Origin of the sequence: Pelomonas candidula (genome assembly GCF_043555985.1) — a bacterium.
GTDB lineage: Bacteria > Pseudomonadota > Gammaproteobacteria > Burkholderiales > Burkholderiaceae_C > Pelomonas > Pelomonas candidula.
Genome location: NZ_JBIGIC010000005.1, coordinates 221,741 through 452,426 on the forward strand (window position 1 = coordinate 221,741; position 230,686 = coordinate 452,426).

Genomic DNA, 230,686 nt, shown 5'->3' on the forward strand with positions numbered 1-230,686 from the left:
GCCCTGGGCAACCTCATCGCCGACAGCCAGCTCGCCTTCGCCCGCAAGCAGGGTCCGGCCGACATCGCCTTCATGAACTCCGGCGGCATCCGCGCCGACCTCGTCGTCGACCCCGGCAAGCCGACGACGATGAGCGACCTGCTGGCCATCCAGCCTTTCGGTAACGACATCGTCGTGCTGACGATGACCGGCCAGCAGCTGTGGGACGTGCTGCAACGCCAACTGCCCAAGGGCGACGCGTCGCCGCGCTTCCTGCAGCCGTCGTGGACGCTGCACTACCGCTGGCGCCAGGGTGCCGACGGCACGCCCGAGCTCGGCGAGATCCTCGTCGATGGCAAGCCGCTGGAGCGCACACGCGACTACCGTGTCGTCGTCAACAACTTCCTCTCCGAAGGCGGGGACGAGGCCACCGGCTTCAAGCACGGCCGGGACCGCACCATCGTGGGCACTGACATCGACGCCCTCGTCGAGCTGCTGCGTGCCGACCCGCAGGCCGTCGAGCGCGCCGCGCCCGGCCGCATCGTTCGAGAGTGACCACCTAGGGCAAACCTGTCGCTGGTAGCAGCGACCCCCTCGACCAGCCAGGCGGCCCAGTCCTAGACTCAAACGGTTCGGCAAGGTCAGCCGGACGCCAGCGGTTCGGGGGAGCGCGATGGCGGCGTGGGACAGGCAAGGCGGCACGGGTGCCCAGCACCGGCATGGGACTGTGCCGCCCCCGCTGATTCCCGAAATCCTGGCCCACCTGCCCTGCGGCCTGGCCGTCTTCGACGCCGAACGCCGCCTGCTGATGCACAACGCCGAGTTCGAGCGACTGCTCGACCTGCCGGCCTCGCTGTTTGAACAGCCCGTCCTCGGCTTTGCCGACCTCGTCGGCTTCTGCGCCGCCCGCGGGGACTACGGCCAAGGCGAGAAGGCCCGCGCCACCGTCGAGGCCGCGCTGGCGCTGGGCCGCGACACGCAGGCCAACCGGCTCGAAACCTATCGCGCAGGCGACCGCGTCATCGAGGCCCGCACGGCGCCACTCCCCGAGACCTCGTCCGTGCCGGGCGGCCTGGTCCTCACCTGCCTGGACCTGACACCGCAGACCCAGGCGCGCGTCGCCGCCGAGCGCGCATCGCTGGCCAAGACCCGCTTCCTGGCCAACATGAGCCACGAGATCCGCACGCCGATGAACGCCGTGCTGGGCATGCTGCGCCTGCTGCAGAAGACGCCGCTGGACGCCCGCCAGCACGACTACGCCGTCAAGAGCGAGGGCGCCGCGCGCGGCCTGCTGGGCCTGCTCAACGACATCCTGGACTTCTCCAAGATCGAGGCCGGCCACCTCGGGCTGGACCCGCATCCCATGCGGCTGGAAGAGCTGCTGCGCGACCTCTCGGTCATCCTTGCCGCCCAGGTCGAGCAGCGCGACATCGAGCTGCTGTTCGACCTCGACCCCGCGCTGCCCGCCGTCGTCATCGCCGACGCGCTGCGCCTGCAGCAGGTGCTGGTCAACCTGGCCGGCAACGCGATCAAGTTCACCAGCGCCGGCGAGGTCGTGCTCGCCATCCGCTGCATCGCGCAAAGCGCCGACCGCGTCACGCTGGACTTCTCCGTGCGCGACACCGGCATCGGCATCGCTCCCGAGCAGCAGGAGCGCATCTTTGCCGGCTTCACGCAGGCCGAGGCCTCCACGGCGCGGCGCTTCGGCGGCACCGGCCTGGGCCTGGCCATCAGCCGCCACCTCGTGCGGCTGATGGGCGGCGACATCAGCGTCGAAAGCGCCCCCGGCGCCGGCAGCCGCTTCGGCTTCACGCTCGATTTCCCGCTGCCTGGCGGCCTGCCCGCGCCGGCGCCAAGCCAGGCGGTACGCGCACTGGTCGTCGACGACCATGCCGAGGCCCGGCGCGTCATCGGCACGCTGGCCGGTTCGCTGGGCTGGCAGGTCAGCCTGGCCAGCAGCGGCGCCGACGCGCTGGCACAAGCCGGCGCTGCGAGCTTCGACGTCGTGCTGCTCGACTGGGTCATGCCCGGACTGGACGGCTGGCAGACCGCCTGCCAGTTGCGCCAGCGCCTGGGCCCCGAAGCGCTGCTGCTGATGGTCACCAGCCACGACCGCGAGCGGCTGTCCGAACGCAGCGCCGCCGAGCAGGCCTTGCTGGATGGCTTCCTCGTCAAGCCTGTCACGGCCGCCACGCTGGGCCAGGCCGTGGCCACCGCCTTGCAGGTGCGCCGCCACGGCGTCGCACCGCCCGAAGCCGCACCGCAGCGACTGGCCGGCCTGCAGCTGCTGGTCGTCGAAGACAACCCCGGCAACCAGCAGGTCACGCGCGAGTTGCTGGAGCTTGAGGGCGCCCTCGTCACGCTGGCCGGCGACGGCCAGCAAGCGTTGACGCTGCTGGCCCAGACGCGCGGGCGGTCCGGCTTCGACGCCGTGCTGATGGACGTGCAGATGCCGGTCATGGACGGAACGACGGCCACCCGTCTGATCCGCCGCCAGCTCGGCCTGACGCTACCCGTCATCGCCATGACGGCCGGTGCGCTGGAGACCGAACGCCAGGCCTGCCTGGACGCCGGCATGGATGAACACATCGGCAAGCCCTTCGACCCCGACACCGTCGTCGCCGTGCTGCGCCGCCGCTGCGGTGCCGCGCCGGTGCCGGACCGCACCACGCACTTCGAACTGCCGCCGGCCGTCATGGACGACGCCGGCCGCGCCGGCATCGCGCTGGCCGAAGCGCTGGCACGCATGTCGGGCCGCGTGGAGCTGTTCGAGCGCACGTTGCACGCGCTGCACGAGCAAGACCGCAAGCTCGCCCAGGCGCTTGCCGAAGGCGGCTCCGCCGCCGCACGTGGCCTGCACGGCTACCGCGGTCTGGCCGCGATGCTGGGTGCGCCCCGGCTGGCCGAGCTGGCCGCCGAAGGCGAGCGCAGCGCCCTGCCCGACGCTGACTGGCAACGCCGCTTCCTCGAATGCCGCGACGCCGACCTCGCCGCGCTGGACCGCCTCTGCGCCCACCTCTCCACGCGCCCGGCATCCGCCGTCGAGCCGCTCACGCTCGCCCCGCCGGGCAGCCTGGCCGACCAGCTCGACACGCTGGCCGAACTGCTGGCGGGCTCCGACCTGGAGGCGCTGGACGCCCACGAGGCGCTGCGCTCCGCACTGCCCCCCGAGACCCGCGTGCCGCTGGACGAAGCCATGGCCGCGCTCGACTTCACCACCGCGCTGACGCTGTGCCACGACCTGCGCGCCACCCTGGAGCACCGGCCATGATGCAGCTCAGCCTGCCCGACAGCACCCCGCTGCTGCCAGGCCACACGCCGACCGGCCGCCGGCCACGGCTGCTGATCGTGGACGATCAGCCCGTCAACATCCAGGCGCTGCATCGCGTCTTCGCGGCCGACTGCCAGGTGCTGATGGCCACCGACGGTGCCCAGGCGCTGAAGCTCTGCCGCGAGCGCCAGCCCGACCTCGTGCTGCTGGACGTGCAGATGCCCGGCATGGACGGCCACGAGCTGTGCGCCGAGCTGAAGGCCGACCCGCTGCTGCGCGCCATCGCGGTCATCTTCGTCACGTCGCAGGACCACCCGGACGACGAGACGCGCGGGCTGGATGCCGGCGCGGCCGACTTCATCACCAAGCCCTTCAATCCGACCGTCGTGCGGGCTCGCGTGCGGACACAGCTGACATTGAAGGCGCAGGCCGACCTGCTGCGCGAGCTGGCCTTCGTCGATGGCCTGACGGGCGTGCACAACCGGCGGCACTTCGACGAGCGGTTCCTGGCCGAGTCCCGCCGCGCGCAGCGCACGCGCGCACCGCTGGCGGTGGCGCTGGCGGACGTGGACCACTTCAAGCGCTACAACGACGCGCTGGGGCACCTGGCGGGCGACGACTGCCTGCGGCGGGTCGCCGTTGCGCTGCGTGCCTGCCTGCGGCGGCCGACGGACCTGCTGGCGCGCTACGGCGGCGAGGAGTTCGTCTGCCTGCTGCCGGACACGGACCTGGCCGGCGCCATCGGCGTGGCGCAGTTGATGGAAGACACCGTGCGAGCCCTGGCGCTGCCGCATCCGGGGGTAGAGGGTTGCGTGACGATCAGCCTGGGCGTAACGGCGGGCCTGCAGGGCGAAGGCCTGATCGAGGCGGCCGACCGGGCCATGTACCTGGCGAAGGCGGCGGGGCGCGGGAGGGTGAGTTGGGTGGAGGGGTGATGGACCGGTGGTGTTGCGCCTACCAGATGGGCTTGCTCGGAATCGGCGGGGGCTGATTCCTCGGTACTGACGAGCCCGTGCCTGACGGCACGTCCAAGGACGGCCACGGGCTATCCTTGAGCGAACCCGGGTAGGCCCCATCCCAAACGCCCAATCCAAAAACGAACGGCCCCGTCAGGGACCGTCTGCTTTTGGAGCGGGTGATGGGAATCGAACCCACGTATCGAGCTTGGGAAGCTAGCGTTCTACCATTGAACTACACCCGCGTAGCCCGCAGTCTACGCGACGACGCGGCCTCAGCGCACCGCGATCGCCGCCGGCCCGGTGCCACCGCTCGCGACGGGACCCAAGGCCGTCAGCGCGCAGGCGGGGCCGATGCTGTACTGCGAGATCGTCGCGTCGCCGGCGTTGCTGACGTAGAGGTGCGCGCCGTCCGGGCTGACGGCCAGGCCGGCGGGCGTGGTGCCGGCGGCAATGGTCGCCGTCGCCAGCGGCGTCAGCAGGCCGCTGGTGACGATGTACTGCGACACGGTGCCGTCGCCACCGTTGGCGACGTAGGCGCAACCGCCCGACGGCGTCACGGCGATGGCCAGCGGTGTGCTGCCGGTGGCGACGCTGGCCGGCGACTTGGCGCTCAGCGCACCGCCACTGCCGATCGTGTACTGCAGCACCCTGGCGCTGCCCTTGAGCAGCACGTACAGCGAGCCGCTGTCGGGGCTGGCGACCAGCGCGATGGGCAGCGTGCCGGTGCTGCTCGTGCTGACGGTCGCCGTGCTCAGCGCGGTGAGGCTGCCGCCGCTGCCGACGCTGTACTGCGAGACGGTGTTGTCGCCCTGGTTCACTGCGTAGGCATGGCTGCCATCGGGCGTCAGCGTCACGGCCATCGGCGTGCTGCCGACGTTGATCTTGGCGGTCGAGTTGACACTCAACGCGCCGGTGCTGCCGTTCACGTCGAACTGTGAGATCGTCTTGTCGGTGTAGTTGGCGACGTAGACGTGGCTGTTGTCCGGGCTGATGGCCAGGCCGCGGCTGTCGGCCACGGCGCTGACGCTGCCGACCAGGCTCAGCGCGCCGGTGCTGGAGACGGCGTAGGCGCTGACCGTCGCGGCATTCGAGTACGAGGCGAAGGCGAAGCGGCCGTCCGAGCTGAACACCAGCCCGGCCACCGGCGCGGCGGTGCTGACCGTCGCCTGGCTGGTCAGCAGGCCGGTGCCGTTGTTGATGCTCAACTGGCTGATGGTGTAGCCACCGGCATTGCCGACATAAGCCATGTAGTTGCGGCACACCACCGCCACCGATGTGACGTTGGCAGACGCGCTGCCGCTGCCATTGCTGACCGAGCAGGTCTGGCCGACGGGCTGCGACTTGACGGTGACCGCGTAGCTGCCGCTGACCGCGCTGCCGAACGTGAAGCTGCCGGCGCCGGAGGCCACGGCCAGCGTCTGGTCGCCAGTGCTCAGCACCAGGCCGCTGCTGTTCAGGCCGGTCACGCTGCCGCCCACCGTGTAGCTGGCGCCGCTGCCGCCACCACAGGCACTCAGCAGGGCCAGTCCCAGAAGACAAAGGGGGCGAAGAGAACTCATGGGCCGGACGGGTCGGGGTTGCGATGCGACCAGTCTAGGAATCCACCTCTCCGGGCAAGCGCGGCAACAACGCGGCGTTCGGGCCCACTGCGGCGGCCAGGGTGATGCAGTTCACCATCGACCGCAAATTCACTGAATCGACGGCCGGGCTCGCGGCTTCCGGTTACGCCTCCACACACTCTGTGCACGCTGTAGGACAAGGCCGCGAGATGACCCACGGGCGCGGATGAACCCATGGGCAAGCCCTAGCATGCCGCCACCCACAACTGCCTCCCCAAGCAGGAGACCTCCATGAAGAACACCGCCCGCCGCGCACTGACCTCGCTGCTCGTCTCGTCCATCGTCTTCAGCGGCATGGCCCACGCGGCCCCCACCGCACTGATCAGCACCGAGCAGGCCGCCGCGGCGGCGCCGCGCAGCGAGGCCCACGCCCGCCTGCAGGCGGCGCTGGACCGCGCCGACCTGGCCGCGATGCTGCAGGCCCGCGGTGTGTCGACCGACGAGATGCGCGCCCGCGTCGACGCGCTGACCGACGCCGAAGCGCAGCAGATGGCGGCCCAGATCGACCAGGCTCCCGCGGGCGCTGCTGACGTCGTCGGCGTGCTGTTCACGATCTTCATCGTGCTGCTGGTGACGGATATCCTGGGCCTGACCAAGGTCTTCCCGTTCACGCGCTCGGTGCGTTGATCGCCCGCCTCGCCACGGCCCTCTCGGCAGCCGCCGCGGCGTTGCTGCTGAGCGGCTGCGCGGCGCTGTTCACACCGCCGCAGACGGCCGCGCTGCAGGCCAGTCCGCCGCCGGACCTGCCGGCCCGCGCCGAGCGCACCGAGGTGCCGTTCTTCCCACAGACGCGCGACCACTGCGGCCCGGCCGCATTGGCGACGGCGCTGGCCGACATCGGCCTGCCCGCCGACCCCGACCGCCTGGCCGATGCCGTCTTCCTGCCGTCCCGCAACGGCAGCCTGCAGCTGGAGATGCTGGGCGGCGCGCGCCGCCAGGGCGCCGTCGCGACCCGGCTGCCGCGCGAACTGCAGGCCGTGCTGCGCGAGGTCGCGGCCGGGCACGCCGTCGTCGTGCTGCAGAACCTCGGGCTGGAGCTGATCCCGCGCTGGCACTATGCCGTCGTGGTCGGCTACGACATCGCCGCGCACGAAATCATCCTGCGCAGCGGCACCACACAGCGCGAGACGCTGCCGCTGCGCACCTTCGAATACACCTGGGCGCGCGGCGGCCGCTGGGCCGTCGCCGTGCTGCCGCCGGACCGGTTGCCCGCGACGGCGACCGAGGCCGATGCGCAGGATGCCGCTATCGGCTTCGAGCGCGCGGCACCGCCGGCCCGCGCGGCGCTGGCCTACCGCACGCTGCTGGCGCGCTGGCCCGACAACCTGCTGGCCGGCATCGGCCTGGGCAACACGCTGAATGCCGCCGGCGACGCCACCGGGGCGCGCGCCGCGTTCGAGACCGTGGCCAACCGCCACGACAGCGCCGTGGCCTGGATCAACCTGGCACGACTGCGCCTGGACGCAGGCGACCGCGTCGGCGCCCAGGCGGCAGCGGAACGCGCCGTGAAGCGCACGGAGGCCGCCGAACCGGCGTGGCGCGACGCGGCACGCGCCACACGGGCCGCGACTGAAGAGCAGCACTAGCGCCCCGCGCGGCTACAGTCGCGCGCATGACGTCTCCCGCTGTTTCGCGTCCGCCCGCCACGCTCGCCATCGCCTGGCGCCAACTGCTGCGGGACTGGCGGGCCGGTGAGCTGCGGCTGCTGATGCTGGCCGTCGCGCTGGCCGTGGCGGCGCTGTGCGCGGTGGCCTTCCTGTCGGACCGACTCGACCAGGGCCTGCGCCGCGACGCGGCCCAGCTGCTGGGTGGCGATGCCGTCGTCGCCAGCGACCAGCCCACGCCCCAGCCCATCCTCGACCTGGCTGCCGAGTTCAAGCTGAGCACCGTGCGCAGCGCGGCCTTCCCGAGCATGGCGCGCGCCGAGGATGCCCAGGGCGGCGACAGCCGGCTCGTCGCCGTCAAGGCCGTCAGCCCCGGCTACCCGCTGCGCGGCAGCATCACGCTGCGCGACGCCCTGCCCGGCCAGGGTCCGGCGCCGGCCGCCGGCACGGTCTGGATCGACCCCGCCGTGGCCGACGGCCTCGGGCTGAAGCTTGGCGACCCGCTGCTGCTGGGCGACAGCCGTTTCAAGATCGCCGCCCTCATCGAGACCGAACCCGACCGTGGCGCCGGGTTCATGAACTTCGCGCCGCGCGTGATGCTCGGCGAGGCCGACCTGGCCGCGACCCACCTCGTGCAGCCGGCCAGCCGCATCACGTATCGGCTCGCGCTGGTGCCCGGCCCGGGCGCGGCGCCGGGCGCGGTGAAGCGCTTCGTCACCGGTTCCGAGCAGCTCATCAAGGCGCAGAACCTGCGCGGCCTGCGGCTGGAGTCGCTGGAGTCCGGCCGGCCCGAGATGCGCCAGACGCTGGACCGCGCCGCACGCTTCCTGCGGCTGGTTGCCATGCTGTCGGCACTGCTGGCGGCTGTGGCCGTGGCGCTGGCCGCGCGCGACTTCGCGGCCCGCCACCTCGACGCCTGCGCGATGCTGCGCGTGCTGGGCCAGCCGCAGCGGCGCATCGCCTGGGCCTACGGGTTGGAGTTCCTGCTCGCGGGCCTCGCAGCCAGCCTGGCGGGTGTGCTGCTGGGGCTCGCATTGCATCAGGTGTTCGTGCAGCTGCTGGCCGGCCTCGTCAACGTGGCGCTGCCGGCGCCCAGCCTCTGGCCGGCACTGCTGGGCCTGGGCCTGGGGCTGTCGCTGCTGCTGGGCTTCGGGCTGCCGCCGGTGCTGCAGCTGGCCGCCGTGCCGCCGCTGCGCGTCATCCGCCGCGACCTCGGCGCGCCCAAGGCCAGCTCGCTGCTGGTGCTGGGCGCCGGCGTGGCGGGCCTGGCCGCCATCCTCGTCGTGCTGGCAGGCGACCTCATGCTGGGCGCCATTGCCGCCGCGGGGTTTGCCGGGGCGGTGCTGCTGTTCGCGCTGCTGGCCTGGCTCGCGGTGAAGCTGCTGCGCCGCATCGTGCCCACCAACGTCAGCGGCGCCGGCGTGCCACGCTGGCTGCTGCTGGCCACGCGCCAGGTCGCGGCGCGGCCGGGCTTCGCGGTGATGCAGGTGTCGTCGCTGGCCGTGGGGCTGCTGGCACTGGCGCTGCTGGTGCTGCTGCGCACGGACCTCATCGACAGCTGGCGCCAGGCCACGCCTGCGGCTGCACCGGACCGCTTCGTCATCAACATCCAGCCCGACCAGGCCGAGGCGTTCCGCAAGACGCTGACGGACGCCGGCATCGCGAAGTTCGACTGGTATCCGATGATCCGCGGCCGGCTGACGACGATCAACGGCGACGCCGTGCTAAGCAAGCGCTTCGCCGAGGACCGCGCACAGCGCCTGGCCGAGCGCGAGTTCAACCTCAGCCACACGGCCGAGCTACCGGCGCACAACCAGCTCGTGGCCGGCAGCTGGGGCTCGGCGGCGCCCGGTGAGATCGGCCTGAGCGTCGAGGAAGGCCTGGCCAAGACGCTGGGCCTGAAGCTCGGCGACCAGCTCGCCTTCGACATCGCCGGCCAGCCGGTGCAGGGCCGCATCACCAGCCTGCGCAAGGTGGACTGGTCATCGATGCGGGTCAACTTCTTCGTGCTGTTCGAGAAGGCCGAGCTGCCCGACCTGCCGTCCACGCAGATCGCCGCGTACCGCATGCCGGCGGGCGCGAAGCTCGACCGCGAACTGGCGCGCCAGTTCCCCAACCTCACCGTCATCGACGTGTCGGCCCAGCTCAACCAGGTGCAGGGCGTGCTGGACCAGGTCATCCAGGCGGTGCAGTTCCTGTTCGGCTTCACGCTGGCCACCGGCCTCGTCGTGCTGCTGGCCGCGGTGGGCAGCACGCGAGAGGCGCGCACGCGCGAGTTCGGGCTGATGCGCGCGCTGGGCGCACCGTCCTCGCTGCTGGCCCGGGTGCAGCGCGCCGAGCTGCTGGGCGTGGGAGCGCTGGCCGGCTTCCTGGCCGGCACCGTGGCGCTGGTGCTGGCGGCGCTGCTGGCGCGCTTCGTGTTCGAGTTCGAGTGGCAGATCAAGCCCTGGGTGCCGTTCGTGAGCGCGCTGTTCGGCGCGCTGCTGGCCTGGAGTGCCGGCTGGTGGAGCCTGCGCGGCGTGCTGCAACGACCGGTCGTGCAGACGCTGCGGGAGGCACAGGCGGAATGAACGCAGCGCCGGGCAGCCCCAAGCAAGGTCGCTCCCGCTTGGCGGGACAGCGCGAAGCGCGAAGGGTGCTCCAGTGACTCAGGTGACCGCCCGCGACGTTGGCCGCTACCTGGCGCTGTCAGCGGGCATCACGGCTGTCTACAGCCTGCTCGGCCGGCTGGGCCTGCTGATGGTGCTGCCGCCCTACCAGGTGGCGCCCATCTACCCGGCCGCGGGCTGGGGGCTGGCCGTGCTGCTGGTGCTGGGCCTGCGCTACCTGCCGGCCGTGGCACTGGGCTCCTTCCTCGTGCAGGCGACGATGCTGAGCGATGCCAGCGAGCACGTGCTGCCGCTGTCGCTGGGCATCGGCCTGGGCGCAGCAGCGCAGGCCGCGGCAGGCACGCTGCTGATGCGGCGCTGGTGCGGCCGGCCGCTGGTGCTGGCCTCGCCACGCGAGATAGCGGGTTATCTGGCCGCGGCGACGCTGGCCGGTGTCGTCAGCCCCAGCTGCGCGACGCTGCTGCTGAAGCTCGTGGGCATCGTCGCGACGCCTCAGATGGGCAAGGTATGGATGATCTGGTGGACCGGTGACCTGATGGGCGTGCTCATCGCCACACCGATCACACTGGCACTGATCGGCCGGCCGCGCTCGGCGTGGGCCACGCGGCGCTTCAGCGTGGGCCTGCCGATGCTGCTGACGACGCTGCTCGTGGGCCTGGGCGTGGCGGCCACGATGGAGTGGGACCGACAGCGTAATCGCGCCGACTTCACGCGCGACGCGACCAACGCCGCCCAGGATCTCACCAGCCGGTTGCGCGAGCCGCTGCTGGCGTTGGAGAGCACGCACGGTCTGGTACGCGTGAAGCCCCGGCCTACGCGCGAGGAGTTCGCGCTGGCCACCGAAGGCTTCCTGACCGAGGACAGCCCGCTGATCGCGCTGGGCGTGGCGCTGAAAGTGCCGCGCAGCGACCTGGACCGTTTCAACGCCGACGCCGCAGCCGACAACTTTCCCGGCGGTTACCAGGTGCGCGACCGCACGCGCGCCGGCGACACGCGCACGCCGCCTGACGAGGACGTCGTCGCCATTCGCCTCATTGAGCCGCTGACGCGCAACGTCGGCGCGCTGGGTATCAACGTGCGCAGCGTGCCGGATGCGCGCCTGGCGACCGAACGTGCAGCGGCAAAGGGCCGGTCGACTGCGTCGGCGGGTCTGCAGCTCTCGCAGGACCGCGACGGTGCCGTCGGCGTCGTCGTCTACCAGCCCTTCTACCGTGACGCGGCGCTGGACGGCTTTGTCTTCGCAACGATCCGGCCCGACCTGCTGCTGTCGCGCCTGGCCGCGCACTGGCCCGAGCAGTTGGGCGCCTGCCTCGTCGACCTGGAGCCCGGCGTCACCTACCCGCGCCTGGCCGGCCGCCCCGGCTGCGAGGCTGTACAGCGCGGCGGCGATGCCGCCCTGCCCCTGGTGAAGATGCCACTGGAGTTCGGCGGCCGGCACTGGGAGGTGCGCATCTACGACCTGCCCGGCTTCCCACAGGCGCCGGGCCGCAGTTGGGCCTTTGCGCTCGTGGGTCTGCTGGCGACGGCCATGGTCGGCGCGCTGCTGCTGCTGATGTCGGGCCGCACACAGCATGTCGAGGCGCTCGTGAAGGAGCGCACCGCGGCGCTGGAGCGCGAGATCGCCAGCCGCGCCGAAGGCGAGCACGCGCTGAGCCAGAGCGAGCAGCGCTTCCACAGCATCTTCGAGACGGCGCCGATCGGTATCGCGTTCACGGACCTCAACGGCGGGTTCCAGGAGGTCAACGCCTACTTCTGCGGCCTGGTGGGCTATCCGGCCGAGGCATTGGCCGGCCGACGCTCCATCGACATCACGCACACCGAGGACCGACGCGAGGACATCCGCATGGCGCGCCGGCTGATGCGCGGAGAGATCCCGTTCTACCGGCGCCTGAAGCGCTATGTGCGGCCCGACGGCGGCATCGTCCATGCGCGCGTGCTGGTCAGCCTGCTGCGGGGTGCCGATGGCCGGCCGCATCGGCTGGTAGGCGTCGTCGAAGACATCACCGACCAGCTTCGCCTCGAGGAGCTGGACCGGGCCCGCGAGGCCGCCGAGGCGGCCAACCAGGCCAAGAACGAGTTCCTGTCGCGCATGAGCCATGAGCTGCGCACACCGATGAACGCCATCCTCGGCTTCACGCAGCTGATGCAGATGGACGCGAGCGAGCCGCTGCCCGCCGCCCAGCGCGCCCGCGCGCAGCAGATCGCCCAGGCCGGCTGGCATCTGCTGGAGATGATCAACGACACGCTGGACCTGTCGCGCATCGAGGCCGGTTCGCTGCGGCTGGAGCCCGCCGTGCTCGAGCTGGCGCCCCTGCTGGCCCGCGCGCTGGCGCTGGTGCAGCAGGGTGCCGCCGAGCGCGGCCTGGCCATCAGCCAGCGCCTGGACCCGGCCGCGCTGCGGCTGGTGGGCGACCCCACCCGCGTCACGCAGGTGTTGACCAACCTGCTCAGCAACGCCGTCAAGTACAACCGGCCCGGCGGCAGCATCAATATCGAGACCACCGCACCGGAGCCGGGCTGGGTGGAGGTGGCCGTGCGCGACTCGGGCCTGGGCCTGACCGACGAGCAGCGCGCTGCGCTCTTCCAGCCCTTCAACCGCCTCGGCCGCGAGCGCAGCGGCCTGCCGGGCACCGGCATCGGCCTGGTCATCAGCCTGCGCCTGGCCGAAATGATGGGCGGCAGCCTGCGCGCCGAGGCCGTTGACGGCCCAGGTGCCCGCTTCGTGCTGAGGCTGCCGGCTGCCGGCCTGCCTCCCGCCTCGGCCGCCGAGCCTGGCCACGCCGAGCCCTCGGCCCCCCAGGCCGGCCCGCACCGACGCGTGCTCTACGTCGAGGACAACCCGCTGAACGCCGATGTCATGCACGGCATCCTCGAACAACGCCCCGGGCTCGAACTGGAGATCGCCCCCACCGCCGAAGCCGGACTGAAGGCGCTGCGCGAGCGCCCGCCCGCCCTGCTGCTGCTGGACTGGCAACTACCCGACGCGGACGGACTCTCACTGCTGCAGCGCCTGCGCGAACTGGGCGGCACGCCACCACCGGTCATCGTCGTGTCGGCCAATGCCCAGCCGGAGCAGATCGCGCTGGCCCAGTCGGCCGGCGTGCGCCACTACCTGACCAAGCCGCTGGACGTGCGCGAACTGCTGGCCCTGGTTGACGAATTGTTGGCATCGCCCCCCGAGCCGAAGCGGGCAGAATGATCGACTGAACCCACCCCCGCGCAGTCCCGATGAGCTCTACCGACCTCGTTCCCACCACCGGCACCCAGGCCATCCAGACCGTGGCCCGCACGGACGTCCACCAGTTCCTGACCTTCCGCATCGGCGAGGAGGAATACGGCCTCGACATCCTGCGCGTGCAGGAGATCCGTTCCTACGAGGCGCCCACTCGCGTCGCCAACGCGCCGGCCTTCGTCAAGGGCGTCGTCAACCTGCGCGGCGTCATCGTGCCCATCCTGGACCTGCGCATCCGCCTGGGCCAGGCCGGCGAGTACAACGCCTTTACCGTCGTCATCGTGCTGAACGTGGCCGGCCGGGTCGTCGGCGTCGTCGTGGACTCGGTGTCTGACGTGCTGGAACTGAGCGCCGAGGAGATCAAGCCCCGCCCTGAGGTGCCGGCGGCGATGGACTCCCGCTTCATCACCGGCCTGGGCAAGATCGGCGAGCGCATGCTGATCCTGCTGGACATCGAGGCCATGATCAAAAGTCCGGATTTCGGCCTCGTCGACTGACGAAGCCGCCACAAAAGTTAGTGGACACCCACTGTTTCGACTGCAGCAACACTGCATTCCAGCAGGCGCAGCGTCATTCTTAGCACTCTCCAAGGCGGAGTGCTAATATCCATCTCACCGCTGCATCTCGTGGCGGTCTAGCAAGGATCAAGACGATGTCTGCCTCTTCCGCCATTGCCGTTCGCAGTCCCTGGGCCATGGTGCCCTCGCTGGGCAATCTGGACGCCTACATCTCCGCCGTGAACCGCCTGCCGCTGCTGACCGCAGAGGAGGAAAGCTCGGCCGCGCGCAGCCTGCGCGACAAGGGCGACGTGGAGGCCGCCGGCCGTCTGGTGCTGTCGCACCTGCGCCTGGTCGTGTCCATCTCGCGCCAGTACGTCGGCTACGGCCTGCCCCAGGGCGACCTGATCCAGGAAGGCAATGTCGGCCTGATGAAGGCCGTCAAGCGCTTCGACCCGGACCAGGGCGTGCGGCTCGTCAGCTACGCGATGCACTGGATCAAGGCCGAGATCCACGAGTACATCCTGAAGAACTGGCGCATGGTCAAGGTCGCGACGACCAAGGCCCAGCGCAAGCTGTTCTTCAACCTGCGCTCGATGAAGCACCAGCTGAAGGCCGACCAGGCCGACGGCGAGACGCACCGCAACACGCTCACCGAGGCGGAAGTCGACCACGTCGCCAGCACGCTGAACGTCAAGCGCGAGGAAGTGCTGGAGATGGAGACCCGCATGTCGGGCGGCGACGTGGCGCTGGAGCCGCAGACCGACGACGACGGCGAGAGCTTCGCCCCCATCGCCTACCTGGCCGACGACAGCCAGGAGCCGACACGAGTCATCGAGGCGCGCTCGCGCGACGACCTCGCCGGCAACGGCATCGCCCGCGCGCTGGAAGCGCTGGACCCGCGCAGCCGCCGCATCGTCGAGGAGCGCTGGCTGAAAGTGAATGACGACACGTCCGGCGGCATGACACTGCACGAGCTGGCTGCCGAGTACGGCGTGTCGGCCGAGCGCATCCGCCAGATCGAGGTCGCAGCGATGAAGAAGATGAAGAAGGCGCTGACCGAAGCCGCCTGAGCTTCGTCGCACCGGAAGCAGAAAGCCTCTTGCGAGGCCCTCCAACGAAGAAAGCCCCGCGAGGGGCTTTCGTCATTTCCTGGCCTGCGCCTCGGCCAGCAGCAGTTTGATGTCGTGCGCCAGCGGCTCGGCGCCGGCGCCGTAGCGGGCGTAGACGCGCACGCGCCCTTCGGTGTCGAAGATGAAGCTGGCGGCCGTGTGGTCCATCGTGTAGGTGTCAGGTGTCTTGCCCGGCACCTTGGCGAAGAAGACCTTGAACTCCTTGGCTGCGGCCTGCGTCTGCTCAACGCTGCCATGCAGGCCGACGAAGCTGGGATCGAAGCTGGCCAGGTAGGCCTTCAGCAGCGCGCCCGTGTCGCGCTCGGGGTCGATGGTGACAAAGACGCCCTGCACCTTGTCGCCGTCCGCGCCCAGCGACTTCTTGACCTCGGCCACCTCCATCATCGTCGTCGGGCAGACGTCGGGGCACTGCGTGTAGCCGAAGAACACCACCGCGACCTTGCCCTTGAAGTCCGCCAGGGACCGCGCCCGGCCGTCCTGGTCGGTCAGGTTCAACTGCCTGGCGTACTCGGCGCCAGTCAGGTCGATGCCCTTGAAGGCCTCCCTGGCCGGCTCGGCCTTCTGGCAGCCGGCCAGCGCCAGCGCGGCAAGCGCGGCGAGAGTGAAGCGACGGGTGCTCATTGGATGTAATGGTCGATCAAAAGGGCCGCAAACAGCAGCGACAGATGCCAGATGGAGAACCAGAAGGTTCGCCGCGCCAGCATCTCCGAGTACGAGCGCCACAGCCGGAAGGCATACCCGCAGAAGCCCAGGCCCAGCGCCAACGCGCTGACCAGGTAGAACCAGCCGCTCATGCCGGTCAGGAAGGGCAGCAGCGTCGCAGCCAGCAGCACCCAGGTGTAGAGCAGGATCTGCAGACGCGTGTAGTCGTTGCCATGCGTGACCGGCAGCATCGGCAGGCCGGCACGGGCGTAATCCTCCACGCGGTACAGCGCCAGCGCCCAGAAATGCGGAGGCGTCCACAGGAAGATGATGAGGCACAGCAGCCAGGGCTCGGGCCCCAGGTCGCCGCGCAATGCGGCCCAACCCAGTACCGGCGGCATGGCGCCCGAAGCGCCGCCGATGACGATGTTCTGCGGCGTCATCGGCTTCAAGATGACGGTGTAGATGACTGCATAGCCGACGAAGGTGGCGAAGGTCAGCCACATCGTCAGCACGTTGACGTAGAGAGCCAGCAGCACCATGCCGGCCGCGCACAGCAGCGCCGAGAACGCCAGCGTCTGCGGGCGGCTCAGCTCGCCCTTGGCCGTGGCGCGCCAGGCGGTGCGCTTCATGCGCGCGTCGATGCCGTCCTCGATGAGGCAGTTGAAGGCCGCTGCCGCACCGGCCACCAGCCAGATGCCGGCGATGGCCGCGAGCATCGTCAGGGCCTGGTCCAGCGACGGCAGCCCCGGCACGGCCAGGGCCATGCCGATGGCCGCGCAGAAGACGATGAGCTGGACGACGCGCGGCTTGGTCAGCTGGTAGAACTGTTGCCAGCGCGGGCTGTGCGCGAGCGCGCTGGCTGTGGACGTGGAAGCCATGATCAGGAAAGCGCGGCCCTCAGCCGCGCGAGCAAGGTGGTGAGCAGGGCCAGCAGCACAGCGGCGCCGGCGGTGTGCCCCAGGGCCGCGACGATGGGCCAGCCGAGGACGACGTTGGACAGGCCCGTGGCGAGCTGCCAGCCGGCCGCGGCGAGCAGCCAGCGCGACCAGGCCGGCGCCGGGCGGCGCAGCGCCCAGGCCAGCGCCAGTACGGCCGTGAAGACGACGGCCGCGCCGATACGGTGGGCCATGTGGATCGCGGCCAGCGAGTCGTACGTGAGCCAGCCGCCGTCGGCATTGCGGCCCAGGTCGCGCCAGAGCTGGAAGCCCTGCGCGAAATCCATCTGCGGCCAGAACTCACCGCTGTGGCAGGCCGGGAACTCGTCGCAGGCCAGCACGGCGTAGTTCGTGCTGACCCAGCCGCCCAGCGCAACCTGGGCCAGCGTCAGCAGCAGCACGATGGCGGCGGCGCGGCGCAGCCAGGTCGGCACCGCGAGCGGCTGCGGCGCGTAGGCCTCGCGCTGCCAGGCCAGCAGCATCAGCAGTCCCAGGCCGAACAGCAGATGCAGCGTGACGATGGCGGGGAAGAGCTTCATCGTCACGGTCAACGCACCGAACGCGCCTTGCACGCAGACCCACAGCAACGTCAGCGTCGGCCACCACGGCGATGGCGCCGCCTCGCCTTCGCTCTTCCTGAGCCGCCAGCTCAACGCGGCCAGCACGAGGATGAGCAGCCCCACGGCGCTGGCGAGGTAGCGGTGGACCATCTCGATCCACGCCTTGCCGTGCGTGACGGGCCCGGTGGGCATGGCCGCCTGCGCGGCCTCGATGTGGTGATGCGCGCCGACCGGGCTCGCCGAGGCGTAGCAGCCGGGCCAGTCCGGGCAGCCCAGGCCGGAATCGGTCAGCCGCGTGAACGCACCGAAGACGATGAGGTCGAAGGTCAGAAACAGCGTCAGCAGCGTCAGCGCGCGCAGCCGGCCGGCCGGCGTGCTCGCGCGCGAGCGCTGCCGCCACCACAGCAGCGGGCCGATGGCCACGGCGCCGCCGATGGCGGCGACCTGGCCGAGCGGGAGCAGCAGCTCGTTCACGGTCAGCGCCCTGCCTTGTCCCAGCTGGCGCTGGCGCGCAGCAGCTTGTCGAGGTCGGCCTTGAGCTTCTTCGGGTCGGGGTCGCCCGGCGCGCGCAGCATCCAGCGGCCGATCGGGTCGATGACGTAGAAGTGGTCGGACAAGGTCTTGCCCGGCGCCGGCTTGAGCCAGGCCTCCAGGCGGTCACGCGGCACCTGCAGCACCTGCACCTCGACGCCCTTCTGGCCGACCGCCGCCAGCACCTCGGCACGCGGCAGGCTGCCGTCCTGCGGGATCAGCCAGAGCTTATCGACGCGACCGCGTTCCTTGCCCAGCATCTCGCGCAGTTGACGCTGCACGTAAAGCTGGCGCTCGCAGGCAGCCTCGCAGGCGGACGGCTGCACGACGGCCAGCAGCCACTGCCCTTTCAGCGACTCGGCCGGCACGGGGTGGCCCTGAAGGTCGGTGAGCGGCAAGTCAGCCGGGATCTCGGCGGTGGGCGTGATGAGATCGCCATAGGCCGAGCCGTGCGGCTTGACGACGTAGAAGGTGAAATAGGACGCCACGACCGGCGCGGCGCACAGCGCCAGCACGAGGAACATCTTCCAGCGGCCGGCGCGCTGCTGAGGCGTGACGCGCGGGTCGGGCAGGCTGTGTACCGCGAAGCTCAACGGCTCAGGGCTTGTGGAACCGGGGGCGGAGGAGTTGGAACCAGACATAGAGACCGACGATCAGCGCGCAGAGCGCGAACCATTGAAAGGCGTAGCCGTAATGTTTCTGCAGGCCGAGGTCGGGGGCCGGCCAGTGGCGAAGCAGGCCATCGTCGACGCCAGCGGGCGCGGTCTGCACGACGGTCAGCGGCAGCAGCGCCAGGCCCGACTCGACGGCGAAGGCCGCAGGATCGAGATTTTGCCGGATCGCGCCGGCAGCCCCGGTACCCAGCTCATAAAGCCGCGATGGTGTCGCGGCGAGCCGGCCTTCGACCTCGACCTCGCCGGCCGGCGTCACGAGCGGCGGCAGGTGGGTGCGATCGGCCGAGTCGCGTGGCACCCAGCCGCGCTCGACGAGGATCGCATCGCCGCGGCCGGCCAGCCGCAGCGGCGTGACGACGTAGAAACCGGCCCGGCCATCCATCGGCCGGTTGTCCAGCCACACGGTCCGGTCGGCCACCCAGACACCGCGCAGCACGACGCGGCGGTGCAGCGGCGAACCAACCAGCTCGGTGTTGGACAGTGGTGAACGGGCGCCCTCGACCTCGTCGGCAGTCTGCAACGCGATCTTCTGCGCGGCGCGGTCGAGCTGCCAGACACCGAGGCGCGCCGTCAACGCGGCCCCCAGCAGCGCGGCGGCCAACAGCAGCCAGCGCCGCGCCGTCATGCGATTCCCCCGGGCGGATAATTCGACGTCATGAAATTCCTGATCCTGGTCGCCTTCATCGGCATCTTCGGTGCGCTGGCGTCGGCCGGCTTCTTCATGCTGCGCAAGGGCCGCGGCGACGACAAGCGCAGCCCCAACATGGCCCGGGCATTGGCCGTGCGCGTGGGCCTGTCGGTGGCGCTGTTCCTCATCATCCTGCTGAGCTGGAAGCTGGGCTGGATTCACCCGACCGGACTGCCGCTGAAAGCGGCCTGAGCCGCAACAAAAAAGCGCCGCATCCGCGGCGCTTTGTCTTTGGCGTGTCGGCTTACATCCAGTAGACGACGACGTACAGGCCCAGCCAGACGACGTCGACGAAGTGCCAGTACCAGGCCGCACCTTCGAAACCGAAATGGCGCTCGGGCGTGAAGTGGCCCTTCATCAGGCGGATGGTGATGAACAGCAGCATCAGCGCGCCCACGCAGACGTGGAAGCCGTGGAATCCGGTCAGCATGAAGAAGGTCGAACCGTAGATGCCGGAGCTGAGCTTGAGGTTCAGTTCGGTGTAGGCGTGGTGGTATTCGTAGGCCTGGAAGCCGAGGAAGGTGGCGCCCAGCAACACGGTGATCCACATCCAGCCGATGGTCTTGGCACGGTTGCCGGCGATCAGCGCATGATGGGCGATGGTCAGCGTGACGCCCGAGGTCAGCAGCAGCGCAGTGTTGATCGTCGGGATGGGCCAGGGGCCCATCGTCGTGAAGGCCTCGACGGTGCCGCCCGGCGCGGCGGTGAAGCCCGGTGCGGTGCTGGGCCAGATGGCCTTGAAGTCGGGCCACAGCAGGCTGTTCTCCAGGCTGCCCAGCCCAGGCACGGCAAAGGTGCGAGCCCAGTACAGCGCGCCGAAGAAGGCAGCGAAGAACATCACCTCCGAGAAGATGAACCAACCCATGCTCCAGCGGAAGGAGACGTCGATGCGGTCGCTGTAGAGGCCGCCTTCGCTCTCGCCGATGGCGTCGCGGAACCAGGCCTGCAGCACGAAGGCCCAGAACAGGAAGCCGAACAGCAGCGAGTAGGCGCCCCAGCCGTGGCCGTTGACCCACTGGCCCGCGCCGAGGATGACGAAGAACAGGCCGGTCGCGGCCATCACCGGGTGCCGCGATGGCGCCGGGACGAAGTAGTACGGGGTCTTGCCCGGGGTTGCCGCTGCCGACATTTCGCTTCTCCTTGTTCTCGCTCGTTCCAAACCTTGTTGCGGACCGGCCGTCAGGCCGCCGCCACTCCACTGCCGATGACCCAGCGGACCAGCAGCACCAGCATCAAAACAAACAGGGCCGCGCCAAGCACGCCCGCAATGATCACGTGCACCGGGTTGAGCTTGGCCATGTCGTTCTCATGGTCCTTGCTCCGGCGCACGCCAAAAAAACTCCAGGCCACGGCCGAGATCGTCTGGGCGAACGAGGCCTTGCGGCCCACCGCTTCCTTCAGGTCACGACCGGCGTCGCTCACAGCGAGCCTCCGCCAGCCTTGGGCGCCTGGCCCACCTTGACCCCGCCTTTGCCCGCCACCTCGAAGAAGGTGTAAGACAGGGTGATGGTCTTCACGTCCCTGGGCAGCTTGGAGTCGACAACGAACACGACCGGCCACTGCTTGCTCTCGCCCGGCTTCAGGGTGTATTCGTTGAAGCAGAAGCATTCCAGCTTGTTGAAATGCGCCGCCGCCTGCATGGGCGCATAGCTCGGGATGGCCTGCGCGGACATGGTGCGGTTCTGCACGTTGCGGAACTCGTACATGACCTGGGTCAATTCGCCCGGGTGCACTGTCATGTGCCTCACGGCGGGCTTGAAATCCCAGGGGCCACGCGCGTTGGTGTCGAACTCAACCGTGATCTCGCGGCTGTAGTCGATCTGCCCGTTGCCGTTGTCGATGCCTTTATCAGCCAGCGCCGTCTGCCGCTCGGCGAGCGACAGCACATTGATGCCCAGCGCGTTGCAGATGGCCTTGTAGAACGGGACCATCGCGTAGCCGAAGCCGAACATCAGCGCCACGACGACGGCCAGCTTCACGAAGAGCTGGCGGTTGTCGCGATGCAATGCTGCGGCGAACGCGCTGAATTTCATCTCAGTGGCCAAACATCGTCATCTTCACGACGAAGCCGACGCCGAAGGCGATGGCCACCGTCAGCAGGATCAACCCCAGACGACGGTTGGCCTTGCGTTGCTCGGGCGTCATTGCGGCGCGACCTCAACCGATGATCTTGGTGGCCGAGGCGTCCAGCTTGGGCGGCTCTTCGAAGGTGTGGAACGGCGCCGGCGACGGCACTTCCCATTCCAGCCCTTCGGCGGCTTCCCACGGCTTCTGCGGGGCCTTCGGTCCCTTGCCGCGCATCATCGGGACGACGATGAACAGGAAGAAGTAGACCTGCGCAAAACCGAAAGCGAAGGCGCCAATCGACGCGAGAGCGTTGAAGTCGGCGAACTGCATCGGGTAGTCGGCATAGCGGCGCGGCATGCCGGCCAGGCCGAGGAAGTGCATCGGGAAGAAGGTGACGTTGAACGCGATCAACGACCACCAGAAGTGGATCTTGCCGCGCGTCTCGGAGTACATGACACCGGTCCACTTCGGGCCCCAGTAGTAGACGCCCGCGAACAGCGCGTACAAAGAGCCGGCCACCAGCACGTAATGGAAGTGGGCCACGACGTAATAGGTGTCCTGCAGCTGGATGTCGATGGGCGCCATCGCGAGGATGAGGCCGGTGAAGCCGCCCATCGTGAACACGAAGATGAAGCCGACAGCGAACAGCATCGGCGTCTCGAAGGTCATCGAGCCGCGCCACATCGTCGCCAGCCAGTTGAAGATCTTCACGCCCGTGGGCACCGCGATCAGCATGGTCGCGTACATGAAGAACAGCTGGCCCGTCACCGGCATGCCGGTGGCGAACATGTGGTGGGCCCACACGATGAAGGACAGGATGGCGATGGAGGCCGTGGCGTACACCATCGAGGCGTAGCCGAACAGGCGCTTGCGGGCGAAGGCCGGCACGATCTGGCTGATGATGCCGAAGGCCGGCAAGATCATGATGTAGACCTCGGGGTGGCCGAAGAACCAGAAGATGTGCTGGTACATCACCGGGTCGCCGCCGCCCGCGGGGTTGAAGAAGGCGGTACCGAAGTGGCGGTCCGTCAGCGTCATCGTGATGGCGCCGGCGAGCACGGGCATGACGGCGATCAGCAGATAGGCGGTGATGAGCCAGGTCCACGCGAACATCGGCATCTTCATCAGCGTCATGCCAGGGGCGCGCATGTTGAGGATGGTGACGATGATGTTGATGGAGCCCATGATGGACGAGGCGCCCATGATGTGCATCGCGAAGATGCCGGCGTCCATCGATGGGCCCATCTGCAGCGTCAGCGGTGCGTAGAGCGTCCAGCCGGCAGCAGGCGCGCCACCGGGCATGAAGAAGCTCGACACCAGCATGATGGCCGCCGGGATCAGCAGCCAGAAGCTGAAGTTGTTCATCCGCGCGAACGCCATGTCGCTGGCGCCGATCTGCAGCGGGATCATCCAGTTCGCGAAGCCCACGAAGGCCGGCATGATGGCGCCGAACACCATGATCAGACCGTGCATGGTCGTGAACTGGTTGAACAGCTCGGGGTTGAAGAACTGCAGACCTGGCTGGAACAGTTCGGCGCGGATGCACAGCGCCAGCACGCCGCCGACCATCAGCATCGCGAACGAGAACAGCAGGTACAGCGTGCCGATGTCCTTGTGGTTGGTCGCGAACACCCAGCGGCGCCAGCCGTGCGGGGCGTGATGGTCGTGGTGATCGTCGTGGGCGTGGTCGCCGGCGTGGCCACCGTGAACGCCGTGGGGGGGGAGCACTGCACTCATGTGATTTCCTCTGATTCGGCGTTCGGAATTACTTGCGGGCGGCGACCACTTCGGCCGGCTGCACCGTCTGGCCCGTCTTGTTGGACCAGCTGTTCTTCGTGTACGTGATCACGGCGGCGATCTCGGTGTCGCTGAGCTGCTTCCAGGACGGCATGCCCTTGTCCATGCGGCCGTTCAGCACGACGGCGACCTGGGCCAGCTTGTCCTCGGCGGTAACGACGGGCGAGCCGTCCAGCGGCTTGGCCGCGCCAGCACCCTTGCCGCTCGCGAGGTGGCAGGCCTGGCAGTTGGCGGTGTAGACCTTCTCGCCACGGGCGATGAGCGCGGCCTGCTCCCAGACCTTGCTCGGGTCGTCGGCCTTGGCGGCCATTTCCTTCTTCTTGCCATCCACCCACTTGGTGTAGTCCTCGGCGGACAGCACCTTCACGTGGATGGGCATGTAGGCGTGCTCCTTGCCACACAGCTCGACGCACTGGCCGTAGTAGTCGCCGACCTTCTCGGCCTTGAACCAGGTGTCGCGCACGAAGCCGGGGATGGCATCCTGCTTGATGCCGAAGGCCGGCAAGCCCCAGGAGTGGATGACGTCGTTGGCCGTCGTGATGATGCGGACCTTCTTGTCCACCGGCACGACCAGCGGGTTGTCGACCTTCAGCAGGTAGTTGTCGACCGCTTCGGGGTGACCCGAGTTGGACTGCTCGCGCTGGGCCATGTCCAGCGTGGACAGGAAGCCGATGCCTTCGCCCTCGCCCTTCAGGTAGTCGTAGCCCCACTTCCACTGGTAGCCGGTGGTCTTGATGGTGAGGTCGGCATTGGTCGTGTCCTTCATCGCGACCACGACCTTGGTGGCTGGCAGCGCCATGCCGATGACGATGAGGAAGGGCACCACGGTCCAGGCGATCTCGACTGCCACGCTTTCGTGGAAGTTGGCCGACACCGCGCCCTTGGATTTGCGGTGCTTGAAGATCGAATAGAACATCACGCCGAACACCGCCACGAAGATGACGAGGCAGACGATCAGCATGAAGTTGTGCAACCACATCTGGTCACGCGCGATGTTGGTCACCGGCTCGTGCAGATTCAGCTGATTGACGCCGGGACCGCCTTTGAGGTCGTTCACCGCGAAGGCCGAACCCGTTGCCAGGGCCGCTGCCACCACGGCAGCCCGCCGGGCCAAGCCGCGTGAGGCGCTATGCACTCGTGCGTTCATCATCGTCATGGTTGTCACTTGGTTCTTTGAAGAGCAGGACTTGCCGTCCGCCTCACAGGCCGGACCTGGGTGCCGCAAGGTCCGCGGACAGGACCGGGTTTGCCCTTGGCCCCCTTTGGCAGCCTGGAATCTTAGCCCAGGCCCCCTTCGCAACCGGGGGGTGACAGCCCCCGGGAATCACCTAGAAATCAGCCTCCGGAGCGGCCTTTGCGCAGGCTGGCACGCATCGCGTCGACGGAAACATGGGTCTCGGCCGCGACCGTCAGGCGGGGCGCGGCCTTGAAGGCGTGGCCGAAGACCAGCTCCAGCGTCAGCGCCAGCCGGCCGTCCGCGCCACGCAGCGTTTCCAGCTGCGCCGCGAGGTCGGCCCGCCAGCGCCGGCCGCGCAGGCCGGCAAAGCGCGCGGGGGCCAGGTTGCCTCCCAGCGCGCGCAGGTCGGCCAACAGGCTGTCGGGGTCGGCCCAGGTGAGGCGCAGCCGCTCCTGATCCATGACCGGGTCGGCGAAGCCGGCCTTCAGCACCAGGTCACCGATGTCGTGCATGTCCCACCAGTCCGGCGCCGGCCTGCCCCAGCCCGCGCGGGCGTACAGCGGGCGCAACTCGACGAAGCTGTCCGGCCCCAGGCACGAGAACATGACGAAGCCGCCGACGGCCAGGCTGGCTTGCCAATCGCCGAGCAGGCGCGGCAGCTCGACAGCGGCATGCAAGGCCATGTTGGACCACAGCAGTTCCACCTCAGGCCTGGCCGGCAGAACATCGACACGGCCACCGCCCGCCCCGCGCAGCTTCTGCCACCAGCTGGCCGAGCGCGCCGCCGCGGCGCGCTCGGCCAGCGCCGGATCGGACTCGTGCCACAGCATCTCGGCCTTGGGATAGGCCAGGCGCAGCGGCTCGGCGCTCGCGCCCAGCGCAGGCGATGCATCCAGCACGCGGGCCGGCTGCAGCTTGATGAGAGGCAGGCGCTCGGCCATGCGGCGCGCGACCTCGGCGTGCAGCCACGGCGGCTGCGCAGCGCGAGCGAGGCGGCGGGCCTGACGACGCAGCGCGGCATCATCAATATCCTGAGGCCGCGGCCCCTTGTTTGAAGTAGGGATCGATGCCGTCTCGCTCATGGGTCGGTCAGTATATTGACCCGATGCCCGACCGCTCCCTGGCGACGCCAAAGCCCGCACTCGTGGAACGAGTCCTGCTGCGCTGCGCCGGTCAATGCACGGTCTGCCGCACCTGGAGCGACCAGACCATCTGCGAGCACTGCCTGCAGCTCTACGCCCGCCCCCAGCCGCGCTGCTGGACCTGCGCGGCGCGGCTGCCACCGGAACTGACCGGCCGCCCGCGGCCGCAGTGCGGGCGTTGCCTTGTCGACGCGCCGCCGCTGGACCGCGCGGTGGCGGCACTGGACTACCGCTTCCCCTGGGATGGCCTGCTGCAGCACTTCAAGTACCACCAGGCGCTGGAGCTGCGCGAGAGCCTGCTGCAACGGCTGAACTCCGCGCTGGCGGCCGCCGAGGTCGATGCGCCCGACTGGCTGCTGCCGGTGCCGCTGTCGACCGAGCGTCTGCACGAGCGCGGCTACAACCAGGCGCACGAGCTGGCCAAGGCGCTGGCACGCCGGCGCGGCCTGCGCTGCGAGCCCGAGATGCTGCTGCGCGTGCGCCACAACGAACGCCAGGCCGGGCTCAAGCTGGAACAGCGCGTCGCCAACGTGCGCGGCGTCTTCGCCGTCGACCCGTTGAAGGCGGCGCAGCTGCGCGGCACCAACGTCGCGCTGCTGGACGACGTGATGACCAGCGGCGCCACGCTGTTCGAGCTGGCCCGCGTGCTGCTGCAGGCGGGGGCGATGACGGTGCAAGCCTGGGTCATTGCCCGAACTCCCGAGCCCGGCGACGAGTAGCGCCGCGGGATACTCCCGGCCGCATGTTCAACATCGTCCTTGTCCACCCCGAGATCCCGCCGAACACCGGCAACGTGATCCGTCTCGCCGCCAACACCGGCTGCGCACTGCACCTCATCGAGCCGCTGGGCTTCTCGATGGAGGACCGCCTGCTGCAGCGCGCCGGGCTGGACTATCACGAGTACGCCCGCGTGCAGCGGCATGCCGACTGGACCGCCTTCCTGGCCGCCGAATCGCCCGACCCGGCGCGCCTGTTCGCGTTCACGACGCGCGGCAGCCGGCCGCTCAGCGAGGTGGCCTGGCAGCCGGGCGACTGGTTCGTCTTCGGCAGCGAGACCGCCGGCCTGCCGCCCGCGCTGCGCGACGGCTTCCCGAACGCGCAGCGCGTGCGCCTGCCGATGCGCGAGGGCCAGCGCAGCCTCAATCTCAGCAACAGCGTGGCCGTCGCCGTGTTCGAGGCCTGGCGGCAGAACGACTACGCCGGAGGCGTTTGAATCACTCCGCCTTCGCGTCCCGGCTCATCAACCGCTCGACGGCCTCGCCCACCTTCAGCCGCCCTTCCAGCAGGGCCACCATGCCTTCGGTGATCGGCATCTCGACGCCGGCGGCCCGCGCCCGCGCCAGCACCGTCGGCGCGCTGTAGACACCTTCGGCCACATGGCCCAGCTGCGCCAGGATCTGCGGCAGCGCCAGCCCCTGCGCCAGCAGCAGGCCCACGCGCCGGTTGCGCGACAGATCCCCCGTGGCCGTCAGCACCAGATCACCCAGGCCCGACAGGCCCATGAAGGTCTCGACCTTGGCGCCGAGCGCGACACCCAGGCGCAGCATCTCGGCCAGCCCCCGCGTGATCAGCGCGGCACGGGCATTCAGGCCGGGCGCATCGGGCGATGAGCCCGACAGCCCGTCGCAGATGCCCACGGCGATGGCCATCACGTTCTTGACCGCGCCGCCCACCTCCACACCCACCGGGTCGCCCGACGTGTAGACGCGCAGCCGCTCGCCGTGAAAGGCGTCGACGGCGGCCTGCGCCAGCCCGGCGTCCTCGCTCGCGGCGACGAGCGCGGTCGGGCGGCCGGCGGCCACCTCCTGGGCAAAGCTGGGGCCCGACAGCACGCCCACGCGCATCGCCGGATTCAGCTCGCGCGCGATCTCGTGGCCCAGCCGGCCCGTGCCGGCCTCGAAGCCCTTGCACAACCACAGCACGCGCTGCGTCGACGGCAGCACGGCCAGCGTCTCGCGCAGGCCGGACATCGGTGTCGCGACGATGGTCAGCCCGTCGGCGGCGTGGACGACAGCCTCGTCGCGGTCGGCCGTCAGCCCGAGCGCCGCAGGCAACTCGCTGTCGGGCAGATAGGCCGCGTTGCGGCGCGTGGCGCGCATCTGCGCGACGGCGTCTGCGTCGCGGCCCCACAGGCGCACTTCATGGCCGGCGCGCGCGGCCTGGATGGCCAGGGCCGTGCCCCAGGCACCGGCACCGAGCACGCTGATCTTCATCGTCGTCATGCGCAGGAGTTTCACCCAAGAAAACAAAACGCCCCGCACTCGGCGGGGCGTCGTCAGTTCGGGAGCCGGATCAGTTGACCGCGGTGCTGCCCTGGGCGGCACGCTGTGCCTGCTGCGCCTCGAACATGGCCTGGAAGTTCACTTCGGTCAGCAGCACGGGCGGGAAACCGGCGCGGGTGCAGACGTCCGACACGATGGCGCGCAGGTAGGGGTAGACCATCTGCGGGCAGACGATGCCCAGGATGCCTTCGACCTGGTCCTGCGGCACGTTGCGGATCTCGAAGATGCCGGCCTGCTTGGCTTCCACGAGGAACAGCGTCTTGTCGCCGACCTTGGTGTTGACAGTGGCCGTCACGCAGACTTCGAAGATGCCGTCGGTGACGTTCTCGGCCGACAGCGTCAGGTTGATGTCGACCTGGGGCTGGGTCTGCTCCATCAGGATGTGAGGCGCGTTGGGCTGCTCCAGCGACAGATCCTTCAGGTACATGCGCTGGATCTGGAACACGGGGGTGCCTTCGGCGGCAGCTTGGATCTCGTCGGCCATGGAACTCTTTCGGCGGCAGTGTCAAACAAAAGCCCGCAGGCGGCGCGCTGCGGGCGGTGAGTGGATTATGGGCGAGGCCTCGTGACAGGCCGCCCGGGGCTTGCCCGGGCTTGAAATCAGGCCGGCCGAAAGGCGCTCAGGCGGCCTGCAGCAGCGGCATCAGACCGCCGCGCTGGTCCAGCGCGACGAGGTCGTCGCAGCCGCCCACGTGGGTGTCGCCGATGAAGATCTGCGGAACGGTGCGGCGGCCGGTCCTGTCCATCATGGCCTGGCGCTCGCCGGGATTAAGGTCCACGCGGATCTCTTCGATCTGCTCGACGCCGCGCTGCTTCAGCAGCATCTTGGCACGCACGCAGAACGGGCAGACCAGGGTGGTGTACATCTTCACGGTGGCCATGGCCAGACTTCCTTACGCGGTTTCTTTGAAACGGCTCACGCCGTCTTCTCGACCGGCAGGTTGGCTTCGCGCCAGGCCTTCAGGCCACCCGCCAGCACCTGGGCGTTTTCGTAGCCCAGCTTGCGAAGGATGCCTGCGGCGCGGCCGGCGCGTGCGCCGGTCGGGCACACCACCACGAGCGGCAGGGCCTTGTTGGAGGGCAGTTGCTTGTGGCCTTCAAGTTGGCCAAAGGGGATGTTTCGCGCCCCGACCGCGTGGCCCTTGGCGAACTCCTCGGGCTCGCTGACGTCGATCAGGACGCCCTTCTCGCGGTTGATCAGCTGCACCGCGGCAGCCGTGCCGACGGCCGCGCCCTGCGAGCCCGACACGATGAGCGGCCACAGCAGCATGCCACCCGAGGCGAGGGCAGCGAGGATCAGATACCAGTTCTGGAGCAGGAAGTTCAAGCAAGCATCCCGTGTGATTCAACGAAGCCGATCATTATCGCCGCAGCCGATAATCCGCCGCCTTCCACCACCTGTGCGCTGCTAGCCCATGTACAAGCTCGTCCTCATCCGCCACGGCGAATCGACCTGGAACCTGGAAAACCGCTTCACCGGCTGGACCGACGTGGACCTGACGCCCACCGGCGTGGAGCAGGCCAAGAGCGCCGGCCGCCTGCTGAAGGAAGCGGGCTACGACTTCGACATCGCCTACACGTCCGTGCTCAAGCGCGCCGTGTGGACGCTGTGGCACGCGCTGGACCAGATGGACCGCACCTGGCTGCCGGTCCGCCACGCCTGGCGCCTGAACGAGCGCCACTACGGCGGCCTGCAGGGCCTGAACAAGGCCGACATGGCCAAGCAGTACGGCGACGAGCAGGTGCTGATCTGGCGCCGCAGCTATGACACGCCGCCGCCGGCGCTGGAAGCGACCGACCCGCGCAGCGAGCGTGGCGACCGCCGCTACGCAGGCCTGAAGGAAGGCGAAGTGCCGCTGACCGAATGCCTGAAGGACACCGTCGCCCGCGTGCTGCCGTTCTGGAACGACACCATCGCGCCGACGATCAAGTCCGGCCAGCGCGTGCTGATCGCCGCCCACGGCAACAGCATCCGTGCGCTGGTCAAGTACCTGGACAACATCGCCGACGACGCCATCGTGGGCGTCAACATCCCCAACGGCATCCCGCTGGTCTACGAGCTCGACGAGAACCTGAAGCCGATCAAGAGCTACTACCTCGGCGACGCCGAAGCCGCGGCCAAGGCGGCCGCAGCCGTCGCGAACCAGGGCAAGGCCTGATCGTTCGACGGCGGCGGGCGCTTTCGTGATCCCGCCGCGCTTTGCCGCCAACCTCGACTGGCTCTACACGGAGCACGCCTACCTCGACCGCCCCACCGCCGCGCGGGCGGACGGCTTCGGCGCCGTAGAGCTGCAGCAGCCGCACCTGCACGATGCTGCCGCGCTGCAAACGTCGCTCACGGGCCTGCACGTCGTGCTGATGAACGCCCCGGCGGGCGACTGGGCGACCGGCGAACGCGGTTTCGCGGCGCTGCCCGGCCATGAGGCCCGCTTCCGTGACACCACGCTCCGCGGGCTGGACCTCGCCCACCGACTCGGCGCCGGACGCATTCACCTGCTGTCCGGCCTGGCGGAGGACAGCCCCGAGACGCGCGCGACCTGGCTGTCCAATCTCGACTGGGCGGCCGCGCAGTCGCCGCTGCCGCTGCTCGTCGAGCCCATCAATCACCGCGACATGCCCGGCTACTTCCTGCATCGGCAGGCGCAGGCGCTGGACCTGCTCGCCGCGCTCGGATCAGCGCGCGTGCAGCTGCAGCTGGACCTCTACCACTGCCGCGTTACCGAAGGCGAATCGCTGAGCCACCTGACCCGCGCGCTGGACCTCGGCGTGCTGGGCCATGTGCAAGTCGCCGGTGTCGATGGCCGCCACGAGCCGGCGGCCGGCGAGTACGCGGCCGAATCCGCACTGCTCGACGCGCGGAACTGGCCCGGCAGCATCGGCCTCGAATACCGGCCGCGTGCGGCCACCTCGGCTGGCCTGGGCTGGCTTACAGCCGCGCGCTGATCGCGCCGCGCAGCGCCTCGCCCAGCGCCCGCCGGTCCCGGCCGGCGACAGCCACACTGGGCAGGATCTGCACCTCGACCCCCAGCCCGCGGGCCGACGCGATGGCCCACAGGCTCTGCACCAACGTCGTGTCGCCGATGAAGCGCGCCGCGGTGCTGAAGCGTTCGCCGGGCTCGTGCCAGCGCAGCACCAGAGGTAGCACCGGCGCCTCCACCGAGATGGCTGCCTGCAACAGGTTGGCGTGGAAAGGCAGCAGTTCGGTGCCGGCGCCGGTCGTGCCTTCCGGGAAGACCGCCACGCAGTCGCCGGCCTGCAGCGCCGCCGCCGTCTGGTGCACGACGCGCAGCGCGTCGCGCTTGCTGGCGCGCTCGATGAACAGCGTGCCCACGCCTTCGACGAGCGCACCGACCAGCGGCCAGTGCTTCACGTCGGCCTTGGAGACGAAGCGCGCCTGCGGCAGCACCGCGTGCACGGCGGCGATGTCCAGCCACGAGATGTGGTTGGCCACCAGCAAATGTCCCGCCGGCAGCGCCGTACCCTCGGCCTTCAGCGTGATGCCGAGGATGCGCAGCGTCTTCAGCGACCACCACTGGACGAGCTGGTGCCGCTCGGCGGCGGGCAGCAGCTCGAAGCGGCGCTTGACGATCCACAGCCCGTGCAGCACATGCGGCACCAGCCGCAGCAGGCGCCAGACCGCGATCATTCAGCCTCGTAGGCGACGTGGCCGGCCACCAGCGTCGTGCGCACGCGCGCCGGCAGCTCGAAGCCCGTGCGTTCGAACGCGAACGGCGTGTGCTTGCCCTGGCTGGCAAGCCGCTCGGGCGTGACGGCCCAGCTGGCACCGGCGTCGAACACGCAGACGTCGGCGACGCCGCCTTCCACGAGGCGGCCGGCGCTCGCGGCCAGCGAACCCAGCGCGCTGCCCAGCACACGCACCGGCTCGGCGGTGACGACTGCCAGCGCGCGCGGCAGCGGCAGCTCGGCATCGCGGGCCCAGCGCAGCGCCAGGCTCAGCAGCAGCTCCAGGCCGGTCGCGCCGGGCGTGGCCTCGGCGAAGGGCACAGCCTTCTCGTCGCTGGTCACGGGCATGTGGTCGGACACGAGCGCGTCGAGGGTGCCGTCGGCCAGGCCCGTGCGCAGCGCGTCGCGGTCGCGGCCCTGGCGCAGCGGCGGCGTCAGCCGCATCGCGGAGTCGAAGTAGCCGATGTCCACGTCGCTCAGGTGCAGCGAGTTGATGGACACGTCCGCCGTCACCGGCAGGCCGTCGCGCTTGGCCGCGCGCACCAGCTCCACACCGGCGGCGCTGGACAGGCGGCAGAGGTGCACGCGGGCGCCGGTGGCACGCACCAGCTCGAAGATGGTGTGCAGCGCAATCGTCTCGGCACTGACCGGCACGCCGGACAGGCCCAGCCGCGTCGCCACCGGGCCGCTGGCGGCCACGCCACCGCCCAGCCAGGCGTCCTGCGGGCGCAGCCAGACGGTGTAGCCGTAGGTCGCGGCGTACTGCAGCGCGCGGCTCAGCACGACGGTGTCCTTGATCGGCACCTCGGCCTGCGAGAAGCCGATGCAGCCGGCCTCGGTCAGCTCGGCCATCTCGGTCAGCGCAGCACCGTCCAGCTGGCGCGTCAGCGCGCCGAGCGGGAACAGCCGGCAGCGGCTGAGCTTGCGGGCGCGGAACTTCAGCATCTCGACGAGGCCGGGCTCGTCCAGCACGGGGTCGGTGTCGGGCGGGCAGACCAGGCTGGTCACGCCGCCGGCCGCGGCCGCGGCGAGTTCGCTCTCTAGCAGGCCTTCGTGCTCGTGGCCGGGCTCGCGCAGGCGGGCGCACAGGTCCACGAGGCCGGGCGCGACGACGAGGCCGGTGGCATCCAATGTGCGCTCGGCGCTGAAGTCGCCGACTTCACCCAGCTTGACGATGCGGCCGTTGGCGATGGCGACGTCGCCGACGCGGTCGAGGTTGGAGGCCGGGTCGATGAGGCGACCGCCCTTGATGAGGATCTTCATGCTTCGTTCCCTGCGAGGATGGCCATGACAGCCATTCGGACAGCGATGCCGAATGTCACTTGAGGAAGGATCACGCTGCTCTTGCCGTCCGCCACCTCGGACGCGATCTCGACGCCGCGGTTGATGGGGCCGGGGTGCATGACGATGGCGTCGGGCTTGGCCAGCGCCAGCTTATCCGGCGTCAGGCCGAAGTGCTTGAAGAACTCGCCGCTGCTGGGCAGCATGCCGCCGTTCATGCGCTCGTTCTGCAGGCGCAGCATGATGACGACGTCAGCGTCCTTCACGCCCTCGGCCATGTCGTGGCAGACGCGCACGCCCATCTCGCGCAGGTCGCCCGGCACGAGCGTCTTCGGGCCGACAGCGCGGATCTCAGGCACGCCCAGGATGTTCAGCGCGTGGATGTCCGAGCGGGCCACGCGCGAGTGGACGATGTCGCCGACGATGGCCACCGTCAGGTTGCGGAAGTCCTTCTTGAAGTGCCGGATCGTGTACATGTCCAGCAGGCCCTGCGTCGGGTGCGCATGGCGGCCGTCGCCGGCATTCACGACGTGCACGTGTGGCGCGCAGTGCTGGGCGATCAGGTGCGGCGCGCCGCTCTCGCTGTGGCGCACGACGAACATGTCGGCGTGCATCGCGCTGAGGTTGGCCACCGTGTCCAGCAGCGTCTCGCCCTTGGCGGTGGAGCTGCGCGCGATGTCGAGGTTGATGACGTCGGCGGACAGGCGCTTGGCGGCGATCTCGAAGGTGGTGCGGGTGCGGGTGCTGTTCTCGAAGAACAGGTTGAACACCGACTTGCCGCGCAGCAGCGGCACCTTCTTGACCTCGCGGTCGTTGACGGACAGGAAGCTGCCGGCGGTGTCCAGGATCTGCTCGATGACCGCGCGCGGCAGGCCTTCGATGGACAGCAGGTGGATCAGCTCGCCATGCTTATTGAGTTGAGGGTTGCGTTTGCTGAGCATCACTTCACCTCGAAGCTGAAAGCGCCGGCCTCGTCGCGGGCCAGACGCAGGCTCTGCTCGGCAGACAGCGTCACGCGCGCCGCAGAGAACGCCGGCTCGATGGGCAGCTGGCGCCCGCCGCGGTCCACCAGCACGGCCAGCTGCACGCTGGCCGGGCGACCGAAGTCGAACAGCTCGTTGAGCACGGCGCGCGTCGTGCGGCCGGTGTAGAGCACGTCGTCGATCAGCAGGATGTCGCGGCCGTTGACCTCGAAGGGCAGCTTGGTGTGATCGGCCTTGGCCATGCCGCGCGAGCCGAAGTCGTCGCGGTGCATCGCGCTGGAGATGGTGCCGGCCGCCACGCCGAGGTCGGCCGCCAGCCGCTCGGCCAGCCAGGCGCCGCCGCTCCAGATGCCGACAAGGGCGGTGTCCGGCGTCAGCAGTCGCTGCACGCCTTTCTTGAGCTCGAGGTACAGGGCCTCGGCATCCAGCTTGAGGTCGCTCATGGATGTTCTCTGAAAAATTGTTCGAGGATCAGGGCGGCGGCGGCGGCGTCGACGTCGTGCGCGCCTTCGGCTTCGGCTTCGACGCTGGTGTAGCGCTCGTCCACCTCGAAGACCGGCAGGTGGTAGCGCCCGGAAAGGCGCCGGCCGAAGTTCTGCGCCTTGGCGGTCATCTCGTGCGGCGTGCCATCGGGGTGGCGCGGCACGCCGATGACGAGGGCGTCGGGCTGCCAGGTCTGGATGAGGGCGGCGATGGCGTCGAAGTCGCCGCCCTTGATGGTGCCGCGCGGCTCGCCCGCGCCCAGCAGCCGCGTGCCGCTGGCCACGCCGATGCGGCGGGTGCCGAAATCAAAAGCGAGAAAGGATTGAAGCGTCGGCGCTGAAGCGTCGCGCTTCATCAGGCGTGCCCCGCGTCAGAGCTGAGCATGCGCGGGTCGATGCCCAGCAGGCCCAGGGCCTTCTCGTAGCGCTGCTCGACCGGCGTGTCGAAGATGATGGCCGGCGAGGCGTCCACCGTCAGCCAGCCGTTGCGGCCGATCTCTTCCTCCAGCTGACCCGCGGCCCAGCCGCTGTAGCCCAGCGTGACGAGCAGCTTCTTGGGGCCGGCGCCGTTGGACAGCGCCTCCAGCACGTCGCGGCTGGTGGTCATCTCCAGGCCGCCGGGCACGGCCAGCGTCGCGTTGTAGTGGCCGCCTGCCTCGTCCAGCGGCTCATGCAGCACGAAGCCGCGGTCCGTCTGCACCGGACCGCCGTAGAAGACCGGCGTCTCGGCCAGCGGGTCGCTGGGCGGGCTGAGCTCGACCTTCTCGAACAGCGTGCCCAGCGTCAGCGAGATGGGTTTGTTGATGACCAGGCCCAGCGCGCCGTTGTCGTTGTGCTCGCAGAGGTAGACGACCGTCCCCGCGAAGGCCTCGTCGGCCATGCCCGGCATGGCGATGAGGAATTGATTGGTCAGGACGATCCGGTCGGCGGGCATGGAAGGCATTTTATTCTGTGGGTATGAATTCCCCTTCCAAGCCGGTCGACCGTGCGCTCGTCTGGTTCCGCCGCGACCTGCGCGTGGACGACCACGCGGCGCTGTACCACGCGCTGCGCAGCGCCAGACAGGTGTTCTGCGCCTTCGTGCTGGACCGCGACATCCTCGACGCCCTGCCCCGCGCAGACCGGCGCGTCGAGTTCATCCTCGGCGCGCTGCGGGTGCTGGACGACGACCTGCGCCGGCTGGGCGGCGCGCTGGTCGTGCGGCACGGCGCGGCAGCCGACGAGATCCCGAGGCTGGCTGCCGAGCTGGGCGTGCAGGCCGTGTTCGCCAACCACGACGACGAGCCGGCCGCGCTGGCGCGCGACGCGCGGGTGGCGGACCGGCTGAAATCGTCCGGCTGCGAGCTGCGCACGTTCAAGGACCACGTCATCTTCGAGCGCCGCGAGGTCATGACGGCCACCGGCGGCGCCTACGGCGTGTTCACGCCCTACAAGAACGCCTGGCTGCGCAAGGTGGATGCGTTCTACCTGAGCAGCTACCCGGTCGAGCGGCACGCCACCGCGCTGGCGCCGACGCCGCTGGCCACCGGCGTGCCGGCGCTGGCGGACATCGGCTTCCAGCCTGCCGGGCTGATCGCGCACGTCGGCCAGGGCAGCCGTGGTGCCGAGGCGCTGCTGGACGACTTCCTCGACCGCATCGCCGACTACGGCGACAAGCGCGACTTCCCGGCCGTCAAGGGCCCCAGCTACCTCAGCGTGCACCTGCGCTTCGGCACCGTGTCCATCCGCCGGCTCGCGCGCCTGGCCCACCAGCGGATGCAGGGGGGCGACCGCGGCGCCGAAGTCTGGCTGTCGGAGCTGATCTGGCGCGACTTCTATCACCAGGTCATGCACCACCACCCGCATGCAATGACGGCCGCCTTCCGGCCCGAGTACGACGCGATCCAGTGGGAGACGGGCGAGCACGCCGACACGCTCCTCAAAGCCTGGCGCGAGGGCCGCACGGGCTTCCCGCTGGTTGACGCCGCGATGCGCCAGCTCCACCAGACCGGCTACATGCACAACCGGCTGCGCATGGTGACGGCCAGCTTCCTGACCAAGGACCTGGGGCTGGACTGGCGCCGCGGCGAGGCCTGGTTCGCCCAGCAGCTGCTGGACTTCGACCTCGCCGCCAACAACGGCGGCTGGCAGTGGGCCAGCAGCAGCGGCTGCGACGCCCAGCCCTATTTCCGCATCTTCAACCCCACCGCGCAGAGCGAGAAGTTCGACGCCGACGGCCGCTTCATCCGCCGCTACTGCCCGGAACTGGCGGCGCTGGACAACAAGGCCATCCATGCGCCGTGGGACCGCGCGCCGCTGGCCATGCAGGGGGTGGACTACCCGCGCCCGGTCGTCGACCACGCCATCGCCCGCGAACGCACGCTGGCGCGTTACGCCGTCGTCAAGAGCCGGAAGATCTGATGTCGGCAAGCGGGCAGATCCCACTGCCTCCTTCCAGATCTAGAAGTACGTCAGCGTGACGTTGATCGTGTCGCTGTAGACGCCCGGCACCGTCGTCAGTTGGCGGCCCGGGATGCGGCCGTAGACGGTGAAGTTCTGCGTCGGCGCCAGGCCCAGCGCGTCCAGCGTGACACCGGAGCTGACGAGCTGCGTCGCGCTGCTGCCGTCGCCCCAGACGGTGGTGAACGACGCGTCGGTGTAGAGGTTGTAGCCCAGCGAGTTGCTGCCACTCTTCATGCGCCGGTTGGCGTAGCTGCCGCCACTGCCGGCGCTGATGGCGATGTTGAAGGGGATCAGCAGCCCGGCCACGCCGCCGCAGTCGACCTTGACGGCACCGGTCGTGTCCGTGTTGCCGAAGGCGAGCGGGTTGTAGGTGCCAAAGACGACGTTGGTGGTGGCCAGCGTGCAGGTGCACAAGGCCGGCAGGCACAGCGCGCGCGCCGGGCCGGCCCAGGCCAGCAGCCACAGCAGCAACGAGGCGAGTAGCAGGCGGATCGACGTTCGTGTCATGGCATCACCGGCAGGTCAGCAGGCCCAGGTCGGGCAGATCATCGCCGCTCGGGGGCGGCGCCGTGAAGTCGAACTGGCACTGGTGCTCGCGCTCGTCCGTCCAGTGCGCCAGCACCGTGTTGCGGCCCTCGCTCAGCCCGGCCAGATAGGTGCGGCCGTTCAGGCCCACAGGGAAGCGCCGCGGCTGGCCGGCCGGCTGCAGTTGCGCGCCGGGCGGCAGCGGCAGGCCGACAGCGTCGACGACGCGCAGCGTCGCCGCGCGGCCGCGCTGCGCAGGGAAGTCGATGCGTGCCGCGCTGCGGGCAGCCGGCGTGAGCTGGATCTCCAGCGCCTGCAGCTCCACGTCCATCGGCAGGTCGCTGGCGTCGATGCCGACGCGGTTGGGCTGGTAGCCGCGCAGGCCGGACACGAAGGCCCGACCGCGTGCGTCGGTCCGCGCGACGACCTGGTTGTCTTGCGTGACGCGCACACCCTCGTGTCCGCCGACGTCGACGACCGCGATGCCCCCCTCGATGCGCCGCCCGGCGAACAGGCTGCCATCCACCCAGGCCAGGCCGCCAGCGGCCCCGGCGCGGGTCTCGACGTCACGGTCGCGCCGCCCGACGCCGCCGCTCAGCACGACGTGCTCGCCCTGCCACTGCCCCTGCGCAAGCTGTCGGCCACCGCTCTCGGCCATCAGCTGGTAGCCCAGGCCGGAGCCGAGCGCGGGGTTGCGCTGGAGCTGCGTCTGCACGACGTCTTGATGGCCGCCATCGAGGCTGCGCTGACGCTGCACGCTGGTGCTGACGCCGTGGCGCGAATCCAGCGCCAGACTCCAGCTCAGGCCCACGGTGCTGCCGCTGCCGCCGCGGCTCAGGTCGCGGAAGACGATGAGGCCCAGATAGCCCCACCCGCCCAGGTCGCGGCTGTAGTTGAGCTGGGCGAACTTGCTCCCGATGAGGGCACCACGCTGCTGCGTGAAGCTCGCGCCCAGCGAATGGCCCGACCACGCGGTGCCCAGTGCCGCCGTGATGACGGTGCGCGGTGCCGTGTCGTCGGGCTGGCCGGCCTGGCTGAAACGCGGGCTGGCGCGGCGCAACTGCAGGCTGCCGCTCCAATCGCGCGCCTGGCGATCCAGTCCGGCCATCAGCAGCCAGCCGGCACCGCGGTCGCGGTTGCGGCTGGCCACGGCGGAGGCGCTGGCCGTACCGAGCGCAGGCCACAGCCACCAGCCGGTGGCGCCCGCCGCCTGCTGGCGGCCCATGGCTTCAACGCGAAGCTCCCGCGTGAAGCGCTCCGTCACGCCGCGCCGCTCGGTCACGCTGGCCATCATGCGGCCGTAGCGGTTGCTGGCGATGCCGTAGTCCTCGCGCTCCGCGCCGACGTCCACGCTGACAGCACTCAGGCCAGGCTTCAGCAGCGCGGGGCTGACGTAGTAGGGCGTGACGACGACCTGCTCGCGGCCCAGCAGGTCGCGCACGACCGTGCGGATCTCGCCCTGGCCGGTGACGACAGGCAGATCGCTCAGGTCGAACGGCCCGGGCTGCAGGCGGCTTTGCAGCCGCTGGCCGTTGTTGACATAGACGTCCAGCGTGGACGGCAGCGCTGCCTCGCCGCGCAGCGTGGGCAGCGGAAAGCTCAGGAAGCCGGGCTGAAGCGAGAAGTCCGTGCCCCACTGCACGCCGCCGTAGCGCAGCGCGCGGCCCCAGGCGCCGGGCTGGCTGACACCGTCGCCCACGCGCAGCCGCACAAGCCGCTCGGGGTCGTCGCGCTGCCAGCGCGTGTCCAGCCGCACGCCATGCGCCTCGCTGCGTGCCAGGCCCGTGCTGCTGAAGTCACCCTGCGGGCCGAACAGCCCGGTCTCCCACAACACGTCGGTCATGCGGCGGCCGCCAGCGCCGTGCTGCCACTGCGCGTCGTAGTTGACGAACGGCGCCCAGACCGATGGCTGCGTCACGCGCGGCAGGCCGGGGTTCAGGTCCAGGCTCTGGCCGACGAAGGCATTGGCCGGTGCTTCGATCTCCAGCGTCTGGCTGGCCTCGTCGATGCGCCAGCGCAGCGGGCCGGCCGTCGCCAGCAGCACGTGCTGCTCACCGTCGATGACACGCGCCGTCCCGCCGATGGGCAGGCGCAGGTGCAGCTCGTCCCAGTTGGACTGCGGGATGGCCAGTCCCTCGCTGAGGCGCACCGCGCGCAGCATGCCGTCCTGCGGAACGCCGTTGACCTTCAGCGCCAGCAGCAGGGTCTCGCCCCAGTTCATGCGGACCTCGGGACGAGTCGTTTGCGCGGTGGCCGCGGCGGCGATCAGCAGGAACAGCAGCGCGATCAGGGCCGCCCGGCCCCGGCGGTCGTCAAGGTCTAGCCGCAGCCCCGTCATTGAGCGCGACTTTCTGCAGGCCCTGCTCGGTCAGCACCTCCACCTGCGTGGCCTGGGCATGCGCCGGCAGCCGGAACACGCGCTGCTCGCCGGGGAAGATGACCGCGTGGCCACCCTTCTGCGCCACCTGGGCCAGCGCCTGGCCGTTCTCGCCCTGAAGCCGCAGCTCGGACACCTTGAGGTGGACGTTGCCGGTGTTGGCCACCTCGGCCAGCAGCTCACCGTTGGCGGCGCGGCTGAGCTTCCATTGCTCGCCGCGCCGTACCTGGGCCGGCGCCACGTAGACGGGCACGCGCAACGCCACCAGCACGCGCACGCTGCCGGCCACGTTCAGCGCGTCGGACGGGCGCGGCATCGGCACCTCGCGCAGCACGATGCGATAGGTGCCCTCTTCCGCCAGCTCCTGGTTGCGGCGCAGACCCAGGCGCAGCACCTGGGTCTGGCCGGGCTGCACGGTGAAGACCGGCGGGTTGACGATGAGATCGTTCGTGGGGCCGTCCACGTCGATGCCGCCGACGCGGTTCCACGCGATCGCCTCGGCCTGCATCAGCACCGGCTCCTGGCCGTTGTTCATGACCTGCACGGTGGCGCGGTCATTGGCGCGATCGAGCCTGACGGTGACCGGCATCAGGGTCACGTCGGCGGCGCGGACCGAGTAGGACCACAGCGTCACCAACAGCAGCACGCCCATTTGTCGGAAGAAGCGCTTCATCACTAACTCCCTTCAGTAGCTGACCGTGACGGTCACGGTGTCGGTGTAGCTCCCCGGCACGACGTTGGCAAGTGAAGGCAGGCGGCCGTAGATGGTCAGCGTCTGCGCGCTGCCCGTGCCGGTGCCGGCGGAGGTGCTGCTGCTGGCGGTGCCGTCGCCCCAGACACTGGAGCGGGCGCTGTCCAGGTAGAGCTGGTAGCCCAGCGTGTTGCTGCCGCTCTTCATCTTGCGGGTGCTGAAGTTGGACGCCCCGCCCGCGTTGACACCGGCGTTCAGCGCGACGGTGTAGGGCGTGGTGTTGGTGCACACGACGGACAGCGTGGAGGTGGCGTCCAGCGGCGTGGCGGTGGCGAGCGGGTCGATGCTGGCGCCGAAGTTCAGCGAGGTGCCGGAGACGGAGCAGGAGCTGTTCACGGTGGCCGTGACCTGGAAGCTGTTGCTGGCCGTGCCGGCGTGGGCCAGTGCGGGCAGCAGGGCAGCGAGCAGCAGGAGCAGCGGCTTGGCGGTCGTCATCGAGGGCATGTCACGTCTCCGGAAGGATGGGAAGCACTTGCGAGGCGGTTCGAGCGGCGTGGCTTGCGGCCGCCTAAACCGTTTCTCGATGGGTGTGATCTTCGAATCCGCCCGGTTTTCCCGGCAGCGGGCGATGCCGGCACCTCGTCAGCGACATCTCCATGAGCCGGCGTAGGGCGATTGCCTACACGAGCCGGAATCCGTGCCGGAGTTGGCAGGCCGCGGACATTCCCGCGCGGCATCGCGCTCAGCCACCCCGACAGCCGCCGAGCGGCTCGGGACCGAGGCCGGACACATCGTGCCCTGTGGGTCGCATGTGCCTGCCGAGGGGCTGCCATGCGTCCGGCAAGGATGGCCGGCAAGGGTGGCCGGGCTCGCACGCTCAGCGCGACGAGGCCGGACCAGGGGCCCTCAATAGCTCACGGTGACGGTGACCGTGTCCGTGTAGCTGCCCGGCACGACGTTGGCGAGCGACGGCAGGCGGCCGTAGATGGTCAGCGTCTGCGCGCTGCCCGTGCCGGTGCCCGCAGAGGTGCTGCTGCTGGCGGTGCCGTCGCCCCAGACGCTGGAGCGACCGGCATCGACGTAGAGCTGATAACCCAGTGTGTTGGCCCCGCTCTTCATCGTGCGCGAGCCGAAGTTGGACGCGCCACCCGCGTTGACGCCGGCGTTCAGCGCGACGGTGTAGGGCGTGGTGTTGGTGCACTGCACGCTGAGCGTGGAGCTGGCGTCCAGCGGCGTGGCCGTGGCCAGGGGGTCGATGCTGGAACCGAAGTTCAGTGTCGTGCCCGACACGGTGCAGGCGCTGGTCACGGTGGCCGAGACCTGGAAGCTGTTGCCGGCCGAGCCGGCCTGGGCCAGCGCCGGGAGCAGCGCGGCGAGCAGCAGGATCTTCTTCATCGGGAACTCTCCGTCGGTTCAGAGCGCGCCGAAGGCGGTCGCCTCGGCCAGCGTCAACAGGGCCCGCGGCGCCACGGCGTCCGCGGGGAACAAGGCCATGCCGATCTCGATGCCCAGCACATAGTCCCGGCCACCGTAGCGGAAGGTCTCGCCCAGCAGCGCAGCCAGCTCGCGGGCGCGGCGTGCGGCCTGCTCGGCATGCTCCAGCCGCGTCAGCACGACGGCGAACTGGTCGGCCGCGCTGCGAGCGACGATGTCGGCGTCGCCACTGAACTCGCGCAGCCGGTTGGCGACCTGCTGGGCCAGCGCGTCGGCGATGTGCGGGGGCAGTTCGGCCAGCCCGGCCAGGCGCAGCACGTAGACGGCCAGGTCCACTCCGTCTCGCGTCGCGGCGCGGGCTGCCTGGTCCAGCCGCTCGTGCAACGAGACCTCGTTGAACAGCCCGGTCAGGCCATCTCGCAGCTGCGTGGTGGGCGGCGCCTCCAGCTCGGCCGGGCGCGTGGCGGCCAGCATGGCGAGGTCGTCGAACAGCGTCTCCAGACCGCTGGCCTTGTCGTAGAACGCGTCGGCGCCGACGTCAATACAGGCGCGGCGGTAGGCGGCGGCATCCTGGGCGGTCAGCACGGCGATGCGACCGGCGTAGCCCGCGAGGCGCAGCTTGCCGACGAGGTTCAGGCCCGAGCCGCTGGCCAGCGAGAGGTCCAGCAGCACGACGTCGGGCTGAGTCCACTGGATCAGCGCCAGCGCCTGCCGCTCGCCGGCGGCCTCGCCGACGACGCGCATGCCGGGCATCGCATCCAGGCGCCGCACCAGCAGGCGGCGGATGGCGGTGGAGTCTTCGACAAGGAATATGTTCATGGCCGCCATGGTCGCCCTGGAGCGGCCCGCCGTGCAGCGGTCGATGCAGGCAGCGCGGCGGCGGCATTGCCGCGACCTCATGTAGGTGGATTGCCTACACGCCCGCATCGCGGGTCAGAGCGCAGTCAAGCCGTGCTGCACGCAGTACTTGGTCAGCTCGGTGTTGTTGGCCCAGCCGGCCTTCTCGAGGATGCGGGCGCGGTAGCTGCCGACCGTCTTGACCGACAGGTGCATGACGTCGGCGATCTGCGCCGGCGTGCGGCCGGCCGCGATCAGCAGCATGACGCGGTGTTCCTGGGCCGACAGCTGCTCGTGCGGCAGCGCGTCGGGCGCCTTGCCGCTGAGCAGGCTCAGCAGATGGTCGGCCATGGACGACGTGACGTAGCGACCGCCCTCGTGCAGGCGCCGCAGCGCCACGCGCAGCTCGTCGGCAGCGCGGTCCTTGGGCAGGTAGCCGCTGGCGCCCATCTGCAGCAACCGCGACGCGTAGGCGGCCTCGGCGTTCAAGCTCAGCACCAGCAGCGGCACGCCGGGCAGCGCGCGCAGCAGCCGGTTGGCACCCTCGGTGCCCTGGGCATCGGGCAGGGACAGGTCCAGCGTGACGAGATCGGGCCGCGCCGCTGCGATGCTGCTCAGCGCCGCGGCGATGGTGGGCGCTTCGTCGACAACGGCGTCGGGCCATTCCTGCTGCACCAGTTGCACGATGCCCATGCGCATCAGCGGGTGGTCGTCAACGATGAGCACTCTCATAGCCAGGTCTCCCCATCCGGTTCGCCGCCCTCGCCTTCCGCGACCGGCGCATCCAGCGGCAGCCACACGCCCACACGCGTACCGCCGCCCAGCCCGGGGCCAAAGTCGAAGCTGCCGCCGGCCAGCGCCGCGCGTTCGCGCATGCCACGCAGGCCGGAGGCGTCGGCCCGCGTATCGCCGGGGCCCCGGCCGTTGTCGATGACTTCCAGCTCGTAGCCGTGCCGGCCGTCCTGGGTGCGCGGATGGCCGGCGACGCGCAGCGTGGTGGCTGCGGCGTGCCGGAGCACGTTGGTGCAGGCCTCCTGGACGATGCGGAACAGCGGATTGGCCTGCTCGGGCGCGATGCCGTCGGGCTCGTCCAGCGCCAGCGTCGTGGCGAGGCCCGACTGGCGCTGCAGCGTCTGAAGGTAGTGGCCCAGCGCGGCGTCCAGGCCCAGTTCGTCCAGCAGCGGCGGCCGCAGCGCGGCGGAAATCTGGCGGGCTGCGCGGATGGATTCGTCAGCCATGCCCTGCAGTTCGTCCAGCAGCGGCTCGGTGCGCGGCGCGAGCTTGGCCCGCAGCGCGATGACCAGCATCTTCATCGCCGTGCCGGCCTGGCCGACCTGGTCGTGCACCTCGCGCGCGAGGCGCCGCCGCTCGGCCTCGATGCCGCGGTCCAGCTCGCTGGCGAAACTGCGGATGCGTTGCAGCGCCCGGCTCAGCGCCTCGGTGCGCTGGGCGACCTCGCGCTCCAGCCCCGTGTTGGCATCGCGCAGCGCGGACTCGGCGCGATCGCGCAGGCGGCGCTCGCGAAGCATGAGCGCCAACGCGAGCGCCAGCGTCACGAGGCCCGCGCCGGGCAGCAGCTGCGTCAGTCGCATCGTGCGCTGCTGGACCTGCTGCGTGGCCTCGTCGGCGGCGCTCACGCGCTCCTGCTGCAGCTGCGCCAGCTCCTTGATCTCGAAGCGCAGGTCGTCCATGACCCGTTTGTCATCGACGTAGACGCTCAAATCCCGCGTGATGTCGTCACCGTGGCGCAGCCGGCGATCGATCGTCATCTTGGTCTGCGTCAGCCGCTGCTGGATCAATGCATCCAGCCGCTGCAGCGCGGTCGGGCTGGCGCCGTTGTCAGCCAGGCGCCGGCGCAGGCCCGGGCGCAGTTGCTCCAGCTCGGCAAGCGCCTCCTCATAGGGACGCAGGAAAGGCTGCTGGCCCGTGATGATGAAGCCGCGCTGGCCGGTCTCGACATCGACGAGCAACGACAGCAGACGCTGCAGCTCGGCCTGCGTGCGCAGCGCCTGGCTGCGCTCGGCATCGCGCTGCAGCAGCAGCGTCAGGCTCTGCGACGCGCCCACCGCCGTGCCGACGAAGGCCACGAAGGCAGCGATCAGAAGGCTGGACGGAAGCCAGGAATACCGCATGTTCTCCCTGAAGACATGCCACACCATGCGGGCGCCGCCGATGACAGGCCACACCCGTGCCAGCCCACTGTGGGCAACCCGTCGGCGTCTGCGCGCCGATCTGGACACCCGCCAGAGGCTATGGCCCGTTCCGAAAAAAATCAAGCTACGGTCTTGCCGCGCACAGCTGCCCCGTTAGCGGGGGGTCAGAACAGCTCGACGTCGCTGTGCTGGGCGGCTTCCTGGATCAGGCCGCTGGCCACCAGGGCCGCGTAGTTGTGCACCTGGTTCCGGCCATGGCCCTTGGCGTGGTAGACGGCCTTGTCGGCACGCTCGAAGGCGGCAGCCGGAGAGTCGCCGGCCCGCACCTCGGTGAAGCCGATGCTGACCGTGATGCGGCCCACCTGCGGGAAGGCGTAGCGCTCGGTGTTCAGCCGCAGACGCTCGAAAGCCTCACCGGCATGGACCTCCTCGTCGCAACGCATCAGCACGACAAACTCCTCACCGCCGAAACGGTAAAGCAGGTCGTGGAAGCGGAACGAACCCCGCATCAGCCGCGACAGCAGCAGCAGCACCTCGTCGCCGATCAGGTGGCCGAAGCGGTCGTTGACGGACTTGAAGTGATCGATGTCGATGACACCCAGCACGTAGTGCGGCGTGGCCGTCTCGTGGCGGCGGTCCTCGGCGTCGTGCTTGGCCTCGTGCTTGGCCGGGATGTCGGAGAGCACCTTCAGGAAGCTCTCGTCGAAGGTCTTGCGGTTCAGCAGGCCGGTCAGCGTGTCGCGCTCGGAGTAGTCGAGCAGGCCCTGGAAGTTGTGATAGATCCGCAGCACGCTGCTGACCATGCGCTGCGCGGCCGTGCCCAGACGGCGTGTGGACAGGATCTCGATGACACCGACGACGTCCCGGTCGGTCGCGATCGGGAACAGGTACAGCCACTGCCCGCCCTGCGCCACCTGCGTGACGCTGCGGCTGCGCATCGCCTCCAGCCGCAACGGATGCTCGGCCGCCTTGGGCAGTGCCTCGGGCTTGGCCCATAGCGGGTCGGCCGTCGCCACGGCATCGCCTGCGCGCAGGTGGGCGCGCGTCAGCCAGCGCTCCTGGCCGGGCTCCCCCACGCTGCGGTAGATGGCGACCGACTCGGGTTCGAGCAGGTCGCGCAGCGCCATGACCAGCGTGACGTCCATGACGTCACGGTCACGGAAGCCCGTCAGCTCGGCGAGATGGTCGACTACCTGGGACATGCCATCAGACGCCGGCCATGGTCTGCGTGTACTGCCTGATCAGACCCAGCAGTTGCTCCTCGTCGTAGGGCTTGCCAAGGTAGTGGTCGACGCCCAGCTGGGCCGCGTAGTCGCGATGCTTCTGCGCGATGCGGGACGTGATCATGATGACCGGCAGGCCGGCCAGCCGCGAATCCGCGCGCATGTTGCGCACGAGGTCGAAGCCGTCCATGCGCGGCATCTCGATGTCCGACAGCACGACCGACGGCAGTTCGTCGGCCGACAGCTTCTCCATCGCATCCAGGCCGTCCTTGGCCAGCAGCACGCGGAAGCCGACACGCTCCAGCAGGCGCTGAGTCACGCGGCGCACGGTCAGCGAATCGTCCACCACCATCACCAACGGCGCCTGCTGCGCCTCCTCGACGACCGGTGCGGCCGGCGTCGGCGTCCCGGACTGGGCCTGCACGGCAGCCAGGCGAGCCTGGGCGTCCGCACCGTACCAGTCGGCAAGCGCCACGACGTTGTAGATCAACGCCACGTCACCCGAAGCCAGCAGACTGATGCCCGCGAGGCCCGGCACGCGGTTGAGCTGCGCACCGAGGTTCTTGACGACGACTTCCTGGTTGCCGACGACTTCGTCGACGTGCAGGGCCAGCGCCGCCTGGGCGCTGCGCACCAGCACGACCGGCGCGTGCTTGCCATGAGTGTGGCCGCGGCCGGCATGGCCCAGCAGGCCGCCCAGCCAGTAGAACGGCAGCTCGGCGCCGCCGTGCCGCAGCTTGCCGGTGGCGTAAGCGGCCTCGACGGCCTCGACCGGCACGCGCTGCACCGATTCCATCAGCGCCGCGGGCACCGCGACGACCTGCTCGCCACTCTTCAGCAGCACGACCTGCGTCAGCGCAGTGGTCAGCGGCAGGCGCAGCAGGAAGCTGGTGCCCTGACCGGTGGTCGACGTGGTCTCGATGCTGCCGCCCAGCGTGCCGACCTCGGCGCGCACGACGTCCATGCCGATGCCGCGGCCGCTGAGTTCGGTGATCTGGCTGGCCGTGGAGAAGCCGGGCGCGAAGATCAGGCGGCGCAACTGGCCCTCGTCGGGCTCGGCATCGGGCGCGATCAGGCCCAGCTGCAGGCCGCGCTCGCGGATGCGGGCGAGATTGAGGCCGGCACCGTCGTCGGCGAAGTTCAACTGCACTTCGTTGCCATGCTGGCCAACCTCGATGCGCAGCGTACCGGTGCTGTCCTTGCCGGCGGCGGCGCGTACCTCGGGCATCTCGATGCCGTGGGCAACGCTGTTGCGCAGCAGGTGCTCGAAGGCGCCCGCGGTACGTTCCAGCACCGAGCGGTCCAGCTCGGTCTGGCCGCCCTTGATCTCCAGCTTGACCTGCTTGCCGCTGTCACGCGCCGCTTGGCGCACGACGCGGTGCATGCGCTCGCCGATCGAGTCGAACTCGACGAGGCGGGTGCGCAACAGGTCGTCCTGCAGTTCGCGGGTCAGCCGCGACTGGGCTGCCAGCTCGTCTTCACCGGTCTGCACGTTGCGCGTCAGTGCGCGCTGCAGCGTGGCAACGTCGCCGACCGACTCGGCCAGCATGCGAGTCAGCTCCTGGAAGCGGGTGTAGCGGTCGAACTCCAGCGGGTCGAACTCGCGACCGCCCTGCTGCGCCATCTCCTGCTGGATGTGCATCTGGGCTTCGGCCTGCAGCTCCAGCTCGCGCAACTGCGTGCGCAGACGCTCCAGGTTGTCGTCCAGGTCGAGCAGCGAGCCCTTCATCTGGGCCAGCTCGGACTCCATCCGCGCGCGGCGGATGCTGACCTCGCCGGCCTGCGTGGCCATGCGTTCCAGCAGGCTGCCGCGCACGCGGACCAGCGCCTGGCCGATGGCCAGGTTCTCGCTGCCCGCCTCGACCTCGGTGGCATCGCCGAAGCGGCTCCAGTCGATGGACCGGGCCGGTTCGGTCGAGACCTCTTCCGCGACCGGCGCCGGCTGTGCGAAGCGGGCCAGCGGTTCGGGGCGGTCCTCGGGCTCCGGCTCGGCGGCCGCGACGGGCGCGGGGGCCGGTACCGGCGCAGCAACCGGGGCCGCCACGGGTGCCGCAACGGCGGGTGCGTTCAGGCTGCGGCCGAGCTCCTCGAAGGCATGCTCCAGTGCGTCACCCTCGTGCTGCAGCGAGGCGACCTGGGCGTAGTCGGCAGCACCGGCGTGCAGCAGTGCCTCGATGGCCGATTCCAGGTTGTGCGCCTGCTCGCCCAGGCGCATGGCGCCAGCGAGGCGGGCACCGCCCTTGAAGGTGTGCAGCGCGCGCATGCAGGCATCGGAACGCCCCAGGTCGGCCGGCTCGTCCAGCCAGTCGCGCAGTGCGCCGTGCAGCTGCTGCAGCAGGTCGCGGCCTTCCTCCTCGAAGATCGGATAGAGATCCGGCTCGATGTGGTCCGGCAGCCCGGCCTCGGGCTCGGGTTCGGCGGCAGCGACCGGTGCCGGCGCGGGCTCGTGAGCCACCGGTGGCTGGATCTCGGCCACAGGTTCGGGCTGCAAGTCCACGACAGGCTGCGGCTCGATCGCCGGCAGCACGTCGGCGACCGGCTCGGGATGAGCCTCGGGCTCGGCGACCGGGGCCTCGGGCGGCAGCACCGGCAGGTCGGCCGCAACGGTATCGTCCGACGCGTGCAGCAGGTGCTCGTCCAGCGACGCCGCGGCGGTCATCGGCTCTTCCTGCGGCTGGTAGGCGTGCAGGCGGGTGATGACGTCGGGGTCGTTGGGCTTCAGGAAACCGGCGGCGAACTGGTGCAGCAGGCGGCGCACGTCATCCGCGGCACGCAGGAACAGCTCGGCATCGGCCGCCTCGTAACGCGTGGCGCGCTGGGCGCGGCCGAGGGCATGCTCCAGCTCACGGGCCAGGCCGGACAGCTCGTCGTAGCCGACCGTGGCGGCGTTGCCGGCCAGCTTGTGGGCATGGGCCTCGCAGCTGGGCGGCACGGCGTGGTTCATCTCCGTTGCCCATTCGGCCAGCTCGACCGACAGGCGGCGCGACAGCTCGTCGGCCTCGTTGAGGAAGATGTTGAACAACGCGATGCTGATGCGCAGCGGACCGATGACCTTGTAGCCTTCGTCCGGGTCGACCGGCTCGGGCTCCGGCTCCTGCTCGGGAATGACGGTGGGCTCGAACGCCGGTTCCGGCTCGGCCGGTTCCAGGGCCGGGATGGCCAGCGTCTGCTCCTCGGGGAAAGGCAGCGGCTCGGCTTCGGGCAGCGGCTGGGGCTCGACGACGGGCTCGTCCAGGTCCAGCTGCAGCCGGAAATTGGCCATGGTTTCTTCGTCGGCGGCCGTGTGCGGCACCAGCGGCATGGGCTCGGTCGCCGGGTGGTGCGGCTGCTCCTCGGCCGGCGGAAGGCCCAGATCCAGCGTGGGCTCCTCGTGCAGATCCAGGCCGGCCACGTGGATGACCTCGTCGGCGCGCACGGGCTCCAGGGGCAGGTCGAGCACGAAGTCGGGCGCGACGGCCGCGGCGTCTTCCACGACCGGGGCAGCGATCTCGACGGCCTCGGGCAGCGAAGCCTCGACCGGCGCCTCGCCGAGCTCGATGACCTCGACGGCCGTCTCGGGCTCCAGCGTCAGATCGACGGCAGGAGGCACGTCGGCCAGCGCCAGCGGCAGGTATTCGCCGTTCAGGCGCAGCGCGTCGGCGCTGCGGCGCACCGGCTCGGGCAGGCTGTGGCCGGGTTCGTTGCCAGCGATCTGCTCGCGCCAGTGGGTGAAGTAGTCCAGCGCCTCACCGGTGAAGCCCAGCAGCGACGCATCGGCCTGCGGCGTGTGCTCGGCCAGGCGGGCGTTGTAGAGCTGCTCGCAGGCCCAGGCGCCTTCGCCGAAGTCGTTCAGGCCCACCATGCGGGCACTGCCCTTGAGCGTGTGGAAGGCGCGGCGGACGATGGTGAGCTGGGCGTGGTCGGTCGGCGCCTCGCGCAGCGCGTCGAGCGCGGTGCGGGCGTTGCCGATGACCTCGTCGGCCTCCTCCAGGAAGATCTCGCGCATCTCCGGGTCGTCGGCAACGCTGGGCTCGGCGACGGCGGCAGGTGCGGAAGCCGCCACAGGCGCGGCGACGGGAACCGGTGCGGGCGCCGGCTCGGCCGACAACGTCGACAGGTCGAGGTCCGGCAGGCTGAGGTCAGGCAGGTCCAGCGAATTGAGATCAACACGCAGCGGCTGCGTGGCCTCGTGCGAGTACGCCGGCGTGTCGCCGTCGTCCAGGTCGACGTGGAAGCCGCTGGCCTCGAAGTCGGGCAGCTCGACGGCGCCCTCGCGGCGGCCCATGACGGCATCCAGGCGCCCGGTAGCCTCGTCGAACTGGAACATGCGCTTGGCCAGGGCCGGCTGCACGCTCAGCATGTCGATGAGGAAGCCCAAAGCGCCGAGATTGGTGGCCAGACGCTCGAAGACATCCTTCGCGCCGGGACGGTCGAAGTCGATCTCGGTGTTGGCCAGACCATCGATCTCGTCGCGCATGCGCACGGTGGCGTGCGCGGCCTGGTCCAGGCCCAGCACGCTGAGCACGCCGCGCATGGCCTGCAACTGGCCGGGCACGGGGATGAGCAGGTCACGCTGGGTCGGGCTGCGGAAGTATTCGTCGCACTGCTTCTCGATCTCGGACAGGCTGGCACGCAGCTCGTGCACGACGCTGCCCAGCGTCTGGCGGTCGGAGACCCGGCGGTACAGGTCCTCCATCCAGTCTTCCAGCGGCTCGGCCGGCTGACCGTGGGCAACGGCCTCGACGCGGCGCGCCAGGCGGCGCACGCGGTCGGCCTGCTCGGGCTGGTCGAAGGCGGCGTCTTCCAGTGCGGCTTCGACGTAGAGCAGGCTGGTGGCGACTTCCATCGCCAACGCCGGCGGCGGTGTGCTGCGTGAGCGCAGCGTCGCGACGACGGCGCGCTGCAGCGTCTGAGCCAACACCTCGCCACTAGGGAACAGGCGGGTCAGGGAATCGGCCAGGCCGGCGAACTGCTCGTCCAGGCTACCGATGCGGTGCTGGTCGCCCTCAGCGGCGCTGGACCAGCTCTCCTTGGCCGCGAGCACGCGGCGCTTGGCCTGCGCGACCCAGGCCGGGTCGATGCGGCCCAGGCTGGCGTCTTCGTAGTCGCCGGCCTGTTCGTCGGTCAGGCGGTAGGCCTCGTGCACGGCCTGCAGGCGCGGGCCGGCGCCCTGCGTCAGGCGGCACTGTGCGCAGAAGAACAGCAAGTCCTGCGCGAGACGCTCGCGCTGCGGATCGTCCTGGCCTCCGCGGCCGACGACTCGCAGTTCGTGCAGCAGCTTGGAGCCCAGGCGCTTGGTGTAGGCGTCGGGGCGCAGCAGCTTGAGCGCCTGGCCTTCGAAGACGGCGGCGGCCAGTTGCCACAGCGTGCGGCCCTGGCCTGCCGGCAGCGAGGCCGCCAGGCCGGCACACAGGCCGGACAGGTTGGCGGCGTGGCTGGAGCTGGGCTCACGCATGTGGCGCAGCAGCGCGGCCTCGAAGGGCGCACGCACGGCGTCGGGCGAGCGCGGCAGCACACCGTCCTCGACGGAAATGCTGCGCCAGGACCAGTCGTACTGCCACAGGTCGGCTGGGTGGATGCGCTCGACGCCGTTGAGCTGCTGCAACCCGCGGTAGCTGGGATACAGGGCCAGTGACGAGGTCTTGTTGCCAGCCAGCAGGCGGGCCACATAGGCGAGCAACGCGAAGTCGGCACGCTCGATGGTGTCGACCGTGCTGGCCTCGACCTCCAGCGGGCGCTCGGCGAGGCGCGCGACGGCCGTCTCGGCGGCGCGCAGCACGCTGGCACCGGCCGGCAGCCCGACGAGCGACAGCACGCCGCTGACCTGGTGAAGCTGGGCCGCGGCCTGCTGCAGCGGCGCGCTGGGCTGGGCGTCGCCACCGAAGGCGGAAGGCCGGCCGTCGCTGCCATCGCGCACGTGGCGGCGCAGGGTCTTGTGCACCGACTCCAGCGAGCGGCGCAATTCTTCCTGCACCCACGCCAGTGGGCTGAGGTCGGCCGGGAGTTCGGGGTCTCTCAGGGAGCTGTCCATGTCGGCTCGTCAGGCGACCTTGAATCGGGACACGGAAGCGCGCAGCGCCTCGGCGGAGCGCGATAGCTCGTGCACCATCTGGGCCGTGGAGCGCGTGCCTTCGGAGGTCTGCTCGGTCACCGCGAAGATGTGCTGGATGTTCGAGGCCACCTCGTTGGCGTGTTCGGCTTCCTGCTTGGCCTGCGAGGAGATGCGCACGATCAGCTCGTCCAGCTGGCGGGACACGCTGTCGATGTCTTCCAGCGCCTTGCCGGCCGCGTCGGACAGTTGCGTACCTTCCACCACGCCGCGCGTCGAGCGCTCCATGGCGGCCACGGCGTCGTGGGTGTCGGTCTGAATGGTCTTGACCAGCGCGGCAATCCGGCGCGTCGCGTCGCCGGAGCGCTCGGCCAGCCGCTGCACTTCTTCCGCCACCACCGAGAAGCCGCGACCGGCCTCACCGGCAGACGCGGCCTGGATGGCGGCGTTCAGGGCCAGCACGTTGGTCTGTTCCGTAATGTCCGAGATCAGCTCCGTGATCTCGCCGATTTCCTGAGACGACTCGCCCAGCCGCTTGATGCGCTTGGAGGTCTCCTGGATGGAGTCGCGGATGGTGTTCATACCGGCGATGTTGTTCTGCATCGCGGACAGACCCTGCTCGGCGGCCTGACGGCTCTGGCGCGCCACCTCGGCAGTCGTCTGCGCCTGCGCGGACACCTCCGTAATCCGGTTCGCCATGCCCAGCACGGCCTCACCGGTAGCGCGGATCTCGTGCAACTGTTCCTTCGACGCGGCCAGCAGGTCGGTGGACGTCTGGTCCACTGCGCCGGTCGTGTCCGTCACGCGGGCCGCCGTCTGCTGCACCTGGCCTACCAGGTTGCGCAGCTCCTCCACCGTGTAGTTCACGGAGTCGGCGATCGCGCCGGTGATGTCTTCCGTCACCGTGGCTTGCTGCGTCAGGTCACCTTCAGCGACCGTGGACAGTTCGTTCATCAGCCGCAGAATGGCCGCCTGGTTGGCATCGTTGACGCGCTTGGCTTCCTGCTCCTGGGCTTCGGCTTCGCGGCGCTGGGCTTCGGCGAGTGCCGCGCGCTCGGACTGATCGGCCACGAACAGGCGCAGGAAACCGAAGGCACCGCCGACGAGGGCCGCCAGCGAGGCAATCATGAAGAGGTACAGGCCCCAACCTGCACCGCCGGACTTTTCGAGCTCGGCCGCGGCCTGCTCCAGGTTCTTGCGCAGCGGCTCGGAGTCGGCCAGCATCGCCGTCTGCGCCTCACGTGCCGACACCAGGCCTTGCAGGTTGCTCAGAATTGCCGAGGCCTGCGTGCGCGTCTGCTCGTACTGCTTCAGCAGCGTCTGCAGGCGCTCCTTCAGCTGCGGGTCCTTGGCAGCGTTCAGGCGCAGCTCGGGGCTACCGCTGATCAGCGCTTCGGTGATGAGCTTGAAGGAATTCAAGTCCTTGCCCAGCAGGAACACGGCCTCGGGGCTCACGCCTTCCTGGGTCAGGAATTCGTTGGCGCTCTTGCCGATACGCTGGGTCAGCATGACCAGCTGGCCGACCGCGGAGACCTCGCCCGCCGAGGAACCGATCTGCAGCGCCTGGGAAGACACGGCCTCGGCGCTTTCCAGCAGGTCGCTGGACTGGCGGTTGATGGCGCGCAGCGCCTGGCCCACCTGGGTCAGGATCTTTTCCTGGCCCTGCACGATCTTGCCGTTCTTCTCCGCACGCTCGACCAGCGGCTTGATGGTGTCCAGCGTCGGCTGCACGCTGGACGGCGCGACAGCCAGCGGGCCCTCACCGGTGCGCAGGTTGTTGACGACGTCACTGAGCGTGCCGACCGACTCCTTCAGCTCACCGAAGGCGGCGACGTTGCCGACCAGCGCCGCGGACACGGACTTGGCCATGCGCTGCGAGTGCATCAGCGCCTGGCCGGCTGCGCGCACCTGGGCAGCGCTGCGGTTGGAACTGGACACGACCATCGCGACGGACGCCGCCGTACCGACCAGGCCGGCGACCACGAGGCCGGTCAGCACGCGCTGGCGGTGCTGGGCGAAGAGCTGGGTGAGCTTGTCGGCGCCGGTCGCCGGGTCCGACGCGGCAGGCAGCAGCGTCGTGGGATCGGCCGCCTGTGTGGTCGGCGCGAAGCTGATGGTGCTGGGCGGGAACTCGCTGTTCGGGCCCGGCTCGGTGGGCACCGCGGGCGAGATGATCGAGGGCGTCTCGTGATGCATGAAGGCATCGGCACGCGTCGGCATCTCGACGCCAGCGAGCGTGGAATCGTTGTTGCGCGTCGCATCGAAACCCGCCCCGCGCGAGTCCATCGTCGTGTCGGCAGCCTCCGGCACTGCCGCCGACAGCTCTTCGACTTCGGACTTTCCCCTGATCTTGTCCAGCAGGCTCATCTCACCCTCGTCCTTCAATGTTTGTGGTGTCCGCTTTCCCGCGCGGACTTTGAGGCTAGGAAGCGCGCATCACCCAACGATGTGCAGGAAGTTCTCCTGCCTTGACAACGCTTCCAGATTGATTTCCTGCCACTGGCGGCCGGCCTCGTCGCGGCGCAGGGCGCCGGCAAAACGAGGCAGCGGCCCGGCAGGCTGCTCGGCGGCCAGTGGCAACTGCTCATCGCTGCGCAGGCCGGCGAGTCGGTCCACGAGCAGGGCGCAGTTCAGATTCAGCTCGCTGTTCAGCGACACGAGCCGCGCCTGCGGCGCCGTGCCGCGCGAGGCGGCGACGTCACGCAGGCCCAGGTAGACGGCCAGGTCGACGACCGTGAACAGGCCGCCGCGCAGGTTGGCCACGCCGGCCAGCCAGGGCTTGGCGTAGGGCACGGGCTTGATGGGCACGGGTGCGAAGATTTCACTGGCCTGCTTCAACGAGAACAGCAGGCCCACACCCGCGCACTCGACGGCCAGCCAGCTCGCGATCAGCGTCGTCTCGCGTGCGGCCTGCATGCGCTCGGCCAGGCGCTGCTGCAGTTCCCGCAGGGCAGTCTTGTTCGCCATGTCTTCGGGCTCAGCCGAGGGCTTTGATCTTGGCCAGCAGCTCTTCGGCCTTGACGGGCTTGACGACGTAGTCGCTAGCGCCCTGGCGCATGCCCCAGACCTTGTCGGTCTCCTGGCCCTTGCTGGTGCACATGATGACCGGCACGCCCAGGTAGCGCTCGTCGCGCGTGATGGCACGAGTCAGCTGGAAGCCGTTCTGGCCGGGCATGACGACGTCCATCAGGATGAGGTCAGGCTTGGCCTCGGCCAGGCGCTTCATGGCCTCTTCGCCGTTCTCGGCGGTGCGCACGGTGAAGCCGCGCTTGGTCAGCATCTCCGAGAGCGCGTGGAGTTCGGTCTTGGAGTCGTCGACCAGCAGGATGTTGTGGATGCTCATGACTTGATCTCTCAATGGGCGCTTCTCACGGACGGTGCTGTAGCACGGCCTGAAGCAGCTGGTCCTTGGTGAAGGGCTTGGTGAGGTAGTCCTGCGAACCCACCATGCGCCCGCGCGCCTTGTCGAACAGGCCGTCCTTGGACGACAACATGATGACGGGCACCCCGGAGAACTGCGGGTTGCGCTTGATGATGGCGCAGGTCTGGTAGCCATCGAGGCGCGGCATCAGGATGTCGCAGAAGACGAGGTCGGGGTAGAAATCGCCCAGCTTGGAGAGCGCATCGAAGCCGTCTTCGGCCAGGGCCACCTCGTGGCCGCCCTGCTTCAGGAAGATCTCGGCGCTGCGGCGGATGGTGTTGCTGTCGTCGATGACCAGGACCCGGGTAGGTCCTGCACTGGAAACTTGCTCGTTCAAACCTTGTCTCCTAGGAACTTCAGCTCGGGACCGGGCCGTTGAGCCGGGTCAGATGCGCACCATCTCGAAATCTTCCTTGCGCGCGCCGCAGTCGGGGCAGACCCAGTTCATGTCGACATCGGCCCATTTGGTGCCGGGTGCGATACCGTGATCGGGATCTCCCGTCTCCTCGTCATAGATCCATCCACAGATCAGGCACATCCAGGTACTGGGTTCGCTCACGTGTTACTCAGGGTTTGCTCACTACAATCGAGTCATTCTAGCCAGGGCCCGAGAGCGCAATGCTGAGGGCAAACGCCTGTGCCCAGGGCCACGGAACCGCCCTTTTAGCGGCAGACTCCACGCTTTTCGGCAGCTCCTCGGCCGCGACCGCCACGACCTCCCCATGAGCCCAACTCCCCACTCCACCGCCCCCGAGGTCGACACGCCTCAAGACGAGGAAAGCCCGCCGCCGGCCTGCGTGCTGAGCTTCAACGCCAGCGATGCCTCAGGCGCCGGCGGCCTGGCTGGCGACGTGGCGACCATCGCCGCGATGGGCGCGCACTGCCTGCCCGTCGTCACGGCCGTCGTGCTGCGCGACACGGCTGAGGTCTTCGAGCACGAGACCCTCGACCCCGACACGATCGCCGAGCAGGCCCGCCACATCCTCGAGGACGTGCCCATCACGGCCTGGAAGGTCGGCTTCCTCGGCAACGCCGAGGGCGTCAGCGCGGTGGCCGAGGTGCTGAGCGACTATCCCGATGTGCCCCTGGTCACCTACCTGCCTTCGGTCGCCTGGATCGACGAGGACGACCAGCAGCAATACCTGGACGCGCTGCGCGAGCTGGTGCTGCCGCAGACGGTCGTGCTGGTCGGCAACCACAAGACGCTGACCGACTTCCTGCTGCCCGACTGGGACAGCGAGCGAACGCCGTCGGCCCGCGAGCTGGCCGTGGCCGCCGCGCAGTCCGGCGCCCAGCATGTGCTGGTGACCGGCATCCAGTTGCCCAACCAGTACGTGGACAACGTGCTGGCCAGCTCCCAAGGCCCCATCGCCGGAGAGAAGTTCGAGCGCTTCGAGACGTCCTTCGTCGGTGCAGGCGACACGCTGTCGGCCGCGCTGGCGGCGCTGCTCTCGGTAGGCGCCGAGCTGCACTCGGCGGTCAGCGAGGCGCTGTCCTTCCTGGACCAGTCGCTGGACGCGGGCTTCCGCCCGGGCATGGGCAATGTCGTGCCGGACCGATTCTTCTGGGCGCTGCCGCCGGCCGATGAGGAAGGCGGCGAGCCCCCCATCGAAGACGCCGACGCCGAGCCCGAACAGCCGCCCAAAACGCCGCGGCGCATGCACTGAAATCCTTGCAGCCTTTTCCGATGGTTACCAATTCGCAGTTGTTCGAGCGCGCCAGCCGCGTCATTCCCGGCGGCGTGAACTCCCCCGTACGCGCTTTTCGCGCCGTGGGCGGCACGCCGCGCTTCATCGCCCGTGGTGAAGGCGCCTACATCGTCGACGCCGAAGGCCAGCGCTACATCGACTACATCGGCTCCTGGGGTCCGATGATCCTGGGCCACGGCCACCCGGCCGTGCTGGAAGCCGTGCAGAAGGCTGCCATCGAAGGGTTCTCCTTCGGCGCGCCAACCGAGCGCGAGATCGAGCTGGCCGAGGAAATCCTGAAGCTGGTGCCCAGCATGGACCAGGTGCGCCTGGTCAGCTCCGGCACCGAGGCGACGATGAGCGCCATCCGCCTGGCGCGCGGTGCCACCGGCCGGCCCAAGTTCATCAAGTTCGAGGGCTGCTACCACGGCCACACGGACGCGCTGCTCGTGAAGGCCGGCTCGGGCCTGGCCACCTTCGGCCACCCGACCAGCGCGGGCGTCACGCCCGGCGCGGCGGCCGACACGGTCGTCCTGGAATACAACAACGTCGAACAGCTGGAAGCCGCTTTCGCCGAGCACGGCGCGCAACTGGCCTGCGTCATCGTCGAGCCCATCGCGGGCAACATGAACTTCGTGCGGGCCTCCGTGCCGTTCATGACGGCACTGCGCCGGCTGTGCACGCAGCACGGCGCGCTGCTGGTGCTGGACGAGGTGATGACGGGCTTCCGCGTCGGCCTCGCGTCGGCGCAGGGCCACTACGCGACGCTGATCCCCGGCTTCGCGCCCGACATCTCCGTATTCGGCAAGGTCATCGGCGGCGGCATGCCGCTGGCGGCCTTCGGCGCGAAGCGCGAGGTCATGCAGCACCTGGCGCCGCTGGGCGGCGTCTACCAGGCCGGCACGCTGTCGGGCAACCCGGTGGCGACGGCCTGCGGCCTGGCGACGCTGCGCGAGATCCAGAAACCCGGCTTCTTCGACGCGCTGTCGGCCAGGACCCGGCAACTGGTGGACGGCCTGAAGGCTGTCGCTGCCGACAACGGCGTGCCGTTCAGCGCCGACTGCCAGGGCGGCATGTTCGGCTTTTTCCTGCTGCCCGAGCTGCCGCAGAACTACACGACCGTCATGACGACGGACAAGGAGCGCTTCAACCGCTTCTTCCACGCGATGCTGGACGCCGGCATCTATCTTGCTCCGGCGCTTTACGAAGCGGGCTTCGTGTCGGCGGCGCACAGCGCGGCGGACATCGAGGCCACGCTTTCGGCCGCGCGCACCGCCCTGCGCTGATCCTTTGACGCCCGTCGGGGCGCGCTGACATGCATCTCCACATCCTCGGCATCTGCGGCACCTTCATGGGCGGCCTGGCGGCGCTGGCGCGCGAGGCCGGCCACCGCGTGACCGGTTGCGACGCCAACGTCTACCCGCCGATGAGCACGCAGCTCGAAGCGCTGGGCATCGAGCTGATCGAAGGCTTTGGCGCCGAGCAACTGGAGCTCAAGCCCGACGTGTTCGTCATCGGCAACGTCGTCACACGCGGCGAGCGCTTCCCGCTGATGGAGGCCATCCTCGACGCCGGCCTGCCCTATACGTCCGGCCCGCAATGGCTGGCCGAGCATGTGCTGCAGGGCCGGCACGTGCTGGCCGTGGCCGGCACGCATGGCAAGACGACGACGACGTCCATGCTGGCGTGGATTCTTGAACACGCAGATCAGAAGCCCGGGTTCTTGGTCGGCGGCGTGCCGCAGAACTTCGGCGTGTCGGCGCGGCTGGGCGAGGGCAAGGCCTTCGTGATTGAAGCGGACGAGTACGACACCGCCTTCTTCGACAAGCGCAGCAAGTTCGTCCACTACCGGCCGCGCACGGCTGTCCTGAACAACCTCGAGCACGACCACGCCGACATCTTCCCGGACCTGGCCGCCATCGAGACCCAGTTCCACCACCTCGTGCGTACCGTGCCCGAGAGCGGCCGGCTGGTCGTCAACGCCCGCGAGGAAGCGCTGCAACGCGTCATCGCGCGCGGCTGCTGGAGCGAGGTGCAACGCTTCGGCGCCAAGAAGGAAGAAGCCGGCATGCTGCGCGCGCGCGGCGAGCCGCAGGCCTTCGACGTGCTGCGCGGCAGTCTGAAGGTGGCCCGCGTCGAGTGGGGCCTGATCGGCGAGCACAACCAGCTCAACGCGCTGGCCGCCATCGCCGCGGCCGAGCATGTCGGCGTGTCGCCCGAGCAGGCCGCCGCCGCGCTGGCCGAGTTCCAGAACGTGCGTCGCCGCATGGAGCTGCGTGGCGAGGTGAACGGCATCAAGGTCTACGACGACTTCGCCCATCACCCGACCGCCATCCGCACGACCATCAACGGCCTGCGCCGCCGCATCGCGCCGGCCGACCGCATCCTGGCCATCTTCGAGCCCCGCTCCAACACGATGAAGCTCGGCACGATGAAGGCGCAGCTGCCCTGGGCGCTGGAGGAAGCCGACCTCGCCTTCTGCAACCAGCAGGGGCTGAGCTGGGATGCAAAGGAGGCGCTGGCACCGATGGGCGCGCAGGCCGCGGTTGGCGCCGACGTGGATGCGCTCGTGGCGGCCATCGTCAAGGCAGCGAAGCCCGGCGACCACCTGCTGTGCATGAGCAACGGCGGCTTTGGCGGCATTCACGACAAGCTGATGCAAAGCTTGGCCGCCCGGACCTGACGGTCCGACGAGCGGCATTCACGACGAGCTGTTGCTAAGCCTGGCCGCCCGGGCCTGACGCGCCGCCGCGGAACACTGCCGGCGAGCCATGACTGGCGTCACGCCAGCACCGAGAGCGCCCCGCCACTCAAGCCACCGTAAAGGTCAGCCAGCAGCGTGGCATTGGACGCATCCTGCTGCAACGGCAGGACCGCATACGCGTACTGCTGAAGGCCAGCAATCTGCGTGGCGCTCAAGGGCCCGGCAGCGAACTGGTTGTTGGCCAGATCCTGGGCAGACGGTGGCGACGGCGTGATGCCGCCCTGGAGCAGCTGATCGAGATAGAACGTGCCTTGGTAGGCGCTCTCCGTGCTGCCGATGATGCCGCCCGGATCGCCGTAGGTACTTGCAATGGTGCTCAAGGTCTGCACGGCTTGGCCGAGCAGCGACGCAGTGCCCGTCGGGTCGGCCGCCAGGGCGCTGTTGAAGGCTGCGGCGTCCAACGCCAGCGTGGCGCCACCCGTGCCGGCTGAGGCCTGGTAACCCAGTCCGATCTGCCCGAGCGTGGTCAAGGCGCTGCTGCCGTTGTCGTAGGCGCCAAACGCGGCCAGTTGCAGGGACTCGCCGTAGAGCTGAGCCACGTCAGTCTCGGGCCCGGTGCCCGACTGCAGCGTGTTCAGGCTGGACTGCAGGGTGTTGAAGGCGGACACCAGCCCCTGTGCCTGACTCAACAGCCCGCTGTTGTCAGGCGCCACGGCCAGTGTGGTGCTGCCCGGCTGGAGCAAGTTGGCCGTCAAGCCCGGCGCCAGCGTGATGGCCAGATTGCTGGCGCTCGTCTGACTGACGCCGTTGACGCTCAGGCTTGCGTCCTGGGCGCCCTGCGTCAGTACCAGACCACCCGCCCCCGGGTTCGTCGGGTCGTAGGCCAATGCGGCCAGCGCAGGGTTGTCGACCTGGACCTCGAAGCCCTGGCCGGCACCTGTGCTCGCACTGCTCAGCACCAGCTCGTAGCCGCCATTGCCATGGACAACGGAAGCGTTGATGCCCGCCGAGGCGGCATTGATCGAGCTGGCCACATCGTTCAGCGTACCGGCACCGATGGACACCGAAACAGGCGCCGCAGTGCCGGTGGTGAAGCTGTTGCTCGCCGCGTCGTATCGACCGAGTTGGAGCGTCAGCGTACCGGTGCCGATGACGGTGCTGTCAGGCGTTGCGTAGGCCGCACTCTGCAGCGACTGGGACTGGGCCAGTCCCGTGACGTCGACCCGATAGCTGCCCTGTGCCGCGCTGGCGAGCGCCGTCACGGCGAGAACGGAAGGGTTGGCGTTGCCGAGCTGGCGGGCGGTTGAACCGCCCGCCCCCTGCAAAAGTTGCAAGGCCGACTCGAAGCTGTCGCTGGACGACTGCAGCTGCCCGAGACCGGACAGGCTGACCTGGGCGCTGTAGGACGCGGGAACCGTTGTCGGCGCCGACAACGATTCCAACGCTCCCAGCAGCCCGACGTCGTTGCCGATGCCGGGAGTCCCGTACAAGCTGCCCAGCAGACCGGGCAGCAGCGCGTTCGTAGCCATGTCCGCTCCCGCGAATCACGAGCCAAGGCGGCACGACGGCGCGCCAACGCGTGTCATGCTAAGCCGGCCGCAACGGCCTTGGAAGCCGCCGCAGCCTGGGTTTACACAGCGAAACGCTGGATAAAGAGCCAGGCTATCGAAGTCGTCAGGACTTGGTGTTCGCCTCGCGGCGCATGACCAAGATCAGCACTAGGCCGCCCGCCAGGAACAGCGCCAGCCGCTGCGGCTCCGGCACTTGCGAGATCAGGGCTTCCGGCACGCCGGCATGTTCCAGCGCCCCCTCGAAGCCGGCGATATCCCGGGCATTGACGATGCCGTTGCCGTCGAAGTCACCCGCGAGATAGCGCGCGCCCGGGTGGGACAGGCTGAAGGCCGAACTGTTTCCCAGCGCCACCGCGTCCTTGAACAACTTGATGTCGTCCAGCGTCAGCCACTGGTCACCGGTGAAGTCGCCCGCGTAAGTCAGTGCTGCCGGCCATTTGCCGATGCCCTGCAGGATGGCCTGCATGCTGTTGACCAGCGCCTCCGAATAGGAGGCGCCGTTGTCCGGCCGCTGGTTGAACAGGATGGAATAGGTCCAGTCCTTCCAGCTCGCCTGCAACATCAGCGTGTCGGTACCGTCGAGCGAGCCGGTGTGGTACCACCAGTAGCTCGCGAACGTCGTGTAGTCCTTGCGCAGCATGCCGATGTCCGGCCCCGCCGCGATGCGGTCGACGGCCAGCAGCGCGATGGCTTTGGCCGAACCCACCAGCCCGCCGTAGGCAAGCGCCTTCTCCTCGTCCCAGGCGCCGTACGGGTTCGACACGTAGGGACCATTCGGATCGAAGACGTTCTGCGACTTGTACGGGCTGTTGTAGTACGGCTCCCGTGAGCTCTGGTTCGCGGCCAAGGTCCGGCCTGCATTGACCTCCCAGGCGGGAATGCCGGCATGCGCCAGCACGTGGCTGTCGACGTAGCTCTCGTACCCCTGGCCCGACCTTGCCTCGACGACCATGCCAAGGAACATGTAGCCGATGTTGGAGTAGGACGAGGAGGTGCCGGGGGTGTACTGCAGCGGCTGGCTGAGGATGTAGCTCGCCGACGCCTGGATGCCTGGCGGGCTCGACAGTCCCATGGCGCTAGCGATCTGCACGTCCCGGAACGCCAGGTCCCCGGCGACATCGCGATTCCAGCCGCCCTTGTGCTGCAGCAGCTCGCGCACGGTGATATCGGCCAGACGCGGGTCGCCCAGCGTGCCGTTGTACGGCGAGATGTTCAGGATGCCGCCATTGCCGTTGATGTTGAACACCTTGTCGTCCAGGCCGAGCCGGCCGTCCTTGACGAGCTGCTGGATCGCCGACGCCGTGACGGGCTTGGAGACGCTGGCCAGCCGCATCTGCGCCGTCTCCTGCATGGGAAGGCTCATGGCGGCGTCGCTGTAACCGAAGCCCCGCTCGTAGACGACCGCGCCATCGTGCGTGATGGCGAGCGTCGCGCCCGGGATGCTCCAGCTGCCCATGGCGTTCTGCAGCAGCGCGTCGACTGCCGGGAGTTCCGGGACATACTGCCCCGTCATCGGCAGGTCGGCCAGCGCCGGCTGCGCAGCAACCAACGCCGCCAACAAGGCACAGACGCGAACGCGGCGGCTTCCCGCAGCCAAGACGAAATCCACCATTGCATCCCCCGGACAAGACCATCGAACATGCGAATGGGCGGATGTTGGGAGCCAAGCGCGGCAAGGTCCATCGAAAAACAGGCCCCCGCAACGACTCATCCCCTCGGTTGCGGAACAGCGCTCACTGCGCGCCTTCCGGCTGTCCGGATGGGGCGCGTGATCTCGTACAAGGCGCCTGGCCTGGTGCACCAGCCGAACGGGCAAAAGAAAACCCAGCCGAAGCTGGGTTGTCGATGTCGTCCGGTTCAGGTCACGCGGCGGGTGTCGCGTTGCGCAGGCGGATGTGCAGCTCGCGCAGCTGCTTTTCGTCGACCAGCGACGGCGCGCCGGTCAACAGGCACTGGGCACGCTGGGTCTTGGGGAAGGCGATGACGTCACGGATGGACTCGGCCTTGGTCATCATGGTGACGATGCGGTCCAGGCCGAAGGCCAGGCCGCCGTGCGGGGGCGCGCCGTACTGCAGCGCGTCCAGCAGGAAGCCGAACTTGATGCGCTGGTCTTCCTCGCTGATGTTCAGTGCCGCGAAGACCTTGGCCTGCACTTCGGCGCGGTGGATACGCACCGAGCCGCCGCCCAGCTCCCAGCCGTTGAGCACCATGTCGTAGGCCTTGGCGATGCACTTGCCCGGGTCGGACGTCATCAGGTCCTCGTGGCCGTCCTTGGGTGCCGTGAACGGGTGGTGAACGGCCGCCCAGCGGTTGTTCTCTTCGTCGTGCTCGAACATCGGGAAATCGACGACCCACAGTGGCGCCCACTTGTCCTCGAAGAGGCCGTTGGCCTTGCCGAAGTCGCTGTGGCCGACCTTCAGGCGCAGCGCACCGATGGCGTCGTTGACGACCTTGGCCTTGTCGGCGCCGAAGAACAGCAGGTCGCCGTCCTGCGCGCCGGTGCGCTTGAGGATCTCGGCGACGGCCTCGTCGTGCAGGTTCTTGACGATGGGCGACTGCAGGCCTTCGCGGCCCTTGGCGACTTCGTTGACCTTGATCCAGGCCAGGCCCTTGGCGCCGTAGATCTTGACGAACTCGGTGTAGGCGTCGATCTCACCGCGGCTCATGGCGGCACCTTTGGGCACGCGCAGCGCGACGACACGGCCCCCCGGCGTCGTGGCCGGGCCGCTGAACACCTTGAAGTCGACAGTCGTCATCGCGTCGGTCAGCTCGGTGAACTCGAGCTTCACGCGCAGGTCGGGCTTGTCGGAGCCGAAGCGGTGCATGGCCTCGGCGTACTTCATGACCGGGTAGTCGCCCAGCTCGACGTTCAGCGCCTTGCGGAAGACGTGGCGGATCATGCCCTCGAACATCGAGCGGATCTCTTCCTCGGTCAGGAACGAGGTCTCGATATCGATCTGCGTGAACTCGGGCTGGCGGTCGGCGCGCAGGTCCTCGTCGCGGAAGCACTTGGTGATCTGGTAGTAGCGGTCGAAGCCCGCGACCATCAGCAGCTGCTTGAACAGCTGGGGCGACTGCGGCAGCGCGAAGAAGTGGCCGTCGTGCACGCGGCTGGGCACCAGGTAGTCGCGCGCGCCTTCGGGCGTGGACTTGGTCAGCATCGGTGTCTCGATGTCGACGAAGCCGTGCTCGTCCAGGAACTTGCGGACTTCCATCGCCACCTTGTAGCGCAGCATCAGGTTGTTCTGCATGTACGGGCGGCGCAGGTCCAGCACGCGGTGCGTGAGGCGCGTCGTCTCGGACAGGTTGTCCTCGTCGATCTGGAACGGGATGGGCACGGACGCGTTCAGCACCTCGATCTCGTGGCACAGCACCTCGACCTTGCCGGACACGAGGTTGGCGTTCTCGGTGCCGGCCGGGCGCGAGCGCACCTTGCCGACGATCTTGAGGCAGTACTCGCTGCGCACGTCCTCGGCGATCTTGAAGCTGTCGGCGCGGTCGGGGTCGCAGACGACCTGGACCAGGCCTTCGCGGTCGCGCAGGTCGATGAAGATGACGCCGCCGTGGTCACGGCGACGATGGGCCCAGCCCATCAGGGTCACGGTCTGGTCGAGCAGCTTTTCGCTGACTTGGCCGGCATAGCAGGTACGCATGGTGTTCTTCTCCGAATTCTTTGCAGGGGGTGTCTGGTGGGCGCTGGCGGGCACTGTCGGCCCTCAGGATTGAACGCCTGCCGGGGCGTTCAACCCGGCTGATTTCGTGCGTCGTCGAGCGGCACACCGGCCTGCGGCTGCGGCGCCACGGTGCCCATCGAGATGATGTACTTCAGCGCCTCGTCCACGGTCATCTGCAGCGGCTTGATGTCGGCCGTGGGCACGATGAGGAAGAAGCCCGACGTGGGGTTGGGCGTGGTGGGCACGTAGACACTGGTGTGCTCGCCGTCCAGGTGGCAGGCCACCTCGCCGCTGGGCGTGCCGGTGACGAAGGCGATGGTCCAGGAGCCGGCGCGCGGGTACTGAACCAGCACGGCCTCGCGGAAGGCATTGCCGCTGCTGGAGAACAGCGTGTCCGACACCTGCTTGACCGAGCTGTAGATGCTCTTGACGATGGGGATGTGGGACATCAACCGGTCCCACTGCGTCAGCAGCCATTGGCCGAAGATGTTGGCGACGAAGACGCCCGTGACCAGCAGGCCGCTGACCAGGATGACCAGGCCCAGGCCCGGCACGTGGCGCAGCTCCAGCAGGCCGTCCCGCAGGGAGGCCGGCACGACCAGGGCGAGCGCCGCCAGCAGGGAGCCGAAGACACCGTTGACGACGTCCAGCACCTGGGCCAGCACCCAGATGGTGATGGCCAGCGGCAGCCAGACCAGCAGGCCGGCGACGAGATATTTGCGGATGGAAGCGCCCACGTCGACCGTCAATGGCAGGCGCAGGAGCCACCGCAGGGGGTGGACGGCGCCGAGGTGCTGGCGGCTTCGGCCTTGGGAGCGGCGTCACCGCCGTCGGCCGGCGTGGAGGGCGCCGCGGCGCCGGTCGAGCCACCACCCTTGAAATCGGTCGCGTACCAGCCCGAGCCCTTGAGCTGGAAACCGGCCGCAGTGACCTGCTTGGAGAAGCTCTCCGCTCCGCAGGCGGGGCAGGTGGTCAGCGGCGCGTCGGACAGCTTTTGCAGCACGTCCTTGGCGTGGCCACAGGCGCTGCAGCGGTAGGCATAGATCGGCATGGCGGGTCGGTCGAAGGCGAAAAGCCCGCCATTTTAAGGGACGGCTCAGGGATGCGGCTGCAGATGGTGGCTGACGTGGTCGTGGCGGTCAGCCAGCAACTGCGGCATCAGCGAGCCGACGACCATACCGGCCAGCGCCGCCAGCAGGCCGGCCAGCTGGCCGGGGAACCACTCGCCCCAGGTCGTCACCTGAGGGAAGAAGGCCACCCAGACCGCGATGCCCGCGAAGATGGAGAAGACGGCCCCCTGCGTCGTCGCGCGCTTCCAGTAGAGGCCGAAGACCAGCGGCACGAAGGCGGCGACCAGCGTGACCTGGTAGGCGGCGCTGACCAGGTCGTAGATGGACGTGCCCTGCAGCGCGATGGCGTAGGCCAGCACGGCAAAGGCGAAAACGACCAGCGTGACGCGCATCGCAACGAGCGACTGCTTGTCGCTCATGCCGGGGCGGATCTGCTTGAGGATGTTCTCGACAAAGCTGGTCGTCGGCGCCAGCAGCGTGGCCGACGACGTGCTCTTGATGGCCGACAGCAGCGCGCCGAAGAACAGGATCTGCATGAACAGCGGCATGTGGCCCATGACGAAGCTGGGCAGCACGCGCTGGTAGTCGTTCTGGGCCAGCTCCAGCGCCTTATCGCCCATGACGGCCACGGCGGCCAGCACGATGAACATCGGCACGAAGGCGAAGGCGATGTAGCTGAAGCCGCCGATCATGGCTCCGCGCTGGGCGGTCTTGGCGTCCTTGGCCGACATGACGCGCTGGAACACGTCCTGCTGCGGGATGGAACCCAGCATCATCGTCAGGCCCGAGCCAAAGAACATGGCCATCTCGGTGAACGTCGGATTGGGCAGGAAGCGGCTCAGGTCGCGCGTCTTGGCGAGATCAAGTACCTTGCCCGCGCCGCCGGCCAGGTCGGCCGCGAAGATGGCGATGACCCCCAGGCCGATGACCAGCACGATCATCTGGATGAAGTCCGTCCAGGCCACGGCCAGGAAACCGCCGATGACGACGTAGACCAGCACGGCCAGCAGGCCGACGATCATGCCGGTCTGCGGGCTCATCGCGCCGTCAGTCAGGATGTTGAACACCAGCCCCAGCGCCGTGACCTGCGCGGCCACCCAGCCCAGGTAGCTGAGGATGATGGCCAGCGAGCAGAAGATCTCGACGCCCTTGCCGAAGCGCTGGCGGTAGAAGTCGCCGATGGTCAGCAGGTTCATGCGGTACAGGCGCGCCGCGAAGAACGCCCCCACCAGCACCAGGCACAGCCCGGCGCCGAATGGGTCCTCGACGACGGCACCCAGGCCGCCCTGCACGAACTTGGCCGGCAGCCCCATGACCGTCTCGGCACCGAACCAGGTCGCGAACGTGGTCGTCACGACCATGATGAGCGGCAGGCTGCGGCCTGCAACGGCAAAGTCCGACGTGTTCTTGACACGCGTGCCGGCCCAGACGCCGATGCCCAGCGTCCCCATCAGGTAGAGCACGACGAAGACGATGAGCGTGGTGTTCATGGGCGAGGCAGGACGGGTTGGGCCGAAAAAAGTGGCGCGGATTATGAAGGTGGCGCGCCGGCCGCTGGCTCAGAAGCCGAGATTCAGAAAGCGCGCGGTCAGCCAGGCCAGCAGCACGCCCAGCGCAAAGCCAGCCGCCCCCCACAACAGGCCGGACAGCAGGCGGTTGGTGCTGCGCAATTCGCGTACCAGTGCCCGCATGTCGGCGTCGCCGCCGCGATGGGCCTGCTGCTTGAGCGCGTCGTGCAGCAGCCGCGGCAACTCGGGGATGAGCTGGGCAAAGCGCGGCGCCTCCTTCATCAGCTGCTTGTTCAGTGCGGGCCAGCCGACCTGCTCGTTCATCCAGCGCTCGAGGAAGGGCTTGGCCGTGGCCCACAGATCCAGCTCGGGGTCCAGTTGGCGACCGAGCCCCTCGACGTTGAGCAGCGTCTTCTGCAGCAGCACGAGCTGCGGCTGGATCTCGACGTTGAAGCGGCGCGAGGTCTGGAACAGCCGCATCAGCACCTGGCCCAGCGAGATGTCCTTCAGCGGCCGGTCGAAATGTGGTTCGCAGACCGCGCGCACGGCGCTTTCCAGCGCGTCGACGCGGGTCTCCGGCGGCACCCAGCCCGACGCGATGTGCAGTTCGGCGACGCGCTTGTAGTCACGCTGGAAGAAAGCGATGAAGTTCTGCGCCAGGTAGTCCTTGTCCACCTCGGTCAGCGTGCCGATGATGCCGAAGTCCAGCGCGATGTAGCGGCCGAAGGTCTCCGGCGCCAGGCTGACCTGGATGTTGCCGGGGTGCATGTCGGCGTGGAAGAAGCCGTCGCGGAACACCTGCGTGAAGAAGATGGTCACGCCATCGCGGGCCAGCTTCTTGATGTCGATGCCGGCCCCCTCCAACACGGCGCGCTGGGAGATGGGCACCCCCTTCATGCGCTCCATGACGATGACCTCGGGGCTGCACAGGTCCCAGTGCATCTCCGGCACCATGACGAGGCCCAGGCCGTCCATGTTGCGGCGCAGCTGGGCGGCGTTGGCAGCCTCCCGGACGAGGTCCAGCTCGTCGTGCAGGTACATGTCGAACTCGGCGACGACCTCGCGCGGCTTCAGGCGCCGGCCGTCCGCCGAGAAGCGCTCGATCCAGACGGCCACCTGGCGCATCAAGGCCAGGTCGTCGTCGATGACGTCCAGCATGCCGGGGCGCAGCACCTTGACGGCCACCTCACGGCCGTCCTTCAGCGTCGCGAAATGGACCTGCGCGATGCTGGCGCTGGCCACCGGCTCGGCGTCGAAGCTGGCGAACAGCTCCTCCAGCGGCCGGCCGAAAGCCCGCTCGACCAGCTCTCGCGACAACGCCGCCGGGAACGGAGGCACCCGGTCCTGCAGCTTGGCCAGCTCCAGTGCGACGTCGCCGGGCATCAGGTCGCGCCGCGTCGACAGCACCTGGCCGAACTTCACAAAGATGGGGCCCAGCCGCTCCAGAGCGAGGCGCAGACGCACGCCGCGGGGCTCCTGCCAGCGCCGGCCCAGCCGTGTGACGCGCCTCAGGACCTGGAAACGGCGGCGGCGCAGCCCCGACAGGGCCAGGTCATCAAGACCGAAGCGCCAGACCGTCCACAGGATGACCAGCAGCCGGGAGACAAACCTCATGCGCCGCTACCGGACATCTTGGGCGCGAAGCGCTCGGCCATGCCCGACAGCGTGCGCCGCAACGCGCGGCCGAACTGCGCCAGCTGGCGCGCCGGCAGCGGGCCGACGACGCCGGCCAGGTCGTCCTCGATGTCCCAGCGCAGGTTGTCCATCAACCAGTGCATCTCGCCGGCGAAGGCAACGTCCCCCTGCACGCTGACCGTCGGCGCCTCGCCGCTCAGCGCCCCGAGCGCCAGCCTGGCCGGGTTGGAGGCGTCGATCTCGATGCGCAGGCCGCCCGGGCCGGCGGCCGCGGCGTCAAGCCGCTCGAAGAGGCCGGCAGGTGTAACGCCGAGTATCAAATCCGGCGCCGCCGGCAGCAGCGACGGCCAACGCGCCAGGTTCACAACGAGGCTGCGCCCGGCCAGCGGCTGCAGACGCCGCGCTGCAATGGGCTCCCGCGAGACGACATGGTTGATGAGCAGCACCAGACGGTCCTGCAGAGCCGGCATCAGCAGCGGGGACAGCGAAGGAAAAGGCCAGGGGGCAGACATGCGCGGGATTGTAGGCAGCGGACCATGAACAAGGGACGCGCCCACATCGGCTGTCAAATTTGTTGGTACAGAATCCCGGTTCGCTTTTTGCAAGACCTTGCCTGTCAAGGCTACTGACCCTACCCGATGTTTGAGGATCGCAGCTACAAGAGGACGTTCTACAGCGCGCCCCAGTCGGTCGAATCGTTGATTGCCGCCTTCCTGGAGCCGGGCATCATCGTCGCGACCTTCCTGCTCGTGAACGGCCATTTCGAAGAGCAGGTCATGCGCCCGACGCTGACGCTGTGCTTGCTGATCTTCGCCCTCACCTTTCCTGGCCGCAACCGCTTCAGTGACCACCCGGCCAGTGCGCTGGTGGACGTCGTCTCCTCCTGGCTGGTGCTGCTGGGCATCCTGCTGCTGTGCGGCTACGCCACCACCAGCCTGCACTACTTCGACGACGAGGTGCTGATCTGGTGGGCCATCATCACGCCGGTCGCCCAGATCGCCGCGATCGAGATCGGCCGCCGCGTGCAGCGCTGGCGGGCGCGTGATCCGAGCGCGCGCCGCACGGCCGTCGTCGTCGGCGCGGGTGCGCTGGGTCACAAGGTCACCCGGGCGCTGCGCGACACGCAGGGCGTCATCTGCCTGGGCTACTTCGACGACCGCAATCGCGAGCGCCTGCATCCCGACGCCGGCGAGGAACTGCTAGGCCCGCTGTCCCGGCTCAGCGAGTTCGTCCGCGAGAAAGGCGTCCGCGAGGTCTACATCACGCTGCCGCTCGGTTCGCAGCCGCGCATCGTCGAACTGCTGGAACAGGTGCAGGGCACGACAGCCTCGCTGTTCTACGTGCCCGACGTGTTCGGCATCAGCATCATCCAGGGCCGCCTGCAGGACATCTCCGGCGTGCCGGTCGTCGGCATCTGCGAGACGCCCTTCACCGGTACCAACGAACTGATCAAACGCATCAGCGACGTGGTGCTGGCGTCCATCATCCTCGTGCTGATCTCGCCCATCCTGCTGATCCTCGCCATCGGCGTGAAGCTCAGCTCACCCGGCCCCGTCATCTTCAAGCAGCGCCGCAACGGCCTGGATGGCGAGGAGATCATCGTCTACAAGTTCCGCTCGATGCGCGCCCAGGACAACGGCGCCGTCGTCAAGCAGGCCACCAAGGGCGACTCGCGCATCACACCTTTCGGCGCCTTCATCCGCCGCACGTCGCTGGACGAACTGCCTCAGTTCATCAACGTGCTGCAGGGGCGCATGAGCATCGTGGGCCCGCGCCCGCATGCCGTCGCCCACAACGAGCAATACCGCCAGCTCATCAAAGCCTACATGGTGCGCCACAAGGTCAAGCCGGGCATCACCGGCTGGGCCCAGGTCAACGGCCTGCGCGGCGAGACCGACACCATCGACAAGATGGCCGCGCGCGTCGAATACGATCTGGAATACCTGCGCAACTGGTCGCTGGCCCTCGATCTGCAGATCATCCTGCGCACGGTGAGGCTGGTGGTGTTCGACCGTCATGCCTACTGAGATCCTTCACGACTTCGGCCGAATCCGGCTTGCTGCTCTAGCTGCTCTAGCTGCGTTGGCACTTCCGGCCCACGCCCAGACCGACGACACGACGCCCTTTTACGTCGGCGGTTCGTTGGGTGTCTCGCACGTCTCCAACATCTATCGGGTCTCAAACGCGCCCAACAGCGACACGGTCGTCAGCGCCGGCCTGCTGGGCGGCGTCGACACGCGCCTGGGCCGTCAGCACCTGACGCTGGACGGGTCGCTGCAAAACAACCGCTACGACACGAACCGCGAGCTGGACTACCGCTCGCACAGCCTTCGCGGCGCTTTGCACTGGGAGACGCTGGGCAATCTGTCCGGGGTGCTGAGCGCCAAATCCGATCAGTCCCTGGCCGACTTCAACATCGGCAACGGCGTCGCGCAGATCTTCAAGAAGAACATCGAGACCAACACCGAGTACCAGGCCATCGCCCGCCTGGGCGTTGCAACGCGCTACACGCTAGAAGCCGGCTGGGCACAACGCAGCCGGGACTTCACCGCCTGGCAATACGACCGATTCGTCTACCACCAAGGCACCAGTTCGCTGGGCGTTTACGCCACACCGGCCGGCAACGTCCGGCTGGGCTTGGTCGGCCGACACACCAACGGCCAGCACCCTCGCTTCCCTGATGGCCGGGGGCTGGAGCTCGTCGACGGCGAAATCCGACCGACCACGTCGCTCAATGAATACACCCGGGACGATCTCGACTTCACGACGAATTGGACGCTGGGCGGCCACACGTCGGTGAACACGCGCATCAGCCGTAGCAGGACCCGCAACCGCCTGGACCTGCTGCGCGATTTCAGCGGCACGACGGGCGCGCTCGGCTGGAGCTGGCAGCCAACGTCAAAGCTGCAATTCAACGCTCAGTACTCGCGTGATACAGGGCAGGAGAGCGTGGTGCGCTCGGCCGACCTGAACCGCGTCTACACGACCTGGCAACTGGACGGCAGCTACGCGCTGACCGGCAAGCTCAGCGTCAGCGCCAGGGCCAGCCGCACTCGCGCCACACGCAACAGCGAATCTGGAGTCGTGGTGCCAGATGCTCTCGACGACACCAAGGCCTACAACCTCAGCCTGCGCTGGGCGTTCTCGCGCGCGCTGAGCCTGGGCTGCCAGTACGACCACATCAGCCGCGACAACAGCGTGCCGGACTACGTCTATACCGCCAACAGCTACGGCTGCACCGGCCAAGCCATCTTCTACTGATGACCACCGTCCTGCTCACCGGCGCGGCCGGCTACATCGCCTCGCACACCTGGCTCGCGCTTCAGCACGCAGGCTATCGGGTCGTCGGCGTCGACAACTTCAGCAACAGCTCGCCGCGCGTGCTGGAACGCCTGGCCGAACTGGCGCCGGCACCCATCGAATTCGAACGCGGCGACGTGGGCGACGCGGCACAACTGAACGAAATCTTCGATCGCTACCGCCCCGCTGCCGTCGTGCACTTCGCTGCCTACAAGGCCGTCGGCGAGTCCGTCAGCCAGCCGCTGGCCTACTACCGCAACAACCTCGGCGGTCTCGTCAACACCTGCGAGACGATGAAGCGCCATGGCTGCGAGCGCATCGTCTTCAGCTCCAGCGCCACCGTCTACGGCTCGCCGGAGCGACTGCCTCTGCGGGAAGATGCCCCCACCTCCGCCACCAACCCGTACGGCGCCACCAAGCTGATGGGCGAGCAGATCCTGCGCGACCTCGGCATCGCCGACCCGGCCTGGCAGACGGCTTGCCTGCGTTACTTCAACCCGGTCGGCGCCCACGAGAGTGGTCGAATCGGCGAAGACCCACGCGGCACGCCGAACAACCTGATGCCCTATGTCGCCCAGGTGGCCGTGGGCCGGCGCGACAAGCTGTCTGTGTTCGGCAACGACTACCCGACGCCCGACGGCACCGGCGTGCGCGACTACATCCACGTGACCGACCTGGCCGAAGGCCATGTCGCCGCGCTGCGCCGCTTGCTGGATCAACCCGGCTCGCTGACCGTCAACCTCGGCACCGGCCAGGGCTACAGCGTGCTGGACCTCGTCCGTGCCTACGAGGCCGCCAGTGGCCGCAGCGTGCCCTACGAGATCGTCGCCCGCCGCCCAGGCGACATCGCCGCCTGCTGGGCCGACCCGGCGCTGGCTCGCGAGTTGCTTGGCTGGGAGGCCAAGTTGGACCTTTCCCGCATGTGCGAAGACAGCTGGTGCTGGCAGCACAACAATCCTCACGGTTTCGATTGAACTGAAAAGCGCTATGGCTTCCAAGACTCCCGTACTCCCCGTCATCATGGCCGGCGGCTCCGGCACGCGGCTGTGGCCGCTGTCGCGGGCGGGCTATCCCAAGCAATTCCTCGTGCTGTCGGGCAACGAAAGCCTGTTCCAGCTCGCCGCGCGGCGCTTGGCGGCCCTCGCCTCCGCCGAGTTCGAGCTGGCCGGCCCCTGCATCGTCGGCAACGACGAGCACCGTTTCCTCGTACTGGACCAGTTGCGCGAAACCAGGCAGGAGCCCAGCAGCGTGCTGCTGGAACCCACGGGGCGCAACACCGCGCCCGCGCTGACGTTGGCCGCACTGGCCGCGCTGGAAGGCGGCAGTGATCCCGTCCTCGTCGTCACGCCGGCCGACCAGACCGTCACGGACGGCGCCGCCTTCACGGCCGCGCTGCAGGACGCCATCCGCATCGCCGCCGAAGGCGGCATCACCATCCTCGGCATCACGCCCGACCGGCCCGAAACCGGCTATGGCTATATCCGCACCCAACTGGACGCCGGCGGCCTGGCCGTCGCGCAGTTCGTCGAGAAGCCCAGCCTCGAAACCGCCCAGCGCTACCTCGCCGAGGGGGACTATTACTGGAACAGCGGCATGTTCGTGCTGCGCGCCAGTGTCTGGGTCAAGGCGCTGGAACGCTTCCGTCCCGACATCCTGGAGGCCACCCGCGCCGCGTGGGCCGTACGCAAGACCGACGCCAAGTTCGTGCGCCCCGGCAAGGCGGAGTTCGCCGCCGTGCCGAGCGAGTCCGTGGACTACGCCGTCATGGAGCGCTGCCCAGGCACCGACATCCCGCTGCGCATGGTCGCGCTGGATGCCGGCTGGAACGACCTCGGCGCCTGGGAAGCCGTCTGGCAGGTCGCCGAGAAGGACGAGGCCGGCAACGCCTTCGTCGGTGACGCGCTGATCGCCGACAGCAGGAACACGCTGGTGCACGCCACCAGCCGCCTGGTCGGCGTCGTCGGCCTGACGGACATCGTCGTCGTCGAGACACCCGACGCCGTGCTCGTCAGCGACCGCGCCCGCAGCCAGGAGGTCAAGCAGATCGTCAACCGCCTCGGCGCCGAGCAGCGCGGCGAACAGGCCCTGCACCGCAAGGTGCACCGCCCCTGGGGCTGGTACGACAGCATCGACAACGGCCCGCGCCACCAGGTCAAGCGCATCATGGTCAAGCCAGGTGCGTCCCTGAGCCTGCAGATGCACCACCACCGCGCCGAGCACTGGATCGTCGTGTCGGGCACGGCTGAGATCGTCAACGGCGACAAGACCATCCTGCTGACCGAGAACCAGTCCACCTACATCCCGCTGGGCCAGACCCATCGCCTAGCCAACCCGGGCAAGGTGCCGCTGGAGATCATCGAGGTGCAGTCGGGCTCCTACCTGGGCGAGGACGACATCGTCCGCTTCGAGGACACCTACGGCAGGACGTGAGCCACCTGCCAACGAAATTGACAGGGAATTGAAATGACCATCCTCGTGACCGGCGGCGCCGGCTTCATCGGCAGCAACTTCGTGCTCGACTGGCTTAGCCAGAGCGACGAGCCCGTCATCAACCTCGACGCGCTGACCTACGCGGGCAACCGCGAGAACCTGGCCTCGCTGGACGGCGATGCCCGGCACATCTTCGTCCAGGGCGACATCTGCGACCGCGCACTGATCGACAGCCTGCTGGCCACCCATCAGCCACGCGCACTTGTCCACTTTGCCGCCGAGAGCCATGTGGACCGCTCCATCAGCGGCCCCGGCGCGTTCATGAAGACCAACGTCGACGGCACCTTCACGCTGCTGGAGGCCGCGCGCGCCTACTGGAGCGCGCTGGACGGCGAAGCCAAGGCGGGTTTCCGGTTTCACCATGTCTCCACCGACGAGGTCTACGGCTCGCTCAAGCCCAGCGACCCGCCCTTCGCCGAGACCAACCCCTACGAGCCCAACAGCCCCTACTCGGCCAGCAAGGCAGCCAGCGACCACCTCGTGCGCGCCTGGCACCACACCTACGGCCTGCCGGTCGTCACAACCAACTGCTCGAACAACTACGGGCCCTATCACTTCCCGGAGAAGCTGATCCCGCTGATGATCGTCAACGCGCTAGCGGGCAAGTCGCTGCCGGTCTACGGCGACGGCCAGCAGATCCGCGACTGGCTGTACGTGACCGACCATTGCAGCGGCATCCGCGCCGTGCTGGCCGGCGGCAGGCTCGGCGAGACCTACAACATCGGCGGCTGGAACGAGAAGGCCAACATCGACATCGTCAAGACGGTCTGCGCGCTGCTCGACGAGCTCAAGCCATCGGCCGATGGCCCCTACGCCCGCCTCATCACCTACGTGAAGGACCGTCCCGGCCACGACCGCCGCTACGCCATCGACGCCCGCAAGATCGAGCGTGAACTGGGATGGCGCCCGGCCGAGACCTTCGAAACCGGCATCCGCAAGACGGTGCAGTGGTACCTCGACCACCCCGAGTGGGTCGCCCGCGTGCAGAGCGGCGCCTACAAGGACTGGGTCTCCAAGCAGTACGCATGACCATGAAGATCCTGTTGCTCGGCAAGGGCGGCCAGGTCGGCTGGGAACTGCAACGCTCGCTGGCCGTGGCGGGCGACGTGGTGGCCCTGGACCACGACGATGGCGGCGACTTCACGCAGCCCGACCAGTTGCTGGCCCGCGTGCAGGCGCTGGCACCCCAGGTCATCGTCAATGCGGCTGCCCACACCGCCGTCGACAAGGCAGAAAGCGAGCCCGAGCTGGCCCGCCAGATCAATGCTGCCACGCCCGCGCTGCTGGCCATCGAGGCCAAGCGCCTGGGCGCGCTGCTGGTGCATTACTCGACCGACTACGTCTTCGACGGCAGCGGCCACCAAGCCCGCGACGAAGAGGCCCCCATCGCGCCGCTGAGCGTCTACGGCAGCACCAAGGCGGAGGGCGAGGACGCCATCCGTGCCAGCGGCTGCCAGCACCTGATCCTGCGCACCAGTTGGGTCTACGCGGCGCGGGGTGGCAACTTCGCCAAGACCATGCTGCGTCTGGCCGCCGAACGCGACCAGCTCAAGGTCATCGCCGACCAGATCGGTGCGCCCACCGGTGCCGAACTGCTGGCCGACCTGACGACCCACATGCTGCGCGCCGCGCGCGTGAATCCGGCGCTCACCGGCACTTACCACGCGGTCGCCGGCGGCGAAACGAACTGGCATGACTACGCCCGCTTCGTCATCGAGTTCGCACACGAGCGCGGCAAGACCATCAAGGTCGCACCCGACCAGATCCTGCCTATCCCGACCAGCGACTACCCCACGCCCGCCAAACGTCCGCTGAACTCGCGCTTGTCCACGACCAAGCTGCAGCAACGTTTCGGTCTGCGCCTGCCGCACTGGCAGCAAGGCGTGGAACGCATGCTGAATGAAATCCTCTGAGAGGTCTCCGATGAAAAACCGCAAGGGCATCATCCTCGCCGGCGGCTCCGGCACCCGACTGCATCCGGCCACGCTGGCGCTCAGCAAGCAGTTGCTGCCGGTCTACGACAAGCCCATGGTCTATTACCCGCTGAGCACACTGATGCTCGCGGGCATCCGCGACATCCTGCTCATCAGCACGCCGCAGGACACGCCGCGCTTCGAGGCGCTGCTGGGCGACGGCTCGCGCTGGGGCCTGAACATCAGCTACTGCGTGCAGCCCTCGCCCGACGGCCTGGCCCAGGCCTTCATCCTGGGCCGTGACTTCGTCGGCGGTGCCCCCAGTGCCCTCGTGCTGGGCGACAACATCTTCTACGGCCACGACTTCGCCGGCCTGCTCGACAGCGCCACCAGCCAGGCCACTGGCGCCAGCGTCTTTGCGTACCACGTGCACGACCCCGAGCGCTACGGCGTCGTCGAGTTCGACGCGGCCAAGCGCGCGCTGTCCATCGAAGAAAAGCCGAAGGTCCCCAAGAGCAACTACGCCGTCACGGGCCTGTACTTCTACGACGAGCAGGTCTGCGACATCGCCGCCAGCATCAAGCCCAGCGCACGGGGCGAGCTGGAGATCACCGACGTCAATGCCGAGTACCTGAAGCGGGGCCAGCTCAACGTCGAGATCATGGGTCGCGGCTACGCCTGGCTGGACACCGGCACGCACGACAGCCTGATGGAAGCCGGCCAGTTCATCGCCACGCTGGAGAAGCGCCAGGGCCTGAAGGTGGCCTGCCCGGAGGAAATCGCCTTCCGCTCGGGCTGGATCGATGCCGCCCAGCTCGAAGCCCTCGCCAAGCCGCTCGCGAAGAACGGCTACGGCCAGTACCTGCAGAAGCTGCTGACCGAGAAGGCCTTCTGATGTCGCTCCTGACGGTCACCCCCACCGCCCTGCCCGAGGTGCTCATCGTCGAGCCCAAGGTGTTCGGCGATGCGCGGGGCTTCTTCACCGAGAGCTGGAACGAGGCCCGTTTCAACGCAGCACTCGGGCAGGACATTCACTTCGTCCAGGACAACCACTCCCGCTCCTCGCGCGGCGTGCTGCGCGGCCTGCACTACCAGCTCGACCCGCATCCGCAGGGCAAGCTGGTGCGCTGCACCTCCGGCGCCGTGTTCGACGTGGCCGTGGACGTCAGGCGCTCCAGCGCCAACTTCGGCAAGTGGGTCGGCGTCGAACTGACCGCCGACAACCACCGCCAGCTGTGGATTCCGCCGGGCTTCGCCCACGGCTTCGTCGTCATCAGCGAGACGGCCGATTTCCTCTACAAGACCAGCGGCCGCTACGCGCCGGAATGCGAAGGCGCCGTGCGCTGGGACGACCCCGCCATCGGCATCGCTTGGCCACTGGACGGCATCACGCCGCAGCTGTCGGCCAAGGATGTGGCCGCGCCCCTCCTCGCGGACGCGAAAACGTTCGGCTGAGACGCGCCAAGCTCGCCGGCCACCGAGCCGCCAGTCAGCTGACCTGGCCCGGCAAGCCCGGGTCAGTCCCGCGCCATGTAGAGCAGGAAGAGGAGCATCGTCACCAGGCCAAGGGTCAGGTTGACGAGCTCGATCCACTGCGTCCTGCCGAGCCCGCCATCGCGACGCCGGGCACGCATCCAGTACAGGATCGGGGCTGCCGCCACGATGCAGGCCAGTCCCCATTGCCAGATCATTTGTTGAACACCCGGTAGAACGACAAAAGCGCCAGCGCGACCAGGATGATGCCCATCACCACACCGCCTGGCACGGTGATCGCCAGCGCCGTGCCCGCCAGCAGCGTCGACAAGGCCCGCATCAGGCTCAACGCCGCGGCACCGGCCAGGAATCCGGAACCAAAGTCGACCAGCCCCTCCGAGTACAGCTCGGAAAGCGCCAGGATCGCCATGTGGATGGCGAACGAGATCGCAAGACAGATCAGAATCGGCGCGCCGATACCGGCTGACAGCAAATACATGCCGACCACGATGATGCCAGCAGCCGCGAACACACCGCCATTGGACCCGCCCTCGATCAGATAGGCACCGGCGCCGGTCTGCACATCAAGCGCAATCAACCCGGCCACCGTCCAGCCCCCCAGGCTGATCGGCGCCTCGTGGACGCTGACCTCATAACCTGCGTCCAGATAGCTCTGCACCTTGGATTGCGTGTTGGCGCTGTGGCGCCACAGCTGGCTGGCGACGATACCGGGATTCGCCTGATAAACCGCTGGTGTGATCGTGAACACCTTCTGCCCCGCCTGAGCCGCGACACTGAGCGCCTTGACCGCGCTCACGCCCTCCAGGCAGTCTGGCAAGCCGGGTTTCGGTGCCATGCTGCCAGGCCGATTGCACTGTGCAGGATCGCTGAAGAACCGCTGCGGAATCTCATGTTCGAGCGCGCTCATGGATTGCCCACGCACACGGTTGAAGCGTATCCACTCCGCGGTGTCCGCATTGCGGCTGACCGACACGACGCGCTCGTGCGGCACGTCGATGTTCACTCCCGAGAAGCGAACCTGCCTCACCACGCCCCAGCTGTAGATCGGGTTGGCCACCGCATGGAAGAAGCCGTAGCTGAGGCCGGGCTTCTCAAGAATGTTGGCCTGTGTCTGGAAGAGACGACCTCGCGTCTCGACAGCGGCAAACCAACTCCAGATAGCAGCCGACAACATGTCGCCGGCCACCTGCTCGCCAGTCAATCCATTGAACGTGCCACCAGCCAACTGCGCTTCCACGGCGACCAGCCGCGATTTGACCCCATCAAGCTGTGCCGCGCCGATGCCCTGCAGGCTCAAACCGATGGCAGTCGCCTGACCTGCCGCGTGACTCTCAGCACGGCTCTCGTCCCAAGTGCCCATGTTGGACAAGCTGGTAAAGCCCGCCGTGCTGACCAGATCAGTCCCCATCGTGACGGCCTGGCTGCCCTGGGCCACGATCTGCCCGTCGAGCAGGATCTGAGGCTTCAGCCGGATCAGATAGGCAGGAAAGCTGGTCGGATATTCACCCGGCTGAATCGGGCTGCCGTCCGCGTGGGGCCTGGGCAGGTAGCTGCTCATCAGGTCCGCGTCGGCCTGTGTCGCCGGCACATACGTCAGCGTGAATCGCTTGCCGGCCAAGCGAGATGTCAATTCCTGATAGCTCAAGACCGCGGACGACTCGTCGCCAAGCCCGTCCTGGGCAAGGAACAACTGAATCCTGAATTGATGCTGAAAGCTCGCCGGCACCTGTGCGGTCTGCTGGCCACTCTGGACCACGGCATATGGAAGCGTGCCTGCGAGTATCTGGCTCACATCCTGCGGAATGACCCTAGCTCCGATCACATCCGCCACGGTGGCACTGCTTTTCTGGCCATCGACGTAGGCCTTGATGCGACCCTGGTAATCGTCCAGCTGCGTCTGCAGTGCGAGCAGGTTCGCGTTGCGGACCCACCCCTGCTGGGCGCTGACCTCGGCACCGGTCAGCAGCGAGTCGACCAAGGTCCGCGCCGCCAGCGGCACAGCGGAGCCGGACAAGTCCATGCCGCCGACCGACGTGTATTGCTTGTAGCTCGCATCCAGCGGCACCCAGGCGTTATGGGCACCATTCGGATTGACGTGCTGGCCGGCGGTCCCCTGCTTGGCGCCACGGGCCGGCAGCCAGTTCACATAGGCCTGCACCCAGACATGCTCCATGCGCACCTTGGCAACACGCCCGCCCTGGACGAGACCCCGGTTGGCGATACCGCCCTGCCCCAGCAACTGCTGCGCGGCCTCGATCTTGTTGACGCCCCCCACCCAGTTCTGCAGCTTGTCAGAATCCACCTCGATGGTGCCGTACTGGTAGCGCGCCGGGATCTTGGAAGCGCGCAGCAGGGCGATCTCCAGGCTGGCAATGTCGTGCGCATTGCCGCGCTTCTTGGCCAGCGTGTCGTCGGCGCTCTGCACCGCCCCCCAACTGGGCAGCCAGTCCAGGTTGTTGCGTACCCAGTTGTGAATGGCCAGCGGGTTGTTGCCCAGCTCAGCAGCCTTCGCCGTGATGGCCGGCGTCAGCTGCGTCTCGGGCGTCTGCGCCAGGTCGGCTTCGGTCGGGGCCTGACCGGGCTCAGGCATCACGTCGAAGTTGATCGGACCGATGTTGCCGGCGGCGGCCAGCATGACCTTGGGCTGGCCCCACAGGTTCTGGAACCACGCCGTCTTCGTGTCGGCGGGCTGACGGGTCGTCGGCTCCGGCGAACGCCAGGGCAGTTGTTTGGGATTGATCGGCACTGCTGGACGACTGGCCGGGAAGCGCTTGAAAAAATCGTCCAGATCAGCCAAGGCGCTGGCACGTGCCGCCTCGTCACCGTCCATCCAGACGCGTGAAGCACGTTCGAACTGTTCCGCACGCTGCTCGAAATCGCGCACTGCCGCATCGTGACGGGCCAGGATTTCGCCCGGCACACCCTTGGCCAGCAGCTCTCGCCGCGTCCCATCGAAATCTGCACGCACACTCGCACGCGACCGGCTCAGCACCTGGAGATGCTCGCGCAGACGGGCCTCGCCATCGGCCCGGCGCTCATCGGACAGCTTGTCGAGGTCGCTGCGCTCCGCCTGGATGCGGATGTCCGGTCCCACCGCACGGACTTCCATCTCGCGCTCGCCGGGCTTGCGCGGCGCGCGAGCCCGCTGGTCGGCATGCAGTGTGCGAACGAGATCCTGGGCCTGCTGGAAGTCGTACGTCAAACGCTCAGCCGGGCTACGGGCCCGCTCGGCCTTGGCCTGCTCGACCTTCTGATTGAGCGCGGCCAGCTGCTGCAGCTGACGCTGTGCCGCCGGGCTGGCAACAGGCTTGTCCTGCGCCAGCACGCTCAACGGACTCAGGGCGTTGAACACGAGCACGCCAATCAGTATGCGGCCGATGCCGTTGAGCATCGGGCGGTGCTTGCGGCCGGTCACGAAGAACGGGGCGGACATGAGGACTCCCAGGAAGATTCAGTGTTGTAGCGATCCGGCGGCATGCGACATCGGCCGGTGGAATCGACGGGATTCACCGGCCGGGCGCTGCATCACAGGGCGCAGCCGGCCTTGGTGCACTTGGCGGTACAAGCGCGCACATCGTTGATGGTGATGACCTTGTTGCCGTCGGGATCGCGCAGGTCCCCGGCCGGCACGGACTTGCCGATCGACTGGCGGATCAGTTCGAGGTCAGCGGTGTTCACCACGCCGTTGCCGTCCACATCGCACATCAATGCGCCGGTCAGCACGGCGGTGGCGTGGCCGAGGTGGAACTGCCAGCCCGAGCGCTGTGCGACGAGCAGGGCTTCCAGCGTGTCGCCCGCCAGACCATCGCCCGCGCTGGCCGCGAAGTTCCCCTGCGCCGTGCTGGACTGCGCCGGGTCCAGGCCCACGTCATCGTCCAGCTGCAGCAGCGTCTGTGCCGTGCGGCGGTTGCGCAGTTGCGCGCCGATATGCCAGCTCGGCAGCGCCACCGGGCAGGCATTGGCCACCTGGCGCCACACGTTGCCCGTCGCGGCAACGGACAGTGTGGACTGCGGCTGCGTGCCCTGGCGGATCTGGATGCTGCCACCCAGGCAAGCGAGCTGCGGGCACAGGCCGCGCTCGGCCCCCTGCAGCGCCTGGGCCGAGGCCAGCGCCGCGGCACGGGTGTCAGCCCCCTGGATCGACTGCAAAGCGCCCGCCGCCTGCAACCAGGCCCCCAGCGCCTCGTCATAACGCTGGGCGGCGCCCAGACCGCCAGCTTGCGTGATCGCCTGGACGGCCTGCGCCTTGGCGGCCACGTCGGCATCGCCAGCCACGTTGATCGCTTCGGCCAGCGTCAGCGCCTGCCCGGCCAGCTCCTCCGGCGTCCGGGCATGCACGCTGTACTGCGCGGCAGTGCTCTGCGTGCCCGACGTCACGTGGACATCCACGTTCAGGTCACCAGCCTGCGTCGGCTTGGCGCGCAGCACCAGCGTCTGCGTCTGGCCAGCGGCCAGGCTGACCGCCCAGCTGCCGACCTGACCGGGCAACAGCTCCAGGCCCGGCGGCACCGTGGCCTGCACCTGCGCCGTGGCCAGCTGCGCCCCGGCATTGCTGACGACGATGGCCAGCGCCAGCGGTGCGCCGACAGGCGCGGTGTCACCACCATTGCGGGCGACATCCAGCACGCGGCCGACCAGCGCCTGGCGAGTCGCATCGCTCGTTTCCAGCATGCGCGCCAGCTCGAAGCCGACCAGCACGCCATGGCCCTCGCCAAACGAGGCGGTGGCGAGCGCCGGGGCGCTCGCGTCCTGCGCGAAGCTGGCCTGCAGCTGCGCACCGGACAAGGTGAAGCGCATTGGCCGGCCCAGCGCCGCCAGCGTGCCGGCAGGGAACTCGGCCGTGCCGCTGAACGTGATGGTCTGGTCGGCCTGGCTCAGGCTGCCCGCCGCCTGCACGCCCAGCACCGGGTACAGCAGGTGATCGCGGGCATCGACACTGCCATCGACGACGAGGCCGTCGCCGCGGCGCACGGCCTCGACGAGCTCCCTCACGACGTCGTCGCTGAGCTTGCCGCTGCCGCCGGAGATCCAGTAGGTGTTGTAGAGGCCGCAGCGCAGTTCAGTCTCGAACTCGGCACGCGTCGTGACCACCTTGGCGACGAGGCCGAGGTTGCCCAGCACTTTGGCGAGCGCGGTGCCGCGGCGTACCGCGCAGTTGGCCTCCCCGCCGGACACCGGCTGCCCCAGCACGCCGCCGTCGGACCCCGGCGGGCAGCTCACGAGCGCCAGCACGCGAGCCTCCCGCTGCGGCGCCACACTGACCTGGACCGGCTGGGCCGTGACCGTCGCGTTGTCCTGCGCCAGCGTGACGACGCGGTTGCCGACCTGCGCACTCAGCACGGCGACGACCTGCGTGCCCGACGGCACGCCGACGGTCCAGTTCACCGCTCCGGCGAAGCTCGCCTGCGTGGCCAGGTTTTGCACCGTCACGGGCAGGCTGGCCAACAAACGGGCAGAACTCGGGTCGACGATGTTGATGGTCAGGGGCAAGCCGGCCAGCGCCGCGTTGCCCTGGTTGAGCACGTCGAACGCGATGGACGCGGCGCCGCCCTCGAACACCGGCTTGGGCGCCAGCGTGAGATGGCCGGACAAGCCAGCACCGGTGCTGGCGCTGGACGTCACGGCAAACGGCTTGGTGACCTGGGCGAGCACGGCGCCGGTGGCGTCCAACACCGTCAAGCGGGCCTGGTAGCTACCGGCAGCAGCGCCGGCGAGCGCCACGCTGTAGCCCTGCTCTCGCTGCCCGCCGGCTGCCAGCTCGTCCAGCGTGGCCGTGGCCGTCCAGCGCGTGCTGCCGTCGGGGTTGAGCACGGCGGTGAGCAGGTTCAGACCCTGCCAGGCCTGGTTGACGGCCTGGTTGCTCACGCGATCCAACAGCCGCACGGTGTCGTTCGGGCCATAACTTCCCTGGTCCAGTTGCAGCGTGGCCGACAACGAAGGCACGCCGGGCGTGTCGCCCCCGCCCTGGATGGTGAAGCTCGCCTGCGCCGTCGCGACGAAGCGATCGGCGGCATCGAAGAGGCGGGCTTCCACCCGGTAGACGCCGGCGTAGCTTGCCCCCGTGTTCCAGACCGCGGCCGCGGTGCCGGAGGCTCCCGCCGCCATGGCCGCGACCTCGACGCGTGGCAGCGTGGCCAGCACCGTCCCGTCCGAGGCCAGGATGCGGAACTCGACGCTCGCAGCGACGGAACCCGCACCTAGGTTGCTGACCTGGCTGCTGATCAGGACCGGCGCGTTGGCACCGTAGGTGGGTTTGTCGGTGCCGACGCTATGCCCCAGGAACGCCGAGACCTTGACCTCGGGGATGATCACGGGCGCCACGACCGGATCACCGCCCTCGCTGTTGCGGAAGGTCAGCGATGCGCTCAACGAGGCCTGGCGGCTCTCGCCGAGTTGCATGCCCGCCATCAGCAGGTCGAACTGGATGTCCCGGCCGGAGGACGTCACGCCGACGAGGTGCCAGGTGTGATCGGCCGATCCGTCGCCGTTGGTGACGCTTGCAGTCGGCGCGATCGTCGGGTTGGACATCGTCACGTTGGGCGCGAAGCTCAGCTTCAGGTCGGTGTCGAGGCCGCCGATCCGGTCCAGCGCGATGGGCAGCCAGATCTCCACCCACGTGGTCGCGGCCAGGTGCGTGGACAGGATGCCGTTCTCGCTCAGCCAGGAGCCGTCCGCCTGCTGACGCGACAGCAGGTACAGGATGGCGTTCTGGATGACCGGATCGCTGGGGCTGGGTTGCAGGTAGTCCAGTGCATAGCCGACCTGGGCGGTGACGAGCGAGTCGCTGCCCCAGCCCGGGTAGGCACCCCAGCCGCCGTCGCTGTGCTGGCTGGAACGCAGCGAGGCCGCGATGGATTCCATCTTGGCCTGCAGCGCCGCGGCCCGGGGCGTGTCCGCGAAGAACTGCTTGGCACTGCCCAGGCCGATCAGCCGGTGCGCCAGGTCGGGGGCGTAGTTCGTGTCGATGTTGCCGTCCAGCAGCAGCCAGTCGCTCGCCTTGGTGATGGCGGCGGTGTAGGCCGCGACGCGCGCGGCGGCGTCGATGCTGCGCGGCTTCAGGCGGGTGAGCGTGCTGCCACCGTCGCCCGTCACGATGCTGCCGTCCGGCAGCGCCGCAATGCCATGCGCCACGCCGAAGCCCAGCCGGTCGGCTGCCCACTGCTGGTTGTAGAGGAAGGTGCCGTTGGACGTGCCGATCAGCCAGCCGCCGTGCCACGCCTGGATGTTGCGCGGGTTGCCGTTCAGCCAGGTGGCCAGTGTGTCGGTCGTGCCGTCCATGCGGATGCGGTGCACGTTGCGCGAGTTATAGCTGAGCACGATCAGGCTGCCGTCGCTGTCCACCTGAATGCCGTAGGCGCCATCCAGCGGACTACCGGCGAAGAACTGCGAGGCGCTGCCGGCCGGCGTGATGCGCGTGATGACGTTGGTGTTGTAGTTGGTCACGTACAGGTCGCCGCTTGGCGCGATCGCGATGCCGGTCGTGTTGGGCACGGCGGCGAGCGTCGAGACGGTGCCGTCCGGCGCCCGCTTCATGACGCCGGGACCGGTGCCCACATAGATCGTGCCGTCAGCGGCGACCGCCAGGCCCTGCGGGTAGGTGAGGCCCGACATCAGCGTCTGCACCGTGCCGTCCGCAGCGAAGGCCTGCACCGTGCCCGCGAAGTAGTTGGCCACAAGGGTGCGCCCCGCCCCGTCCGCGGCGAGGTTGTAGTTGCCGCTCATGCCATTGCCACCGATCCAGGTGGAGGCGTCATAGGCCGTCGGGCTTGGCACGCGCGACAGCACCGCCGAGGTCTCCATCAGGCTCTTCAGGTTGAAGGCGGTGTTCGTGTTCTGGATCGACCACAGACGGCTGCCCGAGTAGTCCGCACTCCAGGCACCCGATGCCTCCTGGTTGCCCACGAGGTAGTCCGCCACGGCGGACAGCGCCGACGCGAGGTTGTCCTTGTCGTGCCAGGAATTCAGCGCCCAGGCGCCGAGCATGGTCTGCGTGCGCTGGAACTCCGGGTGGCTGGCGTACACCGCCCCCGTACTCTGGCGGTAGGTGGACAGCGCGTTGAACAGCAGGTTGCGCTGCTTCTCGTCGGGCGTCGTAAGGCGGCGGGTCAGCTCGCCACCGACCAGCGCCTGCGTCACGACGTGGCAGCCGAGGCACTGGTTGTTGCGCACCCAGGTGGTGGCCTGCAGGTCGTTGTAGGCCACGCTGCGCTGGATCGCGCTCTTGATCGGCGCCGCCAGCGGGTCGGAGATGGTGCCGTTGGCGATGTCCTGACCCGACACGCTGACCTTGCCGCGCACCATCTGGTCGCCGGCGCCGACGACGCCCTTGTCCACGGTGTACACCGCGCTGGCCGCATCACCCACGTAGACCTTGCCCAGGACCTGCCCCTGGTCCGGCGCGTCAGGCGCCGACACGACCAGGCGGAAGTTGCCCGCTGCGGCCGGCGTCCAGGCGCCGAAGCTGAGCTTCTGCAAGCCGTTGACGGCCAGCACCGGCCCCGCCACGTCGAGCTGGGCGGCGCGCACGGAGGTCTTGTCGTCGATGACCTCGACGCGGTAGGTCCGCGCGGGCATCTCGATGTTGCCGACGTTCTGGAGGATGGCCGACAGCTGCGTCGAGACGCCGAGGCCCGCCCGCATCACGGACGGCAGCGCGGACGCCGCGCCGATCAGCTTGCCCTGGCCGACGATGGTCAAGCCTTCGCTGCGCGTGGCCATGACGCGGCCACCGGGCGCATCTCGCGTCATCGTGCCGGCCTGCACCACCAGGCCCTGCATCTGGTAGCCCCCCGGCGGGAACAGGCCGGAGTTCCACTTCAGCACCACCGTCTGGCGGCTGCCGGCCGCCAGCGTCACGCTGCCCAGCGGTGTGACGCCATCGGCCACGTAGGCCGCGCCCTGGCCGACGACCTTGTCCGACGCATCCACCACCTGGCTGCGAACCACCACGTCCTGCGCAGCGTCGCCGGTGTTGGCCAGCACCGCGGTCAGCGTCACGACTTCGCCCGGGCCCACAGAGGATGGGGCCAGCTGCAGGTCGGACAGGTCCACGGCCGCCGCCGGCATGGGTGCCAGCACGAAGTCCTGCGTGATCGCGTTGGGCCGCTCCGTCTGGAGCTGCCACCCCTGCGTCACATAACCCTCGGCCGAAGCGCGCAGGTTGAAGGTCGTGCCCGTCAGCCACTGCAAGGTGTAGCTGCCGTCGGCACCGGTTTTCACGGAGACGCCGTTGACCACCTCCACCAGGGCGCCGACGACCGCCCGGCCGGTGCTCGCATTCGTCACGTGGCCGCTGACAGTGGTGCTGGTGCGCTGGGCCGTCAGGCGGATGACGCCCGCATCGGTGATGCTGCCCGCCGACACGACGAAGCTGCCGGTCACGACGTCGTAGCCGAGCTGCTCGATGCGCAGCACGTAGCTGCCTGCGGCGAGCTTGATGTCGAAGTCGCCGCTCGCGCCGGAAACGCCGGCCGAGGCCCCATTGAGGACGACGGCCACACCGGGCAACGGCAGGCCGGTACCGGCGGCAAGCACCCGGCCGGTGAAGCGGCCCGAGGGATCGGGCGATGTCGCATCGGACGCGGCCAGCGCCGGTGAGAAGGTCAGCGTGTCGCCGGCCGCGAGGGTGGCCGCGCCGCCCACGCTCTGGTAACCCGCACGGGCGGCCGAGACCGTCACGGCGCCCGCCGGCACGCCGGAGAACTCGTACAGCCCCTGCGCGTCGGTCACGCGACTCGCCGACAGCGAGCCACCGACGCTCACGGTCACGCCGGCCAGCGGCTGCCCATTCGCCAGCGCCGTCACGCGGCCCTTGATGACACCCGAGGTGCTCAACTGGCTCAGGCTCACCGAACCCAGATCGATGCGCTGCCCCAGACCCAGCGTCCATGTGCGGCTGGCACCGCTGAAGCCGGCCTTGGCGAACGCCAGCGCGTAGTCGCCCGCGGGCAGTTGCGTCAGCGAGAAGCTACCGTCGGCGCCTGTGGTGGCTGACGCACTCGACGCCCCGGTGAGCGCGAGCTGCACGCCGGCGAGCGGGCCGCCCGTGGCGGGGTTGACGACGACGCCGAAGACCGACGACAGCGGCGGTGTCGTCGGCAGGCCCGAGCTCGGATCGGGGTTCTGGCCAGGGTCCGACCCACCCGGCACGGCCAGCGGGTCGGCGGCGAGCGCGCGCAGCACGACGGCGGTCAGAAAGGGGTCGCCCAGCCAACTGCCATCCCCCTGTTGCCGCGTGGTCAGAAAGGCGCGCGCATTGACACGCGCATTGGCGTCCGCCCCGAGCAGCGTCAGCGCATTGAGCGACTGCGCGGTGAGGTAGATACTGTCCGACCAGCCACCGTTGACCTGCTGTGCACCGAGCAACCAGCGCACCAGCTGCCGCGAGACGTTGAGCGAATTCAGGTCGCCGGCCGCGTACTGCAGCCCGGCAACGGCCATGGCGGAGTACTGGACGCGCAGCGCGGTGGAGTCGTCCTGCACGCCACCGTCGCTCGCCTGACGGGCGGTCACGTACGCCAGCACGGCACTGCGGCTGGCGGGACTGACGGCGGCCTGCGCCTGCAGGCCGATCAGGCTGTCTGCCACCTGGCCCTGCAGGCCGTCGAACGGGGCGAAGCCGCCATCGACGGTGCGGCGCGACGACAGCAGCGATTGCACATCTGTGGAGGCCGTGCCGGCCGCCTGCAGCCCCAGCAGCCGACGCGCCAGCACCTCGGTCGGATCGTCCGCCGTCGCCTGCGACAGGCGCGCCGTGAGTGCCGACGGCACGGTCGCCGGGCCAGCGAGCAAGGCCAGCGTATTCGCCACTTCGGGCTGCACCTGGAAGACCAGCGCGATCGACGACGACTCGCCAGCGATGCTGCCGTCAGGCAAGACCTGGCTCTGCAGCCATGCCAGGCCCTTCGTCACTTCCGGGCTCACGGCCGCATGCGCAATCGACGCGCACAGCGTCAACAGCACCGACAGTCTCACGAGCACGGCCGAGGCGCGCCTGAATCCCATGGCTCTCTCCCAGGCGCCCCCGGCAGCGCCTGGAGGTCGCGTCAATTTGCTTGCTTGGTTCTTGGCGAGAAGCGCCCGCATGTGGTGCGCCAGTTCGCGGCGCGGCGGATTGTGAACAGAACAGCCCGGCTCTCCTTCCCCCTAACACACACCCCCTAACTTCCTGTTGCGCTGCCCCTCGTTCACGGGGAGTGGCACCCGTCAGGCGACCCGCAGAATGCGCCCGCCCCCATGGCACCGCCCTCGACCGACCACCCGCCAACATGAAAAAACTCATCGCCACCTGCATCGCCCTGACGCTGGGCCTGGCCATATCCATTGCCCAGGCGGGCGTCGTCGTCACGTTTTCGCCAGCGGCGCAGCACGTCGATGTCGGCAACGCCGTGCAGGTGGAGGTTCGGATCAGCGGACTCGGCGCTGAGGTGCTGTCCGGCTTCGACCTCAATTTCTTCTACGACGCCGCCATCCTGCAGTTCCAGTCAGTGGACACCAAGGGCGCGGCAGACGGGCTCAATGCGTCCAGCGGCTTCGCACCGCAGATCGCGGTCGACAGCACGACCAACGGCAACATGGGCATCCAGGGCTATGCGACGGCCGACGATGCGGCACTGTCCGCCGGCCAGGCCGACGCCTTCACGCTGTTCCGCTTCGACCTGATCGGCGTTACCGACGGCATGACCTCGTTCACGCTCGGCAGCGACCCCGACTACGAGCGCAACTTCGTCGGCCTGGATTTCCAGACGCTGCCCGACGTCACGGTGCTGGGGGCCTGCGTTGCCGTCGGCAACGGCACATGCGGCGCCGCCCAACTGCCCGAACCCGGCACCGCCGGCCTCGCGTTGGCGGCGCTCGCCATGGGTCTCGTCCATCGGCGTCGGGGTCGCTTCACGGCCTGAGCTCGCCGCGCGGCAGACCACAAAAAAGGGCGTCACCCGCAGGTGACGCCCTTCGTCTTGAATGACTTCGGCGCCTCAGCCGCGGCCGATGCCGTTGTACTCGATGCCCAGCGTCTTCATCAGCCTGGGGTCGTACAGGTTACGGCCGTCGAACACGACCGGGGCCTTCAGAGCGGCCTTGATGGCGTCGAAGTCCGGCGTACGGAACTCCTTCCACTCGGTCACGATCAGCAACGCGTCCGCGCCCTGCAGCGCGGCCTCGGCGCGGTCGACGAGCGCCACGTCGTCACGCGGGCCCAGCACGCGGGCCGTCTCAGACATCGACACCGGGTCGTAGGCCGCGACCGTTGCACCAAGTTTGGTCAGCTCGTCGATGATGACCAGCGACGGCGCCTCGCGCATGTCGTCGGTGTTGGGCTTGAAGGCCAGGCCCCAGATCGCAAAACGACGGCCCTTGAGGTCGCCGCCGAAGCGCGCGACGACCTTGTCGACCAGCACACGCTTCTGGCGCTCGTTGGCCTCTTCCACGGCCGTCAGCACCTTCAGCGGGATCTCGTTGTCGGCGGCGGCCTTGACGAGTGCTTTCACGTCCTTGGGGAAGCAGGAGCCTCCATAGCCGGCGCCGGCGTACAGGAACTGGTAGCCGATGCGCGGGTCGGAGCCGATGCCACGGCGCACCAGTTCGATGTCGGCACCGACCTTCTCGGCCAGCAACGCCAGCTCGTTCATGAAGCTGATACGCGTGGCCAGCATCGCGTTGGCGGCGTACTTCGTGAACTCGGCACTGCGCACGTCCATGACCAGCATGCGGTCCTGCGTGCGGTTGAACGGTGCGTACAGCGCACGCATCAGCAGCGTGGCCTGTTCGTCATCGGAGCCGACGATGATGCGGTCCGGCTTCATGAAGTCCTCGACCGCGGCGCCTTCCTTCAGGAACTCGGGGTTGGAGACCACGGCGTAGGCCATGTCGCCCAGGCCGCGCTTGACCAGTTCTTCCTTGATCGCCGCGCGCACCTTGTCGGCCGTGCCGACCGGCACCGTGCTCTTGTCGACGATGACCTTGTAGTCCGTCATGCGCTGGCCGATGGAGCGTGCCGCGGCGACCACGTACTGCAGGTCTGCCGAGCCGTCTTCGTCGGGCGGCGTGCCCACGCCGATGAAGAGCAGCGTGCCGTGCTGCACGGCCATGTCGACGTCCGTCGTGAACTGCAGCCGCCCCGCCGCGACGTTGCGGCGCACCACTTCCAGCAGGCCGGGCTCGTGGATGGGGATCTCACCGCCGTTGAGGACGCGGATCTTCTCGGGATTCACGTCCAGGCAGACGACGTGGTTGCCCATCTCGGCCAGGCAAGCGCCCGTGACCAGCCCGACGTAGCCGGTACCGATGGCGGTGACTTTCATTCGTTGTCCTCGTTCAAAGAGAGTTCATGCTTTTGTAACGCAGGCGCGTGACAGCGCCATGGAACTCAAACCTTGTAATAGTCCCGATACCAGGCCACGAAGCGCTGGACGCCTTCCGGCACCGGCATCGCCGGGCGGAAGCCCGTCCAGGCAGCGAGTTCCTCCACGTCCGCGTGCGTGGCCGGCACGTCGCCGTCCTGCAGCGGCATGAAGTTCTTGACCGCCTCGCGCCCCACGGCCTGCTCGATGGCTTCGATGAAGCTCATCAGCTGGATGGGGGCGTGGTTGCCGATGTTGAACACGCGGTAGGGGGCGCTCGAGCGCGCCGGGTCTGCCTTGGCGGGGTCGTAGTCGGGGTCGGCCGTGGCCGTGCGGTCCAGCACGCGCACGACACCCTCGGCGATGTCGTCGATGTAGGTGAAGTCGCGGATCATCTGGCCGTGGTTGAACACGTTGATGGGCCGTCCTTCGATGATGGCCTTCGTGAACAGGAACAGCGCCATGTCCGGCCGCCCCCACGGGCCATAGACCGTGAAGAAGCGCAGCCCCGTCGTCGGCAACCCAAAAAGGTGCGAGTAGGTGTGCGCCATCAGCTCGTTGGCCTTCTTCGTCGCGGCGTAGAGGCTGATGGGATGGTCGACGCTGTGGTGCTCCGAGAACGGCATCAGCGTGTTGCCGCCGTACACGCTGGAGCTGGACGCATAGGCCAGGTGCTGCACGCCGGTGTGGCGGCAGCCCTCCAGGATGTTGGTGAAGCCGACGATGTTGCTATCAATGTAGGCGTGCGGGTTCTCGATGGAATAGCGCACCCCGGCCTGCGCGGCCAGGTGCACGACGCGGTCGAAGCGCTGCTCGGCGAACAGCTTGGCCATGCCTTCGCGGTCGGCGACGTCCATCTTCACGAAGCTGAAGGCAGCCTTCGACGTCAGGCGTGCCAGCCGGTCATGCTTGAGCTGCGGGCTGTAGTAGTCGTTCAGGTTGTCCAGGCCCACCACCTGGTCGCCACGCGCCAAAAGGATCTGGCTGACATGCATGCCGATGAAGCCGGCGGCGCCGGTGACGAGTACCTTCACGATGGATCCCTATGCTGCCCAAGAAGCGGTCGCGCATTGTCCTACACGAGCAAAATTCACCAATCACTCATGCATGGTGGGAGAGGCGCCTCGGATGCCGCGTGTCCTCGTGTAACCGCTATCGACGGCGTGATGACATTCACGCGCGCCGCCCGGCAACGGGTTTCATCGCCCGGATCAACCACCTACATTGAGCTCGTGGGCTAACCGCCCAATCAGTCGCCTCGCCCCAGTGTGGCGCACATCGCAGTTCTACGTGCTCCATCACCCTATGCGTCTCCTACCCAACCTCCTGCGTCCGGTCCTGCTCGCGCTCTCGACCGCACTCGTGCTCACCGCCTGCGGCGGTGGTAGTGACACCGGACTTGCATCGAATGCCAATGCGGTCCAGGCCAGCGCTCAACCCACACTGCGGGTGATCCAGGCAGCGCCCGGCACTGCGAGCGATAGCACCACACCGACATTGACACTGCGGGCATACGCCGACCTGGCGGGCGACGTGGGCGCAATGGTGTCGGTACGCGTGGACGGCGTCGTGACCGACAGCGTGGAAGTGCGCGCCACCCAGCCCACCGACTACCACCTGGCCGTGCCCACGCTCAAGCCCGGCAGCCAGCTCGACGTGGTCTACACCAACGACGCCGTCGTCAACGGCGTGGACCGCAACCTGCACGTGCAGCAGATCAGCACCGCCGACACCGCCGTGCTGCCCACCGCCTCCATCGTCACCTTCGACGCCGGCAACGGCGACGCCGCCTTCGACGGTCTCAACGTCCGCGCCGGCCTGGGCGACCTCTACAACGGCGGCGCCCTGCGCCTGACCTGGCCCGCCCCCAACCTCACCAACCGCCTCACCGTGCGCGCCAGCGCCACCCCTGCCGGCGGCACCGGTGCCCAGATGATCGTCCGTGTCGACGGCACCGTCGTCGGCACCGTCGAGGTCACCGCCACCTCTCCCACCGACTACACCTTCGCCGCCCCGCCCCTGTCCGTGGACAGCCGCGTCGATGTCGCCTTCGCCAACGCCGGCACCGTCGACGGCGTCGCCCGCAGCCTGCGCGTGCTCTACCTGATGTCCGGCACCACCGTGCTGCAGCCCAGCGCCGGCGCCATGTTCCTCGACGCCGGCAGCGGCCTGGCCGCCTACGACGGCGTCAACTTCCAGTCCACCTCGCAGAACCTGCTCACCGCCAACGGTGCGCTGCGTGGTCGCTGGCCTGCCGCCAACATGACCGACACCCTGACCCTGCGGGCCAGCGCCCGCCTGGCGGGCAACGTCGGCCCCATCGTGCAGGTGCTGGTCGATGGCGTCCTCATCGGCACCGTCGAGATCCGCGCCACCACACCCACCGACATCACCCTGGCCACGCTGCCCATGAAGCCCGGCCAGCTCGTGCAGGTCGTGTACACCAACCCCGCCGACGGCCGCGACCTGCAGTTGGCCTACGCCATGGCCGGCAAGACCGTGCTGCTGGCATCCAACAACACCCTCAGCGCTGCCTGGCCCGACGTCAACCTCACCGACTCGCTCATCGTACGTGCCCGCGGCACCCTGGCCAACGGCACCGGTCCCGTCATGCAGGTCCTCGTCGACGGCATCCTCGTGGGCAGCGTCCCGGTCAACTCCACCGACAACGCCGACTACCGCTTCGCCGTGCCGCCCATGACCGCCGGCCGCAAGCTCGACATCGCCTACAGCAACGATGCCGCCAACGGCGGCGACCGCGACCTCTTCATCGCCTACGCCACCACCCGCAACACCGTCTGGCTGCCCGGCGCCGCAGGCAACACTTACGACCGTGGCAGCGGCGCGGCCGCCTTCGACGGCGTCGATGTCATCGCCGGCACCGGCGACATGTACTGGAGCGGTGCTCTGCGCTCTACCTGGCCCGCTCCCAACATCACCAGCACCGTCACCGTGCGCGCCAGTGCCGTGTCGGCCGGGGGTGTCGGGGCACTGATGACGCTGTGGGTCGACGGCGTGGCTGTCAGTGCCGCCGAGGTCACCAGCACCACGCCCACCGACTTCGTCATGCCCACCACGGCCATCAAGCCCGGCAGCAAGGTCGTCGCCGCCTTCTCCAACCCCGCCACCGTCGGCGGCGTCACCCGCCAGCTCAACGTCCAGTACCTCATCGCTGGCTCCACCTTCGTCACCCCCTCCACCTCCGGTGCCACCTACACCGCCGGCACCCTCTCCGCCACCTGGCCTGCCGCCAACATCACGGGCGCGTTGACACTGCGGGCATACGCCGACCTGGCGGGCGACGTGGGCGCAATGGTGTCGGTACGCGTGGACGGCGTCGTGACCGACAGCGTGGAAGTGCGCGCCACCCAGCCCACCGACTACCACCTGGCCGTGCCCACGCTCAAGCCCGGCAGCCAGCTCGACGTGGTCTACACCAACGACGCCGTCGTCAACGGCGTGGACCGCAACCTGCACGTGCAGCAGATCAGCACCGCCGACACCGCCGTGCTGCCCACCGCCTCCATCGTCACCTTCGACGCCGGCAACGGCGACGCCGCCTTCGACGGTCTCAACGTCCGCGCCGGCCTGGGCGACCTCTACAACGGCGGCGCCCTGCGCCTGACCTGGCCCGCCCCCAACCTCACCAACCGCCTCACCGTGCGCGCCAGCGCCACCCCTGCCGGCGGCACCGGTGCCCAGATGATCGTCCGTGTCGACGGCACCGTCGTCGGCACCGTCGAGGTCACCGCCACCTCTCCCACCGACTACACCTTCGCCGCCCCGCCCCTGTCCGTGGACAGCCGCGTCGATGTCGCCTTCGCCAACGCCGGCACCGTCGACGGCGTCGCCCGCAGCCTGCGCGTGCTCTACCTGATGTCCGGCACCACCGTGCTGCAGCCCAGCGCCGGCGCCATGTTCCTCGACGCCGGCAGCGGCCTGGCCGCCTACGACGGCGTCAACTTCCAGTCCACCTCGCAGAACCTGCTCACCGCCAACGGTGCGCTGCGTGGTCGCTGGCCTGCCGCCAACATGACCGACACCCTGACCCTGCGGGCCAGCGCCCGCCTGGCGGGCAACGTCGGCCCCATCGTGCAGGTGCTGGTCGATGGCGTCCTCATCGGCACCGTCGAGATCCGCGCCACCACACCCACCGACATCACCCTGGCCACGCTGCCCATGAAGCCCGGCCAGCTCGTGCAGGTCGTGTACACCAACCCCGCCGACGGCCGCGACCTGCAGTTGGCCTACGCCATGGCCGGCAAGACCGTGCTGCTGGCATCCAACAACACCCTCAGCGCTGCCTGGCCCGACGTCAACCTCACCGACTCGCTCATCGTACGTGCCCGCGGCACCCTGGCCAACGGCACCGGTCCCGTCATGCAGGTCCTCGTCGACGGCATCCTCGTGGGCAGCGTCCCGGTCAACTCCACCGACAACGCCGACTACCGCTTCGCCGTGCCGCCCATGACCGCCGGCCGCAAGCTCGACATCGCCTACAGCAACGATGCCGCCAACGGCGGCGACCGCGACCTCTTCATCGCCTACGCCACCACCCGCAACACCGTCTGGCTGCCCGGCGCCGCAGGCAACACTTACGACCGTGGCAGCGGCGCGGCCGCCTTCGACGGCGTCGATGTCATCGCCGGCACCGGCGACATGTACTGGAGCGGTGCTCTGCGCTCTACCTGGCCCGCTCCCAACATCACCAGCACCGTCACCGTGCGCGCCAGTGCCGTGTCGGCCGGGGGTGTCGGGGCACTGATGACGCTGTGGGTCGACGGCGTGGCTGTCAGTGCCGCCGAGGTCACCAGCACCACGCCCACCGACTTCGTCATGCCCACCACGGCCATCAAGCCCGGCAGCAAGGTCGTCGCCGCCTTCTCCAACCCCGCCACCGTCGGCGGCGTCACCCGCCAGCTCAACGTCCAGTACCTCATCGCCGGCTCCACCTTCGTCACCCCCTCCACCTCCGGTGCCACCTACACCGCCGGCACCCTCTCCGCCACCTGGCCTGCCGCCAACATCACCGACGCCCTCACCGTGCGCGCCTACGCCGACCTCGCCGGTGGCGTGGGCGCCATCATGCAGGTGCGCGTGGATGGCGTCATCGTCGGCAGCGTCGAGGTGCGCGCCACCACCCCAACCGACTACCGCTTCGCTGTACCCAAGCTGTCGGCCGGCAGCCGCATCGACATCGTCTACACCAACGACGCCACGGTCGGCAGCGCTGATCGCAATCTCTACGTGCAGTACCTTCGCACCAGCGATTCCACGCTCTTCCCGTTTGCCAACAGCGTCGTGTTCGACGCCGGCTCGGGCGAGGACGCCGTCGACGGTGCCGGCACCAGTGCCAGCAGCGGCGGCATGTACGGCAACGGCGCCCTGCGCTTCACCGTGCCCGTCGCCTCGACCGCGCCGACGACAGCCCAGTACGACGCCTCGCGCCTGCTGCAGCAGGCCAGCTTCGGCCCCACGCTCTCGGAGATCGACCGTGTCGTCCGCATGGGCCAATCGGCCTGGATCGACGAACAGCTGGCGCTGCCCTTCACCCCCGACATGGTGGCCGCCGTGCAGTCGCGCTACGACCTGGGCGACGCCTACCGCCCGGGCGGCGCCAACTACACGCCCACCTGGGTGGGCCAGCGATTCTGGGCCTCCGCCGCCAACAGCCCCGACCAGCTCCGCAGGCGCATGGGCTTCGCGCTCCATCAGATCCTGATGGTGTCTCAGGCCGACTCCAACCTCTACTACCACGCCCGCGCCTACGCCCAGTACGTCGACACACTCAACCGCAACGCGCTGGGCAACTTCCGGGACCTGCTGGAACAGATCACGCTCAGCCCGGCCATGGGCATCTATCTCTCGCACATGCGCAACCGCCCCGAGGATGGCGCGTCCGGTCGCATGCCTGACGAGAACTTCGCCCGCGAAGTGATGCAGCTGTTCACCATCGGCCTCTACGAGCTGAACACCGACGGCAGCCTCAGGCTCAACGGCAGCGGCCAACCCATCGAGACCTACACCAACGACGACGTGATGGCCCTGTCCAAGGTCTTCACCGGATGGAGCTGGGCATTCCCGGATAGCCAGCTCACCGAGAAGAACTTCCGCTACGGCAACCCAGACCTCAGCGCAGCCGCCGACCAGCGCATCGACATCCAGCCCATGAAGGCCTACCCCGGCCTGCACTCCACCAGCGAAAAGCGCCTGTTCAACGGCAAGGCCAACGCCGTGCTGCTGCCCGGCGGCGGCACGGCGCAGGCCGACCTGAAGTTGGCCCTGGACGCCCTCTTCAATCACCCGAACGTTGCCCCCTTCATCAGTCGGCAGCTCATCCAGCACCTCGTCAACTGCAGCCCCAGCAGTGCGTATGTCGGCCGCGTGGCCGCGGTGTTCAACAACAACGGCAAGGGCGTGCGCGGCGACCTCGCCGCCGTGGCGCGCGCCATCCTGACCGACAGCGAGGCCAGCAGCCCGCCGTCCAGCAGCATCGGCATGCTGCGCGAGCCGGTGGTGCGCGTTGCGCACTGGATGCGCAGCTTCCAGGCCACCTCCGTGAGCGGCCAGTACGCCATCGACATGGACCTCAACGTACTCGGCCAGCGCCAGCTCTACGCCGGCTCCGTCTTCGGCTACTTCCGGCCCGGCTACGTACCGCCCAACACCGTGTTCTCCGCGGACGGCACCACGGTACCCGTCATGCAGATCGTCAGCGAATCCACCACGGCGCAGTGGGTGAACCTTGCCGAGCGCATGGCCGGCAATGGCCTGGGCTGGAGCGGCACGCAAAGCGACGTGGTCGCCCAGATCCAGCCGCTGGCAGACCTGATCGGCACCGGCCAGGTCAGCGCCGCAATCGACCGCCTCAACCTGCTGCTGTACGCCGGCCGTATGAGCAGCACCCTCAAGCAGGACCTGATGGACTCCATCGTCAGCGTCAGCGGTGCCGACGCCTCGAGCAACCTCAACCGCGCCCGCGTCGCCCTGCTGCTGGCGCTGGCTTCACCCGAATACATGGTGCAACGATGACCCGCTTCACCCACACGGACACCTCCCGCCGCAGCTTCCTCCGCGCCATGGGCGGCCTGGCCGCCAGCGCAGCCATCCCCCAGCGCAGCCTGCCCCTGGTGGGCAGCCTGGCCGGGCTGGCGGCGCTCGCCAGCCAAAGCAGCCAGGCGGCGACCACTACCGGCTACAAGGCCATCGTGTGCCTGTACATGAACGGCGGCAGCGACACCCACAACTGGGTCGTGCCCACCGACGCGTCCGGCTACGCCGAATACGCCAATGCGCGCGCTGAAATGGCCTGGGCAGCCAACCGCCTGCAGGGCATCACGGTCACCAACCAGGGCAGCGGCCGCGGCTTCGGCATGCCGCTGGAACTGGCACCGCTGCGCGACTGCTACACCGCAGGCCAGGCCGCCATCCTTGCCAACGTGGGCACGCTGACGCGCCCCATCACCAAGACCGACTACCTCGCGGGCATTGGGCTTCCTGCCAAGCTCTTCTCACACAACGACCAGGCCGCCACCTGGCAGAGCCTGGCCCCGGAAGGTGCACCCTCCGGCTGGGGAGGCCGCATGGGCGACATCCTCATGGCCGCCAACACCCAGCCCGTGTTCACCGCCGTCTCGACCAGCGGAAACGCCGTGTTCTTGTCCGGCAGCACCGTGGGCCAATATCAGGTCGGCCAGGAAGGGCCCGTGGTGGCCAACACCATGACCAACGCCAGCACCTTCGGGTCGGCCAGCGTCGGCAACACGTTGCGGCGCCAGTACGCGGCCACCACCACCGACCGGTTGCAGAACGAATACGCCCGCGTCATGCAGCGCGGACTCAGCGCCAACGCCACCCTGCTGACGGCCCTCGCTGGCGTGAACGTCCCGGCCATCCCCACCACACCCATCGCCCAGGTCAACGCCGCCGCCACCACGCTGAACCAACTGAGCCTGCCGCGGCAACTGCGCATGGTGCTGCAGATCATTGCCGCCAACCAGACGCTGGGCATGCGGCGCCAGGTGTTCATGGTCCAGATGAGCGGCTTCGACACGCACAACAACCAGATGCGCGATCAGCCCGTACAGATGGCCCAGGTCGCGCAGTCCATCAGCTACTTCATGAGCGCGCTGACCAGCCTGGGCCTGCAGAACAACGTCACCCTGTTCACCGCCTCCGATTTCGGTCGCACCCTGCTCAGCAACGGCGATGGCAGCGACCACGGCTGGGGCAGTCACCACTTCGTCGTGGGCGGCGCCGTGCGGGGGGGACAGATGTACGGCGACTTCCCCGCCACCTCACTGGGCAACGCCAACGACGCCGGCTCCGGCCGCCTCATCCCCGGCATGGGGGTGACGCAACTGGCAAGCAGCCTTGCGGGCTGGATGGGCCTGACCGCTACCGAGCAGCAAATCGTGCTGCCCAATTTGGTGAACTTCACCCCTGGCCCAAGCTTGTTCGGCTGACCGCCGACCATCCGTTTCGCAGCACCTCGGCAGCCCACCGGCGACGCGCCGCAACACCGCTCGCGTGGTCGTCGATTCGTGGCTCAGGCGAGGATTGAAAGCATGTGTCAGCGGGCGTTAAGGGGATGCGCAAACGGCAGGCACACACTCCAAAATCCGCCCCAAGCCGTTGGACTTCTCCGCGCGGATCGAGACCCCTGATGCATACGCCTGCCTGCCCCCCCAGCCGTCCTTTCCTTTCCCCACTCACCGCAACGCTGGCCGCTGTCGCGCTCTGCATCAGTTGCGGAGGCTTCAGCAACGCCAACGCCGGCACCGCAGACGTCACCACGACAGCAGCGCAGTCCGGCGAATCCTTGTCAGGTCAGACGCCACCGTCGAGCATTGATCGGTTGAAAGCTGCAATCGACGACATGGCTTTACCGCACGAATTGAAGCCCGCTGGAGGTCCATCGACAGGCTGGGGGGTCGCTCCGCTGATCATCATGGGAACCGAGCCTTACAGCCATTCGATTCCGAGCAATTGGGTCGGCACCCGCCATGCTCAGTGGAAATCAATATTGACCTGGTTCGTCATTTACGAGGGCGCCGGAGGAAATCAAGCCAGCAATTCAGCCGTTGAAATAAACGGCATCGAGCTTTGGTACCTATCAACTAAAGACAAAATCTGGAAGGAAATCCAGTCCGGCAGGTACCCGCAATGGCATGGAGACTACGACCTCAAAGCGGTGACAGCCACCACTCAGTCGCTGAACTACAAGTCCGTGTCCAAGGTTGTTGCAACTTTCGCACCGACCTCAAAAAACATCATCCACGGGGGGCTTAATCAGACAAACACGCCCTGGAATGATTTCACCGACACCGACGATATCAGCGCACTCTTTGCAACCGTCAGACACCGACTCGTACTAAAAGACCCGAACGGCGAAGACGACAGAGGCGCAGCCAACTACACGGTTCAAGCGGGCATCGACTACTACCCTTACGTTGGCGCGAAAGTCAAGGATCTGGGCGCCACCTACATGCCCGGCGCCGGCGTCGGTAGATTCATTAAAGTAAAAACCTCTTGGCAGTACTCAACCGTACTCATCAAATCCAAGGGGGTCACCAATCAATACTTGCTTTCACTGCCCCCCCCAGCGCTCGAATTCTGACTTCCGAGCCCGGCACCGAATCTGGCATTGAAATCCGCCGCCAGCAATTTGTTGGCATAGCCACTAATGTGGTCACCATCAAAAAGCAGCGGCCTGTGGCTATCAACAGAGCCACAAACATCGCCGGCGCAGAAAGCCGGCAGCGGGTCCCAAATTTCCAGACCTGGCACGGCCGCTGCAAGTTGGCCAAGCCGACGCATTCCAACTGAGCGCCGTGCTTCAGCCTCGGCACGCGAAACTATCAGCCCTGGGTGACAGACGGGATTGCTCTGATTGAACCAGTCAAAGCACCGATACGGCGGCGACTTCAGCGCCGGCTTGGGCGCCTCCACCACCACGCGCACCCCGCTATCGACAACCGGCTTCAGAAAATAGGCGGCCTCGCGGGTCACGACAGCATCATCTGCGTCATCCACGAACTTGCTCACTGCCGCCTTGCCTCGGGTGATATCAGGATATCTGGCAACGCGCAGCCCCGGCAAAAACAGCACATCGCCGGGCTTGGCTTTCCCACGAATCTCCGACAGTACGCTTTTGACAAACTGCTGGCACTCGGCAGGCTCAGCCTCAATGCGGCGGCGAAGATTGAAAAATCCACAACCGGGAATCCCGTACAAATAAACCGTTGCCCCGGTCTCGCGCGCATACAAATCGAGCATGGCGACATACGCCCTGCCATGGGAGTCGCCAGCCACAAAGAGTGATTTGGTGGTGGTTGTGCACCCTTGCGGCTTGAAAATCAGCAAACGCCCGGCGCCAAACCCAGCCTCAGCGCGCGCAGCGGTGCAATGCGTCGTGTCGCTCGGCCACGAGCCATCCCAGCGCCAATATAACGGATCGCTGGTGACGCTTATCGAAATGACAGGGCGAGCGATTGCCACGCCAACCGCACCTGCAAAGCAGATTCCCACACCCGACAAAGCTGTCGCGACCAGTGCGCTGCGTCGATATCCGGACAGGCCTTTTAACTGCCTTACCGGGGATTCGACGAATCTGAAGGACAGGTAGGCGAGCACAAAGCTCAGTGCGAGCGCAATCAGCGACTCACTCGGGCGCTCCATGCCCGAAGTCCATCGACCAAACACGATGACCGGCCAATGCCACAAATACAAGGAATAAGAAAGCTTGCCGGTGGCAGTCATTGGCCGCAGGCTCAACATCCGAGGAATTAAACCCTCAGGGCGAGCCAGAATCACCAAGATCAACGCCGCAACAGCCACCACCGGCATCAGTGCACCTGGCCAGGGAAACCTGCCTGAATCAGTAAAGATCAGCGCGCAGCACAGCGCAGCCATCGCACAAACAGCGACTAGGTCCGCAAACCACGCCGGAGCCAGCCTGAAGACGCCGAGCAGTTGCTCCCGAAAGAAAAACAAACCCACACCGACACCGAGTTCCCAAAACCTCGCGGGAAGTAGGTAGAAGGAAAATACCGGCTGGCTTGCATAAATAATAGCCGCGCCGAGCGACGCAGCTACTGCAGTTACAAGGAACAGTTTCGCCAGCCTCCGGCGACCAGCCAACCACATGAAATACACAAATGGGAAGACAAGATAAAACTGCTCCTCAATGGCAAGCGACCACGTATGAGTGAACGGATTCAGCTCGGAGCCAGCCGACCAGTAATCATTGCTGCCGGCCGCCAAAACGACGTTGCTGATGCCCCAAAACGCTGCCAACCCCGTCTTTGTATTTATTTCCGTCAACCTACCGTCCGGCAAGACAGGAACAATGCAGGCCATGACAGCCATCGTCACCAGCAGACAGCCGACGAGTGCCGGCGCAATCCGGATCAGGCGGCGTGCATAGAAAGCCAACAAGAATTCCCGAAAGCTGGTCGCCGGCAGCCCGGCAGCAGCCGAAGCCACGACATATCCGGATATGACAAAAAATACGTCGACACCAACAAACCCACCCGGCAACCACCCTCCCAAATGAAAGAACAGAACGGAGAGGACAGCAATCGCACGCAAACCATCAATGGCGGGAACGTAGTGCGCATCACGATTCTTATTCATACCTTGTCCCAAAAAAATCACTACGCCACAACAAACCAATTTTCAGGCCTCACACGCCACGCCTATTTGATAGCCGTCGCTGATTGGCTCAGGGCGCGACCTGTGCGACCTCTCGGTCGCGCAGGTCACCTCTCCCTTTCCCGTTCCCTGAGTGAAAGCGCTCGCTTCTCTATCAGGTGCCAGGAGGCAATCGCCGCGATCAAGGTAAACGAAAACGAGGCGCCCACCACTTCCCATGAAGAGGATGCGCCGTTTGCAACGACAAATTGCTGGATCGGGAAGGCATATATATATATATGCCGTACGAGTAGTCGCCCACACCGTTGAATTTTCTGATTACCCCTGCTGGCAAATACGCAAGGCACAGCAAGGCATACGGCAGGATGAATATATATACAAGCCAAAAGACTTTCGTACCGAGCAGCAGCGATCCGACCAGCAGTGCAAGCAAGGCCACCAAGGCCCACCTACTTAGCACCACCCTGTCTGCAATCAGCCGCAGCAGTGCGCCCAACAAGAACACAGCAAGCAGCGCCGCAAATCTATTTGGCTGCCCGGCCAGCATGCTGCCGATGGCCCAAACAAGTGTCACAGCGCAGGCCAACATCACAACCGTTTTGAACGCTGCTGCGGCAACACCTCGCTTCCAGACGGCAATCAACCAAAGCCCCAGCACGATCAAATACGCCCTCAATTCGAACGGGAGCGTCCACAGCGAGCCATTGACGGCGCCATTGAAGGGATTACCGGCAAAGGCGCCCGGCAGTTGGAACTCTGCGCCGATCACCATCACGGCGTTCCTAAGCAAGTATTTCCAGGTCTCGTAAGCCGAGAAGAATCGACCCGCAGATTCGGTAGAAGCAAATATGCCGACCGCCACCACAGACAGCAGCAGCGCGGTCCAGAGGCCGGGGTATATGCGCAGCGCGCGCGCCAACAGGAAGTCGCGAATGCTTCGGCTGGCCAGCAAACTGCCAGTTACCAAAAAGCCGCTGGCGCAAAAGAAAATATCGACGGCGACGCCACCCATGCTCATGCCAAGCGTCTTGCGCCATGGCTCGGCTCCAGGGTCGCCGGTATGGAGGGCGAAGCTGTGGGACACCAACACCATGGTGGCCGCGATGAAGCGGATCAGGTTCAGATTGTTGTCACGGCTACGAATGACCTCACTCAGCCGAACGTTGGACCTGATGCTCAACCCGGCACTCATGACCGCGCGGCGCTGCCAGTGACAGCCTCTGGCGCAAAGCCGAGCAGCAGTTGCTCGTACTGAGCAAGGATACTTTCCCACGTGAGCCCGTTCTCGAACCGAGCGACGCTGGCCTGCTGCATCTGCGCCAGTTGTTCGGATGCGGCCATTAGTTCGTCCAGCAGTGCCGAGAAACCGTCAGCCGTCGAGAAATAGCGCGCGCCATCTCCGGCGACCCAGCGGTTGAACCGGTTGTCGTGGGCAATGACGGCATTGCCGGCCCCCAGTGCCTCAACCAGTGACGGATTGGTGCCGCCCACCTGGTGGCCGTGCACATAGGCCGCGCTGTGGAAGCGCAGCGCCTGCACGACCGGCTTGTCATAGATCGCGCCCAGGAAGCGCACCTCCGGGCCCGCTGCCGCCTTGACGGCGCGGTGGTAGGCATTACCGTCGTTGTAGTTGCCCAGCACCACGAGCTGCATGCCGCGCGAGCGCCTGGAGAAGCCGCTCACCACCTCCAGAATGGAATTCTCGGGCTCCGGGCGTGCCACCAGCGTGAGGTAGCGACCGGGCTCCAGGCCCAGCGCACGGACGGCCGTGTCGGGCATGTGCACCACGCGGTCAGCTCCATAGGCAATGGTCGTGATCTTGTCGGGCCGCACGCGCGAGCTGAGGTGGACCTTGATCTCCGGGTGGTCGGCCACGAGGTGGTTGCCCAGCCAGCAGCCGGCCCAGTCGTTCATCCAGAACCAGGTCTTGGCCACCGGCCCCCACTTGGCGCGGGACCATTCGATGCCGTCCATGTTGATGACGTTGGGCACGCCCTTCAGCCGCAGCAGCGCGCAGAACACGGCCGTGTTGTAGCCGAGCGTGAGGCAAAGGTCGCGGTGCCGGCTGGCATGCAGCGTGGCCTGCCAGTCGAACACGATGGTGCTCTTCGGGCCTTGCCCCTGCACGGGGATGTGCACGCGCTCCACGCCTTCCCAGCTGTCCTCGAAGACGGGGCCGGTGCCCTCGTCCTGGCAGTAGACGATGACGCGCCAGCCGCGTGCCACAAGGTAGAGCGCCAGTTGCTCGGCAAAGGTTTCAAAGCCGCCATGGGCGGCGGGCACGCCACGCGTGCCGAGGATGCGAAGGGTCTTGGATTTCATGATGAGCTCACGCCCAGTTCGGCATAGAGGGACAGGGTGGCTTCGACATAGCGGTCGCGGCTGAAGCGGCTGGCCACGATCTCGCGAGCCGCCTTGCCCATGTCTTCGAGCCGGGCTTCCGGCAGTGCGGCCACCTGGCGCAGGCGGTCGGCCAGCGCGGCGACGTTGCCGCTCCCGAAGACCCAGCCGTTGACGCCCTCCTCGATCATTTCGGGGATGCCGCCGATGCGCGCACCGATGGCCGGCTTGCCGAGCGCAAAGCACTCCAGCAGGCTCATGGGGGCGTTCTCGTACCACTCCGACGGCAGCACCACGGCGCGGGCACCGCGGATCAGGTCCCACAGCGCGGCGCCGCCCTGGTAGCCGAGGAACTCGGCGCCACCGCCCAGTTCAGCCCCCAGCGCCCGCAACGCCGCGTCCTCCGGGCCCGTGCCGGCCAGCTTCAGTGCGACACCCGCCTGCGCGGCCGCCCGCAGCAGCGTGCCGACGCCCTTCTCCGGGGCGAGCCGCCCGAAGTACAGGAAGTAGCCGCCAGGCGTGAACTGCGGCTCAAAGCGGCTCGCGTCGACGTAGTTCGGGATGTAGGCGAACTTCTCCCGCGGCCAGCCCCACTCCACAAACTTCTCCATGAAGAAGCGGCTGGGCACCACGACCTTGGACAGGTGGCGCTGGTAGGTGTTGAGCATGCGGTGCAGTCCGCTCTCGGCCGCCACGACGGCACTGGCCGCCAGCGAGCCCCGCACGCAGCGATGCTTGATGACGTTGAGCACCGAGCCGTCCTTGCAGCGCTCGCAGATGCCCGTGTCGTTGAGCATCTTGTAGGCCGGGCAGGCGATCTTGAGGTCGTGAGCGGTCATCACCGTCGGCACGCCGGCCTTGCTCAGCGTGGACAGGATGGACGGCGACTGGTGGTGATAAATGCAATGCAGGTGCGCGATGTCCGGCTTGAAGTCGTCAAGCAGCCGTCGCAGCTTGCGCTGGGCCTCGAAGGAATACACCACCTTGGCGGCCATGACGAGCTTCTGCGCGGCAGAGTAAGCGTGGCCGAACTCCAGCTCGTCGATGAAGTACTTGGACCAGGGCGTGGGGTAGTTCTTCGGGTGATGCATCGAGAAGAACGCGTTCTCCCACCCCAGCTCTTCCATCAGGCCGGCATGGTCCAGGTAGACGGCGTCGGAGCCCCCTCGTCGGTAGTGATAGCTGTTGACGCTGAGCAGTCTCGTCATCTCAGTCCTTGGCCAAATGGTCTGCAACTTTGCTGGCGATGTCCGGCCACTGCGCGTGGGCGCCCGCGTGGCGCACGCCTTCGGCATAGGCCGGCTGCTGGGTACGGATTTGCTGGATGGCGGCGGTCAACTCGTCCACCAGCCGCGCGCCCGGGTCGATCAACTGGCCCGCGCCAGCGGGCACCTGTTCCGGGAAGTCCCCTACCGACGTGGCCACCATGGGCCGCTCGAAGGCCAGCGCCAGCTTGAGCACGCCGCTGGTCGTGCCCTCCAGGTAGGGCAAGGCCACCAGGTCGGAGGCGGCGAAGAAGTTCTCCACCTCCTCAAACGGCACACGGCTGGCGCGCAGCACGACGTTGGGCTGGGCGCCGGCCAGCGCCAGCGCATCACCAAAGGCCTTGCCGTGGGGCGTCATGTAGTCGGCGCCGGCGATCAGGAACTTGATGTGCCGATCCGCAGCCAGCCGGCGTGCGGCGGCCAGGAACTCCATCAAGCCCTTGCGCGGCTCCAGGTTGCCGAAGAACAGCACGACGAAGTCGTCGTCGGCGAGGCCGCCGATCTTGCGACGGGCCTGCTCGCGACTGACACCGGTCAGCTTGAAAACGTCGTAGATGCCGTGCGGCACGACGAGCACGGGGCGGCTGATGCCCAGCTCGGCCAGCTCGCTGCGGGCCCGGTCCGAGTGGGCGATGACACGGTCGAAGGAACGGTAGTAGAAGCCGTAGCTGAACCGGCTCCAGGGCCTGGGGTAATGCGGCAGCACGTCGTGCACGGTGATGGCAGCGCGCTGGCCGAAGCACCGGAGCAGCCGCATCCACAGGCCGTCCAGGAACGCAAACTTGAGCGGCCCCTGAAGCACGATCCAGTCTGGCCGGCGCCGCAGCACATGGGCCAGGAACCTGGGGATGTCCAGCGGGTAGTGGCGTGAGCGCCGGAACAGGCGGAAGACACCGAAGCCCATCGCGTCGAAACGGCTGGGCAGCGACGTGGCAGTCACGACCGAAGCGTCGTGCCGCGCCGCCAGCGCGCGGGCCAGCGAGACAGCGTAATCGGCGAGACCGGAATCCCCGGTGAAGCTGACGACTTCGATCTTCATGTGCGGGCCCTGCGGGTCGGGCCTGCCGAGGTATCAGACCGGCGGCTGGTCAATGGGTAGCTCCCGTTTTTCGGATGAGGCCGTGCCATGTGGCGCGCAGGACGGTGGCAATGCGCCGCCCCTCTTCTCGCCGCAAGCACATGCCCATTGCTTCGCGCAGGTTGCGCAGAACGGCCAGGACCAACAACCCAGGCAGGTGCGAGCCGTAGAACAGAATCAGGTTTCGTGCCAGGTAGTACTCCGACAACAATGACCGCCGGCTGAGCGTGGCCGTGCCGATGGAGGCGCCCTCCTTGTGCAGCACGAGGCTGGACTCGGCCATGCCCAGGCGCCAGGCCGGCCGCGCGCGGTGCGCCCAGTCGATCTCCTCGAAGTACAGGAAGAAGTGCTCGGAGAACAGGCCCACGCTGCGCATCAGCTCGGCACGCACCAGCATGGAGGCGCCAGCCACGTAGTCGAGCCGGGCCTGGGATAAGGCCTTGAAGTCCGCCGTCTCGATGTCCTGCCCATTGCCGATCTGCTCGCCCCGGGCGCGTTTGTAGAAGTAAGTGGCGCCGCCGAAGGCTTGAATGGTGTTCGGGTGCGAGGCGTACAGCAGGATGGAGCCCACCATGCCGAGCCGGGGGTCCTGCCGGGCCCGTTCGACCAGCGCCGTCAGCGAGTCGGGCTTGACCAGCGTGTCGTTGTTCAACACCCAGGCGAACTCCACGCCGTGGCGCAAAGCCAGGCGCAGCCCGACGTTGTTGCCCTTGGCGAATCCGCCGTTCTCGCCGGCCTGGACGAGCCAGACGGACCGCGGTGTCGCGGCAGGGATCGCAGGGCCTTCGGTGTCGGCTCGGGTCAGCACCTGCCAGTGCGGGTCCAGCCCGAAAGCGGCCAGCTGGGATGCGGCCGTCTTCAGCGTGTCCCAGGAGCCATCCGTCGACGCGTTGTCGACCACGATGACGTAGAAGTCGTCGCCGTCCAAGGCGCCGAGGCTCTCCAGGCAGGGCAAGGTATCACGCGCACCGTTCCAGTTCAGCAGGACGATGGCGGTGGCCGGCGCCTGGCCATCAGCGGCCGTATGGGGCATGAGACAGCTGCTTTCTCGGAATGGCGCCAACCACCAGGGCCGCAATGACGAAGGCAAACACGAGGTTGTAGGGAATGCTCAGGATCAACCTGACGGCCAGCAGGCCGATCAGCGCCGCCATGCCTGCGATGAGGAACGGCTGTTCGGGCCCCTCCTCTTCCGTGATCCGCTTGAAGGCCATCCAGGCCGGCAGGATGAAGATCGCGATGAAGATCAACAGCGCCGGCACACCGGCGTCGATGCCGACGTTCAGCAGATAGTTGTCAAGCGTGAGTATTCCGCCGGAGCCGTACACACCAGCTTCCAACGCGGCCCTGCCAAAACCTTTGCCGAAGAACGGTGAGTCCAGCATGGCCGGAATGCCGTCTTTCAACATCTGCACGCGTGCCGACGAACTCGATGCCTCGGTGGCCGTGCGGCCCAGCAGCAGGTTTTGCAGCAGCGGGACGGCCATGGCCGCGAACGCAGCCATGGACAGCATGACGAAAAGCCGCGTGGCAATCGCCGTGGTGATCTTTCTCGTGCCACGCGCCCGCACCACCGTGGCCAGCGTGACCGCGGCCACCACGACCGCCAGCGAAACAAAGGCGATGCGGGAGCCGCTCAGCAACGCGGCAGCGCAACTGGCCAGGAAGACGGCGAAGCCGGCCAGCCGCACCAGTGCCAAGCGGCCATTGAGCGCGAGCCCGAACGAGAAGGCCGCCACGACCGCAGCGAACTCGGCCAGCATCAACGGGTGCTCGAAGGTGGCCTGCGCGCGGAAGACGCCATCGCGCAGACGGGACATCGTCAGCGCGGTCGCCAGCTCGCCTGCATCGTTGGATACGGGCGCGAAACGAAGCAACGGGTTGGTGCCGGAAATCCTCTCGTAGACGGCGAACGCAAGCACCGCCAGGCTCAGCAGGCAGACGAACCGGACGAAGAGCTGTCGGGACCCTTCGTCGCGCATCAGGAAAAGCACGAAGAAGAAAGGGATGTAGTAGTAGACCCACTCCCAGGCCACGGCAAGAAACGACAAGACCGGGGCCTGCGATTCGAATGCGCTGACGAAGCGCAGCAGCCCATAGAGCGCAACCGCCCAGCACATCCACTTGGCACCGGGCGCCAGCGTCTGCCAGCCCCGGCTGAGGACCGGGCGAGCCATGCACTGATAGAAGAACATCAGCACCGACAACCCGAAGACGATCTTGCGCAGGTCGATGGACGGCAGGCCGCCGACGCGAATGGCCATGTACGACGGCCACAGGGTGATGGTGACAACGATGGCCGCCAGCCAGAGACGCAGCAGTCGCTGGTCCACGGTCGTCTTCGTGACGAACCCGGCCGACAACATGACGACGCCCACGAGGATGAGCGGTGTCAAACGAACAACCAATTCCGGCGCCAAGGCAGTCAGGGCCCCCAGGATCAACAGCATGGCACCCGCGGCGACAAACCCGAGGGTGCGCAGCAGGTAAGCCTGCGGCGATCGAGTCGGCTTGAACTTGAACATGCTGGCGCTCCTGGCGGCAAAGCTCATCGGGTGGCGCTCAGCTGGCTACGCAAGGCGCCTTCGTAGGCCTTGAGGCGTTGCAAAGCCTGGGCCACACCCGCCACCACCTGGGGCCGGATGGCATCGCGCCGATCCAGGCTCTGCATGACCAGGGACACCAGCTCGGCATCCTTCATCTTCTTGCCGTCGGCCAGCACGGAATAGCCCAGCGTGCCGAACAGGCCGTTGAACTTGCGGCTATAGGCGATGGGGACGACGGGCACGCCGCTGGAGAAGGCGGCGATGCAGGCGTGCATGCGGGCACCGGTGAAGAAGTCCATGCCAGAGATGTAGGTCTTGGCTTCGGACGGCCGCTTGAAGACCGGCGCCACGATGACGCCGGGAAACTCGGTGGCCAGTTGGCGGGCGGCGGTCACATCGTCCTCCACGGGCATGTGCGGCTCGATGACATGGCTCACCAGGTGAACCTCGACCTCAGGCCGCGCGGTGAGCTGGCGCAGCAACTCCCGCATGGTGGCGGCGTAGTCGATGCTCAGGCCGAACTGGTTGTTGCCGGTGTAGCCACCGTTGAAGAGCAGGCCCGACACGTTGATGCCCACGCGGACCTTGCCGTCACCAGCTTCACGCGCCGGGCGCGCGAACGGCAGGCGGAAGGCCACGTCGATGGCTTCGTCGACATTGGCCGTCATGCCCAGCTCGCGCAGGCAGTCGCTGGAGAGGTTGTCGCGCGCGAAGATGCGGGTGCAGCGCCGCATGACCTGGCAGGCCAGCCAGCGGGCCAGCGCGCCATCGAAAGGGCCGATGGTCTGGGGCGACAGGATCAGCGGCTTGCCGAGCGAGCGGACGATGTTCTTGCTCAGCCAGTGGAAGCGGAAGCGCTGCATGCCGTAGATGTCGGCCCAGCTGTCGCCCTCGCCGATGTCCAGCACGAGATCGCAGGCGCGGACGGCATCGCGGAAATCCTTGCGGTAGACGCGGATGCGGCGCACCTCCAGCGCATGGCCAGCCGCCGCAAGCTCGGTGGCGAGCTCGGGGATGGTTGCATCGCTGGTACCCAACACGATGAAGCGAACGCGCAGGCCCAGCTCCTCGGCGACGCCGCGGACGATGGCAATGTTGGATTCGGTCAGCGCGCCGACACCGAGGTTGCCCGAGCCGAGCGAATGCCACATCAGGCCGACGGTCACGCGACGGGAGGGCTCAGCGGGCGAAACGGAAGTTGCGGATTTCTGGTTCAAAGCGATTCACCTTTTGCGCGGCGCAGGGTGCCCCACGCATTTCTCAACCATTCGATCTTGGGTGCGGCCAGCGTGTTGCGCAGCAGCGCCAGGCGCCGGTAGCGCGGGGCCTGGCGGCGGGCCAGCCAGGTGGCGATGACGCGGCCGAGCACCATCTGCTTGCGATTGACCTGGTAGGGCTGCATGCGCTCGATGTCCTGCACGGGCAGCGTGTCGGCGGCAATGGCGCCGGCGGCCAGGGCCTGGCTGACCAGCCGCTCACCCTGGGGGGTGCGGCTCAGGATGAGGCTGCGGCCGTCACGCTCGGCGAAGTCGGGATAGCCGTCCTTGCCGTACCAGGCGTCGGCGCAGACGATGTCGGCGAACTCGCCGGTACCGTCGGGGCAGATCTTGCAGCGGAACTGCAGGTGGCGATTCAGCACCGAGCCCCAGGAGCTGTTGTAGTCGGTCTCGAACACCTGGCCGTCGTGTTGCACGGCCCGTGCCATGCCCGGCCAGCCATCGCCCCGGTAGCGGAAGCTCTTGAGCTGCTGGCGGTCAGCCCCGAGCTTGGCCAGCAACTCGTGCGTGCCATGCAGGCTCGGCACCCCCGCGCACATGAAGGAGATCATCGCCACGACCTGCTGGCCCACGCGCGGGTCGTGCAGCCCGTAGCGGCGCAGCGCGGCCACGTCGCAGGGCTTGCCCACGAAGGCGAAGCGCTGGCCGCGCTCGAGCAGCTGGCGCAGCCCGGCCAACGGTGCCGAGGGCGCGTAGCGGGAGCCGGCTGCGGCCAGCACGTCGGCGCGGCTGGTGCTGACCTGCAGGTCGTTGCGCAGCGGGTCGTCCCGGCTGACGGCGATCTGCGCGACGAAGTCGACCTGGCCGGATTCCAGCAACCAGCTCGCGATGGCGGAGATGCCGCCCCCGGACGAGCCCTGGCGCCGGATCTCGGCATCCATCGAATGCCCTGCGCGCACGCCCACGAGCGGCCCCCAGAGCGGGTGGTAGCCAGGAGCGGCAGCGCGAGGTTCGTGGGCCACGTGGGCACCGGGGCAGGCGTCCGCCACGATGCGGGCCTGCGCCGCATCCAGGCTGCCGCTCTGCCGGGGGCGCAGGTAGCCGGCGCGGCTGATCTGCATGCGGATGACCCCAGGACTTGCGATCGACTCGCACAGGCCGCAACCAGCGCACAGGCCGTTCTGCACGATATTAGGGATCAACGAACCTTCAGCGGACATGGGACGTGGACTCGGACTTGAGAAACGGGCCGCAGCCTAATGTGGTAACTGCAGGAAAGGGACAAAGCCGACCAGGGCAAGCATGGCCAGTGCCGGCTGCCGCCAGCCCGCACCGGACAGCTGGCGCCCGCGCCAGACATAGCTCACGCAGAGAAAGGCGTTGCCGGCGATGAGGCAGAGCAGCCAGCCGATGAGGCCCAAAGCGGGGACAAGCAGGACGCTCAAGAGGGCGATCAGCGTCCAATGGACGGCGTTCATCGCAGCGCGGAAACGCTGCGCACCGGCCGACGTGAGCAACACCCCCCAGGACGAGGCAAAGAAACGTACGAAAAACAGCAGGCCGAACCACGGCAACACCGCGGCCAGCGCCATGTACTGCAAACCGAACAGCAGCCGCACGAGCGGATCGGCCAGGCCGCACAGCGCCAGGCCAAAGAACAGGCCGAACCCGACAAAAGCCCACTGCACGCGGGACGATTCGCGGCGCAAGCTGGCACCCTGGTCCGAGGCCCCGGCCGCCGCAGCTGCTCGGGGCAGGAAGACGTTGGCCAGGACGCTGGCCGCCTGAGCGCCGCCGTTGAAAAGGCGCATGCCGGCCTGATACAGGCCCACAGCGGCCGGTCCGACAAAATGGTTGAGTGCCACGCTATCCACCTGGCCCAACAGGCTCTGCAAGCCGAAATCGACGGCATATGACCGGGTGGTGCGGATGCGTGCCCAGGCCGCTGCCGGTGAGGCAGGCCGCAACTCGGCGAAGTACCGGCGCTGCGCCAGCCAGGTCACGAACAGCACGGCAACGCGGGACGCTAGAAAGGCCGACGCGGCCGCCAGCGGCGTGGCCCGCCACAGCAACAACAGGGCCACGATAGCGAATTGGAGCAGCACGGCCAGCAACGCGATGCGCGTCTCCTGACCAAATCGGTTGGTGGCACGGAAGCCGACATTCAGGAATTCGGTCAACGCATCTGCCAGCTGCGCCCCCAGCAACAACAGGAAAACGCCACGACTGTCAGCCTGCAGAAGCGGCAGGCCCAACAGCGCCACCACCGCCACCAGCAGGGTCAGCAGCAACTTGGCGGACAGCACCTCGCCCATGACCAGGCTCGCCCGCTCCGGGGTCGCGCCGATCTCACGAAGCACGTAGGGCGTGAGCCCGTAGTTCGCCACCAGCGCGAGGAGGGTCGCCACAGAGAGCCAGAGCATGACGACTCCGAACTGCGCAGGCCCCAGCATCCGCGCCATGACGACGAAGGTCAGCATGCCGAAGCCGAGGCGCATGGCGGTGCTGGTTCCCATCAGGGCTAGGTTGCGAACAATAGACATGCAATGGCAATGCAGCGCCTGGACGCCGCTGGCAAAAACAGGGGAGCCGGATGCGCCGGCAGGACTCAGCCGATGTGATCCACACCAGCGATGCGACCACGTACGGCCACAGGAACGGCAGTGAGCAATTCGGTCGAAAACTGGTCCTGCAACGCATAAGCTGCGGCGGTGTCTCGGTCGATGGACGAGACGCGGAACAACAGGCCGTCAGGGATCACCCCCCGAAAGCCGTAGCGCATCTCGGCGATCTTCTTGTCGGTGCCGCCGCGAACAGCGGTTTCTCCGATGACTGTCCAGTAGGTGACCGGCTCGTAGCGCTGCTCACCGAGTACCGTTTCCAGACGCCGCGCCGGGATGACGAGACCAGCCAACTGCAGATCGACCTTGCGGTTGCTGGCAAGGCGGAATCCTTGTGCGGGATAGCAGATCTCTGGGTAATGCAGTTGCAGCCCGTCGCGCTGGTCGTTGCCGTACGCAATCGAGAGCATCACGCGCTGCCCCTGGCTGTTGACGTAGGTGCGGGTGAGGATCTGGCTGTAGAGCCGCTTGAGCAGTTCTTCCTGCTGCGGGTTGACGATGCCGCCGACAGCGGTCGTGTCAAGCTGCCAGTCACCGAACGCCTTCGGGACAGCGGTATCGAGGTTGAAGTCGCCATGGACCGCCGACAAGCGCTGCGTCGGCGTAAGCTGCCAGGCGACCACTGCCGAGACGCCCATCAACACGGTAGCAAGAGCAGCGCGGCGGGTCTGACGCCCTGCGGGATTAGTTGGGCTCTCGGCATGGCCCGCAGCGTCGGCAATATGGGTCATGCAGCCCCCCTTGCACCCGAACGGCGCGCACCCACGCGCAACAAGCTATCGGTAGCGATGATGAGCATCAGCGCGCTCAAGAAGAGCACCATGCCGGCGAAACCATGGAGAAAGCCCTGCCCCGCTGCATCACCGAAGTAGTAGGTGATCAATGTCAGTGCGCAGACTCGAATGACGTTGGCCGCGAAGCTGATGGGCACGATGAGCACCGCCAACGTGATGTTGCGAAACACCGAAGAGTGACGCACCAGATTGAGATAAAGAAGCCCCAGCGCCTCAAGCGTGAAGAGCGTGTGCAAGCCCGCACAGGCATCGGCCACCAGCAGCTGATAGGGCCCGATCTGCAGAATGACGCCGCTGCGGCTGATCGGAAAGCCCAGCGCATGGAGCAGGTTCTCCGCCGCGTAGGAGACTGCCATCTTCATGGGCTGCGTGAGCGCATCGACCAGCGCCCCCGGCAACGGAATCATGAAGAGCATGAAGAAGATCGCAAAGGCAATGGCCCGCAATTGCACCGGTCCGCGCAGCAACAGCACCAGACCACAGACAACGAAGATGGATGATCCGACCTCGAAGATCCAGATGCCCTGCGACCGGCCAATGGCGTAGCACAAGGCAGCGAACACCAACAGCGCCCAGGCCAGCAACGGCCTGGGCGATGACGACCGCGCGTCCATGACGTCGTGCCAGCGCCGATAGATCAGCCAGACGCTGATGCCAAGAACGATAGGACCATGCCCCTGCGAATCGGAAGCCCAGATGGAGCCGAACAGGCTGATCAACGTGGGCACGTAAAGGACGAGCACGCCCACGCCCGCCAAGAGCCAGGGGACAAGCGCCGTGTGGCTGTCGCGCGCCGGAACCATCGGGGCTTCCAAGGCTGGCACTTCAGTGCTCGTTCATGACCACGCCTGCCAGTTCGGTGGGCGTATTGCCCAACGCACCGACGAGCCCCTGCAGCGCCGCGACACGCGTGACGCCCTTGCGTGCCAGCGCAAGCGCGGCACCGCAGCGGGCGGCGATGACGGCGTAGTCCGCGCCATGTACAGCTGCCGGCGTATCGACAATGACGTGATCGAACTTGGTCACCAGTTCACGCATCAGCAGCGCAAACGCCGGGCGCTCGACCAGCTCGGTCGGATTGGGCGGCAGCGTGCCGACCGGCATGACAAACAGGCTGGGCAGGTCGCGCACCGGGCGGATGACGTTGGTCTCGGAACGGCCGGACAGGATGCCCGACAGGCCGGAACTGTTGTCGAGCCCAAATATCTCGTGCTGTCGGGGGCTGCGCATGTCGGCGTCCACCAGCAACGTACGACCACCCAGCTGGCTGAAGGCGATGGCAAGGTTGGCAGCGAAGAAAGTCTTGCCGTCCCGCTTGTCTGGGCTGATGACAGCCACGGCGCGCCGGGGGGCGTCCGCCGAATACAGCTTCATGTTGATCTGGCTGCGCAGAACGCGAAAGGCTTCCGCCTGGTCGCTGAAGGGCTTGGCTGCCAGCACCAGTTCGTCGCTAGGCGCAGGGCCAGTGCCCGCCGCGTAGGGATAGTGGAACTGCTGGCTGAGTGCCCAGAGCACATCCTCACCCTTGGCCAAGCCCAGGGAGACGGCGGCCTCGCCGAAACGCAGGCCGTGGCTCTTCTGGTGCGCCAGGATGCGCTCGACCTGATCGGCTGTGAGTTTGTTGGCCTCGGCAATGATGTCGCCGATGGCACGGTCGTGCAGGGCCGCGGGACGGACGTCTTCGGCAGAGTGGCTGCTCATTTGGTGTTGCATGGTCGGTTCGTCAGGCGGCTTTGGGGGAAGACGTGTGCCCCAGCAGCCGCTGGCCCTGGACGCCGTCGGCGGCACCGGCGGAACGCTTGCTGTTGGCACCGGGCAAAACGCCGATGACGGCCAGGCCAAGCAATTCGCGGACGTCGTCGATCTCGCGGACACGGCGGTCACGCAGTTCGGTCGCCATGACCACACCCACCGCCAGCAAGCCGCCGACAAAAATGCCCAGCGCGATATTGAGCGGGATCTTGGGGAACGACGGATCGATCGGAGGCGCCGCCGAGGTCAGCAGGCTGGCGTTGCTGGACGTAGCCTGGCTTTCGATGCTGGTCACCGACTGCCGCTGCATGATGTTGTCGTAGTTGCGCTGGGCGTTCTCGATGTCGCGCGTGATGACAGCGCCCTCGTCACGAACCTGCTTCAGACGCAGCACTCGCGCGCGCTGCGCTTCCACCTCGGCACGCAATTGCGCTTCCCGCTGGCGGCTGATGTTGCCGTTGACGTTGACGCCGACCGTGAGGCGCTTGACTTCAGCGTCGATGCGCTGGCGGAGTTCGTTGATGTTGGCCTGCAACTCGACGACCTGGGGATTCTTGTCGCCAAGACGCGCGCTGATCTCCTGCAGCCGGGCCTCGGAGCGGGACAGATCGGCACGCAGCGCGGCGACCACAGGATGGCTGGTGATCTCCTGCAGCTTGTCCCCAGAGCCGGAATTGGCCTGGACCTGGCGGCTGCTCGCCTCGGCGGACAACGACTGCGTCAGGACCAACTGGCTGGTCAGCTCGGTGAGGCGCTGGTTTTCGACGTCCATGCGCTCATCCGTCATGATGAAGCCGTTTTCGTTCTGGAAGGCACTGAGCTTGTTCTGCGCCTTTTCCAGCTCCTCACGGGCCTGCTTGGCCCGAACATCGAAGAAGTTGCTGTATTGCTTGGCGGGATCAGTGCGCAGTTCGACCGCCGTCTCCAGGTATGCCTGAACAAAAGCATTGGCGAGCCCCGCCGCGAAGCGCGGATCGGCGGCCTTGTAGGACACGTTGATGACGCTGCTCTCGCGCCCCGGCTTGACGTCCAGGTCCTTCTGCAGGCGGTCCACCAGCCAGCTTTCGATGTCGCCCTCGCCGTTCTTGTCGTTCTGGAATTGCTCACGGAACTGCGGCACCTCGGTGAGCTTGAGGGCGCGCACGACCCGGCGGCCAACCCGGTCGCTCTGCAGGATGTCGATCTGGGTGGCGATGACGCCGGGCGTCATCAGAGACTGATAGGCGATAGCTGACAAGGGGTCAGGCTTGACGTCGACAACGACGCTAGCGACCGCCGTGTAGCGCTTGGGCAGCACAAAGCTCAGCACCACGGCAGGGATCAGCACCCCCAACATGACGGCGAAGAACATGCGCTTGCGCGCCACCAGGATGGATAGAAATTGGCGAAAAGTCATGCTGGGCCTTTGCAATCAGAACAGGCTTTCCTTGACGTAGACGACATCGCCGTCCTTGACGGCGTCGTCCATCGTCGGCTGCACGACCTGAACCTTGCCATCGGCACCCTTGCGGTGCACACGGATGCCTCGCTCGGTGCCACGTTGGTTCAGGCCACCGCCAGAGGCCAGCACCTGCATCACCGTCATGCCGCGCTCCAGGCGCATCGGGCCGGGGCGCTGCACCTCGCCGTAGATGTAGACCATGGGCGCGCGGTCGACCCACAGCACGTCGCCGTTCTGGATCAGCACGTCGTTGGCGCGGTTCTGATCGGCGGCGAAGACGCTGGGCAGGTCGACTTCCAGGCGATAAGGCTTGCCGTCTCGTGTACCGGTCAGCACGACGACGTCGCCGCCCGACGTTGCGACACCGCCGGCATTGGCCAGCAGGTCGGTCAGGCGCATGTCGGTCGTCTCGATGGGGAAGCGACCCGGACGGTTGACCTGGCCCAGCACGCTGGCCTGGTTGCCCTTGACCTGCAGCAGCACCAACGTGACCTGGGGCTGCTTGACGAAATTGCCGTTCTTGAGGCCGTCGGCGATGAGCTTCTCGGCAGCGCCGACGCCCAGGCCGCCGATGCGCACGTTGCCCAGCAGCGGGAAGCTGACGATGCCGGTTTCCGAGACCCGCGTTTCCAGCGTCAGGTCGGGGTTCTGGTAGACGACGATGCGGATGACGTCGCCGGCACCAAGGCGGTATTCAGGTGAGGTCGCAGCCGCAGCGGCCGGGGCACCAGCCTGGGCCTGCGCGCCCAGCGCAGCCAGTCCCAGTGCGGCGGCGAGGATCAGTCGGGAGAGTCGCATCGTGATCATTTCAAGCCCATGCCCTTGGAGACGGAAGCAGGATCCAGGCCACTGGCGGCCGGCGCGGGCGAGGCGGCCTCGGAAGGTGCCGGAGCCGGCGCGCTGGCCGCAGGCTCGGCGAACTTGCCGACGTATTCGATCTTGGAGCTGTCTCGCAGCGCCTTCAGGTCCTTCTGCACGAGCTCGGTCTTGCGCTGATTGATCAGGAAGGCCTCGATGGCCGGGCGCGCGCGCGCCTCATCGACCGGCTGGCTGCGCGAGCCGACGAGGAAGAGCACGGTCAGGCCATTGGGCGCCGGGCTGACGACGGAGTCGCCGTCCTTCATGCGGGCGATGGCGTCCACGCTGGCCAGCGGCAACTGCTCGGCGGCGCGCACGGCCTGGCTGCCGTTGAAGCGGAAGTCGTTGGCCTTCAGGTAGTCGGCGAACTCGTTCAGGCTCTTGGCACCGGCCAGCTTGGCGCGCAGCGCGTCGAACTGCTCGGGTTTGGCCTCGATCTGCAGTTCCTGCAGGCTGTAGATGCGGCGGTCCTTGAAGAGGGCCGGCTTCTCGTTGTAGTACTTGGTGATCTCGTCGTTGGTCGGCTTGGCGACGGACTCGCCGACACGGTCGACGTAGGCGCGGGCGATGATCTCCCGCTTGGCGGCCTCGATCTGCTGCACGACGCGCGGGTCGCGGTCGAGCTTCTGCTCCTCGGCCTTCTGGACGGCAAGTTCCTGGTCGATCAGGCGCTCCAGCACCTGGCGGCTGGCGGCCTCGGCCTGCTCCGGCTTGAGGCCGGGCTGGCGTTGCAGCACGAAGTTGATCTGGTGGACGGTGATCTCTTCCTTGTTGACCTTGGCTGCCGTCTGGGACGCCTTGTCGCCCTTGTCACCACCGCAGGCCGCGAGCACCGCGGCGGCTGCGACAGCGGCGAGCAGCGAGACACGCATGTTGATCAGTCGCTTTGCCATCTTTTCGAGGTCCTTGTTGTGTGTAGAAGGCCGTCCGGCCCCGGGTTAACGATCAGTGTAGCGGCGCGATATGTCGCTTCTATGGGGGCCTTGTCCCGTTAAAAAGTCGGCCCCAACCGGCGGTTAGAGCCAATTCAAGGGACAAGTTCCCGCACCCCCACGTTCTTGGGGGATGGCGCCGCCAGAGCGCTGAAACGACGACGGCCGGGCAGTGCCGACCGTCAGGGTGAGGTCAGGCCGCCGCTCCCGCGGGGCCGATCAGACCGGATCAGGTCAGCACTTGATGCCGGCGTGCAGCGCGACGATGCCGGCGCTGAGGTTGTGCACGTCCACGTGGCCGAAGCCGGCCGTCTTCATCATGGCCTTCAGCGTGGCCTGGTCGGGGTGCATGCGGATGGATTCGGCCAGGTACTTGTAGCTTTCGGCGTCGCCCGCGAACAGCGAGCCCAGCCTGGGCAGAATGTTGAAGGAGTACCAGTCGTAGGGCTTGCGCAGCGGTTCGGCGATCCTGGAGAACTCCAGCACCAGCAACCGGCCGCCCGGCTTGAGCACCCGGCACATCTCGGCCAGTGCCAGGTCCTTGTGCGTCATGTTGCGCAGGCCGAAGGCGACGCTGACGAGGTCGAAGCTCTCGCTCTTGAACGGCAGCTTCTCGGCGTCGGCCAGGCTGGTGGGCAGGATCAGGCCTTCGTCCAGCAGCCGGTCGCGGCCCTGGCGCAGCATGGCCTCGTTGATGTCGGTGTGGACGACGACGCCCGTCTCGCCGACCTTGCGGGCGAAGGCGCGCGACAGGTCGCCCGTGCCGCCGGCGATGTCCAGCGCCCGCTCGCCCGGCTTCAGGTTGGCGACCTGCAGCGTGTAGGCCTTCCAGGCCCGGTGCAGGCCGGCCGACATCAGGTCGTTCATCAGGTCGTACTTGGACGCGACCGAGTCGAAGACGCCGCGGACCTTGCTGGCCTTCTCGTTCTCGTCGACCTGCTGGAAACCGAAGTGCGTTTGGCTCATGGAAATCAGTGTGAGTGGCAGTTGCCGCCGGCCTTGACCGGCATGGCGTCGTCGCGGCTCTTGCCGGCGGCGGCAAGGCGGGCCTCGTAGTCGCGCCACAGCGCGTCCTGCTGGCTGCCGAGCTTGTAGAGGTAGTCCCAGGTGAACAGCCCACTGGCGTGGCCGTCGGAGAACTCCGGCCGCACCGCGTAGTGGCCCACCGGCTCCAGGCCGGTGACGACGACGTCGCGCTTGCCGGTCTGAAGCACCTCCTGGCCCGGGCCGTGGCCCATGACCTCGGCCGACGGGCTGTAGACGCGCATCAGCTCGAACGGGATGCGGAAACGCGCGCCGTCGTCGAAGGCGACTTCCAGCGCGCGGGACTGCTGGTGAACGGTGATTTCGGTGGGCTGCGCCATCCCGCAAGTGTCCCTCAGAACGACTGGTAGGCCGGGAGTTGGCCGTCCTTTGGCTTGACCTGCGTGAACCGCGCGGCCAGGCGCGACTGCACGCTGACGGGCAGCGGCGCAAAGCCGGTGCCGCGGGTCAGGTCGTCACCGTTCATGAAGCACCAGTACAGGAACTTCAGCGCACCCAGCGCCCTGGCGCCGGTGGCGGGCTCGGCGTCGACAAGGACGAAGCTGGTCAGCGTGATCGGCCAGGCGTCGTTGCCGGGGCGGTTCAGCAGCGTGGCGAGGTCGTCGCCCTGGCGGTACATGTCGCTCTCCAGGATCGCCGCACGGAAGCCGCCTTCCGTGGGCAGCACGAAGCGGCCCGACGCATTGCGCAGCTTCACGGCCACCAGCTTGTCGCGCAACACGCGGTCGAAGGAGACGTAGGCGATGGTCCCGGGCGTCGCGCGCAGCGCCTGCACCATGCCGTCGTTGCCTTCTGCCCGGGTCGGCTCGCCGGGCCAGGCGGGCGCCTGGCTGGCGCCGACCTCGTCCTTGAAGCGGGCCGACGCGCCGGCCAGAAAGCGGCTGAAGCCGTCGCTGGTGCCGGACTTCTCGGCGCGCACGACACGCTTGATGGCCCAGGCCGGCAGGCCCACGCCCGGGTTCAGCGCCACGATGCGCGCATCGTTCCAGGTTTTCACGCGGCCCTGGAAGATGTCGGCCAGCAGTTCGCCGTCCAGTTGCAGCGGCGCGGCCAGGCCCGGCAGGTTGACGACCGGCACGACGCCGCCCACCAGCATCGGGATCTGCACCAGATGCTGCCTGGCAAGCTCGGCGACCGGCAGCGGCGCGTCGGTGCCGCCGAAGTCCACCTGGCGGGCGGCGATCTGCTTGATGCCGTCGCCCGAGCCGGTGCCCTTGTAGGCGACGGCGCTGCCGCCAGCCTTCTCGAAGGCCTTGGCCCAGGTGTCGTAGACCTTGGACGGGAACGTGGCACCCTGCCCTCGCACGGGTTGGGCGGTGGCGGCGAAGGCCAGCAGCAGGGAGGCCGGGACGGCCAGCGCCAGGCGCTTGAAAACGGACATGACCAGGGACCGGAAACTTGGTGAAAACCCGCAATCATGCCCTGTGCCTTCCAGCCCTTGCCAGGGCGGGGCGCTCTAATCCTGTGTTTCCACGGCCGTATCCCCGCCCTCATGCCTCGCCTGAACCGCCACCGCCTGGCCCTTGCAGCGACCCTGCTCGGCCTGGCCGCCGCCCCTGCCACCGCCCTCGACCTGGGCGGCCTGTCCAAGGACATCCGGCCCTGCGACGATTTCTATGCCTTCGTCAACGCCAACTGGGACGCCGCGACCGAGCTGCCCGCCAGCCGCGCCCGCATCAGCAGCTTCGACCAGCTGCGCCAGGCCAATGACGAGCTGCTGAACAAGGCGCTGCAGGAACTGGCCGAGAAGCCGGCCCTGCAGACGACGCCCGGGCTGCGGCTCATCGCCGCCTACTACGCCAGCGGCATGGACGAAGCAGCCATCGAGGTGCGCGGCCTGACGTCGGTCACGCCGCTGCTCAACCGCATCGACGCGCTGCAGCGCCGCGAAGACCTGCCCACGCTGCTCGCGCTGCTGGCGCGCAGCAGCGTGGCCGCGCCGCTGGCCTACTCGGTGCAGCCCGACCGCAAGGACACGCGCCGCAACGTGCTCGCGCTCGGCCAGTCCGGCCTGGGACTGCCGGACCGGGACGACTATTTCCGCAGCGACGAGCGCACGCGCGGTGTGGTCGCCGCCTACCGCACGTTCGCAAGGACGCTGCTGGAAACCGCCGGCCGCCCGGTGGATGACGCCGGCCTGGACGCGCTGATGGCCTTCGAGACCCAGCTCGCCGAAGCCTCGCGCGAACGTGCGCAGATGCGCGACCCCAACGCCAGCTACAACGCCATGACGCCGGCCGAACTGGCCACCGCTGCGCCGGGGCTGGACTGGCCCGCCTACCTCGCCGTGCTGACCGCCGGCGCCAAGCTGCCGCAGCGCCTACTCGTCGGCCAGCCGGCCTTCGCGGCGCGTGTCGCCCGGCTCGCGGCCGAGACACCGCTGGAGGTCTGGCGCAGCTACCTCGCGCTGCGCGTGCTGGACACCGCCGCGCCGCGCCTGCCCAAGGCGTTCGCCAACGCCGCCTTCGAGTACCGCGGCAAGGCCCTGCTCGGCCTGCAGGCACCGCCGCCGCGCAACGAGGACGTCATCCTGCAGATCGGCGGCCGCACCGGCACCGAGCCCGTGTCGATGGCGCTGGGCGAGCTGTTCGTCGCCCGCGCGTTCTCGCCCGAGGCACAACGGCGCTCGCTGGCGCTGGTGGAGGACATCCGCGCCAGCATGAAGGAGCGCATCGAGAAGCTGGACTGGATGACGCCGCCCACCAAGGCCAAGGCACTGGAGAAGCTGGCCCGCATGCAACCGCTGATCGGCGCCCCCGACAAATGGCCACAGTACGAAGGCCTGCAGCTGACCACCAACGACTACGCCGGCAACTGGCTCAAGGTCGCGCTGTGGCACAGCGGCCAGCAGATGAAGGACCTGGACGCGCCGGTGGAGCGCGGCCGCTGGCGCACCAGCCCGCACATCGTCAACGCCTTCGCCGGCGGCCTGAACCAGATCACCTTCCCGGCCGGCATCCTGCAGCCGCCGTTCTTCGACGCCAAGGCCGACGACGCGAGCAACTACGGCGGCATCGGCATGGTCATCGGCCACGAGATCACGCACCACTTCGACGACAGCGGGCGCAACTTCGACGCCGGCGGCTCGCTGACCGACTGGTGGACGCCCGCGGATGCGGCCGGCTACAAGGCGCGCGCCGACAAGGTGGCAGCCCTCTACGCCGCGATCTCGCCACTGCCGGGCTACAACCTCGACGGCCGGATGACGCTGGGCGAGAACATCTCCGACATGTCGGGCCTGCCGATCGCCTACGAAGGCCTGCAGCGGGCGCTGAAGCGCAACGGCGGCGCCGAGAAGAAGATCGACGGCTACACGCCGGCGCAGCGCTTCTTCATCAGCAACGCGCTGATCTGGCGCGCCAAGGTGCGCACGGAGTTCCTCATCAACCAGATCCGCACCGACAACCACTCGCCGGCCCCGTACCGCGTGCTGACGCCGATGAGCAACTCGGCCTACTTCGCGCAGGCGTTCTCGTGCAAGGCGGGGAGCGCGATGGTGGCGAAAGATCCGGTCACGGTGTGGTGACAGGCGCGTTGAGCTGAAGATGCATACGGGGCGGCGATGCCCCGTTTTCCCTTGTGTTGCTCTTGCGTGGCAGGGCGTCTGCCCGATGCATTGCCGGGAGTCCCGCCCGGCGGCGGGGTAACTTTCTTCTGTCTTGCCAGAAGAAAGTCACCAAAGAAGAGGCGCTGAATCCGCACCCCAGGGCCCTGGCGGGCTTTGCATCACCACATGTCCAGAAGCGAACCGCTTCGCTCTCGCGTCTGACTTGTGAACACAGGCGCTCACCGCCCCATCAGCCCGTCCGACGCGCGGCTGCACGCCGTGCTCAGCAGAACAGCCGAATGCAGCGCCGCCCGGGCGGCGCGGCTGTTCAGTATTCATGCCGCCTAGCGCCGGCGTGCAGCCGCGCGATTAGCGGGGTGCCGGTCCGGGCTGTGGCGCTCGGCACAAGTGGTGGGCGAGAGCGCAGCGGCTCGCGTGCGGGCATGTCTCGCTTCGAGCTTGCGAGCGCGGCTTCCCGCTCGAATGCGGATTGCATTGGCGCCTCTCTTTTGGTGACTTCTCTCTGCCGCGACAGAGAAACGTTACCCGCCCTCGCCGGGCGGACTCCGGCGGCACGGCACCGAGTCGAAAGGCTCGCCCACAAAAAAACTGTCAACGCCGCCGCGCCACCACCAACGCCCCCAGCGCCGCCACAGCCCCGAGCGCAGGCACCGCCCGCCACCCAATCGATGCCAGCAGCGCCGATCCGAGCGCCGCGCCGCTGGCCATGCCGACGAACATCACGCTCACCAGCACCGCGTTCAGCCGGCTGCGCGACGCGGCGTCCAGGCTGTAGACCACGCTCTGATGCGACACCAGCGCGGCCTGCACGCCGAGGTCGAACACCACGGCCACCGCCACCAGCAGCCACAACGACGCCGGCGCCACCGCCTCCGCGGCGAACGCGATGAACACCAGCAGCGCGCCGACACGGATGACCGCCTGCGGCCCGCGCCTGTCCGCAATGCCGCCGGCAAGCGGCGCCGCCAGCGCCCCGGCCGCACCGGCCAGCCCGAACGCGCCGGCCACCGCGCTGCCCTGGCCGAACTCGGGGCCCGCCAGCACCAGCGCCAGCGTCGACCAGAACGCGCTGAAGGCCACCGACAGCAGCCCCTGCGCCAGCGCCGCGCGGCGCAGCGGCGCGTGCCTCATCCACAGCCCCGCCATCGACGCCAGCAGCGAGCCATAGCTGCCCGACGCCGCCGGCACGAAGCGCGGCAGGCCACGCCACAGCAGCGGAATCAGCAGCGCCACGGCCACCGCCGCGGCGCCGTACACCGCCCGCCAGCCGGCCAGAGCCGCCAGCGACCCGGACGCCACCCGCGACAGCAGGATGCCCAGCAGCAGCCCGGTCATGACCTGCCCGACCCGCTTGCCGCGCTCGGCCTCGGGTGCCAGTGTGGCGGCGGCGGGCACGAGGTCCTGCGCCAGCGTCGCCATCAGGCCGATGGCCACGCTCGCCACGCACAGCGCCGCGAACCCCGGCGCCAGCGCTGCGAAGCCCAAGGCACCGACCAGCGCCGCAGCCTTGACGACGATGATGCGTCGCCGGTCGTACCGGTCTCCCAGCGGCGACAGCAGCAGGATGGCTGCGGCATAGCCCAGCTGCGTCAGCGTGGGCAGCAGGCCGATGGCGGCGCTGCCGACACCCAACTCCGTCGACAGCAGACCCAGCAGCGGCTGCACGTAGTAGATGGAAGCGACGGCCAGGCCGGTGGCGGTGGCAAGCAGCAGCGTCAGCGCGGGGCTGAGCGGCGTGGTGGCGGGTAGAGAGGCGGGTGTTGACTGCATGTGCCCGCAGTGTCGCGGCTCGCACGCAACCTTGCCGGCCCGGGCTTATCCTGCCGCCATGACCGATGACGACCTGCTGCGCTACTCCCGCCACCTGCTGCTCGACGAGATCGGCATCGAAGGCCAGCAGCGCCTGCTAGATGCGCAGGCACTTGTCGTCGGTGCCGGTGGCCTCGGCTCGCCGGTGGCGCTGTACCTCGCGTCGGCCGGCGTCGGCCGCATCACGCTGGTCGACCACGACACCGTGTCGCTGACCAACCTGCAGCGCCAGATCGCGCACGACATGGGCAGCCTGGACCACCTCAAGGTCGAGTCTGCCGCCGCCCGCATGGCCGCGCTGAACCCGGGCGTGCAGGTGCGTGCCCTGGCCCGCAAGGCCGACGCCGCGCTGCTGGACGAGGAAGTGCCGCGTGTGGACGTCGTCATCGACTGCACCGACAACTTCGCCACCCGTCACCTCGTCAACGCCGCCTGCGTGCGCCACGGCAAGCCGCTCGTCTCCGGCGCGGCCATCGGCTTCGACGGCCAGATCAGCGTCTACGACAGTCGCTCGGGTGAGCAGCCCTGCTATGCCTGCCTGTTCCCGCCCGAGTCCGGCTTCGAAGACGCGGCCTGTTCGACGATGGGCGTGTTCGCCCCGCTCGTCGGCATCGTCGGCAGCGTGCAGGCCGCCGAGGCGCTCAAGCTGCTGGCCGGCATCGGCGAGCCGCTGGCCGGCCGGCTGCTGATGCTGGACGGCCGGCGCATGCAGTGGAGCGAGATCGCGATGCAGCGCGACCCGCAGTGCTCGGTATGCGCTGGATGAAATCCGGCGAATGCCTGGCAATGGGGCACAAAATCCAGCCCGAAAGTCCACAGAATCCCGCCCGCCCATGAAGCCCACCGACGTCCCGACACGCAACTTCCCGACCGCCAAGGAAGAGTGCCACAACCTGCCGCCCCACCCCAAGTACGACGGCCCCGGCAGTGCCTATGAGCTGGCCTTCAAGGACGAGAGCTTCCTGCTGCGCCAGGACATGCGCGCCGTGCGCATGCAGCTGGAGCTGATGAAACCCGAGCTGCTGCAGGACGAACAGGGCGTGAAGTCCACCATCGTCATCTTCGGCAGCGCGCGCATCCCGTCCGCCGACGCGGCCGCGGCTCTCGTCAGCGCGGCCGAAGCCAGCGGCGATGCCGCACAGCTGCGCGTCGCGCGCAGCAAGCTCGCGATGAGCCGCTACTACGAGGAGGCGCGCCGCTTCGCGCAGATCGTGACGACCGCCTGTGCACAGCGCGGCAGGCCCGTCGTCATCGCCACCGGCGGCGGCCCCGGCATCATGGAAGCCGGCAACCGCGGCGCCTACGAGATGGGCGGCAAGAGCGTGGGGCTGAACATCGTGCTGCCGCACGAGCAGTACCCCAACCCCTACATCACGCCGGAGCTGTGCTTCCGCTTCCACTACTTCGGCCTGCGCAAGATGCACTTCCTGATGCGCTCGGTCGCGCTGGTGTGCTTCCCCGGCGGCTTCGGCACGCTGGACGAACTCTTCGAGACGCTGACGTTGATCCAGACCGGCAAGAGCCGCCGCCGCCCCATCCTGCTGTTCGGGCGCGAGTTCTGGACCAAGCTCCTCAACGTCGACCTGCTGCTGGAGACCGGCATGATCAGCCCGGGCGACGAGCAGCTTTTCCACTACGTCGAGACCGCCGAGGAAGCCTGGGCAGTGCTCGAAGCCGAGCCTGAGCTTTCCAACATCAACACGCCATGACCAAGCTCCGCAACGTCTCCCTCATCGGCGCGCCCACGGACGTCGGCGCCGGCGCCCGCGGCGCCAGCATGGGCCCCGAAGCCATCCGCGTGGCCGGCCTCAGCGAGGCGTTGCGCGGCCGCGGTGTCGACGTGCTGGACCGCGGCAACCTCGTCGGCCCGGCCAACCCCTGGCTGCCGCCGGTGGACGGCTACCGCCACCTCGACGAGGTCGTCGCGTGGAACCGCATCGTCCACGACGCCGTCTACAGCGAGCTCAAGACCGGCCGCATGCCCATCCTGCTGGGCGGCGACCACTGCCTGGGCCTGGGCTCCATCGCCGCCGTGGCCCACCACTGCCGCGACGTCGGCAAGAAGCTGCGCGTGCTCTGGCTCGACGCGCATGCCGACTTCAACACCAGCGCCCTCACCCCCAGCGGCAACATCCACGGCATGCCGGTGGCCTGCCTGAGCGGCTTCGGCCCGCAGGCGCTGATCGAGATCGGCGGCCATGTGCCCGCCATCAGCCCGAAATGGGTGCGCCAGATCGGCATCCGCAGCGTCGACGAGGGCGAACGCGCCTTCGTGCACGAGCAAGACCTGGAAGTCTTCGACATGCGCTTCATCGACGAGATGGGCATGCGCCACACGATGGAGCTGGCCCTCGCAACGCTGGACGACAACACCCACCTGCACGTCAGCTTCGACGTCGACTTCCTCGACCCCGTCATGGCGCCCGGCGTGGGCACCACCGTGCCGGGCGGCCCCACCTACCGCGAGGCGCATCTCTGCATGGAGATGATCAACGACACCGGCCGCCTCGCGTCGCTGGACGTCATGGAGCTGAACCCGGCGCTGGACGAGCGCAACAAGACGGCCCTCGTTGCCGTGGACCTCATCGAGTCGCTGTTCGGCAAGAGCACCCTGATGCGGAAGTGAGTTTTCCCGTCGCGCGCGGCATGGCACCTCGGGTGGCACCGTTAGAGTGCCGGAGATGAAGCCCCCACGCTCGCTCCGCTCCCAGCCCCTCGAGGGCGTGCCTCCGTGCCTTCGGGCGGCCAGGCGGCACTGACATGGACGCCACGCCCTACCTGCTGGTCCAGCTCAGCGACACCCACATCACCCACCCCGGCCGGCTGATCTCCGGCCGCGTCGACACCGCCGCCGCGCTGCGCCACGCCGTCGAGCGCGTGCTGCAGCTCCAGCCCCGCCCCGTCGCCGTGCTGATCAGCGGCGACCTCGTTGATGCAGGCCACCCGGCCGAGTACGCGCAGCTGCGCGAGCTGTTACAGCCATTGATCGACGCCGCCCTGCCGCTGGCGCTGGCGCCCGGCAACCACGACGCCCGTGCGCCGTTGCAGGCGGCCTTTGCCGGCCTGCCTGGCGTGCACTGCGGCGAACCCGGTGCAACAGCCATCCAATACGCGCTGGACCTGCCCGGCCCGCTGCGCCTCGTCGTGCTCGACAGCCTGCAGGATGGCCGCCCCGACGGCGGCCTGGACGACGCCAGGCTCGTCGACACGCACGCGCTGCTGTCCGCCCGGCCTGGCGTGCCGACAGTCGTAGCGCTGCACCACCCGCCGCACGCGACCGGCCTGGCCGTCATGGACACGATGTCGCTGCAGCGGGGCCTCGCCGGCTTCGAGGCGCTGATTGCGAGCCACCCGCAGGTGCAGCGCGTCGTCTGCGGCCATCTGCACCGGATGACGCTGGGCCGCATCGCGCATGCAAGCGTCGTCAGCGCCCCTTCCACGGCCCACCAGATCGCTCTGCAACTCGCCCCCGATGCCCCGCTCGGCCTGGCACTGGAAGTGCCCGGCTGGCTCGTCCACGCCTGGGGGCCGGGCCTCGCGCTGTGCACCCATCTCGCTCAAGCGGGTCACCCCGAACTGATCCAGGATCTCTGAGCACCGGTTGTCGACGACCGGTTGGCGGCCATACACCTCGGCCAGATAGCTGTGAAGCAGCCCAGCTTGCGAGCCACTGACAAGCACGGCGCAACCGCGCTGAACGGCGAAGTTTCGTGACCGAATGAAGTAGAAGACGGCAAGCAATCGATTGTTTCCACATGTGAACCTGCATTCGGCGCACCATTTCGTTGATCCAGCAACTTCGGGATGCCGCCATGCAAGTCCTTCTCCGCGCCATGCGCATCGGCAATCGCCTCGGCGCCGCATTCGGCGCGCTGCTGCTGTCGCTATGTGCCGTCGCCGCATTCGGCACCTGGCAGATGTCCAAGGTCAACGCCAACGTCGTCGACCTCGACACCAACTGGCTGCCCAGTGTCGAAGCACTGGGGCAGATGCAGCAGTTGGCCAGCGAAGTGCGGCGTACGGCGCTGCTGGCCGTCGTCGAGCTCGACGCGGGCAACAAGGCCAGGGCCGCCGACCAGCACCAGGCGGCAGCGCAAGACTTTCTCGCCAAGGCCAGGGCGTACGAGGCCATGATCTCGTCGCCCGAGGAGCAGCAGCTCTACAAGGACATCCGCGCCGGCTGGGACGCATTCCTGGCGGCGGACACGCTGGTCATGCAGGCAGCCAATGGCGGCGATGCCCAGTTCCAGGCTGCGCGAGAGCTGGCCTCAGGGTCGTCGGCAACGCTCTACGCCAGGCTGAAGGAGTCCATTGCCAAGGACGTGAAGTTGAATCGCGACGGGGGTGCGCAGGCCGGGCGTGACGCCGCCGCGTCCTACCAGCGCGCGCTGTGGGTGAACATCAGCGTGGCCGCCGCAGCAGTGCTGGCAGGCCTGCTGCTGGCCATGCAGGTCACGATCTCCATCGTCCGGCCGATCGCCAAGGCCGTCGCGACCGCCCGCGAGGTGGCCGACGGCAACCTGACGGGCACGATCGACGACAACGGTCATGATGAACCCGCCGAGCTGCTGTATGCCATGGCGCAGATGGTCCAGCAGCTCGGCGCGCTGGTCAGCCAGGTGCGCGACTGCAGCGACAGCATCGCCACGGGTTCGGGCGAAATCGCCTCGGGCAGCGCCGATCTCTCACAGCGCACGGAGCAGCAGGCCGCCAGCCTGGAAGAAACGGCGGCATCGATGGAGCAGATGAACGCCACCGTGCGCCAGAACGCCGATGCCGCCCAGATGGCCGGCCAGCTCGCCGACACGGCCAGCGGCGTGGCCGCACGCGGCGGCGACATGGTGCGACAGGTCATCGCCACGATGGGCGACATCTCGGCCAGCTCAAAGAAGATCGCCGACATCATCGGCACCATCGATGGCATCGCCTTCCAGACCAACATCCTGGCGCTGAACGCAGCGGTCGAGGCGGCTCGCGCCGGGGAACAGGGCCGGGGATTTGCCGTCGTTGCCGGTGAGGTTCGCACGCTGGCCCAGCGCAGTGCCCAGGCGGCGCGCGAGATCAAGGCGCTGATCGGCCAGAGCGTGGACAACGTCGCCGAGGGTGCGCGCATGGTCGACAACACTGGCGAAACGATGACCGAGATCGTCGTCCAGTTCAAGCGCGTGGCGGACCTGATCGGCGAGATCGGCTCGGCTACCAAGGAACAGTCCAGCGGCATCAGCCAGGTCAGCGGCGCCGTGGCCCAGCTCGACCAGGTCACGCAGCAGAATGCCGCCCTCGTGGAGGAGAGCGCGGCGGCGGCGGAGAGCCTGCGGTCGCGGGCCCAGCAGCTGGAGACCGTCGTGGGCCGGTTCAAGGTCGCCAGGAGCGCTCGGTAGTTCCGCCGACCGGCGGATCGTTGAGGCTCGAAGGGAATGGAAACCAGCCCGCACGGGTAGTGCAGGCATGCATCAAACCCTGTTCGCCCTCGCGCTGCTCGCCGCAGCGCAACTCACCCAGGCCGCCGACGCCACCCGCGGCCAGGCCCTTTACCAAGCGCGCTGTGCCGCCTGCCATTCGCCGGATTTCAACGGCGTGGGCCCGGCCCACCGCGGCGTGTTCGGGCGGCTGGCGGGCACGGCCAAGGGCTATGCCGGCTACTCGGCGGCACTGAAGAAGTCGGGCCTCACCTGGAACGAGGCCAACCTCGACCGCTGGCTGGCCGACCCCGAGGCGCTGGTGCCCGGCCAGGCCATGGGCATCAGCGTGCCCGACGCGGGTGAACGCGCCGACGTCATCGCCTTCCTGCGCACGCTGGCCAAGGCCAAGGAATAAATCGGCGCACCGGCCGGTATGTCTGCAGGTCACCACTTCCTGCGAGCGAACGCCATGCAGCGACGCGACTTCCTCCACCTCGCCGGCCTCGGCGGCGGCGCCATCTTCTCGGCCTCGCTCGCCGGCTGCGCGACGGCCGGCCGGCCCCGGGACGAGTTCTATTTCGTGCAGCTCTCCGACACGCACTGGGGCTTCCAGGGCGCCCCCAACCCGGACGCGCGCGGCACGCTGCCCAAGGCCGTCGCAGCTGTCAACGCGCTGCCCAAGCCGCCGGACTTCATCGTCTTCACCGGCGACCTGACTCACACCACCGACGACCCCGCCGAGCGCCGCCGCCGCATGGCCGAGTTCAAGCAGATCGTCGGCGAGTTGAAGGTCAAGGCCGTGCGCTTCATGCCCGGCGAGCACGACGCGTCACTCGACCGCGGCGCGGCCTTCAAGGAACTGTTCGGCGACACCTACTACCGCTTCGACCACAAGGGCGTGCACTTCATCGCGCTGGACAACGTGTCCGACCGCGGCACCAGCCTCGGCGCCGAGCAGCTCGCCTGGATGCAGGCCGAACTCGCCAAGCTGGACCCCGACGCGCCCCTTGTCGTGCTGGCCCACCGGCCGCTGTTCCCGCTGGTGCCCAAATGGGACTGGCACACGCGCGACGGCGAGCAGGCGCTGGCCCTGCTGATGCCGCACAGGAACGTGACCGTCTTCTACGGCCACATCCACCAGGAACACCACCAGATGACGGGCCACATCGCCCACCACTCGGCACGCTCGCTGATGTTTCCGCTGCCCGCGCCCGGCACGGCCGACAAGCCCGTGGCCTTGCCGTGGGACCCGGCTGCGCCCTACCGCGGCCTGGGCTGGCGCGAGGTGGAGGCGGGCGGCAAGGACATCGAGCGCATCGAGCATGGAGTCAACGCCGCATGAAGCGCCGACACGTCCTGCTGCTTGGCGCCGCGGCCACCGGCGCCGCGCTGACCAGCACCCGCGCCCAGGCCCCGCGCGAGATCGAGATCACCGCCCAGCGCTTCAGGTTCACGCCCAACGTGATCCCGCTGAAGGCCGGCGAGCCGGTCGTGCTGCTGATACGCTCCCTCGACTTCGCGCACGGCTTCTTCGTGCCCGACCTCAACCTGCGCACCGACCTCATGCCCGGCCGCGTCGTCCGCCTCGCTCTCACCCCCAAGGCACCGGGGGAGATCGCCTTCCTGTGCGACAACTTCTGTGGCGACGGGCACGAGGGTATGGACGGGCACTTCGACGTCACATGACCGACGCGCGCCGCTTCGAGGCCACGGTGCTGCCGCTGCTCGACACGGCGCACAACCTGGCGCGCTGGCTGCTGCGCGATGCGGCGGCGGCCGAGGATGCCGTGCAGGAGGCTGCGCTGCGCGCCTTCCGCTACTTCGGCTCGCTACGCGCGGGCGAGGACGCCAAGCCCTGGTTCCTCGGCATCGTGCGCAACGCCTGCTTCACGGCGCTGGCCCGCGAGCGCGGCCGGGCCGACGTGACGCTGCTGGACGAGGACGGCTGGGAGCAGCTCGAGGCCCGTTCGCCCAGCCCCGGGCCCGATCCGCTCGCAGCCCTGGGCGCGCGGCGCGAGCAGGTGCTCGTCGACGCCGCGTTGCGTCAGCTCACCCCGCCGATGCGCGAGGTCATCGTGCTGCGTGAACTCGAAGGCCTGGATTACCGCGACATCGCCCACATCGCCGGCATCCCCATCGGCACCGTGATGTCGCGGTTGTCGCGCGCCCGCACCCAACTCAAGCGCCAGCTCAGCCTGGCCGGACTGCCCTGATCACCAAGATGGAAGACGACGACCTCACCCGCCTGCTGCAGCAGCACGCCAGCCGCCACCCGGCTGGCGAAGGACTGCGCGCCAAGGTGCGCACACAGCTGACGCTGCAGGCCGCTGCGCAGGAGACGCCGCCGGTGCGTCCGCGCTGGCGCGAGCGCTTCGCCGTGCTGGCGCGCATCCACCCGGCCTTCGCCGGCGCCGGCGGCCTCGCGGCAGGCGTCGCGCTGACGCTGGCGGTCATGCTGATCGCGCCGCGGTTCACGCCCGACGGTCCCTTGCCTGACGAGCTGGTCGCCGCCCATGTGCGCGCTCTGCAGGTCGGCCCGCTGTACGAGGTCGCGTCCAGCGACCGTCACACGGTCAAGCCCTGGTTCCAGGGCCGGCTGGACTACGCGCCCACGGTGCTGGACGGCCCGCTGCGCGAGCAGGGCTTCACCCTGCTCGGCGGCCGCATGCAGGCCGTGCAGGGCCGGCCGACGGCCGTACTGGCCTACCAGGTCCGGCTGCACAAGATCGACCTCTACCAGTGGCCGATGGAGCGCGGCGGCGCGCCCGAGAGGCTGCAGCGCCGCGGCTTCAACCTTGTGCGCTGGAGTGACGGCGCGATGCAGTTCTGGGCCGTGTCCGACGTGGACGGCGCCGAGCTGGAGCGCTTCGCCGCAGCCTGGCGCACGGCCGCCGCAGCGCATTGACGTGGCTCAGGCCTTGGGGATCAGCCCGTTCTTCTTGACCACGGCGCCGATCTTCTCGGGTTCGCGCAGCACCTGGCGGTAGATCCAGCGGTAGTGGTCATCGGCCCAGAACTGCATGACCTCGCGCGCCTTCAGCTCGCCCAGCAGGCGCTGGTCGGCGCGGTATTCGAGGTAGACGACGAGCAGGTGCTCGTAGTTGCCATCCGCGCTGTCGGAGCCGTCGGGGTAGCCGACCGGGATCTTCGGGAAGAGGCGGCGCAGCGCCGCGGTGGCCGCCGCGGTCTGCTCCGGGTGGGCTGCCAGGAACCAGTGCATCTGCTCATGCACATAGGTCGACAGCAGCAGCTCGTCGTCGCGCAGGTGGCGGGTGTGCAGCGTCAGCACCGGGTGGCTGTGCGGGATCTCGTCCTGGTCGACGACGATGTCGCGCGTGACCGTCCAGCGCGACAGATCATGGGCCTGCAGCAGCCGCTGCAACTGGGCTACGGTCTGCTTCTCGGCTTCGCTGTCGTGCGCGGTGCGCAGGCTCAGCTCGGCGGCCGGGCTGGCCAGGGCGGCCAGCAGCAACAAGCCGCCAAGCAAGGAGGTACGAGCCATCGCGTCAGAACTTGTAGCTCAGCCCCACGGTCAGGTAGCGGCCGACCGCGCCCTCCTGATGCAGCGACGGGTTGTAGTGCGCGCCGCCCGACGACACGCCACCACCCGTGGAGCCCGACGCGAACGCGTCGATGGGCGCCGCGCGGTCGAACAGGTTGGCGATCGACGCGCGCAGGCTCAGGGCCTCGCTGATCTGCCAGCTGCCGCTGAGGTTGAAGGTCGTGAACGAGGGCACGTGGCACAGCGGCGAGCCACCGGCCGGCAGGCCGTTGGGGAAGATGGTCGACAGCGCCGAGGCGCAGTCCGGCAGGTTGTAACTGGCGTCCTCCACGCGCATGCCGCTGATGTAGTTCAGCGTACCGGTCAGCTCCACCGGGCCGCGCGCCCAGGTCAGCGCCAGCGCGCCACGGTCCTTGGGCGTGCCGGTATTGGTGGACACGAAGCTGGGCCCGTGCGTGCCCGCCAGCTCGTAGATCTGGCCCGGGCCGCGGTCGATGGTGTAGCGGATCATGTGCGTCCACTGCAGCTGCGGCGTGAACTGGCCCCAGGCACCACCGTCGAGCTTCACGCGCAGGTCCAGGTCGATGCCGTTGGTGCGCGCGCTGCCCAGATTGATGAAGGGGTAGGTGCCGTAGAGGATGGTGTCGTCCGGCCCCGTTGGCGCGGCGTTGGGCGTCGTCGGGCTGTTCACGCGGTAGAGCTTGGTGCCGTAGGCCGCCGGGTCGTCGATCTGGTACTGGCCGAACAGGCCGACCGACACGATCTGGTCGCTGATCTTGATGTCGTAGTAGTCTAGCGACAGGTTGAACATCGGCCCCGGCTCGAACACCAGGCCCAGCGTGTAGCTCTTGCTCTTCTCGGGGTGCAGGTCCTTGCCCGGCAGCTGCAGCTGCGTGCCGCCCACGCCGATGTCGCAGGGCTGGCCGGGTTTGACGAGGTTGCACAGCGCCGTGTCCAGCAGCGGCGGCAGGTAGCCGGCGCTCGACCCGGACGTGCCGATCTCCACCGGGTTGGGTGCGCGAAAGCCGCCCGCGTAGGTGCCGCGCAGCGTCAGCTCGCGCAGCGGCAGGAACTTGAAGCCGAGCTTGGGCGTGACCGACGAGCCATAGGTGTCGTAGTGGTCCACGCGAGCCGCGGCGTCCACCTCCAGCTGTTTCGTGAGCGGCGCGGCCAGCTCCACGTAGGCGGCCGTGATGGTCTGCTTGCCGACGCCGAAGGCGTAGATGTTGCTGGCCTGCGCGCCGTTGGCGAAGCCGTCGGGGAAGCGTTCGTCCAGCGAGCGCTTCGTGAACTCCAGGCCCGTGCCCAGCGCGAGGTTGCCGCCGCCCAGCTTCATCAGGTCGCGGCTGGCGCGCAGGGAGATGAAGTTCAGCGTATTGGTCGACGTGGAGCGGCCCTCGGGCGTCAGCGAGGCCAGCACGTCAGCGGTGTTCTTGCCGCCGATGACGTACTTGCCGCTGTTCAGCGCGGCCTGCAGCGCCGGCAGGCTGATGAAGTTGCGCATCGTCAGTTCGGTGGCCACGCGGGTCAGGCCGAGGGCCGCCTGCACGTCCCAGCCGGCCCAGCCGCCCGACAGCTCGGCGACGAAGCGCGTGGAGCGCGTGGCCGTGCGCGAGCGCTGCGCCGGCAGGTCGCCGAACTCCTGGTCCACGGGGTTGCCGGTGGCAGGGTCGATGACGTTGGTGCCGTTCAGCGCGGTGGGCGTGGGCAGCGGGTGGTCGGGGCCGAAGACGAAGGTCGTGATGCCGCCCGACGGCGACACGCTGTTCAGCAGGCCCACCTGCGTGGCCGAGCTGCCCAGCACCGAGCCGGCCATCGACAGCGTCCAGTCCTGCGGCAGCAGGGCCGTGAACTTGCCGAGCACGCTGTAGTTGCGCGTCTCGGGTGCCACCTGCAGTTCGGGGTTGGCGGTCAGGCCCAGGTCCGCGCCGCCGTAGCGGGTCCAGTCCGAGCCGCCCAGCGCCGGGCGGTCGCTCAGCAGGATGGCGCGCTGGCGGCGCGCGCTGACGGCCACGTAGCCGGCCATGCCGTCGCGGTCCAAGTCGCCGAAGCCACGCACGCCCGCGAGCTTGACGCTCTGGCCGTCTCCACGGCTGGAGCTGCCCAGCTCGGCATGCAGGGCGCCGCCCTGCTGGCTGCGCTTGAGGATGACGTTGACGACGCCGGCCATCGCGTCGGAGCCGTAGATGGCCGAGGCGCCGTCCTTCAGCACCTCCACGCGCTCGACCGCGTCGACCGGGATGGAGGCGATGTCGACGAAGTCGCGCTGTCCGTCGTCGGGTAGCGGGTACGGTGCCATGCGGTGGCCGTCGATCAGCACCAGCGTGGCGCCGACCGTCATGCCGCGCAGCGAGATGCCCGAGCCGCCGGCCCCGAAGGCGCCCGGCGTGGCCTGGCCCAGCGAGCCCATGTTGTTGGCCGACAGGTGCTGCAGCACCTCGCCCAGCGTGCTGTAGCCGGTGCGGGCGATGTCGGCCGCGGTGAGCTTCTGCACCGGGCTGGGCGTCTCGCCGTCGGTGCGGCGGATGTTGGAGCCGGTGACCGTCACGCGGGCCAGCGTGGCCTTGTCGGCACCCTGGCCGTCGCCCGCCGCGCCGTCACCGCTGGTGGCCTGGGCCCAGAGGGCCGGGGAGAAACAGGTCAGCAGGGCAGCCGCCAGAGGCAGCAGGGGCGAACGGGCAATGGTGTTCACGGTGGGGTCACCTCGTCAGGACGGGTTGGAAAGCGCGCGATTCTCGAACCAGCAAGAACCGCGCCGCACACCGGCCGCGACAAATCGCGAGCCGGCGTCGGCTCCCCGCAACGCCCGGGCTTCAGGCGCTGACGATCCACCCCTCCAGCGGGTCCACGCCCTCGGGCCAGCCGTAGCGCGGCTGGGTGGTGGCCCAGGCGGCCTGCAGCAGGGCCAGCACGGCGTCCAGGCTGTCGCCGCTGGCATCGGCCACCAGCTCGTCGCGCTGCGCGTGACTGAGCTTGAGCCGCAACCCCAGCTTTGTGCGGCCCTGCTCCAGCGCGTCGACGATGTCCTTACGGGCGATCAAGCGCTCCGGCGTCTGCTCGGCCTTGGTGTCGCTCTTGTACGAGCGCCGGCCGATCAACTCGCGCGCCAGCAGGCCCGGGTAGGCCTCCAGCGCAACGCGGCGCTCGTCGCCAGCCAGATGCCCGGGCAGATGCACGCCCGCCGCGATCAGCCGCGGCACGCCGGCGTGCAGCATCCAGGCCACCGGCGGGTTGACCCATTTCATGCTGGGGCTGGCCCCAGCCGGGCCGTCGCAGGCGCGGTGGGCGAACTTGGAGCCCGCCGGGCGCGCATCGCAGAAGGCGGCAAAACGGTCGCGGATCTCGTCGCGGCCCAGCGCCGCGTAGTGGGCCATCAGCGCGGCGTAGTCGGTCGGCCAGCCCAGCTGCTCGACCAGCTCGCGCGGCAGGCCGAACGGCAGGTCGAAACCGCCCACCCAGGGCCCGGGCTGGGCCAGCCAGGCGGAGAAGGCGTCCAGGCTGTCCAGTGCCGTCAAGCCCTCCAGCCGCACGACCGCGCCGTGCCGGCGGCCCGCCGCGACGCGGACAGGCTTGACGCGACGTGGCGCACTTGTGAAGTCGATCCCAAAAATAGTGCCGTCTTGCATGGGCGGCATTCTGGGGCTGGGCAGAATGGCGGGCTCCCATGTCCGACCTGCTCGACCTCCCCGCCCTGCCCGCCGACGACGCGGGTTTCGACGCCTCCGCGTTCGACGCCGCGTTCGCGGCCCAGCGCCAGCTCGCCGCGGCAGGGGCCTACCAGGCATCCAACGACGTGCTGGAGCAGTTGCTGCAGGACTGCCCGCCCAGCCAGCAGCGCCGCCGCTGTGAAGTGCTGGCCCTGCTGGCCCACCAGTACCCACGGCTGGGACGGCTGACGGCCAGCGCGCGCTGCGCCACCGAGGCCCTCGCGCTGGCGGAGCGGCTGGGCGACGACACGCTGCTGGCCGACGCGCTGACATCGCAGGCCTACGTCTATGGCCAGCTGCTGATGGGCCGTGAGGCCTTGCAGGCCGGCATGAAGGCACTGGCCGCCGCGCGCCGCACGGCTGACCCGGTGCGCGAAGCCTGGGCGCTGAACCGCGTCGGCGTCGCCTACGCCAGCCTGGACAACCCGACGCAGGCGTGCGCGTCCACCGGTCAGGCGCTGGAGATCGCACAGCGCGCCCCGGTCGCCGAGGTGCTGTTCTCCTGCCACAACAACCTCGCCTACTTCTGGCTGCTGCGCGTGGAGGAGGCCCGCACGTGCAACGACGCCGCTGCGCTGGCCGAGGCGGTCACGCAGGCGCGCAGCACGGCCGAGGAGGCCACGGCGCTGGCGCGCCGTTCGGGCAGCGCCTTCCAGGTCGCCGTCGCCGTGTCCAACCTCCTCAACGCGCTGCTGGCCGGCGGTCAGCTGGACGAGGCCCTGCCGCTGCTCAACGAATTCGGCCATCTGGCCCACGACCACGGCTACCGCACGCTGGCCATCGAGGCCGACGCGCAGCGCGCCGTCTTCCTGCGGCTGAAGGGCGAGCCGCTGCAGGCCGTGCGCCTGCTGGAGGCGCTGATCGCCGCCGCCAGCGAGCCGCCGCCCAAGCTGCGCCGGCTGCTGATCCGCAACCTCTACGAGACGCACAAGGCCTGCGGCCAGTACCGCCAGGCGCTGGAGCGGCTGGAGGAGCTGGTCGGCCTGGACCGCCAGATCACCCGCGACAACCTCGTGCTGCAGACCGAGGTCATCCTCATTCGCGACCAGGTCGAGCAGGCCCAGGCCCGCGCCGACAGCGCCGCGGCCGACGCCCGGCGCGAGCGCGCCCGCGCCACCCACCTCGAGAACGAGCAGCAGCGCCTGCGCGAGCACGCCAACGCGCTGGACCGCGCCGCGCACGAGGACGTGCTGACCGGCCTGCACAACCGCCGCCACGCCGAATTCGCACTGCCGCTGCTGGTGGAAGGCGCACGCGTGGCGGGCCAGGTCATCAGCGTCGCGACGCTGGACGTGGACCACTTCAAGTGCATCAACGACACCCACGGCCACGCGGTGGGTGACGCCGTGCTGCAGCAACTCGCGCAGCTGCTGCGCCACCGGCTGCGCAGCGCCGACCTGCTGGCACGCATCGGCGGCGAGGAATTCCTGGCCGTGCTCGTCGGCATCGCCCCGCAGCAAGCCGCCGAGATCTGCGAGCGCCTGCGCCTGGCCGTCGCCGAGCACGACTGGGCCGCCATCACGCCGGGCCTGGTCGTTCGCGTCAGCGTGGGCATCGCCGGCGGCCCGCCGCCGCTGCAGGCCGACCAGTTGCTCAACCGGGCCGACCAGGCGCTCTACGCCGCCAAGCGCGGCGGGCGCAACCGGGTGCACGTGGACTGAGGAGCGGCACCGTGGCCTTCGAGTCATCCGATTCCGGTGCCCTGCGGAGAGTCCCCGGATGAACCCCATCCTCGTCGAAGTGCTGCGCGGCAACGCCGTCGAGTCCTGCCATGCCGGTGCACTGGCCATCGTCGACGCGTCGGGCGCCGTGCACACGGCGCTGGGCGATATCGAGCGCCCCATCTTCCCGCGCTCCGCCGTCAAGCTGCTGCAGGCGCTGCCGCTGGTGGCCAGCGGCGCGGCCGAAGCCTTTGGGCTGAATGACGCCGAGCTGGCCCTGGCCTGTGCCTCGCACAGCGGCGAGCCCGAGCATGTGGCCACGGCCGCCGGCGTGCTGGCCAAGCTGGGGCTGACGGCCGACGCGCTGGAATGCGGCACGCAATGGCCCAGCCGCGAGCCGGTGCTGCGCGGCATGCTGGCACGCGGCGAGACGGCAGGGCCGCTGCACAACAACTGCTCGGGCAAGCACAGCGGCTTCGTCTGCCTTGCCTGCCTGATGGCCCGCAACGCCGGCACCGACCCGGCCGCGTTCGCGCGCGGCTACGTGGCCGCCGAGCACCCGGTCATGCGCGAGGTGTCGGCCGCACTGTCGGCCGCGACCGGCGTGGACGTCGAGCGCGCACCACGCGGCACGGACGGCTGCTCCATCCCCACCTTCGCGCTGCCGCTGCGCTCCCTCGCGCTGGCATTCGCGCGCGCCGGCACGGGGCATGACCTGTCCGACGCCAATGCCCGCGCTGCGCGCCGGCTGCGCGAGGCCGTCGCCCGGGCGCCGTTCATGGTCGGCGGCACCGACCGTTTCGACACCCGCGTGATGCAGGCCTTCGGCGAGCAGCTGTTCTGCAAGATCGGCGCCGAGGGCGTCTACTGCGCAGCACTGCCGGCGCTGGGCCTGGGCGTGGCGCTGAAGATCGACGACGGTGCCGCCCGCGCGGCCGAGGCGGCAATGGCCGTCGTCGCGGCCCGGCTGCTGCAAGACCGGGGCGACCTGCTGCACGGCTACAGCCACGCCGTGCTGCGCAACTGGCGGGGCATCGAGGTCGGGGCGCTGCGGCCGGGCGAGGCACTCACGGCGGCGCTGCGAGCCCCCTGACGTTTCGCGCCCGAGGCCGCGAAACGCCACGGCGAAGGCCTGCGGCGCCCTCTCCCTCTACTTCTTCTCGTACTTCCAGAATCTGCCCTTGCCCTGGGCGATCCATTCGAGGGCTTCATCGATGCGCTTCTGGCGTGTCTGCTCCGTCTTCGCATCGGCAATCCACACCACATACTCCTTGCGGAACGATGGTGACTTGCTCTGGAAGACCTCGTTCGCCTGCGCATGGCGCGACAGCTGCTCCGCGAAGGCCTCGGGGACGGCGATCTCGGCGGCCTTCGCAGCCTTCACATCCTGGCGCGGTGGAAGCTTCACCCCTTGGTCGTTCAGCGCCATCGCCTCCTGGATGAAGGCGATCAATTCACCGTCGGGCGGCAGGTCGGACAGCGACGTGAGCTTGCCCATGAAGCGCTTGGCGGCCTTCAAGTCGCGATTCGCCTTGAGCCGCGCATCGCTCATCAGCGGCTCCTTCCAGAAACCGAAGGAGCAGTGGTTCTTGTAGGCCGCAAAGATGCACAGCGCTTCGCCCTTGTAGTCGAAGTGCGGTATGCCCCACTTGATCTCCTCGATCACCTCCGGGCACTGCTGGTGCACCAGTTGGCGCAGGTGCGCCATGATGGGCTTCGCGAAATCCGACGCGGCCTCCTGGTATTCGTCGAACTGCGGATTCAAACGTCCCTGTTGCTTCATTCAGTGAGGCCTTCTGTCGTGAATGGCGGGTGCCCTGGAGCGCGCAGGCTCAGGGTTGCAGCGTCAGCAGCAGTTCGTCGAGTCGTTCGAGGGTGGAGGTGAGACCGGCCTGCAAGCCCATGTCGATCACCTTCTGCACGTCCTGCGCCGAGTCGTACTGGATGATCGTCGTGACGGTCGTGCGGTCCTGCGCGCCGGCGAAGGCCACGTCCCAGCGGGCCCGCGGCATCTCCGGATTCACCACGCCGCTTTCGTCGGCAAAGCCATCGAGCGCCACATAGCTGCGGATCGGCTCGATCGACAGGTAGTCCAGGCGGCTCCAGAACGACTGCCCGTCGGGCGTGACCATGGCGTAGTGCCAGTAGCCTCCCGCCTTGAATTCCATGTGCTTCGTGCGGGTCGTGAGCGGCTTGGGCGCGAACCACTGGTCGAGGTACTCACGCCGCGTATGGCAGTCCCACACCAGTTGCTGCCTCGCCGCGAAGTCCCGTTCCACGGTGATGCGGTTGCGGGCCTTGTCCACCACGAATTCGAAACGCGGGTCAATTTTCATCGTCTTCTCCTTTGAGTTTCACCAAGAGTTCGTCCAGGTTCCCGTAACGGGCCTGCCAGATGGCTCGCTGTTCCCCTAACCACTGCTCCACCGCGCCCAACCGCTGGCGCTGCAGGACGCAGGTCCGCACGCGACCGGCCTTCTCCGAACGGATCAGCCCGGTCTCTTCCAACACGCCGACGTGCTTCATCAGGGAAGGCAGCGCCATCGCAAAGGGTTGCGCCAGCTCGGTCACCGTCGCCGGCCCTCTGCCCAGCCGTTCGACGATGGCCCGACGCGTCGGGTCGGCAAGCGCACGGAAGATGGAATCCAGCGACGCGCTATAGTTATCCATATGGCTAACTATAACGAGCCACGCGTTCGTCCGCAAGCAGCATCGGCCGATGGATCGAGAGCAGGCCCACGTTGCGGCCTGCCGCCCAGCCGAGAAAAAACGATACAAAACGAGACCAAGCAAGCGCTTGGTTGGTTGCTACAGTCCGGCCCCATGCCCGCCCGACCGCCAGCCCGCCCCGTGCCGCCAGCGCCGCCGCCCTCGCCCCGCGACCGCCTGCTCGCCGAAGCCATGCGGCTGTTCGGCGAGCGCGGGGTCGATGCGGTGACGACGCGGGAGATCTGCGCCGCCGCCGGCGTGAACCCCGGCGCCATCCACTACCACTTCGGCGACAAGGACGGGCTTTACCGCGAGGTGCTGCGCCTACCCGTCGCAGAGCTGGACCGGCAGCTCGCCGGCTTCGACGACCCGGGCCTGAGCCTGCACGAGTCCATCCGCCGCTTCATCCAGCCCTTCCTGTTCGACGACGGCTCCTGCAACGCGCAGCTGTTCTTCCGCGAGATGCAGGCGCCCAGCCCGGTGTTCATGGAGACGGTGGCACGCGAGGTCGGCCCCCTGTTCGACCGCTTTGCCCGCCTGCTGGCCCGGCACGCCGGCATGGAGCAGCCCAACGCCGCCATCCACCAGCTCGCCATGGGCCTGCAGGCGATGGCGCACGACTACTCCATGACCCGGCCCATGCTGGACGCCTTCCACCCCGAACTGCTGGCCGACGACCCGCTGCTGGAGCAGACCTGCCACCGCCTTGCCGACTGGGGCTGTGCGCTGGTTGAGTTCGAACGCCAACGCCACGCCTCCCGATGAAAAAACGCCTTTTTCTTGCCGCGCCGCTGCTGGCGCTGCTGACCGCCTGCATGACGGCCCCGCCCGCGCCACCGCCCACGCCCACGACCGTCCCCGCCGCATGGCGTTCGCCGCTGCCCCATGGCGGCAGCACGGCCGCGCTGAACAGCTGGTGGCAGGCCTTCGACGACCCACAGCTGGCCCGCCTCGTCGCCCGCGCCGAGAGCCAGAGCCCCACGCTGGAGCAGGCCGCCGCGCGGCGCCGCCAGGCCGAGGCTGGCGCCGCCCAGGCACGCGCCGGGCTGATGCCGCAGGGTGGTGTCGGCGGCCAGGTGCAGCGCGGCCGCGCACTGAACGCCGTGCCGGGCGACAGCACGCAGTCCAGCGCCCAGTTCAGCGCCAGCTGGGAGATCGACCTCTTCGGTGGCCAGCGCGCTGCTGCGGCTGCCGCGGCAGCCCAGGCCACGGCAGCATCCGCCGACTGGCATGCGGCACGCGTCAGCCTCGCCGCCGACGTGGCCCAGGCCTATGTGCAGATGCGGCTGGCGCAGGCGCATGAGGAGTCCGCCGAGCTGGACACGCGCTTCGCCGAGCAGATCGCCGCCTGGGGCCGCGAGCAGCAGAAGGCCGGCCTGCTCAGCGCCAGCGACGCGGCGTTGCTGAACACCGAGCGCGCCGTCGCCTCCGCCAGTCGCAGCCAGTGGCGCGCCGAGGCGCAGATCGCGCTGCAGACGCTGGCCGTGCTGTGCGCCGAGCGCGCCGACACGCTGGCCGACGAACTCGCGCCGCCCGCGATCGCAACGCAAGGATTCGAGCTGCGCCGCACGCAGCCCCAGGCACCCGCCTTTGATGTGAACGCGCTGCCCTCGCAGCTGTTGGCCCAGCGCCCCGACCTCGCCGCCGCCCACCAGCGCTGGATCGCCGCCGTGCAGCAGCAGCGCAGCGTGGACGCGCAGCGCTACCCGCAGCTCAGCCTGGCCGCGATGGCCGGTGAGTCATGGCTGCGCACGGGCAACAAGAACAGCCGCGGCTCGATGTGGTCATTCGGGCCCAGCCTGACGCTGCCGCTGTTCGATGGCGGCGCGCTGGTCGCCGCCGGCCAGGGCGCGCGGGCCGCGGCCGACGAAGCCGCCGCGGCCCTGCAGGCGCGCTGGCTGGTTGCCGTCAGCGAGGTGGAAGAGGCGCTGCAGCGCGTCACCGCCGGCGCCGAGCGCGAGCAGGAGATCGAGGCCGTGCGGCGCGAGTGGGAAGGCATCGCGCTGCGCTCCGGCGCGCAGGCCCAGGCCGGCCTTCAGAGCGGCGCGCAGCGCAACACCACCTACCGCAACGCGCTGGCCGCCTACGACGCCGTGCTGTCCGTGCGCGCCGAGCAGGCGCTCGCCTGGATACGGCTCTACCGCGCCCTCGGAGGCGGCTGGACCGCCGACACCGTCACGAACACCGCCCTGAACACGCCCCGCTGAGCCATGAAGATCCGCACCCCCATCCTCGTCACCGCCGCCCTCACCCTCGCGCTGGCCGCGGCCTTCGTCGTCGCGATCTCCAGCACCGCACAAGCCGCGGACCAGCCCGCCAGCGCGGCGCCCAAGCCGGCGCTGACCGTCAAGCGCGTCGTCGCGCAAGCCTCCACCTGGCCGCAGACCTTGTCGGGCACCGGCTCCATCGCCGCCTGGCAGGAGGTCGTCATCGGCGCCGAGATCGGCGGCCAGCGGCTGGCGCAGCTCAACGTCGACGTGGGCGACCGCGTGAAGAAGGGACAGGTGCTGGCGCGCCTCAGCCCCGGCACGCTGGAGGCCGACCTGGCCGCTTCCAGGGCCGCGCTGCTGGAGGCCGAGGCCTCGGCCCGCGAGGCGCACCAGACCGCCGAGCGCGTGAAGACGCTGCAGGGCAGCGAGGCGCTGTCGCCGCAGGCCATCGACCAGGCGCTGGCCACCGACGCTGCCGCGCAGGCCCGCGTTGCCGCCGCCAAGGCGCGCGTGCAGGCCGACCAGCTGCGCCTGTCGTACACGCAGATCAGCGCGCCGGACGACGGCGTCATCAACGCCCGCGCCGCCGTTCCGGGCGCGCTGGTGCAGCCCGGGCAGGAGCTGTTCCGCCTGCAGCGCCAGGGCCGGCTGGAATGGCGCGCCGAGGTACCCGGTGCCGAGCTGTCCCGACTGAAGGCCGGCCAGGCCGTGCGCGTGCAGCCCAGCGGCGCGCCGCCGGTGGAGGGTCGCATCCGCCGCGTCGCGCCGCAGGTGGACGCGCAGACGCGCAACGGCCTCGTCTACGTGGACCTGAAGCCGGGCGAAGCCCTGCGTGCGGGCCTGTTCGCGCGCGGCGACTTCGTGCTCGGCGAGAGCCCCGCGCTGACGCTGCCGCAGAGCGCCGTGCTGCTGCGCGACGGCTTCAGCTACGTGTTCCGCATCGACGGCACCAAGGTGCGCCAGACCAAGGTGCAGGTCGGCCGGCGCGAGGCCGACCGCGTGGAGGTGACGTCCGGCCTGGCCGCGGGGGCCGCGGTCGTCGAGTCGGGTGTCGGCTTCCTGGCGGATGGGGACACCGTTCGCTTGGCGAACGGCGGGGGCGACACCGCGCCCGCAGCCAAGTAAGGAGACACCGAGATGTTCAACGTCTCCCGCTGGTCCATCGCCAACCCGGTGCCGGCCGTCATGCTCTTCATCATGCTGACGGCGGCCGGGCTCTACGGCTTCAGCAAGATGAAGATCCAGCAGTTCCCGGACGTGGAGCTGCCCACCATCGTCGTCAGCGCGTCGCTGCCGGGCGCCGCACCCGCGCAGATGGAAACCGAGGTCGCCCGCAAGATCGAGAACTCGGTCGCCACGGCTCAGGGCGTCAAGCACATCTACACCAAGGTGCAGGACGGCATGGCCACCGTCACCGTCGAGTACCGGCTGGAGAAGCCGCTGCAGGAAGCCCAGGACGACACGCGCGACGCGGTCGCCCGCATCCGCGCGGACCTGCCGGCCGACCTGCGCGACCCGGTCATCACGAAGATGAACCTGTCGGGCGCGCCCATCCTGACCTACACCGTCTCCAGCAGCAGCATGGACGACGAGGCGCTGTCCTGGTTCGTCGACAACCAGGTCACCAAGCGGCTGCTGGCCGTGCGCGGCGTGGGCTCGGTGGCCCGCGTGGGCGGCGTGACGCGCGAGCTGCGCGTGGAGCTGGACCCGTCGCGCATGCTGGCGCTGGGCGTCACCGCGGCCGAGGTGTCGCGCCAGCTCAAGCAGGTGCAGCAGGAAGCCCCCGGCGGCCGCGCACAACTGGGCGGCGCCGAGCAGTCGCTGCGCACCATCGCCACCGTGCAAAGCGCGGCCGAGCTGGCGGCGATGGACATCCCGCTGGCCGATGGCCGGCGCGTGCGGCTGGACCAGGTCGCCAGCGTCAGCGACACGCTGGCCGAGCGGCGCGCGGGCGCCTTCCTGAACGGCAAGCCGGTCGTCGGCTTCGAAATCGTGCGCGCCCGCGGGGCCGGCGAGGTGGACGTGGCCGAGCGCATCCGCGCTGCGCTGCAGGAGCTGAAGGCAGCCCACCCTGACATCACCGTCACCGAGGCCTACAACTTCGTCGACCCCGTCATCGAGAACTACCACGGCAGCCTGTCGCTGCTGCTGGAGGGCGCCTTCCTGGCCGTGGTGGTGGTGTGGTTCTTCCTGCGCGACTGGCGCGCCACCTTCGTCAGCGCCGTCGCGCTGCCGCTGTCGGCCATCCCGACCTTCTTCGTCATGCAGATGATGGGCTTCACGCTCAACGTCGTGACGCTGCTGTCGCTGTCCCTCGTCATCGGCGTGCTGGTGGACGACGCCATCGTCGAGATCGAGAACATCATGCGACACCTGACGATGGGCAAGACGCCGCTCGAAGCGGCGCGCGAGGCGGCGGACGAGATCGGCATGGCCGTCATCGCCACCACCTTCACGCTGATCGCCGTGTTCCTGCCCACCGCCTTCATGAGCGGCGTGGTCGGCAAGTTCTTCGTGCAGTTCGGCTGGACGGCGTCCATCGCCGTGTTCTTCTCGCTCGTCGTCGCCCGCATGCTGACGCCGATGATGGCCGCCTACATCCTCAAGGCCCCCACGCACGAGCACAAGGAACCGTTCTGGATGGCCCGCTACATGAAGACCGCGCGCTGGGCCTTCACGCACAAGGGCAAGACGCTGGCCATCACGGCGGCCTTCGGTGTGGCGGCCTGCACACCTCAGTTCATGGGCGCCATCCCGGGCGCCTTCCTGCCGCCGGACGACCTGAGCCAGACCCAGATCAGCATCGAGCTGCCGCCCGGCAGCACCTACGAGCAGACCGCCGCCATCGCCGAGCAGGCCCGCGCTGCCGCGGCGCAGCACGGGCACGTCAAGCTGGTCTACACCGCCGTGGGCGGCGGCAGCGCCGGCAGCGACCCGTTCGCGATGGGCGGCGCAGCCGAGTCGCGCAAGGCCACCCTGACGCTCAACCTCACGCCCCGCAAGGAGCGCCGCGGCACCAGCAAGCAGCAGATCGAGCGCGAGCTGCGCACGAGGCTGGAGAACATCGCCGGCGCGCGGCTGAAGGTGACCTTCGGCGGCTCCAACGACAAGTACCAGCTGGTGCTGGCCGGCGAGGACGGCGAGGCCCTGACGCAGCACGCCATCAAGGTCGAGAAGGAGCTGCGCACGCTGCACGGCATCGGCCAGGTCACCAGCAGCTCCAGCCTGCAGCGGCCCGAGCTCATCGTTCGGCCGGACGCTGCGCGCGCGGCGGACCTGGGCGTGTCCACCGCCGCGATTGCCGACACGCTGCGCATCGCCACCGCGGGCGACTACGACCAGTTCCTGCCCAAGCTCAACCTCAGCCAGCGTCAGGTGCCCATCGTCGTGCGCCTGCCCGACGCAGCGCGTGCCGACCTGGCCCTGCTGGGCGAGCTGACCGTGCCCGGCGCGCGCGGCCCCGTGCCGCTGCGCCAGGTGGCCGAGCTGAGCCTGACCAGCGGCCCCGCGCAGATCGACCGCTACGACCGGCTGCGCAACGTCAACTTCGAGATCGAGCTGAACGGGCAGCCGTTGAGCGAGGTGCAGGCCGCTGCCGCCGCGCTGCCCAGCATCGCCAACCTGCCGCCGGGCGTGACCAAGGCCGAAGTGGGCGACGCCGAGGCCTTTGCCGAGCTGGGCCAGGGCTTCCTGCTGGCCATGGGCACGGGCGTGGCCTGCATCTACATCGTGCTGGTGCTGCTGTTCCACGCGTGGGTGCAGCCGGTGACCATCCTCGGCGCGCTGGTGCTATCCATCCCCGGCGCCATCCTGGCGCTGTTCGTGACCGGCACCGACCTGTCGATGCCCGCCATGATCGGCATGATCATGCTGATGGGCATCGCGACCAAGAACTCCATCCTGCTGGTGGAGTACGCCATCGTCGCTCAGCGCGAGCAGGGCCTCTCGCGGCTGGACGCGCTGCTGGACGCCTGCCACAAGCGCGCTCGGCCCATCGTCATGACGACGCTCGCGATGGGCGCCGGCATGATGCCGATCGCGCTGGGCTTCGGCACCGACCCGAGCTTCCGCGCCCCGATGGCCATCGTCGTCATCGGCGGGCTCATCACCAGCACCTTCCTGAGCCTGCTGGTGATCCCGGTGCTCTACGAGGTGGTGGACGACTTCATCCAGCGCGTCACGCGCCGCAGGACGAAGGGGCAGGAGGCGCCGGCCTCGGCCTGATGCCGATGTGCAAAGACCGCCCGTGGGCGGTCTTTTTCATGGCGGGCAGGCGAACTCAATGCAACCAGGGCGGCCGATGCGGGTCGGCCACCGGCCGCGGCTTCAGCGTCTCCCGGACGCGCTCGACGGTGGCAGCCGAATGCTTGTCGTCGACGGCCACGATGAGCCGCAGCCAGCTGGCCTTCCAGCGATCGCCCTCGCGCCGCGTCCAGCACCACACCTGCGCCCCGAGCTCGCCAGCCCGGTCAGCCAGGCATACCTCGTCGAAGTCTGCTCCTGCATAGCTGAGCAGCTGCTCTTCATCGACGTAGGTGTTGAAGTAGCTGGGCATGCGGCGAGTCTAGGCGTTTGGGGAGTCGGTGCAAGCCTGCGAAACAGCGGCCCCATGGTTCGTTCGTCGCTTCCAAGCTGCTTGCCACCCGTTCGGTCGGGCCTGGCCACGGGCAGCAGTCACCACTTCTCGGACGCTACCGTCTGACATCCGGTCCACTCTGTGAACAGCTGGGAGACACTCCTGCCGACATCGTTCCAGGGAGTCCGAGATGAGGCTGAGCCATTCCAAACTTGCAGTCGTCTTGCTGCTATGCGCCAGCGCCCATGCGCAGGAGCCAGCACTGGCAACGAATGCGCCCAAGGACAAGCCTACGGCTGTGGCGTCTCGCGAGAAGTTTGAGCGGGATATCGCGCCTTACGTCGCACGTGCCAAATCGACCTACCCGCAGGCGAAAGCGCGCTTTCTCCAGGGCTTGCCCAAAGGGCAGTCCTTCTTCGTCACGACGCGGCTACTTGGGGCGGATGGCAGCTTCGAACAGGTGTTTATCGCGGTGCAGTCCATTCGCGACGGCCAAGTCATGGGCAGGATCTGGAGCGACCCTCACATCGTCAAGGCCTACAAGTACCGGGATGCGTATTCCTTCCCTGAGGATCGCCTCTTGGACTGGCTCATCACGAAGCCGGATGGGTCCGAGGAGGGCAACTTCGTCGGCAATTTCCTCGATACGTACAAGCAATAGGCATTTCGCCTTGCCCAGGTGCACGACCCATGTGCGCGCGTAGATGATGGTCGCGAGATCAGGCTTCAATACATCTTGCTCGGTGGCCGTCGTTTACAGCGCGCCAGCGATTCGTTCAATGTATTCAGGCATGAAAGCTCGCCATGTTCCCTGGTGATCGGCATCCGGGACCGGCACGATCTCGACCCAGGCCGGCACCGCACCCGGCTCCGTCAGGTCGGACGCCGGCGTCCGCACATCGCGCGCGCCCTGGATGATCGTCACGGGGAAACGTGGCTCGGCGCCCAGGGCGTCCTGCAGGTTGTAGTTCGTCGTCAGCAGTCGCTCGAGCGGCATCCAACTCGCCAGACGGCGCCCCAGCAGCGGCGTCATCGCCGAGCGCAGCGCTGCGGCGAGGCTGGGGCTCGCGCCTTCAAGCAGCAGGGCCGCGGGACGATGGCCCCGGGTGGCGTAGGCGGCGAGCATGGACCCGAGCGAGCGGCCGATCACCAAGTAGCGCCGACCACAGCGCTGCTCGACCTGTCTAACGACTTCAAGCGCAAAGCGTCGGGCCTGCTCCAGCGTGAGCCTGGGTCCGTCCGGCCTGGCCGCGTAGGTGGCCGTGAAGGTGGCAATGCCGCGCGAGGCCATCAATGGCGCCAATTGGCCCTCGAACCCTCCGGCCAGCCCGTGCTGCCCCGGAAAGAGGATCACGCACCCGCCGTCGACGTTGCCCGCCAAGTAGACCGGCACATCGACACCGTCAGCCACGGCGACGCTGAAGGCGACCTGGCCGACCGCGGGCGGATGCAGGCCGGCGTCCCGAATCGCGACACGATCGACGATGAGGCCAATGCTCGCGATGAGCATGGCCATGCAGATGAGCATCGCCACAACCAGCAGGCGCGGCCGACGCCAGACCGAGCGTCGTGAGACCGTCACCCCAGCCGGAACACCGCCACCGACCGCGCCAGCGCATCCGCCTGCTGCTGCAGGCTGGCTGCTGCGGCGGCGGACTCCTCCACCAGCGCGGCGTTCTGCTGCGTCATCTGGTCCAGCCCCGCGATGGCCTGGCCGATCTGGCCGATGCCGGTGCTCTGCTCGCCGGTGGCGTGGCTGATCTCCGAGACGATGTGGCTGACACGCTCGATGGCCGAAATGACCTCGTGCATCGTCTGCCCGGCCTGCGCCACCAGCGCCGCGCCTCCCTGCACGTTCTCGCCGCTCTGCGTGATCAGCGACTTGATCTCCTTGGCCGCCTCGGCCGAGCGCTGCGCCAGCGTGCGCACCTCGCCGGCCACAACGGCAAAGCCCCGCCCCTGCTCGCCCGCACGCGCCGCCTCCACCGCCGCGTTCAGCGCCAGGATGTTGGTCTGGAAGGCGATGCCGTCGATGACCGAGATGATGTCGGCGATCTTGGCCGACGAGGCACTGATGCGCCCCATGGTCTCGACGACCTCGTCCACCACCGTGCCACCGCGGCGCGCCACCGACGCCGCGTCGTTGGCCAGCTGGTTGGCCTGGCGGGCCGATTCGGCGTTGTGCGTGACGCTGGCCGTCAGTTCCTCCATCGCCGATGCCGTCTCCTGCAGGTTGGACGCCGCCTGCTCGGTGCGGTTGCTGAGGTCCTGGCTGCCCGTGGCCACCTCGCGTGACGCGTTGGCGATGTTGTCGGTGCTCTGGCGTACGCCGGAGACGACGGTGACCAGCGAATCCTGCATGCCCTGCACGCCACGCATCAGCGCGGCCGTCTCGTCCCGGCCCTCGGCCTTCACGGCGGCGCTGAGGTCGTGGCTGGCGATGCGCTCGGTCGTCTTCACTGCGTGGGCCAGCGGCGCGAGGATGGAACGAATGTTGACCGCGGTGTAACCCGCCAGCAGCAGCACCGCGACGATGACGACCAGCACCAGGTTGCGGCGGATGTCGTTCTCGTGTTCTTCCAGCAAGGCCACCTGGGCGGCCGAGTGCCGGTCGATCTTCTCGGTCATGTCGCCCAGCGCCTTGTCCACGGCGCGCACCGGGCCCTTGACCGGCTCCATCGCATGGTTGGCTGCGGCGGTATCCGCGAACTCGCCCTTGGCCATGCGCTCCAGGATGCCGCTGAAGCCGCCGCGGTAGTCCAACAGCGCCGTCTTCAGCTCAGCCGGCATGCGTTTGACGTCTTCCGGCGCGTCCAGCTTGGCGATGTTGTCGAGGCTGGAGGTGACCTTCTCGAAGGTCTCGTTCCATTCCTTGCGGTAGTGCTCGACGGCCTTGGCGTCGGCCAGGTTGATGAGCAGGTCTTTCTCGTAGCGCCGCAGGTTGCCGACGCCGGCACGGATGCCCGCAAGCTGCGTCAGCGACTCGACGTCGTTGTCCACGTAGTGGACGAACTGAGCCTTGGACTGAGCCAGGCTGTACAGGCCTTGCACGCCCACCAGCAGCATGCCGGCCACGGCCAGGGCCGCCAGCGCGAGCAGCCGCGCCTTGATCGTGTAGTCGCTGAGCTTCATCGCCGTCCCTCCAGACGAGTTCCGGCGTGAGACTAGTCCTTTGACGCGACTTCGACCAGCGCTCAGGCTGACGTGCCGCCGTCCGGGCGCCACAACTCGTGCATGGCGGCCTCGAAGGCATCGCCCACGCGCTGCGGCGCCCGCCACGGCCGCGCCCGGCCGGCCACCCAGACCGACTGCCACGGCGAGCCATTGCTGCCGAAGACGACAGCATCCAGCAGCGCCTCGTCGGGCAGGCCGCGCAGCGCGTCGGCCTCGCGGTTGAGCACCAGCGCGTCGGCGCGGGCACCGGGCGTCAGCCCCCAGGCCGTGAAGCCGGCCGCGCGCGCGCCGCCGTGCACGGCGGCATCGAACAGCCGCGCTGCGCTGGACGGCTGCGTGCCCGGCATCGAGGCGATGTTGCGCTGGCGGTGCGCCAGCCGCTGGCCGTACTCCAGCCAGCGCAACTCCTCCACCCAGCCACGCGTGACCTGGCTGTCCGAGCCCACCGTCAGCGGCACGTTGTTCTGCAGCCAGCGCGGCAGGTCGGCCAGGCCGTCGCCAAGATTGGCCTCGGTGCCGGGGCAGATGACGATGCCGGCGCCGCTGAGCGCCACGGCCTCGATCTCGGCTGGCTCGGCGTGCGTGGCGTGCACCAGTTGCCAGCGCGGGTCCAGGCGGCCGTGCTCGGCCAGCCATTGCAGCGGGCGCTGGCCGGTGGCCTGGAGGCAGTCGGCCACCTCCGCCGTCTGCTCGGCCACGTGGATGTGGATGGGCAGGTCGGCGCTGCCGACGAGGCCCAGCAGCCGCGTGATGTCGCCAGGCGCTGCACCACGCAGCGAGTGCAGCGCCACACCGGCGTTCACACGTGGCAGGCCGGCGGCCATGACGCGCTGGCAGGCGCGCCAGGCCCAGTCGGCGTCGGCAGCAAAGCGGTGCTGGTCGGGGCGCAGCCCGGCAGCGTCGAAACCCGCGCGCGTGTAGACGACGGGCAGCAGCGTCAGGCCGATGCCGGTGTCCTCGGCCGCGGCGGCCAGCGCCCAGGCCATGTCCAGCTCGTCCTCGAACTCCTGGCCTGCGGCGGCATGGTGCAGGTAATGGAACTCGCAGACCTGCGTGTAGCCCCCGCGCAGCAGCTCGGCGTAGAGCTGGCTGGCAACGGCCCGCAGTTGCTGCGGCGAGATGCGCAGCGCCAGCGCGTACATGCGGTCGCGCCAGCTCCAGAAGTCGTCCTGCCCCACCTCGCGCCGCTCCGCCAGGCCGACGAAGGCGCGCTGGAAGGCGTGGCTGTGGGCGTTGACGAGGCTGGGGATGACGGGGCCGGCCAGCTTCTCGGCGTCCGGCGGCGCGGGATGGTTGACGGTGATCTCGGACCAGTGGCCGGTGGCATCGACCGTCAGCAGCACGTCGCGCTGCCAGCCACCGTGGACCCAGGCGAGCGGCGCGTGCAGTCGTTTCAGGGCCGGCATGCGAGCATCTCCTCCAACATCCGTTCGATCAGCGGCGCGACGGCCGCCGCCGCGGCTTCGTCATAGGCGTGGCGCGGGTCCTGCGCCTCGTCCATGTAGCAGCGCTGGCACATCTCCAGCTGCACGGCGTGGATGCCCTGGCCAGGCCGGCCGTGGTGGCGCGTGATGTACCCGCCCTTGAAGCGGCCATTGACGACATGGCTGAACCGCGCCTGCCCGGCCAGCAGCGCGCCGAGGCGCTCGGTGATGGCGGGCGCGCAGGAGGCGCCGTCGGCCGTGCCGAGGTTCAGCGCCGGCAGCCGGCCCTCGAACAGCCAGGGCAGCTCGGAGCGGATGCTGTGGCCGTCGAACAGCAGCGCGTGGCCGTGCTCGGCGCGCAGACGCGCCAGCTCGGCGGCCAGCGCGTCGTGATACGGCTGCCAATAGGTGCGGCGGCGCGATGCGATGTCGGCGGCGTCGGGCTCGGCACCGTCGCGGTAGAGCGGCTCGGACGTGAAGAAACGCGTGGGCACCAGGCCGGTGCCGCCGGACGCACCGGGATACAGCGGCCGGTCGTCGGGCGGCCGGTTCAGGTCGATGACGTAGCGGCTGTAGCGCGGCACCAGCAGGCTGGCGCCCAGCGCTTGAGCCAGCGGCCGGTAGAGCCGCTCCAGGTGCCAGTCGGTGTCCTCGCTCAGCAAGGCGCGGGGCACGAACCGCTCGGCCAGCTCGGGCGGTATCTCGGTGCCGACATGCGGCAGGCTGATCAGCAGCGGCACGCGGCCAGGCTGCAGTTGGAACACGCTCATGATCCTCCCTGGATGCCGTGGCGTACCCGTTCTATCAGCGGGTTATGCCCAAAGCATGCCGCCAGCTCGCGCGGGTGTCCAGCGTCCCAGACGCAGAAATCCGCGCGCTGCCCGGCCACCAGCTGACCGCGATCATGCAGGCCCAGCGCGCGCGCACCATGGACGGTCAGGCCGCGCAGCGCCTCTTCGGGCGTCAGGCCGAACAGCACGCAGGCCATGTTCAGCATCAGCAGCGGCGACAGCGTGGGCGACGTGCCGGGGTTGTGGTCGGTCGCGACGGCGATGGGCACACCGGCCTCGCGCAGCTGTTGAACCGGCGGCAGCTTGGTCTCGCGCAGCGCGTAGAACGCGCCGGGCAGCAGCACGGCCACGGTGCCGGCCTGGGCCATGGCCTGGACACCGGCCGGGCTGAGGTACTCGAGGTGATCGCAGCTCAGCGCCCGGTACGAGGCGGCGAGCTGCGCGCCGCCCTGGTCGCTCAACTGTTCGGCATGCAGCTTGACGGGCAGGCCCAGTGCACGGGCCGCTTCGAACACGCGGGCCACCTGGGCCGGGCTGAAGGCAATGTGCTCGCAGAAGGCGTCGACCGCGTCGACCAGGCCTTGCGCGTGCAGCCCGGGCAGCCATTGGCAGACGGCGGCGATGTAGTCGTCGGCATCGCCGAACTCGGGCGGCAGCGCGTGGGCGGCGAGATAGGTCGTGCGCACATCCACGCCGGCGATCTGGCGCGCGACGCGCAGCATGCGCGCCTCGGTCGCGGCGTCCAGCCCGTAACCGGACTTGACCTCCAGCGTCGTAACGCCTTCGCCGATGAGCGACCGGGCGCGCTTCGTCGCCGAGGCCAGCAGCTCGGCCTCGCTGGCGGCCCGCGTGGCGGCCACCGTCGCGCGGATGCCGCCACCGGCTTTCGCGATGTCGGCGTAGGTCGCGCCATGCAGGCGCTGCTCGAATTCGTGGGCGCGATTGCCGCCGTAGACAAGGTGGGTGTGGCAGTCCACCAGCCCCGGCGTGACCAGGGCGCCGCGCAACTCGACGACCTCGGCATTCGTGGCCTCGGGCGGCAACTCGGCCGCCGGGCCTACCCAGCGCAGCAGGCCGCCGTCGACGAGCAGCGCACCGTCGTCGACCAGCCCCCAGCCGCGGTCACCCGCCAGCGTCGCGAGGCACCCGCCCCGCCAGAGTTTCAATCCGGGCTCCAGGTCAGCCACCAGGCGTGGCTGCTGGTGGCGTCAGGCCCGGTGAAGACGCAGCTCTGCGCGGCCGGCGCCTCGCACCAGGCCAGCGTCAGCGGCGCCAGCGGCATCGCGCGGTGGCCGTGTTCCAGCAGGCCGCCCTCGACGGTGAACAGCCCCACCCACGGCGTGCGCGGCAGCAGCACGTGGCTGGCCGACTCGACCTCCAGGTTGCCGCGCCGCTCCATCACGTTGAAGACCTCGGTCTCGCCGCGGATCAGCTCGGCCTCGGGCGCCAACCCGCCGTCAAAGCGCAGCGGCTCGTCGCCGATGCTCTGCGGCCAGTCGAACAGGCGCAGGCCGGCGCCCTTGACGACCGCCAGCCAGCGATGCACGCCGGGGAAGGCCGAGAACGGCCCGTTGCGCTCCACGCGGCCCACGCTCACGCGCAGCGCCCAGTCGTGCGCATGCGGCCACGCGAGCAGTTCGCGCGTTAGGCCACCTTTGTTCATCCAGGCCTGCGGCTGTACGTCGGCCGCGCTGACCTTGCTCCAACTCATGTTCTTACCTTTTGCACCGGCCCTGCCTGGCAGGGAACTGCGCATTCTCCGCAGCTCCGGGCGGCAAAGCTCATGCCGAGAAGCTCCCTTGCAATTGGTAACGTGCTCCGGGGTGGGTGAGTTTCACGGAGGTTACCGCCACACCGCGGCTGTAGGTGATGCGTTTGACGACCAGACAGGGGTCGCGACGGTTGATGCCCAGCAGCTTGGCCTCGACCTCGCCGGGCAGCGCCGCCTCGATCATGTAGCGCGCTTCAGACAGCGGCGCCACGTCCAGCAGATAGTGAGTCGGCGTGGTGCGCGTGAAATCCTGCGAAAGATAGTCCGGCGCACAGGCCGGGTTGACGGCGCGCTCCTCGCACTGGATCGCGTGGCCGTTCTCCAGGTGCACGATGAGGCTCAGGAACACCGGCGCACCGCGCTTGAGGCCCAGCTCGGCCGCCTGCTGCGGCGTGGCCTTGCCGCGGGTGAGCGCATGCACGCGCGCCTCGTGCTGGCCGCCCCGCTCCAGGATCTCTTCGTGCACGTCGCGCACGTTCAGCGTCGACGAGATGCGGTGCAGCTGCGCGACGAAGCTGCCCACGCCCTGAACGCGCTCGATCAGCCCTTCCTGCACCAGCTCGCGCAGCGCGCGGTTCACCGTCATGCGGCTGACCTCGAACTGCGCGACGAGCGCCCCCTCGCTGGGCAGCAGGTCGCCAGCCACCCAGTGGCTGCTGGCGATGCCCTCGCGCAGGTGGTTCTTGACCTTGAGGTACTGGGGCTCGGGCGTGGCGGCTGATCGGGGCATGCCGCCATCCTAGTTGACTTAACTTGTATAGACAACTAGAGTCCACCCGCTCAACGGGAGACCTCATGACCGCCCTGCCCCGCCCTGTGAAGGCCCCCACCGGCACCCAGCTGCATTGCAAGAGCTGGCTGACCGAGGCCGCCTACCGCATGCTGCAGAACAACCTCGACCCTGCCGTGGCCGAGAACCCCGATGCGCTGGTCGTCTACGGCGGCATCGGCAAGGCCGCTCGCAACTGGGACGCCTTCGACGCCATCCTCCAATCGCTGCGTGATCTGGACGACGACGAGACGCTGCTGGTGCAGTCCGGCAAGCCGGTGGGCGTGTTCCGCACGCATGCCGATGCGCCGCGCGTTCTGCTGGCGAATTCCAATCTCGTACCCGCCTGGGCCACGTGGGAACACTTCCACGAGCTGGATCGCAAGGGTCTGATGATGTACGGCCAGATGACGGCCGGCAGCTGGATCTACATCGGCAGCCAGGGCATCGTGCAAGGCACCTACGAGACCTTCGCCGAGGCCGCGCGGCAGCACTACGGCGGCGTCGCCGCGGGCCGCTGGATCTTGACCGCAGGCCTCGGCGGCATGGGCGGCGCGCAGCCGCTGGCGGCCACGTTCGCAGGCTTCTGCTCGCTGAATATCGAGTGCCAGCAATCGCGCATCGACTTCCGGCTGAAGACACGCTACGTGGACGAACAGGCTCGCGACCTCGACGACGCGCTGGCCCGCATCCAGGCCCACACGGCCGCCGGCCGCGCGGTGTCCATCGCACTGCTGGGCAACGCGGCCGAGGTGCTGCCGGAGCTGGCGCGCCGCGGCGTGAAGCCGGACCTGGTGACCGACCAGACCAGCGCCCACGATCTCATCAACGGCTATTGCCCGCCGGGCTGGTCCGTCGAGCAGTGGAAGGCCGCCGCGGCCGACCCGGCCCGCCACGCAGAGCTGAAGGCCGCCGCCGCCGCCGGCTGCGCGACGCATGTGAAGACCATGCTGGCGTTCAAGGCGCAAGGCATCCCGACGGTGGACTATGGCAACAACATCCGCCAGGTCGCCAAGGACCAGGGCGTCACCAACGCCTTCGACTTCCCCGGCTTCGTGCCCGCCTACGTACGGCCGCTGTTCTGCGAGGGCAAGGGCCCGTTCCGCTGGGTGGCGCTGTCAGGTGACCCGGAGGACATCCGCAAGACCGACGCGAAGCTGAAGGAACTCTTCCCCAAACACTCCGCGCTGCACCGCTGGCTGGACATGGCCGCCGAGCGCATCGCCTTCCAGGGCCTGCCGGCGCGCATCTGCTGGCTGGGCCTGGGCGAGCGCCACGTCGCCGGCCTGGCCTTCAACGAGATGGTGAAGAACGGCGAGCTGAAGGCGCCCATCGTCATCGGCCGCGACCACCTGGACAGCGGGTCGGTGGCCAGCCCCAACCGTGAGACCGAGGGCATGCAGGACGGCTCCGACGCCGTCTCCGACTGGCCACTGCTGAACGCGCTGCTGAACACCGCCGGCGGTGCCACATGGGTCAGCCTGCACCATGGCGGCGGCGTGGGCATGGGCTACTCGCAGCACTCGGGCGTCGTCATCGTGGCCGATGGCACAGACGCCGCCGCGAAGCGCCTCTCGCGCGTGCTGTGGAACGACCCGGCCACCGGCGTCATGCGCCACGCCGACGCGGGCTACGACACGGCCATCGCCTGCGCCTGCAAGAACGAACTGAACCTGCCCTCGCTATGAAACTCATCCCTGGACAACTCACGCTGACCCAGCTCGCGGACATCGCCGCCGGCCGCGCCAAGCTGCAGCTCGACGACTGGAGCGCGGTCGACGCAAGCGCCGCGCTGGTGGCCGCCGCCGCCGCGGGCGACGCGCCGGTCTACGGCGTCAACACCGGCTTCGGCAAACTGGCCAGCACGCGCATCGCCAAGGACCAGCTTGCCGCGCTGCAACTCAACCTCATCCGCAGCCACGCGGTGGGCGTCGGCGCGCCGATGTCGCCGGAGGTCGTGCGGCTGATGCTGGCGACGAAGGCCGGCAGCCTCGCGCGCGGCTTCTCGGGTGTGCGGCGTGTCGTCGTGCAGTCGCTGCTGGACGCGCTGAACGCCGGCTTCGTGCCCTACGTGCCGGCGCAGGGCTCGGTCGGCGCCAGCGGCGACCTCGCACCACTGGCCCACCTGACGCTGGCGTTGATGGGCGAAGGCGAGGCGCTGGTCCATGGCCAGCGCGTGTCGGCGCGCGACGAACTCAAGCGGCTGGAGCTGCCCCCCCTGACGCTGGCCGCCAAGGAAGGCCTGGCCCTCATCAACGGCACGCAGGCCAGCACGGCGCTGGCGCTGCACGCGCTGCTGCGCTTCGAGGGCCTGTTCGCGACGGCGCTGGCCAGCGGCGCGATGACGCTGGACGCCGCCCGCGGCAGCGACGGCCCGTTCGACGCTCGCATCCACGCCGTGCGCGGCCAGCCGGGGCAGATCGAGGTCGCCGGCGTCTACCGCGAGTTGCTCGCCGGCAGCGCCATCCGCGCCAGCCACCGCGAAGGCGACGAGCGCGTGCAGGACCCCTACTGCCTGCGCTGCCAGCCGCAGGTCATGGGCGCCTGCCTGGACCAGGCCCGCCACGCCGCCGAGGTGCTGGTGCGCGAGGCCAACGCGGTGACGGACAACCCGCTGGTCTTTGAAGACACCATGATCTCCGGCGGCAACTTCCACGCCGAACCCGTCGCGTTCGCGGCCGACAACCTGGCGCTGGCCATCGCCGAGGTCGGCGCCATTGCCGAGCGTCGCATCGCAATGCTGATCGACCCCGGCATCTCGCGCCTGCCGCCCTTCCTGACGGCCGACGCCGGCCTGCACAGCGGCTTCATGATCGCCCACGTGACCGCCGCCGCGCTCGCCAGCGAGAACAAGAGCCTGGCCCACCCGGCCAGCGTCGACAGCCTGCCGACCAGCGCCAACCAGGAAGACCACGTGTCCATGGCCACCTTCGCCGCGCGCCGCCTGCACGCGATGCTGGACAACACGGCCCACATCGTCGCCATCGAGCTGCTGGCCGCCGCGCAGGGTATCGACTTCCTGCGCCCGCTGCAAAGCTCGGCGCCGGTGGAAGCGCTGCACGCGCGGCTGCGCGCCGACTGCGCGAGCAGCCCGGCCGACCACTACCTCGCGCCGGACATCGAGCGCGCCGCGGCGCTGGTGCAGGCCGGCACTCTGCAGCCGCCACACGCGCCGCGCTTCTGACACAGGCAACAGCGGTTGCTGAGCCCGATCGGAGGGACGCGCCGTCGCTCCGCCGGCCCTAGCATGGCGCGACCTGCCACGGAGCCGCCCATGCCCTTCCTGCCCCGACTGACGCTGACGGCCGCACTGGCCCTGCTGGCCGCCACGGCCCGGGCCCAAGTCGACGACCTGCCCACCGGCCTGCTGGGACTCGTCACGCTGCCGGAGGTGTTCAGCGGTCCGGGCTGCGAGCCGCACACACCGCAGGACATCCCGCTCTACGCCGCGCCCGACGACCTCGCCCGCGGGCGCGCGCCGGTGGGCCGGATCACGGTCGTCCAGCCGATGGAACTGCTGTCGCCGGGCAACTGCAATGGCTCCGTCGCGCAGCTGCGCTGGGCCGACGGCAAGACCAGCGAGGAATGGCCGATCAAGGAGTCCGGCTACGAGGAGCGCGCCGCCGTCGTCGTGAGGCGCCGCGGCGACATGCTGCAGATCACCACCGACCGCGCGCCGGCGTGGATTCACCGCCCCGGCCTCGCCGGCTACCTGCCGGCCGGCAAGCTGCTGGAGGGGCAGTTGCTGGACCTGCCCCACGACCTTCGCCCGCTGGCCCGCACGGCGCCCGGCGGCGGCCAGCGCCCGCGCCTGGACTGGCCGCCGAAATCAGCCGCCTTCATCCAGGCCCGCGAGATCCGGGGCGAGACCTGGCTGCAGCTGGAGGTGCGCGCCACCGAAGCCTGCACCGACACCGAAGCGCCACCCAAGGCCACGATCTGGGTGCCCTTCCACGACGCCCGGCGGCGCCCGACGCTGTGGTTTTTCTCGCGCGGCTGCTGAGCCCGCTCAGTACCGCCCCGTCGCCCCCGCCACGCGCAGGAACACGTAGGCGAACCACACGACCACGGCGCGATGCACCAGCGCGCGCCAGCCCTTGCCGGCGGCCTCGCCGACACGCGCCGACGCCGCGATGGCCGTCTCGATCTCGGCCGCCAGCCGCGTCGTGAAGCCGCGGTCCAGCACGACGACGTTGGCCTCCAGGTTGACCAGCAGCGACAGCGGGTCGATGTTGGAACTGCCCACCGTGGCCCACTCGTCGTCGACGACGGCCACCTTGGCATGCAGGTAGGCCGGCATGTACTCGTAGATCTCGATGTGGTGGCGCAGCAGGTCGGCGTACAGCGCCTCGGCGGCCCAGCCAGCGAGGCGGTAGTCCAGCTTGCCCTGCAGCAGCAGGCGCACGCGCACGCCGCGGTCGGCCGCGTCGCGCAGCGCCTGCCGGATGCGCTGGCCCGGGTAGAAGTAGGGGCAGACGATGTCCACGCTGCGCTGTGCGGCGCGGATGGCATCGGCGTAGGCATGCTCGATGGTGCGGCGCCGGCGCAGGTTGTCGCGCAGCACGAAGGCGGCGCACACGGGCGGCAGGCGCGCCGACGGCTCGGGCAGGCGCTGCGGGCCGCGCCACAGCTGCGTCAGCCACAGGCCGAAGCGGCGGCGCAGCGGCACGTAGTCCAGTAGCGCGTCGTCGAAGTCGCGCCCCAGCCAGGCGCGCGACCAGATCGAGCGCACGCCCTGGGCCACCAGGTCCACGAGGCCACCGCGAAGCTGCACGGCGAAGTCCAGCCGCGGCGCGTCGGTCACGCCATGGCGGATGTCCAGCCGGTCGTCGATGACGTTGATGCCGCCGACGAAGGCAATCTCGCTGTCGACGACGCAGAGCTTCTGGTGCAGGCGGCGCAGCTGGCCGCGCTGGAACCAGCGCCACCAGCGGTCCATCGGCCGGAACACCGCCAGCGCCACGCCGCTGCCGGCCAGCCGCTGGCGCAGCGTGGGCAGGCTGGCGCCGCTGCCGAAGCCATCGACGACGAGCCGCACGCGCACGCCGCGGCGGTCGGCCTCGAGCAGCGCGTCGACGAGAGCAAGCGCGGTAGCGTCGTGATGAAAGATATAGGTCGCCAGCCACACCTCGCGATGCGCCCGCCGGATGGCCGCCGCCATCGCCGGGAACAGCTGGTCGCCGCCGCGCAGCAGCTCCACCTCGTTGGCGCCGATGAAGCCGGTGTCGGCTCCCACGGGCCGCCTGCGCCGCCTCGATCCCAGCCGCCTCATTCCAGCGCGAGCTCGACGACCAAGGGCAAGTGGTCCGACATGCGCGCCCACGACGGGCCGCGCGGCACCTGCACACCGGTGCAGCGCAGGCCGCGCAGGTAGACGCGGTCCAGCGAAAACACCGGCAACCGCGACGGGAAGGTCGCCGTGCGCACGCGCCCGTGCGGCGCCGCCGCGCGGCGCAGGCCATGGGCCCGCATCGGCGTGTCCAGCCGCTCGCCCCAGTCGTTGTAGTCACCGGCCACCAGCACCGGCGCACCGGCCGGCACGTTCTCGTTGACGAAGGCCGCGAGCCGGTCGACCTGGCGCATGCGGCTGGAATGGATGAGCCCGAAGTGGGCCACGATGACGTGCACCGCCGTACCCTGCCAATGCACCGGCACGTGCAGCAGGCCGCGCTGTTCCAGCGAATGGTCGGACACGTCGTGGTGGCCGATGTCGCCGATGGGCCAGCGCGACAGCAGCGCATTGCCGTGCTCGCCGTAACGGGTCGTCGCGTTGGTACGGTACGCCACCTCGTAGCCCTCGGGCGCGAGGAACTCGGCCTGGCCCTTCTCGGGCCAGCCGAACCAGGTGCGGTCGAAGTAGGCCGCCTCGCGGTGGTGGAACAGCCGCACCTCCTGCAGGCAGACGAGGTCGGCGTCCAGCGCCTCCACGCCCATCTGCAGGTTGTGGATCTCCAGCCGCTTCGCGAGCCCCAGGCCGCGCACGCCCTTGTGGATGTTGTAGGTGGCCACGCGCAGTACGTCGTCGCCGGGCGCGTGGGGCGTGGGGCGGGCGGCGGATCTCATGGCCTGCGGGTCGTCAGGTCGACGTCTCGGCGGCGCTGAAGCGCGGCAGTTGCAGCACCGCCTCGGCGTTGGACGGCGAGAAGCAGCGGTCGGCCGCCTCGTGCCAGGGCAGCCAGACCCAGGCCAGGTGCTCGCGCGGCGCCAGCGTCGGCGTCAGCGGCGCGGGCAGCTGCAGGCCGAAGACGTGTTCGGTGTTGCGCGTGACGCCGGGCGCGTAGCGGTGCCGCCACTGCGGGTAGATCTCGTAGACGTTGGCGAGCTGCCAGTCGACCAGCTCGCCGCCCACGGCGGCGATGTCGAAGCCGGTCTCCTCCAGCACCTCGCGCCGCGCGGTTTCGGCCGGCGGCTCGTCGAGGCTGTCCTTGGAGCCGGTGACGCTCTGCCAGTAGCCCGGGTGGTCGGCACGCTCGATCAGCAGCACCTGCAGATCGGGCGTGTGGATGACGACGAGGACCGACTCGGGGATCTTGAACGGCTTGGGCAGATCGACGGGAGGCATGCGTGCAGCATAGCCGCGCCCGGTCACGCAGGCAGGGGTTCGGGGCTTGGATGCCCCGCTGCCGCGCAGGCGCGTCAGGCGCCGCCGGACGGCTTCTTCGCCACCTCGGGCGGCAGCACCTTCGCCTGCAGCTCGCGCACCTGCGCGACGAGCTGGTTGTGCGCATCCAGGAAGGCCGCGGCGATGACCTTGCCCTCGTTGGAGTTGCTCCAGCCGGCGCCGGCCACGCCGCCCAGCTTGCCCACCATGGCACCGCCCACACCCAGGTCCGCCACCTCCACCGAACCGGTGGCGGCGGCGATCTGCTCGGTGGTCTCGTTGTCGGTCAGCAGCAGCGCGGCCTGGGCCTGCTTCATCTTGACGTGCTCGGCCGCGCCGACCAGCTTGTTCAGGTAGGGAATAGCCTGCAGCACGCTGCCGATCTGGCGGCCGGCGTCCTGCTCGCTGAACGTGAGGCTGGGCGTCAGGCTGTACTGCGCCTCGTAGCCCTTGCCCTTGGCCACCGTGTTGCCCTCGCGGCGCAGGATGCCGGCGTCCTTCAGCTCCTGCTCGCGCACCGTGGCCTTCAGCCCCGCGGCCCGGTCGACGACGCGGAAGCAGCCGCTCTGCTGGGCCATCAGCCGGATCAGCGGCACGGGACTGGACGGCAGTTGGTAGCTGCTGGAGTAGCTGTAGCCGTTGGGGTTCTCCACCAACGCCAGCGTGGCCACCGGCGCGTCGCAGCGCACCAGCTCGCGCGCCGCATGGTGCGCGCCCGCGGGCCCGGCCGACCCGGTGACGACCGAGCCCCCTTCGCCAAGCGACGTGGACGACTTGCCACAGGCGCTCAGCAGCAGCGCGGCAACGGAAACGGCGAACAGGCAACGGGCTGGGGTCATGGGCGCGGTGTGGGTGCGTATCGAGCCGCGAGTCTGCCTGCGCCTCCACCTCGCGCCGACCCTAGAACGTGGGACGCGCCGCACCCGCCTCCCCTGCCCGCGGGGGGCTCACCGGCCGTACAGGATCATCTGCGTGCAGCGGAACAGCGCCACCGTCTTGCCCGTGTCCCGGTGCGTGACCGTCGCGTCCCAGACCTGCGTCGTGCGGCCCAGGTGCACGGCCTTGGCGATGCAGGTGATGGTGCCCTCGCGGGCGGTGCCGAGGTGGTTGGACTTCAGCTCGACGGTCGTGAAGCCCGTGGCCCCTTCGGGCAGGCTGGCCAGGCAGCCATGGCCGGCGCAGGAGTCGGCCAGCGTGACGACCGAGCCGGCGTGCAGATAGCCGTTGGGCGCCATCAACTCCTGCCGCACCGGCAGCTCGGCATGCACCTCGCCAGCGTCGACCCGCGTGAAGCGGATGCCGAGATAGCCCGGCAGGTAGTTGGCGCCGAACTGGTTGATCTGGGCGACATCGGGCATGGGATCTCCTCGGGGGACGGCGGCCATCGTAGTGACAACGAAAAAGGCCGGCATCGCTGCCGGCCTTGCTGCTGCGGGGTGCGTGGCGATCAGGTGCGCGTCAGCGTGGCCTTGAGCATGTTGTCCAGCATGTCCAGCGTCTCCGCCAGGTGGGCACGCGTCTCGATCGACAGGCCCGGCTTGGCGCCGGCCGCGCGCAGCTCGCGGGCCAACTGGGTGGCGTGCCAGCGGGCCATCGAGAACGCGTCGGCGTAAACGGTGGCGCCGTTGGTGGCGCGGTTCAGCTGGGCCTGCAGGCGGCGCAGGTACTCGCGCTGCAGGCTGCGGCGCATGCGGTCGATCTCGGCACCGGTCTTGAGCTCGCTGAAGATGGCGCTTTGCAGCGTGCCGTAGACCTCGTTGAGCGACACCGCGCCCTTGCGCTGCGCCTCGGGCAGGTAGGCGCCCTGCTCGATGAGCCGGCGCGCCGTGTTGGGCGACATCAGACGGTCCAGCACCTTGCCCTGCAGCGCCGCGACGGCGTCGGGGATGGACAGCGGCAGGCCTCGCTCCCACTCGTTGTAGTCCAGCGTCTGCGAGACGAGGAACTCGGGCTTGAACTTGAACGAGTCACTGGACAGCAGGCCGCTGGCGATGAAGCGCAGCGCCTCGCGCTGCTGCGCGTTGTCCACCGGCTTGAAGGCCGGGCCGCTGGTGACGCCCGGCACGACGCGCTCGGCCAGCAGGCCGCCCACGTACTTGCTGACGTTGGTGGCCGCCACGTCCAGCTGGCGGAAGGACGACGCGATGGAGCGGCGGTTGCGCAGCGGGTCGTCGCCCACGGCGGCGGGGCGGGCCTGCACGCGGTCCCACAGTTCCTGGCTGAGCTTGAGGCGGCGCTTGGCGTAGGCCAGCGGGTCGTCGCCCAGGTCGAACTGGTTGGCGCGCGGGTCGAAGCCGTCGTAGGGGCCGCCGACGCCCTGGTCGAAGTCGTCGCCGAAGGCCAGCGCGGGCTCGGTCGAGCGGGCGGCGATCCTCGCCAGCTCGGCGGCCTCCTGCTCGGCGGGGATGACCTTGTACGCGTACTCGATGGCCCAGTAGTCGTAGGCGCCCAGCGTCGTGTTGGTCAGGCTGGCCTTGGCCTCGCCCTTCAGTGGCAGGTTGTAGGCGTTGTAGTCCATCACCGAGTTGGAGATGCCGTGGGCCTCGGTGTAGGCCTTGTCGCGCAGCTGGGCCTGGGTAACGGTGGTGGAGGCCTTGAAGTTGTGCTTCAGCCCGAGCGTGTGGCCGACCTCATGCATGATCGTGTCCTTCACGACGGCCTGGGCCAGCGCCTCGGCCTCGGGGCCGTTCATGTCCATGCCGTCGCGCAGTGCCAGCAGGTCCAGCGCGAAGCCGAGTTCGCTGGCCTGCTCGGCCACGTAGTTGCAGCTCTGCTCCAGCAGCAGTTGCTGGCTGCGGTCACCGGTCCAGGCACCGGTGGCGCTGCCGTGGTCATGGCCCTGGAAGCCCAGCACGTCGTCCGCGGCCAGGCGGCGCGAGCCGCGGCCGAAGACGTCGCTCATGCGGATGTCGGCATCCAGGATCTCGCCGGTGCGCGGGTCGCGGTTGCTGGGGCCTTGCGCGAAGCCCACGTCGGCGCCGGTGAACCAGCGGATGGACGCATGCGTGGCGTCCATGTTGTCCCAGTCGGCATCGTCGGGCTGCTGCTTGACCTGGATGGCGTCCTTGAAGCCGATCTTCTCGAAGGCCTTGTTCCATTCGAGGATGCCGGCCTTGACGGACTCGCGGTACTTGGGCGGGATGTTCTTGTCCATCCAGTAGACGATGGGCTGCACCGGCTCGGACAACGCGGCCGACGGGTCCTTCTTCTCCAGGCGCCAGCGGGCGACCATGTGCACGCGCGGGTTGGCCTTGAGGTCGTCGCCGAGGTTGCTGTAGCTCTCGGTGAAATGACCCAGTCGCGGGTCCGCCAGGCGCACGGCGGCCGGCGTCTCGGGCAGCGCACGCAGGTTGTAGACGATGCTGAAGAACATCGAGCGCGGGTCCGGCGTGGACTGCGGCGGCGTGGGCACGGCCACCGGCGGCGGCACCAGCGGCGGCGCAGGAATGCGCGGCGTGGCGAAGTGCATGCGGGCGGTCAGTGTCGTGATCTGCGCATCGGCCCGCGTCGCTTCGATGAAGGAGTTGCTGCGGTCCGGGGCGTAGGGCAGGCGGTAGACCTGCTCCAGGTGGGTGGACAGGCCGGGGATGTCGCCGAGGAAGAAGCCGCTGACATCCACCAGCACGGACTTGCGATCGGGGTGGTCCGCGCTCGCGACCGGGCCGGCCGTGATCAGACTGGGCGAGAACGCCTGGTCCAGTGCCGGCTTGCCCGCGGGGTTGTCGGCGCGGAACTTGGTGTTGAGCGCCATGAGCTGCACGTGGTTGCCGATGCGGCGCCACTCCGCGAGTTCTTCGCCCAGCATCTGACTGGCGTACAGGCCACGCTCGCCGATCGAGCTGGCCACGTTGACGGTAAACAGGAAGGGCTTGTTGAAGGCTTCCTTGGGGATCTCGATCCAGACCTTCTCGTCCTTGCGCCAGACCGGGAACAGGCCCGGCTGCTCCTTCGCGCCGCGGATGATTTCCGCGAACGGCTTGGGCGCCGTGGGGTCGACCGGCGGACGGGCGGCGGGCGCCGAGGCCGCACCGGCCGGTGCTGAGGCGGCACCGTTGGGCGCGGGCGGCGTCTGGGCCTGGGTCTGGGCGGCGGCCAGCGCGATCAGTGCAGCGGTGGCGAGGGCAGTACGAGGCATCCGAATCATGCGAAGCGTCCGGGAGGAAGAGAGGATGAAAAGTGCGGCACTGTGGCCGGCAGCGACACTCGCGTCAATCCGAGGACGCCAGCGTCGCGCAGCCACCAAGCTTCCCATCAAAACTTCCGTCATGCCCCTCACCCATCTGATTTATTTGCATGGCTTTCGTTCTTCTCCGCAGTCCGCGAAGGCGCGGCGCATGGCGGACTGGGCAGCCACGCGGCCGGACGTGACTTTCGTCTGCCCCCAGCTGCCGCCGTCGCCGCTGGACGCGATGGAACTGGTGGGCCGCCTCGTGGCCGGCTGGCCGGCTTCAGGATCGGCGGTCATCGGCAGCTCGCTGGGCGGCTTCTACGCGACCGCGCTCGCCGAGCAGCGCGCCCATCGCGGCTGGCGCGTGGCGGTGCTGAACCCGGCCGTGAACCCGGCGCGCGACCTCGCCAGGCACATCGGCGAGCTGAGCGCCTGGCACGACCCGACGCTGAAGTTCGACTTCACGGCCCAGCACGTGGCCGAGCTTGCCGCGCTGACGCCGCCAGCACATCTGACGAACCCGGCGCGCTACTACGCGCTGATCGCCAAGGGCGACGAGTTGCTGGACTGGCGCGAGATGCTGGCCCGCTACGCCGGCTGCGACGGCGACGTGCTGGACGGCAGCGACCACGGCCTGACCGACTTCGAGGCCCACTTGCCCGGACTCCTCGAGCACCTGACGCGCTGAGGGACAATCGCCGGCTTATGTTTGCGCTGTTTGATGACGCCGGGAAGTTCCTCGCCGGCCGGGTGATGTCGGAGGCCGATGCCTCGCTGCAGGTCGAGCTGGACTCGGGCAAGCGTGTCAAGGTCAAGTCCGCCAATGTGCTGCTGAAGTTCGAACAGCCGGCACCCGCCGTGCTGCTGGCCGACGCCCGCGCGCTGGCCGACGAGATCGACCTGGACCTGGCCTGGGAGTTCGCGCCCGAGGGCGAGTTCGGCTTTGCCGACCTGGCCCGGGACTATTTCGACGCCAAGGCCGGCATCGTGCAGCAGGCCGCTGCCCTCTTCCGCCTGTTCGACGCGCCGCACTACTTCCGCCGCGCCGGCAAGGGCCAGTTCAAGAAGGCGCCCGAGGAGACGGTGAAGGCCGCGCTGCTGGGCATCGAGCGCAAGCGCCAGCAGGCGCTGCAGATCGAGGCCTGGGCGCAGGAGCTGGCCGCCGGCACCTGCCCGCAGCCCATCCAGGACCAGATCTACAAGATCCTCTTCAAGCCCGACAAGAACGGCCCCGAATACAAGGCCGTCGTCGAGGCCAGCAAGCTGGCGCACAAGGCGCCGCTGGACCTGCTGCAGGGCGCGGGCGCCATCACCAGCCCCTACCAGTTCCACTGGAAGCGATTCCTGTTCGAGAACTTCCCCAAGGGCGTGGGCTTCCCCGCGCTGACGGCGCCGGAGATCAAGGACGAGCTGGCGCTGAGCCCGGCAAAGGCGTTCTCCATCGACGACTCGCAGACCACCGAGATCGACGATGCGCTGTCGGTACAGGGCCTGGGCACGGGCACGGTCACGTTCGGTGTGCACATCGCCGCGCCCGGCCTGGCGATCACGCCGGACTCGGCCGTCGACAAGGTCGCCCGCGAGCGGCTGTCCACCGTCTACATGCCGGGCTGGAAGCTGACCATGCTGCCCGACGAGGTCGTGCAGACGTACACGCTGATCGAGGGCCGCGACTGCCCGGCCGTGTCCATCTACTTCACGATGGACGAGACGACGTTCGAGATCAAGGCCAAGGAAACGAAGCTGGAGCGCGTGCACATCGCGTCCAACCTGCGCCACGACAAATTGGACGGCATCGTCACCGACGCCACCCTGTCCGGCGAGGCGTCGGCCGACTATGCCTTCGCGCCCGAGCTGGCCTTCTGCTGGCGGCTGGCCAAGCACCTGAAGGTTCAGCGCGAAGTCGTGCGCGGCAAGCCCGAGAACTTCAACCGGCCGGACTACAACTTCCGCCTCGTCGGCGAGCGCTCGGAAGCGCCCAACGGCAGCGAGTCGGTCGAGATCAGCGTGCGCGCCCGCGGCAGCTCGCTGGACCTGATCGTGGCCGAGGCCATGATCCTGGCCAACTCCGCCTGGGGCGGCTGGCTGGCCGAACTGGGCCTGCCGGGCATCTACCGCAGCCAGGCCAGCCTGGCGCCCGGCATCAAGGTGCGCATGGGCGTGAAGGCGCTGCCGCACGCCGGCATGGGTGTCGCGCAGTACACCTGGGCCACGTCGCCGCTGCGCCGCTACGTGGACCTTGTGAACCAGTGGCAGATCATTGCCTGCGCCCGCCATGGCCGCACGGCCGCGCTTGTCGCGCCGTTCAAGCCCAAGGATGCGCAACTGTTCTCCATCATCTCCGCCTTCGAATCGGCCTACGCAGCCTACAACGGCTTCCAGAACGGCATCGAGCGCTTCTGGACGCTGCGCTGGCTGCAGCAGACCGGCACGACCGAGCTGACCGCCACCGTCATGAAGGAAGGCCTGGTGCGGGCCGACGACCTGCCGCTGGTGTTCAAGGCGCTGGGCTGCGAGCCGCTGCCGCGGGGCAGCCACGTGAAGGTGCGCATCACCGGCCTGGACGAGATGACGCTGGACGTGCACGCGACGCTGATCGAGCGGGTGGACGAGCCGGCCGCCGAAGCGGAGTCCGAGGGCGACGACGACGACCTCGAAGCCGCCGCGGCACCGCTGACGCTGGCCATCGACGTCAACGACGCCGAACCGGCCGACGCCCCGCAAAGCTGATGCGCCGCCCGAGCACGCTGCAGATTGCCCTGGCGGCCTCGCTGGGCGTGCACGGCGTGCTGCTGGCATGGCGCGTCGGCTCGCCCGACTCCTTCAACCGCGTGTTCCAGGACACGCCGCTGGAAGTCGTGCTCGTCAACACGCGCTCCAACGAGCAGCCCACCAAGGCCGCGGCGCTGGCCCAGGCCAACCTGGTCGGTGGCGGCAACATGGAGCAGGGCCGCGCCACATCGCCGCTGCCGCCCGCACGGCACAACGAGGTCGGCGACTCGGCGGAGGCGCAGAGTTCGCAGATCGCCCAGCTGCAGCAACAGCAGCAGCAGTTGCTGGCCCAGGTGCGCCGCGAGCTGGCGCTGCTGCCGCCGCCCGACCCGCGCCGAGAGAAGACGGACGCCAACGAACGCGCCCAGGCCGAGAAGCGCCGCCAGCTCGTCGACCTGCTCGCGGAGATCGAGAAGCGGGTCAACCTCGAGAACGCCAGGCCTCGCAAGCGCTACATCAGCCCGCAGACGCGCGAGGTCGTCTACGCGATGTACTACGACAGCCTGCGCCGCCGCATCGAGGAGCGCGGCACGCGCGATTTCCCCATGTATCGCGGCAAGAAGCTCTACGGCGAGTTGACGATGAATATCCACATCGACTTCAAGGGCCGCGTCGTCGAGACCGAGATCCTGGCCCCCAGCGGCAACCCGACGCTGGACCGCCGCGCCGTCGCCATCGTGCAGGCCGCCTCGCCCTTCGGCGATTTCAGCGCCGAGATGCGCAAGGGCGCCGAAGTGCTGATCATCACGTCACGCTTCAAGTTCACGCGCGACGAGGGGCTGGAAACGACTTTGACTGGACAAAACCCATGACGGACAAATACGTCGTCGTCGGCAACCCGGTGGAGCACAGCCGCTCGCCGGCCATCCACGCCATGTTTGCCGAACAGACCGGCCAGGTACTGACGTACGACCGCCTGCTCGCGCCGCTGGACGGCTTCGAGGCCACGTTGCGCGCCTTCGCAGCCGCTGGCGGCAAAGGCTGCAACATCACCGTGCCGTTCAAGTTCGACGCCTTCGCGCTGGCCACGAAACGCACCGAGCGCGCACAGCTGGGCGGCGCCGTCAACACGCTGCGCTTCGACGCGGACGGCTGGACGGGCGACAACACCGACGGTGCCGGCCTCGTCAACGACATCCAGAAGAATGCCGGCCGCCCGCTGGCGGGGCTGCAGGTGCTGCTGGTCGGCGCCGGCGGCGCGGCGGCGGGCGTGCTGGGCAGCCTGATCGCTGCCAGGCCGGCGCACATCGCTGTCGTGAACCGCACGGCGGACAAGGCGCAGGCGCTGGTCGCCAGCCATGCCCACCTCGGTGTGCCGCTCACCGCCGCGACACTGGCAGACGCGCCGGCTGCGCAGGACATCGTCGTCAACGCGACCAGCACCAGCCTCGCCGGCGCGGCCGCGCCGGTCGACGCCCGTGTGCTCAAGCCCGACGCGTTGGCGCTGGACATGATGTACGGCCCCAAGGCACAAGGCTTCCTCGACTGGGCCGCCGCCCACGGCGCCGAGCCGCGCGACGGCCTGGGCATGCTCGTCGAGCAGGCGGCCGAGGCCTTCTTCTTCTGGCGCGGCGTGCGGCCGGACACGGCGCCGGTGCTCGCTACGCTGAGGGCCGCGCTGTGATGCGCCATGCCGGCCGTCTGCTGGGCGTGCTGGCGCTGGCCGTGCTGTGCCTGCAGCTCTGGTTTGCCGGCCGCATCGCACTGATGAACTGGGTGGCGCCTCAGTCCACCAGCTTCCAGCGCAGCGAGGTCTTGCGCCTGGCGAAGGAGAAGCACCAGGTCGCCTGGGCGCAGCAGTGGGTGGACGACGACCAGTTGCCCCGGACGCTCAAGCGCGCCGTCATCGCCAGCGAGGACGACTCCTTCGCCACGCACGGCGGCGTGGACTGGGACGCGCTGAAGGGTGCCTGGGCGAAGAACGAGAAAGCGCAGGCGCGCGCCGAGGCCCGCAAGGCCAAGGCGCCGGCCAAGGTCGTCGGCGGCTCGACGATCACGCAGCAACTGGCCAAGAACCTGTTCCTGTCCGGCGAGCGCACGCTGCTGCGCAAGGGCCAGGAGCTCATCATCACGCTGATGCTGGAAGGCCTGCTGAGCAAGCAGCGCATCCTGGAGATCTACCTGAACAGCGTCGAGTGGGGCGAAGGCCTGTTCGGCGCCCAGGCAGCGGCGCGGCACTACTTCCGCATGGACGCGAGCCGCCTCGGCAGCTTCGAGGCCGCACGGCTCGCCGTCATGCTGCCCGCGCCCAAGCGCTACGAGCGCCAGCCGGGCTCGCCGTACATCATGGACCGCGCCGGCCTCATCGCCGGGCGCATGAACAGCGCCCAACTGCCATGATTGGAGCCCCTCGTCCAAGGAGTACCTTGGCCGGTCCCCCGCGGGGACGGCGATGCTTGCGGGAGCAGCCCCGCTCGCACATCGCCGCTGCGGGCCGGCTTGGGGCGGCCCGGCCCCCGGCCCGAAAGACAGCATGAACACCACCGAGGAAATCGCTGCAGCGGCGGCTCGCCTCATCGTCGATGAAGGCATGGACTGGGGCCCCGCCAAGCAGCGCGCCGCCCGTGACCTCGGCGCGCCGCGCGCCGCGCTACCCGGCAACGACGAGGTCGAGGACGCCGTGCGCGAGCACATCGCCATCTTCCACGCCGACACGCAGCCGGCCGAGCTGCGCGCGCTGCGCGAGCTGGCCGCGGTCTGGATGGCGCGGCTGGCCGAGTTCCGCCCCCACCTGACCGGCGCCGTCTGGCGCGGCACGGCCACGCGCCTGTCCAACATCCACCTGCAGCTCTACTGCGATGACAGCAAGGCTGCCGAGATCGCACTGCTGGACCGCGGCGTGGACTTCGACACCGCGGAAACCCAAGGTCCCAGGGGCCGCACCGTCGACATGCTGGTGCTGGACGCGCCCTGCCCCGCGCTGCAGGAACGCGTGACGATCTGCCTGACGATCCTGGACTTCGACGACCTGCGCGGTGCCCTCAAGCCCGACGCCCGCGGCCTGACCGAGCGAGGCGACCTGGGCACGCTGCAAATCCTGCTGGAGGAATCCCAGGCATGACTTCTCCCACCCGCCGCCTCATCCTCGCTGGCGCCGGCGCCGGCGCCGCCGCACTGGGCGCCTCCTTCGCCTGGCGCAAGCTGAACCCGCCGGCGGCCTCCCCTGTTGCCCAGGCCTTCTGGGCCAGGCGCTTCCCAGGCATCGACGGCGCCGAGTTGGACGTCGCTCGCTGGCGCGGCAAGCCGCTGCTCGTCAACTTCTGGGCCACCTGGTGCCCGCCCTGCGTCAAGGAACTGCCCGAGATCAACCAGTTCTACGGCGAGGCCAAGACCAAGGGCTGGCAGGTGCTGGGACTCGCGGTGGACCAGGCCGAGCCGGTCACCGCCTTCCTGAAAAAGACGCCGCTGGACTTCCCCATCGCCCTGGCTGGTCCGCAGGGCCTGTCGCTGGTACGCGAGCTGGGCAACCCCGCTGGCGGCCTGCCGTTTTCCGTGGTCTTCGACGAGACGGGCGAGATCAGTTGGCGCCGCCTGGGCGTCAGCAGGCTCGAAGACCTGCGTCAGCTGGCCAAAAGCTGAGGCTCTGGGCCTCGACCCCAGAATTTCCCCAATCCCGCAGGATTTCGGTCCCAAAACGCGTAAAGTTCGCCCTTCCTCAATTTAGTGGCGGTTCTCTAGACCGTTCAGGCCCGGCGGCCCGCCACGTGTTTGATGCAAGTTCTCGTCCTGCACGGCCCCAACCTCAACCTGCTCGGCACCCGCGAGCCCGAGGTCTACGGCTCGCAGACCCTGTCTCAGATCGACGCCGAACTGAGCGCGATCGCCACCGAAGCCGGCGCCAGCCTGACCAGTTTCCAGAGCAACCACGAAGGTGCCCTGGTCGACCGTATCCAGGCCGCGCGCACCGACGGCACGCGCTTCATCGTCATCAACCCGGCCGCGTACACGCACACCAGCGTCGCCATCCGCGACGCGCTGGCCGGCGTGTCGCTGCCGTTCATCGAAGTCCACCTGTCCAACATCCACCGCCGCGAGCCCTTCCGCCATCACAGCTATCTGAGTGATCTGGCGGTGGGCGTCATTTGCGGCCTGGGCGCCAACGGCTACCGCCTGGCCGTGCGCCACGCCCTCGCATCGTTGGGAGCGGTCGGCGCCTGACCCAGGCAGCCGGCCTTCCTTTTCCTTCCCCACAACAACAACATCGCCTGGAGCCATGATGGACCTGCGCAAGCTCAAAACCCTGATCGACCTGGTCTCGGAATCGAACATCTCCGAACTGGAAATCACCGAGGCCGACGGCAAGGTCCGCATCGTCAAGACCGACCCGGCCGCCGCCGTGGCAGCGCAGCCGGTCTACGCCGCAGCGCCCGTGGCTCCTGTCACGGCCGCTGCCGCACCCGTTGCAGCCCCGGTTGCCGCCGCTGCAGCCCCCGCCGCCGCTGTCGAGACCGGCCACGTCGTCAAGTCGCCCATGGTCGGCACCTTCTATCGTGCCTCCAGCCCCAACGCCAAGCCTTTCGGCGAACTCGGCCAGCAGATCAAGGAAGGCGAAGCCATCTGCATCATCGAGGCCATGAAGATCATGAACGAGATCGAGGCCGACAAGTCCGGCACGATCACGAAGATCCTGGTCGAGAACGGCCAGGCTGTCGAGTTCGGACAGCCGCTGTTCGTCATCGAATAAGGACTTCTGATGTTCAAGAAGGTTCTTATCGCCAACCGGGGCGAGATCGCGCTGCGCATCCAGCGAGCGTGCCGTGAACTCGGCATCAAGTCCGTCGTCGTCTACTCCGAGGCCGACCGCGACGCCAAGTACGTGCGCCTGGCCGACGAGGCGGTCTGCATCGGCCCCGCGCCGTCGGCGCAGAGCTACCTCAGCATGCCGGCCATCATCGCGACGGCCGAGGTGACCGATGCCGAGGCCATCCACCCCGGCTACGGCTTCCTGTCCGAGAACGCCGATTTCGCCGAGCGCGTCGAGCGCAGCGGCTTCACCTTCATCGGCCCGACGCCCGAGTCCATCCGCATGATGGGCGACAAGGTCTCGGCCAAGCAGGCCATGATCCGCGCCGGCGTGCCCTGCGTGCCCGGCTCGGAAGGCGCACTGCCGGACGATCCGAAGGAGATCATCCGCATCGCCCGCTCGGTGGGCTACCCGGTCATCATCAAGGCAGCCGGCGGTGGTGGCGGTCGCGGCATGCGCGTCGTCCACACCGAGGCAGCCCTGGTGCACGCCGTGCAGACGACCCGTGCCGAAGCCGGTGCGGCCTTCGGCAACCCCGAGGTCTACATGGAGAAGTTCCTGGAGAACCCACGCCACGTGGAGATCCAGGTGCTGGCCGACACCTTCAAGAACGCCGTCTGGCTGGGCGAGCGCGATTGCTCCATGCAGCGCCGGCACCAGAAGATCATCGAGGAAGCGCCGGCACCCGGCATCCCCCGCCGCAACATCGAGAAGGTCGGCGACCGCTGCGCCGCCGCCTGCAAGAAGATGGGCTACCGCGGCGCCGGCACGTTCGAGTTCCTCTACGAGAACGGCGAGTTCTACTTCATCGAGATGAACACGCGCGTGCAGGTGGAGCACCCGGTCACCGAGCTCGTCACCGGCATCGACATCGTGCAGCAGCAGATCAAGATCGCTGCAGGCGAGAAGCTGCCGTTCACGCAGCGCCAGATCGAGATGCGCGGCCACGCGATCGAGTGCCGCATCAACGCGGAAGACCCGGTCAAGTTCATCCCGTCGCCCGGCCGCATCACGATGTGGCACGCGCCCGGCGGCCCCGGCGTGCGCGTGGACTCGCATGCGTACACGAACTACTTCGTGCCGCCCAACTACGACTCCATGATCGGCAAGATCATCGTTCACGGCGACACGCGCGAGCAGGCCCTGGCACGCATGCGCATCGCGCTGAGCGAGACGGTGGTCGAAGGCATCCAGACCAACATCCCGCTGCACCGCGAGCTGATGGCCGACGCCAAGTTCATCGAAGGTGGCACGTCGATCCACTACCTCGAAGGCTGGATGGCCGCGCATAAACGATGAGCCGACCGCGGCGAGCCTCGGCAGTCGCGGGACAATAGGCGCATGAGCAACTTGTTTGAACTTGCGCTGGTCTGCCGCGAAGCCGACGTCGAGATCGTCAGCGATGCGCTGATGGAGATCGACGCGCTGGCAGTGTCCGTCGAGGACGCCGATGCCGACACCGACGCCGAGCGGGCCCTGTTCGGCGAACCGAACATGCCCGCACCGGCGGCTGGTTGGGAACGCTCGGTCGTCAAGGCCTTGTTCCCGTCGGAGCCCGAGGCCACCGAAGCCGCGACGTTGATCCTGGCCCAGGAATGGGCCGCGGACGTGCACGTGCAGGCCATCCAGACCGTGCCCGAGCAGGACTGGGTGCGCATCACGCAAAGCCAGTTCGCGCCGGTCGAGATCACGCCGGACTTCTGGATCGTGCCGAGCTGGCACGAGGCGCCGCCGCAAGCCCAGCGTGTCATGCGCCTGGACCCCGGCCTGGCCTTCGGCACCGGCACGCACCCGACGACACGCATGTGCCTGCGCTGGATCGCGAAGAACGCGCAGAAATGGCCGCGCGTGCTGGACTACGGCTGCGGCTCGGGCATCCTGGCCATCGGCGCGGCGCTGCACGGCGCCCATGACATCGACGCCGTCGACATCGACCCGGCAGCCGTCACCTCGTCGCGCGACAACGCGACGGCCAACCGCGTCGCGATCAACCCCGGCCTGCCCGACCTTGCCCACGGCGAGTACCCGCTGGTCATCGCCAACATCCTGGCCATCCCGCTGAAGCTGCTGGCACCGCTGCTGTGCGCACACGTCGCGCCCGGCGGCCACCTGATCCTGGCTGGCATCCTGTCGCGCCAGGCGGACGAGCTGAAGGCGGCCTACGCGCCCTGGCTGGCACTGGAAGTCAGCGACGAGGAGGACGGCTGGATTCTCATGACGGCACAGCGCGCCGCATGAGCCTCGCAACGCGCTGCACCGCCTGCGGCACGATCTTCAGGATCGTCGAGGACCAGCTGCGCGTTTCCGACGGCTGGGTACGCTGCGGTCGCTGCGCCGAGATCTTCGACGCCCGCGAGCTGCTGTTCGACATCGAGCAGGAAACGCCACCGCCCTGGCCGCCGGCTTTCGCACCGGCACCCACGCCTGCGCCGGTCATCGAGCCTCCTCCGCCACCACCGCCGCCTCCTCCACCGCCACCGCCGCCCCCTCCCGAGCCGGTATGGATGCCGCCGCCCGAGCCCGAACCCACCTTGCGCCACGACGCGCTGCCGACGGGCTGGCCGACCAACGAGGAAACCCGGCAGGAGCCGCGCTGGATCGACGCGGAGCCCGCCGTCGAACCGCCGAAGCCGTCTTCTCGTCCGTCGGACGATTTTTCAGCGCAGATGACCGCTGCGCCTGCGGCCGCCCCGCAGGCCGTGGTGCCGGAGTTCATGCGCCGCGCGGAGAGCACCGCACGCTGGAACCGGCCTGCCGTCCGCATCGCGCTCGGGGTGGTGTCCATGCTGCTGGCGGCGCTGCTGGCGCTGCAGGTCACGCTGCACTTCCGCGACGCGCTCGCCGCGCTGCATCCCCCGCTTCGCGCAGGGCTGCAGGCGCTGTGCGGCACGTTCGGCTGCGAAGTCCGGCCGTGGCGACGCATCGAGGCGCTCAGCATCGAATCGACGTCGCTGAACCCGGTGGGCAGCAGCGGCTACAAGCTCAACCTGTCGCTGCGCAACAAGACCGGCGTGGACGTGGCGGCGCCATGGATCGAGCTCAGCCTGACGGATGCCAGCGGCGCGCCGTTCGCCCGCCGCGTGGTCGGGCCGGACGCGCTGACGCCGCAGCTGAAGCAGGTGGGCGCCGAGTCCGAGCAGGCACTGTCGTTCAGCTTCAGCACCGGTAGTCAGCGCGTCAGCGGCTACAACGTCATCGCGTTCTACCCCTGAGCACGGCGCTTCTCGCCCGGCCCGAGCAGCGGCGGGCAGCCCTGCCCCGACGAACAGCCAATAAAAAACCCGGCACCGCGTGAGCGGGCCGGGTTTCGCGCGTGAGGAAACGGGCAGTCAGACCGCCCGTTCAGACAAACGCTTAGGGCTTGTTGCCGGTGGGGAAAGGCCACGCGGCTTGCGGGCTCAGCGCCGTCTTGGCGGCAGGAGCGGGCGCAGCAGCGGCAGGCTTGGCGGCAGGGGCAGGCTTGGCAGCAGCAGCCTTCTTCGGAGCAGCAGCCTTCTTGGCGGCAGGCTTCGCAGCGGGCTTTGCGGCAGCCTTGGCAGCCGGCTTGGCAGCAGCGGCCTTCTTGGCAGCCGGCTTCGCGGCAGGCTTGGCAGCAGCCTTCTTGGGGGCGGCAGCCTTCTTGGCGGGCGCAGCGGCCTTCTTGGCCGGAGCGGCCTTCTTGGCAGCGGCCTTCTTCACCGGAGTGGAGGCAGCCTTCTTGGCCGGAGCGGCCTTCTTCGCCGGAGCAGCAGCCTTCTTGGCCGGAGCGGCCTTCTTCGCCGGAGCAGCAGCCTTCTTGGCGGCGGCCTTCTTCACCGGGGTTGCAGCGGCCTTCTTGGCGGGCGCAGCGGCCTTCTTGGCGGGCGCAGCGGCCTTCTTGGCGGGCGCAGCGGCCTTCTTGGCCGGAGCGGCCTTCTTCGCCGGAGCAGCAGCCTTCTTGGCGGCGGCCTTCTTCACCGGGGTTGCAGCGGCCTTCTTGGCCGGAGCTTTCTTCGCAGTTGCCATGGTTTTCTCCTTGATCAAGTGGAAAAGTCACCGCCCCGCACGGACCGGTCCGTGCGGATACGGCTATTCACCGTCCGAGAGTCGCTCAGGAGGAACGCCTCGGTACGATGAATCGGATCGCCATGCAGCCCCGCCACGTCGTGCGTGTTGATGCGGGTTTCGCTCGGTGACTGCATTGGCCAGGTCTTGATCTTGTGATGGCTGGGACTCAGTCCCAGCTCAGTGCCCCGCCCGACTGGTACTCGATGACACGGGTCTCGAAGAAGTTGCGTTCCTTCTTCAAGTCGATCATCTCGGACATCCACGGGAAGGGGTTTTCTTCGTTCGGGAACAGGGCTTCGAGGCCGATCTGCACCGCGCGACGATTCGCGATGAAGCGCAGATAGCCCTTGAACATCGAGGCGTTGAGACCCAGCACGCCACGCGGCATGGTGTCCTCGGCGTAGCGGTATTCCAGCTCGACAGCCTTCAGGAACAGCGCCTTGATCTCGGCCTTGAACTCGGCCGTCCACAGGTGCGGGTTCTCGAGCTTGATCTGGTTGATCAGGTCGATGCCGAAGTTGCAGTGCATCGACTCGTCGCGCAGGATGTACTGGTACTGCTCGGCCGCGCCGGTCATCTTGTTCTGGCGGCCCATCGCGAGGATCTGCGTGAAGCCGACGTAGAAGAACATGCCTTCCATCAGGCAGGCGAAGACGATCAGCGACTTCAACAGCGTCTGGTCGGTCTCGGGCGTGCCGGTGTGAAAGTCCGGCTTCATGATCGCCTCGATGAAGGGGATCAGGAACTCGTCCTTATCGCGGATGGACTGGACTTCGTTGTACGCGTTGAAGATCTCGCTCTCGTCGAGGCCGAGCGACTCCACGATGTACTGGTAGGCGTGCGTGTGGATCGCTTCCTCGAAGGCCTGGCGCAGCAGGAACTGGCGAGCCTCGGGCGCCGTGATGTGGCGGTAGGTGCCCAGCACGATGTTGTTGGCGGCCAGCGAGTCGGCGGTGACGAAGAAGCCGAGGTTGCGCTTGATGATGCGGCGCTCGTCGTCGGTCAGGCCGTTGGGGTCCTTCCAGAGCGCGATGTCGCGGCTCATGTTCACTTCCTGCGGCATCCAGTGATTGGCGCAGGTGGCGAGGTACTTCTCCCAGGCCCACTTGTACTTGAACGGCACCAGCTGGTTGACGTCGGTCTGGCCGTTGATGATGCGCTTGTCGGCAGCCTTCACGCGACGCGCGGTCGTGGACTCGCCGGACAGCTGGGGAGCGGGGATGGAGACGCTGGCAGCTCCGTGCGACGTTGTCGCCGAAGGCGTGACCGCGAGAGGCTTCGCGGTGTGGGTATCAGTGGACTTCAGGTCTTCGTCCCAATCCAGCATGGTGTCTTTCCTATCACTTCGAATTATCGGCAGTGCTGGTGCCAACAAACAAGAACCAGCGACTGCTATTTGCATCATTCGCGCAAAGTTTGTTGCGCGAGGGCATCGAAAACAGACATCGCGAACTTGTCTATACAAGCTCGCGATGCCGCTTCAATTACTGACAGGCCTCGCAACCGGGGTCGTCAATCGCGCAGAACTTCATGTCCGTGGCCGGCAGTTCGGGCTCGACGGCGGCAACCGGCGCGACCGCGGCGGCGGGCGCAGCCATCACCGGCGCAGCGCCGGACGACACCGCGTTGAGCTGACCCGAGCGCGTGACCGTGCTCTTCTCGGCCTGCGTCGCGCTGATCGTGCGCAGGTAGTAGGTCGTCTTCAGGCCGCGCTGCCACGCGAGCTTGTACGTCTCATCGAGCTTCTTGCCCGACGCGCCCGCCATGTAGATGTTCAGGCTCTGCGCCTGGTCGATCCACTTCTGGCGGCGGGCACCGGCTTCGATCAGCCACGAGGTGTCGACCTCGAAGGCCGTCGCATACAGCGCCTTGATGTCCTCGGGCACACGGTCGATGCGGCGCAGCGAGCCGTCGAAGTGCTTGAGGTCCATGACCATCACGTCGTCCCACAGGCCCAGCGCCTTCAGGTCACGCACCAGCGATTCGTTGATGACCGTGAACTCGCCCGACAGGTTGGACTTGACCGACAGGTTGCCGAAGCAGGGCTCGATCGACGCGTCCACGCCGATGATGTTGGAGATGGTCGCGGTCGGCGCGATGGCCACGCAGTTGCTGTTGCGCATGCCGAAGCTGGCGATGCGGCCGCGCAGTGCGTCCCAGTCCAGCGTCGTCGAGCGGTCCACGTCGACGTAGCCGCCGCGGGCTTCGGCCAGCAGGTCCAGCGAGTCGATCGGCAGGATGCCGCGGTCCCACAGCGAGCCCTTGTACGAGGAATAGCGGCCACGCTCCTCGGCCAGCTCGGTCGACGCCCAGTAGGCGTGATAGCAGACGGCTTCCATCGAGCGGTCGGCGAACTCGACGGCAGCTTCGGACGCGTAGGGCGTGCGCAGCGCGTACAGCGCGTCCTGGAAGCCCATGATGCCCAGGCCCACCGGACGATGACGCAGGTTCGAGTCGCGCGCCTTCTTGACGGCGTAGTAGTTGATGTCGATGACGTTGTCGAGCATGCGCATCGCCGTGCGCACGGTCTTCTTCAGCTTGGCCTGGTCGATCTGGCCATCCTTCAGGTGCTGGGCCAGGTTGACGGAACCGAGGTTGCAGACGGCGATCTCGCTGTCGTTGGTGTTCAGCGTGATCTCGGTGCACAGGTTGGACGAGTGCACGACGCCGACGTGCTGTTGCGGGCTGCGCACGTTGCAGGCGTCCTTGAACGTGATCCAGGGGTGGCCCGTCTCGAACAGCATCGAGAGCATCTTGCGCCACAGGTCCTTGGCCGGCATGCGCTTGAACAGCTTCAGCTCGCCGCTATCGACCTTGCGCTCATAACCCACATAAGCCTCCTCGAAAGCCTTGCCGAACTTGTCGTGCAGGTCCGGGCAGGTGGAGGGGCTGAACAGCGTCCAGTCACCGCCTTCGAGCACACGCTTCATGAACAGGTCGGGAATCCAGTTCGCCGTGTTCATGTCGTGCGTGCGGCGGCGGTCGTCGCCGGTGTTCTTGCGCAGATCCAGGAACTCTTCGATGTCCAGGTGCCACGACTCCAAATAGGCGCAGACGGCACCCTTGCGCTTGCCGCCCTGGTTCACGGCGACGGCCGTGTCGTTGACGACCTTCAGGAAGGGCACGACGCCTTGCGACTTGCCGTTGGTGCCCTTGATGTGCGAGCCGAGGGCACGCACGGGCGTCCAGTCGTTGCCCAGGCCGCCGGCGAACTTGCTCAGCAGCGCGTTCTCCTTCAGCGCCTCGTAGATGCCGTCGAGGTCGTCGGCCACCGTCGTCAGGTAGCAGCTGGACAGCTGCGAGCGGCGCGTGCCGCTGTTGAACAGCGTCGGCGTGCTGGACATGAAGTCGAAGCTGGACAGCACTTCATAGAACTCGATGGCGCGGGCTTCGCGGTCGATCTCGTTCAGCGCCAGGCCCATGGCCACGCGCATGAAGAAGGCCTGCGGCATCTCGATGCGGGTGTCGGCGATGTGCAGGAAGTAGCGGTCGTACAGCGTCTGCAGGCCGAGGTAGTCGAACTGCAGGTCACGTTCGGCCTTCAGCGCGGCACCGAGGCGGGCCAGGTCGTACTGGCCCAGCTTCTCGTCCAGCAGCTCGGCAGCGATGCCCTTCTTGATGTAGCCGGGGAAGTACTCGGCGTAGCGCGACTGCATCTCGGCCTGCGTGACCTCGCCGCCAATGATCTCGCGACGGATCGTGTGCAGCAGCAGGCGGGCCGTGGCGCGGCTGTAGCCCGGGTCCTTCTCGATCAGCGTGCGGGCGGCCAGGATGGCAGCCTTGTAGACCTCGTCGATGACGACGCCGTCGTACAGGTTGCGCTGGGTTTCGGCCAGCACCGGCTCGGGGCGGACGTCGGCGCCGAGGTTCTCGCAAGCCGAGGCGATCAGCGACTTCAGCGCACCCAGGTCCAGCGGGCGGCGCTCGCCACCGTCGACGACCATCAACTGCGGCTCGGCGGCGCGGGCGGCCTCGCCGTGCGCGGCGCGTTCCTGCGCGCGGCGCTCGCGGTACAGCACGTAGGCGCGGGCAACTTCGTGGTTGCTGCTGCGCATCAGGCCCAGCTCAACCTGGTCCTGCACGTCCTCGATGTGGAAGGTGCCGCCGCTCGGGCGCGAGCGCAGCAGCGCGCGCACGACGTTCTGGGTCAGCTGTTCCACCGTCTCGCGCACGCTGGCCGAGGCCGCACCGCTGGTGCCGTGCACGGCCAGGAAGGCCTTCATCAGCGCAACGGCGATCTTGCTCGGCTCGAACGAGACCACGGCGCCGTTGCGGCGAATGATCTGGTAGGCCTGATAGCTCGTCAGCGCGGGGGCGCTGGGGGTGGCGGCAGCGTCGGATCCAAACGCGACCGGGGAGACCGAGGCGGGAGCAGCCTGGCCCGTGGCGGCTTCATGCAGCATGAGGGAATCCTTTTAACGAGAAATGACGGGCAAATGCGCGGCACAGACCCGGTGACGGATCGACGCGTCGCGCGTTGCTTGGATGGAGGTGTTTCGGCCCGGTCGCTCCATTGCCCAACCGGCGTTCCGGCGGGGTTCCCGGGTGCATTGCCACCGTGGCCAGGCCACGGCAAACAGCGATTCCGGGAAGAGGGTCATGGGGTCGACTGGGTCAGCAGGATATCACGAGAGAACACTATATCTAGTGCTTGACCCCGCGGGGAGGCCACATCCCTAGTGTCAACCCGGGCACTGATTCCCCTGGACAAAACCGCCGCGCGCGCCGATCCCCGATCAGATCGGGACTCGGCCCGCGAAGCCCGCATCAGCACTGGGCTGGCGGGCCGAAGCGGGCCGCAAAGCCGCGCCGTTGCTGGGTTTGCCGAGAGGCCTGCGCAGGCCTCTCGGGATTCAAGCAGGGCAAATCCCGAGAAGGCTTTTTTGCCTCAACTGTCGCCAGCCGAGATCGCCAGCCGCGCCATGCGGTAGCGGATCTGGCGCAGCGACAGGCCCAGGCTGGCCGCCGCTGCCGTGCGGTTGAAGCGGTGCTGCTCCAGTGCCCGCAGCAGGATGGCGCGCTCGACCTCGTCGAGATAGAGCGCCAGGTCGCTGGGCAACTGCTCCGGCAGCGACAGGCCCTCGGCCACCGGCGCCATCGCCGGCGGCGTCTCCAGCGCCGCGAACTGCGATTCGCTGCGGCCCTCGTCCAGCAACGCGTCGGGCAGGCCCAGGTCGTCGGCGTCGATCCACTCGCCGCCGGCCAGCGCCAGCGCGCGATGCAGCAGGTTCTCCAGCTCGCGCACATTGCCGGGGAAGGCATAGCGCGACAGCGTCTGCATCGCGCCGGCCGTCAGCCGCGGCGTCGGCGACACGCCGGCGTCCTGCGCGATGCGGGCCAGCACGCGATTGCTGATGAGGCCCAGGTCCTCCAGCCGCTCGCGCAGGGGCGGCACGCGGATCTGGATGACGTTGAGGCGGTAGAACAAGTCCTGGCGAAAGCGGCCGGCTGCGACCTCGGCTGCCAGGTCCTTGTGGGTCGCGCTGAGGATGCGCACGTTGATCGGCGTCTCGGCCGTCGCACCGACCGGTCGCACCGAACGCTCCTGGATGACGCGCAACAGCTTGCTCTGCATGGCAAGCGGCAGGTCGCCGATCTCGTCGAGGAACAGCGTTCCGCCATCCGCCGCCTGGAAAAAGCCCTCGCGGTCCTCGTTGGCGCCGGTGAACGCGCCCTTGCGGTAGCCGAAGAACTCGGCCTCCAGCAGGTTCTCGGGGATGGCACCGCAGTTGACGGCGACGAAGCGCTGGCTGGCGCGCGTGCCGTGATCGTGGATGGCTCGGGCCACCAGCTCCTTGCCGGTACCCGACTCGCCCTGCACCAGCACCGGTGCCATGCTGCGCGCGACCTTGTCGATGACCGCGCGCACGGCACGGATGGCGTGCGACTCGCCGACGAGGCGCAGCGCCGTCGCCGCGCCGGTCGGCGCGGTGTCGGCCGCCGGCTCCGGCTCGGAATGGCGCGCCGCGGGCTGGCGGCCCAGCGCCGAGCCGACGACGAGGCGGAATTGCCGCAGGTCCACCGGCTTGGTCAGGTAGTCGAAGGCGCCGGCCTTCAGCGCCTCGACGGCGTTCTCGGCCGAGCCGAAGGCCGTGATGACGATGGCCTTCTCGGGCCGCCCGGCCTGCTCCAGCCAGCGGAGCACGGCCAGGCCCGAACCGTCGGGCAGCTTCATGTCGGTGATGACGGCGCTGTACTGGTTGGCGCCCAGGTGCGCCAGCGCCTCGGCCACCGAGCCGGCGCTGTCGATCTCGTAGCCCTCGCGCAGCAAGGTCAGCTCGTAGAGCGTGCGCAGGTCGGGCTCGTCGTCGATGACCAGCAGGCGCACGGGAGAGGCAGTCATCATGCAGGTGGCATGCGCAGGCGCACGCTGAACTCGTTGGCAGCCGCATCGGCGGCGCGGCGGTAGTCGATGCGACCGCCATGGCGCTCGCACAGCTCACGACAAATATAGAGGCCCAGGCCCGAACCGCGGCTGCGTGTCGAGAAGAAGGGCTCGAACAGATGGCGCTCCACGTCCGGCGGCACCGGCGGGCCGGCGCTGCGCACGACGAGATCCAGCTCGTCGCCGGCGCGCGCCAGCCGCACGCGCACGGAGCCGGCGCCCTCGTCGGCATGGCGCAGCGCGTTGTCCAGCAGATTGACCAGCACGCGGCGCAGGTGCTCGGCGTCGAACAGCCCCCTCAGCCCCGGTGCCTCGATCTGCAGCTGGAAGCGGCCCGCACCGTGGCCGGCGCCGCTCTCCAGGCCATTGACGACGACCCAGTCCACGCAGATCTCGTGCACGAGGTCGCTGACGTCCAGCGCCTGCGTGTCGGGCTGCACGCCGGGCGCGACCTCGGTCACGTCGTCGACGAGGCGCTTGAGCCGCTGTACGTTGGACGCCACCATGCGCGTCAGCTGCTCGGCGCGCATACCGGCCACGTCCTCGGCGATCAGCGCATTGGCCTGCGCGATGGCCGCCAGCGGGTTGCGGATCTCGTGCGCGATGCCCGCGGACACGCGGCCCATCGCGGCCAGCTTCTCCTGCCGCGTGCGGGCCAGCAGCTCGCGGTTGTCCTCCAGGAACAGCACGCACAGTTCCTCGCTGCCTTCGCGCTGGCGCGTAAAGCGCAAGCGCAAGCGCAAGCTGCGGGCGACGCCGCTGTCCAGCGGCAGGGCGACGTCGATCTCGCCGCCACGACTGTCGACGTAGGCCTGCTCCAGCGCCAGCACCAGCGGCCGCCAGTCGCCGCGCCCGCGCAGCTGCCAGCTCAGCTCGCCGCTGGCCGCCCCCAGCAGCGTTCGCGCCGCCGGGTTCATCGCGCGCACCCGACCGCGCCGGTCGACGACCAGCACGCCCTCCTGCATCTCGTCGATGACGAGGCGATTCAGCAGCTCCTGCTGCCGCGCCAGCGCGAGGCTGCCGCGGGCGGCCTTTTCCTCGCGGGCCAGGCGCGCGCTCAGCTCACCGGCCAGCAGGCTGACCGCGAACAGGCCACCGCCCACCAGGCCGGCCTGCGTCGTCTTGAGGCCCACGTCCACACCCAGCAGCAGCGACCATGCCGCCGCCGCCAGCAGGCCCAGCGTCGCCATCGCCGCCGTCGCCAGCGCGAGCCGGCGCGGGCTCAGCACGGCGGCCATCAGTACCGGCATGACGAACAGCGCGCCGTAGTTGACGCCGCTGGGGTCCAGCGCGTGCAGCACGCCGAACAGGATCAGGTCGATGCCGATGGCCGCCCACCAGTGCAGGCTGCTGATGCGCGCAAGGCTGCGCGCCGTCACGCCGCGGCGCAGTTGCGGCAACAGCCACAGCGCGACGGCGGCCACCGCGTAGGACGCGCTCAGCGCCAGGGTCGAGTGCGCGGGCGGTGCCGACAGCACGGACGCGATCAGGTGCGCCGTGACGAGCGCCAGCCCCAGCGCCGCGCGGGCGGCCAGGAAGGCGCGATAAAGCCGGTCGAAGGCCGTGCTGCCGCTGTCGACGGGCTCGGCCGGCGGCGACTCGACGAACCAGCTGCCGCGGATGGACACCGGGTCCAGGCTGGGCGGCAACGTCGACTCCGGGCTCAACGCTGACCCTGCCTGGCCTCGAAGCGGTTGCGGTGCTCCGCGCCGCAGAACACGCCACCGCGGCCGGGCAAGGCCTCGTCGGCGGGCAGGTGCATGCCGCATTCGGCGCAACGCAGCATCTCTTTCGGCGGCGCGGGCGGTTGCGGCTTGCTGCGTGCCTCGGGCTCGTCGGGTCGGCCACGGCGGGCACCCAGCATGTAGAAGACGACCGCCAGCAGCACCAGCATCAGCAGCAGCTTCATCATGCGCCGCTCCCCCGTTGCAGCACGACTTCCAGTACGAAGCGCGAGCCGGCATAGGACAGCAACAGCAGCGCCGCGCCGGCGTAGAGCCAGCGCGTCGCGCGACGGCCGCGCCAGCCGTAGACGCGGCGGCCCACCAGCAGGCCGGTCAGCACCAGCCAGCCCAGCACGGCCAGCAGATTCTTGTGATCCCACTTCCAGTGCGGCGTGAACCACCAGCCCAGCACGATGGCCAGCGACAGCACGCCCACGCCGGCAGCGACGAACTGGAAAGTCAGCCGCTCCAGCTGCAGCAGCGGCAGCCCACCCGGCGTGGCTTGCTTCTGCCGCAGCCTGGACTCGGCGCGGCTCATCAGCGCCGCGTGCAGCACCGCCACGCCGAACAGCCCGTAGGACGCCAGGCCCAGCACCCAGTGCAGCGGCGCCCACGGCGACACGGCCGTCGGCCGGCTCTCGCCAGGGAAGCTCCACGCCAGCAGCACCGCCACCGCCGCCAGCCAGGCCAGCACGCGGCGCACGCTGTGCAGCGGCAGGAAGCGGCTTTCGACCAGGTAGACCGTCAGCACCAGCCAGGTCGTCATCGACAGCGCCGGCGCGAAGCCGAAGCGCGCGCCCGGCGTGGCCAGGCCGAAGCCGCTGATGTCGATGTAGAGGGCGACGAACTGGGCCGTCCAGGCCAGGGCCATGGGCGGCACCGAGCGCAGCGGCGGGCGCGTGGCGGCCTCGGCGTCGCCGGCACGGGCGCGCAGCAGGCCGACCCAGACATAGCCCAGCAGCGCCAGGCCGCTGGCGACGGCCAGGGCGACGGTCGGACCGAAGGCTTGGGCCGGGGCAGCTTCCCCCAGGAGAGCGGGCGATAAACTCATGGGTCGCAGTGTACTTTTGGCCCGTCGCCGTTCTGGCGGCCCAAGGCCTCCCCATCGATGGCATCCAACCTCACCGACCGCCTGAGTCGCCTCGTCAAGACGATGCGCGGCCAGGCCCGCATCACCGAGAGCAACGTCCAGGACATGCTGCGCGAAGTGCGCATGGCCCTGCTGGAGGCCGACGTGGCCCTGCCGGTGGTGCGCGACTTCATCGCCCGCGTGAAGGAGAAGGCGCTCGGCCAGGAGGTCGTCGGCTCGCTGAACCCGGGTCAGGTGCTGGTCTCCATCGTCCACAAGGAGCTCGCCGCGACCATGGGCGAGGGCGTGGCCGACATCAACCTTGCCGCCCAGCCCCCCGCCGTCATCCTGATGGCCGGCCTGCAGGGCGCCGGCAAGACGACGACGACCGCCAAGCTCACCAAGCATCTGATCGAGAAGCGCAAGAAGAAGGTGCTGACGGTCTCCGCCGACGTCTACCGCCCGGCTGCCATCGAGCAGCTGAAGACGGTGACCAAGCAGGCCGGCGGCGAATGGTTCCCGTCGGCGCCCGAGCAGAAGCCGCGCGACATCGCACTGGCTGCGCTGGACTACGCGAAGCGCCACTACATCGACGTGCTGCTGGTCGACACGGCCGGCCGCCTGGCCATCGACGAAGCGTTGATGGCCGAGATCAAGGAACTGCACGAAGTCCTGAACCCGGTGGAGACGCTGTTCGTCGTCGACGCGATGCAGGGCCAGGACGCGGTCAACACAGCCAAGGCCTTCAAGGAAGCGCTGCCGCTGACCGGTGTCATCCTGACCAAGCTCGACGGCGACTCGCGCGGCGGCGCGGCGCTGTCGGTGCGCCAGATCACCGGCGCGCCGATCAAGTTTGCCGGCGTGTCCGAGAAGATCGACGGCCTCGAAGTCTTCGACGCCGACCGCCATGCCGGCCGCGTGCTGGGCATGGGCGACATCGTGGCCCTGGTCGAGCAGGTCACGCAGAGCGTCGACCTGGCCTCGGCCCAGGCCATGGCCGAGAAGCTCAAGAGCGGCAGCGGCTTCGATCTGAACGACTTCCTGCAGCAGATCGCGCAGATGAAGAAGATGGGCGGCCTCGGCGGCCTGATGGACAAGCTGCCCACCAACATGATGGGCAACAAGCAGCCCGGCCAGGCCGACATGGACCGCGCCGAGCGCGACATGAAGCGCATGGAGGGCATCCTGCGCGCGATGACCGCCAAGGAACGCGCCCAGCCCGCGCTGCTGATGGATGGCAAGAGCAAGGCCAGCCGCAAGCGCCGCATCGCCACCGGTGCCGGCGTGCAGATCCAGGACGTCAACCGTCTGCTGAACCAGTTCGACCAGATGCAGCAGATGATGAAGAAGATGAAGGGCGGCGGCCTCATGAAGATGATGAAGCGCATGGGCGGCATGAAAGGCTTGCCCGGCATGGGCTGAGCCCTCGGCAGCGGTCGCCGTCAGTCTTCAGACAGCGGCGACACAAGTGCACACACCTGCCCCCAAGGTTGAAGGAGGCGGGGGCATGGGCAAATCGCCCGCCGGCCGATAGCGTGGCGCGCCATGCTGAACCTCCACCTCCCCCACGCCCTCGGCGCCTGGCTGAACCGCCTGACCGGCCAGGACAGCGAACTCCACGCCGACACCAGCGACACCGTCATGCGATGGCCGCCCACGGCCGCACGCGTGCTGGCCAGCTCGGAGCGGCACGCGCACAAGGCGTTGATGCATGCGCTGGCGCTGGAGCACCCCAAGGGCTTCCTGCTCGCACACGTGCCACTGCACAGGCTGGTGCGCGTACCCAAGCACAACTCCTACCGCGAATGGCTATCGCGCACCGGTCTGCTGACCGTGGACTTCGCGCTGTGCGACGAGCATGGCGTGGTGCGCTCGATCGTGCTCATGCCGGTCTCGGACGACCAGCTGCGCCTGCAGCGCAGGCGCGAGCGGCTGCTGCGCGTGCTGCATGCCACGGACCTGCCAATCGCCGAGTGGGACCGCGAGTGGACCAACGACGCCGTCGAGCGGCTGCGCCACAAGTTGTTTCCGGCCGTGCGCAGTGCCGGCTTCTATTCCGACATCCCGCATCGGCATTGAAGCCCCTCGTCCCGTCTCGCCAGGCTGAAGGCCGGCGAGACTGACCGGTCCCCGATGGGACGGCGATGCGTGCGGCATCAGGCCGGCCGCACGTCGCGTGGGCGGGCCGGCTCGGGACAGCCCAGCGCTCGGCCCGCGGGGGTTACTCCAGCAGTGCCCGCGCGAACTCGCGCGCGCTGAAGGTCTCGAGGTCTTCCAGCTTCTCGCCCACGCCGACGAAGTAGACCGGCACGGGCCGCTCGCGGGCGACGGCCGCGAGCACGCCGCCCTTGGCTGTGCCGTCCAGCTTGGTGACGACCAGGCCTGTGAGGCCCAGCGCCTCGTCGAAGGCCTTGACCTGGTTGAGCGCGTTCTGGCCCGTGTTGCCGTCCACCACCAGCAGCACTTCGTGCGGCGCGCCCTCCTGGGCCTTGGTGATGACGCGCTTGATCTTCTTCAGCTCTTCCATCAGGTGGAGCTGTGTCGGCAGACGGCCCGCCGTGTCGGCGATGACGACATCGGCACCGCGCGCGCGGCCGGCGTTGACGGCGTCGAAGGACACGGCCGCCGGGTCGCCGCCCTCCTGGCTGATGATCTCGACCTGGGCGCGGTCGGCCCACACGCCCAACTGCTCGCGCGCGGCGGCGCGGAAGGTATCGGCGGCGGCCAGCAAGACCTTCTGGCTGGAGTCGGCCAGGTGGCGGGTCAGCTTGCCGATGCTGGTCGTCTTGCCGGCGCCGTTGACGCCGACGACCATCATGACGGTGGGCGTGAAGCGCCCCACTTCCAGGCCCTTCTCCAGCGGCGTCAGCAGCTCGGCCAGCGCGTCGACGAGCAGTGCGCGCACCGCCTGCGGGTCGGTGGCCTTGGCGTCCTTGACGCGGCGCTTCAGGTCGTCAAGCAGGAACTGCGTGGCCTTGACGCCGGCATCGGCCATCAGCAGCGCCTCTTCCAGTTCCTCGTAGAGCTGGTCGTCGATCTTGGTACCGGTGAAGACGCCGGCGATGCTGCCGCCGGTCTTGCGCAGGCCGGCGCGCAGGCGCTCCATCCAGCTCTGGCGAGCGGGCGGCGCGGGTGCCACGACCGGTGCCGGCGGCGGGGCCGCGACAACCGGCGTCGGTGCAGGCACTGGCGCGAAGACGGGGGTCGGGGTCGACGTGGCGACGGGGGCCGGCACAGGCGCCGCGACCGGTACGGGTGCCGGGACTGGGGCCGGCTCCGGTGCAGGCTTGCTGGCGGGCTTGGTGACCCACCCCTCGGGCAGCAGGGCGGGCGCTTCGGCGGCAGGCGCGGGCGGCGGAGGCGCCTTCTTGAAGAAACTGAACATAGGCCACCATTTTCGCCTGCCCTCGCGACAGCGCCCTGACGCGGCTTTCTCGCACGCGCTTGATTTTTTGGCGCCGGGGAACCGGGGGACACTGACCGAGGCTCCCCGCACTCCCGGTCCGCTCATGTCTGCTGCTTCCGCTTTGTCGCCCCGTTGCGCCCTCCGGCTGGTCTCGCTGGCTTCGCTGTTGCTGTGTGCCGCAGTTCACGCGCAGGACCTGCCGGGTCAGCAGGCGCCCACGGCCGTCAGCACCCAGGCGGGAACGCTGGCCGCCGTGAAGAAGAGCGAGCGCACCTTCCTGATGTCGGCCTTCATGGCCACATCGCAGAACACGCTGAGCCTGTTCACGTCCACCGATGGCATCACCTTCACGTCGCTGGGCTCGGAGGTCTACACGCCGGCCAAGGAGCTGCTGCGCGACCCGTCCATCGTCCGCGCGGCCGATGGCCTCTACTACGTCGCCTACACGACCAACTGGAACGGCTCGAACTTCGGCATCGCCAAGTCCGCCGACCTGAAAACATGGACGCACGTGGCCGACGTGCAGGTCAAGCTGCCCGGCGTGACGAACGTATGGGCGCCGGAATGGTTCCGCGACAGCGACGGCAGCCTGAAGCTGGTCGTGAGCCTGTCCAAGGCCGGCACCAAAGGCCCGTTCGCGGCCTACTCCGTGAAGGCGCTCGACGCCAGCTTGGCGAAGTTCGGTGACCCGGTGCCCATGCAGGGGCTGGAGCGCAACTACATCGACACCTTCGTCATCCAGCACGAAGGCCGCTACGTCGCGTTCGCGAAGAACGAGACCACCAAGTTCATCGAGATGGCCACCGCACCAACGCTGGACGGCCCGTGGACGCTGCAGAAGACCGGCGACTGGGCCGGCTGGGGCGGCCCGTCGGAAGGCCAGGCGCTGGTGTCCATCAAGGGCGCGGACGGCAAGCCCGGCTGGCGCATCTACTTCGACGACTACACGACCAAGCGCTACTGGTACTCCGACAGCTTCGACGGCCTGCAGACCTGGACGCCGAAGAAGGAGCTGGGCGGCGTGTCGGGCACCGTGCGGCACTTCACCGTCATCTCCGAGGAGACAGCGCAGCTGGAACGCGCGACGGCACCGAAGAACAAGCCGAAGCAGATCACCTGGGACCGCCACTCGCTGATCATCGACGGCAAGCGCGAGATGATCTTCGCCGGCGAGATCCACCCCTTCCGCCTGCCCTCGCCCAGCCTGTGGCGCGACGTGCTGCAGAAGATGAAGGCCTCGGGCCTGAACGCCGTGTCGTTCTACTTCAGCTGGGGCTACCACTCGGCCAAGCCGGGCCACTACGACTTCACCGGCGTGCGCAACATCGAGCGCGCCATCCAGATGGCCGAGGAGGAAGGCCTCTACGTCATCGCCCGCATGGGCCCGTACGTGAACGCCGAGCTGACGGCCGGCGGCTTCCCCGGCTGGCTGCTGCGCCAGCGCGCCGAGGCGCGCACCGACGCGGCCGAGTACCAGAACGCCGCCGACGAGTGGATGTCGCAGATCAACGCCATCCTCGCACGGCACCAGATCACCAACGGCGGCGGCAACGTCATCGCCTATCAGATCGAGAACGAGCTGTTCTCCGTGCAGCCCAAGAACATCCGCCACATGCAGCACCTGGCGGACAAGGCGCGCGCCGACGGCATCACCGTGCCGCTGTTCCACAACGCCGCGTCACGCCTGCCGGACTGGACGCCTAAGAACTCCACCGCGCCGTTCGCCAACCCCGGCCCGACCGACCTCTACGCGTTCGACGGCTATCCCGGCGGCGTCTGCGGCGTGGACGCCCAACCCGGCACGCCCGCACCGGCGCCGGACTGGGGCATCTACGGCAAGAACTACCCCAAGGTCGGCTCGCTCGCCTCGCCCAACACACCGGGCTTCGTCGCCGAGATCGGCGCGGGCTGGTTCGACTATTGGGGCAGCAACGGCACCTACGAGTGCACGGCCCAGCGCCAGGGCGGCGGCTACGAGCGCGTGTTCTACGGCAGCAGCCTCATCAACGCGCTGACCATCCACAGCATCTACATGGCCTTCGGCGGCACCAGTTGGGGCTGGCAGCCGGGGCCCATCGTCTACACGAGCTACGACTACGGCGCGCCGATCAGCGAGGCGCGCGTCATGCGCGACAAGGCGCTGGTGCTCAAGCAACTGGGCGGCTTCGTGCAAGCCGCCACGCCCGTGCTCACGCAGATGGACAAGGGTGAGCCGCTGGAAAGCGGCAACGCCAAGGTCAGGCTGTATCACAACGTCAACAACACGCTGGGCAGCCATGTGCTGCTGGCCCAGCACAACCAGCTGTCGGGCACCGAGGCCTTCGGCTTCAAGCTGCAGACAAAGGACGGCAGCTACACCGTGCCGCAGGCCGGCAAGCTGACGCTGACCGGCCAGGACGCCAAGCTGCTGCTGGCTTCGTACACGCTGGAGCGGCAGCACCTCGTCTACAGCACCAGCGAGCTGCAGGCCCAGCTGCAGCAGGGCCCGCGCGACGTGGCCTTGTTCTACGGCCGCAACGGCGACGACGGCGAGACCGTGCTGCGCTTCGCCGCCAAGCCGACCCTGAAGCTGCTGCGCGGCCAGGCCCAGGTGAACTGGGACGCCAAGAGCGGCGACCTGCGGCTGAACTACGCGCACACCGGCCTCATCGAAATCCTCGTCAGCGGCGGTGGCCGCGCGCCCTTGCTGCTGTTGATCGCCGACGAAAAGGCGGGCCAGGAGCTCTGGCGCCTGAAGGCCGGCGACCAGGCCGTGCTGGTGCGCAGCCCCGGCCTCGTGCGCACGGCCGTCATCGACGGCAAGACATTGAAGCTGACCGGCGACACGACCGCGCCGAGCGCGCTGCGTGCCTGGGTGCCCGACGGCATCACCGCCCTCTCCTTCGACGGCCAGGCCATCGCGACGAACGCGCAGGACTTCAGCCTCGCCACCCGCACTGCCCTGCCCGGCCCGGATGCCATCAAGCTGCCCGACCTGACGCAGCTGGCGTGGACGCGCCGCTTCGATTCGCTCGAAGCCGATCCGGCCTTCGACGACAGCGCCTGGCGCAAGGCCGACGCGGGCGCCTCGGCCGCCAACGTCTACACCGCACCGGACAAGGGCCAGCCCGTGCTGGCGATGAGCGACTACGGCTTCCACCACGGCGACGTCTGGTACCGCGGCCGCTTCACGACGACAGATGCCAAGCCGCAGCAGCTGGAGCTGTTCTTCGGCGGTGGCGGCGCGGGCATGATCCAGGTCTGGCTGGACGGCAAGTTCCTCGGCCAGCAGGAGAACGACACCGGCCGCCCCTTCCCCGAGACGACCGACACCTTCAAGCGGTTGCTGAAGGACGTCGCGCCGGGCGAGCACGTGCTGGCCGTCGTCGTGCGCAACGGCTCGCACAACTGGGACCTGTTCGCCGACGACGCGCACAAGGAAGCGCGCGGCCTCATCGCCGCGTCCATCGCGCCCAGGGGCGGCCAGCGCTTCGCGACGCCCATCGCCTGGAAGATCCAGGGCAACAAGGGCGGCGAGGACATCGCCGACCTCGTGCGCGGCCCGATGAACAACGGCGGCTTGCATGGCGAGCGCATGGGCTGGCACCTGCCCGTCGACCCGGCCAAGCCGCAAGCCGGCTGGGACGCGACGACACCGAACGCCGCCCCGCCCGCCCCCGGCACCTACTGGCTGCGCACGAACTTCAGGCTGGACCTGCCGCAAGGCCACGACGTGCAGCTGGGTCTGGCGTTCGGCGATACGACCAAGCCGCGCTCCGAGGTCGAGAACCGCGCGCTGATCTTCGTCAACGGCTGGAACATGGGCCAGTTCATTGCCAACATCGGCCCGCAGCGCGTGTTCGTGCTGCCGCCGGGCATCCTCAACCCCAACGGCGACAACACGCTGACGCTGGCCGTCACCACCGATGGCCAGCCGGCCAACGCACTGGAAGCCGTGCGCCTCGTGCCGCTGGCCGTGGCCCGCGGCGGCGTGCCGCTGGAAACCGTGCCGCAGCCGCGCACGCTGCAGCGATGAACACCGCCGCCGAACGCCTCACCATCCTGGCTGCCTGCATCGCGCTGGCGCTGGTGGCCGGTACCGTGCTGGCCCTCCATTTCTAGAAGCAGTACCCGAGACAACATCATGTCCAACCAGATCCTCAAGCCCGTCGACTCGTCCAAGATCCACCCGCTGCTGGCCCACCACACGGCCCACCTCGGTGCGGACCGCGACGACATCCGCGGCGCCATCGACCGGCTGATCCACAACCTGATCAACATCGAGGACAAGGACGGCAAGTTCCTGCTGCGCCTGGACGACGGCCGCGTGCTGGACACCAAGGGCTGGAACGGGTTCGAGTGGACGCACGGCGTGGGCCTGTACGGCGTCTACAAGGTCTGGGAGCTGACCGGCGACCCCAAGGCCTGGGACATCATGACCAGCTGGTTCGAGGCCCGCTTCAAGGAGGGCATGCCCAGCCGCAACATCAACACGGTGGCGCCCTTCCTGACGCTGGCCTACCTGTTCGAGCGCACCGGCGACCGCCGCTACCTGCCCTACATCGACCGCTGGGCCGAATGGGTCTACAACGACCTGCCGCGCACCGAGGAAGGCGGCTTCCAGCACATCGTCTACAACAGCGTGAACCACCAGCAGCTGTGGGACGACACGCTGATGATGTCGGTGCTGCCGCTGGCCAAGTTCGGCCTGCTGCTGGACCGCCCGCACTACATCGAGGAAGCCAAGCGCCAGTTCCTCGTCCACATCAAGTACCTGTCCGACCGCAAGACCGGCCTGTGGTTCCACGGCTGGACCTTCGACGGCCGCCACAACTTCGCCAACGCGCTGTGGGCGCGCGGCAACTCGTGGGTCACCATCGTCATCCCCGAGTTCATCGAGCTGCTGAATCTGCCCGAGGGCGACGCGTTCCGCCAGTTCCTCGTCTCGACGCTGGAAGCGCAGGTGAGCGCGCTGGCCAGGTGCCAGTCGCCGTCGGGCCTGTGGCCCACGCTGCTGGACGACCCGACGTCCTACGACGAGGCCGCGGCGTCGGCCGGCTTCGCCTACGGCATCCTGAAGGCCGTGCGCAAGGGCTACATCTCCAAGGACTACGAGACCTTCGGCGTGAAGGCCGCGCTGGCCGTTCGCAAGCACATCAACGACGCCGGTGAGCTGACCCAGGTGAGCTTCGGTACGCCGGTGTTCGACACGCTGCAGGGCTACAAGGACATCCCGCTGACGTCCATGCCGTTCGGGCAGGCGATGGCGCTGCTAACGATGGGCGAGCTGCTCGTTCGCTTCATCTGAGGTTGTTTATGCGCTGCGGTCGGTTTCTGGCCAGGCCCAGCCGGGATTTCGTCCCGGCGGCCGACTCACTTTCTTGCGCGCGCAAGAAAGTAAGCAAAGAAAGCGCCCCTGTTCCGTCGGCCCTCTTCGAGGGCTGCCCTGCGATGCTCGAACGCCGAGGCCCGCGCGGAACTCACTCCGCTACGCTCCGTTCAAACAGCCGCGCGGAGTCAGTTGACGAAGCGCGCTGCGCGCGCGCCTCGGCGTTCTGTGCTTCTCGGCTCCTCCAAAGGGGAACCCCGAGCAGCCAACAGCCAACAGCCAAACCCGAAAGCCGGCTGGCGCCGGCTGTTCGGGTTGCCCCCTTTAGCACCGCCGAGCAGCGCAAGGCTTCGAGGCCGCGCGCGCAGCGCGCTTCGTGGACTGACTCCGCGCAACTGTTTGAGCAGAGCGTAGCGGCGCGAGTTTTGCGCGGGGCCTCGAAGCCTGAGCAGCGCAGGGCACCCGCAGCGAAGCGGAGGGCGGTGCGGTCGGGGGGAGCTTTTTGCCTACTTTTTAGCGGCCCAAAAAGTAGGTCGCCCGCCGGGGCGAAATCCCGGCACCACACGCCGCAGAACACAAGCGCAACGAGACCGGCGCACAGCCAGCAAGAGACATGAATCCCCCTCGCAACCTCCACCCCGCCGCCAAAGAACCCAACTGGATCAACTACTGGGGCTGGGGCAGCGGCGACATGCTGGGCGCCGGTGCCCAGGCCGTCATCACGGGCTGGCTGTTCTATTTCTTCACGACGTTCTGCGGCCTCAGCGCCGCCGAGGCCGGGCTGGTGCTGGGCCTGCCGCGGCTCATGGAGGCCATCACCTGCCCGCTGATCGGCTACGTGTCCGACAACCTGCGCCACACCTGGGTCGGCCGCAAGATCGGCCGGCGCAAGCTCTTCCTGCTCATCACGATCCCGCTGCTGCCCAGCTTCGCGCTCGTCTTCCGCAGCGGCCACACCTTCTACTACTACCTGCTCACCTTCATCTTCTTCGAGCTGGTCTACACGATGTTTCTCATCCCCTGGGAAACGCTGGCCGCCGAGATGACCAAGGACTACAAGCGCAAGGCCAGGTTCGCCGGCGCGCGCATGCTCGTCGCGCAGAGCTCGGCCATCCTGGCGTCCTACCTGCCCACGCTGCTGATCAGCCAGTTCGGCGGCAAGGACTCGCCCGACACCTTCTTCTGGATGGCCGCCATCTTCGGCGTGCTGTTCTCGGTCGTCGTCACCATCGTCGTGCTGACGACCTGGGAGCGCCCCTACGGCACGCGCGAGCAGGCCGTCATGTCGCAGACCTTCGGCGGCGTGAAGCTGGAGGCCGTGCTGATGATCCCGGTCAAGATGTTCCGGGACCTGTTCTCCACGCTGAAGATCCGCGCGTTCCGCCAGCACCTGTCCATCTACCTGGGCGGCTACCTGTCGCAGGACATCTTCAACAGCGCCTTCGCCTTCTTCGTCGCGACGGTGCTGATGGGCGCCACGCTGGCCATCTCGCAGTTGCTGACGGTCATGTACGTGGCACAGCTGGTCTCGGTGATGGTGGCGATCCAGATCGTCATCCGCACCGGCCCCGTGCTGGCTTACCGGCTGGCGTCCGGCTTGTTCGCCGTCGCGCTGCTGCTGTATCTCGCCTTCTACCTGGCGCGGCCCGAAGGCTTCGCCGAGGGCTTCAAGGCGCTGGGCCCCAACCTGTTCGAGGCGCTGGACCCGACGCGGCCGGGCTTCAATCTCGGCCTGGTCTTCTGGCTGTTCGTGCCCATCGTGCTCGCGGGCCTGGGCCGCGGCACGCTGAACTTCGTGCCCTGGTCGGTCTACAACTATCTGCCGGACATCGACGAGGCCGTCACCGGCCAACGCCGCGAGGGCATCTTCGCCGGCGTCATGACGCTGGTGCGCAAGCTCGCGATGAGCGCCGCGAGCATTGCCAGCGGCTGGATCATCGACCTGGGCGGCTACATCAAGACCAAGCCCGGCGAGGTCGTCGTGCAGAGCGAGCACGCCGTGCTGACCGTCACGGCGCTGATGGTCGCCGGGCCGCTGCTGATGATGCTGTTCGGCCTCATCGCATCGTGGCGCTTCCGCCTGAACGCGAGCACGCACGCGGTGCTCGTGAGCGAGGTCGAGCGGCTGCGCGCGGGTGCGACCGAGCCCGAGACCGAGGAGAGCGGCCGCATCGTCGAGGAGCTGACCGGCTGGCCCTACGACCGCCTCTGGGGTCGCGGCGCCGCTGTTCCCTCCTCCGAACTGCCGCCCGTCCAGCACGCCCGTTCATGACCGTTTCCGGCCGCCACGCCATACCTGACATGAAGCAACTCCTCCTCATCGCCAGCCTGCTCGCGGCACCCGCCTGGGCGGCCGACACGCTGCGCTTCAGCTTCGACGGCAAGCCCACCGCCGGCGACGTGGCCGTCGCGGTCGACCAGGCCTACAGCCGCGAGCGCGGCATGGGCTTCGAGCCCGGCGCGCCGAGCAACGCGGCCGGCCAGCCCAGCTTCTTCACGGCGGACGTGCCGGCGGAGGGCAACTACCGCGTCACCGTCACGCTGGGCGGCCCCAAGGCCAGCGACACGACGATCAAGGCCGAGCTGCGCCGCCTGATGCTGGACGGGGTGCAGCTGCCCGCGGGCGTCAGCGAGACGCGCAGCTTCATCGTCAACGTGCGCACGGCCAACATCGCCGCCGTGCCCGGCGTGGAAGCCGGCCGCGTGAAGCTCAAGGACCGCGAGATCGCCAGCGAGGGCTGGGCCTGGGACCGCCGCCTGACGCTGGAGATCAACGGCAGCCAGCCGGCACTGCGCCGCGTCGTCATCGAGCCGGTCAACGTGCCCACCGTCTACCTGCTGGGCGACTCCACGGTGGCCGACCAGTCCGGCGAGCCCTATGCGAGCTGGGGCCAGATGTTCACGGCCCTGTTCAAGCCGACGGTGGCGGTGTCCAACCACGCCGAGTCGGGCGAGACCTACCGCGACTCGCTGAACCGCCGCCGCATCGACAAGATCCTGTCGACGCTGCAGCCCGGCGACACGGTGCTGCTGCAGTTCGGCCACAACGACCAGAAGCAGCAGAAGGACGGCAGCGGCAACGCCCAGACCTACAAGGCCGAGCTGCGCACGCACGCCGAGCGCATCCTCGCGCGCGGCGGCGTGCCGGTCGTCGTGTCTTCGATGGAGCGCCGCAACTTCGACCCGCAGGGCAAGCTCAGGCCCAGTCTGCTGGAGTACGCCGACGCCGCGCGCGCCGTCGCCACCGAGATGAAGCTGGCCTTCATCGACCTCAACGGCATGAGCCAGCAGCTCTACGCCGCGCTGGGCCCCGAGCGCTCGCAGGCCCTGCACCCGGTCAACAACGGCAAGCTCGACAACACGCACCACAACAACTACGGCGCCATGCAGCTGGCCCGCCTGGTCGCACTGGGCCTGCGCGAGGCCCATGTGCCGGTGGCCGCGCAGCTGCGCGACGACCTCGGCCCCATCGACCCCGCCAGGCCGCTGCCGGTCGAGCAGTTCCACATCGCCGCGAGCCCGGGATTCACCCAGCAACGCCCACTGGGCGATTGAACCGAATGAACAAGACCGTCCTCGCCGTGGCGCTGGCCTGCGCCGCGCTGACCCACGCTCCCGTCACCGTCGCGGCACCTCCCAAAGCGACCGAGACAGTCAACGCGCAGGGCTTCTCGCCCGAGCGCCTCAAGCGGCTGGACGCGGCCATCGACGAGCAGATCGCCGGCAAGCAGCTGGCGGGCGGCGTGATGGTGGTGCTGCGCGATGGCAAGCCGGTCGTGTTCAAGGCCTACGGCCAGCGCGACATCGAGGCGGGCAAGGCCATGGGCACGGACACGATCTTCCGCATCGCCTCCATGAGCAAGGCGCTGACGACCGTGGCGGCCATGATCCTCTACGAGGAGGGCCGCTTCATGCTGAAGGACCCGGTGGCGCGCTACCTGCCGGCCTTCGCCAACCTGCAGGTCGCGCTGCCCGGCGGTGGCACCGAGAAGCCGCACCGCCCGTTGACCATCCACGACCTGCTGACGCACACGGCCGGCATGAGCTACGGCGCCGGCCCCGCCAAGGCGGCCTACGACGCGGCGGGCATGAAGGACTGGTACCTCGTCGGCAACAACGAGACGCTGGCCGAGTGGACCGATCGCTTCGCCGCGCTGCCACTGCAGAGCCAGCCGGGCGAGCAGTTCATCTACGGCTATGCGACCGACGTGCTCGGGCGACTCATCGAGGTCGTGTCCGGCCAGCCGCTGGACCAGTTCATCAAGACGCGCATCACCGACCCGCTGCGCATGGCCGACACCGGCTTCGTCGTGCCGCCCGAGAAGGTGGACCGGCTGGCCAACGTCTACGGGCTGGAAGGCGGCCAGCTCAAGCTGATGGAAACGGCGGCCAAGAGCGACTTCGTCAACGGGCCGCACAAACTGATGTCCGGCGGCGCCGGCATGGTGAGCACGGCAGGCGACTACGCGCGCCTGCTGCAGATGCTGCTGAACAAGGGCGAGCTGGACGGCGTGCGCATCCTCGCGCCCAAGACGGTGGAGCTGATGTCGGCCGACCACCTCAGCGACAAGGCGCGTGGCGAGGGCGACGGCTTCGGCCTGGGCTTCTGGGTCAACACGCGCGCCAGCAGCTTCCAGGAACTGGGCAGTGTCGGCGCCTACGGCTGGGGCAGCGCCTATTTCCCGCAGTACACGATCGATCCGAAGGAGCGGCTGGTGATCTTCTTCATGGCGCAGCTGCGGCCCGCCGGCAACTCCACGCTGAACCTGCGCGTGCGCAACCTGACCTACCAGGCACTGATCAGGTGATGTGAGCCGTCGGGAGACGGTTCGCTATATCGCGCGGTTATCGCAAAGACGGTGTTAGCGCTCATTCGAGCGCTGCACTGTTGACGCGCGTGCAGCGCGGGTTCAAACGCTCATGGGGTTGAGTACACGCGGACGAAGGCGCTGCCTACATTCCGCTCCGGCTCGCGGGCAAGCCCGCAATCCGTGAACAACGACACAAACCAGGAGACTTCATGAACACGACAAGCTCGCGCCCGCGTTGGGCGCGCTGGCTGGCCGCAGGCATGCTCGCCGCGACGGCTCCGGCCGCGATGGCCGCCTTCAGCATCACGACGGTCTGGGACAGCAACAACCCGGCCAAGCCCAACTACGTCATCGACACCGACGCGGGCCTCGTGTTCAAGGTGCGCGGCTACGACAACGGCGTCAGTACGCAATCGGCCGGCGACATCGCCAGCATGGTCTACAACGGCGTGGAGTACCAGGACCAGAGCAGGGGCACGCAGCTGAACTCCGGCGCCGACTACCTCTACTCCGGCGTCAGCGCCGTCGGCGTGAAGGCCGAACTCGTCAACGCAGCCGGTGTCTCCACGCCCGCCGCGACGACCAACGGCGGCGTCGTCACCGGCACCGACTACATCAAGATCACGCTGACCAGCACCAGCACCAAGGGCGGCGTGCTGACGCACTACTACCTCGTCAAGAAGGGCGAGCCCAACATCCACATGGGCACGCACTTCACCGAGGAGCCCGACACGCTCAATCTGGTGCGCTTCATCGCCCGCATCCCGATCGCCAAGCTGCCCAACGGCGGCCCGGCCCAGGCGGCCGGTGGCCTCGTCAACGTCAACGGCGTCGACTACTGGCCCGAGGACCTGCGCGGCACCAGCGGCGCCATCGAGTCGGCCGACGTCTTCGGCTTCGCCAGCACCGACTCGCGCTACGGCCAGTCCCGCTCCAAGCACTACTCCAACCGCCGCCTGAAGGACTGGCAGGTCCTCGGCGGCACCGGCGCCGGCGTGGGCATCTGGTTCTGGCGCGACAACCACGAGGGCGACTCCGGCGGCCCGTTCTACCGCAGCCTGCTGCAGCAGATCACGTCCACCGACAACGAGCTCACCTACATCGTCAACTACGGCGAGGGCCAGACCGAGGCGTTCCGGCTGGGCGTCCTGAACACCTACATCATGATGTTCAACGATGGCTCGCTGCCGACGGTGCGCCCGGACACCAGCTGGTACGGCGCCGTCAACCTCGTCGGCTATGTGCCGCCGGTGGGGCGCGGCTCGGTCAGCGTCGCCGGCCTCAACGGCCGCGTGGCGGGCATTCCCTATGTGGCCGGCTTTGCCAACAGCAAGGCGCAGTACTGGGTCGACGCCGACCCGGTGGACGGCCACTTCTCGTCCACCGGCATGCTGCCCGGCACCTACACGATGACCATCTACAAGGGTGAGCTCGGCGTGCAGACGACCACCGTCACGGTGACGGCCAACGCGGACTACGCGCTGAACCCGATCACCATCGCCAACGATCCCGCCGCGACGCCCGCCCTGTGGCGCATCGGCCAGTGGGATGGCTCGCCGCGCGAGTTCATCAACGGCGACAAGCTGACGGTCATGCACCCCAGCGATGTGCGCATGGCCTCGTGGATTCCAGGCCCCTTCACCGTCGGCACGTCCGTGCCGGCGACCGCCTGGCCCGCCTACCAGTGGAAGGGCGTCAACGGCGGCCAGCAGATCCGCTTCGTGCTCAAGCGCGGCCAGAACACCGCCCCGCTGCGGCTGCGCATCGGCACGACGGCCGACTTCGCCGGCGCCCGCCCGCAGGTCACCGTCAACAGCTGGACGTCGGCCATCCCGGCGGCGCCCTCCAAGCAGTCGCGCAACCTCACCGTGGGCACGTACCGCGGCATCAACCGCATGTACACGTTCGACATTCCGGCCTCGCAGCTGGTCGTCGGCACCAACGTCGTGAGCATCTATCCCGTCAGCGGCACGGCCGGCGATGCCTTCCTGAGCCCTGGCTTTGCCTTCGACGCCATCGACCTCGTCGCCGTGCCCTGAATCCTGAGAACAACATCATGAAGAAGACATTCCTCCTCTCCCTGCTGGCCGGCGCGGCCTTCACGCTGCCCGCGGCCGCGGCCGTCGTGCAGACCACCGGCGCCGGCAGCGCCACGCCGGGCGCCACGCACCTGACGTACGCCGCCGACTTCGAGGGCAACACGGCCCTGAGCAACACCTGGTCCGAAGGCGGCCTGACGTTCACGCAGACCAACGCCCTCGGCGCCGACAACGGCGGCTGCGGCTACGCCGGCGAACTCTGCGTCGACACGGCCGCCGGCGAGGTCTACAGCGACGCCTTCTCGGGCAACTACTTCGCGACGGCGGGCACCAACGCCTACCTGTCGATCAAGAGCGCCAGCACCCTCGTGACCGGCATCGAGTTCGCTGTCGACTCCGGCTTCAACACCATCTACGTGATGTGGCAGACCTGGCTGAATGGCGTGCAGACCGGCACCGGCAAGCAGTCCTTCGGCGCGGCCGGCGTCGGCGGCGTGCTGGGGCTGAGCGACGCGGCGGGCTTCGACGAAGTGCGCGTCTACGCCTTCAACAGCGCCAGTGCCAACAGTGGCTACAGCGCGCCGGCGATCGACACGGTGCGTGCCTTCAAGGTGCCGGAGCCGGGTTCGCTGGCCCTGGCCCTGCTGGCCGGCATTGCCGCCGCCAGCATCAGCCGCCGTCGCCGCGGCTGATCGTCAGTTCCCAAACGAAACAGCCGGCTAGCGCCGGCTGTTTTTCCTTGTCGGGTCCGAATCGTCAGGCCCCCTGCGCGTGGACGCGCCAGGCCTCGCGGTAGGCCCGCCAGCCCGCCGGGTTCCAGGCCTGCACCGACGCCGCCCCCGCGCCGCCGGCCTCGCGGCCCCAGGCCTCCAGCAGCCACGCGCCGCAGGTCGTGCCGCTGCTGTCGTCGGACACGGTCACGTCGCGACCCGTCGCCAACCCGGCCAGCAAAGGCCCGAACAGCGGATTGGCCGTGAACGCACCTTCGACGACGACGCGCCCGCTGGCGCCGAGCGCATCCAGGCAGTGGTCCGTCATCAGCACGACGTACAACGTCGCCAGCGCGGCCCGCTCGGCGTCGGTCTCCGCCACCGGCCCGATAACCCGACCGATGCGGCCTGCAAACGGCCCGCCCGTCTCGGCAAAGCACGGCAGCGCCATCGTCTTGCGGGCAATGAGCCGCTCGACGTCCTCGGCCGTGAATGGTGCCGGCTGCGTGCCGGCGATCGCGCCGAACTCGCGCCCGCCCATGAAGCGCATGCAGGGCACGGCATCGCCGAACACATTGCAATTGGCCAGCATGTCCTGCGACTCGACCAGCGGCTTGGTCGCCGAGCCCAGCGCCGCGGCAATGAGCCAGGTGCCGGTGGACAGCACCGTGCACGGGCCGCCCTGCTGCAGCGTCAACAGGTGGCGCAGCAGCGATGCGTTGCTGTCGTGGATGCCGCAGACGATCTCGCAATCGGCGGGCAGGCCGGTATCCGCCGCCAGTTCCGGCCGCAGCCGCCCCAGGCGCGCCCAAGCGTCGCGACGCGGCGGGAACAGGCGCTGCCAGCCCTGGCTGTCGACGAGCGATGAATACGTGCCCTCGGCCGGCCGCCACAGGTCGGTGTGGCAGCCCAGCGACGTGACCTCGCTGGCCGCGACGCCGCAGAAGCGCCAGGCCCAGTACTGCGGGTACATCAGCAACTGCGTGGCCTTGGCGAACTCGGTCGGGAAGCGCGTCCGCAGCCACTCGATCTGGCGGCCCAGGTTGAGGCCGGCCGGCAGCAGCGGCGAGCCGCTCTCGTCGAACGACGGCCGCAGCGCGGCGTAGCGCGCCTCGTCCGCGGCGTCGCCGGGCACGTGTTCGTAGTCCAGCACCGGCAGCACCAGGCCCGCGTCGTCGACGAGGGCTGCCGTCGCGCCATGCGTGACCGGCACGATGGCGCGGATGTCGGCCAGCGCGGCCAGCTCGCGCAGCTGGCCCAGCATCCAGTTCCACAACCGCTCCGTGTCATGGTGCGGATAAGGCCCGACACGGCGGACCGTGTTGGGCGTGCGGACCTCGGCCAACGTCTTGCCGGCCGGGTCGATCAGCGTGAGCTTGGCGTTGGTCTTGCCGATGTCGAGGACGACGGTTCCACGGGTCGCAGCGCTCAAGAGTTCAATCCCGCGTGGTGATGGTGGTAAGCGCCCGACTCCAGCACGGCCGCATAGTCATGCGAACTCATGGCCGAAGCCTCCACCACGCGAGGGTCCACGTGTTCCGGCTCCACGGTGATGACGCGCACGCCGTAGTGCTCCAGCAGTTGCACGGCACTGTCGGACGCGCCGGTGTCGGTGATGACGGTGGACACGCGGTTCAGCCCGCACAGCACCAGCCCGGCCTTGCGCTGGAACTTGGAACTGTCGACCAGCACGACCAGTTCCTCCGCCTGGCCGATGAGGCGCTTCTCGGCCTGGATCAGCAGCGGGTCGGCTTCCATCAGGCCCAGGATGCTCAGGCCGTAGACGCCCATGAACATCTTGGCGGCGTAGTGGTGCTGGGCCACGTCGTTCTCGAACGGGCTCAGGATGACGTTCTGCTCGCGGTAGACCTTGCCACCGGGCAGGATGATTTCGTTGTCGCTGGTGACGAGCAGGCGCTCGGCCATCAGGAACGAATTCGTCAGAATCTTCAGTTGTTTCTCGACGAGAAACTCCGCCATCATGAACGTGGTGGTGCCACCATTGATGATGATGGTTTCGCCGTTATTGCACATCGATGTGGCATAACGGGCGATGGCACGCTTGGCCGCAGTATTCTGCTGGGCGTTGTTTTGAAAAGTCTCGCTCGACAGCGTGTATGACTTTTTCTTTTGTTCCAGCCTTTGGGCACCGCCGCGCGTACGCGTCAACTGATTTTTTGCGGCCAACCAGGAAATATCCCGGCGCACCGTTGCGGCCGAAGCCGACAACCATTCCATCAATTGCTGGACGCTGGCATGTTCGCGCTCATCCAACAGTTTGAGCAGCCGCTTGTGACGCTTGTGATTGATCATGGGGATCACCTTTATCGGGCGCCCCTCGGAACGGGGGGGGCGACCGTTGTCTCGTCGTTATATCGCCCTGCCCTCGGCTTGCGCTCACGGGGCGGGCGTCGCTTGCGTTCGGCGGGCTGGCTCAGGCCGCTCGCCTGCTCGCGGCCGGTGAGCGTAGGCGCCGGCCGCCGGAACCGCACCACCCCTGCTCATAACCGCTCAAAACCTGGGTGAAACAACGTTCCAAACACAGATTACGTCAATCCCATGACAGGGTCAATCAAGAAACGCTCACGGCCTTGAGCGTTTCTTGAGTGAAGACCCTGAGACACGCGCTTTCGCTCATCCTTTTGATCTTCTGCTCAGCCCCCGCGCACCGGGCGGTGTTTCGCTTCACACTGCGGCCCGTTTCCACCATGGACAACCCGCCTACGACGGGTGCCGGACCCGCACATCGCGGTCACGGCGATGAATACGGACTGATTACAGGCAAGCTGATGACTGCAAATTCCCAAACCTCCGCTCAAACCCCGATCGCCTCCAAATGGGACGACGCCGTGGCGGCCAAGTTGAGCGAACCCGAACTGCTGCTGTACCGCTCGAATCTGCTGGGCTCGGACCTGCGCGTGACGAATTTCGGCGGCGGCAATACCTCGGCCAAGGTCAAGATGCGCGACCATCTGACCGGCGAGGACGTCGAGGTGCTGTGGGTCAAGGGTTCGGGCGGCGACCTGGGCTCCATCAAGCTGGATGGTTTCTCCACGCTCTACATGGACAAGCTGAATGCGCTGAAGAAGCGTTATCGCGGCCTGGAACATGAAGACGAGATGGTGGATTACCTGCCGCACTGCACGTTCAACCTGAACCCGCGTGCTGCGAGTATCGATACCCCCCTGCACGCCTATATCCCGAAGGCGCATGTCGACCACATGCACCCGGACGCCATCATCGCCATCGCCGCCTGCGCCGACAGCAAGCGCCTGACTGCAACCATCTTCGGCGGCCAGCTGGGCTGGCTGCCCTGGCAGCGCCCCGGCTACGACCTCGGCCTGAAGCTGGAAGCCCTGGCCACGTCGCAACCCGACCTGAAGGGCATCATCCTCGAAGGCCACGGCCTGTTCACCTGGGGTGACACGGCCAAGAGCTGCTACGAGATCACGCTGGAGATGATCCGCCTGGCCGAGCAGTGGCTGGGCGAGAACGTCAAGCAGCCGGTGTTCGGCGGCGTCAAGACGATCACGCTGCCCGCCGAAGAGCGCGCGGCCCTCGCCGCCAAGCTGATGCCCGCGCTGCGCGGCCGCATCAGCGCCGGTGAGCGCAAGCTGGGCGACTTCAACGACAGCGCCGCGGTGCTGGAGTTCGTGGCCAGCAACGATTTGCCTAAGCTGGCCGCGCTGGGCACGTCCTGCCCTGACCACTTCCTGCGCACCAAGATCCGCCCGCTGGTGCTGGACTTCGACCCCAGCAAGCCTGATGTCGACGCACTGCTGGCCGGCCTGGACAAGGCGCTGGAGGCCTACCGCGCCGACTACACGGCCTACTACGAGCGCTGCAAGCGCGCCAACAGCCCGGCCATCCGCGACGCCAACCCCGTGATCTACCTGATCCCCGGCGTCGGCATGCTGTCCTTCGCCAAGGACAAGGCCACCGCCCGCATCGCCGGCGAGTTCTACATCAACGCCATCAACGTGATGCGCGGCGCCAACGGCGTCGACAAGTACGTTGGCCTGCCCGAGCAGGAAGCCTTCGACATCGAGTACTGGCTGCTCGAAGAAGCCAAGCTGCAACGCATGCCCAAGCCCAAGAGCCTGGCCGGCCGCGTGGCTCTCGTCACCGGCGGCGCCGGTGGCATCGGCCAGGCCGTGGCCCGCCAGCTGCTGCAGGAAGGTGCCTGCGTCATGCTGACCGACATCGACGCGGGCGCGCTGGAAGAAGCCAAGGCCAACCTGCTGAAGGTCGGTGGCAAGGACGCCATCGCCACCGTGCAGGGCAACATCACCTCCGAGTCTGAAGTGGAAGCCGTGCTGTCGGCCACCGCGCTGCGTTTCGGCGGCCTGGACATCCTCGTCTCCAACGCCGGCATCGCCTCCGCCGCGCCGCTGGAAGACACGACGCTGGAAATCTGGCAGCGCAACCAGGACATCCTGGTGACGGGCTACTTCCTGGTCGGCCGTGGTGCCTTCCGCCTGATGAAGCAGCAGAAGATCGGCGGCTCGATGGTCTTCGTGGCCAGCAAGAACGGCCTGGTCGCCTCTGCCGGCGCGTCCGCCTACTGCACGGCCAAGGCCGCTGAAATCCACCTGGCGCGCTGCATCGCGCTGGAAGGCGCGGCCATCGGCGTGCGCGTCAACGTCGTCAACCCCGACGCCGTCATCCGCGGCTCGCGCATCTGGGACGGCAAGTGGAAGGAAGAGCGTGCCGCGTCGAACAAGATCGACAGCGACAACATCGAAGAGTTCTACCGCCAGCGCAGCATGCTCAAGCTCAGCGTGCTGCCCGAGGACATCGCCGAGGCGGTCTACTTCATGGCCAGCGACAAGTCTGGCAAGAGCACCGGCAACGTGCTGAACGTGGACGCGGGCAACGCCGCTGCGTTCACGCGCTGAGAATCAGCGCGAAGGAGACATCCACATGACCAAGAACATCATCGACGCGGCCCAGGTCGAGCAACACAACGCCAGCCAACGCGCCGCGCTGCAGGCCGACTACGACGCGCTGGGCGGCATGCTGTCCCGCCGCGGCGTGGACATCGAGGCCCTCACCGCCAAGGCCCAGACCTTCGGCGTGGCCGTGCCCAGCTGGGGCGCCGGTACCGGCGGCACGCGCTTCGCGCGCTTCCCCGGCAAGGGCGAACCGCGTGACGTGACCGAGAAGCTGGAAGACTGCGCCGTCATCAACCAGCTGACCCGCGCCACGCCGGCCGTGTCGCTGCACTTCCCCTGGGACAAGCCGAGCGACCCCAAGGCCCTGCGCCAGCAGGCCGACGAGCTGGGCCTGGGCTTCGACGCCGTCAACTCCAACACCTTCCAGGACCAGGCCGGCCAGGCCCACACCTACAAGTTCGGCAGCCTGACGTCCACGAACAAGGCCTCGCGCGAGCTGGCCGTCCAGCACAACATCGACTGCATCGAGCTGGGCAAGACGCTGGGTTCCAAGGGCCTGACGGTCTGGGTCGGCGACGGCGCCAACTTCCCCGGCCAGAGCAACCTGCGCGGCGCGCTGGAGCGCTACATCGACAGTGCCAAGGGCATCTACGCCGCGCTGCCCGACGACTGGCAGATGTACATCGAGCACAAGCTGTTCGAGCCGGCGTTCTACTGCAGCGTCATCGCCGACTGGGGCACCAGCTTCGCGGTCGCGCAGACGCTGGGCCCGAAGGCCAAGTGCCTGGTGGACCTGGGCCACCACGCGCCCAACACCAACATCGAGATGATCGTGGCGCGCCTGGCCCAGTTCGGCAAGCTCGGCGGCTTCCACTTCAACGACAGCAAGTACGGTGACGACGACCTGGACTCGGGCTCCATCGACCCGTTCCAGCTGTTCCTGATCTTCAACGAGCTGGCCGACTCGCAAGCCCGTGACGGCGCCGGCTTCAACCCGTCGTACATGCTGGACCAGTCGCACAACGTGACCGATCCCATCGAAAGCCTGATGAGCAGCGCCGTCGAAGTGCAGCGCGCCTTCGTGCAGGCTTCGCTGGTGGACCGCACCGCGCTGGCCGGCTTCCAGGAAAGCAACGACGTGTTGCAGGCCGCGCAGACGCTGAAGAAGGCCTTCCGCACCGACGTGAGCCCCATCCTCGCAATGGCCCGCCTGCGTTCGGGCGGCGCGATCGATCCGGTGGCCGCCTACCGCGCTGCGGGCTATCGCGAGCAGGTCGCGGTGAAGCGTCCCCCGAAGGCGGGCGCCAGCGGCTCAGGCATCGTCTGATGACGCGGGCTTGCGTGGAAGCGCAGGCCTACGGTGCACGCGGCGACGGGTGCACCCTCAACACCCGCGCCCTGCAGGCCGCCATCGATGCGGCAGCCCTGCAGGGCGCGGAGTTGCGTCTGGCCCCCGGTGTCTACCTGACAGGCGCCCTCTTCCTGAAGACCGGCATGACGCTGCGGCTCGACCGTGGCGCCATGCTGCTCGGCTCGCGCGACCTGGCCGACTACCCGCTGCTGCCCACCCGCGTTGCGGGCATCGAGATGCGCTGGCCGGCCGCCCTCATCAACATCTACGGTGAGCAGGACGTCGGCCTCATCGGCGAAGGCTGCATCGACGGCGACGGCAAGGTCTTCTGGGACAGCTACTGGGCCCTGCGCGCCACCTACGAGCCGCGCGGCCTGCGCTGGGCGTCGGACTACGACTGCCAGCGCCCCCGGCTGGTCCAGGTGTACGAGTCGTCACGCGTCAACATCGGCGGCGGCCTGCTGCTGCGCCGCTCCGGCTTCTGGACGCTGCACCTTTGCTACTCGGAGGACGTGTCCGTCGACGGCGTCGTCATCCGCAACAACGACGACGCGCACGGTCCCTCCACCGACGGCATCGACATCGACTCCTGCCGCCGCGTGGCCATCCGCCACGCCGACATCGCCGTCAACGACGACGCGCTGTGCCTGAAGGCCGGCCGTGACGCCGACGGCCTGCGCGTCGCGCGGCCCTGCGAAGACATCACGATCAGCGACTGCATCGTCCGCGAGGGCGCCGCGGGCCTCACCTTCGGCAGCGAGACCTCCGGCGGCTTCCGCCGCATCACCGCCGAGCGCATCGACGTGCATGCGCCGGTGCCGGTGGGGCTGCTGTTCAAGTCCGCCCCGACACGCGGCGGCTTCATCGATGGCGTGGTCATCAGCGACCTCATCCTGCACGACGTGCCGGTCGCGATGCGCGCGACGATGAACTGGAACCCCGCCTACAGCCGCGCCGCCATCCCCGACGCCGAGCGCGCCCACGCGCCCTCGCACTGGCTGGCACTGGCCGCGACCGTGCCGCCCGAACAAGGCCGCACGCAGGTAGCCGGCGTGCACATCCAGCGCCTGCAAGCCCGTGGCGCCGACGTCGCCTTCGAGGTGGACGCCGACACCGACGCGCCACTGCGCCACTTCCGTTTCACCGGCCTGGACCTGCAGGCCCGCTGCGGCGGCCATGTGCTGGACGTGCTGGGCTGGCGCTTCGACGACGATTGCCGGCTGCAGCTCGGCAAGCCCATCGCCACCAACCACGAGACCGCGCTGGCCGGCCTGGACGCCGAGCACTGGCGCGTGGACACCTCTCAGCGCCGCCGCGACGTGTCGACACTGAGCATGGCCGAACAAGACGTTCTCTAGGAGACAGGAACAAGACATGAGCGACGAGATTCGCGCCTTCAAGATGCAGCTCAAGCCCGGCGTGGTCGCCGAGTACAAGAAGCGCCACGACGAGCTGTGGCCGGACCTCGCCGACGCGCTGCGCGGCGCCGGCATCCATGACTACTCCATCTTCCTGGACGAGAGCACGCTGAGCCTGTTCGCCGTGCTCAAGCTCAAGCCCGGCCACCCCATCGACGATTTGCCGACGCTGCCCGTCATGCGCCGCTGGTGGGACTACATGGCCCCGCTGATGGAAGTGGAACCCGACAACAAGCCGCGCCAATGGGACCTGCCGTCCGTCTTCCACTTTGCGGGCTGATCCTCAGCATCCCGCTGCTCGCCGCGGCCTGGTGCGAGCCGCCCAGGAAGCTGGAGCAAGTCGCCGCTGACGACTTCCGCGCCGGCCTCGCCCGCTGGCGGCTGGAGGCCGAGGACGAGCGTGCCGTCGTCACCGCGGCGGGTGGCGTGCTGGACATCGCCACGCCCGCCGGCCTGTCGCTGTGGTGGCGCGAGCCGCTGTCGGGCGACTACGCCATCCGCTTCACCGCCGTGGCCCTGCCCGCGCCGGCCACGGCCGGTGCGCTGGCTGGCCGCATCTCCGACCTGAACATGTTCTGGAACGCGCTCGAAGCCGACGGCAGCCAGCCCTATCCACGCACGGGCAAGTTCGCCGGCTACGACACGCTGCCCACCTACTACGCCGGCTTCGGCGCCAACGGCAACACGACGACGCGGCTGCGCCTGTACGACGGCAGCCAGCGCCGCCTGCTAACCGGATTCGCCGACGGAGCCATCGCCGAGCCCGGTGAACTGCCGATGACGCCGCAGACGCGGCTGCACGCCGGCAAACCGCTCAGCATCGAGATTGTTTCGCGTCAACCGACGGCTGCCGATCCCGTTCACCTGCGCTGGGCCGCCGACAGCAACGAAGTCTTTACGCGCGCCGATCCCAATCCGCGCCTGCAAGGCTACTTCGCGCTGCGCACGACGGCCAGCCGAATACAGATCAGAGACTTCCAGATCCTCTCCTGCCGATGAAACACCTGCTCCCCGCCCTCAGCCTCGCCCTCGGTTCCTTGATACCGATCGCTGCCCAGGCGGCGGAGCCGGTCAGGATCGACATCCAGGCCGACAAGCCCGGTCCCGTCATCGCCCGCCAGATCTACGGCCAGTTCGCCGAGCACCTCGGCAGCGGCATCTACGGCGGCCTGTGGGTCGGCCCCGATTCCAAGATTCCCAACGTGCGCGGCTGGCGCAGCGACGTCGTCGGCGCACTGAAAGCCATCAAGGTGCCGGTCATCCGCTGGCCTGGCGGCTGCTTCGCCGACGAGTACCACTGGCGCGACGGCATCGGCCCGCAGGCGCAGCGCCCCCCGCGCGTCAACACGAGCTGGGGCGGCGTCATCGAACCCAACACGGTCGGCACGCACGAGTTCATGGACCTGGCCGAGCAGCTCGGCACCGAGGTCTACCTGAACGCCAACCTCGGCTCCGGCACCGTGCCGGAAATGGCCCAGTGGCTGGAGTACATGACGGCCGACGGCGACACGGCCCTGGCCCGCGAGCGCCGCGCCAACGGCCGCGACAAGCCGTGGAAGATCAACTACTTCGGCATCGGCAACGAGAGCTGGGGCTGCGGCGGCAACATGAAGCCCAGCTACTACGCCGACCTCTACAAGCACTGGTCCACATTCGCGAAGGCGCCGCGGGGCAACCGGCCCAAGCTCGTCGCCAGCGGCGGCCAGGAGCTGGAGCTGAACTGGGTCGAGACGCTCAGCGCCGAGATCAAGGGCCGCATGGATGCCATCACCCATCACCAGTACTCACTGCCCACGCGCGACTGGAAGAAGAAGGGCTCGGCGGTCGGCTTCCCCGAGGCCGAGTGGATCTCCACGCTGGCCGTGCCGCAGACCATCGACGGCTATCTGACGAAGCACCAGGAGATCCTGGACCGCAACGACCCGGCCAGGAAGGTCGCCATCTATTTCGACGAGTGGGGCAGCTGGTACGACGCCGAGCCCGGCACCGACCCCGGCTTCCTCGTGCAGCGCAACACCATGCGCGACGCCGTGCTGGCCGCGCTGCACTTCCACGTCTTCCACCGCCACGCCGACCGCGTGAAGATGGCCAACATCGCGCAGATGGTCAACGTCCTGCAGGCCATGATCGTCACCGACAAGGACCGCATGGTGCTGACGCCCAGCTATTACGCGTTCGCGATGCACCTGCCGTTCATGGACGCCACCTCGCTGCCCGTGCAGCTGACCGGCGTGCCCGACTACACGCTGGGCAAATACAGCATCCCTGCGGTCAGCGCGAGCGCGGCGAAGTCGGTCGACGGCAAGCTCATCCTCAGCCTGGCCAACACCAACCCCAACCAGGCGCTGCCGATGCAGCTCGCCGTCGGCGGCAAGGGCGTGCGCGCCGTGACCGGCCAGCTGCTGACCGCCGCGACGATGGACGCCCAGAACTGGTTCGACGCGCCCGACCGCGTGAAGCCGCAACCGTTCAAGGCCGAAGCGAAGAACGGCACATTGGCGCTGACGCTGCCGGCCAAGTCTGTCCTCGTGCTGGAGGTGCAGCCGTGATGCGCAAATTCCTCACGCTGCTGGCACTCGTCGCCGGCACCGCCTCGGCCGCTGACAACCTGCGCCCGCCGCTGCTGCTGACGGCCCGTGCGGCTGCGCAGGACCTCGGCGGCACATGGACCTACTCCAAGGACTACTACCGCACCAGCCTCACCGATATCAACGGCTGGGTCGCCAAGTCGCGCATGCAGCGCTTCCGCGACGTGGACGTGGCGGCGGAAGAAAAGAAGGGCGGCCCGACCTTCTTCGAGTTCGACCTCGACCGCGGCCCGACGATGGAGCTGCCCGGCGCGTGGAACTCGGCCGTGCCCGAGCTGCGCTGGTACGACGGCCTGATCTGGTTCCAGCGCCGCTTCGATGCGAAGGTGCTCCCTGGCCAACGCAGCTTCCTGCGTTTCGAGGCGGTGAACTACCGCGCCATGGTCTACCTGAATGGCAAGCCCATCGCCCAGCACGAGGGCGGCTTCACGCCCTTCGTCGTCGAGGTGACGGACACGCTGCGCGCGACGGGTAATCGCCTCGTCGTCGGCGTGGACTCCAAGCACGACGCGCAGACCATCCCCGGCGAGATCACCGACTGGGACCTCTACGGCGGCATCACGCGGCCGGTCAAGCTGATCCAGACGCCGGCCACCTTCATCGACGACGCGACGCTGCGCCTCACCGACGCAGGCCGGCTCGTCGGCAGCCTGCAGCTCAACGGCCCGCAGGCCGGCAATCAGCCGGTGAGCCTGCGCATCGCCGCGCTGGGCGTCACGCTGCAGGCCCGCACCGACGCCAGCGGCGAAGCCCGCTTCGACGTTGCCGCGCCGGGCACGCTGAAGCGCTGGTCGCCCGAATCGCCGACGCTGTACGACGTCGACTTCGAGGCTGGCGGCGACAAGGTGCGCGACCGCATAGGCTTCCGCACGATCGCCGTGCGCGGCAGCGACATCCTGCTGAACGGCAAGCCCGTCTTCCTGAAGGGCATCTCCATCCACGAGGAGGAGATCGGTTCCAACCCCGCCCGCCGCATCGACGACGCCGCCGCGCACCGTCTGCTCGGCGAGGTGAAGAACAGTCTGCACGGCAACTACGTTCGGCTGTCGCACTACCCGCACAACGAAGCCATGCTGCGTGCGGCCGACGAACTGGGCCTGCTGGTGTGGAGCGAGATCCCCGTCTACTGGACCGTGGACTGGGACAGCCCCGCCGTGCTCGACAAGGCCCGCCGCATGCAGGCCGAGACCATCTACCGCGACCGCAACCGCGCGGCGCTGGTGCTGTGGAGCATCGGCAACGAGACGCCGGTGGCGGACAACCGCACGCGCTTCCACACCGCACTGGCCGAGACGGTGCGCGCGCTGGACCCCAGCCGCCTTGTGTCCGCCGCGCTGCTGGTGGAACGCCAGGGCGACACCATCCGCCTGGCCGACCCGCTGCTGAAGGAGCTGGACGTCGTCGCCGTCAACACCTACGCGGGCTGGTACGGCGACGACACGCTGGATGCCGTCGCGAAGTTGCGCTGGGACCTGCCGGCGGACAAGCCGCTGCTGTTCTCCGAGTTCGGCGCCGACGCGCAGGCCGGCTTCCGCGACCCTGCGCTGCACCGCAAGTTCAGCGAGGACTACCAGGCCGACTACTACCGCGCCACGCTGACCATGGCCGCCAAGGTGCCCACGCTGCGCGGCCTGTCGCCGTGGGTGCTGAAGGACTTCCGCTCACCGCGCCGCGAGCACCCGGTCTATCAGCAGGGCTGGAACCGCAAAGGCCTGATCTCAGAAACCGGCCAACGCAAGCTGGCCTTCGACGTGCTGGCGGACTGGTATCAAGAAACCCCTCGCCCAGCCCCGCCCCGCTGAACGCGGGCGAGCCTGGCCGGTCCCCCGAGGGGACGGCGATGCTCGCGGCATCGAGCCGCAAGCACATCGCCAGACGGGCCGGCTTGGGGCGGCCCGGCGCTCGGCCCGCAAATTCATGCACCGCAAACACCATTCGTTGTGAAGCAACCGAAATGAAAACCACGCCCTTCTCGCGCCGCGGCTTCCTGCAGACGACGGCTGCCGCGTCGCTGGCCTCGTCACTGCCCGCGGCCCACGCCGTCACCGCCAATCTGCCAACGACGACCGCGCCGGTGGCCGACACGCTGCTGCGCTGGCTGGACGGCAAGGCGCCCGCGCGCTTCGAGGGCTCCACGCTGGGCGTGCCCTGGCCGCGCGGCCAGGTGAAGCTGCCGGCCGGCAAGGCGCCGGAGTTCCGGCTCGCGAACCAGCCGGTGCAGTCCTGGCCGCTGGCCTACTGGCCGGACGGCTCGCTGAAGTGGACAGCGCATGCCGTTGCTGGCGGCGTGCCGGCGGGCGAGCTGAAGCTGGAAGGCGGCACGCCCGCGGCCGGCACCGTCGCCGTCAGGCAGGCCGGCGATCGCGTGACCGTCAGCGCCGGCGACCTCGTCTGGACCGTGGCCACCCGCGGCGAGGCGCTGATCGCCGAAGCCACGCGCGCCGGCCGCGTCACGCTGAAGAACCTGCGCCTCGTCGCGCTGCGCCAGGACGGCGCCGACCCCGAGCTGGACGGCAAGGTCAGCCGCAAGTCCTTCCGCAGCAAGGTCACGGCCGTCACGGTCGAGCAGCAAGGCCCCGTGCGCGCGGTGCTGAAGCTGGACGGCACGCATTCCGCGAATGTTGATGGGAAGGGCCGCGACTGGCTGCCGTTCTCCGTGCGCCTGTACTTCTACGCCGGCGCCGAGAGCGTGCGCATCGTGCACAGCTTCGTCTGGGACGGCGACCCGGCCAAGGACTTCATCGCCGGCCTGGGCGTGACCGCGCAGGTACCGATGACCAACGCGACGCACGACCGCCACGTGCGCTTCTCCGGTGAAGGCGTGGGCGTCTGGGGCGAGGCCGTGCGCCCCGTCACCGGCCTGCGCCGCGACCCCGGCCAGGCCTACAAGGACGCGCAGGTCGCCGGCCAGGCGCTGCCGCCGCTGAGCGGCATGGCCACGGCCGTGCAGAACGGGCTGAAGTGGATTCCCGAGTGGAACGACTTCTCGCTGTCGCAGACCGGCGCCGATGGCTTCGCCATCACCAAGCGCACGCAGGCCGGTCAGGCCTGGATCGCCTCCAACGGCGGCACCCGCTGCAAGGGCCTGGTCTACGCTGGCGGCGCGTCGGGCGGCGTCGCACTCGGGCTGAAGGACTTCTGGCAACGCGCCCCCGTGCGGCTGGACGTGCGCGGCGCCGCCACCGAGCTGGCTGAAGTGACCGCCTGGCTGTACTCGCCCTCTGCGCCGGCCATGGACATGCGCTCCTACCGCTCGCCCGGCGACATGGACACGCACGAGAAGCAGATCGAAGGCCTCAACATCACCTACGAGGACTACGAACCGGGCTGGGACAACTCGGTTGGCGTGGCACGCACATCGGAGCTGCAGCTGTGGGTGCTGGGCGCCACGCCCACGCACCAGGCGTTCTCGGACATGGCCGAGCAGGTCGCCAACCCGGCGCGGCTGGTGCTGTCGCCGCAGCGCATCCATGCCTGCGGCGTGTTCGGCGACTGGGACCCGGTGGGCACCGGCACGCCGGCCCGCAAGCTCATCGAGGACCGGCTCGCGCTGCAGCTGGACCAGTACCTGCGCGAGGTCGAGCAGCACCGCTGGTACGGCTTCTGGAACTACGGCGACGTCATGCACACCTACGACGTCGACCGCCACATGTGGCGCTACGACATCGGCGGCTACGCCTGGGACAACTCGGAGCTGTCCACCGACCTGTGGCTGTGGACGAGCTACCTGCGTACCGGCCGCGCCGACGTCTTCAAGCTGGCCGAGGCGATGACGCGCCACACCGGCGAGGTGGACGTCTACCACCTCGGCGAGCTGAAGGGCTTCGGCACGCGCCACGGCGTGCAGCACTGGTCGGACTCGTCCAAGCAGCCGCGCATCTCCAACGCCGCCTACCGCCGCTTCTACTTCTACCTGACCGCCGACGAGCGCTGCGGCGACCTGATCCGCGAGCTGCTGGACTCCGACGCCGACATCGGCAAGGTCGACATCTCGCGCAAGCTCGCGCCGGGCGCGGGCCCCCGCACCACCGAGCTGCCGGGCGTGGGCTTCGGCACGACGTGGGGCTCGTGGATCGCCGCCTGGCTGACCGAGTGGGAGCGCACCGGCGACACCCGCTGGCGCGACAAGCTCGTCAACGGCATGCAAAGCATCGGCGACCTGCGGCGCCGCTGGTTCGCCGGTGGCGCGCCGTACGACGCCAAGACCGGCAAGTTCCAGGGCCCGGGCGCCGACGTGTCCATCTCGCACCTGAACGCCGTGTTCGGCGTCGCCGAGATGAGTTCGGAGCTGCTGACGCTGGTGGACGTGCCCGCCTACCGCCGCGCCTGGCTGGAGTACTGCCGCTTCTACAACGCGCCCAAGCACGAGATCGCCGCGCTACTGGGCAAGGACCCCGGCGGCCGCAGCCTCACCGACACCTGTTCGCGCCTGACGGCCTACGCCGCCTTCCACGACAAGGACCATTCGCTGGCGCTGCGCGCCTGGCGCGAGTTCTTCACATCGCGCGCACTGCGCGGTGGCGGCCAGCTGCGGCGCGTGGGCGGCGTGGACACCCTCCGGCCGCTGATCGAGCAGCCCACCATCAGCACCAACGACTCCGCGCAGTGGGGCCTTGCCGGCATCCAGAACCTCGCGCTGGTGGGCGACGCGCTGGACGAGGCGGCCAAGGCCGCCGGCCTCGTGCCATGAGGCTGAGCCGCCGCGCCGTGCTGGCTGCCGGTGCCGCGGTCGGCGCAGGCGGCCTGGCCGCCTGCGCGACGGCCCGAACCGGCTTCCCGACGCAGACGCTGAAGGTCGAGGACACACCCTTCGACATGCCGCCACTGCGGCTGCCGGTGTTCGAAGGCCGGCCGCGCTTCGTCATCACCGACTTCGGCGCGCAGCAGGCCAGCCAGTCGCTGACCTCCGCCGCGCTGGCCCGCGCCATCCGCGCAGCGCACGAGGCCGGCGGTGGCATCGTCGTCGTACCGGCCGGAAGCTGGCCCACCGGCCCGGTGCACCTGAAGAGCCGCGTCAACCTGCACCTGGAGGCCGGCGCCATGCTGCGCTTCTCGCCCGACCCGGCCGACTACCTGCCCGCCGTGCTGGCGAGCTGGGAGGGGCTGGAGTGCATGATCCATTCGCCGCTGGTCTACGCGCACGACTGCGAGGACATCGCCGTCACCGGCGCCGGCACGCTGGAGGCGCAGGTGGATGTCTGGCAGCAGTGGTTCGCGCGGCCCAAGGCGCACATGGACGCGCTGGTGGCGCTGTACAACATGTCGGTCGCCGGCGTGCCCGCGAGCGAGCGCCGCATGACGGATGGCGCCTTCGACGACGCCCACCTGCGCCCGCCCTTCCTGCACTTCAACCGCTGCCGCCGCGTGCGGCTGGAGGGCGTGCGCATCGTCAACAGCCCGTTCTGGACGGTGCACCCCTTCCTGTGCGAGGACGTGCTGGTCCGCGGCGTCCGCATCCACGCCCTCGGCCACAACAACGACGGCGTGGACCCCGAGATGAGCCAGCGCGTGCTGATCGAGGACTGCACGTTCGACCAGGGCGACGACGCGATCTCCGTCAAGTCCGGCCGCGAGCGCGACGGCTGGCGGCTGGCCACGCCGTCGCGCCACATCGTCGTGCGCCGCTGCAAGGTGCTGAACGGCCACCAGCTCATGGCCATCGGCAGCGAGCTGGCGGGCGGCATCTCCGAGGTGCTGGTGGAGGACTGCGAGGTCGACACGCGCGCCAGCACGTACAAGACGCCGCTCAACAACCTGCTGTTCGTGAAGACCAACGAGCGGCGTGGTGGGTTCGTGCGCAACATTCATCTGCGCCGGGTGAAGGCCTACAGGCTGGAAGGCAGCGTGCTGGACGTGGACACGGATGTGCTCTACCAGTGGCGACAGTTGATGCCGACGTTGGAGAAGCGGTTGACGCCTGTCGAGGGGCTGTTCGTGTCGGACGTCGAGGTCGGCGAAGCGAAGCACGTGAGTCGGCTGCGAGGCGACCTCTCGCTGCCGGTGCGGGGCGTGACGCTCCGGCGCGTGCGGGTCGACAAGCTGCTGGGCGAGGCGCATGACCATCGCAATGCGGTTGAGGTTTCGGTGTGAGCGATAGGTGTTTGAGCGCGCCGTGACTCGCTGCTTCGGCTTTCGGCCCAGGCCCATGCCGGGATTTCGTCCCGGCGGCCGACTCACTTTCTTGCGCGCGCAAGAAAGTAAGCAAAGAAAGCGCCCCTGCAAAACCGCCCCTGCGGGGTTCCCTGCGATGCTCGAAGCCCAGGGCCGCGCCGAACTCGCGCCGCTACGCTCTGCTCAAACAGGCGGCGCGAAGTCAGAAGTTGAAGCGCGCTGCGCGCGCGCCCTGGGCTTCTGCGCTTCTCGGCGGTTTAGAAGGGGAACCCCGGAACAGCCGAAGACAACAGCCAAACCCGAAAGCCGGCTGGCGCCGGCTGTTCGGGTTGCCCCCTTTGGCACCGCCGAGCAGCGCAAGGCTTCGAGGCCGTGCGCGCAGCGCACTTCAAGAACTGACTCCGTGCGGCTGTCTGAGCGCAGCGTAGCGGAGGGAGTTCCGCACGGGCCCTCAAGGCCTGAGCAGCGCAGGGAACCCGTAGCGCAGCGGAGGGCGGTGCGGTCGGGGGGAGCTCTTTGCCTACTTTCTGGCGGTCCAGAAAGTAGGTCGCCCGCCGGGGCGAAATCCCGGCACCACGCTGGCCAACAACCCACCGGTTCCAACGCATGACGCTGCACCGCATCGCCACCCTGCTGGCCGGGCTCACGCTCGCCCTCTCCGCAAATGCAGCGCGAGAAACCTACAACTTCAACCCCGCCTGGCGCCTCCACGTCGGCGACACCCCCGGCGCCGAAGCGCCCACCTTTGACGACGCCAACTGGAAGCCCGTCACCCTCCCCCGCGCCTGGAACGAAGACGATGCTTTCGCGAAAGACATCGCCGACCACAGCACCGGCATCGCCTGGTACCGCAAGCGCTTCACGCTGCCGGCCGACGTCGCCCAACGCAAGGTCTTCATCGAGTTCGAGGGCGCAAGACAAGCCGCCGAGGTCTGGGTCAACGGCCAACGAGTCGGCCTGCACGAAAACGGCGTCACCGCCTTCGGCTTCGACCTGAGCGCCGTCGTCAAGCCCGGCGACAACGTCATCGCCGTGCGCACCGACAACCGCTGGGACTACCGCGAGCAGTCCACCAACCAGCGCTACCAGTGGGCCGACAAGAACTTCAACGCCAACTACGGCGGCCTGCCCAAGAACCTGCGGCTGCACATCACCGACAGGCTCTACCAGACGCTGCCGCTGTTCTCCAACCTCGGCACCACCGGCGTCTACATCCACGCCGGCGACTTCAACCAGCAGACCCACCGCGCCGTCATCACGGCCGAGGCCCAGGTGCGCAACGAGTACGACCAGCCGCGCCGCTTCGGCTTCGACGTCGCGCTGCGCGACCGCGACGGCAAGGTCGTCGCCACCTTCAAGGCGCCGGCGCAGACGCTGGCGGCCGGCGCCACGACGACCGTGCTGGCACGCTCGGCCGTCAGAGACCTGCAGTTCTGGAGCTGGGGCTACGGCGCGCTGTACGACGTCGAAACCACGCTGACCGTCGACGGCCAGCCGGTCGACACCGTCGTCACGCGCACAGGATTCCGCCAGACCGCGTTCGACCACGGCATGGTCACGCTCAACGGCCGCGTCATCCAGCTCAAGGGCTATGCGCAACGCACCTCCAACGAGTGGCCGGCCATCGGTCTCTCGGTGCCGGCCTGGCTCAGCGACTACAGCAACGGCCAGATGCTGGCCAGCAACGCCAACTTCGTGCGCTGGATGCACACGGCGCCGTGGAAGCAGGATGTCGAGTCGCTGGACCGCCTCGGCCTGATGCAGGCCATGCCTGCGGGCGACTCCGAAGCCGACGTGACCGGCCGGCGCTGGGAGCAGCGCATGGAGGCGATGCGCGACGCCATCGTCTACTTCCGCAACAACCCGAGCGTGCTGATGTACGAGGCGGGCAATCGCGGCGTCAGCGCCGAGCACATGGCCGAGGTGCGCGCGTTGCGCGACCGCCTCGACCCGCAGGGCGGCCGCGCGGCGGGCAGCCGCGAGATGCTGTCGCAGCAGCTGCAGGACGTGGCCGAGTACGGCGGCGAGATGCTCTACATCAACAAGAGCGCGCGCCGCCCGATGTGGGCCATGGAGTACTCGCGCGATGAGGGCGCGCGCAAGTTCTGGGACGAACTCTCGCCGCCCTTCCACCGCGACGGCGACGGCCCCGACCACAAGGGCCAGGGCGCGGCCAGCTACAACCGCAACCAGGACTCGCATGCGCTGGAGGACGTGCGCCGCTGGGTGGACTACTGGCGCGAGCGCCCCGGTACCGGCACGCGTGTGTCGGCGGGTGGCGTCAACATCATCTTCAGCGACAGCAACACCCACCACCGCGGCGCCGAAAACTACCGCCGCAGCGGCGAGGTGGACGCGATGCGCATCCCCAAGGACGGCTTCTTCGCACACCAGGTGATGTGGGACGGCTGGGTCGACGTCGAGAAGCCGCACGCCCACCTGCTGGGTCACTGGAACTACGCGGCCGGCACGGTGAAGACGGTCACCGTCATCGCAAGCAGCCCCCGCGTGCAGCTGCTGCTGAACGGCAAGCTGCTGAAGACGGCCGAGCCCGTCGAGCCCTTCGTCTTCCGCTTCGACGGCGTGACGTTCGCGCCCGGCGAGCTGCGCGCCATCGGCCTGGACAAGGACGGCCACCAGATCTGCGAGGACGTGCGCGTGACGGCCGGTGCCCCCGCCGCGCTGAAGCTCAGCGTGCAGACGCACCCACAAGGCCTGCAGGCCGACGGTGCGGACCTCGCGCTGGTGCAGGTGGAGGTCGTCGACGCGAAGGGCCGCCGCAACCCCGTCGTGCTGGACACCGTGAAGTTCACGCTCGACGGCCCCGCCGAATGGCGCGGCGGCATCGCGCAGGGGCCGGGCAACTTCGTGCTGGCGAAGGAGCTGCCGGTGGAAGGCGGTGTCAACCGCGTGCTGGTGCGCAGCACGACGCAGGCCGGCGTCATCCGCCTGAAAGCCGAGGCCCAGGGCCTGGCGCCCGCGACGCTGGAGCTGCGCTCGCAGCCGGTGCCCGTGAACGGCGGCCTGAGCACGCGCTTCCCGGCCGACGGCCTGACTGCGCAGCTCACGCGCGGCCCGACACCGGCGACGCCATCGTTCACCGTCAGCCGCGTGGCCGTGCCCGTCAGCTCGGCGGACGCCGACAGCGGCACGCCGGCCCGGGCGGTCGACGACGACGAACGCACGTCGTGGACCAGCGCCCCGGGCAAAGGTCGCATCCGCTTCCACCTCGCCGAGCCGGCGACGCTGAGCGAGATCACGCTCAAGCTCGGCGGCTGGAAGGAGCGCCAGTACCCGCTGGTCATCCGCGTGGACGGCATCGAGGTCTGGCGCGGGCTGACGGAACGCAGCCTGGGCTACGTCACGCTGCCGCTGAAGCCCCGGCTCGGCCAGGTCGTCAGCATCGAGCTGACCGGCGACGCCGTCGGCGGCGAGGAGACGGCCAACACCGAAGTCGCCAACCAGAAGATCGTCGACACCGGCGCCAGCCGCCTCGGGCGCGGTGTCCTTTCAATCGTCGAAGCCGAGTTCTACAAACTGCCATGACCACTTCCCGTCGCACCTGGCTCCAGCAGCAACTCGCGCAGGCGGGCGCGCTGCGCCTCGGCGCACCGCTGCTGGCCCTGCCCGCCACCGCACAAACGGCCGCCTCGCCCGCCCCACAGCGCCTGTGGTACCGCCGCCCGGCCGACGAATGGGTGGAGGCGCTGCCGGTCGGCAACGGGCGGCTGGGCGCGATGGTGTTCGGCGGCACGCACACCGAGCGGCTGCAGCTCAACGAGAACAGCCTCTTCTCCGGCGGCCCCTACGACACCCTCAACCCCAAGGCCCGCGAGGGGCTGCCCAAGGTGCGCGAGCTGGTCTTCGCCGGCCGCTACGCCGAGGCCGAGAAACTCGCCAACGAGACGCTGATCGGCGTGCCCAACCGGCAGATGAGCTACCAGCCACTGGCCGAGCTGCTGCTGCTCTTCCCCGGCCTGGAAGGCGTGCGCGGCTACGAGCGCAGCCTGGACCTGGACGAGGCCGTCGCCACGACACGGTTCCGCACCGGCAGCGCGACGCTGACGCGCGAGGTGTACGCCTCGGCGGTGGACCAGCTCATCGTCGTGCGCCTGGCGGCCGACAAGCCGAAGTGGATCAGTGCCGACATCACACTGACAGCACCGCATCAGCAGCACAGCGGCACCGAGGACGGGCACACGCTGTGGGTGGCGGGCACCAGCCCGACCGTGGCCGGCATCGAGGGCCGGCTGCCGTTCGAGTGCCGGCTGCAGGTCGTCACGCGCGGCGGCACGCTCGTCGCCCGCGATGGCGGGCTGCAGGTGCAGGGCGCCGACGAGGTCTTCATCCTCATCGCCGGTGCCACCGGCTACAAGCGCTTCGACGACGTCTCCGGCGACCCCGCCGCACTCAACCGGCAGACGCTGGCCGCAGCCGTGCCGCGCGGCCCCGAGGCGCTGCGTGCCGCGCACCGTGAGGACCACCAGCGCCTGTTCCGCCGCGTCGCCATCGACCTGGGCAGCGGCCCCGGCGCCGCGCTGCCCACCGACGAGCGCATTGCCCGGTTCGCGGAAGGGCTGGACCCCGGCCTCGCGGCGCTCTACCTGCAGTACGGCCGCTACCTGCTGCTGGCGTGCTCGCGGCCGGGCTCGCGCTTCCCGGCCAACCTGCAGGGGCTGTGGAACGAGAAGACCAACCCCTCGTGGGGGTCCAAGTGGACCATCAACATCAACACGGAGATGAACTACTGGCCCGCCGAGGTCTGCAACATCGGCGAGACGGTGGAGCCGCTGTTCGCGATGGTGGAAGACTTGAGCATCACCGGCGCCAAGGTGGCCCGCGCGATGTACGACGCGCCGGGCTGGGTGGCCTTCCACAACACCGATGGATGGCGCGTCGCGGCGCCCACCGACGGCGCCAAGTGGGGCCTGTGGCCCATGGGCGGCGTGTGGCTGGTCAACACGCTGTGGCAAAGCTGGTTGTTCCGCCGCGACCCGGCGCTGTTGCGGCGCCTGTACCCGCTGCTGAAGGGCGCGGCCGAGTTCCAGCTCGCGACGCTGGTGCGGGACCCGAAGAGCGGCTTCATGGTCACCAACCCCAGCATCTCGCCGGAGAACACGCACCCGCGCGGTTCCTCCGTCGTCGCCGGCCCGGCGATGGACAGCCAGCTGCTGCGCGACCTCCTCAATCACGCCGCCGAGGCCGCGCGCGAGCTGCGCATCGACCGCCCCTTTGCCAAGGCCTGCTTGGGCCTGCGCGACCGCCTGCCACCCGACCGCATCGGCGCTGCCGGCCAGCTGCAGGAGTGGCAGGAGGACTGGGACCTGCAGGCCCCCGAGCTGCAGCACCGCCACGTGTCGCACCTGTACGCGCTGTTCCCCTCCGACCAGATCACGCCCGACGACACGCCGGCACTCGCCGCCGCCGCGCGCAACGTGCTGGAGCGCCGCGGCGACGACACAACCGGCTGGGGCATCGGCTGGCGCATCAACCTGTGGGCACGGCTGAAGGACGGCGAGCATGCCTACTCGACGCTGCAACGCCTGCTCAACCCCAAACGCAGCTACCCCAACCTGTTCGACGCCCACCCGCCGTTCCAGATCGATGGCAACTTCGGCGGCGCGGCCGGCATTGCCGAGATGCTGGTGCAGAGCCAGCGCGGCCGCATCGAGCTGCTGCCAGCGCTGCCGTCTGCCTGGCCCGCCGGCAGCGTGGCGGGCCTGCGAGCACGCGGCGGCTTCGAACTTGGATTCAGCTGGCGGGGCGGCGAGCTGCAAGCGTTGACAATCGCCAGCCCCGTCGGCGGCAGCACCGAGCTGCGCTGGCATGGCGGCCGGTTGCCGCTGCGCCTGGCCGCCGGGCAGACCGCCCGCTTCGAGCGCCGCGACGGGCTGCTGCAACGCATGGAGACCTCCGCTTGAATTCCCTGATCTCGCGCCGCACGGCGCTTGCCGCGACGCTGCTCGCCACGGCCCTGCCCACGTTCGCGCAGGCGCCTGCCACGCCCGCGCCGCTGCCCTGGCCCAACCCGCTCGTCGCCCAGCGCGCCGACCCGCAGATCTCCCGCCACGGCGACTGGTACTACCTGATGGCCACGGTGCCCGAGTACGACCGGCTGGAGCTGCGCCGCGCACGCAGCATCGCCGGCCTCGCCACGGCCGAGCCGCAGGTCGTCTGGCGCCGGCATGAGCAGGGCGTCATGAGCCGCAACATCTGGGCGCCCGAGCTGCACGTCATCGACGGCCGCTGGTTCATCTACTTCAGCGCCGGCGAGGCGAAGGAGCCCTGGAAGATCCGGCTGTGGGTGCTGGAGAACGGCAGTGCCGACCCGATGCGGGGCGAGTGGACCGAGCGCGGCCAGATCAAGACCGCGTGGGAGACCTTCACGCTGGACGCCACGCTGTTCGAGCACCGCGGCAAGCGCTACCTCGTCTGGGCGCAGACCGACCCGGCCAAGAAGAACCACAGCACCGACATCTTCATCTCGCGCATGAAGAGCGCCACCGAGCTGGACGGCCCGCAGGTGCGCATCAGCCAGCCCGACTACGCGTGGGAGAAGGTGCGCTACGTCGTCAACGAGGCGCCGGCCGTGCTGGTGCACGGCGGCCGCGTGTTCGTCAGCTATTCGGCCGCCGGCACCGGCGCCGAGTACTGCCTGGGCCTGCTGTGGGCGGACGAGAACGCCGACCTGCTGGATGCGAAGAGCTGGCGCAAGTCGCCCGGCCCGGTGTTCAGCACCAGCGCCGAGAACAGCCAGTACGGCCCCGGCCACAACAGCTTCCTCGTCGAGCCCGACGGCACGGTGCTGAACGTCTTCCACGCCCGCAACTACCGCGAGATCACCGGCGACCCGTTGCGCGACACCGGCCGCGCCACGCGCGTGCAGCCACTCGCCTTCACGGCCGACGGCATGCCCGACTTCGGCCTGCCGCTGAAGGAGACCGGCAAGCCATGAATCGGGTCGTCATTCCCCTGTCCGACGATGCCGCGAACATCTTCGACGGCGATCCGCCGGACCGCGTCTGCCGCCACCCCACACGCGCCGAACTGCACGCCTTCCCCTCGCCCACGCCGGCCCGAGGCCGAGCGCTGGTCTACGCGGGTGGCGGTTACCTGCAGCTGATGCTCGACAAGGAGGGCGTCGAGATCGCCAAGTGGCTCAACGCCCTGGGCCTCGACGCCTACGTGCTCGTCCACCGCCTGCCCGGCCAGGACGGCCATCCGTTCGACATCGCGCTGCAGGACGGCCTGCGCGCGCTGGACCTGCTGGCCACGCTGCCGCCGCTGCCGCTGCTGCACGTGGGCCTGTCGTCCGGCGGCCACCTGGCCGGCGTGATGGCCTGCCAGCACCATGACCTGAAGAGCGCCGGCGCCGTCATCGCCTACGCGCCGCTCAACGCCAACCACCGCGACCACAAGTTCCCGCCGGCCAAGCCCGACTTCCCGCCGCCCGAGAAGCAGGCGTTCTACGACGCCTGGCCCATCGGCATCGCGACCGAGCCGCACGGCCTGCCCCAGTGCCCGGTGTTCCTGGCCTATGCGCTGCACGACCCGGTCGTGCCCGTCCAGCACGCGCTCAACCTCATCGTCGCGGCGCAGCAGCACCGGCTGGACGTCGAGGCCCATGTGTTCCCGCAGGCCGAGCACGGCTTCGCGCTGCGCGGGCTGGACGGCACGCAGGACCAGTGGCCGACGCTGGCAGCGCGGTGGATGACGCAGCGGCTGCGCTGACCGCGCGAACGCCGCGGCCGGGCGCCGCGTGCATCCGGTCACCAAGCCGAGTCCGGCGGACCTTCAACTTCGCTTACCCTGCGCGGCTTATCTGAGCGACAAGCCAAGCATGCTGCAAGCGATCAACACCTGGAGCGACTACCGCGCCAAGGTCCGGGAGTTCGAAGCCGTCCTGGAGTACGGCAAGGCGATGGCCGCCGTCCTGGCCGGATTGACGGCGCCGTCCCCCCACACGGCCTATGGCCAGCAGATCTTCGTCAAGCTGCTCTCGCACTGCAACGCGCTGCGCACGCTGGCCGGAGACACCAGCCAGCGCGCGCAGGCCGAGCTGTGGGACGTGCCCTCCATGACGGCCGTGGCGCGCAGCGCCGTGGAGGCGCACGACGCCTTCGAATACATCGCCGGGCACGACGTGACGCCCTCGGAGCGCAGCTTCCGCGTCCAGCTCTGGGAGCTGCACGACACGACAAGACGGCTGCGGATCTACAGCGACCTGGGCCCGACAGACCCGCGCATCGCCAAGCTCCGCGCGGATGCCGCCGAGCTGCAGGCCGCCCTCGAAAGCCACGAGTTCCTGGCCTCCCTGCACGCCGACCTGCAGGCCGTGCTGCGCCAGCGCCTGGCCAAGGGCGACCCGCCGGCCTTCCACCTGAACCAGCGCCAGCGCTGCGAGCTCAGCGGTGTGCAGGTGGACTGGCACAACGCCATCACGATGCAGCTGTCGCAGTACGCGCACACCTTGCCATCCACCGCGCAGCAACTGGCCTACCTGCCGCCCGGCTCGCCCGATGCACTGCGGCTGATGGCGATGCCGCTGGTGCACGCGCTGCCCTTCCTGGCCCGCGTCATCCAAGCGATGGACCG

187 protein-coding genes and 1 tRNA gene (2 of these 188 cut by a window edge) are annotated in these 230,686 nt (G+C 68.8%); 86 read left to right on the forward strand and 102 right to left on the reverse strand.

What is annotated here, in order from left to right; all coding sequences use genetic code 11:
* The 3 genes from ACG04R_RS12140 to ACG04R_RS12150 form a co-directional block, all read left to right on the forward strand.
* Nucleotides 1-534, forward strand: partial view of a bifunctional metallophosphatase/5'-nucleotidase gene (locus ACG04R_RS12140; RefSeq protein WP_394410258.1) — the final stretch only. The gene continues 1,137 nt to the left of window position 1, outside the view; only the last 534 of its 1,671 coding nucleotides appear in the window; its start codon lies off the left edge, out of view; the stop codon is at nt 532-534.
* A gap of 172 nt (nt 535-706) precedes the next feature.
* Complete coding sequence (locus ACG04R_RS12145) at nt 707-3,250, forward strand: response regulator (protein ID WP_394410261.1); 2,544 nt, start codon at nt 707-709, stop codon at nt 3,248-3,250.
* Entirely contained in the window at nt 3,247-4,185 is a 939-nt protein-coding gene (locus ACG04R_RS12150) for a diguanylate cyclase (protein WP_394410264.1), read from the forward strand. The genes ACG04R_RS12145 and ACG04R_RS12150 overlap by 4 nt, the downstream gene beginning before the upstream one ends.
* Nucleotides 4,186-4,377: 192 nt before the next feature.
* Here ACG04R_RS12150 and ACG04R_RS12155 read toward each other — a convergent pair.
* Nucleotides 4,378-4,451 (reverse strand) — tRNA-Gly (locus tag ACG04R_RS12155).
* A 30-nt stretch (nt 4,452-4,481) separates the two neighbouring features.
* Nucleotides 4,482-5,768 (reverse strand): beta-propeller fold lactonase family protein, encoded by a 1,287-nt coding sequence (locus ACG04R_RS12160; protein WP_394410267.1) that lies wholly within the window; start codon nt 5,766-5,768, stop codon nt 4,482-4,484.
* A 291-nt stretch (nt 5,769-6,059) separates the two neighbouring features.
* On the opposite strand from ACG04R_RS12160, the gene ACG04R_RS12165 reads away from it, so the two are divergent.
* From ACG04R_RS12165 to rpoH, 6 genes are all read left to right on the forward strand, one after another.
* The gene (locus ACG04R_RS12165) at nt 6,060-6,455 is read left to right on the forward strand and encodes a PA2779 family protein (RefSeq protein ID WP_394410271.1); all 396 of its coding nucleotides are present in this window, start codon (nt 6,060-6,062) and stop codon (nt 6,453-6,455) included.
* A complete protein-coding gene (locus ACG04R_RS12170; protein ID WP_394410274.1) occupies nt 6,452-7,414 on the forward strand; it encodes a PA2778 family cysteine peptidase in 963 nt (320 codons plus the stop codon). The genes ACG04R_RS12165 and ACG04R_RS12170 overlap by 4 nt, the downstream gene beginning before the upstream one ends.
* Nucleotides 7,415-7,440: 26 nt before the next feature.
* Complete coding sequence (locus tag ACG04R_RS12175; RefSeq protein ID WP_394410277.1) at nt 7,441-10,002, forward strand: ABC transporter permease; 2,562 nt, start codon at nt 7,441-7,443, stop codon at nt 10,000-10,002.
* Between the two features lie 73 nt (nt 10,003-10,075).
* Complete coding sequence (locus tag ACG04R_RS12180; RefSeq protein ID WP_394410280.1) at nt 10,076-13,240, forward strand: CHASE domain-containing protein; 3,165 nt, start codon at nt 10,076-10,078, stop codon at nt 13,238-13,240.
* Nucleotides 13,241-13,269: 29 nt separating this feature from the next.
* On the forward strand, nt 13,270-13,770 hold the full coding sequence (locus tag ACG04R_RS12185) for a chemotaxis protein CheW (RefSeq protein ID WP_394410283.1): 501 nt from the start codon (nt 13,270-13,272) through the stop codon (nt 13,768-13,770).
* Between the two features lie 155 nt (nt 13,771-13,925).
* Nucleotides 13,926-14,843 carry an RNA polymerase sigma factor RpoH gene (gene rpoH / locus ACG04R_RS12190; protein WP_394410286.1) on the forward strand — a complete coding sequence of 306 codons (918 nt, stop codon included), beginning with the start codon at nt 13,926-13,928 and terminating at the stop codon, nt 14,841-14,843.
* Between the two features lie 72 nt (nt 14,844-14,915).
* Here the strand turns inward: rpoH and ACG04R_RS12195 are convergent, their stop codons facing one another.
* Genes ACG04R_RS12195 through ACG04R_RS12215 form a run of 5 tightly spaced genes read right to left on the reverse strand, consistent with a single transcriptional unit; the run spans nt 14,916 to nt 18,873 of the window.
* Nucleotides 14,916-15,524: an SCO family protein gene (locus tag ACG04R_RS12195; RefSeq protein WP_394410289.1), complete on the reverse strand. Its 609-nt coding sequence runs from the start codon at nt 15,522-15,524 to the stop codon at nt 14,916-14,918.
* Nucleotides 15,521-16,426 (reverse strand): heme o synthase, encoded by a 906-nt coding sequence (gene cyoE / locus ACG04R_RS12200; RefSeq protein WP_394410292.1) that lies wholly within the window; start codon nt 16,424-16,426, stop codon nt 15,521-15,523. Before cyoE ends, ACG04R_RS12195 begins: the two co-directional genes overlap by 4 nt.
* Before the next feature lie 2 nt (nt 16,427-16,428).
* Nucleotides 16,429-17,517, reverse strand: coding sequence for a COX15/CtaA family protein (locus ACG04R_RS12205; protein WP_394410295.1), 1,089 nt, complete (start codon nt 17,515-17,517; stop codon nt 16,429-16,431).
* 2 nt (nt 17,518-17,519) lie between these two features.
* On the reverse strand, nt 17,520-18,167 hold the full coding sequence (locus ACG04R_RS12210; protein WP_394410298.1) for an SCO family protein: 648 nt from the start codon (nt 18,165-18,167) through the stop codon (nt 17,520-17,522).
* Nucleotides 18,168-18,171: 4 nt separating this feature from the next.
* The gene (locus tag ACG04R_RS12215; RefSeq protein WP_394410301.1) at nt 18,172-18,873 is read right to left on the reverse strand and encodes an SURF1 family protein; all 702 of its coding nucleotides are present in this window, start codon (nt 18,871-18,873) and stop codon (nt 18,172-18,174) included.
* 30 nt (nt 18,874-18,903) lie between these two features.
* Between ACG04R_RS12215 and ACG04R_RS12220 the strand changes: the two genes are divergently transcribed.
* Nucleotides 18,904-19,128: a twin transmembrane helix small protein gene (locus ACG04R_RS12220; RefSeq protein WP_394410304.1), complete on the forward strand. Its 225-nt coding sequence runs from the start codon at nt 18,904-18,906 to the stop codon at nt 19,126-19,128.
* A gap of 52 nt (nt 19,129-19,180) precedes the next feature.
* On the opposite strand, the gene ACG04R_RS12225 is transcribed toward ACG04R_RS12220, so the two are convergent.
* The 7 genes from ACG04R_RS12225 to ACG04R_RS12255 form a co-directional block, all read right to left on the reverse strand.
* Nucleotides 19,181-20,065 carry a cytochrome c oxidase subunit 3 gene (locus tag ACG04R_RS12225; protein ID WP_394410307.1) on the reverse strand — a complete coding sequence of 295 codons (885 nt, stop codon included), beginning with the start codon at nt 20,063-20,065 and terminating at the stop codon, nt 19,181-19,183.
* 50 nt (nt 20,066-20,115) lie between these two features.
* Nucleotides 20,116-20,358, reverse strand: coding sequence for a DUF2970 domain-containing protein (locus tag ACG04R_RS12230; protein WP_394410310.1), 243 nt, complete (start codon nt 20,356-20,358; stop codon nt 20,116-20,118).
* Nucleotides 20,355-20,969, reverse strand: a complete 615-nt coding sequence (locus tag ACG04R_RS12235) for a cytochrome c oxidase assembly protein (protein ID WP_394410313.1) — start codon at nt 20,967-20,969, stop codon at nt 20,355-20,357. Before ACG04R_RS12235 ends, ACG04R_RS12230 begins: the two co-directional genes overlap by 4 nt.
* A 1-nt stretch (nt 20,970) precedes the next feature.
* Entirely contained in the window at nt 20,971-21,081 is a 111-nt protein-coding gene (locus ACG04R_RS12240) for a cytochrome oxidase small assembly protein (protein ID WP_394410316.1), read from the reverse strand.
* A 12-nt stretch (nt 21,082-21,093) separates the two neighbouring features.
* On the reverse strand, nt 21,094-22,740 hold the full coding sequence (gene ctaD, locus ACG04R_RS12245) for a cytochrome c oxidase subunit I (RefSeq protein WP_394410320.1): 1,647 nt from the start codon (nt 22,738-22,740) through the stop codon (nt 21,094-21,096).
* A 28-nt stretch (nt 22,741-22,768) separates the two neighbouring features.
* Complete coding sequence (gene coxB, locus ACG04R_RS12250; protein ID WP_394410898.1) at nt 22,769-23,950, reverse strand: cytochrome c oxidase subunit II; 1,182 nt, start codon at nt 23,948-23,950, stop codon at nt 22,769-22,771.
* A 185-nt stretch (nt 23,951-24,135) separates the two neighbouring features.
* On the reverse strand, nt 24,136-25,059 hold the full coding sequence (locus ACG04R_RS12255; protein ID WP_394410324.1) for a biotin synthase: 924 nt from the start codon (nt 25,057-25,059) through the stop codon (nt 24,136-24,138).
* Between the two features lie 23 nt (nt 25,060-25,082).
* Here ACG04R_RS12255 and ACG04R_RS12260 point away from each other — a divergent pair, with 23 nt between their 5' ends.
* On the forward strand, nt 25,083-25,838 hold the full coding sequence (locus tag ACG04R_RS12260) for a ComF family protein (RefSeq protein ID WP_394410327.1): 756 nt from the start codon (nt 25,083-25,085) through the stop codon (nt 25,836-25,838).
* Between the two features lie 23 nt (nt 25,839-25,861).
* Complete coding sequence (trmL, locus tag ACG04R_RS12265) at nt 25,862-26,332, forward strand: tRNA (uridine(34)/cytosine(34)/5-carboxymethylaminomethyluridine(34)-2'-O)-methyltransferase TrmL (RefSeq protein ID WP_394410331.1); 471 nt, start codon at nt 25,862-25,864, stop codon at nt 26,330-26,332.
* Between the two features lies 1 nt (nt 26,333).
* Here trmL and ACG04R_RS12270 read toward each other — a convergent pair whose 3' ends face one another.
* The 4 genes from ACG04R_RS12270 to ACG04R_RS12285 form a co-directional block, all read right to left on the reverse strand.
* Nucleotides 26,334-27,332 carry an NAD(P)H-dependent glycerol-3-phosphate dehydrogenase gene (locus ACG04R_RS12270; RefSeq protein ID WP_394410901.1) on the reverse strand — a complete coding sequence of 333 codons (999 nt, stop codon included), beginning with the start codon at nt 27,330-27,332 and terminating at the stop codon, nt 26,334-26,336.
* A gap of 79 nt (nt 27,333-27,411) precedes the next feature.
* Nucleotides 27,412-27,885: a protein-export chaperone SecB gene (secB, locus tag ACG04R_RS12275; RefSeq protein ID WP_394410334.1), complete on the reverse strand. Its 474-nt coding sequence runs from the start codon at nt 27,883-27,885 to the stop codon at nt 27,412-27,414.
* Nucleotides 27,886-28,021: 136 nt separating this feature from the next.
* The gene (gene grxC / locus ACG04R_RS12280) at nt 28,022-28,282 is read right to left on the reverse strand and encodes a glutaredoxin 3 (RefSeq protein ID WP_394410337.1); all 261 of its coding nucleotides are present in this window, start codon (nt 28,280-28,282) and stop codon (nt 28,022-28,024) included.
* A gap of 35 nt (nt 28,283-28,317) precedes the next feature.
* Nucleotides 28,318-28,728 carry a rhodanese-like domain-containing protein gene (locus tag ACG04R_RS12285; RefSeq protein ID WP_394410340.1) on the reverse strand — a complete coding sequence of 137 codons (411 nt, stop codon included), beginning with the start codon at nt 28,726-28,728 and terminating at the stop codon, nt 28,318-28,320.
* Between the two features lie 88 nt (nt 28,729-28,816).
* On the opposite strand from ACG04R_RS12285, the gene gpmA reads away from it, so the two are divergent.
* Nucleotides 28,817-29,560, forward strand: a complete 744-nt coding sequence (gene gpmA / locus ACG04R_RS12290) for a 2,3-diphosphoglycerate-dependent phosphoglycerate mutase (protein WP_394410343.1) — start codon at nt 28,817-28,819, stop codon at nt 29,558-29,560.
* 25 nt (nt 29,561-29,585) lie between these two features.
* Nucleotides 29,586-30,344 (forward strand): hydroxypyruvate isomerase family protein, encoded by a 759-nt coding sequence (locus ACG04R_RS12295; RefSeq protein ID WP_394410346.1) that lies wholly within the window; start codon nt 29,586-29,588, stop codon nt 30,342-30,344.
* Here ACG04R_RS12295 and ACG04R_RS12300 read toward each other — a convergent pair.
* Genes ACG04R_RS12300 through ACG04R_RS12325 form a run of 6 tightly spaced genes read right to left on the reverse strand, consistent with a single transcriptional unit; the run spans nt 30,328 to nt 34,774 of the window.
* Complete coding sequence (locus ACG04R_RS12300) at nt 30,328-31,047, reverse strand: lysophospholipid acyltransferase family protein (protein WP_394410349.1); 720 nt, start codon at nt 31,045-31,047, stop codon at nt 30,328-30,330. The genes ACG04R_RS12295 and ACG04R_RS12300 overlap by 17 nt on opposite strands.
* Nucleotides 31,044-32,348, reverse strand: coding sequence for a dihydroorotase (locus ACG04R_RS12305; protein ID WP_394410352.1), 1,305 nt, complete (start codon nt 32,346-32,348; stop codon nt 31,044-31,046). The genes ACG04R_RS12300 and ACG04R_RS12305 overlap by 4 nt, the downstream gene beginning before the upstream one ends.
* The gene (locus tag ACG04R_RS12310) at nt 32,345-33,307 is read right to left on the reverse strand and encodes an aspartate carbamoyltransferase catalytic subunit (protein ID WP_394410355.1); all 963 of its coding nucleotides are present in this window, start codon (nt 33,305-33,307) and stop codon (nt 32,345-32,347) included. The genes ACG04R_RS12305 and ACG04R_RS12310 overlap by 4 nt, the downstream gene beginning before the upstream one ends.
* Nucleotides 33,307-33,792 carry a bifunctional pyr operon transcriptional regulator/uracil phosphoribosyltransferase PyrR gene (pyrR, locus tag ACG04R_RS12315; RefSeq protein ID WP_394410358.1) on the reverse strand — a complete coding sequence of 162 codons (486 nt, stop codon included), beginning with the start codon at nt 33,790-33,792 and terminating at the stop codon, nt 33,307-33,309. The genes ACG04R_RS12310 and pyrR overlap by 1 nt, the downstream gene beginning before the upstream one ends.
* Entirely contained in the window at nt 33,789-34,187 is a 399-nt protein-coding gene (gene ruvX, locus ACG04R_RS12320; RefSeq protein ID WP_394410361.1) for a Holliday junction resolvase RuvX, read from the reverse strand. Before ruvX ends, pyrR begins: the two co-directional genes overlap by 4 nt.
* Nucleotides 34,187-34,774, reverse strand: a complete 588-nt coding sequence (locus ACG04R_RS12325) for a YqgE/AlgH family protein (RefSeq protein WP_394410364.1) — start codon at nt 34,772-34,774, stop codon at nt 34,187-34,189. The genes ruvX and ACG04R_RS12325 overlap by 1 nt, the downstream gene beginning before the upstream one ends.
* A 14-nt stretch (nt 34,775-34,788) precedes the next feature.
* On the opposite strand from ACG04R_RS12325, the gene ACG04R_RS12330 reads away from it, so the two are divergent.
* Nucleotides 34,789-36,231, forward strand: coding sequence for a cryptochrome/photolyase family protein (locus ACG04R_RS12330; protein ID WP_394410367.1), 1,443 nt, complete (start codon nt 34,789-34,791; stop codon nt 36,229-36,231).
* A 39-nt stretch (nt 36,232-36,270) separates the two neighbouring features.
* Here ACG04R_RS12330 and ACG04R_RS12335 read toward each other — a convergent pair whose 3' ends face one another.
* The 15 genes from ACG04R_RS12335 to ACG04R_RS12405 form a co-directional block, all read right to left on the reverse strand.
* Nucleotides 36,271-36,780, reverse strand: coding sequence for a Csu type fimbrial protein (locus ACG04R_RS12335; protein WP_394410371.1), 510 nt, complete (start codon nt 36,778-36,780; stop codon nt 36,271-36,273).
* A gap of 4 nt (nt 36,781-36,784) precedes the next feature.
* Nucleotides 36,785-39,136: a fimbria/pilus outer membrane usher protein gene (locus tag ACG04R_RS12340; protein ID WP_394410374.1), complete on the reverse strand. Its 2,352-nt coding sequence runs from the start codon at nt 39,134-39,136 to the stop codon at nt 36,785-36,787.
* Nucleotides 39,111-39,848 (reverse strand): fimbrial biogenesis chaperone, encoded by a 738-nt coding sequence (locus tag ACG04R_RS12345; protein ID WP_394410377.1) that lies wholly within the window; start codon nt 39,846-39,848, stop codon nt 39,111-39,113. The genes ACG04R_RS12340 and ACG04R_RS12345 overlap by 26 nt, the downstream gene beginning before the upstream one ends.
* 12 nt (nt 39,849-39,860) lie before the next feature.
* Nucleotides 39,861-40,370 (reverse strand): Csu type fimbrial protein, encoded by a 510-nt coding sequence (locus tag ACG04R_RS12350; protein ID WP_394410380.1) that lies wholly within the window; start codon nt 40,368-40,370, stop codon nt 39,861-39,863.
* Between the two features lie 402 nt (nt 40,371-40,772).
* The gene (locus ACG04R_RS12355) at nt 40,773-41,261 is read right to left on the reverse strand and encodes a Csu type fimbrial protein (protein WP_394410383.1); all 489 of its coding nucleotides are present in this window, start codon (nt 41,259-41,261) and stop codon (nt 40,773-40,775) included.
* 18 nt (nt 41,262-41,279) lie between these two features.
* The gene (locus ACG04R_RS12360) at nt 41,280-42,119 is read right to left on the reverse strand and encodes a response regulator (RefSeq protein WP_394410386.1); all 840 of its coding nucleotides are present in this window, start codon (nt 42,117-42,119) and stop codon (nt 41,280-41,282) included.
* A gap of 114 nt (nt 42,120-42,233) precedes the next feature.
* Complete coding sequence (locus tag ACG04R_RS12365; protein ID WP_394410389.1) at nt 42,234-42,869, reverse strand: response regulator; 636 nt, start codon at nt 42,867-42,869, stop codon at nt 42,234-42,236.
* Nucleotides 42,866-44,269 (reverse strand): CHASE3 domain-containing protein, encoded by a 1,404-nt coding sequence (locus ACG04R_RS12370; protein WP_394410392.1) that lies wholly within the window; start codon nt 44,267-44,269, stop codon nt 42,866-42,868. Before ACG04R_RS12370 ends, ACG04R_RS12365 begins: the two co-directional genes overlap by 4 nt.
* 185 nt (nt 44,270-44,454) lie before the next feature.
* Complete coding sequence (locus tag ACG04R_RS12375) at nt 44,455-45,492, reverse strand: GGDEF domain-containing protein (RefSeq protein WP_394410395.1); 1,038 nt, start codon at nt 45,490-45,492, stop codon at nt 44,455-44,457.
* Nucleotides 45,493-45,496: 4 nt separating this feature from the next.
* The gene (locus ACG04R_RS12380) at nt 45,497-51,523 is read right to left on the reverse strand and encodes a hybrid sensor histidine kinase/response regulator (RefSeq protein ID WP_394410398.1); all 6,027 of its coding nucleotides are present in this window, start codon (nt 51,521-51,523) and stop codon (nt 45,497-45,499) included.
* 9 nt (nt 51,524-51,532) lie between these two features.
* Entirely contained in the window at nt 51,533-53,908 is a 2,376-nt protein-coding gene (locus ACG04R_RS12385) for a methyl-accepting chemotaxis protein (RefSeq protein ID WP_394410402.1), read from the reverse strand.
* Between the two features lie 69 nt (nt 53,909-53,977).
* Complete coding sequence (locus tag ACG04R_RS12390; RefSeq protein WP_394410405.1) at nt 53,978-54,508, reverse strand: chemotaxis protein CheW; 531 nt, start codon at nt 54,506-54,508, stop codon at nt 53,978-53,980.
* A gap of 10 nt (nt 54,509-54,518) precedes the next feature.
* Nucleotides 54,519-54,884: a response regulator transcription factor gene (locus tag ACG04R_RS12395; RefSeq protein WP_394410408.1), complete on the reverse strand. Its 366-nt coding sequence runs from the start codon at nt 54,882-54,884 to the stop codon at nt 54,519-54,521.
* A 25-nt stretch (nt 54,885-54,909) separates the two neighbouring features.
* The gene (locus ACG04R_RS12400; RefSeq protein ID WP_394410411.1) at nt 54,910-55,299 is read right to left on the reverse strand and encodes a response regulator; all 390 of its coding nucleotides are present in this window, start codon (nt 55,297-55,299) and stop codon (nt 54,910-54,912) included.
* A 48-nt stretch (nt 55,300-55,347) separates the two neighbouring features.
* Nucleotides 55,348-55,500 (reverse strand): rubredoxin, encoded by a 153-nt coding sequence (locus tag ACG04R_RS12405; protein WP_310331841.1) that lies wholly within the window; start codon nt 55,498-55,500, stop codon nt 55,348-55,350.
* A gap of 184 nt (nt 55,501-55,684) precedes the next feature.
* Here ACG04R_RS12405 and thiD point away from each other — a divergent pair, with 184 nt between their 5' ends.
* The 3 genes from thiD to mpl are packed head-to-tail and all read left to right on the forward strand — an operon-like array spanning nt 55,685 to nt 59,333.
* Nucleotides 55,685-56,629 carry a bifunctional hydroxymethylpyrimidine kinase/phosphomethylpyrimidine kinase gene (gene thiD / locus ACG04R_RS12410; RefSeq protein ID WP_394410414.1) on the forward strand — a complete coding sequence of 315 codons (945 nt, stop codon included), beginning with the start codon at nt 55,685-55,687 and terminating at the stop codon, nt 56,627-56,629.
* 20 nt (nt 56,630-56,649) lie between these two features.
* The gene (gene hemL, locus ACG04R_RS12415) at nt 56,650-57,936 is read left to right on the forward strand and encodes a glutamate-1-semialdehyde 2,1-aminomutase (protein WP_394410417.1); all 1,287 of its coding nucleotides are present in this window, start codon (nt 56,650-56,652) and stop codon (nt 57,934-57,936) included.
* Nucleotides 57,937-57,965: 29 nt separating this feature from the next.
* Nucleotides 57,966-59,333 (forward strand): UDP-N-acetylmuramate:L-alanyl-gamma-D-glutamyl-meso-diaminopimelate ligase, encoded by a 1,368-nt coding sequence (gene mpl, locus ACG04R_RS12420; RefSeq protein ID WP_394410420.1) that lies wholly within the window; start codon nt 57,966-57,968, stop codon nt 59,331-59,333.
* Between the two features lie 98 nt (nt 59,334-59,431).
* Here the strand turns inward: mpl and fliD are convergent, their stop codons facing one another.
* The 8 genes from fliD to ACG04R_RS12460 form a co-directional block, all read right to left on the reverse strand.
* The gene (fliD, locus tag ACG04R_RS12425) at nt 59,432-60,883 is read right to left on the reverse strand and encodes a flagellar filament capping protein FliD (protein ID WP_394410425.1); all 1,452 of its coding nucleotides are present in this window, start codon (nt 60,881-60,883) and stop codon (nt 59,432-59,434) included.
* 145 nt (nt 60,884-61,028) lie between these two features.
* Nucleotides 61,029-62,522, reverse strand: a complete 1,494-nt coding sequence (locus ACG04R_RS12430) for a serine hydrolase domain-containing protein (RefSeq protein ID WP_394410428.1) — start codon at nt 62,520-62,522, stop codon at nt 61,029-61,031.
* A gap of 265 nt (nt 62,523-62,787) precedes the next feature.
* Nucleotides 62,788-64,578, reverse strand: coding sequence for an aspartate--tRNA ligase (aspS, locus tag ACG04R_RS12435; RefSeq protein ID WP_394410431.1), 1,791 nt, complete (start codon nt 64,576-64,578; stop codon nt 62,788-62,790).
* Between the two features lie 89 nt (nt 64,579-64,667).
* Nucleotides 64,668-65,324 carry a DUF502 domain-containing protein gene (locus ACG04R_RS12440; protein WP_394410905.1) on the reverse strand — a complete coding sequence of 219 codons (657 nt, stop codon included), beginning with the start codon at nt 65,322-65,324 and terminating at the stop codon, nt 64,668-64,670.
* A gap of 20 nt (nt 65,325-65,344) precedes the next feature.
* Nucleotides 65,345-65,650 carry an FmdB family zinc ribbon protein gene (locus ACG04R_RS12445; protein WP_394410434.1) on the reverse strand — a complete coding sequence of 102 codons (306 nt, stop codon included), beginning with the start codon at nt 65,648-65,650 and terminating at the stop codon, nt 65,345-65,347.
* Nucleotides 65,651-65,695: 45 nt separating this feature from the next.
* Nucleotides 65,696-67,159, reverse strand: a complete 1,464-nt coding sequence (locus ACG04R_RS12450; RefSeq protein WP_394410437.1) for a high affinity choline transporter 1 — start codon at nt 67,157-67,159, stop codon at nt 65,696-65,698.
* Nucleotides 67,160-67,228: 69 nt separating this feature from the next.
* Nucleotides 67,229-68,791, reverse strand: a complete 1,563-nt coding sequence (gene ubiB, locus ACG04R_RS12455; protein ID WP_394410440.1) for a ubiquinone biosynthesis regulatory protein kinase UbiB — start codon at nt 68,789-68,791, stop codon at nt 67,229-67,231.
* Nucleotides 68,788-69,324 (reverse strand): hypothetical protein, encoded by a 537-nt coding sequence (locus ACG04R_RS12460; RefSeq protein WP_394410443.1) that lies wholly within the window; start codon nt 69,322-69,324, stop codon nt 68,788-68,790. Before ACG04R_RS12460 ends, ubiB begins: the two co-directional genes overlap by 4 nt.
* Nucleotides 69,325-69,450: 126 nt before the next feature.
* Between ACG04R_RS12460 and ACG04R_RS12465 the strand changes: the two genes are divergently transcribed.
* From ACG04R_RS12465 to rfbC, 8 genes are read left to right on the forward strand one after another with little or no spacing between them, the layout of a single operon-like run.
* Nucleotides 69,451-70,839 (forward strand): undecaprenyl-phosphate glucose phosphotransferase, encoded by a 1,389-nt coding sequence (locus ACG04R_RS12465; protein WP_394410446.1) that lies wholly within the window; start codon nt 69,451-69,453, stop codon nt 70,837-70,839.
* A gap of 55 nt (nt 70,840-70,894) precedes the next feature.
* Nucleotides 70,895-72,073 (forward strand): porin family protein, encoded by a 1,179-nt coding sequence (locus ACG04R_RS12470; RefSeq protein ID WP_394410449.1) that lies wholly within the window; start codon nt 70,895-70,897, stop codon nt 72,071-72,073.
* Nucleotides 72,070-73,086 (forward strand): UDP-glucose 4-epimerase GalE, encoded by a 1,017-nt coding sequence (gene galE / locus ACG04R_RS12475; RefSeq protein ID WP_394410908.1) that lies wholly within the window; start codon nt 72,070-72,072, stop codon nt 73,084-73,086. Before ACG04R_RS12470 ends, galE begins: the two co-directional genes overlap by 4 nt.
* 13 nt (nt 73,087-73,099) lie before the next feature.
* Nucleotides 73,100-74,542, forward strand: coding sequence for a mannose-1-phosphate guanylyltransferase/mannose-6-phosphate isomerase (locus ACG04R_RS12480; protein ID WP_394410452.1), 1,443 nt, complete (start codon nt 73,100-73,102; stop codon nt 74,540-74,542).
* A gap of 33 nt (nt 74,543-74,575) precedes the next feature.
* The gene (gene rfbB, locus ACG04R_RS12485; RefSeq protein ID WP_394410455.1) at nt 74,576-75,631 is read left to right on the forward strand and encodes a dTDP-glucose 4,6-dehydratase; all 1,056 of its coding nucleotides are present in this window, start codon (nt 74,576-74,578) and stop codon (nt 75,629-75,631) included.
* Nucleotides 75,632-75,633: 2 nt separating this feature from the next.
* Nucleotides 75,634-76,515 (forward strand): dTDP-4-dehydrorhamnose reductase, encoded by an 882-nt coding sequence (rfbD, locus tag ACG04R_RS12490; RefSeq protein WP_394410911.1) that lies wholly within the window; start codon nt 75,634-75,636, stop codon nt 76,513-76,515.
* A 10-nt stretch (nt 76,516-76,525) separates the two neighbouring features.
* Complete coding sequence (gene rfbA / locus ACG04R_RS12495; protein WP_394410458.1) at nt 76,526-77,410, forward strand: glucose-1-phosphate thymidylyltransferase RfbA; 885 nt, start codon at nt 76,526-76,528, stop codon at nt 77,408-77,410.
* A gap of 8 nt (nt 77,411-77,418) precedes the next feature.
* On the forward strand, nt 77,419-77,970 hold the full coding sequence (gene rfbC, locus ACG04R_RS12500; RefSeq protein WP_394410914.1) for a dTDP-4-dehydrorhamnose 3,5-epimerase: 552 nt from the start codon (nt 77,419-77,421) through the stop codon (nt 77,968-77,970).
* Nucleotides 77,971-78,032: 62 nt separating this feature from the next.
* Here the strand turns inward: rfbC and ACG04R_RS12505 are convergent, their stop codons facing one another.
* The 3 genes from ACG04R_RS12505 to ACG04R_RS12515 all read right to left on the reverse strand — a co-directional run bounded on the left by ACG04R_RS12505 (nt 78,033) and on the right by ACG04R_RS12515 (nt 89,013).
* Nucleotides 78,033-78,206: a hypothetical protein gene (locus ACG04R_RS12505; protein ID WP_394410461.1), complete on the reverse strand. Its 174-nt coding sequence runs from the start codon at nt 78,204-78,206 to the stop codon at nt 78,033-78,035.
* Entirely contained in the window at nt 78,203-81,442 is a 3,240-nt protein-coding gene (locus ACG04R_RS12510) for a transglutaminase-like domain-containing protein (protein ID WP_394410463.1), read from the reverse strand. Before ACG04R_RS12510 ends, ACG04R_RS12505 begins: the two co-directional genes overlap by 4 nt.
* Before the next feature lie 92 nt (nt 81,443-81,534).
* Complete coding sequence (locus tag ACG04R_RS12515; RefSeq protein WP_394410465.1) at nt 81,535-89,013, reverse strand: carboxypeptidase regulatory-like domain-containing protein; 7,479 nt, start codon at nt 89,011-89,013, stop codon at nt 81,535-81,537.
* A gap of 263 nt (nt 89,014-89,276) precedes the next feature.
* Here ACG04R_RS12515 and ACG04R_RS12520 point away from each other — a divergent pair, with 263 nt between their 5' ends.
* Nucleotides 89,277-89,909, forward strand: coding sequence for a cohesin domain-containing protein (locus ACG04R_RS12520; RefSeq protein WP_394410469.1), 633 nt, complete (start codon nt 89,277-89,279; stop codon nt 89,907-89,909).
* Nucleotides 89,910-89,984: 75 nt separating this feature from the next.
* Here the strand turns inward: ACG04R_RS12520 and ACG04R_RS12525 are convergent, their stop codons facing one another.
* Together ACG04R_RS12525 and ACG04R_RS12530 are read right to left on the reverse strand one after the other, a co-directional pair.
* Nucleotides 89,985-91,310, reverse strand: coding sequence for a UDP-glucose dehydrogenase family protein (locus tag ACG04R_RS12525; RefSeq protein ID WP_394410472.1), 1,326 nt, complete (start codon nt 91,308-91,310; stop codon nt 89,985-89,987).
* 65 nt (nt 91,311-91,375) lie between these two features.
* Nucleotides 91,376-92,383, reverse strand: a complete 1,008-nt coding sequence (locus tag ACG04R_RS12530; RefSeq protein WP_394410475.1) for an NAD-dependent epimerase — start codon at nt 92,381-92,383, stop codon at nt 91,376-91,378.
* 463 nt (nt 92,384-92,846) lie between these two features.
* On the opposite strand from ACG04R_RS12530, the gene ACG04R_RS12535 reads away from it, so the two are divergent.
* The 3 genes from ACG04R_RS12535 to ACG04R_RS12545 all read left to right on the forward strand — a co-directional run bounded on the left by ACG04R_RS12535 (nt 92,847) and on the right by ACG04R_RS12545 (nt 100,968).
* Nucleotides 92,847-98,381, forward strand: coding sequence for a DUF1800 family protein (locus ACG04R_RS12535; protein WP_394410478.1), 5,535 nt, complete (start codon nt 92,847-92,849; stop codon nt 98,379-98,381).
* Nucleotides 98,378-99,814: a DUF1501 domain-containing protein gene (locus ACG04R_RS12540; protein ID WP_394410481.1), complete on the forward strand. Its 1,437-nt coding sequence runs from the start codon at nt 98,378-98,380 to the stop codon at nt 99,812-99,814. Before ACG04R_RS12535 ends, ACG04R_RS12540 begins: the two co-directional genes overlap by 4 nt.
* Before the next feature lie 200 nt (nt 99,815-100,014).
* On the forward strand, nt 100,015-100,968 hold the full coding sequence (locus ACG04R_RS12545) for a hypothetical protein (RefSeq protein ID WP_394410485.1): 954 nt from the start codon (nt 100,015-100,017) through the stop codon (nt 100,966-100,968).
* Here ACG04R_RS12545 and ACG04R_RS12550 read toward each other — a convergent pair.
* From ACG04R_RS12550 to pstS, 19 genes are all read right to left on the reverse strand, one after another.
* The gene (locus tag ACG04R_RS12550; RefSeq protein WP_394410488.1) at nt 100,926-102,986 is read right to left on the reverse strand and encodes an acyltransferase family protein; all 2,061 of its coding nucleotides are present in this window, start codon (nt 102,984-102,986) and stop codon (nt 100,926-100,928) included. The two genes, ACG04R_RS12545 and ACG04R_RS12550, sit on opposite strands and share 43 nt — an antisense overlap.
* 199 nt (nt 102,987-103,185) lie before the next feature.
* Nucleotides 103,186-104,184, reverse strand: coding sequence for an acyltransferase family protein (locus ACG04R_RS12555; protein ID WP_394410492.1), 999 nt, complete (start codon nt 104,182-104,184; stop codon nt 103,186-103,188).
* Between the two features lie 8 nt (nt 104,185-104,192).
* Nucleotides 104,193-105,326, reverse strand: a complete 1,134-nt coding sequence (locus ACG04R_RS12560) for a DUF1972 domain-containing protein (RefSeq protein ID WP_394410495.1) — start codon at nt 105,324-105,326, stop codon at nt 104,193-104,195.
* Nucleotides 105,323-106,552 carry a glycosyltransferase family 4 protein gene (locus ACG04R_RS12565; RefSeq protein ID WP_394410498.1) on the reverse strand — a complete coding sequence of 410 codons (1,230 nt, stop codon included), beginning with the start codon at nt 106,550-106,552 and terminating at the stop codon, nt 105,323-105,325. The genes ACG04R_RS12560 and ACG04R_RS12565 overlap by 4 nt, the downstream gene beginning before the upstream one ends.
* A 1-nt stretch (nt 106,553) precedes the next feature.
* Nucleotides 106,554-107,648 (reverse strand): glycosyltransferase family 4 protein, encoded by a 1,095-nt coding sequence (locus tag ACG04R_RS12570; protein WP_394410502.1) that lies wholly within the window; start codon nt 107,646-107,648, stop codon nt 106,554-106,556.
* A gap of 49 nt (nt 107,649-107,697) precedes the next feature.
* Nucleotides 107,698-108,720 carry a glycosyltransferase family 2 protein gene (locus ACG04R_RS12575; protein ID WP_394410505.1) on the reverse strand — a complete coding sequence of 341 codons (1,023 nt, stop codon included), beginning with the start codon at nt 108,718-108,720 and terminating at the stop codon, nt 107,698-107,700.
* Entirely contained in the window at nt 108,701-110,212 is a 1,512-nt protein-coding gene (locus ACG04R_RS12580) for an O-antigen ligase family protein (protein ID WP_394410508.1), read from the reverse strand. Before ACG04R_RS12580 ends, ACG04R_RS12575 begins: the two co-directional genes overlap by 20 nt.
* Nucleotides 110,213-110,235: 23 nt before the next feature.
* Entirely contained in the window at nt 110,236-111,399 is a 1,164-nt protein-coding gene (locus ACG04R_RS12585) for a polysaccharide pyruvyl transferase family protein (RefSeq protein WP_394410511.1), read from the reverse strand.
* Nucleotides 111,400-111,446: 47 nt separating this feature from the next.
* The gene (locus tag ACG04R_RS12590) at nt 111,447-112,571 is read right to left on the reverse strand and encodes a Coenzyme F420 hydrogenase/dehydrogenase, beta subunit C-terminal domain (protein WP_394410514.1); all 1,125 of its coding nucleotides are present in this window, start codon (nt 112,569-112,571) and stop codon (nt 111,447-111,449) included.
* A 135-nt stretch (nt 112,572-112,706) separates the two neighbouring features.
* Nucleotides 112,707-113,993 (reverse strand): oligosaccharide flippase family protein, encoded by a 1,287-nt coding sequence (locus ACG04R_RS12595; RefSeq protein ID WP_394410517.1) that lies wholly within the window; start codon nt 113,991-113,993, stop codon nt 112,707-112,709.
* A 65-nt stretch (nt 113,994-114,058) separates the two neighbouring features.
* Entirely contained in the window at nt 114,059-114,802 is a 744-nt protein-coding gene (epsI, locus tag ACG04R_RS12600; protein ID WP_394410521.1) for an exosortase-associated protein EpsI, B-type, read from the reverse strand.
* Nucleotides 114,799-115,689: an exosortase B gene (xrtB, locus tag ACG04R_RS12605; protein ID WP_394410524.1), complete on the reverse strand. Its 891-nt coding sequence runs from the start codon at nt 115,687-115,689 to the stop codon at nt 114,799-114,801. Before xrtB ends, epsI begins: the two co-directional genes overlap by 4 nt.
* A gap of 1 nt (nt 115,690) precedes the next feature.
* Entirely contained in the window at nt 115,691-116,566 is an 876-nt protein-coding gene (locus ACG04R_RS12610; protein WP_394410527.1) for a polysaccharide biosynthesis tyrosine autokinase, read from the reverse strand.
* Between the two features lie 22 nt (nt 116,567-116,588).
* On the reverse strand, nt 116,589-118,013 hold the full coding sequence (epsF, locus tag ACG04R_RS12615; RefSeq protein ID WP_394410530.1) for a chain length determinant protein EpsF: 1,425 nt from the start codon (nt 118,011-118,013) through the stop codon (nt 116,589-116,591).
* A gap of 15 nt (nt 118,014-118,028) precedes the next feature.
* Nucleotides 118,029-118,856 (reverse strand): polysaccharide export protein EpsE, encoded by an 828-nt coding sequence (gene epsE, locus ACG04R_RS12620; RefSeq protein ID WP_394410533.1) that lies wholly within the window; start codon nt 118,854-118,856, stop codon nt 118,029-118,031.
* A 5-nt stretch (nt 118,857-118,861) separates the two neighbouring features.
* On the reverse strand, nt 118,862-119,809 hold the full coding sequence (locus ACG04R_RS12625; protein ID WP_394410536.1) for an EpsD family peptidyl-prolyl cis-trans isomerase: 948 nt from the start codon (nt 119,807-119,809) through the stop codon (nt 118,862-118,864).
* Nucleotides 119,810-120,082: 273 nt separating this feature from the next.
* Complete coding sequence (gene ubiE, locus ACG04R_RS12630) at nt 120,083-120,814, reverse strand: bifunctional demethylmenaquinone methyltransferase/2-methoxy-6-polyprenyl-1,4-benzoquinol methylase UbiE (RefSeq protein ID WP_394410539.1); 732 nt, start codon at nt 120,812-120,814, stop codon at nt 120,083-120,085.
* A 5-nt stretch (nt 120,815-120,819) separates the two neighbouring features.
* Complete coding sequence (locus tag ACG04R_RS12635) at nt 120,820-121,212, reverse strand: gamma-butyrobetaine hydroxylase family protein (protein ID WP_394410542.1); 393 nt, start codon at nt 121,210-121,212, stop codon at nt 120,820-120,822.
* 14 nt (nt 121,213-121,226) lie between these two features.
* Nucleotides 121,227-122,273, reverse strand: coding sequence for a phosphate ABC transporter substrate-binding protein PstS (gene pstS / locus ACG04R_RS12640; RefSeq protein ID WP_394410546.1), 1,047 nt, complete (start codon nt 122,271-122,273; stop codon nt 121,227-121,229).
* 111 nt (nt 122,274-122,384) lie between these two features.
* On the opposite strand from pstS, the gene ACG04R_RS12645 reads away from it, so the two are divergent.
* Nucleotides 122,385-124,418: a M13 family metallopeptidase gene (locus ACG04R_RS12645; RefSeq protein WP_394410550.1), complete on the forward strand. Its 2,034-nt coding sequence runs from the start codon at nt 122,385-122,387 to the stop codon at nt 124,416-124,418.
* Nucleotides 124,419-125,051: 633 nt separating this feature from the next.
* On the opposite strand, the gene ACG04R_RS12650 is transcribed toward ACG04R_RS12645, so the two are convergent.
* The gene (locus ACG04R_RS12650) at nt 125,052-126,230 is read right to left on the reverse strand and encodes an MFS transporter (protein ID WP_394410553.1); all 1,179 of its coding nucleotides are present in this window, start codon (nt 126,228-126,230) and stop codon (nt 125,052-125,054) included.
* A 58-nt stretch (nt 126,231-126,288) separates the two neighbouring features.
* Between ACG04R_RS12650 and ACG04R_RS12655 the strand changes: the two genes are divergently transcribed.
* The 10 genes from ACG04R_RS12655 to ACG04R_RS12700 all read left to right on the forward strand — a co-directional run bounded on the left by ACG04R_RS12655 (nt 126,289) and on the right by ACG04R_RS12700 (nt 134,576).
* The gene (locus tag ACG04R_RS12655) at nt 126,289-127,035 is read left to right on the forward strand and encodes a HesA/MoeB/ThiF family protein (RefSeq protein WP_394410556.1); all 747 of its coding nucleotides are present in this window, start codon (nt 126,289-126,291) and stop codon (nt 127,033-127,035) included.
* A gap of 67 nt (nt 127,036-127,102) precedes the next feature.
* Nucleotides 127,103-127,978: an LOG family protein gene (locus ACG04R_RS12660; protein WP_394410559.1), complete on the forward strand. Its 876-nt coding sequence runs from the start codon at nt 127,103-127,105 to the stop codon at nt 127,976-127,978.
* Nucleotides 127,975-128,895 carry an arginase gene (gene rocF, locus ACG04R_RS12665; RefSeq protein ID WP_394410562.1) on the forward strand — a complete coding sequence of 307 codons (921 nt, stop codon included), beginning with the start codon at nt 127,975-127,977 and terminating at the stop codon, nt 128,893-128,895. The genes ACG04R_RS12660 and rocF overlap by 4 nt, the downstream gene beginning before the upstream one ends.
* 134 nt (nt 128,896-129,029) lie before the next feature.
* Nucleotides 129,030-129,863, forward strand: coding sequence for a metallophosphoesterase (locus ACG04R_RS12670; protein WP_394410565.1), 834 nt, complete (start codon nt 129,030-129,032; stop codon nt 129,861-129,863).
* Between the two features lie 218 nt (nt 129,864-130,081).
* Entirely contained in the window at nt 130,082-131,650 is a 1,569-nt protein-coding gene (locus ACG04R_RS12675) for a methyl-accepting chemotaxis protein (RefSeq protein ID WP_394410568.1), read from the forward strand.
* Nucleotides 131,651-131,717: 67 nt separating this feature from the next.
* Complete coding sequence (locus ACG04R_RS12680) at nt 131,718-132,086, forward strand: c-type cytochrome (protein ID WP_394410571.1); 369 nt, start codon at nt 131,718-131,720, stop codon at nt 132,084-132,086.
* Nucleotides 132,087-132,140: 54 nt separating this feature from the next.
* The gene (locus ACG04R_RS12685) at nt 132,141-133,013 is read left to right on the forward strand and encodes a metallophosphoesterase family protein (protein WP_394410574.1); all 873 of its coding nucleotides are present in this window, start codon (nt 132,141-132,143) and stop codon (nt 133,011-133,013) included.
* Nucleotides 133,010-133,357 carry a cupredoxin domain-containing protein gene (locus ACG04R_RS12690; RefSeq protein WP_394410577.1) on the forward strand — a complete coding sequence of 116 codons (348 nt, stop codon included), beginning with the start codon at nt 133,010-133,012 and terminating at the stop codon, nt 133,355-133,357. The genes ACG04R_RS12685 and ACG04R_RS12690 overlap by 4 nt, the downstream gene beginning before the upstream one ends.
* Nucleotides 133,354-133,884 (forward strand): sigma-70 family RNA polymerase sigma factor, encoded by a 531-nt coding sequence (locus ACG04R_RS12695; RefSeq protein WP_394410581.1) that lies wholly within the window; start codon nt 133,354-133,356, stop codon nt 133,882-133,884. The genes ACG04R_RS12690 and ACG04R_RS12695 overlap by 4 nt, the downstream gene beginning before the upstream one ends.
* A gap of 8 nt (nt 133,885-133,892) precedes the next feature.
* Nucleotides 133,893-134,576, forward strand: coding sequence for an anti-sigma factor family protein (locus ACG04R_RS12700; protein ID WP_394410584.1), 684 nt, complete (start codon nt 133,893-133,895; stop codon nt 134,574-134,576).
* 6 nt (nt 134,577-134,582) lie between these two features.
* Here ACG04R_RS12700 and ACG04R_RS12705 read toward each other — a convergent pair whose 3' ends face one another.
* The 3 genes from ACG04R_RS12705 to ACG04R_RS12715 all read right to left on the reverse strand — a co-directional run bounded on the left by ACG04R_RS12705 (nt 134,583) and on the right by ACG04R_RS12715 (nt 138,799).
* Nucleotides 134,583-135,173 (reverse strand): hypothetical protein, encoded by a 591-nt coding sequence (locus ACG04R_RS12705; protein WP_394410587.1) that lies wholly within the window; start codon nt 135,171-135,173, stop codon nt 134,583-134,585.
* 4 nt (nt 135,174-135,177) lie between these two features.
* Nucleotides 135,178-137,865 (reverse strand): TonB-dependent receptor, encoded by a 2,688-nt coding sequence (locus ACG04R_RS12710; RefSeq protein ID WP_394410590.1) that lies wholly within the window; start codon nt 137,863-137,865, stop codon nt 135,178-135,180.
* 121 nt (nt 137,866-137,986) lie between these two features.
* Nucleotides 137,987-138,799: a DUF429 domain-containing protein gene (locus ACG04R_RS12715; protein WP_394410593.1), complete on the reverse strand. Its 813-nt coding sequence runs from the start codon at nt 138,797-138,799 to the stop codon at nt 137,987-137,989.
* 38 nt (nt 138,800-138,837) lie between these two features.
* On the opposite strand from ACG04R_RS12715, the gene ACG04R_RS12720 reads away from it, so the two are divergent.
* Nucleotides 138,838-140,541, forward strand: coding sequence for a diguanylate cyclase (locus ACG04R_RS12720; RefSeq protein WP_394410596.1), 1,704 nt, complete (start codon nt 138,838-138,840; stop codon nt 140,539-140,541).
* Between the two features lie 58 nt (nt 140,542-140,599).
* Complete coding sequence (locus ACG04R_RS12725) at nt 140,600-141,634, forward strand: asparaginase (protein ID WP_394410599.1); 1,035 nt, start codon at nt 140,600-140,602, stop codon at nt 141,632-141,634.
* Nucleotides 141,635-141,691: 57 nt separating this feature from the next.
* On the opposite strand, the gene ACG04R_RS12730 is transcribed toward ACG04R_RS12725, so the two are convergent.
* Genes ACG04R_RS12730 through ACG04R_RS12740 form a run of 3 tightly spaced genes read right to left on the reverse strand, consistent with a single transcriptional unit; the run spans nt 141,692 to nt 143,211 of the window.
* The gene (locus ACG04R_RS12730) at nt 141,692-142,324 is read right to left on the reverse strand and encodes a YdeI/OmpD-associated family protein (protein ID WP_394410602.1); all 633 of its coding nucleotides are present in this window, start codon (nt 142,322-142,324) and stop codon (nt 141,692-141,694) included.
* A 49-nt stretch (nt 142,325-142,373) separates the two neighbouring features.
* Nucleotides 142,374-142,877, reverse strand: a complete 504-nt coding sequence (locus ACG04R_RS12735; RefSeq protein ID WP_394410605.1) for an SRPBCC family protein — start codon at nt 142,875-142,877, stop codon at nt 142,374-142,376.
* The gene (locus tag ACG04R_RS12740; RefSeq protein WP_394410608.1) at nt 142,867-143,211 is read right to left on the reverse strand and encodes an ArsR/SmtB family transcription factor; all 345 of its coding nucleotides are present in this window, start codon (nt 143,209-143,211) and stop codon (nt 142,867-142,869) included. Before ACG04R_RS12740 ends, ACG04R_RS12735 begins: the two co-directional genes overlap by 11 nt.
* A 153-nt stretch (nt 143,212-143,364) precedes the next feature.
* On the opposite strand from ACG04R_RS12740, the gene ACG04R_RS12745 reads away from it, so the two are divergent.
* Genes ACG04R_RS12745 through ACG04R_RS12760 form a run of 4 tightly spaced genes read left to right on the forward strand, consistent with a single transcriptional unit; the run spans nt 143,365 to nt 149,684 of the window.
* Nucleotides 143,365-144,015 (forward strand): TetR/AcrR family transcriptional regulator, encoded by a 651-nt coding sequence (locus ACG04R_RS12745; RefSeq protein ID WP_394410611.1) that lies wholly within the window; start codon nt 143,365-143,367, stop codon nt 144,013-144,015.
* Complete coding sequence (locus tag ACG04R_RS12750) at nt 144,012-145,457, forward strand: efflux transporter outer membrane subunit (protein WP_394410614.1); 1,446 nt, start codon at nt 144,012-144,014, stop codon at nt 145,455-145,457. Before ACG04R_RS12745 ends, ACG04R_RS12750 begins: the two co-directional genes overlap by 4 nt.
* Nucleotides 145,458-145,460: 3 nt before the next feature.
* Entirely contained in the window at nt 145,461-146,585 is a 1,125-nt protein-coding gene (locus ACG04R_RS12755) for an efflux RND transporter periplasmic adaptor subunit (protein ID WP_394410617.1), read from the forward strand.
* Between the two features lie 12 nt (nt 146,586-146,597).
* Nucleotides 146,598-149,684 carry an efflux RND transporter permease subunit gene (locus ACG04R_RS12760; RefSeq protein WP_394410620.1) on the forward strand — a complete coding sequence of 1,029 codons (3,087 nt, stop codon included), beginning with the start codon at nt 146,598-146,600 and terminating at the stop codon, nt 149,682-149,684.
* A 55-nt stretch (nt 149,685-149,739) separates the two neighbouring features.
* On the opposite strand, the gene ACG04R_RS12765 is transcribed toward ACG04R_RS12760, so the two are convergent.
* On the reverse strand, nt 149,740-150,015 hold the full coding sequence (locus ACG04R_RS12765) for a hypothetical protein (RefSeq protein ID WP_394410623.1): 276 nt from the start codon (nt 150,013-150,015) through the stop codon (nt 149,740-149,742).
* Nucleotides 150,016-150,226: 211 nt separating this feature from the next.
* Here ACG04R_RS12765 and ACG04R_RS12770 point away from each other — a divergent pair, with 211 nt between their 5' ends.
* On the forward strand, nt 150,227-150,697 hold the full coding sequence (locus tag ACG04R_RS12770; RefSeq protein ID WP_394410626.1) for a hypothetical protein: 471 nt from the start codon (nt 150,227-150,229) through the stop codon (nt 150,695-150,697).
* Nucleotides 150,698-150,790: 93 nt separating this feature from the next.
* On the opposite strand, the gene ACG04R_RS12775 is transcribed toward ACG04R_RS12770, so the two are convergent.
* From ACG04R_RS12775 to hutC, 7 genes are all read right to left on the reverse strand, one after another.
* The gene (locus ACG04R_RS12775) at nt 150,791-151,552 is read right to left on the reverse strand and encodes an alpha/beta hydrolase (protein ID WP_394410630.1); all 762 of its coding nucleotides are present in this window, start codon (nt 151,550-151,552) and stop codon (nt 150,791-150,793) included.
* Nucleotides 151,553-151,614: 62 nt separating this feature from the next.
* A complete protein-coding gene (locus ACG04R_RS12780) occupies nt 151,615-153,168 on the reverse strand; it encodes a methyl-accepting chemotaxis protein (RefSeq protein ID WP_394410633.1) in 1,554 nt (517 codons plus the stop codon).
* A 62-nt stretch (nt 153,169-153,230) separates the two neighbouring features.
* On the reverse strand, nt 153,231-154,616 hold the full coding sequence (gene hutF / locus ACG04R_RS12785; protein ID WP_394410637.1) for a formimidoylglutamate deiminase: 1,386 nt from the start codon (nt 154,614-154,616) through the stop codon (nt 153,231-153,233).
* Complete coding sequence (gene hutG / locus ACG04R_RS12790) at nt 154,604-155,404, reverse strand: N-formylglutamate deformylase (RefSeq protein ID WP_394410640.1); 801 nt, start codon at nt 155,402-155,404, stop codon at nt 154,604-154,606. The genes hutF and hutG overlap by 13 nt, the downstream gene beginning before the upstream one ends.
* The gene (gene hutI, locus ACG04R_RS12795; protein ID WP_394410643.1) at nt 155,401-156,591 is read right to left on the reverse strand and encodes an imidazolonepropionase; all 1,191 of its coding nucleotides are present in this window, start codon (nt 156,589-156,591) and stop codon (nt 155,401-155,403) included. Before hutI ends, hutG begins: the two co-directional genes overlap by 4 nt.
* The gene (locus tag ACG04R_RS12800) at nt 156,588-157,136 is read right to left on the reverse strand and encodes a HutD/Ves family protein (RefSeq protein ID WP_394410646.1); all 549 of its coding nucleotides are present in this window, start codon (nt 157,134-157,136) and stop codon (nt 156,588-156,590) included. The genes hutI and ACG04R_RS12800 overlap by 4 nt, the downstream gene beginning before the upstream one ends.
* Before the next feature lie 70 nt (nt 157,137-157,206).
* Nucleotides 157,207-157,926 (reverse strand): histidine utilization repressor, encoded by a 720-nt coding sequence (gene hutC, locus ACG04R_RS12805; RefSeq protein ID WP_394410649.1) that lies wholly within the window; start codon nt 157,924-157,926, stop codon nt 157,207-157,209.
* A gap of 65 nt (nt 157,927-157,991) precedes the next feature.
* Here hutC and hutU point away from each other — a divergent pair, with 65 nt between their 5' ends.
* The 3 genes from hutU to ACG04R_RS12820 all read left to right on the forward strand — a co-directional run bounded on the left by hutU (nt 157,992) and on the right by ACG04R_RS12820 (nt 161,968).
* A complete protein-coding gene (hutU, locus tag ACG04R_RS12810) occupies nt 157,992-159,653 on the forward strand; it encodes a urocanate hydratase (RefSeq protein ID WP_394410652.1) in 1,662 nt (553 codons plus the stop codon).
* On the forward strand, nt 159,650-161,149 hold the full coding sequence (gene hutH, locus ACG04R_RS12815; protein WP_394410655.1) for a histidine ammonia-lyase: 1,500 nt from the start codon (nt 159,650-159,652) through the stop codon (nt 161,147-161,149). The genes hutU and hutH overlap by 4 nt, the downstream gene beginning before the upstream one ends.
* A gap of 90 nt (nt 161,150-161,239) precedes the next feature.
* Nucleotides 161,240-161,968: a hypothetical protein gene (locus ACG04R_RS12820; protein WP_394410658.1), complete on the forward strand. Its 729-nt coding sequence runs from the start codon at nt 161,240-161,242 to the stop codon at nt 161,966-161,968.
* 6 nt (nt 161,969-161,974) lie between these two features.
* On the opposite strand, the gene clsB is transcribed toward ACG04R_RS12820, so the two are convergent.
* The 6 genes from clsB to ACG04R_RS12850 form a co-directional block, all read right to left on the reverse strand.
* Entirely contained in the window at nt 161,975-163,201 is a 1,227-nt protein-coding gene (gene clsB, locus ACG04R_RS12825) for a cardiolipin synthase ClsB (protein ID WP_394410661.1), read from the reverse strand.
* A 32-nt stretch (nt 163,202-163,233) separates the two neighbouring features.
* The gene (locus ACG04R_RS12830) at nt 163,234-164,028 is read right to left on the reverse strand and encodes an endonuclease/exonuclease/phosphatase family protein (protein WP_394410664.1); all 795 of its coding nucleotides are present in this window, start codon (nt 164,026-164,028) and stop codon (nt 163,234-163,236) included.
* Nucleotides 164,029-164,041: 13 nt separating this feature from the next.
* The gene (gene nudB, locus ACG04R_RS12835; protein ID WP_394410667.1) at nt 164,042-164,527 is read right to left on the reverse strand and encodes a dihydroneopterin triphosphate diphosphatase; all 486 of its coding nucleotides are present in this window, start codon (nt 164,525-164,527) and stop codon (nt 164,042-164,044) included.
* Nucleotides 164,528-164,601: 74 nt separating this feature from the next.
* Nucleotides 164,602-165,405 carry a CsgG/HfaB family protein gene (locus tag ACG04R_RS12840; protein WP_394410670.1) on the reverse strand — a complete coding sequence of 268 codons (804 nt, stop codon included), beginning with the start codon at nt 165,403-165,405 and terminating at the stop codon, nt 164,602-164,604.
* Between the two features lie 108 nt (nt 165,406-165,513).
* Nucleotides 165,514-165,924, reverse strand: a complete 411-nt coding sequence (locus tag ACG04R_RS12845; RefSeq protein ID WP_394410673.1) for a PaaI family thioesterase — start codon at nt 165,922-165,924, stop codon at nt 165,514-165,516.
* An 89-nt stretch (nt 165,925-166,013) separates the two neighbouring features.
* Complete coding sequence (locus ACG04R_RS12850; protein WP_394410676.1) at nt 166,014-168,701, reverse strand: zinc-dependent metalloprotease; 2,688 nt, start codon at nt 168,699-168,701, stop codon at nt 166,014-166,016.
* A gap of 130 nt (nt 168,702-168,831) precedes the next feature.
* Between ACG04R_RS12850 and ACG04R_RS12855 the strand changes: the two genes are divergently transcribed.
* The 12 genes from ACG04R_RS12855 (at nt 168,832) to ACG04R_RS12910 (ending at nt 179,462) form a co-directional block, all read left to right on the forward strand.
* Nucleotides 168,832-169,422 (forward strand): YqiA/YcfP family alpha/beta fold hydrolase, encoded by a 591-nt coding sequence (locus tag ACG04R_RS12855; protein WP_394410679.1) that lies wholly within the window; start codon nt 168,832-168,834, stop codon nt 169,420-169,422.
* A 17-nt stretch (nt 169,423-169,439) separates the two neighbouring features.
* Complete coding sequence (locus ACG04R_RS12860) at nt 169,440-171,464, forward strand: ribonuclease catalytic domain-containing protein (RefSeq protein ID WP_394410682.1); 2,025 nt, start codon at nt 169,440-169,442, stop codon at nt 171,462-171,464.
* Nucleotides 171,464-172,318 carry an energy transducer TonB gene (locus ACG04R_RS12865; RefSeq protein WP_394410685.1) on the forward strand — a complete coding sequence of 285 codons (855 nt, stop codon included), beginning with the start codon at nt 171,464-171,466 and terminating at the stop codon, nt 172,316-172,318. Before ACG04R_RS12860 ends, ACG04R_RS12865 begins: the two co-directional genes overlap by 1 nt.
* Nucleotides 172,315-173,130, forward strand: coding sequence for a shikimate dehydrogenase (gene aroE, locus ACG04R_RS12870; RefSeq protein ID WP_394410688.1), 816 nt, complete (start codon nt 172,315-172,317; stop codon nt 173,128-173,130). Before ACG04R_RS12865 ends, aroE begins: the two co-directional genes overlap by 4 nt.
* Entirely contained in the window at nt 173,130-173,846 is a 717-nt protein-coding gene (gene mtgA, locus ACG04R_RS12875; RefSeq protein WP_394410691.1) for a monofunctional biosynthetic peptidoglycan transglycosylase, read from the forward strand. Before aroE ends, mtgA begins: the two co-directional genes overlap by 1 nt.
* Before the next feature lie 133 nt (nt 173,847-173,979).
* On the forward strand, nt 173,980-174,567 hold the full coding sequence (locus tag ACG04R_RS12880; RefSeq protein WP_394410694.1) for a hypothetical protein: 588 nt from the start codon (nt 173,980-173,982) through the stop codon (nt 174,565-174,567).
* The gene (locus tag ACG04R_RS12885; RefSeq protein ID WP_394410697.1) at nt 174,564-175,085 is read left to right on the forward strand and encodes a TlpA family protein disulfide reductase; all 522 of its coding nucleotides are present in this window, start codon (nt 174,564-174,566) and stop codon (nt 175,083-175,085) included. The genes ACG04R_RS12880 and ACG04R_RS12885 overlap by 4 nt, the downstream gene beginning before the upstream one ends.
* A 129-nt stretch (nt 175,086-175,214) precedes the next feature.
* Nucleotides 175,215-175,664, forward strand: a complete 450-nt coding sequence (gene aroQ, locus ACG04R_RS12890) for a type II 3-dehydroquinate dehydratase (protein WP_394410700.1) — start codon at nt 175,215-175,217, stop codon at nt 175,662-175,664.
* A 58-nt stretch (nt 175,665-175,722) separates the two neighbouring features.
* On the forward strand, nt 175,723-176,190 hold the full coding sequence (gene accB, locus ACG04R_RS12895) for an acetyl-CoA carboxylase biotin carboxyl carrier protein (RefSeq protein WP_394410917.1): 468 nt from the start codon (nt 175,723-175,725) through the stop codon (nt 176,188-176,190).
* Between the two features lie 9 nt (nt 176,191-176,199).
* Nucleotides 176,200-177,549, forward strand: a complete 1,350-nt coding sequence (gene accC, locus ACG04R_RS12900) for an acetyl-CoA carboxylase biotin carboxylase subunit (RefSeq protein WP_394410705.1) — start codon at nt 176,200-176,202, stop codon at nt 177,547-177,549.
* A 51-nt stretch (nt 177,550-177,600) separates the two neighbouring features.
* Nucleotides 177,601-178,488 (forward strand): 50S ribosomal protein L11 methyltransferase, encoded by an 888-nt coding sequence (prmA, locus tag ACG04R_RS12905; protein ID WP_394410920.1) that lies wholly within the window; start codon nt 177,601-177,603, stop codon nt 178,486-178,488.
* Nucleotides 178,485-179,462, forward strand: coding sequence for a zinc-ribbon and DUF3426 domain-containing protein (locus ACG04R_RS12910; RefSeq protein WP_394410708.1), 978 nt, complete (start codon nt 178,485-178,487; stop codon nt 179,460-179,462). Before prmA ends, ACG04R_RS12910 begins: the two co-directional genes overlap by 4 nt.
* Before the next feature lie 142 nt (nt 179,463-179,604).
* On the opposite strand, the gene ACG04R_RS12915 is transcribed toward ACG04R_RS12910, so the two are convergent.
* From ACG04R_RS12915 to ACG04R_RS12945, 7 genes are all read right to left on the reverse strand, one after another.
* Nucleotides 179,605-180,234: a histone gene (locus ACG04R_RS12915; RefSeq protein WP_394410711.1), complete on the reverse strand. Its 630-nt coding sequence runs from the start codon at nt 180,232-180,234 to the stop codon at nt 179,605-179,607.
* Nucleotides 180,235-180,442: 208 nt separating this feature from the next.
* Nucleotides 180,443-181,603 carry a ribonucleotide-diphosphate reductase subunit beta gene (locus ACG04R_RS12920; protein WP_394410714.1) on the reverse strand — a complete coding sequence of 387 codons (1,161 nt, stop codon included), beginning with the start codon at nt 181,601-181,603 and terminating at the stop codon, nt 180,443-180,445.
* 157 nt (nt 181,604-181,760) lie between these two features.
* Complete coding sequence (locus ACG04R_RS12925) at nt 181,761-184,679, reverse strand: ribonucleoside-diphosphate reductase subunit alpha (protein ID WP_394410717.1); 2,919 nt, start codon at nt 184,677-184,679, stop codon at nt 181,761-181,763.
* A gap of 485 nt (nt 184,680-185,164) precedes the next feature.
* Nucleotides 185,165-186,622: a sigma-54-dependent transcriptional regulator gene (locus ACG04R_RS12930; RefSeq protein WP_394410720.1), complete on the reverse strand. Its 1,458-nt coding sequence runs from the start codon at nt 186,620-186,622 to the stop codon at nt 185,165-185,167.
* A complete protein-coding gene (locus ACG04R_RS12935; protein ID WP_394410723.1) occupies nt 186,619-188,310 on the reverse strand; it encodes a sensor histidine kinase in 1,692 nt (563 codons plus the stop codon). Before ACG04R_RS12935 ends, ACG04R_RS12930 begins: the two co-directional genes overlap by 4 nt.
* Nucleotides 188,311-188,324: 14 nt before the next feature.
* Nucleotides 188,325-188,573, reverse strand: coding sequence for a PP0621 family protein (locus ACG04R_RS12940; protein ID WP_394410727.1), 249 nt, complete (start codon nt 188,571-188,573; stop codon nt 188,325-188,327).
* On the reverse strand, nt 188,570-189,436 hold the full coding sequence (locus ACG04R_RS12945) for a cytochrome C assembly family protein (RefSeq protein ID WP_394410730.1): 867 nt from the start codon (nt 189,434-189,436) through the stop codon (nt 188,570-188,572). The genes ACG04R_RS12940 and ACG04R_RS12945 overlap by 4 nt, the downstream gene beginning before the upstream one ends.
* Nucleotides 189,437-189,493: 57 nt before the next feature.
* Between ACG04R_RS12945 and ffh the strand changes: the two genes are divergently transcribed.
* Nucleotides 189,494-190,876, forward strand: coding sequence for a signal recognition particle protein (gene ffh / locus ACG04R_RS12950; RefSeq protein ID WP_394410733.1), 1,383 nt, complete (start codon nt 189,494-189,496; stop codon nt 190,874-190,876).
* 123 nt (nt 190,877-190,999) lie between these two features.
* Entirely contained in the window at nt 191,000-191,533 is a 534-nt protein-coding gene (locus ACG04R_RS12955) for a hypothetical protein (RefSeq protein WP_394410736.1), read from the forward strand.
* Between the two features lie 142 nt (nt 191,534-191,675).
* Here ACG04R_RS12955 and ftsY read toward each other — a convergent pair whose 3' ends face one another.
* A complete protein-coding gene (ftsY, locus tag ACG04R_RS12960; protein WP_394410739.1) occupies nt 191,676-192,839 on the reverse strand; it encodes a signal recognition particle-docking protein FtsY in 1,164 nt (387 codons plus the stop codon).
* Nucleotides 192,840-192,963: 124 nt separating this feature from the next.
* Between ftsY and ACG04R_RS12965 the strand changes: the two genes are divergently transcribed.
* The 7 genes from ACG04R_RS12965 to ACG04R_RS12995 all read left to right on the forward strand — a co-directional run bounded on the left by ACG04R_RS12965 (nt 192,964) and on the right by ACG04R_RS12995 (nt 205,710).
* Nucleotides 192,964-196,875: a beta-galactosidase gene (locus ACG04R_RS12965; protein ID WP_394410742.1), complete on the forward strand. Its 3,912-nt coding sequence runs from the start codon at nt 192,964-192,966 to the stop codon at nt 196,873-196,875.
* Between the two features lie 108 nt (nt 196,876-196,983).
* Nucleotides 196,984-198,147, forward strand: coding sequence for a beta-galactosidase BglB (bglB, locus tag ACG04R_RS12970; RefSeq protein ID WP_394410745.1), 1,164 nt, complete (start codon nt 196,984-196,986; stop codon nt 198,145-198,147).
* A 634-nt stretch (nt 198,148-198,781) separates the two neighbouring features.
* Nucleotides 198,782-200,440 carry an MFS transporter gene (locus tag ACG04R_RS12975; RefSeq protein WP_394410748.1) on the forward strand — a complete coding sequence of 553 codons (1,659 nt, stop codon included), beginning with the start codon at nt 198,782-198,784 and terminating at the stop codon, nt 200,438-200,440.
* A gap of 29 nt (nt 200,441-200,469) precedes the next feature.
* Complete coding sequence (locus tag ACG04R_RS12980) at nt 200,470-201,723, forward strand: rhamnogalacturonan acetylesterase (RefSeq protein ID WP_394410751.1); 1,254 nt, start codon at nt 200,470-200,472, stop codon at nt 201,721-201,723.
* Between the two features lie 5 nt (nt 201,724-201,728).
* Nucleotides 201,729-202,976: a serine hydrolase domain-containing protein gene (locus ACG04R_RS12985; RefSeq protein ID WP_394410754.1), complete on the forward strand. Its 1,248-nt coding sequence runs from the start codon at nt 201,729-201,731 to the stop codon at nt 202,974-202,976.
* A gap of 212 nt (nt 202,977-203,188) precedes the next feature.
* Nucleotides 203,189-205,018 carry a rhamnogalacturonan lyase B N-terminal domain-containing protein gene (locus tag ACG04R_RS12990; protein ID WP_394410756.1) on the forward strand — a complete coding sequence of 610 codons (1,830 nt, stop codon included), beginning with the start codon at nt 203,189-203,191 and terminating at the stop codon, nt 205,016-205,018.
* Nucleotides 205,019-205,035: 17 nt separating this feature from the next.
* The gene (locus ACG04R_RS12995) at nt 205,036-205,710 is read left to right on the forward strand and encodes a PEP-CTERM sorting domain-containing protein (protein ID WP_394410759.1); all 675 of its coding nucleotides are present in this window, start codon (nt 205,036-205,038) and stop codon (nt 205,708-205,710) included.
* 64 nt (nt 205,711-205,774) lie between these two features.
* Here ACG04R_RS12995 and ACG04R_RS13000 read toward each other — a convergent pair whose 3' ends face one another.
* Nucleotides 205,775-207,160 carry an FGGY-family carbohydrate kinase gene (locus tag ACG04R_RS13000; protein WP_394410762.1) on the reverse strand — a complete coding sequence of 462 codons (1,386 nt, stop codon included), beginning with the start codon at nt 207,158-207,160 and terminating at the stop codon, nt 205,775-205,777.
* Nucleotides 207,157-208,041 (reverse strand): DeoR/GlpR family DNA-binding transcription regulator, encoded by an 885-nt coding sequence (locus ACG04R_RS13005; RefSeq protein WP_394410765.1) that lies wholly within the window; start codon nt 208,039-208,041, stop codon nt 207,157-207,159. The genes ACG04R_RS13000 and ACG04R_RS13005 overlap by 4 nt, the downstream gene beginning before the upstream one ends.
* 476 nt (nt 208,042-208,517) lie before the next feature.
* On the opposite strand from ACG04R_RS13005, the gene ACG04R_RS13010 reads away from it, so the two are divergent.
* The 14 genes from ACG04R_RS13010 to ACG04R_RS13075 all read left to right on the forward strand — a co-directional run.
* Nucleotides 208,518-210,626, forward strand: coding sequence for a bifunctional rhamnulose-1-phosphate aldolase/short-chain dehydrogenase (locus ACG04R_RS13010; RefSeq protein WP_394410768.1), 2,109 nt, complete (start codon nt 208,518-208,520; stop codon nt 210,624-210,626).
* A 25-nt stretch (nt 210,627-210,651) separates the two neighbouring features.
* Nucleotides 210,652-211,950, forward strand: coding sequence for an L-rhamnose catabolism isomerase (rhaI, locus tag ACG04R_RS13015; RefSeq protein WP_394410771.1), 1,299 nt, complete (start codon nt 210,652-210,654; stop codon nt 211,948-211,950).
* Entirely contained in the window at nt 211,950-213,332 is a 1,383-nt protein-coding gene (locus tag ACG04R_RS13020) for a glycoside hydrolase family 28 protein (RefSeq protein WP_394410775.1), read from the forward strand. The genes rhaI and ACG04R_RS13020 overlap by 1 nt, the downstream gene beginning before the upstream one ends.
* Nucleotides 213,333-213,348: 16 nt before the next feature.
* On the forward strand, nt 213,349-213,672 hold the full coding sequence (locus ACG04R_RS13025) for an L-rhamnose mutarotase (RefSeq protein WP_394410778.1): 324 nt from the start codon (nt 213,349-213,351) through the stop codon (nt 213,670-213,672).
* A complete protein-coding gene (locus ACG04R_RS13030; RefSeq protein ID WP_394410781.1) occupies nt 213,636-214,391 on the forward strand; it encodes a DUF6250 domain-containing protein in 756 nt (251 codons plus the stop codon). The genes ACG04R_RS13025 and ACG04R_RS13030 overlap by 37 nt, the downstream gene beginning before the upstream one ends.
* On the forward strand, nt 214,388-215,941 hold the full coding sequence (locus tag ACG04R_RS13035) for an alpha-N-arabinofuranosidase (protein ID WP_394410783.1): 1,554 nt from the start codon (nt 214,388-214,390) through the stop codon (nt 215,939-215,941). The genes ACG04R_RS13030 and ACG04R_RS13035 overlap by 4 nt, the downstream gene beginning before the upstream one ends.
* Nucleotides 215,941-217,782, forward strand: coding sequence for a glycoside hydrolase family 2 protein (locus ACG04R_RS13040; RefSeq protein WP_394410786.1), 1,842 nt, complete (start codon nt 215,941-215,943; stop codon nt 217,780-217,782). Before ACG04R_RS13035 ends, ACG04R_RS13040 begins: the two co-directional genes overlap by 1 nt.
* 152 nt (nt 217,783-217,934) lie before the next feature.
* The gene (locus tag ACG04R_RS13045; RefSeq protein WP_394410789.1) at nt 217,935-220,670 is read left to right on the forward strand and encodes an exo-rhamnogalacturonan lyase family protein; all 2,736 of its coding nucleotides are present in this window, start codon (nt 217,935-217,937) and stop codon (nt 220,668-220,670) included.
* Complete coding sequence (locus tag ACG04R_RS13050) at nt 220,667-222,070, forward strand: glycoside hydrolase family 28 protein (protein ID WP_394410792.1); 1,404 nt, start codon at nt 220,667-220,669, stop codon at nt 222,068-222,070. The genes ACG04R_RS13045 and ACG04R_RS13050 overlap by 4 nt, the downstream gene beginning before the upstream one ends.
* Before the next feature lie 627 nt (nt 222,071-222,697).
* Nucleotides 222,698-225,637 (forward strand): glycoside hydrolase family 2 protein, encoded by a 2,940-nt coding sequence (locus ACG04R_RS13055; RefSeq protein WP_394410795.1) that lies wholly within the window; start codon nt 222,698-222,700, stop codon nt 225,635-225,637.
* On the forward strand, nt 225,634-228,012 hold the full coding sequence (locus ACG04R_RS13060; protein WP_394410798.1) for a glycoside hydrolase family 95 protein: 2,379 nt from the start codon (nt 225,634-225,636) through the stop codon (nt 228,010-228,012). Before ACG04R_RS13055 ends, ACG04R_RS13060 begins: the two co-directional genes overlap by 4 nt.
* Complete coding sequence (locus tag ACG04R_RS13065) at nt 228,009-229,046, forward strand: glycoside hydrolase family 43 protein (RefSeq protein WP_394410801.1); 1,038 nt, start codon at nt 228,009-228,011, stop codon at nt 229,044-229,046. The genes ACG04R_RS13060 and ACG04R_RS13065 overlap by 4 nt, the downstream gene beginning before the upstream one ends.
* Nucleotides 229,043-229,822, forward strand: coding sequence for an alpha/beta hydrolase (locus tag ACG04R_RS13070; RefSeq protein ID WP_394410804.1), 780 nt, complete (start codon nt 229,043-229,045; stop codon nt 229,820-229,822). The genes ACG04R_RS13065 and ACG04R_RS13070 overlap by 4 nt, the downstream gene beginning before the upstream one ends.
* 109 nt (nt 229,823-229,931) lie before the next feature.
* Nucleotides 229,932-230,686: the 5' portion of a hypothetical protein gene (locus ACG04R_RS13075; protein WP_394410808.1), read on the forward strand. The gene runs 91 nt beyond the window's last position; 755 of the gene's 846 nt are visible here — the first part of the coding sequence; the start codon lies at nt 229,932-229,934; its stop codon lies beyond the right edge, outside the window.

Bases quoted from the DNA above. Each gene is read 5' to 3' on its own strand.
- ACG04R_RS12680 (WP_394410571.1), top strand. From the start codon at position 131,718: ATGCATCAAACCCTGTTCGCCCTCGCGCTGCTCGCCGCAGCGCAACTC.
- aspS (WP_394410431.1), bottom strand. From the start codon at position 64,578: ATGCGTACCTGCTATGCCGGCCAAGTCAGCGAAAAGCTGCTCGACCAG.
- ftsY (WP_394410739.1), bottom strand. From the start codon at position 192,839: ATGTTCAGTTTCTTCAAGAAGGCGCCTCCGCCGCCCGCGCCTGCCGCC.
- ACG04R_RS12865 (WP_394410685.1), top strand. From the start codon at position 171,464: ATGCGCCGCCCGAGCACGCTGCAGATTGCCCTGGCGGCCTCGCTGGGC.
- ACG04R_RS12220 (WP_394410304.1), top strand. From the start codon at position 18,904: ATGAAATTCCTGATCCTGGTCGCCTTCATCGGCATCTTCGGTGCGCTG.
- ACG04R_RS12595 (WP_394410517.1), bottom strand. From the start codon at position 113,993: ATGTCTATTGTTCGCAACCTAGCCCTGATGGGAACCAGCACCGCCATG.
- ctaD (WP_394410320.1), bottom strand. From the start codon at position 22,740: ATGAGTGCAGTGCTCCCCCCCCACGGCGTTCACGGTGGCCACGCCGGC.
- ACG04R_RS12655 (WP_394410556.1), top strand. From the start codon at position 126,289: ATGACCGATGACGACCTGCTGCGCTACTCCCGCCACCTGCTGCTCGAC.
- ACG04R_RS12215 (WP_394410301.1), bottom strand. From the start codon at position 18,873: ATGACGGCGCGGCGCTGGCTGCTGTTGGCCGCCGCGCTGCTGGGGGCC.
- hemL (WP_394410417.1), top strand. From the start codon at position 56,650: ATGGTTACCAATTCGCAGTTGTTCGAGCGCGCCAGCCGCGTCATTCCC.
- ACG04R_RS12965 (WP_394410742.1), top strand. From the start codon at position 192,964: ATGTCTGCTGCTTCCGCTTTGTCGCCCCGTTGCGCCCTCCGGCTGGTC.
- ACG04R_RS12690 (WP_394410577.1), top strand. From the start codon at position 133,010: ATGAAGCGCCGACACGTCCTGCTGCTTGGCGCCGCGGCCACCGGCGCC.
- ACG04R_RS12380 (WP_394410398.1), bottom strand. From the start codon at position 51,523: ATGGACAGCTCCCTGAGAGACCCCGAACTCCCGGCCGACCTCAGCCCA.
- hutH (WP_394410655.1), top strand. From the start codon at position 159,650: ATGAAACTCATCCCTGGACAACTCACGCTGACCCAGCTCGCGGACATC.
- hutG (WP_394410640.1), bottom strand. From the start codon at position 155,404: ATGAGCGTGTTCCAACTGCAGCCTGGCCGCGTGCCGCTGCTGATCAGC.
- ACG04R_RS12450 (WP_394410437.1), bottom strand. From the start codon at position 67,159: ATGAACACCACGCTCATCGTCTTCGTCGTGCTCTACCTGATGGGGACG.
- ACG04R_RS12385 (WP_394410402.1), bottom strand. From the start codon at position 53,908: ATGAGCCTGCTGGACAAGATCAGGGGAAAGTCCGAAGTCGAAGAGCTG.
- ACG04R_RS12845 (WP_394410673.1), bottom strand. From the start codon at position 165,924: ATGCCCGATGTCGCCCAGATCAACCAGTTCGGCGCCAACTACCTGCCG.
- coxB (WP_394410898.1), bottom strand. From the start codon at position 23,950: ATGATGAACGCACGAGTGCATAGCGCCTCACGCGGCTTGGCCCGGCGG.
- ACG04R_RS12515 (WP_394410465.1), bottom strand. From the start codon at position 89,013: ATGGGATTCAGGCGCGCCTCGGCCGTGCTCGTGAGACTGTCGGTGCTG.
- thiD (WP_394410414.1), top strand. From the start codon at position 55,685: ATGAGCCCAACTCCCCACTCCACCGCCCCCGAGGTCGACACGCCTCAA.
- ACG04R_RS12150 (WP_394410264.1), top strand. From the start codon at position 3,247: ATGATGCAGCTCAGCCTGCCCGACAGCACCCCGCTGCTGCCAGGCCAC.
- ruvX (WP_394410361.1), bottom strand. From the start codon at position 34,187: ATGAAGCGCGACGCTTCAGCGCCGACGCTTCAATCCTTTCTCGCTTTT.
- ACG04R_RS12750 (WP_394410614.1), top strand. From the start codon at position 144,012: ATGAAAAAACGCCTTTTTCTTGCCGCGCCGCTGCTGGCGCTGCTGACC.
- fliD (WP_394410425.1), bottom strand. From the start codon at position 60,883: ATGGCTACGAACGCGCTGCTGCCCGGTCTGCTGGGCAGCTTGTACGGG.
- hutU (WP_394410652.1), top strand. From the start codon at position 157,992: ATGACCGCCCTGCCCCGCCCTGTGAAGGCCCCCACCGGCACCCAGCTG.
- epsF (WP_394410530.1), bottom strand. From the start codon at position 118,013: ATGACTTTTCGCCAATTTCTATCCATCCTGGTGGCGCGCAAGCGCATG.
- ACG04R_RS12365 (WP_394410389.1), bottom strand. From the start codon at position 42,869: ATGAGAGTGCTCATCGTTGACGACCACCCGCTGATGCGCATGGGCATC.
- ubiE (WP_394410539.1), bottom strand. From the start codon at position 120,814: ATGAGCCAAACGCACTTCGGTTTCCAGCAGGTCGACGAGAACGAGAAG.
- ACG04R_RS12830 (WP_394410664.1), bottom strand. From the start codon at position 164,028: ATGAGATCCGCCGCCCGCCCCACGCCCCACGCGCCCGGCGACGACGTA.
- ACG04R_RS12715 (WP_394410593.1), bottom strand. From the start codon at position 138,799: ATGCAAGACGGCACTATTTTTGGGATCGACTTCACAAGTGCGCCACGT.
- ACG04R_RS12880 (WP_394410694.1), top strand. From the start codon at position 173,980: ATGAACACCACCGAGGAAATCGCTGCAGCGGCGGCTCGCCTCATCGTC.
- rpoH (WP_394410286.1), top strand. From the start codon at position 13,926: ATGTCTGCCTCTTCCGCCATTGCCGTTCGCAGTCCCTGGGCCATGGTG.
- ACG04R_RS12345 (WP_394410377.1), bottom strand. From the start codon at position 39,848: ATGAAGCGCTTCTTCCGACAAATGGGCGTGCTGCTGTTGGTGACGCTG.
- ACG04R_RS12540 (WP_394410481.1), top strand. From the start codon at position 98,378: ATGACCCGCTTCACCCACACGGACACCTCCCGCCGCAGCTTCCTCCGC.
- ACG04R_RS12955 (WP_394410736.1), top strand. From the start codon at position 191,000: ATGCTGAACCTCCACCTCCCCCACGCCCTCGGCGCCTGGCTGAACCGC.
- ACG04R_RS12980 (WP_394410751.1), top strand. From the start codon at position 200,470: ATGAAGCAACTCCTCCTCATCGCCAGCCTGCTCGCGGCACCCGCCTGG.
- ACG04R_RS12560 (WP_394410495.1), bottom strand. From the start codon at position 105,326: ATGAAATCCAAGACCCTTCGCATCCTCGGCACGCGTGGCGTGCCCGCC.
- accB (WP_394410917.1), top strand. From the start codon at position 175,723: ATGGACCTGCGCAAGCTCAAAACCCTGATCGACCTGGTCTCGGAATCG.
- trmL (WP_394410331.1), top strand. From the start codon at position 25,862: ATGTTCAACATCGTCCTTGTCCACCCCGAGATCCCGCCGAACACCGGC.
- gpmA (WP_394410343.1), top strand. From the start codon at position 28,817: ATGTACAAGCTCGTCCTCATCCGCCACGGCGAATCGACCTGGAACCTG.
- ACG04R_RS13035 (WP_394410783.1), top strand. From the start codon at position 214,388: ATGAAACACCTGCTCCCCGCCCTCAGCCTCGCCCTCGGTTCCTTGATA.
- ACG04R_RS12930 (WP_394410720.1), bottom strand. From the start codon at position 186,622: ATGATGACTGCCTCTCCCGTGCGCCTGCTGGTCATCGACGACGAGCCC.
- ACG04R_RS12730 (WP_394410602.1), bottom strand. From the start codon at position 142,324: ATGAAGCAACAGGGACGTTTGAATCCGCAGTTCGACGAATACCAGGAG.
- ACG04R_RS13055 (WP_394410795.1), top strand. From the start codon at position 222,698: ATGACGCTGCACCGCATCGCCACCCTGCTGGCCGGGCTCACGCTCGCC.
- ACG04R_RS12775 (WP_394410630.1), bottom strand. From the start codon at position 151,552: ATGGCCATGCTCATCGCGAGCATTGGCCTCATCGTCGATCGTGTCGCG.
- ACG04R_RS12850 (WP_394410676.1), bottom strand. From the start codon at position 168,701: ATGCCTCGTACTGCCCTCGCCACCGCTGCACTGATCGCGCTGGCCGCC.
- accC (WP_394410705.1), top strand. From the start codon at position 176,200: ATGTTCAAGAAGGTTCTTATCGCCAACCGGGGCGAGATCGCGCTGCGC.
- ACG04R_RS13070 (WP_394410804.1), top strand. From the start codon at position 229,043: ATGAATCGGGTCGTCATTCCCCTGTCCGACGATGCCGCGAACATCTTC.
- ACG04R_RS12740 (WP_394410608.1), bottom strand. From the start codon at position 143,211: ATGGATAACTATAGCGCGTCGCTGGATTCCATCTTCCGTGCGCTTGCC.
- ACG04R_RS12165 (WP_394410271.1), top strand. From the start codon at position 6,060: ATGAAGAACACCGCCCGCCGCGCACTGACCTCGCTGCTCGTCTCGTCC.
- ACG04R_RS12510 (WP_394410463.1), bottom strand. From the start codon at position 81,442: ATGTCCGCCCCGTTCTTCGTGACCGGCCGCAAGCACCGCCCGATGCTC.
- ACG04R_RS12340 (WP_394410374.1), bottom strand. From the start codon at position 39,136: ATGACGGGGCTGCGGCTAGACCTTGACGACCGCCGGGGCCGGGCGGCC.
- ACG04R_RS12300 (WP_394410349.1), bottom strand. From the start codon at position 31,047: ATGATCGCGGTCTGGCGCCTGCTGCGGCTGGTGCCGCATGTGCTGCAC.
- ACG04R_RS12525 (WP_394410472.1), bottom strand. From the start codon at position 91,310: ATGAAAGTCACCGCCATCGGTACCGGCTACGTCGGGCTGGTCACGGGC.
- ACG04R_RS12760 (WP_394410620.1), top strand. From the start codon at position 146,598: ATGTTCAACGTCTCCCGCTGGTCCATCGCCAACCCGGTGCCGGCCGTC.
- ACG04R_RS12755 (WP_394410617.1), top strand. From the start codon at position 145,461: ATGAAGATCCGCACCCCCATCCTCGTCACCGCCGCCCTCACCCTCGCG.
- mpl (WP_394410420.1), top strand. From the start codon at position 57,966: ATGCATCTCCACATCCTCGGCATCTGCGGCACCTTCATGGGCGGCCTG.
- ACG04R_RS12695 (WP_394410581.1), top strand. From the start codon at position 133,354: ATGACCGACGCGCGCCGCTTCGAGGCCACGGTGCTGCCGCTGCTCGAC.
- ACG04R_RS12390 (WP_394410405.1), bottom strand. From the start codon at position 54,508: ATGGCGAACAAGACTGCCCTGCGGGAACTGCAGCAGCGCCTGGCCGAG.
- ACG04R_RS12945 (WP_394410730.1), bottom strand. From the start codon at position 189,436: ATGAGTTTATCGCCCGCTCTCCTGGGGGAAGCTGCCCCGGCCCAAGCC.
- rfbB (WP_394410455.1), top strand. From the start codon at position 74,576: ATGACCATCCTCGTGACCGGCGGCGCCGGCTTCATCGGCAGCAACTTC.
- ubiB (WP_394410440.1), bottom strand. From the start codon at position 68,791: ATGAGGTTTGTCTCCCGGCTGCTGGTCATCCTGTGGACGGTCTGGCGC.
- ACG04R_RS12520 (WP_394410469.1), top strand. From the start codon at position 89,277: ATGAAAAAACTCATCGCCACCTGCATCGCCCTGACGCTGGGCCTGGCC.
- ACG04R_RS12355 (WP_394410383.1), bottom strand. From the start codon at position 41,261: ATGAAGAAGATCCTGCTGCTCGCCGCGCTGCTCCCGGCGCTGGCCCAG.
- bglB (WP_394410745.1), top strand. From the start codon at position 196,984: ATGTCCAACCAGATCCTCAAGCCCGTCGACTCGTCCAAGATCCACCCG.
- epsE (WP_394410533.1), bottom strand. From the start codon at position 118,856: ATGCGACTCTCCCGACTGATCCTCGCCGCCGCACTGGGACTGGCTGCG.
- ACG04R_RS12610 (WP_394410527.1), bottom strand. From the start codon at position 116,566: ATGAGCAGCCACTCTGCCGAAGACGTCCGTCCCGCGGCCCTGCACGAC.
- ACG04R_RS13005 (WP_394410765.1), bottom strand. From the start codon at position 208,041: ATGATCAATCACAAGCGTCACAAGCGGCTGCTCAAACTGTTGGATGAG.
- ACG04R_RS12720 (WP_394410596.1), top strand. From the start codon at position 138,838: ATGTCCGACCTGCTCGACCTCCCCGCCCTGCCCGCCGACGACGCGGGT.
- ACG04R_RS12375 (WP_394410395.1), bottom strand. From the start codon at position 45,492: ATGTCCCAGGTAGTCGACCATCTCGCCGAGCTGACGGGCTTCCGTGAC.
- ACG04R_RS12820 (WP_394410658.1), top strand. From the start codon at position 161,240: ATGCCCTTCCTGCCCCGACTGACGCTGACGGCCGCACTGGCCCTGCTG.
- ACG04R_RS12480 (WP_394410452.1), top strand. From the start codon at position 73,100: ATGGCTTCCAAGACTCCCGTACTCCCCGTCATCATGGCCGGCGGCTCC.
- ACG04R_RS12840 (WP_394410670.1), bottom strand. From the start codon at position 165,405: ATGACCCCAGCCCGTTGCCTGTTCGCCGTTTCCGTTGCCGCGCTGCTG.
- pstS (WP_394410546.1), bottom strand. From the start codon at position 122,273: ATGTCCGTTTTCAAGCGCCTGGCGCTGGCCGTCCCGGCCTCCCTGCTG.
- ACG04R_RS12745 (WP_394410611.1), top strand. From the start codon at position 143,365: ATGCCCGCCCGACCGCCAGCCCGCCCCGTGCCGCCAGCGCCGCCGCCC.
- rocF (WP_394410562.1), top strand. From the start codon at position 127,975: ATGACCAAGCTCCGCAACGTCTCCCTCATCGGCGCGCCCACGGACGTC.
- ACG04R_RS12240 (WP_394410316.1), bottom strand. From the start codon at position 21,081: ATGACGCCCGAGCAACGCAAGGCCAACCGTCGTCTGGGGTTGATCCTG.
- epsI (WP_394410521.1), bottom strand. From the start codon at position 114,802: ATGACCCATATTGCCGACGCTGCGGGCCATGCCGAGAGCCCAACTAAT.
- ACG04R_RS12885 (WP_394410697.1), top strand. From the start codon at position 174,564: ATGACTTCTCCCACCCGCCGCCTCATCCTCGCTGGCGCCGGCGCCGGC.
- ACG04R_RS12660 (WP_394410559.1), top strand. From the start codon at position 127,103: ATGAAGCCCACCGACGTCCCGACACGCAACTTCCCGACCGCCAAGGAA.
- ACG04R_RS12505 (WP_394410461.1), bottom strand. From the start codon at position 78,206: ATGATCTGGCAATGGGGACTGGCCTGCATCGTGGCGGCAGCCCCGATC.
- ACG04R_RS12670 (WP_394410565.1), top strand. From the start codon at position 129,030: ATGGACGCCACGCCCTACCTGCTGGTCCAGCTCAGCGACACCCACATC.
- ACG04R_RS13050 (WP_394410792.1), top strand. From the start codon at position 220,667: ATGAGGCTGAGCCGCCGCGCCGTGCTGGCTGCCGGTGCCGCGGTCGGC.
- ACG04R_RS12925 (WP_394410717.1), bottom strand. From the start codon at position 184,679: ATGCTGCATGAAGCCGCCACGGGCCAGGCTGCTCCCGCCTCGGTCTCC.
- ACG04R_RS13030 (WP_394410781.1), top strand. From the start codon at position 213,636: ATGGGACCTGCCGTCCGTCTTCCACTTTGCGGGCTGATCCTCAGCATC.
- ffh (WP_394410733.1), top strand. From the start codon at position 189,494: ATGGCATCCAACCTCACCGACCGCCTGAGTCGCCTCGTCAAGACGATG.
- ACG04R_RS12940 (WP_394410727.1), bottom strand. From the start codon at position 188,573: ATGATGAAGCTGCTGCTGATGCTGGTGCTGCTGGCGGTCGTCTTCTAC.
- ACG04R_RS12395 (WP_394410408.1), bottom strand. From the start codon at position 54,884: ATGAGCATCCACAACATCCTGCTGGTCGACGACTCCAAGACCGAACTC.
- ACG04R_RS12445 (WP_394410434.1), bottom strand. From the start codon at position 65,650: ATGCCGATCTATGCCTACCGCTGCAGCGCCTGTGGCCACGCCAAGGAC.
- ACG04R_RS12330 (WP_394410367.1), top strand. From the start codon at position 34,789: ATGAATTCCCCTTCCAAGCCGGTCGACCGTGCGCTCGTCTGGTTCCGC.
- ACG04R_RS12685 (WP_394410574.1), top strand. From the start codon at position 132,141: ATGCAGCGACGCGACTTCCTCCACCTCGCCGGCCTCGGCGGCGGCGCC.
- ACG04R_RS12185 (WP_394410283.1), top strand. From the start codon at position 13,270: ATGAGCTCTACCGACCTCGTTCCCACCACCGGCACCCAGGCCATCCAG.
- ACG04R_RS12255 (WP_394410324.1), bottom strand. From the start codon at position 25,059: ATGAGCGAGACGGCATCGATCCCTACTTCAAACAAGGGGCCGCGGCCT.
- ACG04R_RS13025 (WP_394410778.1), top strand. From the start codon at position 213,349: ATGAGCGACGAGATTCGCGCCTTCAAGATGCAGCTCAAGCCCGGCGTG.
- ACG04R_RS12915 (WP_394410711.1), bottom strand. From the start codon at position 180,234: ATGGCAACTGCGAAGAAAGCTCCGGCCAAGAAGGCCGCTGCAACCCCG.
- ACG04R_RS12160 (WP_394410267.1), bottom strand. From the start codon at position 5,768: ATGAGTTCTCTTCGCCCCCTTTGTCTTCTGGGACTGGCCCTGCTGAGT.
- ACG04R_RS12350 (WP_394410380.1), bottom strand. From the start codon at position 40,370: ATGCCCTCGATGACGACCGCCAAGCCGCTGCTCCTGCTGCTCGCTGCC.
- ACG04R_RS12580 (WP_394410508.1), bottom strand. From the start codon at position 110,212: ATGTTCAAGTTCAAGCCGACTCGATCGCCGCAGGCTTACCTGCTGCGC.
- ACG04R_RS12565 (WP_394410498.1), bottom strand. From the start codon at position 106,552: ATGACGAGACTGCTCAGCGTCAACAGCTATCACTACCGACGAGGGGGC.
- ACG04R_RS13045 (WP_394410789.1), top strand. From the start codon at position 217,935: ATGAAAACCACGCCCTTCTCGCGCCGCGGCTTCCTGCAGACGACGGCT.
- grxC (WP_394410337.1), bottom strand. From the start codon at position 28,282: ATGGCCACCGTGAAGATGTACACCACCCTGGTCTGCCCGTTCTGCGTG.
- rfbD (WP_394410911.1), top strand. From the start codon at position 75,634: ATGAAGATCCTGTTGCTCGGCAAGGGCGGCCAGGTCGGCTGGGAACTG.
- ACG04R_RS12310 (WP_394410355.1), bottom strand. From the start codon at position 33,307: ATGCTCAGCAAACGCAACCCTCAACTCAATAAGCATGGCGAGCTGATC.
- ACG04R_RS12920 (WP_394410714.1), bottom strand. From the start codon at position 181,603: ATGCTGGATTGGGACGAAGACCTGAAGTCCACTGATACCCACACCGCG.
- ACG04R_RS12590 (WP_394410514.1), bottom strand. From the start codon at position 112,571: ATGCAGATCAGCCGCGCCGGCTACCTGCGCCCCCGGCAGAGCGGCAGC.
- ACG04R_RS12645 (WP_394410550.1), top strand. From the start codon at position 122,385: ATGCCTCGCCTGAACCGCCACCGCCTGGCCCTTGCAGCGACCCTGCTC.
- ACG04R_RS12675 (WP_394410568.1), top strand. From the start codon at position 130,082: ATGCAAGTCCTTCTCCGCGCCATGCGCATCGGCAATCGCCTCGGCGCC.
- nudB (WP_394410667.1), bottom strand. From the start codon at position 164,527: ATGCCTCCCGTCGATCTGCCCAAGCCGTTCAAGATCCCCGAGTCGGTC.
- ACG04R_RS12990 (WP_394410756.1), top strand. From the start codon at position 203,189: ATGAACACGACAAGCTCGCGCCCGCGTTGGGCGCGCTGGCTGGCCGCA.
- ACG04R_RS12225 (WP_394410307.1), bottom strand. From the start codon at position 20,065: ATGTCGGCAGCGGCAACCCCGGGCAAGACCCCGTACTACTTCGTCCCG.
- ACG04R_RS13060 (WP_394410798.1), top strand. From the start codon at position 225,634: ATGACCACTTCCCGTCGCACCTGGCTCCAGCAGCAACTCGCGCAGGCG.
- ACG04R_RS12575 (WP_394410505.1), bottom strand. From the start codon at position 108,720: ATGCCCCATACGGCCGCTGATGGCCAGGCGCCGGCCACCGCCATCGTC.
- mtgA (WP_394410691.1), top strand. From the start codon at position 173,130: ATGCGCCATGCCGGCCGTCTGCTGGGCGTGCTGGCGCTGGCCGTGCTG.
- ACG04R_RS12550 (WP_394410488.1), bottom strand. From the start codon at position 102,986: ATGAATAAGAATCGTGATGCGCACTACGTTCCCGCCATTGATGGTTTG.
- ACG04R_RS12770 (WP_394410626.1), top strand. From the start codon at position 150,227: ATGAGGCTGAGCCATTCCAAACTTGCAGTCGTCTTGCTGCTATGCGCC.
- ACG04R_RS12985 (WP_394410754.1), top strand. From the start codon at position 201,729: ATGAACAAGACCGTCCTCGCCGTGGCGCTGGCCTGCGCCGCGCTGACC.
- ACG04R_RS12700 (WP_394410584.1), top strand. From the start codon at position 133,893: ATGGAAGACGACGACCTCACCCGCCTGCTGCAGCAGCACGCCAGCCGC.
- ACG04R_RS12975 (WP_394410748.1), top strand. From the start codon at position 198,782: ATGAATCCCCCTCGCAACCTCCACCCCGCCGCCAAAGAACCCAACTGG.
- ACG04R_RS13040 (WP_394410786.1), top strand. From the start codon at position 215,941: ATGCGCAAATTCCTCACGCTGCTGGCACTCGTCGCCGGCACCGCCTCG.
- ACG04R_RS12800 (WP_394410646.1), bottom strand. From the start codon at position 157,136: ATGAGTTGGAGCAAGGTCAGCGCGGCCGACGTACAGCCGCAGGCCTGG.
- ACG04R_RS12650 (WP_394410553.1), bottom strand. From the start codon at position 126,230: ATGCAGTCAACACCCGCCTCTCTACCCGCCACCACGCCGCTCAGCCCC.
- ACG04R_RS13010 (WP_394410768.1), top strand. From the start codon at position 208,518: ATGACTGCAAATTCCCAAACCTCCGCTCAAACCCCGATCGCCTCCAAA.
- hutC (WP_394410649.1), bottom strand. From the start codon at position 157,926: ATGCCCCGATCAGCCGCCACGCCCGAGCCCCAGTACCTCAAGGTCAAG.
- ACG04R_RS12195 (WP_394410289.1), bottom strand. From the start codon at position 15,524: ATGAGCACCCGTCGCTTCACTCTCGCCGCGCTTGCCGCGCTGGCGCTG.
- ACG04R_RS12335 (WP_394410371.1), bottom strand. From the start codon at position 36,780: ATGACACGAACGTCGATCCGCCTGCTACTCGCCTCGTTGCTGCTGTGG.
- ACG04R_RS12910 (WP_394410708.1), top strand. From the start codon at position 178,485: ATGAGCCTCGCAACGCGCTGCACCGCCTGCGGCACGATCTTCAGGATC.
- ACG04R_RS12370 (WP_394410392.1), bottom strand. From the start codon at position 44,269: ATGCGGTATTCCTGGCTTCCGTCCAGCCTTCTGATCGCTGCCTTCGTG.
- ACG04R_RS12460 (WP_394410443.1), bottom strand. From the start codon at position 69,324: ATGTCTGCCCCCTGGCCTTTTCCTTCGCTGTCCCCGCTGCTGATGCCG.
- ACG04R_RS12765 (WP_394410623.1), bottom strand. From the start codon at position 150,015: ATGCCCAGCTACTTCAACACCTACGTCGATGAAGAGCAGCTGCTCAGC.
- ACG04R_RS12325 (WP_394410364.1), bottom strand. From the start codon at position 34,774: ATGCCTTCCATGCCCGCCGACCGGATCGTCCTGACCAATCAATTCCTC.
- ACG04R_RS12465 (WP_394410446.1), top strand. From the start codon at position 69,451: ATGTTTGAGGATCGCAGCTACAAGAGGACGTTCTACAGCGCGCCCCAG.
- ACG04R_RS12625 (WP_394410536.1), bottom strand. From the start codon at position 119,809: ATGGCAAAGCGACTGATCAACATGCGTGTCTCGCTGCTCGCCGCTGTC.
- ACG04R_RS13020 (WP_394410775.1), top strand. From the start codon at position 211,950: ATGACGCGGGCTTGCGTGGAAGCGCAGGCCTACGGTGCACGCGGCGAC.
- ACG04R_RS12175 (WP_394410277.1), top strand. From the start codon at position 7,441: ATGACGTCTCCCGCTGTTTCGCGTCCGCCCGCCACGCTCGCCATCGCC.
- ACG04R_RS12260 (WP_394410327.1), top strand. From the start codon at position 25,083: ATGCCCGACCGCTCCCTGGCGACGCCAAAGCCCGCACTCGTGGAACGA.
- ACG04R_RS12270 (WP_394410901.1), bottom strand. From the start codon at position 27,332: ATGAAGATCAGCGTGCTCGGTGCCGGTGCCTGGGGCACGGCCCTGGCC.
- ACG04R_RS12545 (WP_394410485.1), top strand. From the start codon at position 100,015: ATGCATACGCCTGCCTGCCCCCCCAGCCGTCCTTTCCTTTCCCCACTC.
- ACG04R_RS12725 (WP_394410599.1), top strand. From the start codon at position 140,600: ATGAACCCCATCCTCGTCGAAGTGCTGCGCGGCAACGCCGTCGAGTCC.
- ACG04R_RS12235 (WP_394410313.1), bottom strand. From the start codon at position 20,969: ATGAAATTCAGCGCGTTCGCCGCAGCATTGCATCGCGACAACCGCCAG.
- ACG04R_RS12635 (WP_394410542.1), bottom strand. From the start codon at position 121,212: ATGGCGCAGCCCACCGAAATCACCGTTCACCAGCAGTCCCGCGCGCTG.
- ACG04R_RS12570 (WP_394410502.1), bottom strand. From the start codon at position 107,648: ATGAAGATCGAAGTCGTCAGCTTCACCGGGGATTCCGGTCTCGCCGAT.
- secB (WP_394410334.1), bottom strand. From the start codon at position 27,885: ATGGCCGACGAGATCCAAGCTGCCGCCGAAGGCACCCCCGTGTTCCAG.
- ACG04R_RS12780 (WP_394410633.1), bottom strand. From the start codon at position 153,168: ATGAAGCTCAGCGACTACACGATCAAGGCGCGGCTGCTCGCGCTGGCG.
- ACG04R_RS12855 (WP_394410679.1), top strand. From the start codon at position 168,832: ATGCCCCTCACCCATCTGATTTATTTGCATGGCTTTCGTTCTTCTCCG.
- rfbA (WP_394410458.1), top strand. From the start codon at position 76,526: ATGAAAAACCGCAAGGGCATCATCCTCGCCGGCGGCTCCGGCACCCGA.
- ACG04R_RS12305 (WP_394410352.1), bottom strand. From the start codon at position 32,348: ATGAAGATCCTCATCAAGGGCGGTCGCCTCATCGACCCGGCCTCCAAC.
- ACG04R_RS12735 (WP_394410605.1), bottom strand. From the start codon at position 142,877: ATGAAAATTGACCCGCGTTTCGAATTCGTGGTGGACAAGGCCCGCAAC.
- aroE (WP_394410688.1), top strand. From the start codon at position 172,315: ATGACGGACAAATACGTCGTCGTCGGCAACCCGGTGGAGCACAGCCGC.
- hutF (WP_394410637.1), bottom strand. From the start codon at position 154,616: ATGCCGGCCCTGAAACGACTGCACGCGCCGCTCGCCTGGGTCCACGGT.
- ACG04R_RS12405 (WP_310331841.1), bottom strand. From the start codon at position 55,500: ATGTGCCTGATCTGTGGATGGATCTATGACGAGGAGACGGGAGATCCC.
- rhaI (WP_394410771.1), top strand. From the start codon at position 210,652: ATGACCAAGAACATCATCGACGCGGCCCAGGTCGAGCAACACAACGCC.
- ACG04R_RS12705 (WP_394410587.1), bottom strand. From the start codon at position 135,173: ATGGCTCGTACCTCCTTGCTTGGCGGCTTGTTGCTGCTGGCCGCCCTG.
- ACG04R_RS12360 (WP_394410386.1), bottom strand. From the start codon at position 42,119: ATGAACATATTCCTTGTCGAAGACTCCACCGCCATCCGCCGCCTGCTG.
- cyoE (WP_394410292.1), bottom strand. From the start codon at position 16,426: ATGGCTTCCACGTCCACAGCCAGCGCGCTCGCGCACAGCCCGCGCTGG.
- ACG04R_RS12995 (WP_394410759.1), top strand. From the start codon at position 205,036: ATGAAGAAGACATTCCTCCTCTCCCTGCTGGCCGGCGCGGCCTTCACG.
- pyrR (WP_394410358.1), bottom strand. From the start codon at position 33,792: ATGAGCGACCTCAAGCTGGATGCCGAGGCCCTGTACCTCGAGCTCAAG.
- ACG04R_RS12860 (WP_394410682.1), top strand. From the start codon at position 169,440: ATGTTTGCGCTGTTTGATGACGCCGGGAAGTTCCTCGCCGGCCGGGTG.